Genomic DNA, 230,686 nt, shown 5'->3' with positions numbered 1-230,686 from the left:
TATGCAAAAATTCATATTGTTATAAGGATTCATAGTGATATTATGTTATTTTACTTGCGAATATATAAATAAAAAAACGCTCATTTGAGCGTTTCATCTATATAATTATTAGTTACTTTTTCTTCACTTAGAACTCTTCTTCGGTAATCATCCTTCGATCTAACAACTCTTTATACTTCAATATTTCTTCAACCCCACGGCTCTCCATGCGTATATTGTATAACATTTGTTGTATTGACCTTTGATTGGTCCGTTGAAACATTTACTCCATTTAGAGATAATTCTATTGAATTTTTCACTACTAGTTACAAAAATATCTTATAATTTATATATAACAAATTAATGTATTAGGAGTAGATAAAATGCCAGTTACACTCGAACTTATTCTTTTCATTCTTATAGCAATTAGTGCTGTTGGCTATTTAATAAAAGAATTTCAAAAAACTCGGAAACGAACACTTGGAATTTCACTAGAATTTTTAGTTCTTTTCTGGTCAATATGGAGAATATCAACTATTATAATCTAATTTATAAAACATAAATTCCTTCGAATGAAGTGAAACTCTAATCAGCGGGCGTTTTATGGGATAAATTTACCAGTATTTTTACCACAACATTCATGTTAAAATCCCTTGTGAGTACGACATAACTCGACCTTATGAAGCTCCGTAGCTTTTATCGCGGAGCTTTTTTTATTAAAATTAACGCTTTTGTTCACTTTTTTGATACATTTACGAAACATTCATATGTTACGTTATATAAGTCCTTTTTTAAATCTTATTCATTCTAGCAAAAAGTCCTAGTCCCCCTAGGGCTTTTTTGCATTCAAACAATGAGTTGTATTTTTTCTCAATAACCGAAACTACTTAACGTGGTAAAATAATAATTGGACTGGAATTTAATACCATATTACAATGGATCAAATCGCAAAAAGGCACCTTAGGGTGTCTTTTTTATAGAGAATCAGTTTAAAAACTAAAAATAAAAGAACCTCAATAAATGAGGTTCAAAAAATCCACTATTTTAAATTACCTTCGTAAAAAGCAACTCCATTTTGAACATGTTTTAAGTACCACGTAATCGTCCCGCCACAAACATTTTCATTAAAACTATTAGCATATACTCCATTTGAGTAATAAAGAGTTCTTTTGAATTTACCATTAGAATACTCATAAGGAATTGAGCATGTTGCTTGCTTCGGAGAGCTCACAGTTTTTTGCGTATCAGCTGAAGCTGCACCAATTCCCCCTGTTAATGCAATACCTGTTGCTACTGCCCCTACTACTAATTTCTTGAACATAATAAATCCCCCTTTAATAGTTTATATAGCTTACAACTTAAATGTATCACTTTTGTAATTTATGTAAATATCTTGAATATGTAGAAATATTTATTTGGTTATTGGTAATATTAGGATTTTATTTTATCAAATGGATAATAGAGGGATTAGAAAAGCATGTGAAAATACAGATAGGTTTATATTAAATGAATATGGTTCAAATCGGCGAAAGGAACTTTTGGTGTCTTTTTTGTACATAAAAAAATCTCACCATCTTATAGAAACGATAAGCCCTTTAAAACAATAATTGCAACTATATTAATTTTACATTACATTAAGGTTAGAGAATATCATACTAATAAAGTGTTAAATAGTAGGTGGGGAAAATGGAATTTAACGATTTGGGTATTACCATTAAAGAACTTAGAATTAAAAAAAATATATCACAATCCGACTTATGTCACGGAATATGTTCACAAAGTCAAATTAGTAAGATCGAAAAAGGTGTGATTTATCCATCTAGCATATTATTATATCAATTATCTGAAAGACTTGGTGTTGATCCAAATAATATATTTGCACTAACTCAAAACAAGAAATTAAAATATATAGAAAATGTAAAATACGTAATCAAAGATTGCTTAAAGCAAAAACAATATAAAGAACTTTATGAAATAGTAAAAAAAGAGAAAAACTTAAATAATTTTCAAACAAAAGAAGATAAACAATTTCTAATATGGCATGAAGCAATTGCTATATTTATGGTGGATAAATCAATAAAAACTGCTTTAGATTTTTTAAATAATGCATTAAAACTGACTTTAACTAATTCTGATTTTTTATCAGAAAGAGAAATAGATATTATGCAATCAATGGCTATATTTTATGCGGAAAATAAAGAGTATGAAAAAAGTATTAATATATTAAAAAGATGTTTAACTAATTTTAATAAGTTAGATTTTCCTAGAGATAAAGAAATTAAATTAAAAATCATGTTAAATTTAGCAAAATGTTTAGACTTCACATATCAACATGAAGAGGCAATAAAATACCTTGATAAGGGCATCAAATTAGCAATTAATCTAAATACTTTATACCTATTAGGTGAACTATTCTATTTAAAAGGTCAGTATTTATTAAAAATTAAACAACATAATGTAGAAGATGTTATTTATAACTGGAAAAAAGCATTGTTTATATTTGAACTAACCGAAAAAGAATATTATACAAAAACGCTACCAGATCAACTTATTGAAATACAAAATAAAAAACACTCATAATTTCGTAAAAACTACTTACAAATCCCACAGAAAAAATCCTTATAGCTTTTAAACTTAGATCGATAATATTAAAATAATTTAAGTCGGCGGAAGGCACCTTTTGGTGTCTTTTCTTTATTTTTACAAGGACCTGCTCAATTAATTCTTAAAAACATACTAAGAAACATTGTTTTATTTATCCCATTTTCATTCATGCTATATATAAAATTCTTTAATAAATCCACCTCAAACATACTTATATGCATAGGAGTATGTTTGAGGTGGAACTTCTTCAAATACTAGTTCCTTTTATAAACCGTTTTTTGATGTTGATGACATTATTCTCAATACAATAGAATGAATTATGGGAACATATTTAGCAATATATATCAAAAAACAATATTAAGAAAACCCCCTCCACCTTAAGGTAGAAGGGATCTTCTAATTTCTATTTCAAACTACCTAAAATTTCTGTAAAGATAACCCCAAGCGTATGTGCCCCTGCATCTGGATATCCTAAACTTCTTTCACCAACTACCGCTCCTCTGCCGAATGATCTTTCAACGATAGATTATATGCCTTGAAGTGCTGTTTGCAACATTTCAATTCAGATATACGACAGTAAAGAATACATCATCACTGTGTCAGCAAGCAAAAGTGTATTCTGCATTCCTGAAAACAGTAGATGGCAGATTATGACCTACTGAATCTGCTAAGAAAGAATATACAAGAACATCCTTAACATCCTCTTTATTTCCACTAATGATGACATCAAGAAAATCTTCTATTTGGAATTCTGGAGTAAATAACACAATCTTAGTTGTTCTGTTTGGTTCTAAAGAAACAAAAGTACGAGAGATTTCAACTAATTCATTTTGAGTTGGGAAAAAAGTGTTTCGACTTCTCTTAACAGTTACCGTTACATTACTAGTATGGCAACGTGAATCATTGTTTAACATAATGTTGAGAGCAGTTGGAATAATCCCATTTTCAGAGACTGGAACTCGAAACACTCCAGTAGATTTATGGGCCATATAATCACATCCTTTCAAAATAAAATATATTTACAATATATTAGATGCAAAAAACGTTCATTTTGATATGGACAAATTACATGATTAATATATCTATAATAACCCTCGGTATTACTAAGCCAATGTTTTTTAAAAGATTAACAAATATCGCGAGAACCAATCGAATGTATATTAAAAGTAAAAAGAATAAGTTGTCTAAAAGACCCCCTATTTTGAGCCAATAATGAGACATTATGTTAATCTTATATGTATAGCTGCACAAAATTGAGAAACTTAAGGAGACAGATAAATTTTATGAGAAAATTATCTATATTACTTACTTTCATTCTAGTATTAGTCAGTGTTACGGCTGCTTGCACACAAGATAAAACAGATAGTGCCGTTGAAAATGGTCCAATAGAAGAACCAACCGCAAAAAATGAAAATGAAGAATTAATAAATTTTGAAGAAAAAGAAGAGATGAGCCGCTTGGAACAAGGTATTTTATTAGTTGGCGAGAGTGTTAAGGGAGGCTATTACTTGGCCGCTGTTCAAAGTGCATATTTAAATGCTAGCAACGATTCCGTCATTGTTAATGTCTCTGTAAAAAATGTACGAGGTCAAACGATTGGACTATCAGAATTAAAATATAACTTAAAAGATGAAAAAGACGGAAAGATCTATAAAGGAAAGGTGCTTGATCAAAACCCTTCTGATATACAAGTTAAACCAAATGAAACGGTAGAATTGAAAATAGCTTTTGAAGTACCACATACCGTAGATGAATATATGTTTTATATTGAAAGCTCTTTAGACCCTCTACAAACATACTGGAAAATTGATAAGCTGCAATCACAAACAAACTAAGTCTAAAATAAGCAAAAAGCAATGAAAAATTTGATATAGATACAAATGAATACTATATAAACGTAAGACCATCGATTTAATGAATCGTTGGTCTTTTTCAAAAAATGCCCCATTAAAAACTAAGAGATAAAAAAGAACTAATCTCTAGAAGAGATTAGCTCAATATATCCAAAGCTATTATGGTACATAGTTTTATGAGCAAACGTTATATAATGTTGTATGGGATACATAACCTGTCATCCCTTTATATGTAACTTTTAACCACTGTTTAGAATTACTGTAATGACCTTGAACATATTCACCAGTTACCCATGTTCCAGTAATTTTCGTACCATCATTAAATGTATGTAAGACAGGTGAATCGACAGTATAACCACTGCGCATCTTTGCACCATATACACCTACCGTACCTCCCTTTGCACAAGCTGCTACTACATTTTCATTTTCAGTAGCATTCGTAGCCGCGAAAGCAGAGCCGTTAAATGTAAATAAAGTAAATATAAAAGCTGTTAGTACTGTACAAATAGATAAACGACGTAACAAAATAAATTCCCCCTTTTTTTATAATTTACTTCTTCACAAATGATTATCTTAAATATTCTAACTATTTTCAATATATTAATGTTGAGAAATATTAGTTGTATTTTTGAAATAAGATTTTATCAAAAACAGTAACAAACTCATATTTTACTGAGAAAGAACCGAAAGAAGTCTTCTACATATCAACTATATAAAAATCCCTCCACCTTAAGGCAGAGGGACTTTCTAATTATTATTTCAAACTACCCGCAATCTCCGTAAAGATAACTCCAAGTGCATGTGCACCTGCATCAGGGTATCCTAAACTTCTTTCACCAACTGTACCAGCGCGGCCCATGCGAGCTACGATTTCTTTCGTGTACTCTGCGCCTTTAACGGCTGCTTCTGCACCTTTTTCAAAGGCATTTTTCATGTCTTCTTTGTTTGAAGCGCTATGTAACCAAGAATCTACACATGGAGCAAGTGCGTCAACTAATGTTTTGTCACCAACTACCGCTCCTCTACCGAATGATCTTTCACCGATAGATTGTATGCCTTGCAGTGCTGCTTGCAACATTTCAGCGAATTCTTTCACTGTTAACTCACGCTTCTCGCCTGCTGCTTTACTAGCTGCGCGGAATGCACCGCCCCAAATTGGACCAGAAGCGCCGCCGCAATGTTCCATAATAATCATCGAACAACCGTCAAGGAATGATCCAATCGTTACATTTTCTTGTTCTACAATCGAATGCCACTCACGTTTTAATTGCTTAAATCCTTTTGCAACACTCATTCCGAAGTCGCCGTCACCTGCATGTGTATCTAACTCACAAAACGGTACTTCATTTTTAATAATAATATCGCTCATTTTATCAACGAGATAAATCATGTTGTTTAATATAATGACATTATTTTTAATAACAGCGTGCTCTTCCGCTGTTTCTATTTCAAATGAAACTTCCTTCTCTTCTGCCTCTTCAAGTACATTCACGTACTCTACACTTTCAACTGGTCCATCTACTTTAAACGCTGGTGTATTACATTCTTTTGATAGTAATGTTTTTAGCTCTTCATCTAACTTCATTACCGTTAAAGACATACCAGCCATATCAATACTTGTCATATAGTTACCGACGAATACTCTATTAATTTTAATGTTTCTAGCTGCTAGTTCTCTCGTAACTGCGTTGTTAAATAAGTAAAGTTCTTGAAGTGGTGTTCCGCCAAAACCGTTAACTAGAAGTGCGATTTCCTCGCCATCTTTTACTCCTAAATCTTTCATTAAATCATTTGTCATACGGTTAGCTAATTCATCCGCCGACAGCATTTTTTCACGCTTAATTCCTGGTTCGCCGTGAATACCTACGCCGTATTCCATTTCATCTTCCGCAAGTGTGAAAGTAGGTGATCCGCTCGCTGGAACTGTACAAGACGTTAACGCTAAACCGATTGTGCGCACGTTAGCCGCTGCTTTTTCTGCTACAGCTTTCACCGCTCCTAAATCCATACCTGCTTCCGCTGCTGCGCCGGCAATTTTATGAACTAAAATAACTCCCGCAACGCCGCGGCGTCCTACTGTATATAGGCTATCTTCTACCGCAATATCATCGTCCACTTTTACGTAGTCGACTTCAATTCCATCTTCCGTCGCTAAATGCGCACCGTTTTTGAAATTCATAATATCGCCGCTATAATTTTTAATAATTAATAACGTACCTTTTTTACTAGCTGTCTCTTTAATCGCTTGGTAAACTTGAATTTGCGAAGGAGAAGCAAACACATCTCCGCACACTGCCGCATCTAACATTCCTTTTCCGACTAATCCTGCATGTGCCGGCTCGTGACCACTACCGCCTCCACTAATTAACGTTACTTTATTTTCGTTCATTTCTTTCTTCTTAATTACTTTATATTTTTTCAAAAGCTCAAGCTCTGGGTGAGCCATAACCATTCCGTTACACATTTCCATTACTAATGTTTCTGGTTTGTTTATAATCTTTTTCATTGTAGTTCTCCCTCAATTCCTTTAATATATTGTGATATATTTGAAATCTTCTTCTTACTACTCATGTTAAAATGAAAGCGTTTTATAGTAAACGGACAAAATGGACAATCTGTCTAAAGACACCGCTCTCATTTATGGGTAGGATTTTTATATTAATAACATTCTAGGGATGATTTAGATGACCTCTTCTATAATTTCTAAAAAGATAATCGCGAACTCATTGAAGTATTTAATGGAAACAGAGTCGTTTCATAAAATATCAGTGAGCGATATTATGTTACACTGTCAAATGCGTAGGCAAACTTTTTATTATCATTTTAAAGATAAATTTGAACTATTAAGCTGGATTTATAGAGAAGAAACGAAGGAAAACATTATCGATTTTCTTGACTATGAAACATGGGAAAACATTTTCGATTTATTATTTGATTACTTTTATGAAAATCAAAAATTTTACCGAAACGCTTTTAAAGTCATTGAGCAAAACTCGTTTAATCACTATTTATTTGAGCATACGAAAAACTTATATATGAAGATTATTGATGAATTATCTGTGAGCTGTGGATTCAGCCTTTCTGATGAGACTAAAAATACGATTGCCTCCTTTTATAGTCACGGCTTCGTTGGAACGATAAAAGATTGGATTGAAAGCAAGTGCGAAGTAGATCCGTCCTTTATGTCTTCTCTTATGAAAAATATGATAAACAATCAATTACTACTATTACTTGAGCAATCAGCAAAGTAATTAAAGGGTGGCAAAAGCAATGAAAAAGATTATGAATGATGTACAAAATATCGTTCAAGATATGCTGCATGGCTTTTATTTTGAACATAACGACAAAGTAAATTACGATGAAACAAATAACATCATTTATGTAAAAGGTATCGAAAAACTGAAGCAAGACGTCGCTATTATAAGCGGCGGTGGTAGCGGACATGAACCTGCTGATATTGGTTATGTAGGAAAAGGTATGCTTACAGCGGCAGTAAACGGCAATATTTTCACTCCGCCTACAGTGGAACAAATTGCGGCGGCAACTCGCCTCATACCAAAAGATAAAAGTATACTATTCATCATCAAAAACTTTAAAGATGACGTAGAAAACTTTCTAGCAGCAAAGCAAATTGCTCAAAAAGAAGGAAGAAAAGTTGACCATATCATCGTAAATGACGACGTTTCAATTGAAGATGATGCTTCCTTTAATAAAAGAAGACGCGGCGTAGCTGGCACTGTTTTCGTTCAAAAAATATTAGGTGCGGCCGCTCTTGAAGGTCACTCTTTAGAAGAACTAACAACAATTGGCCGTTCTGTTACAGAAAACTTACACACATTAGGAGTTGCTCTTTCACCTGCAAACGATCCAGTGAAAGGAAAAGCTTCCTTCACACTAAACGAAGATGAAGTGTTTTATGGCGTCGGTATTCACGGAGAAAAAGGTTACCGTAAAGAAGCACTATCCTCTTCTGAAATATTAGCGATTGAACTGATGAACAAACTAAAAAGCATTTATCGCTGGAGAAAAGGTGACAACTTCGCTATTCTCATTAATGGATTAGGTGCGACACCATTAATGGAACAATACATTTTCGCAAATGACATTCGTCGTTTGTGTGAGCTGGAAGGATTGCAAGTGACATTCGTAAAGGTTGGTACGCTGTTGACTTCTTTAGATATGAAGGGTGTTTCGCTTAGTTTGCTTAAGGTAGAGGATTTGGATTGGGTGAAGTGGTTGAAGGCAGATGTTAGAGTGGGTAATTGGTAAGTAAAAATCATGATGATAAAAGCCTTTAACTATAACAAGTTAAAGGCTTTTTACAAATTGAAATATCGCACGAGCGTTCAAAAGAAATTCGTAATCACCTCACTGAATGATGACAGGTCTTCCAAATAAAGCTGGATGATAAATTAACATCGCCCCTACAAATGAACACACTAAACAAAAAATAGCCTCGTATTTTATAACTAGAGAAGAGTTGGTATCAAGCTTTTTCCCCTCTCTTCTTAATATCATTTTAAAAGCTCTATATAATAAATACCCAATAATTGCCCCGAGGGTATTCGTAAATAAATCATCAATATCTGTAATTCTATTATTTAGTAATTGATTTAACTCAATTGCCAGTGAAAAAAAGAATCCTGCACATACGGTGTTTTTTATTTTTTTAAACTGCGGCCAAATCATCGGTAATAAAAAACCTAACGGCATAAACAGTACAATATTCAAAAGATACGTAGTACTACCTGCCGTATCAAATAGAGTCAAGTTGATTTGACTTACACGAATCCACGTTTCATATCTACTTATATCCCATACAGTCGCGATCTGCGTCACCCTATACACTAACGAAAGGTAGAATAGAAAAACATACACCCATAAAAAATGCCGAATAGATATAATTCTTTTCGCTTTAAAATAAACTCCAATTTGAAACACAATACAAAAAATACTAGTAAAAAAGTACGTATACAAATAACTAATTAAAACTTCTGTATGCATGTAGAATCCCCTAACTTTACATTTTCATCTATGACTTTGTCTTTTTTAGTCTCCTTCATGATGTAACTCATTTATAGCATAGGAAAAACTTTTAAAATAAAGAGTGGGATAAACATAAAATTTTTCTTAAATCTTCAGTTGGGTTTTATTATTACTCTTCTTAGATATCCGCCATTGATAGCTAGGCAACAACATGCTTAAACCTAACAATACTATCATTTTTGCACGTAATCCTCGTAGTACTTTAACCGATAAAGCATATATAAAATCATGTGAATCATTTGTTCAGTTAAAACATGAAATTAAGAAATATATGACGTACTATAATCACTCTTGCTATCAATAGAATTTAAAAAAGATGACTTCTGTTTGCATACAGAAATCATCTTTTTTAGGTTGCCTAACTTTTTTTAAAATGTCCTTTACAAAGGGTACAGATCAAGAGCACCTTATTCCTATTCGAGGGTATAAACTATACCTTCTTCCCTTAAAATCACACAAACCCATTTACAAATCTATAAAAGTAGATATAATATCCTTATGGAACCTTCATTAATTTATAAAGCATTGTCAAATGAAACAAGATGTCAAATTTTATCATGGTTAAAAAATCCAGAAAACCATTTCGACGAAAAACCTTATTTAGAACAGGGGATTAATTTTCAGATTGGAGTGTGTGTAGGAGATATTCAGCTTAAAACTGGCTTAGCCCAATCGGTTATTTCTAGTTATTTATTAACTATGAAAAAGGCAGGACTACTAGACTCTGACCGAATTGGAAAATGGACATATTATCGTCGAAATGAAAAAACAATACAAGCGTTTTCTGAATACGTTCAAAATGAATTATAAAGTAAAAGCAAATAATCAACCTACCAATTGATTATTTGCTTTCACACATTCTGCTTTTATATAGCTGCCCAATACATTCTTTTTAAAACTTCGCTACCTATAAAAGAAAGAAACATAGAAAGGAGCATTTTTTTAATATATCATATCTAGTTATTTAGATATCTGTTTTTGTGTTTAACATTACATAATTTTAATACTATTGACATCCAATCATGCTCATTTCTTTGTTAATAAATCGATTTCACTTTCAAAATAATAATAAGAATGGAGAGTTTTACAAATGAAAAAAGTAAGTCCTTTACTTATTCTTACACTAGCAATAGGGGTGTTTGGAATTATTACTACCGAGATGGGTATTGTCGGTGTATTACCACAAATCACTCAGAAATTTGACATTTCAACTGCACAGGCAGGATTTTTAGTAAGTATATTCGCACTAGTCGTTGCTATTTCTGGTCCGTTTTTAATTCTGCTCGTCTCTAGTATTAATCGTAAAATAATTTTATTAATAGCAATCTTTATTTTTGTTATTTCAAATATAATCTACTCTTATACAACACAATTTGAAATCATGCTTATTTTTCGTATTTTACCTGCAGCACTTCACCCACTCTTCTTTTCAATCGCTCTTGTAACTGCTGCTAAACTTGTCCCTCCTGAAAAGAGTGGTCAAGCGGTTACAAAAGTTTTCATGGGAATTACGGTTGGCTTTGCACTAGGTGTACCATTAACCTCTTACCTTGCAGATCAATTTTCATTAGAAATTGCTTTCTTATTCGGAGCGTTTATTAATGCCCTTGCATTCATTGGAATACTAATCTCACTTCCTTCTATGCCCGTTAAAGAAAAAATGTCTTTCGGCAAACAAATTCGTATACTCGGCAAACCAGGGTTATGGTTAAATATTTTAACTGTCACATTCCTTTTTGCAGCCATGTTTTCCGTATACAGTTACTTCGCCGAATACCTTGCAAAAGTAACTTCCATGAATGGATCGCTCATCAGTATCATGCTATTCATATTTGGTATAGTTATGATTTTAGGCAATCATTTATTTGGTAGTCTTCTGCAAAGAAGCATAGTAAATACAGTAATATCGTTCCCTATTTTATATTCTATTGTTTATATATTGGTTTATTATTTAGGTTCTTATCTTGTTCCAATGATTTTTATGGTATTCATTTGGGGAATCGTGCATGCTGGTGGATTAATTGTTGGTCAAACATGGTTAATAAGTGAAGCAAGAGAAGCACCCGAATTTGGTAATAGCCTATTCGTTTCATTCTCAAATCTCGGAATTACTCTAGGAACAACTATTGGAGGCTGGTTCATTTCAAACTTAGGTATTCACCAACTTATTTGGAGTGGATTTATATTTACACTACTTTCATTTCTATTAATTATAATAAAACTAAAATTTTTCACTTCTAATAACCTAGCTTCATTATCAAGCTAGTACATTTCAGTTCCAAATTGGATAAAAAACATTATAAAGTGAAACTTTAATCAGCTCTCACCAATCGGGTGTTTATGGGCAGCCCGGCAAATAGCGGGATAAATTCTATATAAAATACTGGTTATTCTTCTTATAAGATTTTATAAACTATAAAGTATGACACTCAGAGCCTTTAGTTATAAATACAAGTTAAAGGCTTTTTATATAAAAATAGCCTTAAAAGGTGCTAATTTTATGGAACATCATCAAAATAGAATACTAAAAAAGGTTCCATTGCTGGAGCACTCAAAAAATAATATAACTAAACGAATTAAAACAAGGAACAGACAATTAAAATATACAAATAAAATATAAATAAATCTATATATATGTAATATTACATATAAAAATCCTATTTATCGCTGCTATAATAAACTTACTCGATGATTGTTATATTATTCATAGGTTATACCTTCTTAACACCAATTTTACAAAGAAAAAAAGACATCTTAATTGATGTCTTTTTTTCTTATATGATAACGACGCAATACAATTAAGATAATTCCAGTCAGAAGAATGCACCTTAGGGTGTCTTTTTTTATTTTCCAAAGGACCTGCTCAATTATTGCGTAAAAAACATAAAGTAATTTGAATCGGTTAAAATACATGAGTGTACCCTTGTTTTCCCCTCTTATTAAAAGGAGGAACTATTATGGGTTTTGGTGGTAGTTGCGGCGAAGGCTGCGGTTTTGCTGGAGGATTTGCTTTATTAGTTGTACTGTTTATTTTATTAATCATCGTTGGAGCTTCTTGCTTCTGCTAAAAAACTATCAGAAAAGACACTCTTATATGGGTGTCTTTTCTTTATAATAAAGTGAAACTTTATTCCTCCGCATCCCTCATACTGTAATACCCCAAATTAATAATAACCAAGAAATATCCACTCATAATTCCAGCAGCGAATGTCCACATGAATTCATCGTGTTCAATTTCATACATAATAATCGCGCCGAGTATTGCGGCTGCGAACCGGTTCATCATTCCGAGCATCGGTGCTTTTTCTTTTTTTACAATGCTATCTCCGAACTTTTCAATACGCCTTCCTAAAATCCAGGCACAGTACATACTCACCAAAAGGCCAATGCTTATCCCTACAAACTGGGCTGAAAAAGGTGTCAGCAACCATCCCAATAACATTACGCCTAGCAAACAATACATTTGTATGTTAAACGATTTTAGTGCCATACGAATCATGTTATTCTCCTTTATCTTTCTCATTGTAATTCCGTATCATCAATCCAATCTTCCAGGCTTCAAGCTTTCAGCTATATCTTTTTTAAAATGAGGGAATTTGATTTTGCTCACCATTAAATAAGCGAGTACGCATGTACCAAACGCCACGGAAACTGGATTCTTTAAAAAACATAAAATGAGGAGACACATCGCCGCAAATGGAATCGGCATACCGATAAAGGTCGGGAGTTTGCTTTGCTGTGTGTTAAATCTTGCAAGCCGAAGCATTCCGCAAATACTATAAGCAAGCGCACATATCATCCCGATAGACTGCAAATCTTTTAACGCGACACTATATGCAAGAATAGACGGTGCCACACCAAAAGTAACTAAATCCGCAAATGAGTCCAACTCTCCACCAATTTCCGAAACAGAATCCAGTTTCCGAGCAACCATGCCATCAAAAAAATCAAACAACATACCCGTAATAATAAAAACTGCTCCCAAATAAATATCGTGAACGAAAACAGCGTAAATAGCTAAAAGCCCACATATAAAATTTGCTATCGTAATCATATTTGGTATGAAACTCATAATACACTTCTCCTCCTTTCTACTAATTGCTTCATCTACGTTCTTACTCATTACAATTAAGATCCTTCTGCTTTTCTTCCAATATCACTTTATTTATTTTCGTTAACGTCTCGGTCATTTGCTCTAGGGCATTTATATCGATTTTAGAAAAATATTTCTCAATTAATACATCATCTAACTCAGACAACCGCTCTATATACTTACTACCGTTTGGACCAAGTGTAAGAAAATACTCCCGTTTATTATTAGGGTTTACTTGTTTTGAAATCATCTTCTGTTTCTCCAATTTCGATAAAACTTGGCTAACGGCACTTTTTGATACATTAAAAGTAGTCGCAATGTGATTTGCTGTCGTGTTTTCATTTAAATTAATATGAAATAGCATGCTCTCTTGCTGTCCGGTAAGACCGAACTCATCTTTTAACTCCTGGAATAGTAAAATGTAGAATTCATTATAAGCTCGGTTCATTTCATTAATTACTTCTTTATACGTTCTAGTCATAGCGTTATTCCTCCATGCTTTTATTTCGTTTCGTTCAATAGTTAAGTTCACTTAACTTAACTATAGTATACCGTTATGTTCGTGTAAAGGGAAATATAACTCTACACTTTATCAGTTGTGCTTTTAATGTATGTAAAACTTTCTCTCTCTCTTCATAATCTTCTACATCAGCTTCTTTCCAAATCTTAAGATTAGCCCCCTCCCCTTTCTCCAGTTATATTGCTGCAAGACCAATGTATAAGACATAGCATCTAAATCTTCATCTATATCAAGCTCATCTAAACACTCTTCTAAAACAAGTTAAGTCACTGCTTCCTTCATCCAAATACCCAATTAATCGTTCTGAATAATCAAAAATAAAAACAATTAAATTCCATATAGACCCATTACTGGTTAAAATGTTATAATAAAATCACCCTACATAGTTACTCATAGCCAGACTGAGGAACTAGCGTCTTATTAAGTAATGCGCATAACTAAAATAAAAAAGACACTTTACGGTGTCTTTTTTATTTATATTCCTAGGAATTATCTCTTTTATAAACACACTCTATCAAACAGTAAAGGAGACAAACAGATGGAACATCCTGTTGCAAGAGAATTACGTTTTATACGGGTATGTCTTATCATTTTGATTATTGTCATTGCATTCTGGGACCGGGAGAAAACTGTGGAAATTACTGATCACGGTAGCGATCCTATTTTAAACACCAGCAATATGACCCAAGTTGGTGAGAATACATTTGCATACAAAGACGAATCGAATCAAATTAAAATATTTAAGTTTAATCCAGATACAAATGAAATAAAATTAATAAAAGAGTTTTATGCTAACGAATATTAATTACATGAATTAAATAATTCAAATCTGTAGAAGACACTTTAAAGTGTCTTTTTTTTATGAACTACAAAGTATGAGAACCCAAGCCATTACGACTAAGGCTTTTACTATATAAAAAATAAAACATAGTAAGAATAGAATACTCACTTAAATTATTTTTCACTTCACAAACTACATCCAAAAAGTTGGATAACTTCTTTTACTACTCATATTATTAATAAATAAAGCAATAACTACAATAACAACGGAGCCAATTAAAACTGGTGTTACTAAATAACTCCAACTATTTGCTCCTAAAATAACGATAATCGGATCGGCGCCTGCCGGAGGATGCGTCGTTCTCGTTAACATCATAACGGCTATTGCCATCCCCACCGCTAAAGCAATTGTCCAATATTCATTCCCAAACAAATGATATATTGATAGACCAATGAAAGTTGAAATCAAATGTCCTCCAATAATATTACGCGGCTGAGATAATGGCGCATTCCAAACTCCAAACGCTAATACACAACTCGCACCAAATGGAGCCATTAATAATTCTGTAGAGGTTATGCTCGTTAAATATGTTAAGGTAAGAATTGTTAAAAATCCCCCTAGTAGTCCCGTTAAAGAGTCCTTTACATTTACTTGTAATGGGCTTCTTCCTTTCCCTTTCATTTTTGTAAAATATCGTACACTTATTGGTTGAGGATCTTTCTGCTTAGTTGCTGTTATATTATCCATCGTTCTCCTCCTTTATTTACCAACAATTATAACTCGACATAACTAACCTGTAAATATTAATTTAAGGGGTTAGTTATAAAATACAAAAAAAGAATCAACTGTTATAAGTTGATTCTCTAAACTTCTTCAAATTTTCGATCCTGAAATTTTGCTACCTTTTTCCGGTTCCCACATATTTTCATAGAACACCATTTTCGTTTTCCACTCTTATCTATAAATAATAAAACACAGTCAGGATTTGAACACCTTTTAAGGGAAATAAGCTTATTTTCTGCTATTAACGTTAAAGCGTCAAATGCAATTAACGATGCGAGTACATCCTCGATTTCTCCAACTGGGATAGATACTAGCTGCTGTTCAATGATTTTATATGTAAATGGTGCCTTCTCAATTTGTTTTTCTAAATACGTAATAAAATCATTAGAAATTTCTTGCTGATCAGCAATTGCCTCAAACTGTTTTCTCAATACTTCCCTTACCTCTAATATGCTAGATGTAACTTGATCCATTCGCTTCTGAATTCCTATAAGTGTTTTTTCATTCCAAAAAGGAAGATTAACCTTTATTACATGTAGCCATTCTAATACATCTTCATCTGTTATTAATAAATCATAACGTTGTCCACGCCTAACTAGCTCTGTATTTACTAAATCTAATGAGGGATTTCCAGATATAAGCGGGAATTGTTTTGTTTCCTGCATGTACTCATCACCTTCTCTTTAAACAATCATATTCCAGATTAATACAGAAGTGCAACTTTTTTATAAACTACAAAGTATGAAGATTAAAGCCTTTAGCCATAATTACGACTAAAGGCTTTTTGTATGTAAGTAAATGAAAAAGGAGCTACTTTTATGGAACATAATAAAAATGGAATGCTTGCTTTAATTGTTTTATTTTTAGGATTAGCATTTTTTGTAAGTGGAATGGTTTATCATTTATGGGGCTCATTTTAATTTCAACTTTTAGACAGATAAATAATTCGAATCAGAGAAATGTACAACACTTTCCCTTTTCCTTCCAAAATTAATATAATAAGATATAAAATGTAATACATATACAAATATATATAGCACTCATTAAAAGTGCTTCTATTTTGGAAGGAAGAAACAAACGATGAACAAAAAGTTATTAGCATCATTATTATGTAGCACATTCTTGTTTGGAGTATCAGCTTGCAGTTCACATGATGCGCCTGCGAAAAATGAGCAGGCGACTTCTAAAAAAACTGAGAATGACAAACTTAGCAGCAAGGATCCGCAAAAAGAACTTCCTACCAATGTAGATTCCTCTGATGTATACATGTCAATGGGATCTGCCGAATCATTAGATGTTCTAGGGACTGGAGAAGTTAAAGCACAAGGTGTCTTTAAAGTATTAGACATCGCCGTTTATAATCGTAAAGAAGAACCCATTACACTAGATATTAACAACTTTAAATTAATTGATGGATTTGGAAGAGAATATCACATTTCCAATGAATATCAGTCAGTACTTAAAGCTGCGAATATCTCCACATTCAAATTTAATATTGTTAATCCTAATGAAAGTTCGGAAGGAAACATTGTATTTGATGTACCGAAAAACACGCAAGGATTAACTTTAAAAATTAATAATGATAAGTTAGATAAAGAACTCCAATTAAAAGTGGAATAGGCCAATAAATGCGTCTCCCTTAACATTCTCTATTGACATAAAAAAGTACAGTCCTTTCCACAGCAGACTGTACTTTTTTATTTATCATTTCACATAACATTCCCTAATTTTTTTGACTAGATGCTCTCCAATCACGAAAAGATGTTGGGCGTCCAGAAAAAGCTCTTTGCTTTGTAACAGATGGTTTTTCTTCAGGAGTCATTGTTTTTTCTTTAAGAGTCGCTGGTTTTTCTTTAAGCGTCACTGATTTTTCTTCAAGAATAGTCACAGCTGTTTGCATTTTCTCTAACTGTTCTTTCAACAATTGTTGTTCAATCTTTAAATCCGTAAGTAAACGTAAAATCATCTCAGAATTAGCCATAAGATCCTCCTTCCCCCAATACACAGAATAAAATACAATATGTAGCAGACGAAATACCGGTGACAAAAATAAGGTCGTCAACTCTTTTTAACTTCCAAAATCCTTTTATTTTTTTAAGGACCTGCTCCATTCACCCTTAAAAACATAAATTAAATTAAATCCATTAATAAATGGTCTTTATGGAAGGAGGAGTTAATATGGGCTATGGAGGTAGTTGTGGTGGAGGCTGTGGTTTCGGCGGCGGATTTGCCTTACTTGTTGTGCTCTTCATCTTATTAATCATCGTTGGCGCTAGCTGTTGGGGCGGCGGATTCGGCTGCTAAGGAGAGGCACTCTTGAGAGTGTCTTTTTTTTGATATGTGGCTCATATACATATTGTTCAAATCTATATAATTTTTAAAAATATAGTTTTAAAGCATATTTCTCAATGAATACAAAAACTTAACATGGTAAAATAATATTTGGATGGGAGTCCAATATATTATTAAAATTAAGATGGTTCAAGTCGAAGGAAGGCACCTTAGGGTGTCTTTTCTTTATGACTTCTATCATCAACAAAGGGTGATACAAACTATTACATATGTTTGTACCACCCTTTATTGATGCGTTTAGACTTCACAGGTGTTGAAGCTTTAGACTTCTCCCTTAGTGTACCCATATTATTAGAACATCCTGTAATCTGTAGACAAAATGTAGCTAATAAAAACAATATTAATAATTTCTTCAATAAATCCTCCTACATACATAAAACACCATATGTTACAAAATAAACATAACATCAACTCTTTATAAAAACAATACAATCCTCGGTCCTTAAGCTATCTCTTAACATAAGAGTACCGCCACATATTCATCAAGCTAAGATTTTAAAATATCCTCTACTTAAGGAATTTGTAAGTATCAAGTAAGAAAAACGAGAGCTTTGTTTCGTATAATCAAAATATAAAGTGAAGGAAGAAAGATTATTTCTGGGATTAATATGCATGTGACAAGAGAAGAAATCTACGTTTTTTTAGAATAATAATATGAGTATGTCCAAGTTTTGGAGATTGCTTGCAAATATTTTGAAGTTTTCGCACCAGAATTCTAATTACCATACCTGTTTTTTACCATCACATATTGGAGGTTAAAACATGAATAAAAAAAAGAAAATACAAAGATCAGTACTTACCTTTACCCTACTCTTTTCTTTAGGCGTTTCATCTTTCCCGCTTACAACAACTATTCACGCAGATACACGTGAGAAACAATCTGCTGAAAAGAAATTAATCTCTTTAACGGAGCGTACATCATTATTTTTTGAATATCTCCAGCAAGGTAAGTATGCAGAGGCACTACAGTTGACGTCTACTGCTTTTCAATCCAAGTTTACAGCAACCACATTACAAAACTGGTGGACACAAAGTGGCTGGAGCGGGATAAAAAGCATGGGAACCCCTGTGATAAAAGAACGAAACTTGGTCCATCAGACGGTAGAAATTCCAGCAGCTACCGAAGGAACTACCATACCACTACTCCTTAAATTCACACCTGGCGGGAAAGTAGATGAAATTGGAGAAAGGCCACCCGAGGAATCTTTTACCATCCCCCATCCTAGCTATGATCAACCTAACTCCTATCAAGAACGTGAAATCGTCATTGGAAATTCTACCTATCCGTTACCAGCGACATTAACAGTTCCGAAACATAAGCGTGGTGAAAAGCTGCCCGTAGTTGTTCTTGTTCATGGTGCTGGCATCCATGATCGCGACAGCACATACATGGGAACAAAAATCTTACGAGACATTGCGGTGGGCCTTTCATCCAACGGAATTGCAGTGTTGCGCTATGAAAAACGTACCTTAGAACATGCATTAAAGATGAGTGCAGAACCCGTTACGTTAGACCGTGATACTACAGATGATGCTATCTATGCAGCAAAATCCGCAGCGCAGCAGGAAGGCATTGATCCAAATAATATTTTCATTCTTGGACATAGTCAAGGAGCCGGTACAATGCCACGTATACTGAGCAAAGCGCCTTCCTCACTTGTCCGAGGAAGTATCTTACTCGCACCACCTGCACGCCCTTTGACTGACATTGCCATTGATCAGTATGAATACCTTGGGGCGTCAAAGCAAGAAATCGATGAACTAAAAAGACAGGCTGCTTTTATTCAGGATCCTACTTTCAATCCTGACCATCCGCCAGCTGGCTACAATTTTGGGTCACCTCATTTTATGTATGATGTTTCTAGGTGGCGTCCAGTTGAAGAGGCAAAATCACGAAAAGAGCCTTTACTCATTTTACAAGGAGCACGCGATTATCAAGTAACAGTAAAAAATGAATATACAAAATGGCAAGAAGGGCTTGCAAACCGCGGGAATGTTCAGTTCAAAAAATACCCGAAATTGAATCATTTCTTCACGGAGGGTGACGGAGAATTAAGTCTTCCTAGTGAATACGAAATCCCTGCTAACGTTCCCGAATACGTCATCCAGGACATTATTACATGGGTTAACGAGACAAAAAAATAAGAAAACATCAAAAGCCTTCATGCAATTATCATTGCGTGAAGGCTTTTTGAAACTGGTGATTCAGAGATAGCTATTATAATGCATCAAAACAAAAATTATATTTTTCTACGTACTAAATAAAACGCTAAGGAACCCATAATAACAGGTGCAACGAAGTCAAAGAAATATGAAAAAGAAAAATTAAAAAGAAAAAGAAATGGTATAAGTGTATAGATAACGGCTAGTCCTATAAATAAAGGAATTCCAAATTGAAACTCTCGACATCGTTTAATTTTCCTATATAAAACTTCCCCAATTAGACAAGCTATAAGAGCTGGTATACTACCATAAGTGACGATAGTTTTTATGAACCCCTGTAAAACGTCTGGGTGAATAAAGCTAGGATTAAAAATATATGAAATTAAGAACCATCCAAAAATAAAAGCAAATAGACTTGCAGCATAACTAACTACAAATTTTATCAAAGTAAGCAACGTAATCATCCTCACAATTCCCTAATATTATCTTCATTTTATCATTTTCTCTTAAAAAGATTCCAAAAGGGTATACTTGCCCTTCAGCTTTCTTTTTTAACGCTTGTTCAAGACGTATTTTTTGATGTTATTTTGTATAAAAAACTTTTGGGAGCAACCTGTTCTGTTAGGTTGATAGCGATGGGGTGCCGCCAGCATTTCGAAAAAAATCACGCTAAACAAAAAACTATAACAAACTTTCCATATTGGCAACTAAATTACATAAAAAAAGACACTCTAAGGTGCCTTTCTCCGACTCGATAACCACTTTAATTTTACTAATGTGTATTGGACTTTCCATCCTCATCAATGAATGGAAAGTAGAGATGCTTCAATTATGTACCGATCTGGAGCGTCTCCTATATAGTCAAAAGGATAACAAGTTGTTAATGTTAATGTCGGCTCACTTTTTTCTACAATAACTGTTCGATCTTCTGAATCTGTTATCCAATGCTTGTTAATTTCATATGTATATGTTTTATTTTCATATTCCACGATAAGTTGGTCATTTTCCTTTAATTGACCAAGCTCGGTAAAAACAGTATCTCTATGTCCACTTAAAACTGTATGACCATTTCCAGATGGTGTAGTAGTTAAGTCACTAACAAACATACCTACACCCTTTTTTAGTACTTTATCATCGGCTCCCCAATATATAGAGTATTTCTGTTGTATTTTAGGGATAATTAAATATGCTACTTTATCTCCTAACTGATGGTTTACCTTTGAAGCAGGAATTTGTACAGGTTCTTCTTGTAATGAAGTGTCAGTCTTTATCTCTGTCCCTGCTTGATTGATGTTTTGCTTTTCATTTTCTTTAGAAGGTGTGGCGGTCTCATATTGTTTAGCCTCGTTAGTTGTCAACGACTCTGCTGATTGTCTAGCACTATACCATTCTAGAAAATAATAGGAAAAGATAGTAAGTCCAATAACAGTTAAACATAAGCCTATCCATTGTTTTTTATTCACTCTTATCACTCCATTTGAAAACGACAGGATTTCTCCTGCCGTTTTAAGGAACTATTTTATGCGTTTGTCTTTTTACGACGGAACATTAATACAGATCCAGCTAATGCTAATCCTAAGCTTGCTAACATCATTGTAACACCGTTTGATGCTGTATTAGGTAATTTTTCACCTTGTTTTTTCGTTTCTTTTTTCACAACTGTATTAGGATTTTTCTTTGTTTCTTTTGCAGTTGTTTGAGGCTTAGTTTGTTCTTGTTTATTATTTGTTGTTTGGTTGTTTTGTTTTGAATTCTCTTGCTTAGTGTTTTCTTGTTTAACAGGTTCTTGTTTAGTGTTTTCCTGTTTAGTATTTTCTTGTTTAGGTTGTTCTTGAGGTTTATTAGTTTCTTTATTTTCTGTTGTAGTATTTGTGCTCTTTGGATATTTATAATCTTCACATGGAATGCCGTCTTTATCATTATCTAAACGGTGCGGATCATTTCCAACACCATATCCATTTTGATCCCAGAATGCTTGAGCATCTTGTTGACTTTTAAAATGGCCACAGTTTTTTGTATCATTAGGACTTTTAGCTGCAAATGCAGAAGAACTGTACCCCACTGTTAATAGTGTTACCGCTGTTGCTGAAGCTAATAATTTTTTCATAAATTCCTTTATCCCCCTAAATGGTATGTATTTACATTGAAATATTTTACATTCAAAAAATTAAAAATACAATAATAATTTGTAGATAAATGTAAGATTTCTAGATAATAATACCAAACTATTAATTCATATATTATCATATTGTGTCGAAAGAAAATAAAAAAAGAACCAAGGCCCTCTTTAATAACTACTAATAACCATAATCACTATTCTCACAGTACTATGAATTTGATTTATCACAACAAATATATGTTGTTTGTTGGATAAATAATGGAATCAGTAAAGCGTTAGCTGTAGTAGCATTTGAGACAGTAATACTTTGAACATCCTCAAATAAGAAAGTTTTTGTATCTCTTAGTTTTAATGTAATTGTTACATTTTTATATGTCTAATGAGGAAAAAGTATACTGTATAAAGTATACAGTTGGATATTATCAGGAATCATTTTGCACGAAAGAAAAGACACTCCATATGAGTGTCTTTTCCAATAGTTTTTAGCAGAAGCAAGAAGCTCCAACGATGATTAATAAAATGAATAACACAACTAATAAAGCAAAGCCTCCCGAGAAGCCACAACCGCCACAACTACCACCATAACCCATAATAGTTCCTCCTTTAGATAAGAGGGGAAAACTAAGGTTCACTCATGTATTTTAATGGATTCGTTTCATCTTATGTTTTTTCGTATTGATTGAGCAGGTCCTTTCGAAAACTATTCACATATTAACTATATTTTTAAAAATGAATAATTCAACTATAACAATAAATAGATAAATTAATATAATGTATTAATTCTAAAAGAAGGGAGGAATAGCCATGCAATTAGTTTGTTTTAAAATAGTAAGTGGTCAGTATTTCTTGTTTGTAGAAGGTATTCAAATTCCTGTACCAATTCCAGCAGTTGCTGCAGCTTTATTAATTGGTTTAGGAGTAATTCCACTTTGTTCTTAATGTAAGGAATTCGGATCATTCCTATCTTTCCATTGGAAAAGCCTCAAGTATATGAATACTTGAGGCTTTCTTTATATCAAAGAAAAAACACCTTACAGCGCTTGAAGATCTCCTGATTTAAATAATGCGGCCGTTACATCATCACCGAAAGTATTGAAACAGAATACTTGCTCGTCTACCTTATCCATTACTGTAGCTTCACCTATCTTGCCACCTTGAAGTTTAATAAAATAGTTATGTTCTTCTAAAATTTCACTAAAATCTCTATTTGCCCATCTTTCAGTAATTGCTAATAGCTCTTCTTTATTCTTGAAATTGTTTCCGTTTAGAATGTTTCTTACTTTCTCTGCATTCTTTTTGGACATAGGGGTTGCTCCCTTTCCTTCACACGCTTTTACTTTTTGATGAGTCATGCTATGCATAGCTGAAATCACTTCTTCTTCAGTAGAAGTTACTGTAATGTGAAGTTGTGCATTTGAGCCTTTCACTTCTGCTTCATTCGATAGTATGTCTTCTTTATTAACCTCTGCAAAAACATGGTCCTCACTCTCAAGCGGGACTTCAGCAAACTGTAACATTCCATAAGTCATACCAGTTGCAAGTACTACTACACCTATAATAGATGCTAGCCAATACGTTAGCTTCTTGTCCATCTTCATTTCCCCTGTCTTCGTTTAAATATATTAACTAAAGAATACCATATTTAATTCCTTTTTATTGAAGAGGCTCTAATTTTTACTATAAAAAACGTGCAAATCGTTTAATGCAAATATAATAACTTCATAATCATCGCTATGCCTATTCTCATAACAGGATCTATATACGATATCACTAAATCATCTGGTGAACTATTGGTTATTAGTACGGCTTTGCATCATTATTCTCAAAAAGGATAATTATTGTACATACCAATTCTTATGTATAAAGACACCCAAAACAAGTGTTACGAAAAAAATATAAAAAAGACATCTTTTCTAGGGAAAGATGTCTTTTTTATATAAACCTTAATGTTCGTTCTGTAAAACCCTCGCTGCCTTTACTCCTTCTTTCTCTTCTTTTAAGAATAACGATACGATAAATGCAACAATAATAAAGATTAACCCAAGTGCAAATGCACCTTGGAACCCTGACGTTAAACCGTTTAACTTCTCTACTGGATCCAGTGGATTTGCGGAGCTTTCCATATACTTAGTTGTTCCTGAAGACATTTTCGAAATAAAGATAGCTGTTCCAATTGCACCAGCTACTTGTTGCAACGTACTAAATAGTGCTGTTCCGTGCGGATATAAATCTGGTGTTAATTGATTTAAACCGTATGTTTGTGCTGTCATGACAAACATGAGTCCAACCATTAATACGCTATGCATAATAATAATTTGTACCATTGATGTATCAGGAGTAATGCCTTTAAATAAGAACATTGCTATCCCTACTAACACAATACCGGGAACGATAATAACTTTCGGACTAAATTTATCAAATAGTTTACCTGCGATTGGTCCCATTATGGCGCTAATAACACTTCCCGGAAGCATGATAATTCCTGATTTAAAAGCTGTAACGAGTAAAACGGTTTGCAGGAACATCGGTAATAAAGTCATCGTTGAAAATAACGACATCATCACAATGACAATTAATCCAACTGATAATGTAAACATCGGAACTTTAAATGCTCGTAATTCTAAAATTGGATTCTCAATTTTCAATTGTCGAACGGCAAAAATACATAATGAGATAAGCCCAACAATTAAAGTGCCATATACTTTTGCATCGGACCATCCTAAATCACCCGATGCACTAAAGCTATACACAAGCCCGCCAAATCCTAATGTCGATAAAAGGATAGATGGGTAATCTACTTTTGGCCTTGTTAACTCTGAAACATTTTGAATGTACTTCATCCCAATCATAATGGAAATGATCACGATAGGAATAACAATATAGAATAACCAGCGCCAATTTAATGAATCCACAATTACTCCAGATAATGTAGGGCCAATTGCCGGAGCTGCCATCATCACGAGTGCGATTAATCCCATTGTCGCACCACGTTTTTCAGGTGGACAAATGATTAAAATCGTATTCATTAATAACGGTGTAATTAACCCCGTCGCTACAGCTTGGACGATACGGCCAATTAATAAAACGGAAAATGTCGGTGCGAATCCCGCAATTAATGTACCGACTAAAAACGTTACCATAGCGATCAAAAACATTTGTCTCGTTGTGAGCCATTGCTGAAGTAATGCTGTAATTGGAACTAAAACCCCAACTACTAACATGTATGCTGTAGAAAGCCATTGAATCGTTGAAGCCGTTACGTCAAATTCTTTCATTAATACCGTTAACGCATTTCCAAGTAATGTTTCATTTAATAATGCAACCATTGCACCTAAAAGTAATGCAATTAAAATGGGGGTATGTTTCAAATTAGAAGTATCAACTTTGCCACTTGCAGGGCTCTTAGTTGTCATATTCATTTACAGATTCTCCTCCTGTTTCTTACTTAAAAAACTTTAAATACACCAGAACACATGTAATATAATATACATATGTAGATTAAAAAGGGAGAATCAATTTTCAGCCACTGTATATTTAATCTACAAAAAAGGAGAATTGTAGATGAATGATAATGAAAAACAACTTGATTTACGTATTAGACGTACACATAAATTACTGTGGGATTCCTTATTTGAATTAATGACGCAATCAAAACAGAAATATAGTACGATCACAATTAACCAAATATGTGACCGCGCAATGGTACACCGAACAACCTTTTATAAACATTTTGAAGATAAAGATGCTTTATTAACATTTGGATTTAAACGATACGGCAAGATGATTGCTGAAATACCGGTTTCAGATCGATTAAGTAAACCATTTCAAGTAATGGAACAATTTCTACATCATGAAGAAATCGGTAAAATATTAGAAACACAAATGTCTGATGAACAATTTATTAACCGGACACAGCATTTAAGTCATGAAACGAGAAAACAAGAAATAGAAGCGTTAAATCAACTTTGCAAAAATCATACGATGCCCAGTGATTTAATCATTGAATTTTATTCAGGGGCAATCACCTCATTAAGCGCATGGTGGTTTAAAAGTGAAAGAAAAGTTTCTGCTGCTGAAATGGATATGTATCTCCATCAACTTATTAATCGGGATATTTTTCAGTTTGAAAAGGAATAAGACTACACCTTTTCAATCATGCAATAAAGTGAAACTTTAATCAGCCCTCACCAATCGGACTTTTACGGACAGTTGATCCCCACCTAACTTCTTTGCTTCCACTGAATTTTGAGGTGGGGGTCTTACTGCCCGTTAAAGCGGTATCAAATTGACCAAAAAATAGGAATATGATATATTTTCCGTAGAATACTATATAAGTGTGACATCAAATAAAATGGCATATAATAAAAAGAAGAGATGCGCTAACATCTCTTCCTTAACTGCTACCGTATGGGTGGTAGTTATTATAAGCTATTTCTTTTTACGAAACCCACCCTTTTGCTTCCTACGGCGCGGAGTGGGTTTTTTGTTGTCTTTATCCAGAAGTTGCTTCCGCAAAAAATACGCTGAAACTTCACGCACAGTCGCTTTGACAAACTCTTTTACAAGGTCAAACAAAAAGTCCATATTATCACCCCCTTTCCTTCCAAATGGAAAGAAGGGATAACCACCCACCCTCACAATATGCAGTTGACTTTATTCTATCAAATGATTGTAAAGATATTATGTAAACAAAACAAATGAAATTTTACATAGAAAAAAAACCCTCCAAACTGGGATTTTATATACATACGATTATTTACCGATCTTCTTCAAATCCGAACTTTCAATAATCGAATGAGCATATCCATATTTGCCAACTCGCACCAACGCTCTTCCTAATTTTTCTGAAATTATTACACTAACTAATCTCTTCAATAATGGATTAAAAGACTTCATCACATCGTACATCATGTTTAGATTTAACTCCGCTAATATGTTTGCGGCGGATAACATTAAATCAATGAAATAAAACGTCGATAAATTTAAGTTACAAATATTCAGAATTAATATTAAAATAAAAATGGGGATAGGGGTATGGGCTTATAAAATTTATACATAACGAGGGAATAGAAATGAAACTACAATTAAAAGCGGATTTAATGTTACTACTAGTTACATTTTTTTGGGGTGCATCCATCCTACTTACAAAACTTGGACTTGATGGCATAGAAGAATATAATTTAATCGCATTACGATTTATTATCGCTTTTCTTTTATCAGGTTTAATATTTTACAAACATTTATTCAAAGTTGATTTTAAAACTGTAAAATATGCATTTATACTTGCTTCTGTCTTATTTATCGTTTACATTTTCGCGACTTTCGGTACAAAGTATACGAGTGTTTCTAATGCTGGTTTCCTACTATGTCTCACAGTCATTTTCATTCCAATATTATCAGCTATATTTTTAAAACACATTCCGGAAAAGAAAGTTATAGTAGGAATCATTTTAACGATAATAGGAATCGGCTTATTAACATTAACTAGCGAATTCAAAATCGGTAACGGCGATATATTTTGCATACTGTCAGCCTTATTTTATGCCATTCACGTCATCATTACTGGAAGCGTAACGAAACATGTGAATTCCATTGCACTTGGAGTCATACAACTCGGTTTCGTCGGCCTATTTAGTCTTATATTTTCATTCATTATAGAAACGCCAAAACTTCCTAGCACGATCGACTCATGGCTAATCATATTGGCTTTAAGCATATTTTGCACAGCGGTCGCATTCATCGTGCAAGTAATTGCCCAGCAATACACGACGCCTACCCATACAGGTCTTATTTTTTCATTAGAACCTGTCTTTTCCGCAGGCTTTGCTTTCGTCTTCACAGGTGAAACGCTGACAGGAAAAGGATACTTAGGGGCTACGCTTATATTATTGAGTGTGTTAATTGCTGAGTTGGATTTTAAGAGTTTGTTGAGGCCTAATTATAAGAAGAATATAGAGTAAACATTTCAATATAATCAATAAACATACCCCAGAAAAATATGAGTTTATATTATTTTCATTCTCTTCACTTAGATTTTCTTTTTAGATGCTATCTTCAAACAAGGTAGCATCTAAAAAATGTTAAAAGGAATCTCTCCTTAGTATCTTCTTATACTCGATGTAGTTTGCATACTTGACCTTTTCTACGTTCTTTAATTACTTACTGAATATAGTCATACAGATTTTTCGCTAACAATAAACAAGTTACTGTAATGAAAAGAGCACGAACATACCCGCTTCCTTTTTTTATAGCGAATTTGGAGCCAACAATCCCTCCAGCAATTTGAGCAATCCCCATTATTAAGCCATACGCATAATTTACTTGCCCTACATACATAAACATCAACAATGCACCAACATTACTTCCTAAATTAAGAAGCTTCGCATTACCTGCTGCTTTTAAAAAATCATAACCAATAAATAAAAGAGAAAACATTAAAAATGAACCTGTTCCCGGACCTAGAAATCCATCATAAAAACCAATAGCAAAAATAAAAAAGGTAAAAATAATGACGTGTCGACCAGACAATTTTTTATGAGTGGAAATACTTCCCCAATCCTTCTTGAATATCGTATAAATAGCGACCGCCCCAAGCATAATCAGCATCAACGGCTTCAGTACTTCTGGATTCATTAAATGAACGGTCCATGCCCCTATTATGGAACCTATGAAAGTGAGCGGAACTAATTTAAACGCCGATTTCAAATCAAGATTACCAGAACGATAAAACACAATATTACTAGTTGCACTTCCCATTGTCGACGCTAGTTTATTCGTAGCTACTGCACTTGCTGGATTCAGTCCTGTAAATAATAAAGCTGGTAAAGCAATGAGCCCACCACCACCTACAACTGAATCAATGAATGCAGCTAAAAATCCAAAAGCAATCAAAATCATTAATACAGATGGGTCTAAATAAAAATCCATACTATTAACCTCCCCTTTAGTCACTATTCGAATAGTAACTAATAATTTGCTAAATGTAAACAGTTATTGTAACGTTAAAAAATAAATGCAAACATCGGAGGACGAAAAAAGTGGACTACATAGTGCAACAGCTTAAAAAAATTGGTTTCAATGAATATGAAGCTAAATCTTATGTATCTCTTGTTAAACAAGGGCCTGTCACAGCCTACCAAGTGAGTAAGGATTCGGGTGTCCCAAGAGCGCGAATTTATGAGATTTTAGGTAACCTTGTAGAAAAAGGAATTGTCATGAAGGAAGAAATAAATGACACCACTCGCTATTCACCTCTACCTGTTGAAATCTTTTTACAGAAGGCGCAATCAGAATGGCAGTCTACTTATGAAGGAATCAGTGATTCATTAAAAACACTAGAAACTTCCGAGGAAAAAACGGATAATCGAGTGATTACTTTAAAAGACAATCAAACAATCATTAGCTATTGTCAGGCATTAATAAAAAAAGCAGAACGACGTATTGTCATTTCAATGTGGGATGAGATGTATGAAGCGTTAAAAGAAGATCTATCTGAAGTAGCTGATAAAGTTACAATACAAGGTATTACCCTGCATGTTGAAAATCCAATTAAAAATCTAGAAGCCCATCGCATAACACCTTATACAGAAACCTTGTCTACAGATCATTGGTTTATTGTATCGATAGATTCTAAAGAGATGATTTATGGACCATCACTTGAAGAGCGTAATATTGCTTTTTATACAGATGACCCCGTTCATATATACTTATTAGAGGATTATGTATGGCATGATGTGTTAGTAAATCGACTTGTCCGACGTAGCCAAGATGACTTGCAGCAATGGATTACTGCAGAGAGAAGATCTTTCTTTATGGGGAAATGAGGAACATATTCAAGAGCAAACCAAAAGATTTGCGTATTAAACCTAACAACTTCTCCGTACAAAAATAGCCGACTATTATATAATAAATATTCGGCTATTTTTGTATAAGTTTATACAGACGCTGCCATTACCCCAGCGATTAATGAGATAAACGCTTCTCCCACTCTTTCACCTTTTCAATTGTTACATCTAATTTTTTAGCTATTTCTTCTACACTCATTCCTTTAAAGAGCATTCCAGCTGCCGAAAGTGCTTTATCAATTTCTTCTTGCTTCTCTTGTTCATATAAACGACCTACTTTTGTCATCCGTAACCACTCCTTTACCTTTTTCGCGTAGTCTTCATCAATAAATTTATCTGTAGCTACAAGAATCCCAGCAATAACTTGAATTTGTTCTTGCTCATCGGAGATACACTTTGCTACTTCTATCGTTTTTTTAATTAAAATTTGTCTTTTCTCTCTACTATGCATAAGTGGTACAAGTATTAATTTCATGGTTTCTTCATCCGTCAAAGATTTTCCTTCTTCCATTTTTCTAATAATCTTTTGAAGAATGGCATCACCATTGTATTCATTTAGTAAAACCGCTTTAGAATTTAAACGTATACTACATACATCTATTTCTTCTATAGGATTCATTACCTCACTTGTATAAATAACTACGATTCGAATATCCGGTAACTCTTTCCTCTTATTATAGTAACGATACATAATTTGATTCGCATAATCCATATACTTCAAATGGTTTTCGAGGAAACGGGTATTACTTTCATACTCTAACATTAAAATTGAACCATCTTCCATTTCAAATAAAGTATCTGAGCGCCTTTGATCTGCACGAACTCTCGAAAATTCATTTAGCAACAATTCTTTTATTCTTGGATAACCTTTTAACCCATATGCTTCAAGCCCTTTATCCCTATAACATTCACTTAAAAACTTCATCAGAATATCTTTATTATGATAAGAAATATCATTCCCTGCCAATAGCTAATCCCCCTTAACTATTAGTTACCATTTTCTTTATTATATAACTTATAAAATTAGCGTTACAACTTTGGTTCACATGCACATGCTATTTTCAAAACACCTTCCTCTCACTACTTCTCCCCCTCCACAAACCGCCCAAACTCCTTCAAAAACCTCAACTTAAAACTCCCCACAGGTCCATTCCGATGCTTCGCTACATGAATCTCCGTCATCTCTTTCTGCATCGTTTCCTTATCGTAATAATCCTCTCGATACATAAGCATAATGACATCCGCATCTTGCTCAATTTGTCCCGTCTCTCTTAAATCAGATAAAAGCGGACGCTTATCTTGCCGTGACTCTACAGAACGAGATAACTGTGATAACGCTACTACACAAACATTTAATTCACGTGCTAATAACTTATGCTTACGAGAAATCTCACTAATCTCTTGAAATCGATTGCCCTTATGCTTCGGATTGCCCATAATAAGCTGCAAGTAATCTACAATAATTAAAATCTTTTTATCACCGTGCTTCCTCTTTAACTTACGAGTTTGCATCCAAATATCTTGCACCGTAACACCTGCATTGTCGTAAATCTCAAGTGGCAACTCACCAATCTCCGCAAACGCCTTACTCACCTTTTCCCAATCTTCCATCGCAAAACGATGCTTCGGATTTTTCAGTCTGCCTCCTGACACTTCACCTACGCAAGACGCCATCCTTTTTAACAATTGCTTACTACTCATCTCTAACGAAAACAATCCAACCGCCGCTCCAGACTTCGCCGCATGCAGTCCAACATTAAGCGCAAACGCAGTCTTCCCCATAGAAGGACGCGCACCAAGAACGACAAAATCACCTTCCTGCAATCCGCACGTCATCTTATTTAACGATGTATAACCAGTCTCAATACCAGTAATCTCTTTCACATCTTGATGAAGCTCCTCATACAAATCAACTAACGCATCCTTCAAATCAAACTCACATACAGAGTCTTTCTCCTCTAACTCACAAAGTGCCGTAATCGTCTCACCGATAACTTTCTCACTCTTCTCCGCAATAAGACGCTCCCCCATCTTGTGCCCTAGAACACCAGCCTGATACATTTTCCACGCACCTCGAACAAGCCCCTCATAATAAGAGAAGTTGGCAGTTGTAGGCACACCATCCATTAACCCTATAAAATACTCCATTCCCCCGATCCCCTCTAAAAACTTCGGATCTACCCGAGAAATGAACGTCACAAGATCAATCGGTTGCCCCTCGCCTTCCATCTTTCGCATTAACTGAAAAATAGACTTATGCACCGGCATAGAAAAATACTGCTCCGTCAAACGGCACTCCTTAATAAGCTCTCCATCAATTAATAGAGAACCTAACACCGTCTCTTCCGCCTCCACATTTTGAATACTCATGGCCGCCACCCGCGCTCCGCTAAAAAGCGCTGCAACTCTTCCTCAGATGGCGCATTCTTCTCCCACTCCTCACACCTCGCCAAAAACTCCTCCGTCTCCCCCGTACTAGCAGACGACTCCTTCTTCCTAAAGTTCGCCGTATCTGCCTCAACCTCACACAATTTCGTAAAACCTTTCCCGTGCCAACCTCTCAAAATCCCCTTCACATAAGCAACCGTCCGCTTATTATTCTCAAACGCAATTTGAAGAGCCTTCAGCACAAGCTCCTCTGACAAATCTTCCATCCACGCACTCAGTTCCTCCACCGCATGAGGAGACAAACTACCGAAATGTTGCTCATAAAAAGAAAACACGCGACTTCCCGTTTCTTCCTCTACAACCTCTTCTTCCTCTGTCTCCTCACAAATCGGCTCAACATCATCCACAGCCAAATCATCAGGCATACCGAAATGTGCTAAAAGCATCGGAACACTCAGCTCTTCCTCAGCGCACTTCTGAAGAAACATATGTACAAACTCCTTATTCTTCACACCCTTAAGCTCACGAAGCACACACTTCTCCACATTCGTATTCGTCACAGGATTATAACGAAGCCAATTCAAAACAAATAACTCCCGCGTATCCGCATCATAAAGAATCTTCCCATAATCAATGAAGCGCTGCACAAGCTTATCAACAGTCTCCCGATTATAACCCGTCTCCATCTCAGCTAACCGCTTCGGAAAAGGAAAAATCCCACACTGCGTCGTCTTCGAACAAGTTAACAAATACACATAAAAGTACCGCTCCTCCGGCGTCAAATCCAAAACAAAATCATCCTGCCAAAAATTCACCTGCACATTACGATACACCGCCATCCTAATTCCTCCCGTCTCCGTTCAAAAGTAAAAGCCCCTTCATAATATATATGGGAGACTGGCCGGGTTTTTGGCGTGTTATTTTAAATTTTTTTTGACTACTACTACGGTGTTTGTTGTTGTTTTTGTTTTGTTATGTTTTTTCTTAGTGATTTATTACTTGGGAGGGGCTTGCAAGGGGCTTAGGAGGGGCTAGTTATCGGTTACTTTGATTAGAAAGACTTGATCTGAGAAGCCGCCTCGTTCTTCTGCTTTCTTTTTGCGGATGTTGTTGATTTCTTCTAGTGTTGTACCTTCGTGTTCGGCTAGGGCGTTTATTAGTTCTAGTAGATCGGATAGTTCTTCTAGTTTATGTTCTTTTGTGTCTGCTTCTAGGTATTCGGTTAGTTCTTCTTGTGTTTTTTTGCAGATTTCTTTTATGTATTCGTCTTCGGGGAGAATTCTTGTGATGGGTGTTTTTCCGTTGGTTTTTATTATTTGTGGGATTTTGTTTCTGATTAGTTTGTTGTAGGTTGGCATGGGGGTTTCCCTCCGTTTGGTTTTTCTTCTATTATAATGGAAAAGCAGTTTAACTAGTTGTTAAACTGCTGAATTGCTTCTTATTAATTAATATCAATCTTTTCTACTAACATTGCTGGAATACTAATTTCGCCACCCATAGTAGATTTATAAGTATATATACCTGCAGATTTACCTTTAACAGTAACATTATCTTTTTCTAACACTCTTGAATTTAAAATGTCACTTTTATAAACAACGTATAATACTTTATCATAATTTCCATTAACTGCTACCCTTAATTGCGTCTCGCCTTTTCCTTCCATTACTTGAAGGACTTTTCCTGTAAATTTAGCTTTCTTTCCTTTAAACTCATCCGGTGTTCTAGCTAATTGATCATATGTAATTCCTGTTTCATATCCAATTCGCTCTTCTTCCTCTTTTGCCGCTTTCTCCGCTGCTGCTTTCTCTGCCGCTGCTTGTTCTGCTGCTGCCTTCTCCGCTGCTGCTTTCTCTGCTGCCGCTTTCTCTGCTGCCGCTTTCTCTGCCGCTGCTTGTTCTGCTGCTGCTTTTTCCTCAGCTGTTAACTCTTTCTTCTGCTCAGCTTTAGCTGGTTTAGCCACAGTTTTTGTCTCTTCTGCCTTTTTCGTATCATCAGCAGTTACACCAACCAAAACAAGCATTGCTATTAAACCTATTCCATAGAACTTTAACACACTTTTTCTATTTCGTTTTCCTTCTTCTCCCCATCTAACTACTAATTGAGGTTTAATAATCCCAATAATTAATGCTATTAAGCATACAACAAATAATAATGCAAATAAAGTATTCAAATCGTCTAGCCCTCTCATTCTTTTATTTAATTACAATTAATTTCATTCAAACTATATATTACCATGTTTCAATATTTTTTTTAACAATAAATCATTTAATTGATTTGTCAGATAATAAAGTTTTAATTTATCAAATGAACTGCCTATAAAGGCACTAATAAAAGTAATAAACAAAAGAATACAGTATGATATGAAGAATCGTTTTTAACCTTAATAAAATAAAGGGACAGCTTTCCTATTTTATTACTAATGAGGAAACTGTCTACTTATGGACTACATTTTATTCATAGCTTCTTTTATATACTGTTCTTCCTCATTTGTGAAAAGAGTAGGGAATTCGGCTATTGAAATTTTTGATTGTTTAATTACACTCACTACCTCACTTTGAGATATATCAAGATAGTCAGCTATCTTTTCTATTAAATTGAAAAATTCCTTCAAAGTAACTTGAACGTCATGATGACTCGGATTCTTCTCTTCTTCCTTATACTTTTTCAACTTCCCTATCACATCCATAAAACGCCGATCAAACTTTTCTTTTAATTCCTTATTATTATAAAACGCTTGAACACTCTCCTTTGAAAAGTGTTCCTCTAACCATTCCTTATTTTCTTTCTCCCATATAAAAGTTTGCAAAAACGAAGAAAACAAAGCGACATCCACTCGTTCTTCCTTTTGAAACTTCTTCGTCATCTCATCCATATGCGAAAGTACCTTTGCAATTCTTTCTTGCTCCGCCAAAAGCAATTCCCTTTGAAAATGTATTTGTCTTAAAAATTCTTCCGTCCCTATATCACGCTGCAATATAACATTTTGAATTTCACTAAGTGAAAAACCGAGATGCTTAAACGATTGAATTTGCTGCAGCACATACAAATCATCTTTCGTATATAACCGATGCCCACCCTCAGTATAATCGCTCGGCTTTAATAAATTAATCTTGTCATAATAACGAAGGGTCCGCACCGTAACATCCCCAGCACTTGCAAACTCACTAATCATCCACGCCATATCATCACCTACTCGCTAACTTCTCTTTCACATACTGAAGCATATAAGAAAACCTCATCTCATTCTTCCTACAACATTGAAACAAGCCTATAACAAGTAACAAAAAAGGAACATTATCTCTATAACGATTTTCATACTCACTAATACCATCATAAAAGTACTCATATTTTCTTTTTCGTAAAACGATATAAATCGCAATAAACAGCACTGCAATCATAATCAAAAGTCGCTTTCCCCTTATTTCCCCTTCTTGTTTCATCACCTATTCTCCTTCCACCGTATACTTATCTTCTTTAAATAACGGAATTCGAATGAAATAACGATATGGTTCGTCGCGTATTACTTTCCACGCAATAATAATTACTTGAACTACCTCAAAAGCGAATACGATCCAAAATAAAACATCACTAATACGTGAACTAATATTAAATAGTAGAAAGATTAACAAATGAAAGTTGAACGCCTTTCGGCAATGATATTTGTACACCTCACTTTTACGTGCCAGTGTGATGTACATGAGTAGTGGTGAAAAGATTCCTATCGCGGCTGAGAGTAGTAGCATGATGATGGTGTTTCTTTTTTCTTTTGTGGTGGTTTTCATGAGTGGTTTGGTCCCCCTTTTTGATTTGTCTTCTTTAGGTTAGGGGGTGACGTTGGGGGAGGTGCAAGGGGAATTTTAATTTAAAAACAGCAACACTTATTTCAGTGTTGCTGTCCTTCTTTCAAAGTATGTATGAAGACGATATTCACATATCTCCTTCGTCCATTCGAATAAGATCTCTTCATCTTCTTTTCTAACATCCATATTTAGAGAAAAGAAGTTTTCATCAAATGATAATAAACCTTTCGAACTACCACTCCATTTTGTCATTGGCATTGTAGCGATTAGTTTACTAACTTTTTCTTCATCATATTCCCACATACGTTGTGCTTGCTTGTCACTAAAATCTATTTTCTTGCGGTATTCTTTTTCCATTAAAAACTGATAGAAGAATGGTGCAACTTCTTCTGATGAGATAGGATGGTACCATCTTTCTTTTCCACGTTGCAACATCGCCAACAATAATAGCATTTTATAACTTTTTGCCATTCCTGTTTTTTCAACTTCTTGCAACCACGCTTCACAATGTAAAAACACTGTTTTTTCAAGTTCTGTTAATTCATCATTCCATGCTAAAAAGCCAACATATGATTTAAACTCTTGGCGATATTCTTTACTCTCTTCTATACCAAGTTTATGTAATTCTAAATATGTAGGTCGACGTCCAAGATCCATTTTTACAGTTTGATAGCTATGTTGCAATTTTTCTTTTCTCGGCATTTTCTTTTTCAGTAATTCATCTAATAACTGCTTTGCTTCTAATTCAAATTCTACTGTACATCCATCTGGCAATATATTTTGTGTACCATTTCCTTTCGTCTTTCCATCATCCACTCGAAGCATTTGCATTTTTATATCTGCATTTCGATAATTTGCAATTAAATCAATTACAACACAATACTCCTTATGCTCATGCAATCGTAAACCACGACCAATTTGTTGCGTGAAAATTGTTAATGATTCTGTTGGGCGAACAAATAAAAGTGTATCGACAGATGGAATATCAACACCTTCGTTAAATAAATCTACTGTAAAAATAGCATCTAGTTCATTATTATCCAGCTGTTTAATCGCATCTTCTCTCGAAATATGTTTTGTTTCCGAATGAAGTGAAATTGTACTATAACCGCTCTCATTAAAATATATAGATAAAAAGACTGCTTGCCTAATACTAGAGCAAAAGACAATTGTTCTAGTTTTTTTATATTTCTTCCAAGCTTCTAAAATATTTAAGGCGAGTTCCTCTCTCAACTGCACTTGCTCAAGTTCCTCACGATCATACTTATTGCCTATCCAACGTATTTGTGAGTAGTCAGTATCATCATGTACTCCATAATAGTGAAATGGAGATAACCATCCACGCTGAATCGCTTCCATAAAATCAATTCGATATGCAACGTTCCCATCACAAATCGAATAAATATCACGAAAATCATTTCGATCTGGTGTTGCCGTTATTCCCAATAAGAAGTTAGGATCAAAATAATCTAGTACTCTTTGATAACTGTTAGCTGCAGCATGATGGAACTCGTCTACAATAATAAGGTCAAAATCATTAGGTGAGAAGTTTTCTAAGTGACGCTTTCTACTCAACGTTTGAATAGATGCAAAAACAACATCCTTCTCGCCTTCCTTTTTCTTTCCATTATAAATCCCCGTAGTCTTATTATCGATTACACGTAGAAAAGATTTTTCTGCTTGATTTAATATTTCTTCTAAATGCGCAATAAATAAAACTCGCTTAAAGCGTTTTGCAAAAAAAGCAGCTAAATAAGTCTTACCAAGTCCAGTTGCCATAACAACCATCGCTTTGTTGTATCCTTCTTCCAATACATTCTCTAATTGTTCCAATGCAGGTAATTGTGCAAAGCGTGGTGCAATCTTTGTTTCATATACAGCTGATTCCTCTAATTCAATTTCTACTCCTGATCTCGCAGTATAATCCTCTTGTCCCGAGGGAATCATCATTTCAATCTCTTCTTGCTTTGTCCAAGTTCGGACTAAACTTGAATGAGTTGTATGAAATTCTTCATACTCTTTACGATATTGTTTAATTGTTTCTATATTAATAGGCTGAGTTGCTTCATTCATATGAATATGTAAAAATTGATCAATCGCCTCCGAAAAGGCTCCCTCTCCAACACTCTCTTTCACAAGCAAGCTCCATTCCACACCACTTGTTAGCGCGGAACGAGACATATTAGAAGAACCAACAATCATAACTCCTTCGCTCTCATGCTCAAATAAATAAGCCTTCGGATGAAATGATTTTCCTGCACTCCTCCACAGTCGAATATCAATATCAGGATGAATTTCATACAATTTCTCTAAAGCATCTGGTTGCGTAATATACAAATAATCTCCTGTACAAATCTTAATATCTACATTCTTTTCTGCTGCTTTCCGCAAAAAAGAGGCTAAGACATCTACGCCTGATTTCATAACAAACGAAGTTAAAATATATATCGATTTTGCATCATCCATATAGCGCTCTAGCTTATGGATCAAATTATTCGTAACGAGCTGGACATTAGTCATCATGTACCTCAACTAAAAAAATTCTTTCCTGAAAACCACCACGCTTTTCGGCCTTCTGTTTACGTACTTGCTCAACATCCTCTAACGTTACGCCTTCATATTGTGCTAATGCATTCACTAACTCTAATAAATCAGCTAATTCTTCTACTTTATGCTCTTTACTTTCAGCCTCTAAATACTCAGCTAGCTCCTCTTGTGTTTTCTTGCTCACTTCTTCTATATATTCTTTTTCATTCAGTATTCTAGTTGTGAATGTCTTTCCGTTATTCTCAATAATTTCTGGTATGCGATCTCTTACTAATTTGTTGTAGGTTGGCATTTGAATCCCTCCAGGATTAGGGTTTTAATGCTCTAATTATACCATATAAGATTTAGTCCTTTTCTTTCTGTTTACATGGGATAGCTACTTAAACCATACATTTTAATCCAATAAATAAGGCTGTATCAAAAACATACTACGATGTCATTTTGATACAGCCTTATCTTATCTACTAATACTACTATCACACTAAGCATTTTTGAGCTATACAAGCATTAAAAATTCAATCTACCTACAAAACATTACTATCCTTTAAATAATCATAAAGCTTATTATCAACCGATTTCTCCATAATCATATTCATCGTAACAACCGGTAGTTCTTTTCCATTTTTATCTTGCATTTCAGTTTGTTCTACACTTGCTTTATCAGGTCTCGCTTTTCCTAAATAGTAAAAGTCGCTCCCCTCGTCATCATCTTTTTTCACAAAAATATGAACATCAATATTATTTTCTTTAGCGTCAATAATTGTTTGAACTTCCTTCGATTTTAATGTTCTATTACTTCTTGTATACCATTTAAGAACATCTTGATTAAGGAATTCATCACCGTAGTCCACACTGGATTCTACCTCATCATTTTTATGGTATGTGATAAATATTGGACAAGTATAATATTTTGTCTTATAACCATACATAGTTGAGCTCTCATCATTATGCCAATTTAAAAGTTTACACACATCTTTTCTTGAGTATTTTTTATATACAGTAAGGTTACTATCACACTCATAGTTTTTGCCCTTTTCTTTCGAACTTCTAACGATGTCCATAACCATATACTTAAAGTATTCATTTTGTTCTAAGCTTTTTCGAATAGAATCATTAAACATATATATCTTATTGTTTTGTAAAGAGAGAATTGGCTTTTCTCCATATTTCTTTTGACTGTTTTGTGAGAAAAACTCTAATTCAAAAATTCGTTGTACTGAAGTAATCGTTTCATCATCTATTAAGCAATTAGATTGTTCAAGTTGTTTTACATACTCATCCTTATCAACTTTTTCTTTCTTTAATAATAAGTCTAACAAAACGATTTCGTTTTTACGTTTTCCATTTAATACTTCCAATGAAAGCATTGTTAAAACTTTGTTTTCGTACTCTGTTAATGTAGGCACATCTTCTTTCATTTTCAATAGGAACTGATAATAGTTCGAATATCCATCTACAAGTACAACTGGATCAATAGAATGGTTTACTATAAAGTCATATAAATATGGAATTCTTCCTATTCTATTTTTCAACTCACCAAACGCTTCCTTTAATACTTTCATTGCTGTTAAATTACTATTATTAATAGCTTTAAAGATTTGTTTTTTCGCTATCTCCTCAAAGTTAACTGTTGAAATACCTTTAATATAACTCGTGTCATTTGTATATCTGCGTATATTATCTTTATTTTGTGATCTATCTCCTGAAAGGGCAATTGGAATTAAATAGTTGTTTTTATAGTTTCCAATGAAATCAATAATCGTAACAAAATCTTTCGAATCATGTTTCCGAAGTCCACGCCCCAGTTGCTGTATAAAGATAATACTTGATTGAGTTTGTCTTAACATAACAACTTGATTCACACTCGGAATATCAATTCCTTCATTAAATATATCTACCGTTAAAATATAATCAAGTATGCCATTTTCTAATTGATTCACGCGCAATTCTCTTTCCTCTTGGGAATGATCTCCTGTTAATGCAAATGTGCGAAAACCTCTATTATTTAAGGCGTGTGATAATTGTTCTGCTTCATCTTTTCGGCTGCAAAACATTAGTCCTGTTACTTTCTCACCAGAAAAACCATAATATTTTACTTTTTCAACTATATGATCTACTCGTTCTTCCGTAACAAGTTTAGATAAAACAGTAGTGTCATCTATCTTTTCACCATTATATTCAAAATCAGTTACTCCAAAATAATGGAAAGGACAAAGCATATCTTCTTCAAGTGCTTCTTGCAATCGAATTTCATAAGCAATGTTGTAATCAAATAGCTCATAAATATTAAAATTATCTGTACGTTCAGGTGTAGCGGTCATTCCCATTAAAAATTTCGGTTTAAAATAATCAATAACTCTATGATAAGAACCAGCACCTGCTTTATGAACTTCATCTATTAAAATATAATCAAATAACCCAGGATCAAATTGCTGTAAATTTTCTTCTTTTGAAATGGTTTGGATCGTCGCAAATAAATATTTAGCATTTATTTGTTTATTTGACCCTGATAAAATTCCAAAGTCCTCATCTATCCCACCAAGAACTTTTTGAAAATCAGATTTCGCTTTATTTAATATTTGCTCTCGGTGAACAATAAATAACATCCGTTTAGGTGCAAAATTTCTGACATCAAATGCTGAAAGATATGTCTTCCCCGTTCCTGTTGCAGAGATAACTAAGCCTTTTTCTTTTCCGGCGTCTCGAATAGCTTGTATTTCTTGTAACGCAGCTTGTTGCATTTTATTTGGGGTAATTTTCAAAGCTTCTTCAATTGAATTGTGATATTGACCAGGTAATTCTATAACTCGATCTAGTAACTTATTTTCTGCAGCTTGCTCATATATTGTTTCGTAATTTGCAATCAACTCTTCGGTTAATACTTGAGAATGCTCCCAAACTTCTTCAAATTGGTTTTTAAAATGCTGTACAATCTCTCCATCTTCATGCGATGTTAACTTAACGTTCCATTCATAGTTTACCTTCAAAGCATGTGCAGTTAGATTTGAACTACCGACAATTAATGAACAATGTGTTTTATTATCAAATATGTATCCCTTTGAATGAAAACCAGATAAGTTTGTTAATCTTACTTCTACATTTTCAAGTTTCATTAATTCTCTAAACACTTTTGGTGTATTAAAATTTAAAAATGTAGATGTTAATATACGTCCTTTAACCCCTTTTTGTTTAAGATCAAGGAAATGTGATTTTAAAGTCGCCAGTCCACTTTCTGTAATAAAAGCCACTGAGAAAATAAAGGATGTACTGTTTTCAAGCTCCTCCAACAATGAGCTTAAAACATTTTCATTTTTTTTCGTATTATTTACTAATAACTTAGGTTTATATATTCCGGGATGATTATGTTTTTGATCAATAAACCCTTTATATAAAGACCCCTCTAATTTTTGAATAAAATCCTCCATATGATCACCATTTATGACAATTTTTTATATTAATTGTATTACTCACTGATTTAAAGTGCAAATTTATTACAAACATAAAAAACTATCCGTATAAAACGAATAGTTTTTTTAAGATTACTTTACAATCGATTCTTTTGATAATTTCTCAATAGTTGGGATATCCGCAGGTGCCCATTCTAAAGCTGATAGCTCATTCGGATATAACCATTTAATTGCTACATGCTCAGTTAAAACCGGACTTCCTTCAACAAGTTTACAATAAAAAGTTTTCAAATGAACAATACCAAAATCATACTCATAGGCTGTATAATCAATTTGTTCACCAATCTGCACGCTACAATGCATTTCTTCATCAATTTCACGCTTTAAAGCCTCTTGAGGTGTTTCTCCCTCTTCTATTTTCCCACCTGGAAATTCCCACATAAGAGGTAGCGATTTAGATGGTCCTCTTTGCGCACATAAAATTTTCTCTTCTTGGACAATTACTGCTCCAACAACATAAATATTTTTCTTCATTATGTCCTCCTTAAATCTCACAGAAACTCTATACTTTATGTTTCCACACTTTATAGACTGAAAAATGCCTTTTATATCTTTTAACGACTAATATATTTTTAATCAGTAAGCTAGATTTTATCTAACCCTATCTAGCCCTTTTAATGTAATTAGCCTAACACTCTCATCTCTTTTATATTATATAGAAGTAACTACAAAAATAAAGCATGATTGAATACTTCCCTCTTAAGCCTCTTTTTTCACCATCTCTTCATACCTAAAATTACTCTCCTCCAAAAACCCCCTACTCTCCCCACTATCCTTATAAAAACTCTCCCAACCCCGCTCCCTCAAAACCCCCTTCCAACTATCACTCTCAACCATCTTCTTAATAACACCATCCCAATAAGCAACCTCTTCCTCCGTCATATCTTTTGGTCCCATAATTCCTTTCCAGTGCTGGAATACAACGTCGATCCCTTGTTCTTTCCATGTTGGGATTTCTGATAGTCGGTCTAGTCGTTTTGGTGCGGATACGGCTAGTATTTTTATTTTGCCGGCTTTGTATTGTTTTTCGGCTTCGGATAGGGTCATGGTTGCGGCACCTATTTGTTTGTTCGTTAGGGCGTTTATGATTTTTTCTTTGTTTTCGTAGACGAAGAATTGTAGTTCGGCTGGGTTTATGCCGAAGGCTTTGCTTACTTGTACGAAGGATAGGTGATCGTCGTTTCCTAGGCCGGGGGCAACGCCGATTTTGAAGTTTTTCTTGTCTTGTTTTAGTTGTTCCATTAGTTGATTTGCGGTTTCTACGCTAGAGTCTTTTGATACGACAACGACTTCCCAGTCCGATGCAAGTGTCGCGAGCGGCGTGAAGTCTTTATATGTTAATTTACTGTGGCCTAGTAGGTTGTTCGTTATGAGTAAGCTTGAGTTAATCGCTAGTACGTGACCGCCTTTTTGTTTCGTATATTTCCATCCGACATCACCGCTGCCACCTACTTTGTTTGTGACTGTGATTGGTTTTGTGAAGATTTTTTCTTCTGTTAGCGTTTTTTGCATCGCTCTCGCTGTTAAGTCCCATCCTGCTCCTGGAACGTTTGGCGCAACGATTTCTACTCCCTCTATGTTTACTTTATTCTTTTGGGATTTTTCCGAGGAACAACCAGTTATTGCTCCTGTCATGATCCATATACATAGTAATAATCGTTTTTTCATAGCCCTCGTCCTATTCGGTATTTTCGTTCTGGTCGTCCGATAATGCCGTATGTGTACTCTACTGTGCATTCGCCGGTCGCTACTAAGTATTCTAAATATCTTCTTGCGGTTGTTCTGGAGGCCCCCATTTGTTCTCCCATTTCTTCTATTGTAATGCCCTCTTCGAATCCTTTTATAATGCCTTTCACTTTTTGCAGTGTTAACGGATCAACACCTGTCGGTAAGTTTTTTATGTCTTGTGTTTGCGAAGTGCCGAAGAAATTATCGATGAGTGCTTGATTTACTTCATGGTTACTATGTAATAGTTGCTTCTTTCTTTTATAGTCTTCAATTGTGCGAACGAATTTTTCTAACGTAACCGGTTTTATAAGGTAGTTGCTTACGCCGTTTCGAATTGCTTTTTCTAGCATATAGTTTTCATTCGCCGCCGTTACCATAATGACGTCAACGTTTGGAAAATCAGCATGAATTTTTGGCAATAAGTCTGTTCCAATTCCATCTGGTAAGTAATTATCTAATAGAAGCAAATCGATTTCTTCCCTTTGTAGTAGTTCCATCGTTTCTTTTGCGTTCAATGCTTTTCCAATCACTTTTACATCCTTTATTTTCAATAAAAACTCTTCCTGAATTTGCGCGACGCGGAAATCATCTTCTGCAATTGCAACCTTCAACATGTGCCCATCCCCCTGTTTGTCATATACTTTCTCTCAATGTTTTCGGAAGGTAAATTGTAAAAATAGCTCCCCCATTTTTCTCGTTTTGAATTTCAATTGTTCCCTCTAGTAGATCTACCATTTCTTTCACGTTTGCTAGCCCGTAACCACGATCAGTTCCTTTCGTTGAAAATCCTTTTTGAAAAATGGTCGTTATTTTTTCTGCCGGTATCCCTATCCCGCTATCTATCACTTCAAATACAATATCGTGTCCAATATCCGTAACAAAGAAGGAAACACTCTTTTCCTCTCGTTCATTCACCGCATCAAATGCATTGTCGATTATGTTTCCAAGAATCGTAATAAGATGCGAAACCTTTATATGGTCTGGTAACGGATGAAGCGCGCTATCTCCTTCAATATGAAAATCGATTTTCTTTTCAGACGCTGTTCCGAGTTTTCCTAATAAAATAGCTTGTACTTTCGCATCGTGAATTTGATGGAATAAAATATGATTTTGGCTTTGATGAATATTAGATTCTTGTTGGATAAATTCAATCGCTTCTTTGTAGTGCCCTAACTGAAGTAATCCTGATAAGACGAAAAGTTTATTTGTAAATTCATGCGTTTGAGCACGTAAGTCCTCAGAATACTTTCTTACCTCTGATATCGTATTCACTAAGTTTTGCAGTTCTGTTTTATCTCTAAAACTACATACAACACCTACCGTACTGTTATTTTCGAGTATCGGCGTCATGTTTAAAATAAACACTTTATCTTGAAACGCGATTTCTTGATCGCTTTCTAACACTCGTTCCATATTAAATTCCGGTAAAACCTTTGAAATGTGTTGCTGCATATAATCATCATTTACATGTAGCATCTCTTCTGCCGACGTATTCATCATCGTAATAAACCCGTTTTGATCAATAGCGATAATTCCTTCTTTTATAGATAGTAATATTGCACTTCGTTCCCGGTATAGCGCTGCAATTTCATTCGGCTCTAAACCCAGTGTATCTTTCCGAATGCTACGCGCTAAAAGAATGCCACCAACAATTCCAGCTAGTAATACAGCTAAGGAAAAGAGGATAATTTCTTTCGTTCTGCTTAATATGTTAGATTCGATACCTTTTATTAAAAACTCTACTGTCACAACACCTACGACTTGATCATAGTCTCCGTTATGAACAATAATGGGAGCTTTCGCCATTAAAGCCGGACCACTTTCACCATTTCCTTCAAGCGTATAATAGCCACCAAAAGTGAGTGCTTCATAGTTATATGGATTGTTACTCTTTGTGCCAATTAAATCCGAATTAGAATGGGAATACATAACCCCAAAGCGATCTTCTATAATGACATAATCGGCACCAGATTGCTCGCGAACTTGTTCCGCAATGGATTGAATCGTACTTTTATGCTCGTTATTTTGAAAAGCTTCTTTTATAGCGGGCATAAAAGAAAGCGACTTCGCTGTTTGCAGTGCTAACTGTTCCACTTGTCGCTTCGTATCAACGGACTGAATGTAAACAAAGATCCCCGCTAATAGGAGAACGATAAATAAAATTAACGCAATAATTAAGCTTACTATTTTCGTTTGTAATGACACTTTGCGTGATTTTTTCATGCTTCATATCCTTTGATAAAATATTCAAAACTATCAATCTCCTTTTTCTATTATTATGACAAAACTGAAAATGAAGCAACTATTAAAAATATCCATGTACATAAAGTACAAAAAGAATAAAATTGTCATAATATTGAGATTTTAAATAAAGAACAGTACAATTCAAATACAATGAACACGCTTTCATATATACCTTTTATGACTAAGCAAGAGGAGGAATTAGTATGGCTCAAGCAAAATCTAACCGAGTCGCCGGCAATATCTTTAAAGGTTCTGTCGGTAATTTAATTGAATGGTACGACTGGTACGTTTACTCTGCTTTCGCCGTTTATTTTTCAGCAGAGTTCTTTCCTAAAGGAGATCCAACGAGTCAGTTACTGAACACAGCGGCTATTTTCGCAGTTGGATTTTTAATGCGCCCTATCGGCAGTTTATTAATGGGACGCTATGCAGATCGGCACGGACGCCGGGCGGCATTAACCCTCTCCATTACGGTTATGGCCGGTGGTTCTTTAATTATTGCCTGTACACCGAGTTACGAAAGTATCGGTATTATGGCCCCTATTATTTTAGTTCTTGCTCGTTTACTTCAAGGGTTGTCACTCGGCGGAGAGTATGGAACTTCCGCAACGTATTTATCTGAAATGGCTAGTAGTGGACGCCGTGGTTTTTATTCAAGTTTCCAATATGTAACCCTCGTTGCTGGACAGATGGTGGCGTTAGGTGTTCAAATTGTTCTTCAGCAATTACTAAGCGAACCAGATATGAAAGCTTGGGGATGGCGTATTCCATTCATTATTGGAGCGATGGGTGCAGTAGCTGTATTATGGCTTCGCCGTACGATGGATGAGTCGGAGCAGTTCTCAAACATAAAATCACAAAAACGCGAAAGCGCAGGAACCGTTCGTGCACTTATGAAACACCCGAAAGCAGTATTAACAGTAGTCGGCCTAACATTAGGAGGCACTGTTGCATTTTATACGTACACAACATATTTACAAAAGTTTATGGTAAACACAGTCGGCCTTCCGAAAGAAGTTGTAAGCTGGATTAACTTTGTCGCACTACTTATTTTCGTCGTACTTCAACCAATTGCAGGATTACTATCCGATAAAATCGGACGCCGTCCACTATTAATGGCATTCGGTATTCTCGGAACATTACTAACAGCACCGATCTTCTTCTTCATGGAAAAAACGACAGAACCAATCGTAGCATTTTTACTCATGATGGTCGGTCTCATTATCGTTACTGGTTACACATCAATTAACGCAATTGTAAAAGCAGAACTCTTCCCAACTGAAATTCGTGCACTAGGCGTAGGTTTACCATATGCCCTCACAGTTGCGATATTCGGCGGAACTGCTGAGTTCATCGCATTATGGCTAAAAAGTATCGGAATGGAATCACTATTCTACTTCTACGTAGCTGGATGTATCGCGATCAGCTTTATTACGTATTGGCGTATGGATGAGTCATCGAAGACTTCGCAGATTGAGGCGGAGCTTGGTGGGGATAAATTAGTTAACAATAAATCTAGTTAAAATTATGTATTCTATTATCTTCGTTTATCTGAAAAAGCATAATTCATTAATATGCAATTTAAAAACCTCTACTTATATGTAGAGGTTTTTGTATGACGAAAAAACACGTAGTTCCATTGTTATTTTACAAACCCCAAATTCTTCCTCATCTTAAAGTGGAACAAATTTATTACTTAGAGTGTCTAATAAGTGTATTTCTAATATGAGTTGTCCAGATTGGATACAACATATCCCGTTTGACATCTATTTTTATGTATTACAAAAAAATGAAAGGACTTATTATTCCCAAAAGTAAAAAACATGTATTGTAATACTTTCACAGGTGAACCATTACAAGTGGAAACAAAAAAGAAATAACGCAAACTGTGACTTATCAATCATATAAAGTGAAAATTTAATCAGCGGGGGTCTTACTGCCCGGCAAATAGCGGGATAAACGTTTTGGATGTCATTTAACCTGTGAAATTTCAGCTGCAGTAGTATTGTTACCTTATGTCATCTTTAATTACATCGGTATTTAGAATACCTAGACAAAATCCATATATTCTTGAAAGAGGTTGAAAATTTATGTTCGTTTTAAACAAGTTCTATAACATTTTACATTACAAAAAGATTGTACCTGTAGTATTACTTTCATGTGTATCACTTATAGGCTGTTCCAATAGTAATGCTCAATCTGAACCACCTAAACAAACGAATCAAGCTAATCAAATTAAACAAGAAAATACAGGAAGTCTATCTTTTGCTAAACTTGAAAAAGAATATGATGCTAAGCTTGGTATTTATGCACTGGACACAGGTACGAATCAAACGATTGCTTATCATTCAGATGATCGTTTTGCGTTTGCATCTACATCTAAATCATTAGCTGTGGGCGCTCTTTTACGCAAGAACTCATTAGAAGCTCTTGATCAAAGAATTACGTATACTCATGAAGATCTTTCTAATTATAATCCAATTACTGAAAAGCATGTTGATACAGGAATGACGTTAAAAGAACTTGCAGATGCTTCAGTTCGATATAGTGACAGCACAGCACATAATTTGATTCTTAAACAGTTAGGAGGTCCCTCTGAATTTGAAAAAATCTTGAGAGAAATGGGAGATACTGTTACTACTTCAGAACGATTTGAACCTGAATTAAATGAAGTGCATCCAGGAGAAACACATGATACCAGTACACCAGAAGCAATAGCTAAGACGCTTCAATCATTTACATTAGGGACTGCACTTCCAACAGAAAAACGTGAACTATTAGTAGATTGGATGAAGAGAAATACAACTGGAGATAAATTGATTCGTGCGGGCGTACCAAAAGGATGGGAAGTAGCTGATAAAACAGGTGCGGGATCTTACGGAACAAGAAATGATATCGCAATTATTTGGCCACCAAATAAAAAACCAATTGTTCTTGCTATACTTTCTAATCATGATAAAGAAGATGCTAAATACGACGATAAACTTATTGCAGATGCAACCAAAGTCGTGTTAAATACCTTAAAAGCTACGGAATAGAGGATAATAGGTTAAAAGTTTTCTATTTTAGGCGGTGTTTTCTCTAGTAGGAGTTGCACCGTATTTTCATCAACTAAAAATTTAATAGTGCCCCCAAAATGAAGTTTGGTGCTCCCCCTAAAACATCTGGACTGTAATAGCCAATTAAAAAAATGCAAACAAAACGATCCTTAATCAGTCTTTTTGTTTGCATTTCCTTTTTCTAAAACCACAGAAAAGATAAGTACTATAGTTAACAGCATAATAAACCTTACTTCACTTCCATCACTTACAAAAAATGAATACAAAGTATATATTAAAATTAATATTCCATAAATAATTTTGTGCAATGTACTCCCTCCTTTTTGCCCTATATATTTTAGTATAAAAGTTTGATTCAAGTCCTATATCCAAATGAAAATAAAAATACTTTTCTCTTGTTCATTTATCTATTTTCTTTTTATAACTCAAACTTCTTCGAATCGTACTTTTCTAGAGTTCGCTGCAATTCATCTTGTTCATATGGAATATGCTTATCTGTCTGTACATCTTCAACATTTGCTCCACCTGCTAATAATCTCCTGTACTTAAAAGAGTGCCCTGTTAATACTGTTTTAATCATTTTGTATGCCCTCCTTTTGTTTGATTACTTGTATCATAAAACAGGTATCTGAAGTTGATATGTAGTCTATCTAGAGTGTATGTAAATTTAGAAAATCTCTAATAAAATGTTTGTATTGTAACGTTACCACCAAAACTATTGCCCTAAACACCATGATTTGAAGAGATAGGCCCCCATGTTCTAGTCTCAATTCCTCCTACAGTTCTATATTCAGTAAAACTGGTTAATCCCTATAATATAAAAAGAGCACCACTTTTTGGATGCTCCTCGTTATAACTATATATTATTTAATTTCCTTCTTTTGCTGGTACCATTTTTCCTTCTTGAGAACCTGTACCCTCTGTTCTTTCAACTGTTTTTGCGTTTCCTTTAGGAGTTGCTGGCACTGCATCTTTAGGTAAATCAAAGTTTTGTGAGAAAGACGTTGTTCCATCTACACTCTGTGTAATTACTTGATTTGAACTATCTTCATTTGACTTTAAATTGTCCATTTTCGCATCATCTGCACCTCCCGCTACCAATCCTGTACTTAAAAGTGCTCCTGCTAATAATGTTTTAATCATTTTTCATTACCTCCTGTTTATTTGTAATATTCATCAAAAAAGTATCTAGAGTTAATGTTTTAGTCATTATCTTTATCTACTTGCTTTTTGATTACATTTAGCATAAGACAAGAATCTATAGTTGATATGGACTGCATCTGGAGATTATGTAAAGAAAAATAGATGATCAGTTGTATATCCTAATGGATGCTTAGACAAGATTGAAACTTTATATGAATTTGAATAATTGAGTTCCCCTTTGTTTTTGGGTGTGAGGGACTAACCCTTTCTAATTTGAAAGCAAACTTTTTATTAATTGAAGAATTAAAAGAGGTGGGGATCTTACTGCCCATTAATGCGGGATAAAAGAAAACCGCCTGAAATGATGTGTAATCGAATAGTAGTACATAAAAAAATACAAGTAACAATAAATTAAATCTCGTTAAAACAAAAAGGAGATGTCCCAGGCATGGTACTAGGACATCTCCTTTACTTATCTAAATTTCTAAATTCTATACAGCACTATCAATTAAACAATTATTAAATATATCTTCTATCTAAAACACCGTATTATCATTAGCTGCTTCACTTGGAATCTCTTGAATTACATCCCAGTGTTCGACAATCTTTCCATCCTTGATACGAAATATATCCACTATAGCAACTCCCTTATCTTGAGAATTAGTACGAGAGTGTACATGAAGAGCAACTGTATCCCCTTCAGCTACTACACGTTTAATCTCTGCAGAGGAATTAGGATTTTTAACAAAATCCTCCTTAAAGAAATCCATGAAGGCTTTTCGTCCATCAGCAACAAAAGGATTATGTTGCTGATAATCTTCACTAACATATTTAGGGATAATATCGATATTATGTTTGTTAAAAACTTCATTATAGAAATCAACTACCATCTTTTTATTCTTTTCATTTTCTTTCACTTCTTTTGATACAGAAGCAACATTCTCGCTCTTTATTGAGTTCCCTTTGTTATTACCGGTGAAAGCTTGATATACCAAAGTCGAAACTACTCCTAAAATAAATACAGAAATAATTGTTATGATTAAACTTTTCTCTAATTTCATATATACCTACCTCTTCTACTTAAATAAGTTTTCTTCTATAAAAAGTTTGAAGAAGGAGAAACCTTCCCCAAAATGTAATGTTAGGGGTAATGTTAGGAATTTCATTTATCCTAGCCCCCCTATACAAGACATATTAGAAACGATTAGCTCTAACTTAATACCTCATTAACAGTTGCACTGTCCACAATTTGAATAAACTTCTTAACCTTATCGTTCTCATCAAACTTATAAAGATGACAAAAATCTGCTACAAATGACTTCCCTGTAGCTTTATATGTTCCACTATATTTTCCATACACAATAACAGTATCGTTATTAAAAGTATAAATTTCATCTTTAGCGCTATAGTCATCCCATTCCGTGCCAAGACGTTCATGTACGTTTTTCACTACTTCATCTGGACCTATATAAGTACCTGCATATGGAAACCCAGCAGCTTCTGTCCAAGATACATTTTCACTTAAATACGTTTTGAACGCATCCAATTTCCCTTCGCCAGTTAACACATACGTTTCATGTAATAGTTTTTGATATTTATTCATATCATTAACCCCAAGGCATTTCTTTTGTTACAACTTTTGCACTTAATTCTAATACACCTTTATTTGCATAGTCTGGATATGCTGCTTCAAGTTTTGCCACAAAATCTTTTGAAGTTCCACTTTCCTCAGAAGCTTGAACCGCAGTTCTTAGATAATCCATTGTCGCAGTAAGTGCTTGATTATTTAGGGATTTTTCGATTGATCCATGGCTAGGTACAATTATGTCAGCATGTAATGCTTGTAACACTTTCAAGTTCTCAATCCACGCCTCCATCGCGGCTTTTGAGCTAGTATCCGCTAAGAATACATGTATTTCGTTAAATACATCAATACCACCAATTAATACTTTCAGCTCTTTATTAAATAAGCTAGTTCTGTAATGATCTAAGCCTACTAGTTCAAATGTTAGCCCCTGAAAATCAATTGTGTTTTCTTTAAACACTTGAGGTAATACCACGTTACTTGGTGCATTTTCTCCAAGGACGTCTTTCCAAACTTTTAATTTCCCTAAGACAGAATGAACGATATGTTCAACAGTAGACTCTGTTGCATACGCTATAGCTTCTGGGTAAACGGCTTTAATGCTCTCTAATCCAAAGTAGTAGTCTGGATCCCCATGAATAATAAAGATTTGATCTAGAGATAAGTTGTTTTTTTTCAAATACTCTACAATTTCTTTCGAATCAGATTGAGTAAATTTTGAGTTTATTAAAAATGCATGTCCTGCTTTCTCAACTAATGTTGCTGTGACCATAAAGCTTTTTTCATCCGAACTAAACACCGTTAATTTCACATCTTGTTGATTTGTATCGATTGTTTTAAACATAGTATGTTATTCTCCTTTTGTTAAAGTTATTAACTAATTATCATATTTTTATCTTGTTCCGATAAAGTGAAACTTTAATCAGTGGGGGTTTTGTTCATCCCCCACTGATTATTAGTTGAACCAATCGGACTTTTACGGACAGTTGATCCCCCACCTAACTTCTTTGCTTCCACTGAATTTTGAGGTGGGGGTCTTACTGCCCGTTAAAGCGGGATAAAATCTCCCACTCCCATTCATCTGAAAGTGTAATAGTACTGGCGAATATTCCGGAGATGAATGTCAGGTGGCCTAAGATAACATGTTTGCTACTATATCCTAAATTTTCTTAATATAAATTTTTAAAACGCGCTTCAATTTTATCCGGCGTCATTACGCCACCACCAATAGGAATAATTTGATTATCCTTTTGTAAAAGTAAGGAAGGATAGCTATTAACACCAAGCTGTCGAACTTTATTGAAATCATTTTGGACATCTATTATTGTTTCTTGAGCGTTTAAACGTTCTAATACTTGTTCAGGGTCCAAACCATGCTCGATTGCAATTTTGCGATACGTTTCAGGATCACTCAGACTTTGGCCCTCATAATAAAACGCTTTTTGCATAGCCGAAGTGAATTCTAATAAACGGTCTGGCGCTAATGAGCGTAAAGCTGAAAAACCAATTGCAGCATCTTTCGAATTCATTTTAAAAGTCCCTTCCTCCACCAATTTTTGATATGAAGGACCAAATTCAGCACCTGTAAGTTGATTAATTCTTTTATTTCCTTCTTCTATATATGAGAAGTTTTTCATTGGTAAATTATCTAAAAATAACCCTCCACATAAAACCGTTAATGGCACTTCAGTGTGGTTTTTGTAAAATCCTTTAATACTTTCTGAAAAACCATAGCACCATCCACAATATGCATCCCATACGTAAATAAGGTTATCTTGTTTCGTCTCCATTTAAATCTCCTACCTTTTTTTTATTATCCAGCTCAACTAAATTTTTGGTTTATATAAGTACATCTTTTTATACCTTGTTCTTTTTTAGATACCTTACTATATTTCCCCAAAACTAATATTTCCAAAGAAAGATCCACCAAGGTTTTTTACAAAAGATAACGTTGCACCTTATTGCCCCGTAACAGAAAATACTAAAGCTTAGAATATGCATTGATTTGAATGTGTTAGTAACTTTCTACACCGAGTGGCAACGTATGGACCACCATCCTTAATTAAATATATAAATCATATTTTTAGCAGATATTAGTTGTAACTAAAATGATTACATCTTTATGTAACTATTTTAGTTACAACTAATATAGAAGTCAATTCTTTTTTTCGAAAACATTAAATTTCTACATTAATCTACAACCAATCCCACTCTTAAAAAAAATATATCAACGATTATTCGATTATATCGATCGTAACTCCGAATATATCAACGTTTCGACACAACATATCGATTTACCGACAAATTTCGAGCGCGTTATCTCCTAAACTAACAACCAATCCCACATCACGTTCACCTACAAAGAAAAAAAGCACCAGGTCCCCCTAGTGCTCTCCCTCTAAAACAAATGACAAGCCACCTGATGCCCCTTCGCAATCTCAACCATCTTCGGTACTTCCTGCGCGCATTTTTCAGTGGCGAATTTGCATCGCGTTCTGAATTTGCAGCCGGATGGTGAGTTTAGTGGGCTTGGTACTTCTCCCTCTAGGATGATCCGTTCTTTACCAGTGTTTGTTGGATCTGGTTCTGGCATAGATGAGAGTAGTGCTTGTGTGTATGGATGTGCCGGTTTTGTGTATAGGTCTTCACTATCGGCAATTTCTACTATGTTTCCTAAGTACATGACTCCGATTCGGTCTGATATGTGCCTTACCATCGATAGGTCATGTGCGATGAATAAGTATGTGACTCCTGTTTCTTCTTGGATGTCTTGCAGCATGTTTACGACTTGTGCTTGGACTGAGACATCGAGTGCTGAGATTGGTTCGTCACATAGGATAAAGTCTGGTTTTACAGATAGTGCGCGCGCGATGCTAATGCGCTGGCGCTGGCCTCCACTAAATTCGTGCGGGTAGCGATATAAATGTTCTTCTTTTAATCCTACCTTTTTCAGAAGGTCTAAAATGATTTCTTTTTGTTCTTCTTTTTCGTAGGAACCGTGAATATTCATTGGCTCGCTAATAATTTGGAATACATTCATTGCCGGATTTAATGATGCGTATGGATCTTGGAAAATGATTTGCATTCGTTTTCGATATTCTTTTAGTTCACTTTCCTTTAAACTTGCGATATCTTTTCCTTCAAATAAAACGTTACCTGAAGTGACATCGTGTAAGCGAATGATACTTCTTCCTGTCGTTGATTTTCCGCAGCCAGATTCTCCTACTAACCCGAATGTTTCACCTTTTTTAATGGTGAAGCTAAGGTCATCGACTGCTTTTAATTGCTCTGTTTTCCTGCCAAATAGTCCTTTTTTAATAGGAAAATACTTTTTTAAGTTCCGAACTTCAATTAAGTTTTCTTCATGCATGGAAATCACCTACTGTCTTATCGTTTAACCAGCACATGGAACGTCTTTCGTTTCCGATTTCAAAATATGGCGGACGTTCTTTTTCACAAATGTCCATCGCATGCGGGCAACGCTCTGCGAATGGGCAACCTTGTGGCGGGTTTAATAAGTTTGGCGTTACACCTTGAATAGGAGCGAGTCTTTCTTTTACGCCGTTCGCTATTTTTGGCAAAGAGTTTAATAGCCCTTTCGTATATGGATGATTCGGCGATTGGAAAATATCAAGTACAGGTCCTTCTTCCATAATAAGCCCGCCGTACATAACGATGACGCGCGCACAGTTTTGCGCGACAATTCCTAAGTCATGCGTAATAAGAAGTAACGCCATATTCGTTTCGTTCTTTAAGTTTTTCATTAAATCTAGTATTTGTGCTTGTATCGTTACATCAAGTGCAGTCGTCGGTTCGTCCGCAATGAGAAGGTCCGGGTTACACGACATAGCCATTGCGATCATAACCCGCTGCTTCATACCGCCGCTTAGTTCATGCGGATATTGTTTTACCCTTTCTTCTGGCGACGAAAGGCCGACTTGTTTTAACAAGTTAATCGCGATCTGCTCTGCTTCTTTCTTTTTCACTTTTTGATGACGTATAATTACTTCCATCATTTGTTTCCCAATTTTCACGACCGGATTTAGCGCTGACATTGGGTCTTGAGAGATAAGTGAAATTTGATTTCCTCTAATAGAACGTAATTCTTTTTCAGATTTAGAAAGTATGTTTTCATTATGAAAAAGGATTTCCCCTTCTTTCACTTTTCCTGGTGACGTAACGAGAGACATAACAGACTTCGCCATTACACTCTTTCCGCTTCCAGATTCCCCAACGATACCGACTACTTCTCCTTTATTTAAGCGAAATGTAACGCCGCGAACCGCTTCAACTTCGCCACTTTCTATGAAAAAAGAAGTCTTTAAATTTTTCACTTCTAGTAGTTTTTCAGACACGCTTCTCACTCCTTTCACTTAACACTTTAGTTTTCATGTCCGGCTCCTTTTGGTGCGAAAGCTTTCTTCAACGCTTCACCAATTACGTTAAAACTCAGTACCGTTAAAAGGATAAGAAATCCTGGGAAGAGCGTTAAATACCAAGCTTCACCAATATATCCTTGCGCATTGTTTAGCATGCTGCCCCAAGAAGAATCTGGTTCTCTAATACCTAAACCTAAGAAACTAAGTGATGATTCCATTAAAATCGATGTCGCAATCGTTAATGTCGCGGCGATAATAATGGTTGATAAAATGTTAGGAATGATATGTCTTACAATAATCATAAGTGATTTTTGTCCTGATACTTTTGCGTATAAAACGTACTCACGCTCTTTTACAGATAACGTTTCTGCCCTTACAATGCGCGCGGTGTCCATCCATGTTAGTAATCCGATAATAAGAACTAACGTCGTAATTCCTGGTTTTAAATACGCATTTAATAGTAGCATTAAAAAGAATGATGGAATTGACATAAGTACTTCAACAACTCGCATTAAAAAGTTGTCTAACTTTCCTCCAAAATATCCGCTAATTGTTCCGACTGCGGTCCCGATTGTAATAGAAACAACCATCGCAAGGAAACCGACCGCAAGTGAAACTCGTCCGCCATATAACGCTCTCGTTAAGTAATCCCTTCCGTAATCATCCGTTCCGAAAGGATGACTCATACTTGGTTCTTGTAAGCGATCTGGAATTGACATTTTACTAGGATCGTACGGCGATACGAATGCGAAAATTGATGCGACCGTTAAAACCGCAAGTATAATAACTCCCATTGCAACAAACTTATTTTTCGTAAAGATATGTTTGATCGTTTGAAATCTCCTATTATTCATTCCAAATCACCCCCTCATTCGAATGCGCGGATCTACTACGCCATATAAAATATCAGCAATTAAGTTACCGAGAATTAACATGAATGATGATAGTAATGTAATTGCCATGATAATCGGATAATCAAATCTAAAAATAGCATTTACCCCAAGTGAACCAAGACCCGGCCATGAAAATACTGTTTCCGTAATAAATGCTCCACCTACTAAACTTGGAATCGATAATCCGAAAATTGTAATGATCGGTATTAGTACATTTCGAAGTACGTGATTAAATAACACTGTTTTCTTTGAAGCGCCGTACGCATATTGAATTTGTACATATTCTTCTTCTAATTGCTGAATCGTACTTGAACGAATATATCTCATATAAACAGATACGTTTTGGAACGCTAGCACCATACAAGGTAAAATGCCGTGTTGCACAATATCCCAGACAGAATCTTTACCAACGGTGCGCATACCCATACTCGGAAGTAGGTTCAATTTTAAAGAGAATAAGTAGACTAATAGTAGTGCAAACCAGAAAACCGGCATAGAAATACCAACGTATGAAATAAAGTTTACAATGCGGTCAAAGAATGAATTCTTTTTCACACCTGTAAATAGTCCAAGCGGTATTGCGATTAGGAATGAGACGAGTAAAGATGATCCCATTAACCCAATTGTTGCAGGTAATCTTTCTGTGATAAGTTCCAAAACAGGACGATGATTTTGAAGTGAGTAACCAAAGTTTCCTGTTAAAATGTTTTTTAACCATAAAAAATACTGCACGTAAATTGGTTGATCTAGTCCTAAACTTTTGCGAATACGCTCCACATCAATTGGACTCATGTTTGGCGTTACAAAGTTTCGAACCGGATCCCCCGGTGCTAGTTTTATTAATAGAAAAGAAATAATAGAAATAACAAATAAAAGCGGAATTGCATTTAAAAGCCTCTTCGCAATTACTTTGTACACAAACTTCCCCCCTCAAGCTAAAGAAGCTGATTTCCACCAGCTTCTTTATTGTTTCTTATTTCACTTCATAAATCTTAGATAGATCTTCAAACATGGTGACAGGAATTGCTTTTGCTTCTTTTAATCCATCAAACTTTTTATCTACTGCAATAACTGCTTTCGGATACGCGATTGGTAGATAAGGTACGTCTTCTCTAGCTGTCTCTTGAATTTTATGGTATAGCTCTGCGCGTTTTGTTTTATCTATCTCAACTGCAGCTTCTTCCCATAACTTATCGAAATCAGCGTTTTTATATCGTGCATAATTGTATTCAGCATTGCTTAAGAATAAGCTCTTATATGAATCTGGCTCAGGTCCCATTATGTAACCACCAAATGTAATGTCATATTCTTTATTCTCTTTATCTAAGCCTTTTTCACTTGCCGCACTAGCATCTAATGCATTTAGTTCAACTTCTAAGCCAACTTCTTTTAATTTTTGTTGTGTATATAACGCTAAGCTTTCCATAATTTTATTATTCGTTACATACATCACACGTACTTTTTCTTTATCTTTCACGCCAGCTTTTGCTAATAAATCTTTCGCTTCTTTTTTATCATACTTATAGTCTTTAATATCTTTCGCATAATACATAGCGTCTGGCGTTAAGATTGAATTTGCTGGTTCTGCAAATTCACCTGAAACGAATGCTGAGTTAATCATTTCTTTCTTATCTAACGCATGCGCAATTGCTTGGCGCACTTCTTTTTTCTTCATAAGCTCCGTATTCATGTTATAAGATAAGTAGAATAATCTACCTTCAGGGAATGTCACCATTGAGAAGTTCCCAGTGCTATCTAGTTTCTTAAAGTCTTGCGGCTCAATCATCTTCATGTTGATTTGACCATTTTGCAGTGAAACATTTGCTGTATTACGGTCTTTTACAACTCGGTATACGATAGAGTCTAATTTAGCTTTCCCACCTACATAATCATCAAATCGATCTAATGCAACGTACTCATCTGATTTATACTCTTTAAACTTAAACGGACCTGATCCTACAGGCTGTAAGTTTTTCTTACTCTTCGCTAAATCTGCTTCCCCTTCAAATACATGTTTCGGAATTGGGAAGAAATCATTCATCACACCTTCGAAAGATGCGCTTACTTGTGGTAAAACGAATTGAGTTGTTAACTCATCTACCTTTTTCACCTCAAGCGGCTTTCCTTTAAAAATAAAGTTTTCACGACTTGAGCTATTTTGCTTCTCATCCAAAATAGATTGGAATGTAAATGCTATATCGTCTGATGTAATTTTCTTACCATCATGCCATTTCAAATTATCTTTTAACTTCAGTGTCCACGTTAATTGATCTTCTGAAGGCGTAAAGCTCTCAGCAAGAACAAACTTTTTCTTACCGTCTTCCATATGATATAGCGGCGCATATAAAGCCTGCTGCACAGTTAATGACACACGATCATTCGCATAAAGCGGATTCATCGTATCTGGATTATCGCTAACACCAATCGTTAACGTTCCTCCATCTTTCGGAGTCCCTGATTTACTAGTGCCCGCTTGCTTCGAATCTTTTTCCCCTGAACAAGCAGCTAATGCAATAAGTAGTATTAGAACAAATGGTAATGCAAATAATTTCCGTTTCATCTTTCGGCCCCCTCAAACTAGTTATACCCATAAGAAAACTCGGAATTAATCCCGAGTTTTCTTATAAGTTTTAAATTACCACTACCTGTATGTAAAGTCAAACTTTTTTGTAAAACTAGAAAGTTTGAAATCTATTAATGTATTCTTGCGATAAACTATATTTATAAGGATGATAAAATAAAAAAACCTCGAATAGATGGCCTCTTAAAATGAATAAAAAAACTAGAAACTTACAGAAAACACCTCTAAAATGATTGTTATATATGACCGAAAATATAGAATGGGATTAAAGACAAAAACACATTTAGGAGGTTATCATGACATTTGATGAATTGAAAAAAAATAAACCAACAACCTCATGGGTTGAGTATGATGAAGATGGGGAATTTTTTACTGAAGAAAATATAAGTGCAACAAATACAGTTCTTGACACTTACATTAACAATTTACAGCGATTAGGAGAGAATCCAACCGAAGTCGAAGTAATGCAAGTTGTTAAAGAGGTAGTTATTAAATTAAATGAATTAAATATCGAACATGACCATTTTATCGAAACAATGGAAAGAGAAGATCTCTATGAATTTATCGATACAGCAGCACGAATAGCTGGCTTAGAATCCGAGGAAGATATAACAGAAGAATGGCGTGAATGGTAAAAAGTTGCATCTCTAATAATTAGAGGTGCAACTTTTTCATATACCAATTGAATGAATGATTTGATGTCCGCGCAGAATTTATATATTTCAACATAATATTAAAAGGCTTCAATTATAAATACTAGCACACCCATCCTGACAAAAAATACCACCAAAAGGCAGTCTCAAAACTCAATCTTATTCCCTACTCCTTGCTTCACCGCTTTCTCATACAAATACTTCGCAACGATAATATCTACTACCGCTAAACCAACTGATTTGAAAATAGTAATCTCTTCATCATTTTCGCGGCCAGCTTTTTCTCCGCTTATAATTTGACCAAGTTCAGCGTGAATGGCGTTTGCTTTGAATAGACCTTCTTTTATCGGAACTTGAAGGTCTCCTGTTTCGTCTAGTGCTGCTTCTTTTGATTCGACTACTACTTTGTTTGCGCTTGTGATGGCGTGTGAGGGTAGTTCTTGCATGCTCGGTCTGAATGAGCCGACGGCGTTTACGTGGACGCCTTTTTGTAGTGTTTCTGAGAAGACTGGTGTGGTTGCGTTCGTAGTTGTGACGATGATGTCTGCTTCACGTATTGCTTCATTTGGATCCCTGTAAACGTAAGCAGGTTTACCAAATTTCTCTTGTATATGTTGCGCAAATGCATATGCTTTTTCTTCTGTTCGATTGTATAAAATGACTTTTTCGATATCTCTAACTGCAAATATTGCTTCGGCAATTCCTTTCGCTTGTTCGCCCGTGCCGATAATGCATAAAGTTTTTGCGTTATGACGAGCTAAATATTTTGTCGCTACTCCTGATAAGGCGCCTGTTCGGATCATCGTTAAGTACGATCCTTCTAAAAGTGCAAGCGGTTCTCCCGTTTGAAAGTCTGATAGCATCACAATCCCGTTGATCGTTTTCTTTCCTACCTGTTTGTTTTGCGGGACTACCGTTACTATTTTTATCCCAAGCGCCTCAAGCCCTTCCGCTACTGAAGGCATAATTAATGCCGTATTTTGCTCGTTCGCAAATGGTAACGAACCTCTTATTGGTGTAATCGTTCTTTCTGCGGAAAATTCTTTTAAAGCAAGCGCCGCGTATTCAATAACTTCATTCATATTTACTAAGTTTCTTTGTTCGTTCGCGCTTATAACTAGCATATCTTTCCACCCCCTTCTTCTATCCTATCAAAAACCCTCGGTTCAAATCATCTCTCGGATCTACAACGAACTGATGAAATCCTGTAATAGATGCATGCCCCGTTACTTTCGGAACGACAGCTTCATATGTACCTACTGCTGTTACCGACAATACTTCTCCCTCGAATTTCCCGTCAGTAATGCATTCGTGGACGAAAATTTCTTCCTTTTGTAAGGCATCTTTTTCAAAAAGAGTTGCGATTCTCGCTGAAGTTCCTGTACCGCAAGGAGAACGGTCTACTTGCCCATCAGCAAAAATCGTTACATTTCGTAGCGTAGCACCTTTGTCTTTCGGTTCATCTGAAAAGATAACGCCGTATATTCCTTTTAATCCTTCTTCAAGTGGATGTTTCACTTCCATTTTGCTCTCTATATAATGTTTAATTTTACCGCCCCACGTTTGAATAGCGGGCAAGTCTTTAAAATCAACCTTCAAACCAAATTCTTTACAGTCTACAACAGCGTAAAATGCTCCTCCAAACGCGATATCTACTTGAAATTCATAGTTATCTATTTTAATAGGAACGTCTTTTTTGTATACAAAGGAAGGAACATTTTCAAATGATACAGATTCTACTTCACTCCCGTTATATTTTGCATACGCAACAACTTCCCCAGCAGGGCTATCAATAATGAACTTTTGTTTTTCACCCTTTACTTCAAACATGCCTGTTTCAATTCCAACTGTAATGACAGCGATAATGCCGTGACCACACATCGTACTCCATCCTTCATTGTGCATAAATAATACGCCAAAGTCAGCGTGAGCACTTGCTGGCGGTGTAATGATACAACCGTACATTCCGTGATGCCCTCTCGGTTCATACATCAGAATTTCACGAAGGTAATCCAAATGTTCCATACAGTATGCGCGTCTTTCCAGCTGCGTTTCCCCTTTTATTTCTGGCACGCCGCCCGTAATAATTCGAAGCGGCTCCCCAGCTACGTGTGCATCAATCGTTGTATATATTTTACTAACCTTCATTTCTATCTCTCCCCTATACGTTGATACTATTTCCAACGCAAGTATCATGCCAAATCGTATAGCATTACTTTTTTCAAATCCCCTCAGTAATGTGTATTCTTTTTTCAACAAATTCATATACAACTGTCTACTTTTTTATACACGGCTTGGATGTTACGTTATAAAACACCTCGATAACTTTGCAATTCCTCTCGTACACACATGTAGGATTCCTTTTACCATTATTATTTTCAATGTAAAGTTACTTCGTCCCCCAACATATACTGTTCAAAAGCAAAAAGGAAGTGATCCCATGTATTACGGAACAAAGGGCTGGTACGTAGCTGAACTAAAAAAATTAGGTGTGCGCTATCATGAAGGAAGAAAACTAGAAAGTTACCGCGGACACATATTACGCAATTTATTAATCGCACAACAAGAAAAATTAAAAGAACAGTAACATTCTAATGTAACGATATCGACGATTCTCGGAATATATCAGCGATTCAACACAATATATCGGCGATTTGCCATGGAATATCGACTTACCGACAAATTCCGCTAATTCATCTATCTACACCACCAACCAATCACACATCAAACTACACTAAAAAGGTCACCCAAACGGGTGGCCTTCCTTTCTTATTCACAAACAAGAATTTGTCTAGTAAATGATCCTTTTCTTGTAATACAGCGATCTGTAATTTCAAATCCTGCTTCATGGATCATGTCGTCCATTGTCTCCATCGTTACAACGACTACCTTTTTAGCGATGCGGCGCGCACTTGAAAGAATGGAGAGCTGATCTTCTGGTGTGGCATGCGTAAATAAGTCGTATGGCATATCAATAATGGCAACGTCATAGTTCTCAGTAATTTCCTCGATTGGTCCTTTTGTTACTGTTCCTTCAAATCCGAAATGTGCGATGTTTTTTCTCGTTCCAAGAACTACAAGTGGATTTATATCTCTACCAACGATGTTAATCCCCATAGAAAGTGCTTCTACTACTACTGTTCCAATACCGCAGCAAGGGTCAATTGCTCGTACTCCTTCTGGATTTGGTACAGCGATATTTGCAACCGATCTCGCAACACGTGTGCTAAGTGATGTCGAATAACTATGCGGTTTTTTTATGTGATGATACCAAACTGGTTCGCTTTCTACATAGTGCCCGAAGTACCAGCGTCCTCCAAGAGGAACAATCCCGAATACACGCTCTGGATTACGAACATCCGCTTCTCCTTCAATATGCATGCCAAGGTCTCGTTCAATAAGACGTCTTTCTCCATATTCAATTTTATTTTCTCCAACGAGGTCATTGATTTTAACGAAGATAACTTTAAACGACGCCCCCGCTAAATCAATTTGTTCCACTTGTTTTAAAATGCTTTCTAAGTCGTCTCCTTCATACATAACTTCAATTCGCTCTTTAATAAACGCACTTCTACTCGGGTCAATTTTGACATCACTTTTTAAAATATTAACGTGGGACTCCATTCCAAAGAACGAGCGCATTTCCAAGTAACATAAAGCACGCTCCTCCTCACGAAATGCATACGTATATATACAGGCAGGTGTTTTACTATGATTACTCAATCTATTATCATCCTTTATCGTTTAAAATTGTTATGATTACAATTATTCAAATACTTTTCTTTTGTATATAAAATTAAATGATATCATATGCCGGAAATAAAGAGAAACGTTAATAAATAAAAGAGACTGCCAATGGCAATCTCTTATTATTTATTAACGGAAAGAAGACACGTTGTTACCCATTTCTTCATAGTAATCTAAAATACCTTGATAAATAGCTTCCGCTGCACTTTGTCTCTGCGCTGGTGTAGCTATTTTATCTGCATCACTTTTATTATCTACAAATGCTAATTCTGCTAATACAGCTGGCATTGTATTTTCTCTAATTACGTATAAATCGCCTTTTTTCACACCACGATCTTTTGTTCCCAGTGCATCTACAAGACGCTCTTGAATTTTTTCTGCTAATAAACGACTTTCTGATACGTTAGGATTTGTTCCTCTTGCTGTCGCTGATTCATAGTAGAATGTTTCTGTACCTTGTCCATTTTTCTCTTCCGTGCCATTACCATGAATACTTACAAAAATATCCCCATTATTTTTTTGAGCAAATTCTACACGTTTCTTTAAAGAATCAGAAGCACTTGTTCCTGGACGTGTATCATCTGTACGAGTGAATAACACAGTAAATGGTGTCTTTTTCTCAAATATTTTCTGTAATCTCAATGATACATCTAATACAGTTTCACTTTCTTTCTCATAATAACCTGGATTACCTGAATCCGCTCCACCATGACCTGGATCAATAATAATCGCTTTTCCTTCTAAGAAGTTACCTTGCTTCACTGGATTTAATTGATTTTTATTAACCCATTGGAAACCAGCGCCCATGCGGATACGAATCCAGCTGCCGTTCTCTTCAATAACAGTTACTTGCTGTGCGTTATGTGTTCCCATTACTTTTGACGAAGAAGAAGCTTCTGCATAAGTAGTGAATCCTTCATTAATAACTTCTGTTTTCTCTACTAAAGGTGTCCATTTATCACCGTTACTTGTTGCAATTTTGATCCATCCATCTCGTTCTTCTTTAATTTCAACCGTTTGTGGGTTATGCTGATTTGCACTAATCCCAGAACTTAATGATGGTGCGTGATATGTAATGAATTTTCTATCTATGTACATTTTCTTTGTTTCTACTGGACGATCACTATTCTTGCTAAATTTATCTGTTTGCGCAGTAAGCTGAGCTGCTTGTTCACGCGTAATAGAATCATTCGGTTTCCAGCCATTCTCTGTACCTAAAGAAAGTTTTAATTCTACTAAAATATTAACTTCTTCTTTACCCCAATGATTCTCTAAATCAGCGAATTTTGTAGGAACTGGTCCTGTTACTTTGCTTTTCAGATTATATGCTCTTACAAGCATAGCTGCCATTTCAGCACGAGTTACTTTTCCTTCAGGATCAAATACTCCTGGTTCTCGCCCTTTAATAATATTCTCTTTTTCCATGGCTGCAATAAATGAAGCTGCCCAATTATTTTTTGCATCATTATAAGACGGCTTTGCATTCGGATCTACTTTAGCACCAATTGCTGTTGCGATAATCTTTGCTGCCTGGGCACGTGTTAAATTTCCGTATGGCATAAAGTTACCATCTGGCATACCGTTAATTACATTTCTCTCTACTAAATAATAAATTGCGTCTTTCGACCACGCACTATCTGAAACATCAGGAAATTTCTTCGTTTCTGCTAAACTACTAATTGGATGTGCTAGTAAATTTGCTGCTAATAAACCTGCGGCTATTGCTTTGTACTTCATGAAAAATAAATCTCCTCTCAAAACTTCATATTCATACAATTTTTTTATTCAAGCTAACTAAAAAATATTAACTATTAATTAATTCCTTTCATAGTGTATAACATTATATATCTATAGTAAATACGTTTCCGGCCGTATAACAAAAATCGTATATATATAACTTATAATGAATGTATATAAAATAAAACTTTAATCAACCCACAAATAGCAGGATAAAAAAACGATTAGGACATGTCTCCTAATCGCTTTGCCAAATAAAAAGCTGATTAAAAATATTATTTTTAATCAGCTCTCTATTATCTATGAAATTATTCTTCAATTAAATTAGACATTACATATGCATACACTAATGCTTCTGTATGCGCAATAGAACTTTCATGTGTACGTTCAAATGCGTGAGAAGAATCAATACCCGCTCCAATTAAAGCATGTTTCACATCAAATCCCGCGCGAATCGCAGCTGATGCATCAGATCCGTAGTATGGATAGATATCTACTTTATATTCAATATGATTCGTTTTCGCAAGCTCTACTAAATGTTTACGCAGTGCGTAATGATACGGGCCGCTAGAGTCTTTTGCACAAATAGATACTGTATATTCATCAGATGTTTGTCCATCACCTAACGCTCCCATATCAACTGCTAAGTATTCAACAGTTTCTTCTGGAATATTAGAATTACCACCGTATCCAATCTCTTCATTATTAGAAATTAAGAAATGCGTCGTATATGGTAATGTTACGTTTTCATCTTGTAATCTTTTAATTAATTTTAATAAAATCGCAACACTTACTTTGTCATCTAAATGACGTGATTTTATGTATCCACTCTCTGTAATTTGAACGCGCGGATCAAATGACACGAAGTCTCCTACTTCAATTCCTAATTCGCGTACTTCATCAGCTGAAAATACGCGCTCATCAATACGAACTTCAATATTTTTCTCATCGCGTTTTGCTTCACCTGCATCTTTATATACATGTACAGATGTTTGATGCATTAAAATCGTTCCTGTATACGTCTTGCCACTTGATGTTTCAATTTCGCAATATTCTCCTTCTACAGAGTTCCAGCGAAATCCACCAATCATAGAAAGACTCAGGCGACCATCAGGCTTAATTTCTTTCACCATCGCACCTAACGTATCAACGTGTGCCGTTAATAAGCGGTGCTGCGCATCATTCTTCCCTTTTACCGTTAAAATAAGAGCACCCTTATTATTACGTTTCGTTTCTACGTTCCACTCACTTACATAGTTTTCAATGAAATTAATAATTTTTGCTGTATTTCCAGATGGACTCGGAATAGAGACAAGCTCCTTAATCAGTTCCATCGTTTCTTTCGTATGATGTGCCATTGTCGTTTCCTCCTCACTTTCTCTACTATTCAGTATACAAAATTCGCCAGAAAACCTCTACTTATATAGCTTAATTTTCTAAATTGTAGTAAAATTCTTTTTAGTATACAAAAGGAGTCCTGAAATATGAATATATCAAAAAAATATATACACATTGCACTCATTTGGTTTTTAGCATCATTATTTTGTTTACAAATCTCTTATGCCATTCATACTACTACTTCTATTACAATCGGCTGGATATTAACAGCTATCTTCTTCATTATTAGCTTCATTGCAACAAAAAAGCATAGCGTTACTCATTAACGCTATGCTTTTCCTATAAAACTATTCTTCTGAAACGTCTAATAAATAAATACCTCTTTCAAATCCACCGCGCTCTACTTCTTTTTTCTTACGAAGGCGTTCCACATCTTCAATCGATGCACCTTCTGCACGTGCTAATGAAATGATAACTTCTAGCGCATCCGCAAGAGAATCTAGCGCATGTTCGCGTTCTTTCATAGAAGCAAATTCACGAATTTCTTCCGTTCCAATTTTCGCTAAAGCTTGTATGTAGGCTTGACCTGTTAATTTTTGTGCTGTATATGTTTTTCCAGACATTAAAATCTTCTCTGGAACACGATCTCTTACTAACTTGTTATATGCTGACATCATTCATCCTCCTATATTTAATAACATCCGAGCTCTGCTTTATAAAAAAACCATTTTTTCTTCACGCATGCACTTAACATATCAATTCCTGATCCATGTGCTCTTACATGCGGAAAAAAATAGTGCTCTAAGTCTTCGTCCTTACCATATAGAGTTTGATACTCATCTGGAATCGCTTCTTTTTTCACATCTTTTTCTTTCGTCACCCCGTCAGAAAATGCAACACTTGGATGTCCCTCAAAAAATAACGCAGTCCGAACTGCCAAAGATGGTGTACTATGCAAAGCAGAATATGTAAGCAAAATAATAGTGATAACACCGATCATTTTCTTCATGTATTACTCCTTAAAAAAAGTGCTAACACAATTATACTAAAATGTGTTAGCACTTTCTCCCCTTTATCCCGAATTAACGAGCTAATAATCAGTGAGGAATGGACAAAATCCTCACTTCACTTTATTCCCCTTTAAATGCTGGTAAACGTTTCTCTAAAAACGCAGCAATTCCTTCTTTATGATCCGCTGTTTGTCTCATTGCATATTGACCACGCTTCTCTAATTGCAATGTTTGCTCTAAATTAGAGCGATTTACTTCACATAAAATTTGCTTCGTTTGAATCATCGCTTTAATCGGTTTTTGTGACCATTCATTAATTTTTTGCTTCACAGCCGTTTGGAAATCTTCGCCGATTACTTCATCAATTAAGCCGATATCAAGCGCTTCGCTCGCTGATAATTTCTTACCTTCCCAAATAATTTGCTTCGTCATATTTTCACCAACGCGCTTTTGAAGGAAGAAATGACCGCCTCCATCTGGAATTAAAGCGATTCCAATAAAGTTCATCGCAATAACAGATGATATATCCGCCATTACATAATCAGCTGTTAACGCAATACTTAATCCAAGACCTGCAGTTGGTCCATGAATTGCACTAATAACAAGCTTTGGCATCGTATATAATGTCACGACAACTTCAGAAATGGTATTCATAATGCCATCAAACTTACTTTCATCATTACTTGAAAGCATCGATTTAATATCCCCACCCGCAGAAAAACCACGGCCGTTCCCGCATAACACAACGATATGCGCAGAACTTTCCGCTACTTCTTTCAACTTTTGTAATAACTCTTTTAAGGTTGGCTCATCTAACGCATTTAACACCTCTGGGCGATTGACCATAACCGTTGCAACGTGGCCTTCATATTTCACAACGACAGATTCTGTTTTACTTGTTATTTCCATTATATATACCCCTCTTTTCTCCATAAAGATTATACTTATATAATTATAGAGAACCATTGAAAAATCCTTCTTTTTTCTCAATTTTCTGTCTAATAATCTCGCAATTTGTACATATACCGTATAAAACATACAATTCCGTTGAAAAATATAGAAATTAAAGTCGGTTTATCCATGCTTTTCATCTATTTACCATTACAATGAAATGGTGTATTCTTAAGTTTGATAAAGTGAGACTTTAATCAGTGGGGGGTGTTCATCCCCCACTGATTATTAGTCCTCACCAATCGGGCTTTTACGGGCAGTTGATCCCCACCTAACTTCTTTGCTTCCACTGTATTGTATTTTGAGGCGGGGTCTTACTGCCCGTTAATGCGGGATAAAAAAACAAATATTGAAATTCATTCGCCTTACTATGTAAAAAAGGCTTTATACCCATCTTTTGGGTGTTGTAATAAAGGAATGAAGAACTGGAGGAACATATGGTTAATAAGTTGAAACAAACGGATAACTACTTCCCACATTTCCTATTGCTATTCATTGTGTTTCAACCAATTTTAGATTTATTAACATCTTTTTCAATCTATATATTACACATGAGCGCAACAGTTGGAGTTGTAGTCCGTTTCGCCTTTATGCTTCTTGCATTAGGATACCTACTTCTTCATCACAAACAACAAGATGCGAAAAAGTACATCCTCTATTTATGTTTACTCGGAATCGCACTCGCAATCGGTCTTGTAAATAATATGATGGTTAAATCTCCAGTTTCATTTGGAGAAGAAGTTAAATTTATCTTAAAGAGCGTATATCCAATTGTGCTACTGTTTGGATATATTATCGCCTTTAAAGAGCTAAAAAATAAAGAGTATGTATTTCATAAAATCATTACATATTTCTTATATGCAACTTTAATTTTAAGTATCACTATGATTGTCGCAATGCAAACTGGAACGGATTTCCCAAGCTATCCTCACTCAAAAATTGGTTCAAGAGGTTGGTTCTTCGCTGGAAATGATTTAAGTTCTCTTTTCGCCATTATGTTCCCAATCATTGTCTTATATTCGATTCATAAAACAACTTCTTTCTCGAAAATATATTACTGGATTCCAACAATACTTGCGATGTATGCAAGTATTATGGTCGGAACGAAAGTCGGATATGGCGCAATTGTTATTACATTAGGCGTAGTACTTTTCTTCTCATTCATTGAATATATGATAAATCGTAAAAAAGAAGGAAAAGGATTCACACATATTGTAAATACCGTTGTTGCCGCAGTTATACTAGGAGGTTTAATTGCTCTTACACCGCATACTCCTATCGCAAAAAATATGGGCATTCACATGCAAATATACGAATACAAAAAATCAGTACAAGAAGAGAAAGATCGAAAAGAAGGAAAAGTAATTAAAGAAGATCCAGAAGATGCAAAAAAACATGCAAAAGGTGAACTTACAGATTCTGAAGTAAAAAGTTTAATTTACAGCGATCGCGACAAATTCTTAAAAACATACAAACAGTACTATAAAGACGCACCGCTTTCACAAAAACTATTCGGAATGGGTTACGCTGGTAACTACACAGATAAAATTAAATTAATTGAAATGGACTTCCATGACCTATTTTTCGCATTTGGAATTGTCGGTTTCCTTATTTACTTAATACCACTTCTATACTTTGGTATTAAATTATTCATCCGCATGATCACAAACTTTAAGAAAATCATGACCGTAAAGTATATGCTATTAGCGAGCACACTCATTCTATCACTTGGCATCGGCTTTATGTCTGGCCACGTATTAACAGCGCCAGCCGTTAGTATTTTCTTCGTTGTTATACTCGCTTATATCATTGTTGATTTTGAAATTGAATAAAGTGAAACTTTAATCAGTGGGGGATTACTGCCCGTTAATGCGGGATAAAAAAGAAGGTGCTACGAAATATTAGTAGCACCTTCTTTTTTATTTAATTAATGTTTTACATATTCTAAGCTTTCTTTTGCAATATACGCTTCTGTTACAGTAGGATTATCTGAAATAATTTTAACCCACGATTTTCCATTTATTATTTCTTCACCAGTAACTGTAACAACTACATTTGTATTTAAACGATACAGTCGCTCATTTGATATACTAGGATTCTTTTTCACTTCCACGTTATTCATCACACGTGCAAGTTTGTACTTGTTGTATTCTTTTTTACCTAAATAAGAATCAAAACGGTTCATATGCCCCGCTACTTTTTTACCCCAGTTCGCATCAGATGCATATTTCGCATTTAAACCAGCAGCTTTATCACCTGTATATGTTGCTGTATAACGCCAATGTCCTGGATTTAAATATCCTTCATTCATGTATAATTTTGCTGCATGTTCAATACAATCTTCTTTTGAATTGAATGCTTCTCCGTTACCATATGGACTATCGTCTGTTGCTTTTAAACCAAATAAATTATTTTTGTCTTTTGCAAGAGCGCTTGTTCCATAATAACTTTCATGAATTGCTAATGAATATAAGAATAATGCATTTACATTATACTTGCTTTCTACTTCTTTAAATTTCTTTCCTAAACCAATTAATGGAGAGTCTGGCTTAATCGATTTCACATAACTATCTAGTTGTTCAGCTGTATAATCTGTTTTCGAACGTAATGATAAATAATTGAAATATTGATAGAAAGTTTCGTCTCCAAATGTCTTTCCATCTACACTATACATTTGCTGTCCTTGCTTCATGAAAGAAGGTGCCACACCATATCTAAATTCTGTATATCCAGGTGAACTTGTATTATATGTATAATATTTATGGTATAAATATCCATCTGATTTCACATAATAAGACGACTGTTTCATTTCATTTGTAGGAATTAAAGTGATTTCATTCTTCTTCACATAACCTGTCAAACCAGAAAGTTGAACTTTCACACGATCTTCGCCAACTTCTAACACTTTCAATTCTGTTCCATACTGAATATACGTATATACTGTTGACAAATTCTCATCATAAATATTAATGATGTTTTGCCCAGTTATTCTTTTCGCACTTGCAAAACCATCTTTAATCCATAAAAATTCGTTCTCGTATTTCACCGCATTCATACCTTTATTTTGAGCAGCCATAACCGCTTCTTTATACGTATTATAGCGCTCTACTTCTTGCTCTGTTCCATTTTCTCTTACATTTGTCACAACATATTTCTTAGTTTCTACAGGATTGCTATTTCCGTTTTTTTCAATCGTCTGAAGCATGCGATCCAACATAGCTGAAGCCATCCCTCTTGTAGCTGATAAATGTGGTCTAAATGTATTATCTTCTGGATACCCTTTAATAATTTGAGTAGCCACCATAACTTGCACATGCTCTTTATAGTTAATACTATCTTTATCAGTAAAGGTAAGCGGACTTACAGCTACTTTAATATTTTTATAGTCTAACGCTCGCTTTACCATTATCGACATTTCTTCACGTGTAATCACATCATTTGGTGAGAATGTCTCGTTCGTACGACCATTAATAATTTTCGCTCCATATGCTCTACTTACACCATCATATAAACCGTAAGTCTTCGGCACATCCTCGAAATTCGAATCAGCTTTCGGTAAATTTAAAGCCCTTGCTATGAATGTAGCAAACTCTGCTCTTGTTACTAATTTATCAGGCGCATATACATTGTCTCCATACCCCATTAAAACTCCTTTAGTAATAAGTGAGCGCATATGCGTCTCAAACATATGTCCTGTAATATCATCATTTGCCGCATAACTTGAAATAGGAGTTAAAAGTAATGATCCCGTTAATGCCACTGCTGTTATACCTTTTGAAAAAGTCTTCAAGGTTATCCTCCTCGTAATCTACGAATTTATTATCACAAATTTGATTATATAATAATCACAATCATTTTAGCATAATAAATAGGAATTAAAATAAAACGTTTTTTAATTAGAATTTTCATTAAATTCAAAACAAATTAAAAGACACTTTACTTTTTTAATAAAGTGCCTTTTTCCATATGATCAATGAGTTTCTTTGTTGCCTGTTTGCCTTGCAACCGAAGCTCATCTATTGTCAATTGTAACTCTTGCTGCACAGTTCCTTGTTGCATTAATTGCTTTTTCGCAATTTCATATAAATATTCAGCACTCCATTCGCCATCCACACTTCCTATAACTGGCTGATTCACTTGACTTAAAAACGAATCAATTTTCGGATCGTATGAAATCCCGACCATTGGAGTTTTGGCTACAGCAGAAAAAACTAGTGCATGAAGACGCATACCAATTAGTAATGAACATTGTGATAAAATGAATATTTTCTCGTCGATATCCATTTTATATGGAAGTATATACGTCTCTTCTCCCATTAAGTCTACTACTTCACGCGAAGCTTTTTGATCAAATGGCTCATGCATTGGAACAAATAGAATTTGGTATCCTTCTTGCTTTAATTTTTTTAATGCCGCAGCTAATTTTTTTATATAATCTTCTTTTGCATTCCAATAACGCACACTAACCGCGATTACTTTTCCATGTATCGAATGCTTTTGCAACCAATCCGATTGTTTTGTCCGTTTCCATGTTAAAACAGGGTCTGGAACAATTTCAATATCGTTTTTTATGCCAAGTCCTTTTAAATATAAAAACGAATCCTCATCTCGAACTGATACATAGGAAGCTTTTGACAAGTTCCATTTTACTAATAGACGATTATATCCTTTTGTAATTGGACCTATTCCTTGTGAATAAATATAATACGGCTTTTTTAATAATCGAGCGAGTCCCATAATACCCGTATAATATAGAATACTCTTCGTACTTGTCTGATCTTGAAGAAGGCTCCCGCCACCACTAATAACTCCATCACTGTTTTTGATCGCATGATAAACAGCTTTTATATCCCAGCGATCTACCGATTCTACACCATACATTTCCTTTGTATATTTAGAATCATTTGATAGTACTACTAGTTCTATATCCGGGTTCTCTTTACTTAACGATTCAATAATTGATTGTAGAATCGCCTCGTCTCCAACATTATAAAAACCATAATATCCTGATAAGACTAAACGCACCCTAAATCTCCTCCAAAACTAGGTAACCGTTTATTTCATCTAACATAAACTGGTACCCATTCCTTACCTAAACACTTAATACCCTACATAGTTTCCTCTTTATCAGCTCATATGAATTTTAATAAAAAATTAAATTTTATATTTATCTTTTCAAAAATGGTATTTTTTTTATTGATATCCATTTTAATTTCAAAGCACATACACCATACAAAATGGTTGTAATACTTAATGCTATACCACTGAATAATAACGTCATAATTCTTGAAGATGTAACATCTATCACATTAAATAGTTCATACAATCCTAGTCCTAAAATAGATGCTATTGCTAGCACACCAAAAAAGCTTTTTAAATGAATAGAATAGGCAATATAGCTTCGAATATACAAATGATTTACAATACAAATCAATACGTAAGTAATGAATGTACTATACGCCGCTCCATCTATGCCAAACTTCTGCACGAACATTATGTTTAACACGACTTTCACACAACTCGCACCAATAACAATCCATGCAGCTTGTGCAGAACGATTAATGCCCTGTAAAACACCTATTGATAATACCATAACCGCAGTAAAATACGAACTGCCAATCATAACTGTTAACATACTGCTGCCTTTTACGTCTGTGAACAATCCGACATTTAACGGTACTGTTAATGCCATCAACCATATTGTTAACGGTGCTGTCAAAACATGCGCTAGTCGATTTGTATTTTGAATTGTTATTTTCGCCAAATTTATATCTCTTTTGGCCAATGCGGAAGTTAAGAGTGGTATTAACGGAAATACAATTGCACTTGCAAAAATAACAATTATTTGCGTGAATGCAAAACCGCGACTGTATATTCCAAATTGTTCTTGAATTTCTGTTGATGATCCTTGTAATACATGCGGTATTGTAAGCGAGTCTACTAAATTTAAAAGTGGCATTGATAAAGCTCCGATAGCGATTGGGATCGATACCCTCAATATCTTTTTGCCGTTTTCTCTTAAATCTCGGAGTGAATAGGAATTGCTTTTATTGTAGTATGGACTTCTATTATATTTTATACGCAAATATATAAGCGAACTAATGACTCCAAGAAAAGAGCCAACCATCGCACCACTAGTAATAACAGTATTACTCTTATCCCATGATACTAGTATGTAAGCAATTATTAACATAAAAAACACACGTACAAATTGCTCAATGACCTGTGATACCCCTGTTGGTTTCATATCACCGAAACCTTGAAAATACCCTCTATAAACTGCCATGTATGGCGCAATGAGTAATGCTAATGAAGTAATAAGCAACGGCATTCTAGTTTCTTGTCCACCAAGCATATTTGCAATTTCAATAGAAAATAATACAATGACTAAACAGCCGAAAACGCCAAATGCTATCCCAATAATTGACGCTGATTTAAATAATTTCGCAATTTCCTTTTGCTTATTTTTTTCGTTCAACTCTGCAATTAGTTTCGAAATTGCAAGTGGAACTCCGGCTACCGATAATGTAAGAGCAATCATATATACAGGAAAAACAAGACGGAAAATACCGAGTACTTCATCTCCTGCAATATTTTGTAATGGAATTTGAAAAAAACTACCAAGCAATTTTGACAAAAAAGTTGTAATTGTTAAAATCGCTGCTCCTTTTACAAATGTTTTATTCATATTTTTTCTCTTTTCTTTTATACATATACTCTCAAACATATTGTTTTAAACGATAGGGATTCACTTTATCCCATTGGTTATCATAACAAATTTATTATAGGTTGAATACTTGGTTTTTTTTACAAAATAGAAAAGAGAACCAATTTACGCCTATCTCTTCACACTCTAATTTCTAATTCCTTCCATTATATGTACACATTATAACTGTTTTCGTTACTCAAAAAGAGCTCTTCTCTATCACTGCGGTACATATTACTAAAAACATTATAAGAATATCCCACAACTCTACATTATAATGTATGTAAAATTGTGAGATATTCTAATTACCATCTAAGCACTTAAGATTTTCAATTGTTCTTTCTGTTCATCGCTTGCCATTACTATGATTGTTTTTTCAATACTCGGATGTACTTGCTCAAGCTTTACACTTGCTCCTACTTTATTTGATTGCTCAACAAAATTTAATAATGCCATAGCTCCTGATACATCCATATAACGCACATCTTTCATACGTAAAACAACCGGTGACTTCACATCTTGTAAAGTAGAGAAAATACGATCTACTGATAGGAAAGAGAGCGGCCCTTGAATTGTGTATGTTTCTTCTCTTTCTTTTACGATAGAAGTTTTACGTTCTTTACATTTCACCATATATATGATGAACGAAAGAATAATACCGAATGCAACAGCAATCATTAAATCGAACTTCACCGTCACAATCATCGTTACGAGCATAACAACGACATCACCTTTAGGAGCGACATGCATCTTTTTCATGCTTTCCCAGTCGAACATTCCAATACCAGTTAAAATTAAAATACCTGATAGTACAGCAAGTGGAATATATTGTACGACCGAACCAAGACCCATAATAAAAATGAATAAGATAACACTATGCATACATGCCGAAAGTGCCGTTTTACCGCCACTTCTTATATTCACGATAGACCTTACAGTCGCACCTGCACCTGCTAATCCGCCAAACAATCCGCTCATCATATTACCGATACCTTGTCCAACGAGCTCTTTATTACTTTTATGACGTGTACCTGTCACATTATCCATTACGACCGATGTTAACAACGAGTCAATCGATCCTAATAAAGCAATACTAAGCGCTGGTAAAATAAGTGCTGCTATTCCTGTTCCACTTAAAGATGGAATATGAAGCGTAGGCATCGCTTCTGGAATGGTTCCAATCTTTTCAATTACTTTGTTTAATGAAAGATTTCCGATAATCGGTAAATTTACTGTAAGTCCTTCGAGTAGGGAAGAAAATAAAGGTAGCAAAGCTGTCACACCGACTAGTGCTACTAAACTAGACGGAATCGCCTTAATCCATTTACCAGAAACAATCATTACAATAATCGTTAACACAACAAGTAGAAAACTATTTTGTACGTGCTTTATTTCGCCTAAAATAATGATTAATGCAATACCATTCATAAATCCTGAAACGACAGGATACGGAATATATCGAACGTAAGAACCGAGCTTACATACACCGAATAAAATTTGAAATAACCCTGCCATCATAAAGGCAATAAAACTTGCCTCTAACCCGTGCGTCGCAATAACTCCTGTTGCGATAACGGTAATTGGTCCAGTTGGCCCCGTTACTTGTCCAGGTGTCCCGCCAAATAACGCTGCGAATAAACCTGCAAAAATCGCACCATACAATCCAACAAGCGCTCCCTCAGACGTTCCTGTCGCAGCAATACCAAATGCAATCGCAAGTGGTAACGCAACAATCGCAACAGTAAATCCTGCTAAACATTCCTTTGCTATTTTTTGAAACATAAAAAAACCACCTTTGTATAAAGTCCATGTTCCATTGTACACCTAAAAAGATACATTCGTTAGTTCACTTTTTACATTCTCGTGACGTAAACGTATTCAATGAAAAGTTTCCCCCTTATCTTTGGAAACAATTGCAACTATGCTATAATGAACAAATTAAATCTTTTACTATATACTTGGAGGCACTATGCTAACTTTTGAAGAAAAATTATCGATTATTGAATCTTTCCCAGAACTAGAAAGAAAGAACGTATCATTAAAACGTGTAAACTTCCACTTTGAAGAAAGTCGTTTAGATAAAAAGAACGTTGTATTTCATTTACACCCAAATGGAAATGGATTTGTGTATGCAAGCGGTATTAACGGTTACAAAACGGATGATAAAGGTATGGTTAACATCCGTGAGTTTTCAGCAGAAGAATTACGTTCAGTAATTGAGAAATCAATTGACCTTCTATCACAAGAAGAAGTAGTAGCACCTGTAGAACCTGCGAAAGAAGAAGAATGGCAGAACGAAGATGGTCATATTCTTACTCTTATTTCAGAGGATGACATGTGGAACGTGTACGCTGGTGTAAACTTAGACGGTACATTCAACTCTTATCCAGAAGCTGCGGAATACCTTGATGAAGAAGGGTTTTCACGTAAATAAAAATAGAAACCTATTTCATTCAACGACTTTTATAGTAATCGAAAAAGACACTTAAGGTGTCTTTTTTTGTTATATAAACTCCTTTCTCACACTATCTCTATTAATTTTCATAAAATGATTCAGAGGAGGTTTATATGAATACAACTGCTAAATTAATAAATTGGAAAGAACATGGCGATATGATTATTCTAGAATGTGAATTAAATGGAAAACGCTTCGAGATATCAACATATAAACAACGAATATATAATGCACACCTTTTATCAGCTGACGTTTATATTCGTTTAGATTCATCTGATAATATAATTGGAATAAATATCTATAAAAAGTAAGAAAAGCCCACTATTCCGTAAGCGGGCTTTATCTTTATTACAAAATGTTAGAGTATACTCTCTTTTTTTCATACAGTTTATGTAATTATACATATTCATTAAAAAATACACTAAATGAATATTACATGTAGTAAAATATAACTTGTGGGCACGTTCTATAAAGCAGATTCTTTTAAAAGGCGTAACATATCAATTATTATAGGGGATGTGGCGTCACTTCGATATTGATCTCAAATCTCTTGTCTTTTGTGAACTAACAATCTAGTGTATATAGACGATTCTGCTTTATAGTGTGTGTTTACACTCATAACAAAGGGGTAATGGTAATACGGATAGATTCCGATTCGTATGAAATGAAATGGTTCAAGTCGGAGAGAGGCACCTTAAGGTGTCTTTTCTTTTTGGACATTACATCCATTTTGTTTTTCCACCTTATTTCAAATGCGCTAATTAACCTTCACCAAGAAGAAATGAGAATTAAAAAAGATATTGTTTCTTCTGTTTAATACAGAAAAATGAAGGATACCCCATAGATATGGGGCATCCTTCATTTTCTATTTTTTCGCACCTTTCAGTGACTCCCTCAGCACAAACTTCTGCAACTTCCCGCTCGCATTACGCGGAAGTTCATCTACAAATAAATAATGACGCGGACGCTTATAATCTGCTAATTCGTCACTTTCTTTGCAATACGTTTCTAAATCAGCTTCTGTTATTGTTTCATCTTTCTTCACAATAACTGCCACAACGCGCTCTCCCCATAATTCATCTGGCTCACCAAGTACCGCCACATCTAATATACCGGGATGACTATGAAGGAAATCTTCAATTTCACGAGGGTAAATATTTACGCCACCGCTAATTACCATATCATCAACACGATCTGCAACGAATAAATAACCATCCTTATCAAAGTATCCTAAATCACCAGAATGATACCATCCTTTATACATCGATTTTTCATTTGCCTCTTCGCGATTATGATAGCCAGCCATCATAGTTGGGCCGCGTAAAATAATTTCTCCTACTTCATAAGGAGGTAATACATCATCTGGTTCTGCCGGTGCATCCTCGTTCGGTTTCACAATACGAACTTCATGACTAAAGCATGGCGTGCCTGCTGAACCAGCTTTCGTAATTTGATCCTCCTCTACGAGAAACGCCACAACTGGTCCCATTTCTGTCATTCCGTATATTTGAACAAGGTCAATATAAAGACGTTCTTTACATTCCTTCACTAACGCCGGTGCCATTGCCGCTCCGCCATATATACCGATTTTCATTGAAGTTAAATCATACTGAGTTAAATCTTTTTGCAACAACATATTCCACATCGTCGGTGCTGCAAAGAACGTCGTAATCTTTTCTTCTTGAATCGTATGTAATACTGTTCCTGTATCAAAATGATGCAAAATGACATTCTTTCCGCCAACTTGAATGCGTGGTATGATTCCGGCATTTAATTCACCACAGTGATATAAAGGTGCAACAACAAGCCCAACGCTATTTCTATTATATTTTAGGAAATACGTACAAATCATACTATGCTCAGCCATTTCACGATGACGATGTAATACGCCTTTCGGATGACCTGTCGTACCGCTCGTATAAAGCATTGAACAATAATCCATTTCATCAATTTCGATATTTACTTTCTCAGAAGATGCTGCATTCACTTTTTCATGGTAGGAACTTGCATAGGAAGGTTTATCGTTTTCTATAGACCAAAAAGATGTATTTGGAAAATCTCGTTCAATGATAGCAACAGTTGACTCAACTGCTTTTTCAAAGACAACGACTTTCGAGGATGCGTCCTGAAGAATATAAGATACTTCTTTCGCCTTTAAGCGGAAGTTAATCGGGTTAAAAATCGCACCAATTTTCGCACAAGCTAAGTAAACGTTTACAAATTCATGGCAGTTATATAAGTAAACAGATACTGTATCTCCCTTTCTTACTCCGTCTTCTAATAAAGCGTGTGCCGTTTTATTTATTTGTTCATCCCACTGTTTATATGTCCAGCGAATATTTTTTTCAGGTTCCACTAACGCCTCTTTATTCGTATACTTACCAACAGATAAATCAAAAATTCTCCCTATCGTCATGTACATGCCAACAATTTCCCCCTTTTCTCTTTCATAAATCTATCATTTCGTCCATAAGTAGACATTGTCCTTCAATGTTTTGACTAATTTTTCTGATTATTATCGACATAGTTTTACAACACGTGCAAATCGTTGGCACATGAAATTATATCAGCGATTTTTCGAATATATCGACTTACCGACAAAAACTGACAAGATATAATCGGCCCCCGTTACTGCAGGATAAAAAGAGGTTGTTCCGACTCGGAACAACCTCTTTCTTCTTATGCGAATAGCTCTTCTAAAATTTTCAATTTATCTTCTGTATATTTTACGAAGCCATCGTTATATGATTTTGGATCTTTCGGATTCGCGAAGTGCGTAATTGCCCCCGTCTTCGGATGAACAAATTTACTTGATGCACCGCAACCAAGTCCGATAATTGATTGTACTTCTTCCATAATGACAATGTTGTAAATACTTTCTTGCGTCGGCATTGCATAACCAACGTTCTCTAAGTTACCTAAAATATTCTTTTGACGATATAGGTAATATGGTACGTAATTATGCTTTTGCGTCCACTCTTCTGCTTCGTGCATCATCGCTGTAATTTCTTCGCGACCTGCTACTTTATATTTACGTTTGTTTTGCGTCATTTCAGAAGCACGTTTAAATGATAACGTATGAACTGTTAATGATTCTGGCATTAACTTTTCTGTTTCATCTAACGTATGCTTGAAGATATCTAACCCTTCACCAGGAAGACCAATAATTAAGTCCATATTAATATTGTTCATTCCCATTTCACGAGCTAAATGGTATTTCTCAATTGTTTCTTCTACAGTATGATGACGTCCAATTGCTTTTAGTGTCTCTTGATGATATGACTGCGGATTAATACTAATACGGTCAATGTTCCATTTATTTAACACTTCTAGCTTTGCTGGCGTGATCGTATCTGGACGACCTGCCTCAACTGTTACTTCACGTACATTTTTCACGTCTGGGAACGCTTCGTACATTTCTTCATACAGCATATCCATCTCTTCTGCTGTAATACTTGTAGGTGTACCGCCGCCATAATAAATCGTCGTAACTTTCACACCTTTTTCTTTTAAAAACTTACCAATTTCACGAACTTCATAATGTAAACCACCTAAGAACGAATCAACAGACCCTTGGCGTCCATTAATCGCATAAGCCGGGAATGTACAGTATGCACATTTCGTTGGGCAAAACGGAATACCGATATAAATACTTACTTCTTCTTTCAAACGGTATAAATCCGGAACAACTGCTAATTGGCAATCAACAATACGCTGAAGAAGTTCAATTTTCTCTTCATGAATTAAATAACTTTCACGAAGTTCTTGATGCGCTTCTTCTTTTGACATACCATTTTGAAGCATTTTATGAAGAAGTTTCGTCGGACGTACTCCCGTTAAAATACCCCAGCTTTGTTCAAGTCCAGTTAACTGCTGAAGAACAGAAAGATATACATAAGAAACAACGTGCTTCACTTGCTTCATACGCTCTTTTTCATCTGTGAAAGCAGATAAATCTTTCGAGAATGTTTCTTCATACACATTTCCTGTGCTAACATCCGTTAATCGAGCGGATGCTTTCACATTATCCTCAATGTGTATATCAACGATCAGATTCGCTTCCTCTTGTTCAAATCCAATCGTACTATCTTCAAAAAATAAGCCGCCAATATTTTGTAGCGGACGTAAAAAACGATCATCTTGTAACGTTTTAATTGAAATTAACACATTATCACCTTTTCATTTGCAAACTCTCTTTAGTTTACTTGAAGGGCGTTTACAGGTCAATACAGAAGGTTTTACCTGTTTCTCTTACATTTTTTCAAATAATTCTTTTTATGAATATCGCTCATGTATATAGACATCATCATTTTCTCTTGTTAAAATTTATTAGTGTTAAAATCGATACATAGTGAAAATACAATATAAAAGGAGGACTGTTAACACTAGATTCCACAATCTAATGTGTTAAAAACAAATATGAAAAAGAAATTTTATAGTGTTTTAACTCTCTCTCTTGCATTACAAACTGTTCTTGCACCTACTTATTCATTTGCAGAGAGTGCTGAAAAATCCGCCGAAGTATATACGGAGGATCAAGTTTTTAAAAGTATTAAAGAACATGTTAATGAGCATAGTACTCATGAAGAAGATATCGAGGTTACTGGCCAATTCCTACTATACACTTCAAAAAAACATTCATTATATACCGCGAATGATTTAAAAAACAAATCGAATATCGAGATTACAGAACAAGTCGTAACGGCGACAAAGAAAAAAGGAAATGCTTACTACATAACGACGCCAACTGGCGCTGGATGGATAGATAACAATGATAATAGCTTAGAAGTTCAAGAGATTCATAAACTATCTAACCAAAAATTAATCGTAAAAGAAGAAGCTTCCATACATGCCCTTCCGTTCCAATCGTTTAAAGAAGAAGGGAAACTACAACCACAAGTCATTACTCCTACTGAACAAGCTGGAAATTGGTTTAAAGTCCAAATAAACGAAACAGCAAAATGGATTTATGCACCTTCTGCTACATTTGAAGGTACAAAAGCTTCATTATTAAAAAACAGTCGTACTGCTAAAAATAGTTTATTGAGATCGCCAGAAGCTCTACAAACAAACACTATTTATGGCGTTACATTTAAAGAAATGATTGTCCCAAAAGGAAATGACGATATTCGCCCTGGTTACCCGATGGTACCTAAATATATTACCATTCACGAAACGGCTAATACAGCGAAAGGTGCTAATGCTCTAAATCATGCAAAATTCTTAGATAACCAAGCACGCGGAACAGCTGATCGCGCCGCATCTTGGCATTTCACAGTAGATGATAAAGAAATTTATCAACATCTTCCAGTAAATGAAGTTGGATGGCATGCTGGAAATAAAACTGGAAACTATGAATCTATCGGAATTGAAATTGCCGTTAATCAAGATGGAAACTATGAAAAAGCGGTAGAAAATGCCCGTAAATTGGCGGCTTATTTAATGAACGACTTAAATATTTCTCTAGATAAGGTCCAAAAACACCAATTTTGGTCAGGAAAAAACTGCCCTGCGTTTATGATTCAACGCGGACAATGGGATGCTTTCTTAAAAGGAACTGAAACATACTATAAAGAAAATCAAAAAAATCCAGTAACTGATGACATTACAGGTGGCTGGTATGAACAAGACATTCGTCAATTAGCAGCTAGAGGCATTATGCAAGGAGAAGGGAACGGCCAGTACTTCCCAGAACGTCTTGTAACGCGTGCTGAATTTGCTACACTAATTACTCGTGCTTTACAATTACCAAGTGGAAATGCTAATTTCACAGACTTAGAACAAGTACACCCATCTTTAAGAGACGGTATTAATCGTGCAGCAAGCGCAGGCATAATCCGCGGACGTGGTGATAATACATTTGATCCAAATACTACAATTACACGCGAAGAAGCTGTTATTATGATTGATCGCTCTCTAAAACACGCTGGTATTTTTGCAAAACAAGTTGAACTACCATTCGTAGACCAAAACTTAATTTACGCTAAAGAAGAAGTACAAAGAGTGTATGGATATGGAATTGTAAAAGGTAATGAATTTAATCAATTCGTACCAAAAGGACCATCACAACGTGCACACGCAGCTGCATTTATAAACAGAATGCTTAGCGTAATTGAAGCTTAAAATATTTATCATTCCATGTAGATATTTTCATTTTATCTGTATTAATTTAAAAGGCATCAGAGATTGTATATCTCTGATGCCTTTTATACATCCGTTAACTATTTTTAGCCATGAATCTTAAACGTATTCCTAGTAACAGAAGCATAAAACCGATGAATGGAACGTAATTCGTATTGTGTCCTGTAGCTGGAAGTTGTTGATTATTAGAAGAACCTTGTCCTTTTTCTGGTAAATTAGGTTTTTCTACTCCCTCACCTGGCTTTTCTGTTCCTTCACCCGGCTTTCCTGTTCCTTCACCTGGTTTTCCTGTTCCTTCACCTGGTTTTCCTGTTCCTTCACCTGGTTTTCCTGTTCCTTCACCTGGTTTTCCTGTTCCTTCACCTGGTTTTCCTGTTCCTTCATCAGGCTTCTCTGTTCCTTCACCTGGTTTTTCCGGATCTTTATCTGTATCTTTTTTATTTGTAATTTGAAGCTTTACAACTTCAATTTTTTCATTAGAAATCGTAAATTTCATTTCCTTATCGGATAAAGTATATCCTTCTGGCGCTTGGATTTCTTTTAAAGTGTAATGTCCTGGTTCTAACTTCTTAGAAGTCGCTTTACCGCTCTTATTTGTTGTTAATGTGTCGATTTTTATTCCGTCTTTCCAAATTTCAAACACTGCGCCTGCTAATGTTTTATTTGTATTATTAGCATCTACCTTTGTAATTTCTAATTGACCTGTAATTTCTTCTTTCACTTTTTCATTCATAACTTCTTGTTTTACTACTTCATTTGCTACAACGTTTACTTCTACTGTTACTTCTAACGCCTTATAACCTTCCGGCGCTTTCGTTTCCTCTAACGTGTACTTTCCTGGCACTACGTTTTCGAATTTCACAACACCGTCTTTATTCGTTGTTTTCGCTTCTCCAACTACTTGACCAGCTTCATTTTTTAGTTTAAATTCTGCACCTGCTAGAACTTTTCCACTCTCTGCATCCTTTTTGGTTACTTGTAAGGTTCCTAGTTCTTTTGCGTTTTCTATTTGTACTTCTACTACTTTGTTTGCTTCCACAACGACTTCAATTTCTTCTTTTAGCAATTTATATCCTTGTGGTGCTTTCGTTTCTTTTAATGTGTACTTTCCTGGTTCTAATTTCTGAGAAATTACTTTACCTGTTTTATCTGTTCGTAACGTATCTACTTTCTTGCTGTCTTTATACACTTCGAATTCTGCATCTGATAATACTTTCGTTTTATCTTCCGCATCTACTTTCACAATTTCAAATTGACCTGTTACTTTTTCATTCGTAACCTCTTGTTTTACTACTTCATTTGCTACAACATTTACTTCTACTCTTACTTCTAACGCCTTATAACCTTCCGGCGCTTTCGTTTCTTCTAACGTATACTTTCCTGGCACTAAGCTTTCGAATTTCACAACGCCGTCTTTATTCGTTGTTTTCGCTTCTCCAACTACTTGACCAGCTTCGTTCTTTAATTTAAATTCTGCACCTGCTAGAACTTTTCCACTCTCTGCATCCTTTTTGATTACTTGTAAGCTTCCTAGTTCTTTTGCATTTTCTACTTGTACTTCTACTACTTTGTCTGCTTCCACAACGACTTCAATTTCTTCTTTTAACAACTTATATCCTTGTGGTGCTTTCGTTTCTTTTAATTTGTATGTTCCTGGCTCTAATTTCTGAGAAATTACTTTACCAGTTTTATCTGTTCGTAACGTATCTACTTTTTTACCATCCTTATACACTTCGAATTCTGCATCTGATAATACTTTCGTTTTATCTTCTGCATCTACTTTTACGATTTCGAATTGACCAAGGCTCTTACCGTTCGTTACTTTTACATCAATAACTTTTTCACCGTCAACTGTTACATGAATTATTTGTTTTGTTAACTCATAACCTTCTGGTGCTTTTGTTTCTTCTAACGTATATTCACCTGGCACAAGTCCGTCTACTTTAACCGTTCCAGACTTATCTGTTGTAATTCCTTCTTTTACAACATTTCCTCTCGCATCTTTCAATGTAAATTCTGCGCCTGCTAAGCGTTTCGTTTGATCTTTATCATCCATTTTAATAATTTGTAGAGAACCTAAGATTATTTCGTTTTCTGCCTCTACTTTTACTACTTCTTTCTCGTTTTGAATTGTTACTTTCCATTCTTTATTTGAAAGCTTGTAGCCCGCTGGTGCTTTCGTTTCTTTCACTGTGTATTCACCTAACGGTAATTTTGGTGACATCACTTTTCCACTCTCATCTGTTTTCAGTTCCGCTACCTTCTTACCACCTTTATACACTTCGAATTCTGCACCTGATAACAATTTCGTTTTATCATTCGCATCTACTTTCACGATCTCGAATTGACCCGTTACTTTTTCATTCGTAACTTCTTGTTTTACTACTTCGTTCGCTACAACGTTTACTTCTACTGTCACTTCTAGCGCCTTATAACCTTCCGGCGCTTTCGTTTCTTCTAACGTGTACTTTCCTGGCACTAAGTTTTCGAATTTCACAACGCCGTCTTTATTCGTTGTTTTCGCTTCTCCAACTACTTGACCAGCTTCGTTCTTTAATTTAAATTCCGCACCTGCTAGAACTTTTCCACTTTCTGCATCCTTTTTGATTACTTGTAAGCTTCCTAGTTCTTTTACATTTTCTACTTGTACTTCTACTACTTTGTTTGCTTCCACAATGACTTCAATTTCTTCTTTTAACAACTTATATCCTTGTGGTGCTTTCGTTTCTTTTAATTTGTATGTTCCTGGTTCTAATTTCTGAGAAATTACTTTACCTGTTTTATCTGTTCGTAACGTATCTACTTTTTTACCATCTTTATATACTTCGAATTCTGCATCTGATAACAATTTCGTTTTATCATTCGCATCTACTTTCACGATTTCAAATTGACCCGTTACTTTTTCATTCGTAACTTCTTGTTTTACTACTTCGTTCGCTACAACGTTTACTTCTACTGTCACTTCTAGCGCCTTATAACCTTCCGGTGCTTTCGTTTCTTCTAACGTATACTTTCCTGGCACTAAGCTTTCGAATTTCACAACGCCGTCTTTATTCGTTGTTTTCGCTTCTCCAACTACTTGACCAGCTTCGTTCTTTAATTTAAATTCTGCACCTGCTAGAACTTTTCCACTCTCTGCATCCTTTTTGATTACTTGTAAGCTTCCTAGTTCTTTTGCATTTTCTACTTGTACTTCTACTACTTTGTCTGCTTCCACAACGACTTCAATTTCTTCTTTTAACAACTTATATCCTTGTGGTGCTTTCGTTTCTTTTAATTTGTATGTTCCTGGCTCTAATTTCTGAGAAATTACTTTACCAGTTTTATCTGTTCGTAACGTATCTACTTTTTTACCATCCTTATACACTTCGAATTCTGCATCTGATAATACTTTCGTTTTATCTTCCGCATCTACTTTTACGATTTCGAATTGACCTGTTACTTTTTCGGGGATCTTTTTATTCACCACATCTACAGTCACTACTTTATTAGCCTCTACATCAACAGAAACTGAACTAGATGATAATTCATATCCTTTCGGTGCTTCTACTTCTTTTAATGTATAGCTTCCAACTGGAAGTTGTTTCGATAAGGCTTCACCTTTATCATCTGTAACAATTGTTTCCACAACTTTCCCATCTTTATCGATAACATCAAATTTTGCACCTGGCAGAAGTTGACCAGATTCACTATCTTTTTTCAATAATTTAAATTGGCCATTCTCTACTTTTTTCGTATTCTTCATAACAAGTTCAATTACGTTTGTATTATCAATTGTTACTTTGACTGGTGTATCAACTTTTATATATCCTTCTGGTGCATTTATTTCTTTTACAAAATAGTCACCAAGTGGTAAATCTTTAACTTCCGCAATACCCTTTTCGTTTGTTGTAACAGTAGCCACAACGTTATTATCTTTGTCTATAACATCAAATTTCGCGTCTTTTAAAACAATGTTTTCATCATTTTCATCAACTTTTTTAATTTGTAAATGTCCTTTTTCAGCTGCTGGTTTATTCCACTTTGGCCAGTTAAATTTAAAGTTATGAACTTCAAAACCATCTCTTTGGTGTAATCCTCCAACATAGGCTTGTCCATTAATAGAACCACCTTTTGTTTCTACAACTGCATTAGGTGCAAACACACTACCTACTACACCATAACCTTTAGTTGTTATCTTTGTAGCATTAGGAAATACCCAAATTACTTTACTAGCTAACTCAGTAAAAGATGAATTAGGGTCGTATGCTTGAGATGTATTAATTAAATCCGTCGCCATCCCAGTATTTCTTGTATCATACAAAATTGCACCGCCACCAAAGCTCACTTCTTCTGCATCCGAATAAATAACAATAAAGTCTTTATTCTCTACATTCGGAAGAAAAACGTCTTTTACATCAAATGCTTTCTTTCCCGTCTGGCCTGAAGAGACATAAATATTAGGGTTGTTTACATCTTCACCGATTCCAAAGCTCATATTAGGTTTTGGCTTATCAGTGTGTAGTTTACTTGCATCCCCAATTACACCATCAACGTCTTTTCTAAATTCTTTAAACTTAGCATCAATCTCCGCTTGCTCTTTATAAGAGATACGGTCATATGACGTTTTCATTGCGCCATCTGGGTCACCGTCTTTTGTCATCGCCACTGTTCCATCTTGAATAATTACTTGTCCTGCTCCCGCTTTCGTAAATTGACCGCCTAGTAATAATGATGGATATCCTTCATCTACCCAAGTTGCTCCAGCTAAGTTATTTGCTCCAGTTGCAGCCGCTACGACTGTATAACTTGATGCGTTCATATTTTTCTCAACAGCCATCGCACCTTCAATATCCGCACTCGTTGCACTATGATCTCCAAAAATGATGGCGTTGTAATAAGATACATCACCTAAACCTTTTAATTCTGTTGTAGCTGCCTCTGCTTTAAATGGTAAATGGATTAAAAAATTCATACATATTAGTAATACAACTATTAAACTACTACTTAACTTTTTAATTTTTTGATTAAATGATTTCCTCAAGAAATTCATTCCCCCTTTTAAACTTCCTAAAATCACAAAAAGAAGCACATTTCATATGTACCAGGTCTTACTCACATTAACTTAAAATAATCCATTTAAATACAACAAAGGAACGCTACAACTACTTAATAAAATTACTACAATTCATTTTTGAAATAATACGTGAACTAAACTGTCATGCGGAAATACTTTTACGTATGGGAGCCCAATAAAATTAATCTGAAGAATATTTCATGTGGTGTAACTATTTTGACAACATCATTCACTTTACATTAGTTTTCTAAAGGATTCAAGTGAATTGTATAGATTTCATACACAATTCACATTTTAAAACGTTTTCATCCCTTTTAATAAGCTCAACAAAAAAACGTAGCCAAAAAGCTACGTTTTTCTTTCATCGTTTCGGTGTATTTTTATGATTCTTCAAAAATGGAAGCGGGAATTGCTTACGGAAATGCTCTTTAATCATGTACTCTACACCGTTCTCACTATTTGAACGTGTAATCCAATCTGCCGCTTGCTTTAATTCTACAGGTGCGTTCCCCATCGCTACACCAAGTCCCACGTTTTCAATAACCTCTAAATCTTCCATACTATCTCCAATCGCAACCATTTCATTTAGCGAAATATTTAAATGCTCTCCAAGCAATTGTAATCCGCGTAACTTTGATACATTTTGCGGCAAGATTTCTATTCGTTTTGAATCACATTCAACATACTCTACATCTTGGAATGCTTTTCTTAATGTGTTCAGCCCTCTTTCTTTTTCACCCTTAGTTTGGAAAAGAACATCAATTTTTGGCGCCGCTACCGGATGGTCACGAAGCGCGTCACCTAACGAATCTACAAATTGAACTGGATAAAATAACGGATCTGCGCTTGATAATACAGTGCGCGCAATTAAGTTTGGTGTATTTCTCTCACGATTTCCTATCGAAAACCGTTCATGAGAAATACGTACGTTACAATCAAAGTGCTCTAACACTTGCACAATGTTAAAAGTCTTCTCTTCAGATAATCTTCTTTGAACGTACGGCTTATCTAACGTTGCTGAAACGAAAGCACCACCATGTGTCACTAATATAGAATCTAATTTTAACGCCTTTGCTACTTTATAAGCGGATTGAAAATTACGGCTCGTAAATAACGTAACGTATACATCTTTTCTTTTCACAAATTCAATTGTTTCTCTTAATCCTTTTGCAATTTTTCCATTGTTGTATAGTAGTGTCCCATCTATATTAAGAGCTAGTAAGCGATAAATCATGTCGCACTCCCCCTCTTCGCTGTTGTACTCTATCCATAATTTATGAAATACACCCGATAAATAGAACGAGTTAGAATTACTACTGAAAATTTGGTTTACTATATACATATACACTTAGCAAAGGAGATAGTACAATGCAGGCACCTCCTTCCTTTTATGAAGGCGATACGTTAGAAGTAGCAAAAAAATTACTCGGGCAAAAACTCGTTCATATTGTAGACGGAATAAGGCGAAGCGGAATCATTGTAGAAGTAGAAGCATATAAAGGCCCAAATGATAAGGCCGCACATAGTTACGGCGGCAGACGGACAGACCGCACAGAAGTAATGTTTGGCGCACCAGGGCATGCTTACGTATATTTAATTTACGGTATGTATCATTGTTTTAACGTTATTACAGCAACAGTTGGCACCCCACAAGGTGTTCTCATTCGAGCTCTTGAGCCGGTAGATGGAATAGAAGAAATAAAACTAGCGCGCTACAATAAGACCAAAATTACAAAAGCGCAGTACAAAAATTTAACGAACGGTCCTGGCAAACTATGCCGTGCACTTGGCATCACTTTAAAAGAACGCGGTGTATCGTTACAAAGTGATACGTTACATATTGAATTAGTTCCAAAAGGAGAACACATATCATCACAATATAAAATAACAGCAGGACCTCGTATTAATATCGACTATGCAGAAGAAGCTGTACATTATCCGTGGCGTTTTTATTATGAGGGGCATCCGTTTGTTTCAAAGAAGTAAGCAATATCAACGATTTTTCAAATATATCTATCATAACTTACAATATATCAACTGTTCGACAAGAAATATCGATTTATCGACAAATAATAACATTACGAATAAAAGAAGACTGTTCCAAAATGGAACAGTCTTTCCCTTTTACTCTGCACCTTCCGCAGTTGCAATATTATCCTCTAAGTTTTCTCTTGATAATTCAGCCGCCATAAAATCAGCTGTTTCTGGAAGTGCTAAATGCATATGAGCTTTTTGACAAATTTGGATCGTACAGTTTTCTATAACATAGTCGAAAACATGTCCACCCCCGCTTCTTTCATCATCAATATAATGTAAGTGGAATCCAGCTACACCAATACCTTGCGCATAATCTGGTGTCCAAAATCCAGCAAGCGTACCTTCTGTATTTTCAAATGAAAAGATTGGTTGTGATTTCGTCACTTCAACGAGCGGTGTATACGGTTTTTCTTGTCTTGGAACAGTTCTCGTTCTTACTTCACGGAACGTACCGTCCATTCGAATACCGTAAAATAAGTTTTTACTTGGCATTAATTCATGTAATAATGCTTCAACTTCTTCACGATTCATCGGACGCTCTACCGTATAACTCATTTCTTTTTCAAAAAACGTTACAGTCGCAAATGGTGTTGTTTCTTCTGGTTCTACTTTTTCTGCTGAACCGTCTGAACGTAAATGATAAAATTCATTATCAAATGCAATCATTTCACCATCTAATTGATCAAATGTGCCGATGCCGAAATCACCATGTTTTTTCAAATCTTCAAAGCTAATCACACCATCATATATACCATCTAATAGCGCAAGCATTGTAGATGTTTGATATACTTCATTACTCGTTTTCGTTTTTTTTGCATCAATATCAATTAATTGCGCAACAGTCATCTCAAATCTGCCTCCATTAGTTTAATTGGTTTGGTAATAATTTTTCGCTTAATTTAATATTGTCACGATAGTCAATTGGAATATCAATAATGACAGGACCATCTGCTGCTAATGCTTCTTTTAATACCCCTTCTAATTCATCAGGCGTGTTAACACGAAGACCTAACGCCCCGAAACTTTCCGCATATTTCACAAGATCAACATCGCCAAACTCTGTAGCGGATGTTCTGCCGTATTTCATCATTTGTTGGAATGCAACCATATCATATGTGCCGTCTCTCCAAACAAGATGGACGATTGGAGAATTTAAACGTACCGCCGTTTCTAACTCCATCGCTGAGAATAAGAAACCACCGTCACCTGATACGGAAACTACTTTTTTACCTGGTTCTACTAAAGTAGCTGCGATTGCCCAAGGAAGTGCAACACCTAACGTTTGCATACCGTTACTAAATAATAATCTACGTGGTTCATAAGAACGGAAACATCTCGCCATCCAAATAGAATGGGAACCGATGTCACATGTAACGGTTGTATCGTCACTAATTAAAGAACGAAGTGTACGAATCACTTGAAGTGGATGCGTAACACCTTCTGAAGGACGATTTGGAACTTCTGCTTGTTCTGATAATTTTGCGCGTAATCGTTCTAATACCGCTTCTGATTTCGTACTTAATACAAGTTTCGGTAATTTCTCCGCGATGCTATTTACCGTTAAGGCAATATCACCAATTAATTCACGCTCTGGTTGGTAATCATGGTCGATATCTGCTTGATGGTCGTCAAGATGAATAATCGTTCTGTCGCCAAGTTTATTCCAGAACTTTGGATCATACTCGATTGGATCATAACCGATAGAAATCACAAGGTCTGCTTCTTCTAGTAAAATATCACCTGGTTGGTTACGGAATAATCCAACGCGGCCGAAGAAATGATCTTCTAACTCACGTGAAATCGCACCAGCTGCTTGATATGTTTCAACGACAGGAAGTTCTGTATCCGCAATTAATTTACGAACAGCTTTCGTCACTTCATTTGTGCTCGCTCTCATACCGAGTAAAATAACTGGTAATTTCGCTGATTTTATTTTTTCTACTACATATGTAATATCATTTGTGGGAGCGATTCCAAGCTGTGGCTTAGAAAGCGCACCGATAGACTCTACAGTTGTTTCCGCAGTCATAACGTCTTGCGGAAGACTTACTAAAGTAGCTCCCGGATTTGTGGAAGTCGCACTTCGAAATGCATTACTAAGTGCTTCTGGCACATTATCAGGATGCTCTACTTCTACGCTATATTTTGTGATTGGTTCGAATAGTGCAGCATTATCCATAGATTGATGCGTACGTTTTAATCGATCCGTACGCGGCACTGCACCAGCTAAAGCAACAACGGGATCACTCTCCGCATTCGCAGTAACAAGACCTGTCGCTAAATTTGATGTCCCTGGTCCTGAAGTTACAAGACATACGCCCGGTTTCCCTGTTAATCTACCAATAGCAGCTGCCATAAATGCTGCATTTTGTTCATGACGACAAACGATTAACTCTGGTCCTCTTTCTTGCAATACATCAAATACAGAGTCAATCTTTGCTCCTGGAATACCGAAAACATGTGTAACACCTTGTTTAATTAAACAATCAACAACAAGATCTGCTCCCTTTGTTTTTGTCTTCACGTCGTTTGCTTTTACACCTGTACTCAAAACTAATCATCCGATACGATAAACTTAACTAAATCTATACAATTCAATCAAATTTACACGAGTTATTGCTTCATCGTGTTCTCGCAACCCCAAAGGGACGAGGGGTATAACACTCCACACGAGGCAGTATCGTTACCTCCTATTATCAAGCATTTATTTTACCCATCTTGATAAATTTATCGACGCATTTACATCCCTATCGTGATGGCTATTGCATGAAGCACAACGCCACTCACGAATCTTTAAACTCCACTGTCCTTCTGGTTGAACTGAATGGTCGTATTTAACTCCGCAACATGAACAAATCTTGCTTGAGGCGAACCATTTATCAGCTTTTACATACGCAATGCCATACTTCTCGCACTTATATGATAAACATTGAAAGAAGAAGTGTAATTTTTGAAATAAAAATGCTTTCGATAGTTTTTTGTTTTTTAACAGGTTTGAGATAGATAAGTCTTCCACAACAATCCTCATTGGTTTGGTTTTCACCAATTTAGCTGTTGCTTGATGGATATGGTTATTTCGGATATTCGTAATTTTCCTAGATAATCGCAGGTGCTCAGCTTTCGCTTTTTCATATCCGGTAGATTGAATTTTTACACCTTTTTTAAATCTCCTAGACATATCTCTTTGTGCTGACTTTTTCCTTTTCAAAAGTTTTTTAACCTTGGCATCTTTGTTTATATTTCGTTCTTTCATACCATTAGAAGCTACAAAAAGCTCTTTTAAACCAACATCCACACCAATCGACTCATCGGTTAGTTCTTGTGATTCAAAGTCTTCTTGGAACCCTACACTAATCCACCAGTGACGACCGTCAAAGGTAACTCTTGGGTTGGATGGTTTTTTATTTCTTGGTAGTTGTTGGCTTGTTTTCACTTCTCCAATAGACTGAATATGAACTACTTTCTTTCCTATAACCAGTCTTTCATAATTGGCATAAAATCCTTGGATTAAATCTTTTTTGGATTTATAAGAAGTGTGATAACCATTTTTGTACTTTTTGAACGAATGTTTTCTCGCAGTATCAAAATCTTTTGAAGCCTGTTTAGGAACTTGTGCATTAATGTCTTTTAACCACTCATATCTCTTTCGCTTCTTGATCTTTGTAAATCGTTTCTGTAAAGCTAACTGTGAAACAGATTTTCCAAATAGCTTATAGTATCTATCACTCATTCTTTTACAATAGTTATAAGCGAATCTTGCAGCTCCAGCATGGTTTCTAAGCACTTTTTCTTGTTCAGGCGTTGGAATCAGTCTGACTTTCTTCGCTAATATCATCAGAATGTAACTCCTTTAATGAAAGATTTGTTCTTCTGAATCGTAGCGTGTTCCACCAGCATTCTCGTAAGACTACTCGGATGCAAACCTGTTAATTCTGATACTTGACTAACTCGTAAAAATTTCATTATTATTCTTACCTCATTGAATCTACCATAGCACATACGTTCGATAGATTCAATGAGGTTTGATAGATTTAATTAAATGTATCTCGTTCAACTAAGGGCGCAATTCCTTAGCCAGTTCTCTTATGAACTTCTCATGTTTTCACATGAGCGCAGACTATATGTTTATCTCTTTAGAGATAGAGGATTTTTCCATCACCATAGGCTTGTGATGTACTCTCGTCAGTTATACGAGATAGTCGTTGAACGTTCATCCTATCCATTTTGACTTAGATGATTCGAGGCGGAAGACCCATTGTTCTAATGTTTAGGATTTAACCTTGCATCATCTGATTGATTTTTTCTGCTTTCGCGACATTCACGCTCGCTATTTCTAGCCACGTTGTAGTTCAATCAGCTTTAGGGATTGCCCGCAGTTAACCCTCACTACTAGCCAATTACTTGACTAGCAGGGCTTACTGATATATTTAATTAACTTTCGTTATAATTGGTTAAATAAATCGTAACAGTTAGTTACCCTTTATTTCATAATGTGTGTAATAAAGATTTTAATTTCACCTAGTTAATTAATGTGGTGAAGTATCATTTATCATTATATTACAAATTCATTATTTTTCCAACAATATGAATTCGACATTATTTTGACAAGATTTAAAGAATACGCTTACAACCTTTTGTTTATCTTAAAATAACATTTTTATATCTCTTCTAAAAATGCACAAAAATACTTCCACCTATTCACATTATTAACAAATTTATAGTACCTTGCAAAGAATAATAGCAAGTGATATATTTGTAAATAATAGAATAACCATTATTTGGAACGTTATTCACGATTAGTATATCTCCTTTCAAAAAGTAGATATAGATTGTGTGTGCTGTTTAGAAAAAAGATAGGATTTTCAGCCATAATTCATCATTTTATAAAGGAAAGTGATTGTTATGAACAAAAGTGAATTTTTAGAGCAACTTAGTTCTTCCCTACGGAATATGCCTAATTTAGAAAAGGAGGATATTATCTCGGAGTACGAAACTCATTTTATTAGTGGTAAACAAGATGGAATATCTGAAGAGGAAATTTCTAAAAAGCTAGGAAACCCTAAAACTATCGCTAAAGAACTTAATATTTCATATGTAATAAGTAACGCTGACAATAGGCGCAGCCTAAAAAATATTATGACAGCACTGTTTTCTGTTATGAGCTTAAGTGTTTTAAACTTTATATGTATCATTATCGCCTTTTTCGTATTACTCTTTCTATTACCACTTCTTCTAGCACTTATAATTGCTACACCATTATTAATTATTTCACCTATCTTATTAATAGGATTAGGATTCTTTAAAGGGTTTCATCAAATCAGTTATTCCGATGTTTATAATGTATTTATAGCTTTTTGCATCGGCTTACTAATATCCGTCATATCTTATCAAATGATAAAACATATATACTCACTTTTAGTTAAGTATTTAAAATGGAATTTAGCTATTTTACAAAGATACTAATCAATGTAAAAGGAGATTAATATGAAAAAGTATATTTTATACCTACTCACGTTACTTACAATTTTATTTCTATCAGCTTGTTCAAACAGTGCACAACCTAAGGAAGAAAACGATGTACAATCTATTAAAGATGTTGCTATTAAAGTTCCAGAAAATATATTTAGTTCCTCAAAGAAAAACGAAAATATTAGTGAAAACGAAATGAAACAAAATATAAAAAATTATATAGATTATAGTTGGGAGTTATCTGAAAATATTATCCCTCTCGCTTCAACAAATTCTGATAAGAATTTCACAGAATCTGACCAAGAAAATTTACAAAAACTAATTGATTTAGCGAAACAAAACGATATGAATTTCCATGAGTTTATTAGTAATAATAATTTACCTAATGATTATAAAAAACCTTCAAAAGAAATCTATGAATTTATGTCATCATCTACGGCTATTTTCATAGAACTAGATCAAGAATTAGACAAACTCGCCCAAGATGGTAACTTATTCAAAACCGATTTTTCTTTTACAAAGCGCTTTGAGAAAGTTAATGGTAGGAAGCAAAAAGAAATTGAAAAGTTTTTGAACGAAAAAAATATTAAAACTTCAATTAACAGCAATAAAAAAAATTAACAGATGTATTACATACCCCTTTCAAAATAACCAATAAGAAATGGCTATTTTGAAAGGGAGTTTTTGTGGTATAATTATTAAATTCCCTAAACAAAAAAGACACTCCTAAACTAGGAGCGTCTTCCACTATTACGCTTGTTGTTGCGCGCTATATAATTCTTCAAGTGGCTTCATGATAATTTTGTTAACGTCACCGATTACAACGTTTAGGCGTTGCTCAGTTTCCATTAATTTTGTAATTTTAGCATCTTGTTGAATGCGAGCTACAACTTCTTGTGCTTGTTGGTTGTCTTCTTCAGTGATTTCTTGGCCTTGCATCATTTTTTGTTGTAGGCTAAGTTGCATTGTACGGAACTCATCGAATAAGTTCTTTGAAGCTGTGTCAGCTTGAACTGCTGCGTAGCTCTCTTTTAAAGTTTTGAAGTCTTCGTTTTCAGCGATTGCTTTTTGTAATTCATATGCAACATCATGAATGTTCTTTGTCATTTTATTTTTCCTCCTTTAGAAGGCTAGCGCTTTTCATACGCACTGCCTTTTCAGTGCATTTACATACGCACCTCTTCTTACCATATCAAACTATGCAAGAGATGTGAAGAAATTTCACTTTTATTTCTATGTACTCACCTTATTATCTAAGAAACAATAGTAACAATCCTTGCACGAGACCAATCATTCCGCCTAATAACGCTCCTAAATACGTAATCATTTTCAATTCGTTTTTCGTAATAGACAGAACTAAGTCTTCTAATCTTTCTGTTGAGAATGTAGACACTTCTTGCTGGACAATTTCCGCAAGGCGTAGATTATTTAGTATACTCTCTACGTTTTCTGTTCCCCACTTCAAGCCTTTCTTTACTGCACTTGGAACCACTTTTTCAATAATTGTTTCTCGAACCGGCTCACATACTTGCTGAACAGATTGATTTAAAAACTTACTCACTGTTTCCTCTACTTTAACTGCTGACAGCACGGAGCTTACAATCATTTCTTTCTCTACAAATGCTTCTAATTCTTTTACATCTCTTCCTTTTAACTTTTCCCACTCTTTTTGCAGTACGTCAGTTAAAAGCTGCTTTGTACCATCTTGACCTAAAAACTTAATAACTTCTGGCTGCACACGATCCACTACACTTACATTTCCTAAAAACATTCCTACTAAGTTAAGTAGCGTTCCGCGAGAAGCAAAGAAATCATCAATCATTTTTGAAAGACGTGCTTTCCCTTCTTCACTTTCAAAAAAGCTAATTCCTCGCTCTAAAATAAACGCCGAGACATTCGGAATCGCATTCTCTACTTTTTCATTTACAGAATGAGGTAAAGCCTGTTCCCATGTATATGTATAATACTCTGCTAAAAATGCATGAATTTTTTCTGTAATAACATGTTCGATTTTTCGAGTCGCTTCTTCTTCTACATGCGCTACATTCCATTTTTCTAACATATGTCGCAGTGATTGTTCATTCGTAATTACTTTATCCACTTCCACTTGCGCCCAGTGAATTAAACCTTTTTGAAACTCTTCATTTGTTAGTTTTTTTCCAATTCCTTCTGGTGTTAACAAATGTTCTACAACCATATTTCCTAATTGAACAGCAAGTTCATCACGACGCTTCGGAATTAACCCTGGTGTAAATGGAACTTGAAACTTTCCGATATAAATAGGACGATGAGGACGAAATAACATTTTTATCGCTAAATGATTCGTATATCCCCCAATAATTGCTCCGAGTCCTGTCGTCGTTAACATATTTAACCATATATTCATTACAATCAACCTTTCACTTCTCCAAAACTATAGCATATCATCATACGGACAAAAGTATAATGGTATAAAAACGTATTTGCAATATATAGCTTCGCCTATTATGCAAATAGTAGTAAAGGAGTGATTTCGTTGGTTCTCGGTCTTTTAGCTTCTAAACTTCATTACGAACAAACGTATTACACCGAAATCGCTAAACGCGCTCGGCTTTATCATAATGTCGTTGCCCAGTTTACGCCATTTTGTATTGATCCTAAAACAGACCTTATTTCTGGTCTTATTTACGATACAGATACAGGAAAATGGAAAGAGCAAACATTCCCTATTCCTTCTTATATATATGATCGTTATTCTTTTCACGAGGAAACAGACTTTGAAAAAGCAAAATCAATTATTCACTCTTTGCACAATCGTCCTTCCACTACCTTTTTAAATAACACACTTATCAATTTAAGCGAACTACATGATTTATTTCTCACTAATAAAAAACTGTCTCCTTATATACCAAAATTTGAAGTGGCAACGATACAAAACATTTTTAAACTGTTGTTAAAAACTAAAGATATTATTATACGCCCCACTAATACACATTCAAAGGATAACTTATATCGAATTGCTTACAAAAATAAAACGTTTCATATCGATACAGTAAATGAAAAATACCATACTTCTCTTCCATTAAAACGGACAGACGAATTTATATCTTGGTGTAAATCTAACATACGTTCATCCCGTTACATAGCGCACACTATGCTACAACCACCAAATCAATTAACATATCCACTCCACATTCGAACCATTTTGCAAAAAAACAAAGAACAAACTTGGACTGTTATCGGTCAATTTATACAAAAAAGCTCATTTCCTAATCAACTTTTACCCTCAGCAACGGACGATGATTCATTACATTCATTTTCAAAAATTAAATACGTACTATCTAGTACGGGTGTGCAACTATTGCAAGATGCTTTACACGACATTATAAATGAAGTATTCCAAACACTAGATCAGTCTTATTCTTCGTTATTTGAACTAGAACTTTCCACAATTATGGATCAAAAAGGTGCAATCTGGCTTATGTATGTCAACACGATCCCTCCTTACGAACAATACATTCGTCATAGTGATTCATTAGCTGAAAAGATATTTCACGGACCACTTAAATTCAGTCGCTTTACACCATAATGAAAGGAGGTAAACCTATTTTGAAAGAACATATATATACATTAAACATTTCAGATGAACATCCAAATAGTATTACTTTACCTTACGTTTTTTCTATTACGCCACCTATTACATCCCTCTCCTTCGGTATACGTCACATTGCAAGTGAAGAGGTGAAAATTCATTATTCCTTTACTCGCGAAATTATTATCGGAAAACATATTGCCGAAAAACTTTTACTACCTCAATCCACTACTATTCATGCATTCACACAAAACCAAACAATTATTTTCGGACCATTAATCGGCATTTTTACAACTGGCTTTAACGATGATTCTTCTAACCCTTTAGGAAATCGTTCAATTGCTCTCAGTGAGTTGTTAACACCACCATTCTCATTACGACCGTTCGTATTCGTCTTTGGCGTTCAACATATAAACTGGGAAGAAGAAACGATTGAAGGATATTTCTTTCAAGAGAAACAATGGATAAAGAAAAAAGTCCCTTTACCAAATGTCATTTACGATCGATTACCGAATCGACAAGCAGAAAATTATAAACCGATCGTCAGAGCAAAAAGAAAGTTAGAACATGACTACTCTATCCCATGGTTTAACCCAGGTTTTTTTAATAAATGGGAAGTTCATCAACTTCTTATGAAAGACGAATCAATTAGACCCTTATTACCAAACACAGAAGCATTTCAGCATTTTGAACAAGTAGAACGGTTTCTTGGCACGTATAAATCTGTGTACATGAAACCAATACACGGGAGCTTTGGTAGAAATATTCATCAAATATTTTATTCTCAAACAGAGAATTGCTACTACTGTCGTTATCGCGAAAATGAAGAAAATAAACTGAGAAAGTATCAATCATTAGAAACTCTTCTAAACCACGTATTAAAAGGACATGATTTAAAAAAGTTTATCGTACAGCAAGGTATTTCGTTACTTCGCTTTGATGGGCAACCTGTTGATTTCCGCATTCATACAAATAAAAATCATTTCGGTAATTGGATAGTTAGTGCAATCGTCGCCAAAATTGCCGGCAAAGGCAGTTTAACAACGCACGTAAATAGCGGCGGTGATACAAAATTGCTACAAGAACTTTTTCCAGATTCAACGAAACAAGTTCAAATTGAAAATAAATTAAAACATACTGCCTTACAAATAAGTTACGCGCTCGATGAACAAGTAACCGGAAATATTGGAGAAATCGGTTTTGATATCGGTTTAGACACAAAGGAAAATCCGTGGCTCTTTGAAGCCAACTCTAAACCTGGGCGAACTGTATTTCAAGATAAAAAATTAAAAGAACAAAGTGAAATGACGCGCCAATTATTTTACGAATATGCCGTCTACTTAACGGAACATTCTTTACGTGATACAAAAGAAAAAATGTCTCAAATCAAATCCGGGACTTCATCAAACACCGAACATATCCCTTCCCCTATGATTCACTCACAAATACAAAAACAAAAACTTCCACCAAGATAATAAGGTGGAAGTTTTCTATTTACACAAGTTTCACTACAACCTCAGTTTCCACGTTACATACTCCGCAATAAAAAATATGATTGCAATATTCATTTGAATTATTATGCGTTAAACCATCTACTGCACTTAATAATTCTTGATCCATATAGGCACTATAATCGTCTATGTAATCTACAGACTTCCCATAATCTTGGAGTATACTTTGGCAATTTTGACAAGAATATGTTTGTGATTCTAATGCGTTGCAAAGCGGGCAAATCCCCATCATGATTCCTCCATACGTTATCGTTTAAAGCCTCTCTTTTTTAGATTGAAGAGAGCACCTACCCATGCATAGGAGCGATCACTCCATCCCTACTTAAAAATAGAACTATGAAGTTGCTACCGATTTCATTTCAATAAATCATAAATAAGAAGCTAATGATTAGCCTACAAGTAGCAGACTACAATGAGAAAATTATATTTAATATCCTCCTTAGTTTGGCCTGTTTTCTTAAAAATACAACGATTACTCTTATTTCATAATTTACAAAATCAATACGTTTTTTTGACAAAATTTACAAATTATTATTTCGTATATCTTTCTAGGTAACATCCATACTATGAGTACAAACTTAATTACCGATGGATTAGCGCCAACCGGGGCGATAATCTGGTTCAACTCCAGCTAGTCCAACCAAAAAATTTTTATAACTCTAAGGAGGATATATTCCTATGGCAAACCAAAGTTCTTACAATCAATTAGTAGTACCAGGTGCAACAGCTGCAATCGATCAAATGAAGTACGAAATCGCTCAAGAATTTGGTGTACAATTAGGAGCAGATTCTACGGCTCGCGCTAACGGTTCAGTTGGTGGAGAAATTACAAAACGTCTAGTTGCAATGGCTGAGCAAAGCCTTGGCGGATTCCAAAAATAAATATATATGGCAAAAAGGTCTCAGGGCATATACCCTGAGACCTTTCTTAATTTACTGCAACATTTGTAAAAACTTCTTCGTACGTTCTTCTTTTGGATTTGTAAATACTTCTTCTGGTGTACCTTGTTCGACAACGACACCACCATCCATGAAAATAACACGGTTGGCAATTTGATGTGCAAAACGCATTTCGTGCGTTACAATAACCATCGTCATGCCTTCTTTAGCAAGTTCTTTCATTACTTTTAAAACCTCTTGAACGAGTTCAGGATCAAGCGCTGAAGTCGGCTCATCAAATAGTAACACTTCTGGCTCCATCGCAAGCGCGCGCGCAATTCCAACGCGCTGTTGTTGTCCACCTGATAATTGGAATGGATATAAATCCACTTTATCTGCTAAACCAACTTTTTCAAGGAAATAGTTTGCTTTTTTCTTTGCTTCTTCTTTCCCTACTTTTTTCACTGTAATGAGCCCTTCCATTACATTCTGAAGTGCTGTTAAATGAGGGAATAAGTTATGGTGCTGGAAGACCATACCTGTTTGCGTACGAAGATTTACAATATCTTTCTTCGATACTTTTTGAGCGAAATTAAGCTCTTTATTACCGATGCTAATATTACCAGCATCCGGTGTTTCTAGTACGTTGAGACAACGCAAGAATGTCGTTTTACCAGATCCAGACGGCCCGATAATAACAACAACTTCGCCCTTCTCAACTGATAAATCTATATGCTTTAGTACGGTATTATCTCCGAAACTTTTTTGTAAATGTTGAATTGAAATCATAAAAACAAAAACTCCTTTTGTAAAAGGATTATTTTAACGTATAGCGTTCTGAACGCTTTTCTAACATCTGTTGTACGATTGATAATAAGAAACAAATAACCCAATAAATAAGACCTGCTTCAAAATAAACAATTAAAAATTCGTAGTTCATCGCCGCAATTTCCTGCGCTTTTCGGAACATTTCTGTTACTAAAATTAACGATGCTAATGAAGTATCCTTCACTAAGCTAATAAATGTATTCGAAAGCGGCGGGATTGATACGCGCGTTGCTTGTGGTAAAATAACACGTTTTAACGCTTGCGGGTATGTCATCCCAATTGTGTAAGCTGCTTCCCACTGCCCTTTCGGAATGGAAAGGATAGAAGCACGAATAATTTCCGATGCATATGCACCGACATTTAATGAAAATCCAACAACTGCTGCTGTATATGGCTCAACTTCAATATTAAGAGTTGGAAGTCCATAGAAAATAATAAATAATTGTACAAGAAGTGGCGTTCCGCGAATGATAGATACATAGATACGAGCAATCCATTGTAAAATACGACTACCTGAAATACGTGCGAGCGCTGTTAACGTCGCCAGTATAATCCCGATAATAAATGTAATAAGCGTTAATGGAATTGTTGTAAAAACAGCTTCCTTCAGCATAGGCATGAAGGAAGTCTGCATAATATCTATCCAAGTAGACAATCGATCTGAAACCAATGCACTACTTAGATACATTTTCACCGAACCATTTTTTCGTTATTTTGTCATACGTACCGTCTTTTTTCATATCTTCTAACGCTTTATCTACTTCTTGTACAAGCTTATCGCTACCTTTACGGAATAAGAATCCACTTTCTGAAGCTTCTTTTTCAGTATCTACAATTTTAATTTTCGCATCTTTTTTCGTTTCTAAATAATTTAATACTGATAACTTATCATTAATTGTAAAATCAACGCGTCCCGAAGCTAATAATTCTGCTGCTTGGCTAAATCCTTCTACACCAATAATTTCCGCACCATTTTTCTTAGCGATATCTGCATAGTTACTCGTTAAAGATTGTGCTCCTTTTAATCCTTTTACATCAGCAAATGTAGCAGGCTTATCTTTATCTTTTGCAATAACTAATGCCGCTGAAGATGAAACGTATGGCTTAGAGAAATCGTATTTCTTTTGACGATCTTCACGAATACCAACTTCGTTTGCAACCATATCGAAACGTTTTGCATCAAGACCAGCAAGTAAGCTATCCCACTGTGTTTCTTTAAATACAGGCTTTACACCTAAACGTTTTGCAACTTCTTCTGCTAATTCAACATCAAATCCAGTTAATTTATTGCTTGAATCGTGGAACGTAAATGGTGGATATGTACCTTCTGTACCAATTACAAGTTCACCGCTTTGTTTAATCTTTTGTAACGCATCTTGACTAGCTGTATCTTTTTTCTCTTCTTTACCGCAGCCGGCTACAATCCCGATCGCTAATGTAGTTACTGCAAGCACTGAAAATAATTTCTTCATGATTGTAATCCTCCAAGTATTCTGATAGGAATTTAAAAACTATATTGATTGTATGCAATCTTGAACAATTTTTCAATGAAAATGTTCTTATTTAGTTTATCCTTTTTCTTCATAATCAAACAAAAGGGAAAAATAACGCTACATACAAAAAATAAGTAACATTTTTTAATATAGCATTTATAAAGAAAAAGGTAAAACAATACTTCTTATTTAACTGTCGTAATTCGCTAAAGAGTCGACATGTTCATCAATAAAAAAGAACTTGTGAAAATCACAAGTTCTCCTCCATACCTATTAAGCACTCTGATTGCCTTCCATTTGCGTTTTATACATATCATAATAACGCCCACGCTTTTTCATTAGTTCATCATGAGAGCCTTTTTCTAAGATTGTTCCTCTATCGAGTACAATAATTTGATCCGCACTTTTAATTGTTGAAAGACGGTGAGCAATAATAAATGTCGTTCTTCCTTTTTTCACAACTTCTAGTGCTTGTTGAATCATCGCCTCTGTTTCTGTATCAATACTAGACGTTGCTTCATCTAAAATTAAGATAGCTGGATCAAAAGCAAGCGCCCTAGCAAACGAAATAAGCTGACGTTCTCCAGTGGAAAGCGTACTTCCCTTTTCTGTAATTTCTTCATTTATATTGTTTGCAAATCTTTCAGCACCAACATCATGCAATGCTTTTATGATACGCTCTTTTGAAATTTTTTCGTTTTCTAAGCTTACATTGGAAGCGACCGTCCCGCTAAATAAAAACGGATCTTGCAGTACGATTCCCATATGCTCACGAGTTGCTTGTTTCGGCATTTCTCTTACATCGTGACCGTCAATCGTAAGCTTTCCTTTTTCAAACTCATAAAATTGAAAGAGTACATTCATGATAGAACTTTTTCCTGATCCAGTATGACCAACAAGTGCCACTGTCTCGCCTTGTTTCGCTTCAAAAGAAATATTTTTTAACACTTCATCTTTTCCATTATAAGAAAATGATACATTATCAAATTTTACATTTCCTTTTAAACGAGGCATGCGTTCTTCTTCTACCGCTTCCCCTTTTTCCTCTAACAATTCAAAGACACGTTCTGATGCAACGCGCGCTTGCTCTAAGTTTGCAAGCTGGTTCACCATATTCGTAATTGGCGAGAATAATCGTGTTAAATAATCGACGAACGCATACAGTACCCCAAGTGAAATAATACCTGTAGCACTTAATGACGCACCGCCGAAATACCAAATTACTCCTGTGAAAGCGATATTTCTTAATACGGCTACTAAGTTATGCGAAGTTGCTGCATTTAAATTTAAAATTTTATTTTGATACTTAAAATAATCGCCATTTAATTCTTCAAATTCTTTTTTCGTTTCACGCTCTTGACGGAACGCTTGAATAATTGGCATCCCTTGAATGGATTCATTTACTGTTCCGTTAATATCAGATAAACGAGAGCGCATTTTATGATTGTATACAGACGCGTATTTTCTATAAAGAATCGCCCAAACAATTAAAATTGGGATAATTAATAAACATAATGAAGCGAGCTTCACATCTAATAAAAATAGCGCAGCAAATATCCCAATAATATAGATGATACTAGAAACGAATGTTGCCAGCACCGTTACATATAAATCACGAATGGCCTCTGTATCATTCGTCACACGCGAAACAATTTTCCCCGCCGGTAAATGATCAAAGTACCGAATTGGCAACGTTTGAATATGAGAAAAAACATCTTCCCTCATAATTTGAATAATTTTGTTCGCTGCCTTTTGCAAGAAGAACTGCTTTCCGTATGCAAATAATGATACGACTACTAATAAAGCAAAATAGCCACCACCAAGTAATAATAGACGGTTTATTTCTGGCTTATAAAATGCAAATACTTCTTCCTTTGTTAATGCTTTCGCTTTATAAACTTGCACCGCCTTACCATTTTGAACGGTAATCATATCCCCTTTTACAGTACGTGATCCTTCCGCATTTACTTTATTCGGTACAAAATAATATTGAAAACCGACTTGCATCACGCGTACTTCTTTTCCTTTTTTCTCGCCTTGTTCAAAGCGATCACTTCGCTTATAAAAAGCCCCATTATACGAAACAGCATCTTCACTCTGTTCTGTTTCATACCAAGGTTTCTCTATCCCGACGATATGATCGTCAATCATCGTTTTAGCGACGAAAGGACCAGCAAGCTCTGCGATGACGAAAATAAATAACATTAACATCGCAGCAAAAATCGTCCCTTTCACTTTCATCGCGTATTGAAACAATCGTTTTGAAACGCTCATATTTTCACCCCACTATCCGCACTTTCACTTTCACCTTGTTGTCTTTCAAACTGTTCGGCATACCATCCTCCCTTTTGGATAAGCTGAGCATGCGTACCTTCTTCTATAACTGCGCCTTCATCCATAACGAGAATCCAATCCGCATGTTGCACTGCTGATAAACGATGCGTCGTAATAATCGTCGTCTTTCCGCTTCTTTCCGTTCTTATATTTTCAATGATCGCTGCTTCCGTACGAGCATCTACAGCTGATAAAGAATCGTCCAAAATTAAAATTTCTGGATTTTGAATAACAGCTCTTGCAATCGAGATCCTTTGTTTTTGCCCTCCTGATAAAGAAACACCTTTCTCTCCAACGAGCGTTTCTAACCCTTCTGGTAAAAACTCTAAATCCTTTTTAAACGCAGCAATTTCAATTGCTTTCTCTAGTTCTTCTTCAGTCGCTTCCCTATTTCCGAATAAAATATTTTCTCGCGCTGTTTTTGAGAACAAAATATGCTCCTGCGGTACATAACCAATCCAGCCGAGTACATTTTCATTCGTCATTTTATCTAATGTCACATCAGAAACTGCAATATCTCCATCTCCAAGTGGATATTGACGAAGAAGCTGACGTACAAGCGTCGTTTTCCCGCTTCCTGTTTTTCCGACAACCCCAAGCGTCTCCCCTTGTTTTAAGGTAAACGAAACCTTTTTTAAATTTGTTTCAGTTGATGAAGGATATGAAAAGGTAACGTCATCAAACTGAATATAATCCGGCTCTTGCACAAGCTTTGGATGTTTCGGATCCTTTACATCTGGTTCATACGCTAACGTTTCATTCACACGGTCAAGCGAAGCATTTCCTCTTTGCATAACATTAATTAATTCACCAATTGCAAACATCGGCCAAATCATCATCCCTAAATACACGTTAAATGAAACAAGTTCACCAAGTGTTACCTTTGATTGAAATACAAGATATGCCCCGTACACTAAACCGATTAAATAACTAAGGCCAACAAGCATTTTCACAGTTGGTTGGAATAATGCGTCAATTCTCGCTACTTTCATATTTTTTTCGTAGACGTCATCTCCTAAGTGATGAAATCTTTCCTCGTCTGCATTCTCTTGTACGTATGCACGAATAACACGCACACCAGCGATTGATTCAAGCACTTTATCGTTCATATCACCAAACGCATCTTGCGCAACGGTAAATCTTTCATGCAATTTCTTTCCATATATATTCATCGCATACGCCATAATTGGAAGCGGAATAAGCGCTGCAAATGTAAGCTCCCAACTAATTGTAAATCCCATCATAAAAACGATCGTAAGCATGTATAAACTAGAATCCACAAGCGTTAATATACCAAAACCAGCTGTCATAGCGATTGCTTTTAAATCATTCGTTGCCCTCGCCATTAAGTCGCCAGTACGATTTTTTTGATAAAAAGTCGGCGTCATCTTAAGTAAATGCCCCATAAATTTAGAGCGCATCGTTTTCTCAAGTACAAATGCACCTCCAAACAATTGATGTTGCCATACGAAAGTAAGACCATACCCAACGATTGTAACCCCTATTAAAATAAGAATAGATTGCATAATTGCTTCGTTCGATAACGTTCCTGTTTTTATGTTATCTATCGTAACCCCTAACACTTTCGGGGGAATAACTTCAACTATATTCACAATTAAAAGAGCTCCAATGGCAATACTATATCTCTTCCAGTGCTCCCTAAAAAACCATTTTAACTTTAGTAATACTGATAACAATATAACCTCTCCCTTCTCGTTCTCGTTTACCTCTCATTTCTTTATCCACTATCCAGACCCATCACATTTACATTTCGTAACCCATACAATCTCATCACATTTTTCCACCTTCCAAAGTTTTATATAGGAATATGGAAAATAAACAAAAAAAAGCATACCGCCGCTTGACGATATGCACAGGAATGCATAAAAAGCGTACGTTACGATATACGCAACGTACGCTTTTTATAAGACAAAGATGCCCTATATATCCGCACGGGTTGCGTAATGATATAAATGTTTTCTGCCATTTAACAGAGCTAAGCTCATTACATTTACGATTACAATCATTACGCACACCCCCTTCATTTATTTTCCATTTATAATCTTACAACTTTATTGAGTATTCTGTCAATTGTTTTTTTTACACATAAAGTAAAATGCACGAAAATGCAAATGGTTCATGACATAATAAACCAGTTTGAAATAAAAGAATGTTCTGTAAGAAAGGGCATACAAAATAAAAAAAGAATAAGAAATCGTTTTCACAAACATTTCATTTGAAAAATGTTATCAAACCCCCTACAATCACCTTATACTCACTCTTACAAGTTGCTATTTTAGGAGGACTAATCATGACAACTAGCAATACGTACAAATTTTATTTAGACGGAGAATGGAGAGAAAGCTCTTCAGGAGAAACAATCGAAATTCCATCTCCATACTTACACGAAGTAATTGGACAAGTACAAGCAATTACTCGCGGAGAAGTAGATGAAGCAATTGCATCTGCAAAAGAAGCTCAAAAATCATGGGCTGAAGCTTCCCTACAAGATCGCGCAAAATACTTATATAAATGGGCTGATGAGCTCGTAAATATGCAGGATGAAATTGCCGATATCATTATGAAAGAAGTCGGTAAAGGCTATAAAGATGCGAAGAAAGAAGTTGTTCGTACAGCTGACTTCATTCGTTACACGATCGAAGAAGCTTTACATATGCACGGAGAAAGCATGATGGGCGATAGCTTCCCTGGCGGAACGAAATCGAAACTTGCGATCATCCAACGCGCACCACTTGGTGTTGTATTAGCAATCGCACCATTTAACTACCCAGTAAACTTATCTGCTGCAAAACTTGCACCAGCATTAATTATGGGTAACGCTGTTATTTTCAAACCAGCAACTCAAGGTGCAATTAGTGGTATTAAAATGGTTGAAGCACTTCACAAAGCTGGCCTTCCAAAAGGTCTTGTAAACGTAGCTACAGGACGCGGTTCTGTAATTGGTGACTACTTAGTAGAACACGAAGGCATCAATATGGTATCGTTCACAGGTGGTACAAACACAGGTAAACATTTAGCGAAAAAAGCTTCAATGATTCCACTTGTATTAGAACTTGGTGGTAAAGATCCTGGTATCGTTCGTGAAGATGCTGACTTACAAGATGCTGCAAACCATATCGTAAGCGGTGCATTCTCTTACTCTGGTCAACGTTGTACAGCTATTAAACGTGTACTTGTACACGAAAACGTAGCGGACGAGCTTGTTAGCTTATTAAAAGCGCAAGTAGCTGAACTATCAGTTGGATCTCCAGAACAAGACAGCACAATCGTTCCATTAATCGACGACAAGTCTGCTGACTTCGTTCAAGGCTTAGTTGACGATGCTGTTGAAAAAGGTGCTACAATCGTTATCGGTAACAAACGTGAGCGTAACTTAATTTACCCAACATTAATCGACCACGTAACAGAAGAAATGAAAGTTGCTTGGGAAGAGCCATTTGGCCCAATCCTTCCAATCATCCGTGTTTCTTCAGACGAGCAAGCAATTGAAATTGCTAACAAATCAGAGTTCGGTCTGCAAGCAAGTGTCTTCACAAAAGACATTAACAAAGCATTTGCAATTGCTAACAAAATCGAAACTGGTTCTGTTCAAATTAACGGACGTACAGAGCGCGGCCCTGATCACTTCCCATTCATCGGTGTAAAAGGTTCAGGTATGGGCGCACAAGGTATTCGTAAGAGCCTTGAGTCTATGACACGTGAAAAAGTAACTGTATTAAACTTAGTTTAATCTTATAAAAAGAAGCTGATCTATTTTTAGATCAGCTTCTTTTCTATATAAATACTTCCGAAAAACGAAGTATTTCATTCTACTTCCGATTTGGTTTTCCAAATCGAACTAAAACATGCCATAATAATTTTAATTCCTGAAGCACTTCTTCATAAGTGCCACGATCACTCCAAGATAATGGATTGCGCTTCAAATCCACTACAGCAGAGCCAATTATATTTGCATCGATACAATGATTCCTTGCAATGCGTCTTGCTAAAGATGGCATTTTTGAACCTCTAAAATCCATCGGAACTTCGTCTACCATAAGTACAAAACCGATGTGCCAATACAAATCAATAGCATACTTCAGGCAAATTTCTTCTAAAACTCTTCCTACAACCGTACCCTTAAATGAAGGATCTGCAACAAGCACCTCTACGTCTTCTTTAAGAGAAATCTCTCCATGAATCTGCGCTTCAATATAATGATTAAGATTACGGGCTGGCTCTTTGCTTACTAAATCTATAAACGGCCTTTTCAGATTAGCCAATAAATGATTAATTATTATTGTTGGAGTCAAATTTCCTTCACCAATTGCAAAATCTCTTACGAATGCCTCTTCCAAAAGAGCAGCTAAAATCATATCAAACTCCTCATAAGTCCCCTTTTCTTTCGGATCTTGATGTGAATCTAAATATGTATATGTAGAGCGCGAAGAAACTTTTGGAGATAAGAGAAAATAACAGGATCCAAAACGCGGAGCCGGCCCATCTGGATGTAACATCAAATTTAGCGCTCCGTATTTTGGACGTTGATCATTCGTTACGCCTTCTAATTGATATGCCCCTCCAAATATTCTCTTTTCCCAAAGGTCACGTTCACCACCAGGGTAAGCAGATACGCTTCCATTAGATAGCAACGTTTCAAATTGACTTTTATATACTCCTTGTTCAAACAATGCTTCAGCAACACTTTTCATACTCGAATCTAGTCTGTCTGGATGAAAGTGTAAAGCGATCCTTGCATGAGATTTTAAATTAGCGACAGCTTCTTCAAATATTTCATCTGTAATATTACACATGTTAAGTATATGATTAATTGTTGCTTTAGCCCCACGTTTTTCGTTCTCTGCATATTTTGAAATATACTCTAAAGCAAATAATTGAGATCTTGATAATTCCATAATCAAACCTCTCCTTTAATTAAAATGACCTTAATCATTTCAATTAAAAGTGCATTTTTTCCTTCTTATGCAACTAACCTAATTTATTGAACAAAAAGTACTTTAATACAGTCTAATTACAGATACGAGCATTCTTTACGGGTAAATCCACACATTCTACAGAAATGTGATATCCTAGCCATCGCTCAGCAATATGTTCAAATGATAAAACAGATCCCGTTGTAAAAAAACGATGCTTCGGATTCAGATTGTCAGACAAAATTCCTTTGTGCTGTAAAATGGTACTTAACTCTATCGCTGTTTCTTCTGCAGAACTAATAATCGTTACAGCCTCTCCTAGTTCCTTTTTAATATAGGACTCTAAAAGTGGATAATGCGTACATCCAAGAATTAACGTATCTATATCTTCTTTCGTTAATGGAAGTAAAGCTTGTTTCACTTGCTGCGTGACATATGCTATATCTTCTAATCGATTTTCTACAACTGTAGCTAAAGTCGGACACGCATGACTATACACTTCCAAATATGTATCAAGCTCATGTAATGCTTTTTCATACATATTAGATTTTATCGTACCTACAGTTCCAATTACTCCGATTTTCTCTTTCTTTGTTACTTTAATTGCCGCTCTTGCTCCTGGATGTATAACGCCAATAACTGGAATGGAAAGTGCTTCTTGCAGCGCAGTCAATGCAGCAGCTGCAGCAGTATTACATGCTACGACTAGCGCTTTTAATGGAAACTGTTTGAGGAACTCAACCATTTCAAATACGAAAGATTGCACCTCCTCTACACTTCTTGGCCCATACGGGCAACGCTTATTATCACCAATATAATAAATGCTTTCTTTAGGCAATTGTCTTATAATTTCGCTCGCAACTGTTAATCCCCCAACTCCCGAATCTAACACACCTATTACTGAATGTTTATGACATACAGACATTTATTTCATCCCCTTTTCAATCATCTAGCGCCAATAACATGTATTATATTACGAAAATTCAAATATCACATAACAATCCCTCTTACTTTTAATCACAAACTCTTCTCTATAATCTGATTATTACTATATCCATTGACGTATAAAAATACATTTGTTACTCTTAAAGACGTTAATTTAATATTTAAATCCTCATTCGTATCTCGGTGAGGTAGAGGTTGCAATCATTAAGAGTATCATTTCAGGAGATGTAGTGGCATTGATGAAGGAATGAGAAAGGAATGGTTGCCGAAGTAAGTCGTGTCCACCATGCACGCTTGCTGGGTCTGCATTTAATAAGTGCAGAACTGTCACAAACGTTTCGTTTGTGGAGAGCTATCGAGAGGTATGTCGTGGGTTTCTTATAAGATAGAAAGCATGTAGCGGCAGATTACGTGCTTTTTTTGTTTTGTTTGGGACTTCTCTTCTCTACTAAGAAGACATACATATCTCCTCGCTTGACTTGGTTATACTAACTTTGGAGGTATTTTCTATGCAACAAAAAAAATGGGGCTTTTGGGTACTAACAGCTTTCGTTGTCGGTAACATGGTTGGCGCTGGTATTTTCATGGTGCCAAGTACGTTGGCACAAACAGCAAGCCCACTCGGTGTCACTTTAGCTTGGTTAACAACAGGGTTTGGTGTTTTAATGCTAGCTCTTGTTTTCGGTAATTTAGCAATTCGTCGTCCTGATTTAACGACAGGACCACAAAGTCATGCATATGCTTTATTCTCAACACCAAAAAAGAAAAAAATGGCTGGATTCAGTATGGTATGGGGATATTGGGTTGCAAACTGGGCAAGTAACGTTGCCATCATTACATCATTTGCGGGATATTTATCACTCTTCTTCCCAATTATGAAAGATACGCGACTACTATTTTCAATCGGTTCTTTTAACATAGAAGTCGGAAAACTAATTACATTTATGATTTGTTCCATCTTACTTTGGGGAACTCATATTATATTAACAAATGGTGTAAGCGGAGCTGGAAAACTAAACTTCTTAGCAACAACAACGAAAGTAACTGGATTCCTTTTATTCATCGTCGTTACGTTATTTGCATTCGAAGCTTCTAAATTTGGACAATGGTACACACCGATGATTGATAAATCAGGTGCATCACACGGTCTTCTTTCACAAGTAAATTTAGCTGCTCTTACAACGCTTTGGGCGTTTATCGGAATTGAATCAGCCGTTCTTTTATCAAACCGTGCTGTTTCTCCAAAAACGGTAAAACGTGCAACAGTTGCGGGATTACTTATTACAGTTGCGATTTACTTAGGAATTACAATTTTAACAATGGGTGTACTTCACGTTGATAAATTACAAGCTTCTGAACGTCCATTAGCAGATGCATTAAACGCTGCAATGGGTCATGGCGGCGGGAAACTGATGGCATTACTTGCTCTTACTTCCCTGTTCGGTTCTATCTTAGGCTGGATTTTATTAAGCTCAGAAGTACCATATCAAGCAGCAAAAGAAGGTTTCTTCCCTTCCTTCTTCACGAAAACAAATAAAAAAGGAAGTCCAATTTACTCATTACGATTAACAAACATTATGTCGCAAGTGTTCCTATTCTCAACATTATCAGGAACCATTGCGGAAGCTTATACATTCGTTATTACCGTATCAACACTGGCCTACCTCATTCCATATCTCGTTTCACCAATCTTCCAGTTAAAACTAGTCGCAACTGGTGAAACATATAAAAATGAAATGCGGGCAAGAATTACAGATGGCATAGTCGCAGTTATCGCACTTTGCTACGCACTATGGGTTATTAAAACCGGCGCATCCGATATAAAAACGTTCCTTCTCGGAATTGGTTTATTCGTAATCGGATTTGCTTTCTATCCATTAATGAATCGTGATCAGAAAAAAAATAACGAAAAGAAAAACGGGCAAGTTGCATAACGCAATTTGCTCGTTTTTTCTTTTGTAAAACATATATAATAGAACAAAGAGGTGAAAAACATGTCAATCGAATCGCTATGGAGCAGTCGCTTCCAACAACATATTCAAAATATCATTACATACTTTGCACGTATGATTAACGGTTTACTATATAGCTTTATCTTTATTTCATGCGTTGGTGCATATTATTATGCTCAGTTTCTAAAAGCATCTCCTTCTAAAGGAATATCTTTAATAATTATAACGATTGTACTTACATTCATTATAACGAGATGCCCTATCCGTACATTTATTCAAAAACCTGATGCTGTCTATTTACTAGCACTAGAAGAGAAGTTAACATCTTATTTCAAAAAATCTCTTCTATACAATTACATCATTCAGCTTTTCCCATTGTTATTTACGTTCCTTATTCTCGTTCCACTTGCTATGCAATCATTGCAATTAACGGTTCCTTTTTTATGTACAATCTTTATCATGTTAATGATTACGAAAGCCTGGAACATGTACATACATTGGATGTGGCGTGATAGTCACGAAAAAAACATATGGCTAATCATTCGTATTACTTGTAACGCCCTAATCATTTTCATGCTGTTTTATTCCGCAAATGTTCTCATATTAGGCGGATTACTCTTACTACTTGCTTTCCTACTTCTATATACAAAAAAACAGCCTACAAAACGAATACCGTGGGATTACATAATCGAGCAAGAAGAAAAAATGAATGTTCGTTTTTATCAATTCGCTAGCATCTTCACTGATGTTCCGCAACTGAACAAACAAGTAAATAAAAGAAAATGGCTTACAAATTGGATTGAACCTTTATTACATAAAAAAAGAGCAACTTTCTTCTATTTACATACATTAGCATTTTTACGCGGGAATGATTATTTCGGTATATATATTCGCTTAGGATTGCTCGGTGCTTTCGCCTTATATTTCATACCAAATATATACGTAAAAGGCGCTATCGCTTACATCGTTCTATATATGATTTCTATGCAGCTCCGTTCACTGTGGAAATATTTTTCGGGAAATATTATTGTAGCATTATATCCAATCCATACTGAAGAAAGGATGAAGCAATTTCTTAGCTTAATCTTTATATTGCTAAGCATTCAACTCATTGTATTTTCGAGTGTTATACTCATTGCTACAGGTCAATTTTTACATAGCCTTATCATTATGATTGTCGGGTTACTCTGGATCAAATTTATTATTGTACCAAAAACGAAGCAACGCGTTTCTTCGTTTTAACGAAAAGAAATATCTTAAAATCCAAGGAGCAAATAAATTATCTCCTTGGATTTTTTATTTTGCTTCCTCAAACAAGAATCACTGAAACAACCGATATTTTATGATTTTTACATACAAAAACGATAATACATGTTTACGTCCTAATAAAAAGGGTATTTATTAAATTAACAGGGCAAAGAAAGTGGAGGGAATGAAAAAATATGAATTCAAGTTTCACTTTATAAAAGGCATTGCTCAAGGATGATTCTGGAACCGACAATATAATGTAAGGAGCTGAATGCAATGAGTAAAAAAATTGCTATTTTAATAACGGATTATTTCGAGGACACAGAATACACAGAGCCGGTAGCAGCTTTTAATCAAAAGGAATATGAATTAACAACCATTGAAATGGAAAAAGGGAAAACAGTACACGGTAAGCAAGGAAAAAGTGAAGTCGTAATTGATAAAAGTATTGATGATGTTTCTCCAGAGAACTTTGATGCCCTCTTCATACCAGGTGGATTTTCCCCTGATATACTCCGTGCAGATGAGCGTTTTGTACGTTTTAGTAAAGCATTTATGGATGCGGACAAACCCGTTTTCGCTATTTGTCACGGACCTCAGCTACTCATCACTGCACAAACACTTGAAGGACGTGATGTAACTGGATATAAATCTATTGAAGTCGATTTAAAAAACGCTGGCGGAAACTTTCACGACAAACAAGTAGTCGTATGCCAAAATCAGTTAGTCACAAGTAGACAACCAGAAGATATACCGGCGTTTATTGAAGAATCGTTGCGTATATTAGGATAAATACTTTGGTTAACTAACCTCCTTTTATTTACATGAAAATAATTAATCAGTGGGGTTTTATTCGTCCCCACTGATTATTAGCCCTCACCAACTGGTCGTTTACAGGCAATCCGACCACCACAAATAGCAGGATAAATAAAAAGAGGGGAACCCAAAAGTTCAGTTTTAATAATCTTTTGGATTCCTCTCTTTTCTCGCCCCAAAATTCCTTATCACTTTTCATAGGCATTTTTCATATAGTGAAAATGACTATATAATTCCTATCCATAAGTTAAATAATGATTTCGCACATATAAATAAAAAAGATGGGAGCCTAACTATGAACAATAATCCACCTTCTCCGCCCCAAGACAACTCCGAAAACAATAGCCGTGACATTACACTGCAAACATTACGGGTCATTGGACTCATCGTCCTTATTAGTGGTTATATCCTCGTTGCTCTCTCAGAAGTAGTTGAGCTGAAAACCTTATTAACAAATCCGAATGCTAACCCTGATTTAGCTGAAGTTGACCCGTTCTAAAAATTATATAAAAAGCGAGTCCCAGTATAACTGGTTCGCTTTTATATAGTTTCATCCAATTTGAGAAACATTTCTCTCATCCTCATACTTCTCTTTCCCTATTGCCTTCATAAATAATAAAATACTGCTCATACCAACGATAAAGTACAGAGCACTCATGCCCCAAGATGCAATAAATGAACCTAGCATAACACCTAATGCTCCGTTCATTTTTGCCACTTGAAAGACCATTCCGTTAATCGCCATATAAGAACCTCTTGCCTCATTTGGCACCATATCTGCCATAATAGATTGACGTACTGGCACATACATCATCTCACCTACTGTTTGGAAAAGCCCTGCAATTAATAAAATCCATAAACTATTGCTCGTTCCGAGTATTGTAAATCCAATTGTATAAATGAATAAACCTACATATAAGATTTTCAAATCGTTGAAGCTTTTCAGCATTTTTATAAGAAGTGCTGAACATAACACAACTAAAATTGTATTCTCCGCTGAAATCCAGCTCAGCATTCGAATACCCGTTAAATCAAACGTAAAACCATTACTGAAGAAAAATTGTACTGTTTCAAATTCCTTCTGCAAACGTACCCCTAAATAATTATTAATTTGAAACTCTAACGATAATGTACATATACTCGCTGCACAAAAAATTAAAAACGCTCTATCTTTCATTACGACTTTATAACTATCCGCCATATCTTTTAATATATTTTTCTTCTCCACCGTTTTTCTCGCTACATACACTTCTTCCATATATACAGCCATTACATATAAAGTAATAATTGCAACAAGAGTTAATACGATAAACAATTGCAATCTATAGTTTTCAAATAGTAATCCACCAAATATTGCTCCAATTGCAATAGATAAATTAATCGCCCAGTAGTTAATGCTGTACATCACTTTTCGATTTTCAGGTGTACTCACATCAATTAACATCGCCTCTGTCGCAGGATTCATAAGTCCAGAGCCTAAACTATTCACTAACATAAACACAAATGTTAGCCATGGTGAGTCAACGTAATCCGAATTCGCAACTCCCATACAAGCAATGGAAATGACTTGTATACTTTGACCGATAATCATAACCTTTTTACGCCCAAGCCGATCCCCAACATATCCACCGTATAAACCAATTACTAACGAAGCTATGACATTAATAAGTAGTAACGCACCAGCAATCGCACTACCTAACTTTATTGAAAAATAAATCGCCATAAATGGAAAAATCATTGTGGACACAGTACGTGTTAAAAACGAAGTTATAATTCTAATTTTTATATTTCGATGCATACTCCAAAATCCCATTGTTTCCCCCTCCTTATGCTTACTTATTTTACTTTGAAAAAAAGGAAGAAAAAGGTTAGAATATTCTAAAGAGTTTCCCCTTTTATGATAGAAGGAAGTGTATATATGAAAATTATGGACTATTACATTAGACTAAGACTACATGCACAAGATCAACAACATATGCGAAATAGCTTACAAGAATTAGCGGATGTTTTATATTGTAGTACGAAAAACGTAAAGATTTTATTAAAGAAAATGAGCGAGGAGCAATTAATTAGCTGGACTCCTGGGCGAGGACGCGGAAATAAAACAGAAATTCTATTTATACATAATTTCGTAGAAGCGATTGAGTCCTATACAGATGAACTGTTAGCGCAAGAAAAATTAAAAGATATCTTTCTTCTTTTAAAAGAACCCCTCCCCCTTGCACTTCAAAAAAAGATAGAAAATAAACTACATCATCATTTTGGATACGAACCTTCAAATGATATGTACGACATATTAAAAATTCCTATATCGAGAAAGATAGTCCCATTAGATCCGGCTTTTGTGGCTGTAACTACAGAGAGCCATCTTACGAGTCAAATTTTTGATACTTTAGTCGTTTATAACGATGTTACGGAAAAAATGGAACCACACATTGCGCATACGTGGGAATTAAGTGAAGACGGGCTGACGTGGACTTTTTATTTACGAAAGGATGTATATTTTCATAACGAAACAGTTTTAACTTCTAAAGATGTACGATTTTCATTTGAAAGACTAAAAGAAGTTCACTCTCCTTTTGAATGGTTAACAGAAGAAATTGTTCAAATTGAAACACCATCACCACTGCAAATTCGATTTCATTTAGCAAAACCAAATTTATTTTTCTTACACTATGTAAGTTCCATACAACTAGCAATTTTGCCACATGATGCTAGTATTGAAAATCATCATTATATAGGTACTGGACCTTTCAAACTTGCTCATTACTCTGAAGACAATATCGTACTCGAAGCGTTCACTCATTATTTTAAAGAGCGCGCGTTATTAGATCGTATTGAATTTTGGGGTATTCCTGATCATGTACAAATCGATGCTGATTATGAACTACCAAATGAAGAAGAAAATGAAAGGCATGATATACAAATAGAAGAAATAGGTTGTATTTATGCTGGCTTCAACTTTACAAAACCTGGTCCTCATCACGACATTTACTTTCGAAAGGCTTGGAGAGAACTATATGATGTTGAAACGATACTTCGTAGCATAGAGGGAAGACGAACAATTGCTGCATCAAGCTTTTTCCCTGAAAGAAGTAGCCAAGCTTCTAAAAGATCTTACTCTTTAGAAAAAGCAAAAGTTTACTTAAACAAGAGCACCTATAACGGAGAAACGATACATATTTATTTCTTCGCATTTAAAGACAGTGCAAATGACGCACATTTCCTAAAAGAACGATGTGAAAGTTTAGGTATACAAGTGGAGCTTCACCCATTTCTCGTTTCAGATTATATGAATCGTTCTATCGATCAACATGCCGATATTATTTTCATGGGAGAAGTGTTTGCTTCCAATCATGAACTTGCATTCTTAAATGTATTTAAAAATAAAAGTTGCTTCGTAAATCGGTTCATGGACCCACACTACGAAAAACAAATTAACTGTTTGCTAGATACATTTTTACTAGAAGAAAATAAAGAAAAGCGTTATGAACTCATGTATGAGATTGAAGAGTTTTTACAAGCAGAACACATCATTTTATTTAACTATCACGTTTTAAAAAGAAAAACATACCCTTCTTCTTTAAAAAACGTAACAATTGATTCATTCGGTTGGGCAAATTTTGCGAAGTTATGGATACAACCATCCACGTATTAAAGTATGATTTTTTATAAAAGGAGAAGGTACTACATCCTTAGTAGTACCTTCCTCACATACAGATGCAAACTATTATTTAATTACTCCATCTAAGTGATCTTTCAAGTTTAATAAAAACTTCTCAATATCCGGATTCTTCACCACATCATAACAAGCAAAACTCTTTAACGGACTCATACCGAGAAACTTTTGCACGCGGTGTAAATGACTAAGCGTTGATTCTAAACTTTCTCCTTCAAAGAACTTCGTCTTGTCTCCAAATGCTTTTTCAGGTGCATTCCAAGTTGTAGAGAACATATACTCTTTCTCTTTTAATAAACCACCTGTTCCGTATTCATCTGCACCTTTAAAGAACAAACCGTATTCATACACTTCATCCGTATACGTTTTAAATAAGCCTGGAACACTAAACCAGTAAATTGGTGTTTGATAAATAACAACATCGGCCCATAAAAATTTATCCTGTTCTTCTTTAATATTGTAACCATCTTGAATCGTTGTTGTTTTCACATAATGATTCTCGCCTAATAGAGTAACCATATAATCTACTAACGTTTTATTTAATCGTCCTTCCTTTGTACCGTATTTTTCATGTCCATTTATAATAAATATATTTTTCATTACTTTTCTCTCCCCTATATAATCTACTCTTCAGCTATTAAGCCGAGTTGCTGCTGTAGTGTAAGATTATCTTCTAAATGCCAATCTTCCGTTATCTTTCCGTCTTTCACATGTAAAATATCAATTGCAAAAAAATTAATTTTCTTACCATTATGCGTTCCTGTAAAAGAAAGACGGGCTGTTACTTTATCACCAACAACTAATAAGTCTTCAATCTCGCAATGTATATCAGGCACAACTTTACGAAAATTTTGCGCTGCAAACTTTAATCCTTCAATGCCTTGTGGTCGCCCTTTCGGCAATGTATTATCGAAGAAATCTTTAGTAACAGTCTGCGGAATAAGTTCCTCCTTACCTGTATCCCAAAATGCATAAAAACGCTGCGCCGCATGAACCATTTCTGTCGCTTCTTTTTTACTTAGTGAGGGATCAATTGTCATTGCTTTTGGCTTTGGCATTTCTTTTAATAACTGAGCTTCAGTTTTTTGTTCCACACCACATGCTACAAGCACAATACAAATAACAAACAAACTCAGAAATCCAAATAACTTTTTTATCCCCATGGAAATCACCACCTCCTCATATAAATCCTTTATGTTTCGTATTGCTATTGTATATGCACTAACTTCATTTATGGAAGTAGTGATATTTTTTTCATATAGTTACCAAAAGTATAGTTTTGTGATACTATAAAGCAAATTCATCCAAAAAAATTTTATGGAGGCTTGTTCCATGAACAATATAGATCCAGTTGAATTAACGAAAGGTTTACCTGGCATACCTTGTCCTATCGCTAAAACGCTTGATGTAATTAGTACAAAATGGACGTTTTTAATCATTCGCGACCTTCTTATCGAAGGAACATTACGCTTTAGTGATTTACAAAAATCAATGGATGGTATTAGTCCAAAAACATTATCGCTTCGACTAAAAGAATTAGAGTCTCAAGGCATTATAACGAGAAAAGTATATCCAGAAGTTCCGCCTCGTGTAGAGTACACATTAACGGATAAAGGAAAGCAATTAGAGGGGATTTTTATTGAATTAAAACGGTTTGGATTAAGTTTATAAAACAAAAACCCCTTACCGTCGTAAGGGGTTTTATTACTTAGCAAAACTTTCAGCCAACTGTTTCTCTCTCCACATAAATGTAATGCCGAGACCAACTATTAAAACAACGCCTGAAAATGCATATGGATAATGAATATTCATATCAAATAATATTCCGCCCATCGCTGGTCCTGCGATATTACCTAAACTCGTATAAGTTGAGTTCATACCAGCGACGAATCCTTGCTCTTTTCCAGCTGCTTTTGATAAAAACGTCGTTAAAGCTGGACGAAGTAAATCAAATGCTAAGAAAATGAAGCAAGTAACGAGAAGTACAATCCAATAATTAAAGACTACAGTTGAGACGAATGCTAATACTGCACCTACAATTAAACATATTTGAATTAACACTTTCTCACCGAACATGTCTACCAATTTGCCAAACATAAATACTTGCACAACTACCCCAAAGATTGAACTGATTGTAATAATTGCTGCAATATCTTTCGGCGAGAAACCAAATTTATGATCAGAAAATAAGCTAAACACTGTTTCATACGCTGATAATCCGAATGCGAGTACAAATACGATAATAAATGCAATTGCATACATTGGATGTAATGATTTCTTTAAATCACCAATAAAACTTGATTCTTTCGTATTAGAAGAAATCTCTGCAAGTTCTTCTTTCATTAACGGTTCTTTTAAAATAAAGATCGAAATCACACATGCTATAAAGGCAATTGCTGCTGCAACGAAAAACGGCACACGTATACCGTATTCTGCAATAAATCCGCCGATTCCAGGCCCTATAATGAATCCAGTACTAATCGCTGCAGATAAGTATCCCATCGCCTTTGGACGTTCCTGAATAGATGTAATATCCGCAACATATGCCGTAACACCAGGCATAATAAACGCAGCACTAATTCCGCCTAACACCCTTGCTACATAAAGCATCCATACATCTTTTCCCAATCCAAAAAGAAGCTCTGAAACACCAAAAATAAATAATCCAATGATTATCATTTTCTTCCTACCGTAAAGATCAACCCATCGGCCTGTAATAGGTGAAGTAATGAGCTGTGCCATTGCAAATACTGCAACGAGATATCCCATCGTCTTCCCTGTTAAACCCATATCATTCATAAAGGACGGCATAACCGGAATGATTAATCCAATCCCTAGAAAAGCGATAAATATATTACTCAAAAGAATGACCAATACCATCTTTTGTTCTTTTATCGGTTTCTTCACTTTTTAACACCTCTTCCCGTAAGTTCCTCTCAAAAAATAATGCCCAAGAAGCTTTTTCTTTATCCTGCTCTTTGCGGGCTAGTAATGAGTGAAGATGCCTCCACTCATTAGAATTTCACTCTATCCTTCCACACATACATAAGCATTAGGTGAATGACTATCATTCAGTTTTCCTCAAAAATGAACCTACCTTTTCAGACAGGTTCATCTTACTACTTCTTTATATGTAGTGCATGTGTTAAAAAATCTAGTACTTCTGCCTTTTGTAGCTCGACTTGCTCATCATCTTTATGATCATATAAATAAACTTGTTCCGCTGCTGATTCAACAAGAGCGATAAATAACTTCGCTGTTCGTTCTGCGTGAACCGAATCACGAATTTCACCAGCTTCTTTCGCCCCACTTAAAAATTCACTTAACCACATATAAAGAGGCTCATACACAGCTTCCCACTCTTTTATATGTTCTGTAGATGCAAGACCCGCATACATTAAAGCTTGTATTTCACGGTATTCCTCTATAAAGTGAAACACCGCATCGATTACTTGTGCCACTTTATTTGAAAAAGGTACATCTTTTTGTACTTTTTCTTTCACTGCAAGTATCATCTTTTCAACCATCACTTCTGCTATTGCAGGCATAACAGATAGCTTAGAAGGAAAATATAAATAGAAAGTTCCTTGCGCAATGCCAGCTAATTTCACGATATCAGAAATCTTCGTTTTTTCGACGCCCTTTTCCTGAAACACTTCAATAGCTGCATAGACAATTTTCTCTTTTTTATTCATCATCTAAACCCTTTCACACGCATATTGAATGACTGTCACTCATTTTATAAGATAATTGATTGTACTGTCAATGATAGTGAACTCTAAGAGGAAATCATTTTTTTTATAATAAAATCTCCTAATAAACAATTAGGAGATAGAAATACAATATATCTTTAAGAAAGTGCCTTTAATCCTGTCACTCCACATACAATAAGAAACACACTAATAATACGCGCTTTACTTTTCGACTCCCCAAACAAGAACATGTTTAATAAAACGGCACCTGCTGTTCCAATACCGATCCAAACCGCATACGCGACACTGACTTGTAAAAATAAGAAGGAAGTATACAAAAATGCGAAGGATGTAGCAAACCCGCCTATATAAATCGCACCATTGGCTAATGTTTTATCTTTACTATACATTTTAAGTCCTATCACACCGACTATTTCACTAATTGCAGCACAAAATACGAAAAACCAACCCATCTTTAAGCAGCTCCTTCCACAGTTTCTTCTTTATTATCAGCTAGCTTTAAACCGATAACGCCAGCTACAACCATCACGATAAAGAATAATTTTCCTACACTGAAACTCCCGCCGAAAAGAAATACATCCATCAAGAAAGTACCTACCGTACCAGCTCCGGCGAAAACAGCATATACAGTCCCGGTTGCAAGATGTTCACACGCTTTAGAAAGGAAGTGAAAATCAACAGCGATAACTCCTAAAATAATAATCCAATGCCACCAAGTATTAGCCGTATTAAAACCAAACACCCAAAAAATTTCAAAGATACATGTTAATATGACATATAACCAAGCTCTATTTTTCATACCTCTCACCTCTTATGACTGACTATCAGTCATTTTTGTTTTAAAAAAATATACTCTTTCATCAATACTATATAAAAACAACTATCATCCTCATTTACCATTGTATTTGTTCCATTTTTAAACTAACTACATCCTGTCACATAAAAAAAATGACTGAATGTCATTCATATATATTGTACATGAACATTTTAAAAACTGTCAATGCCGAAAGTTTATTTAAAATTTCTTTCATCCGATTTGTATATTTCTCAATAATCTGTCAATAATGCTAGTAACATAATATTTTCTCCACTCCCCCTTGGAGAGATCCCTTGAATGGAGCAGTTAGCTTTTGCTAGCTGCTCTTTTTTATTTGTCCGCACACTATGATGAAATACTCATAGATCAAATCCATTTTTCATCACATAACAACCATCTATTTATTTTCCAATAAGTTTTTGTATGCACTAATTTTATTCTCAAGCATCTTCTCTGTAACCTCTAAGTTTTCTCTTTGAATCTGAATAGATTTCCTATGATCTTCTAGGAGCTGTAAACGAGCTTCTGTTGTATGCTCCCCTTCTGTATATAATCTAGCGTATTCTCTTATTTTCGCTATTGGCATTTGCGTTTGTTTTAATTTCATTACAAACTGCAACCACTTTATATGTGACTCTTCGTAAAGTCGATTTCCATTTGTATCACGATTTGCAATTAATATATTTTCCTTTTCATAATAACGTAGTGTATATGTGCTCACTCCTAATAATTTTGCTACCTCGCTAATTGTGTACATACTAAAACTCCCTTCACATGCTTACCCTCATATATTTTATAACCGTATCAAATTTATAAAAAACATTTGACTTAGAGTATACTCTAACAAATACAATCTAACCATAAATGAATTTGAATTTAGGGGGATTTTATATGAAATACACGGTTATTACTGGCGCAAGTTCCGGAATTGGTTATGAAGCAGCTTTAGCATTTGCATCTCGCGGAAAAAATTTAGTACTTGTAGCTCGAAGACAAGAAGAATTAAACGGATTAAAATTGAAAATTAACGAAATGCATCCGGAGTTGGATGTTGTCATTCGAAGAACTGATTTATCTGTGATTGAAGATGTTTATAAACTTTATGAAAGCCTACAAGCTTTTCAAATTGAAACGTGGATTAACAACGCAGGTTTTGGTAATTTCGCCTCAATTGCTGAACAAAATTTAAATAAAATCGAAACGATGTTACATGTAAATATAGAAGCACTAACAATACTCTCTTCTCTTTTCGTTCGAGATTATTCCATGGTTGATGGAACACAGCTTATTAACGTTTCATCGGGCGGCGGATACACAATTGTTGCTGATGCTGTTACGTATTGCGCTACGAAATTCTATGTAAGTGCATTTACAGAAGGGCTGTCTCACGAACTGAAAGAACAAGGCGCAAAACTGCAAGCAAAAGTTTTAGCTCCTGCTGCAACTGAAACAGAATTTGCGAAACGTTCATTTGATATTGATGAATTCCAATACGATAATGTTGTACCAAAATTCCACACTGCAAAACAAATGGCACAATTTATGCTCGATCTTTATGATAATGATAAAGTTGTAGGAATTGTCGACGGTTTAACGTATAACTATGAACTTAAAGATCCACTTTATAATTTTGCCGTGAGACAAAAGAATTCAAATTCTTAATAACCTGTCCATTTCTTATGGAAATATATATTCCCACTATATATGTAAATAATAGTGGGAAATTTTTCTCTATAAATTTTTCATCCAACATACCGCACCATCGCCACTTCATCACAATAATCCACCTTTGGGCAATGTCTACAATCAATCCATACTTTCTCTGGCAACGTTTCTTTATTTACAAAATCAAATCCACACTTTTGAAAAAATACTGTTTCATATGTTAAGGAAATTACTCTTCTTACATTTATTTTTGTAGCTTCCTCCATTACATGATTTACGAGCATACGCCCTATCCCTTTCCCTGCATATGTATGCGAAACTACTAACGATCGTATTTCTGCAAGATCTTCCCCCAATACATGCAATCCAGCAACTCCAACAATTCTCTCGTCTTCTTTCATAACATATAAACATTGCAAATATTGATAAAGAGACAAAAGAGATCGCGGTAAAACAACTCCCTCTTTTGCATAAACCTCAATAAGACTATAAATTTCTTTCACATCACTCGTCACCGCATTACAGATTTTCATATTACATCCCCTTGCCCTCGATATTAATATTTATAACTTCAAATGAATTTTAATTCATAATTTTATATAATAATACAGCTCTCTTTTCTCTTCGTCAATCACTTTATGCAAACAAAAAACCAAGCAATCTAATTGATGCTCGGTTCCTCATCTCGTATCGGCAATACCGTCGAATATTTAATTTCACGAAGTGCTAAACTTGTCTGTATACGTGTAATACCAAGCTTATTCAGCTTTCTAATAAACTGCTCCAGTTCTTTACGATCACGATTTGCAACCTTTAATAAATAATCGTACTCTCCTGTTAAACAGTGACATTCTAACACTTCCGGCATCGATTCTAATTCTTTCTCCAACACTTCCAGCTTGTCAAATTGATGAATATTTGTACTCATAAAAATAAAACATAATAAATCAAATCCAAGCTTTTCTTGATTTAAAATCGCAACTTGCTTATCGATGAAACCTTCCCCATCCAATCTTTTTATTCTTGCATGCATCGCAGCCGGTGATAAATTAACGCGACGTGCCAGCTCTGCATTACTTACTTGTGACTCCTTCTGCAATATATCTAAAATTTGTACATCCAAATCATCCAACACTTTAATAACAGACGACTCCATTACAATTCCCCCTTTTTTCTTACCGATGATTATTCGAAAAAACACCTTATACCTTACACGAAACTGAATATCATTCCGTAAATATCATTTATAACTAAATATTTTATCGAGTTTTAACCATTATACAAAAGAATATATTACACAATAAAGAAAAATGCTAAAATTATTTACAATTCGTATTGATTACAAAAAAGGGGATTTTAGCATGCCTTATTTTTACGTCTTTTTACTATTACTAACGAGCTTATTATGGGGAGGAAATTTTGTCGTTGGAAAATCACTCGTCGATCATGCATCGCCGATGACACTGACAAATTTAAGATGGATGATTGCGATTGTTTGTTTATTACCAATGGTATGGTTTAAAGAAAAGAAAATCCTTCCACCACGTACCGCAATACTTCCGTTAATATTGATGGGAATTTCAGGGGTCGCTCTTTTTAACATCTTTCAATTTTTAGCATTAGAAAAAACATCCGCTACGAATGTAGGTCTTATCTCTACATTGAATGCAATTTCAATCGCATTATTTTCAGTATTATTTCTAAAAGAAAAAGTAAATACACTCCAAATCCTATCCATGATTCTTTCATTCTTCGGGGTTATCCTCGTCCTATTAAAAGGTGATTTCTCGCTTTTATTTTCACTACATTTTAATAGTGGCGATTTATGGATGATTGCAGCAGTCTGTATTTGGGGAATCTATTCTGTTTGTAGTAAATGGGCAACAAAAACAACTACACCACTTATGGCAACGTTGTACTCTGGTATTTTCGGCGTTATTTTATTACTACCGTTTAACATAGGTAGCTTCACTGTTTCAAATATAAATACTTCTTTCATCACATCACTTTTATATACCGGGCTTATTTCGACAGTTCTTTGTATGGTATTTTGGAATATTGGTGTACAAAAATTAGGTGCAACTACATCAGGTATTTTTCTAAACTTCAATCCAATTTTCACAGCCATTTTAGCATTCATATTCCTCGGAGAAGAATTAACGTGGATACAAATTTTAGGAACAATTGTCGTTGTAACAGGATGTTATTTATTTTCTCATTTCAAAACTGTTGCCGTTCAGCCAACTAGAGCTTTAATGCGAAAACATTCTTAATGAAAAAACATCGTCATCCAAGTGGCGATGTTTTTATTTTCTCTTCATTTCTTTTATATACTGCTTTTCCTCTTCTGGCGATAAACGTTCCGTCGCCTTGCCAGTATCTCCACCTTGAAGGCTCCATAAAAAGTTATGCTCCTCAACAGTTTGAGAAAAATCTCCTTTTTCCCATCTATTTATAATAGAAAATAACTTCATTTTATATTGAAAACCTGTACTATTTTCAATATCTCTTTTTACATTAGAAATTTCCTTTTTTGTCATCTCTACAAATCCCCATTTTTCAGAGGATTTTACCTTTTGATGCACCATTTTATGCATAGTAGACATAATTTCACCTTCACTAATTTGCGGGGCTTCTTCTGCAGCTTTTTTCTCTTTTTCGTTTGCCGCTCGCTCGGTTTGAATATTTGTATTTTCTTTTTCCACATATGCAAGCAATTTCTTTCCGCCAACTATAGAAGAGATGATTACCATAATGGTAATACATATACCTACAATCCATTTAAAAAGCATTAGCTCTTCATCGCTTCCCTAACAATATGACTATCTACATACTGCTTAAACTTCACGATTTTTCCATTTTCAAGCTGCCATACATGAACAAATTCTGCTTCAAATGATTTTCCTGTTTCTTTATAAACTCCAGAATACATACCTTCAGCAACAATTACATCTTTTCCGTTTACTTCATGATATGTATTTACACTTGCTTTATAATCATCCCATTCTGATCCTAAACGGCTAAATACATTTTCCATTATAGCTTCTACGCCTGTATATGTTCCGCCATACGGGAAACCTTCTGCCTCTGTCCATTCCACTTTTTCAGAGAGGGCTTCTGCTAAATGCTTTGCATTCGAAGAAGCTGATCCTTCATACGTGCTTTGAATAATTTCTAAATTCGATTTAGGCATATTACTTCCTCCCGTTTATTTATTTTTACACAAGACGTAACTAATGTAGTTACATCTTGTGTAAAAAAATATTTAAATTGTTTCATTCGTAATTCATTAGTTGTAATCATTATAGTTACAATAATTCTTCAAGTCAACAATTTATAAATAAAATTTACTTCGTTTTCATTACTTTCTCTTTTAAGAAACGATCTACATATCCTTCTGCTTTTACTACGAATAAATACGCACCCATTGATAATAATGCAAGATCTAATTCATATCCTGGATTCTTTCCATCTCCTAATAAACCAGCTGCTCCATTTACCTTTACGATAGCTCCAGCTAAAATAAGAGCGAATAACAATCCTACATATCGTACACCTAAACCGATAATTAATAATATACCACCAACTAATTCTACAGTTGCTACGCCGTATGCAAGGCCACCTGGTAAACCGATGCTTGTAAACCATCCTGCTACATTATCGATACCTGATTGAAATTTTGCTAAACCGTGTGCAAAGAACGTAACTCCTAACACGATACGAATAATTAAATTCCCAATATATTGATTCATTTTGAACTCTCCTTTTTGTTTTGTTATGGTGAACTTTTATTTACAAGTCAAAACAATACGGTATTTTATTTCATTCGTCAAATACTTTTTTAAAGAAAACAAAAAACATTATCCCTTTTACGGATAATGTTTTCTTACAAAATAGTGCTAATTCAAGCTTTTATTCTATCGCATAGAAAAAGTTGAAACATTTTTCCAGCACCAATATAAGGCAGTAAAGAAACGTCCTCTTCCACAACTATTCCAACAACATTCACTTTCTCATCTACAGGTAAATCATGTGTAGCAACTTGCATCTCCCCTGCATATCTACCGTACAATTCATTATCAATTGTAATGCTGCCTTTCTTTCTTACAATTGTATGCATCGGCTGTAAAACCACTCTATTTCCTTCCCTTGATTCTACAGATCGAATAACATCACGAGCCGGATCTAGTCTATTTGTATGCACTTGCTCCACCACTTTTAATACTTCTTTATCAGTTATAAATGATTTGTAACGCAATGGAATAATCCCTCTACTCGCACTAGCTACTTCTTGCATACTTTCCAAACTTGCGCTTATATCTCCAATCAATACTTTATCGACGCCACAATCTTGAACCAGTTCTAAGTACGCTTCAAGCGGGCGCATATTGCGATGTTTTTCTAACGTTGGTAACCCTTCATATAACGGACCACGTTTTTCCGCATCTCCTGGAATAAATGCCATCGTTTTTATTCCGCACTCCTGTAAATATTGATTTTGTTTTTGTAAGAAGGACTTTGCTAGTCCCGTCTCTGGACGTGGATAAAAATTATGCCACGCTTCTACATTCTCTACTCTTATATGTTCTGCAAGTAATTCTTTCCAAAATGGCTTTGTAATCGTACTCGCATTTAAAGCTACTTTCATCTTATGAGATACGCTTGCAATTTCTTTTGGCGCAATGCCGTAATCCATTCTTAAACCGGTAATGCCCCAGTCCAATAGTTCTTCCACATTTTCATATGTTAGCCCTAAATGATGTAACGATTTTGGAGAAACATCAACCATTAACTCCATTTCATGTGCAAGAGCTTGTTTCCCTAATATTTGAATTAACTCTTTATACGTATTTGGGTCATCTTCTGGAATGTGCAGTGATGTAAAAATAGATGTAAACCCATTTTCCTTCGCTACTTTTAGCCACTCTTCTTGTTTCTCTACTCGTTCTTTTGAAAGATAAATGGAAACTCCGATCATATAAATCTCCCTTTCTATTAATAGAAAAAGAGAAAGGAATCCCTTTCTCTATATGTTTTCTGCCATTTCTTCTTTAAATCCGAAGAAGTACGTAAAGATAAATCCGAAAGCATATGCAATTACTAAACCTAAGAAATAGAGTAAATATTTATTGTCAGCAATTAACGGAATTAAAGATAGCCCTGATACGCCAATTCCAAGAGAAGCTGTTTGCATAACTGCTTGGAATGCACCACCGACAGCCGCTCCTAAACAAGCAGTAATAAACGGTTTCCCAAGTGGTAATGTAACCCCGTATAATAACGGCTCACCAATTCCTAAAAAGCCAACTGGCAATCCACCTTTAATTACATTTCGAAGTCGTTTGTTTTTTGTTTTCACATAAATCGCAATTGCTGCGCCCACTTGGCCAGCACCAGCCATTGCGAGTACTGGTAATAAAGGTGTTACGTGTGTTTGATTAATGAATTCCATATGAATTGGTGTTAAACCGTGATGCAATCCGACCATAACGAGAGGTAAAAATGTTCCCGCAAGTACTGCGCCAGCAAATGCTCCGCCAATATTTAAAATAGCATTAATTCCGCTCGTAATACCATCTGATAAGAAACCTGCTAATGGCTGAATGGCTAACATCGTTACGATACTTACAACTAATACAGTAATGAGTGGTGTCACGATAATATCAACTGCATTCGGCACTGCTTTTCGAACTTGTCTTTCCACTACAACCATAAGCCATGCTGCAAAAATAACTGCAAACAATCCGCCCCGTCCGGGCACTAATGCTTCACCAAACAATTTTACGTTTGCCATCGCCGGGTTGAAAATTAAAATACCAGCAATTGCCCCAAGAACCGGTGTCCCGCCAAATTCTTTCGCTGTATTCCAGCCGACTAAAATTCCTAAGAATGTAAAGATACCGCCGCCAATGAGTAGTAACATTTGTAACCACGTTGCATTTGGATCAGCACCAGCATTTTTCGCAAAGTTAGCAACCCCGTTTATAATTCCTGACGCAACAAGCCCCGGAATTAATGGGATGAAAATACTTCCTATTTTTCGTAAAAAGTTTTTCACCGGTGTATTATTTTTCTTCTTAATCTCTGATTTCATCTCTTGCCCAATATCTTCAAGGTGATGATCTGCTACCTCACCAATTCGTAGTCCTGTCAAACCTTCCATTTCAGCTGCTACTTTATTTACTGTTCCTGGACCAACGACAACTTGAAGCGTCTCATCTTCTATAACACCCATAACGCCTTCAACTTTTTTCAAAAGGTCCATATTTACTTTACTTTCATCATGAAGCGTTAAACGTAGTCTCGTCATACAATGAGCAATACTACGAATATTTTTTATTCCCCCAAGTTGCTCCGAAATTTCCTTGGCCATTCTCTCTTCTTTCTTCATAATAGAATCCCCTCCCTATTACTTTATAGTGCTTTCTTCACAAACCCTTTTGCGTATTTTAGTTTCTCCAGTGCTTCCCCATACTCACACTGCAACAACACCATAACAATGGCAGCTTTTACGTTACGTTCTGCCTTTTCATAATACTCTGTTGCTACTTCATAACTAGCGCCTGTTGCTTCCACAATAATTCGTTTTGACCGTTCTACTAACTTTTCATTCGTGGATTGAACATCTACCATTAAGTTTTTATATACTTTTCCTACACCAATCATCGAAGCTGTTGAAATCATATTCAGCACTAATTTTTGTGCTGTACCAGCTTTTAAACGCGTTGATCCTGTTAATATTTCTGCACCTGTCTCTACTTCCACATTTAACTTTGCATATTTACTTATTTCAGCATTTTTATTACAAGAAATACTTGCTGTACTCGCTCCTACGCTCTGTGCGTATTTCAAGCCGCCAATTACGTAAGGAGTTCTACCACTTGCAGCAATTCCAATCACTGTATCTTTCTCATTTAATCCAATACTTTTTAAATCTTCTTCCGCTAACTCTTCGCGATCTTCGGCACCTTCCACCGCCTTAGTAAACGCTTTCAATCCACCTGCTATAAATCCTTGCACCATTTTATCATCCGTGCCAAATGTCGGCGGACATTCCACTGCATCTAGAATACCTAAACGACCACTCGTACCAGCACCAATGTAAATTAAGCGTCCCTCTTCTTCAAAAGATTTAATAACAGTCTGTACAACCTTTTCAATTTGTTCTATCTCTTTTTCAACTGCTAACGCAACAGTTCGATCTTCTTCATTCATACTTTGCAACACTTCTTTTATGCTCATTTCATCCAGATTCATTGTTTTCTCATTACGATGTTCTGTCGATAAATTTTCTAACATATTTCCACCCTCTTTGAAATTATATTTCACACTTTTATTATAACTTTAAGAAACTAAAAATCAATAACTCTTTCTTATTTTATGAAATAAAATTTCACAACATGACATATTTGTGTCAAAGATAATAAAAAAGATGAGTCTCCTCATCTTTTCTTCTACTTTAACTTCCGTAACCGCAACGCTTCTTCTCGCGTCTCCATAAATTGATCCAATACTTTATTACCAATTCGATTGAAAGTAATAACATATAAAGCATCGATCATATTCAATTGCGTCATTCTCGAAGCAATACTCGCAATACGATGATCTTGTTCTACATCTGGCATACAAAGGCGAATATCCGCTTCTTTATATAGGGGTGATGATTGATCTAATTTCGTAATTCCAATAACAGTTGCACCTTGTTTCTTTGCATACTGCGCCATTTCAAGCACATCTTTCGTTCGACCAGATGTTGAAATCGCAACAAATATATCGCCTTCTTTTAAATTCGTCACAAGCGGCAACATCATATGAAAATCAGATAGCATTATCGCTGTAAATCCAAGCCGCGTAAATTTATAAGCCCCGTCCATTGCTGGCGTAGCTGATCCGCCTACTCCGTAAAATATAATTTTATTCGCATTTACAATACGATCTGCAGCTTTCTCAAGTTCCCTCTTATCTATTGCAGTAACACTCGCCTCAATTGCAGCTTTATTCACATAAGTAACTTTATTAAATAAATCATACGGTCCATCTTCTGTATTCATCACTGAAAAATCGTTAATATTATAATCAGCAATCGTTAATTCACGAACGAGTGCTATCTTAAATGCTTTAAAACTTCCGATCCCAATCGACTTACAAAAACGAACGACACTCGCCTCACTTGCACCTGCATTCGTTGACACTTCTTTCGTCGTTAAGTTCGGAACAATCTCTGCATTCTCCATTATGTACATGGCAACCTTCTTTTCAGCTGGTGAAAATTGATCCATATTACTTTCAATTTTAAATAGTAATGTTGAAGCTTTCACTATTTAACCTCCACTTCTTACGGTTGCGTTCACTTATTTTCTCTTGCTTCAAGAAGGTAAAAACCATCATCGCCAGGAGGATGAAACACATTTACAATGCGATTCCCTTTTTGATAAACAGTTCTTTCTCCTTCTGTCCACTTCTCTTTCCAACCGTTCATCCAAATCGCAACATCAGGTAAAAAAGCAGTATATTTCAGCTTCTGACCGTACTCACCATCTGCTTCTTCCGAAAAAATAGAAACCGGAAAATCTTTCACTTTTGATTCTTTCCATGCAGTAAATGGTATACATACTGCAATAAGTACGATTACACCGATAACCTTCTCCTTCGTAATCTTCACACTTCCCTCTCCTTGTCATATCACATACATAGATTTTACCATAATTACAAACCCTTCATGCTATATGATCATTGCTTTTGGGAATAAAAAAAGAGCTTACCTACATCAGATAAGCCCTTCCTCTCTATACAAAATATTTCTTCAAAAGTGGCGGTGTAATAATCGTCGTCAATATAACAACAATAACAATCGCTGTGAAATTTTCTTTCGCTAATAAATTCGCCGTAAGTCCATTTGCAGCGATGATAAGCGCTACTTCACCACGTGATACCATCCCCGCGCCAATACTAATAGAAGATTGGAGGTTAAATCCTGTCAGCCTTGCTCCTAAACCTGATCCGATTAACTTTGTGAAAATCGCAATGAGAGTCATAATAATAATGAACCAAAGCTGGCTTCCAATGCCTTGAAATGTAATTTCCATTCCGATACTTACGAAGAATACTGGAACAAATATTGCATAAGCAATCGGTTCAATTTTATGTTCCACTTCATGCTTATACTCTGTTTGAGAAATAGCAATTCCCGCTGCAAACGCTCCAATAATGCCTGCAATTCCCATCATTTCACTGTAATAAGAAAAAGAAAAGCAAATAATAAGAGCCGCGCTAATTAACGCTTCTGTTACACGAAGCGGGACAAGCATTTTCATAATCCAAGGAACGACTTTCCAAGCAATAAAAACAATACTTACAAAGAAAATAATTTTCTTTGCAATGACAAGTGTTATATTCACATCTTGTGTTCCTAAAAAACTCATTACAAATGCCAATAAAATTACGACAATGACATCATCAAATACGGCAGCACCTAAAATTGTTGTACTTTCTCTCGTATTCATTTTTCCTAGATCACGTAGCGTCTGGACCGTAATACTAACCGATGTTGCGCAAAGTAATAACCCTAAAAAAATGGCATGGGACTGTATTAATCCAAACAGCAATCCTGTTACATAACCACCGATGAAAGGAAAAATAATTCCACCAGCCGCTACTGCAAATGAAGATTTCAAATTCCGATTTAACTCTTCTAAATCTGTTTCAAGTCCCGCCATAAACATAAGTAACAAAACACCAATCTCACTCAGTTCATCAATTAGTTCAGAACTATTAATAATACCGAGTACAGCCGGACCGATAATAATACCGACAATTAACTTACCAAGTACAGAAGGCTGACCCAGTCTCACACTAATGTCACCAGCTAATTTCGTACAAAGTAAAATGACGACAAGTTCAAAATAAAATAACATAGCATCTGCTCCTACTTTAACTTTAATCAGTGGGTCGTTAACCCCCGTCCATTTCTGCAAGTAGTTTCCCCTATTGATCCGCATTTTATTTGTCATATTTTTATTTGACAAAATATTCTGAATTATATTAAGATTAATCCAGCAATTTTAAAAAACTACATACCATAACTGCACCTCCACTTACTTACTCTTTTTTAATGGGCTCATACTATAGTCGCAGTTATGGAAATGAAAAAACGGGGGGAGAGTCCAAAGTGAAGTCATTATTACGAAAAAAAGCGCTTAGTACTGAATCACCAAAGCAGCTAGATAGAACATTAACTGCACTCGATTTAACGTTTTTAGGGATTGGCGCCGTAATTGGGACAGGGATCTTTGTATTAACAGGTATTGTTGCAGCAAAACATTCTGGTCCTGGTATTATGCTATCATTCCTTATCGCTGCATTTACTTGTGCTTGTGTAGCCTTTTGTTATGCTGAATTTGCTTCTTCTATTCCTGTCTCAGGAAGTGTGTATACTTACGCATATATGACAGTCGGAGAAGTCGTCGCCTTCATCGTCGGATGGTGTTTAATGCTCGAATATTTACTTGCAGTCGCGGCAGTAGCTGTCGGTTGGTCTGGTTATTTGCAATCATTACTACAAGGATTCAATATACACCTGCCCGCCATAATCGCCTCGGCCCCCGGCGTAGGAAAAGGTGGTCTCATCGATTTACCAGCTGTCTGCATTTTACTTCTTATTACTGGCCTTTTAAGTTTTGGTATACGTGAAAGTGCACGCATTAATAATATTATGGTTCTTATTAAACTAGCTGTTATCATTGCCTTTATCGTAGCAGGTGCAAAATATGTAAAACCTGAAAATTGGACACCGTTCATCCCATTCGGATACGACGGTATTATTACTGGGGCTGCCACTGTGTTCTTCGCCTTTTTAGGTTTTGATGCAATCGCAACCGCTGCAGAAGAAACGAAAAAACCGCAGCGTGATTTACCAATTGGTATTATCGGTTCTCTTCTTATTTGTACTGTTTTATATATGATTGTATCTTTCGTTTTAACAGGTATGGTTCCTTATACGCAATTAGACGTCTCTGATCCAGTTGCATTTGCATTGCATTTCGTTGGTGAGGATACAATTGCAGGACTACTCGCTGTCGGAGCGATGACTGGAATGACAACCGTTCTCTTAGTCGTTATGTATGGACAAGTTCGCGTTTCGTATGCAATGAGCCGTGACGGTCTACTTCCAAAAGCGTTAGCACGTGTAAATAAAAGAGTAAAAATCCCTTTATTAAATACGTGGATTACTGGCGTTGTTGCTGCTTTATTAGCAGGACTTTTAGATTTACATTTGCTAGCGAATTTAGTAAACATCGGTACATTAACAGCCTTTACATTCGTTTGCTGCGCAGTACTTATTTTACGAAAAACACACCCTGACTTAAAACGCGGATTCCGCACACCTTTCGTACCTGTACTACCAGTTGTCGCGATTCTTTGCTGCTTATATTTAATGATCAATTTGTCTAAAACAACATGGATTAGCTTTGCAGTTTGGCTTATAGTCGGCTTATGCTTCTATTTCTTCTACTCTAGGAAACATAGTCATTTAGCTACCGAAAAAACGAATGATGAAAAGAAAAAAGCATAATAAAATAGCTCGCCGTTTTAGCGGCGAGCTATTTTTCTGTACTATTATATTTTTTCGTTAACGATTGTAAAATGAAAAATATGCCAATGCAAGCTGTAAACCATGCCCAATTTCCTATTGGTGTTGCGTATTTAACAATTCCAATACCTACAAGCAATAGGAAAATAATCACCTGATATATGAGCTTCCACTTTTGCATATATTCCCTCCTTTACTTCGTTCCCTTCTTTTTATTCTTCCATGCATTTAAACTATCAAAGAAAAAGTTAATAAATAACGTTCCTAGTCCTGCTAATAAGAAAGTCATTAAAAATAAAACCCAAATACTTTTCTCTTTTAAGAAATAATATCCTACAAGGAGCACAACCGCGATCCATACATATTCAAGAATTCTTTTTAGCTTTTTCTCTTCCAAATTATTCGCTCCTTCATTCTATACTAATTTTAGTATAACAAAAAAGAAGCCTATCATGATAAGCTTCTTTTCCTCTCTCTTATTTGTTCATACTTTTTTCAACGAGTGAAATCGCATGCTCTAATGTACGATTCATCGTTTCTACCTGTGCATCTTTTACTTTTACATCTTTCACTACAGCTTCGGCCACTGTAATTTTTTGACTCAGTGATTTCACTGAACCGTCCGTTACATTTGCATCTTGCGCTTTTTTCACTACTGCTTTTGCAGATTCAATATTGATTTGTAATTTTTCTTTCGGTGTTTTCGGTTGTTCTACTACTTTAGATTGTACAAATGTTACATTAGCTGTTTTTAATTCGTTATATGTTTGAACGATTTGCTCTCCCGTACTCCCTATATTTTCAAACACTTGTTTTGCATTATTATAGCTTTTCTCTAATTCTTGAAATGCTTCCTTTGAATATTGACCTGGCTTATCTCCAAATCCATACGTTCCAGCTAACACTTCTTTTACTTTTCCAAGCTCTTCAAATAAAGCAGTTACTTGCTCTAACTTCGTACGATTAGAAAACTCATTGTACGCTGCTAATACTTCTGAAGAACTTAACGCTTTACTATATAATTTCGCAAGCGCGATTTGCCCATTTAACGGAATACCACCATTTCCGTTACTATCAGGATCCGCTCCAAATGCAAATGGTACGTTTGGATGATACACTTTCCCAGTAGCTGGCTGACTATTTACTTTTTTACCATCTACGTAAATTGCGACTTCACTTCCGTTATACGTTCCTGTTAAATGATACGTTTTGTTCGCTTCTAATTGAACTCCAACACGTTTATAGCTGCCACCAATGTGAGCCCATAATTCAACATATCCACTTCCTGTAGACTCAAATCCAATTCCGCCGCTCTCTGTATTTTGCAAAATACCTTGGCCACGGATTTGATTCATTGAAAATACCGTTTCTAGCGTAAATGTATTTGCTACTTTTTCTTTTTGTGCTGCTGAAAATGGAAGGTATCCAAATGTATTAGATTGTCCGTTTAACTTCATCACATTCTTTTTCAATGCTTTATCATATTCAATAACCACATTGCCCTTCACATCACCTTTTGTACCAAATGGTGAATTGTCTTTAAATGTACCATCTGCAAAGTTTACATCGAAAACATCAGCTTTTGGTACTTTCACATTCGGGTCAATATTATCTTTTTTCGTAGTAATTTCCGCAGTTAACGGCTGTGCGGTTTCATTACCGAATGAATCGATTGCAACGACTTCAAGTGTATATGTTTTCCCGCCATCTAACCCTGCAAGCGTAAATGTAAGATCTTTTGGCACTGGATCACGGTAAAACTCTGAGAATGCTAACAATTTATTTTTTATTTCACCCGTTTGCTTATCTCTAGCCTGTACACGGTAAGAGTGAACAAGAAGGTTGTCCAATGCTTGCGGGAATGTTACTGTTGCCGCATTTTCTGTTACATTTGATACAGCAAGCTTTGCATCCTTAGCAAAGTAAGGCTTTTCTTTATCACGATCTTCTACATGTGTAAATGTTTCTTTCTTTGCTGGTAATTTAATTTTCCAAGGCTCGCCTGTCCAAGAATTCGTATGGAAATCACGACGATTAATCGTTATTTCTTTATCATCTACTTCTACTAATAAACCTTGGCTTAACGTACTAGCTCCTGGCGGGATATTCCCCTGTACTTTACCACCTTCAACTTCCATATAACTTACTGAAGATGTACCAACTGATGTAAAGTCTTTTTGATGTATCGATCTTGGATCATCTAATGGATAATGTGAATGACCTGAAAACGTAATAACTTGTGGGTATTCTTTTAATACCGCATTAATTTTTGCGCTATCTTGTGTTCCCCATTCATGACTACCGTATACTGTCTCTTTAATGTGTTGATGTAAAAATACAAAAATCGGTTTTTCTGGATCATCTTTTTGTGCTTTCGCCATTTCTTCTTTTAACCAATTAATTTGCTTGTCTGAATAATATCCATGAGTTGTTCCATTCTCTGGAGACATAACAAGGAAGTGATAACCTTTTACCACTTTATGATAATAAATTGATTCCATACCTGTTTTTTCTAAGAAGCGCTTCTGCGCACCTTCTACAGATAAACCGTTCCAATAATCATGGTTACCAAGAGAATTCATTCGCACAGCATCTTTATTTGCATTTTCATTGTACACTTGCATGAAACGATCATATTGCTGCACCGATCCTGTATCCGTGAAATCACCTACAATAACAAATGCATCTTGCTTCGGTGCTAATGTATTAAACTGTTCGATCGCTCTTTTCCAGCGAAACGTATCATCTGTTCCACTATTTTTAATATGCACATCACTTACAACTGGAAAAACTATCTTCTTCTCACTTGATGCCTTTTCTTGCTTTTTCTCTTCCGCCTTGACTGATGTACTCCACGGAAATGATACGAATGCTAATACAAAAACCATTAATAATCCAATAAGGCCTTTTACTTTTCTTAGAGCATTTCTGTCCACGTGAATCCTCCTCATAATAATTGATTCATTACAAGGGCTATTTTATCTAATACATGTTAATGTCGTTTAAATAACAAATGAACTTTATTAGATTTTTGTAAATATACAGTTAATTAGAAATTAAGTCCAACATTCCTCGTACTATTGTATACAACCACCTTTTGTCTAAAAGAGTCTGATCATTCTTTTCCTATGACTATTCACATATAATCTTTTCTATAACGCTAATGATAAGTTAAGGTTTAAGCCTATTAGACAATCTTAATTTTTAATATTTCCTTCTTTTTTTAACACATCGGCCATGCTTTTACATTTAATAGTAGTAAAAGACAACTTAAAAGGAGGGGTTGTATTGAAGAATAAAAAAAATATCGGCTGTTTCGCTCCTTTATCTATTATTTGTCCAGACCCTTGTCCACCGCCCCCTCCTCCAAATCCAAATTGCGAGCGAGTAACAAATGAATTTGCAGGGAATTTCCTCATAACTAATAACACCATCCCCTCTGTCAAAGATGCATCACAATCAATGATACTATGGCAAAGTGATGGGATACTACTTATATCAGGTACTGTCTCGGTTTACAATAGTACTAGCAGCACCGAAGCAATTACAATTCAAATCGTTGGAACAGTAACCAATATTTTCACTGTGTTTCCTGGCAATACAATATCGTACACAGGAAAAGACTTACAGTCAGTCAGTATTATTAATATAACAAGTAATCCTTCACTATATTTAGAAGGCAAGTACTGTTGCGAATTTACATGTTGCTTATAGAATACCAATTTCATTACTTTCTAAAAAAAAGCATACCATTTACGGTATGCTTTTTTATGAAATTGGATAACGTACTGTAATACAAAACTCGCCTTGATTAACAGTCGTTCCTGTCGTAGTAATTCGGACAGTAGTAAAATATCGGACAGTGAAAGTACCACTACTTTGTGGTTGTACAGTAATTGTATCAACTACTGTTGCACCTACTAAAAAATCAACTGTAATCGGGTTGGCACCTACATCATACTTCACGTAGCCTGAACCATATACTTCTTGCGTGATATTATTTGTATATACAATTTGAGTACCAGCACCTGTAATAGACCAGTCTGTACATACTTGGTCTTGCACAAGTGTTTTATTAGAACAACAAGACAAACTGGAACTTCTCATTCCCATTTCGATCCTCTCCTATTCTGCTATGAAAGTGGATAACGTGTTGTAATACAAAATTCTCCCTGATACGTTCCAGCAGGTGTTGCAGGTAACACAACTTGTATACTATCAAAGCGGCGATACGTAAAAGCAATACTCGTTCCTGGGTTTAATGTTTGTGTATCAATTGTACCCCCAGCAGAATCAAGTACCTCTACAGTAATTGGGCCTGGTCCAACATCATATTTAACAAAACCAGTACCAATTACGTTTTGGTTAATATTATTTGTATAGAGAACATTATCAATTGCTGTTGCAACTACAGTAGCAGACCACGGACTACACACTTTATCTTGCACATAATTTTTATCTGGACAACAAGTTAATGCTGACCCTGAGCACTCACAAGACATAGTTGTTTCCCCTCTCTCTTTTATATTCCCTATATGTGTATGTCCCTCAGAGTCTTTTGCCTGTACTATTCATCTATTTTCAAAAAATATTCAAATGACTAGATAGATTCCGTTTTGTTTCTTTTCTTCATATATTTATAGACAAAGATACTAGCCACGATAAGAATAACGCCGCCTAATATCGGTAGCATATATTGCCCAACAACATCTGCTGCTTTTTCCCAATGCGGACCTAATTTCATTCCAAAATAAACATATAAAGTCGTTAACGGGAACATTGCTACAAATGTATATATGCTGAATTTCCATATGTTCATTTTCGCCATACCACATGGAACAGAAATAAGCGTTCTAACTCCCGGTACAAAGCGTCCAACAAATGCTACAACCGGTCCATATTTCTCGAAGAAATCATCTGCTTTTTGAATTTGTTCTTCTTTAATGAAGAAGTATTTCCCGTATTTTATTAATAGAGGACGGCCACCGTAATAACCGAGTGCGTATAACGTTAACGGTCCTGTCGTTCCGCCAAGCGTTCCGGCTAGTACAGCAAGCCAAAAATTCATATCACCCTCGTATACCCAATACCCAACCATGGGCAAAACTACTTCTGCCGGAATAAATTCAAACGTTAATGCTAACACAACTCCAAAATAAGAAAACTGCTTTAAAAATTCGATTATATCTAAAATAATTTGCTCCATATTTTCTACCCCAACTCCTATCCTACGTTTACGTTATGCTTTTCTTGTAATTGAACTGGCGCCATTTTTACAATTCGGTTCAAAATAAATAACACAATTCCAATATCATCTAAAATACCAATAAACGGTAAGAAGTCTGGAATTAAATCAAGCGGCATCGCAACATAACCAACTAAAAACGCAATAGATAAAATTTTCTTCTTTATTGAAACCTCTTTTGAAGTGAAAAAGTCAAATAGGAATGGAACAAATCGGCGAACATGAAATACAACTCTTAATCTACTAATAAGTTTTTTCATTTTTATATCTCCTCTCTTTGTATACAAAAAGGCCCCTACCAAACATGGTAAGGGTCCTAAAAAAGACAATAAGGGGCCTTTACCATTGCTGGTAAAGGTCTCACTAACAACGAAACGTTGCCAATAAAGCCGAGGGTTTCTCCCTGTAATGACGACTTTACTGTAATAAGTTACTCCCCTTTATATACACAATTTTATACAATCACATTAAAATATTTTGGAGGGCTTGTCAATATATTTTATATCCCACATCCTCCTGCTTAACATTCCGTAAAAACAAAAAACGTATAGGAAATTTCTTACTATCTCATAATATACATAATCATTTTTGAATGAAAGGAGAGGCTTCATTTGCATACCGTATGGAAAGGTGCCCTTTCACTTGGACTATTAAATATAGGAATCAAACTATACAGTGCCGTAGAAGAAAACGATATAAAATTTTTAAGTCTTCATAAAGAATGCTTAACACCTATTAAATATAAAAAATTTGCTCCTGATTGTACGGATGAAGAAATTGATGATAAAGATATTGTAAAAGCCTATGAATACGCACCTCATAAGTACATTATTATGGATGAAAAAGAATTAGCTGAGTTGCAAAAAGCTCACGAACCAAGATCTATTCGTATTATATCTTTTGTCCAAAATAACGAAATTGATTCTGTTCTCTACGATCGTTCTTATTTTATAGGCCCTACCTCAGGACATGAAAAATCGTATTTATTATTAAAAGAAGCTCTTGAACGTACAAATAAACTTGGTCTTATCCATATTTCCATTAGAAAAAAACAGCATTTAGCTATTATCCGTAACTTTGAAGATGGACTAATGTTACAAACCATCCACTACCCTAATGAAATTCGCGCTATAACAAATACACCTAACTTACCAAGTAACGAAAATTATCCTATACAAAAACAAGAACTCACCGCAGCAATTAATTTAATCCACCACCTTACAAATCCTTTTGAACAAGAAATGTATACAGATGAATATAAAGAAGCCCTTACCGAATTAATCGAGAATAAAATTGAACAACAGGAAAAAACTGAAACAATCTCTCCAACTCCGAACATCATTAATATTATGGAGACATTACAGGCAAGCATTGAACAAGCAAAAATAAAAAGAGACAATAAAACAGAAAAAGAGGCCAAATAAAATTGACCTCTTTTTCTTTAAAGCGGATTACATTTCGGCATTTCAAGTCCAGACGATTGAGCTAGTTTTAATAAGTAGTAACATTCCTCTCTTGCCATATGATCTGCCATTCTAGCCGATAATACACTTAATACTTCATTCGATAACTCGAGCTCTTCCACTTCATGTAAAAAATGCGAAAATAATTTCAATTCAAGTGAAACATCTTTCGTAAACTTCTTTAATGCTGGAAAATGATGAAGCTCCGTTCGTAAATACCCTGTCATTTCAACTGCCTTTAAGTAAAATTGTTCAAAATGCTTCGTAAATTCTTCGCTTTTCTCTTTTAATCTTTTTTCAACAAGATCTAATCCACCAGAAATAGAGCCTGCATGACCAGCCGCATCCGTTAACCAAACGAGATGATAATGTAATTCATGAAAAACAGGCGGAACTTCCCCTTTCTTCAAAAACTTTAAAACTGCTATATACTCTTCCACTTCGTTTACCATATGATTAATAAAAGTTGGCGTAAAATGAATCGTAATTTTCCCTTCCAACTGCTTCTGTATAATATTTAATTTAAACGCCCGAATCTCCTTAGCGGCTTGTTCTGCCTCTTTTGAAAATGCCATCAGATTCACATTCCGAACTTTATTTAACAAATTCGTAAATGTTTCAACAAAGTAAGTAGCTTTTTTTATATCCTCTTTTTCCTTCGGAGCTAATGCATCCAGTAAAAATTGTGCATGATCAGTAAGTACCTTTAACCAAAATTGATGCTCAAACAACGCACTTTCTTCATAATTTCTCTCCACTAAATCCCCTCCGTCTATTCATCCTTCTCTATCACTTGAAGTTTATATCCATCCGGGTCTTGTACCACAATACTCTTCTCACTTTTGTTTTCTGTGTATGCGATTTTATAAAATACTAACCTCTTCTTTACATTCTCTATGTTAGAAATTGAAAACGTTAGAACATCAACTGAGTCCGTAACACTCTTCTCACGCCCGCCCAAACTGCGCTTCATAATAAAACTAATTCTCGTTGAGTCAGCATCATACCAAACCCCTGTTACATCTAATTGAGGTCTTTCTAAACTAGGTTTAATTCCTAAAATCCCTTCGTAAAAATACAAAGTTTCCTTTAAGTTTTTCACTTCCAATACAATGAATTGTTTCACATTCTCCACATTCATTCCCCCCGTACCTATTACTTTTTTATATGTGTCATAAATGCCTATTATGTCTGAATACAATACGTAGTAATGAACACTTAAGGAGGTTTATTCGTGAATAAATATATGAGATCATTCGTGCCCTATCATAGTCCTCTCGATCCCTGTCCTCCTATTGGAAAAAAATATTATTCTACTCCTCCTAATTTATTTTTAGGCTTTCAACCGCCAAACTTACCACAATTCACACCAAAAGAAGCACTACAAAAAGGGACTTTATGGCCTGTTTTTTATGACTATTATGAAAATCCTTATAAAAAAGGGCGGTGACTACTGTCGTGAATCAATCGCTACCAGAAGAATACTATAAACTTTTACTGGAGCTTCAAGAACTGGACTTTGTACTAGTTGAACTCACTCTTTATTTAGATACACATCCAGATGACACCGCTGCGATTAATCAATTTAATGACTTTTCCTATAAACGGAGAGTATTAAAACAAAAGATGGAAGAAAAATACGGACCACTCCAACAGTTTGGAAACAGCTATTCTAATGCCCCTTGGGAATGGAGCAAAGGTCCTTGGCCATGGCAAATATAAAGGAGAGAAACTATGTGGATTTATGAAAAGAAATTACAATACCCAGTTAAAGTGGGAACTTGCAATCCCGCACTTGCAAAATTATTAATCGAGCAATACGGTGGTGCAGATGGAGAATTAGCTGCTGCACTACGTTACTTAAATCAACGTTATACAATTCCTGATAAAGTCATTGGCCTACTTACTGATATTGGTACAGAAGAATTTGCTCACCTTGAAATGATTGCTACGATGGTTTATAAGCTGACGAAAGATGCGACCCCTGAACAAATGAAAGCTGCTGGTCTTGACCCTCATTACGCTGATCATGACAGTGCTCTTCATTACCATAACGCTGCTGGTGTTCCATTTACTGCAACCTATATACAGGCTAAAGGTGATCCAATTGCCGATCTATACGAGGATATTGCAGCTGAAGAAAAAGCACGAGCAACATATCAATGGCTCATTAACTTATCCGATGATCCAGATATAAATGATAGTCTACGCTTCTTACGTGAACGTGAAATCGTTCATTCACAACGTTTCCGAGAAGCGGTTGAAATTTTAAAAGAAGAACGCGATAGAAAAATATATTTTTAATACACGTATCCTAGCGATATGTGTTTTTTTACGTTAAAAGTTAAATCCTTCCTATTAAACATATAAATAGTATATTTATTCGATTTAATGCATTATTTTTTAATATTTTCAAAATTCCCTATTGCTTTCTAGTCATCAGACCTTTAAAATAATAACAGTTACTCGACAAATTATTTGAATTTTCGACAAAAACACTCATTAGGAGGATTTTCTTTATATGCGTACAACTTTAAAACCAGCGCAAATACTTTCGATTAGTTTATTACTATTCGCAGTTTTCTTCGGTGCTGGTAATATGATTTTCCCGCCCCTTCTCGGTCTTTCTTCCGGAGAAAATATGTGGGTTTCCATTACAGGGTTTATTATTACAGACGTCGGTTTATCTTTACTTGCTATCGTTGCTGTTGCCCTTGCTGGTGGTAGTTTTAACACTTTAGCGAGCCGTGTTCATCCAAAATTCGCAGCAGTATTCGCTATCATTATTTATCTTTCAATCGGCCCACTATTTGTTATTCCACGAACTGGATCTGTATCTTATGAAATTGGGATTGCACCACTTTTCCCAGATCAATGGTATTCTATGTTAGTTTTTAGTGCGATTTTCTTTACAGTCGTTTACTTCTTATCATTAAATCCATCCAAGCTAGTAGATCATATCGGTAAAATATTAACGCCAATTTTACTTGTAATTATTGCAATTATGGCAACAAAAGCGATTCTTTCACCAGGAACGTTTGCAGAGCCTATCGGTGACTATAAAGACATCCCGTTTTTCAAAGGATTTCTTGAAGGATTTTTAACGTTAGATGCAATTGGCGCTCTCGTACTATCAACAATTGTTGTAAATGCAATTCGTCAAAACGGTATACAAGAGAAGAAATCTATCGCAAAATATACAATCATTTGCGGAAGCATCGCTGCTCTATTCTTAACAATTGTTTACTTCTTACTCGGTTATATCGGAGCTTCAAACGGGAACTTAGGGCAATTCGAAAACGGTGGTCAACTATTAGCTACTGTTATGTATCAATTCTTTGGGACAAGCGGTAATATTTTATTAAGTATCGCCATTATCTTCGCTTGTTTAACGACGGCAATTGGTGTTGTAAGTGCATTTGCAAATTACTTCACAACAGTGCTAACAAATGTTTCATACAAAAAGCTTGTGCTATACGTTTGTATCTTTAGTTTCGTTATTTCAAACTTAGGATTAAGCTTATTAATTAAAATCACACTACCTGTATTAATTATTTTGTACCCAATTACGATCATTTTAGTTTTTGTATCATTTATCGATAAATATACGAAACGTAAACCTTCTGTCTACATTGGAGCAATGATCGCAGCATTTATTATTAGCTGTATTCATGCACTTGATAATGTGGAAATGATACCAGGTTTTATCGCTAATATCGTACACACGATTCCTTTTTATAACTTAGGAATTGGCTGGATCATTCCAGCAATAATCGGTGGTATAATTGGATACTTTATTCCGCAAACAGAAGCTACAGGTGAAGTTTCTACAAAATAAAGAAAAGAAGCAAGCATGAAATCCATGCTTGCTTCTTTTTATCTTCTATTATTAAATACAGTATTTGTGTAAGAACGAACAGTTAACATATAATAACCAAAGTAGATTATGATATACACTCCTATACTACCTAGTAGGGGAAGACTATATTCAAACATTCCTGTAAAACCCATCAAACTTAAAAATGCAAAGAACGTATGAACAATCGCAAGAAATAGTGGTACTAAGAATATTGCACCTACTTGCTTTCTTACAGATTCCCTTGCTTCCTTTTTCGTTAGTCCGATTTTCTTTAACATTCCGTACGCCGGTCGCTCTGCCATCGCTTCTGTTATTTGTTTAAAGTATAAAATACAGCCTGTTGCAAGAATAAAGACAATCCCTAAAAATATACTAGCAAATAATAACACTGCACCATCTTGCAATTCAGATTGGCTCGCCTCTTCAAATGATTGGAATTTCACTTCTTTAGGAATGATTGTCCCTAGCTCTTTCGTTAGCGCTCTATTACCGTTTCCTTCAACGATAAATCCACTAACTGTTGAAACATCCTTTCCTTGCTGCAACTTATTAAATAACGAATCTCGAACAACAAGCCCCACTGGTGCAAGTTTCGCACTCATAATTGTTTCCTCTCGATGATCAACGATTGTAATATCGTCCTTCATCCCTTCAAAGAACACATTGTTTCCTTCAAGCGAATTCTTTTCGATGTTATGTGATTTATACGGATCTAATAAAACAACTTCCTTTTCAGAACCGAGAATAACTTGTTTATTGCCTAATATAGAAGCTGATTTATTATAATCTGTCACTTTTATCATTTGCACATTACCATTACCTATTAAATACCCTGTTAATATTTGTTCTCCATCTATCTTCCCTTGCATAGACAGCATAGCTACAGACGTTTCATTTTTAATTGCTAATTCATGTTTTTGAATTTCTTCTCTAACCTTCTTATCTAGTTCCTTTCCAGTTGTTACATACTCATAACTAACTGGATTCATTAAGGTCGCTGTCTTCTGCGCCCCATAATACATACTGGAACTCACCCCAATGGTGCATAATGTTACCGCACTTAATAAAGATAATAACGCAAGCATCTTTACGTTTCCTTTTATTCTGAAGAACAATGAAGAAATCGATAAAATGTTCGTTCCATTCCAATATTTCGTTTTATCTCCCTTGATTGTATGGAGTGATTTCACTGTATATTGCTCAAATAGTAAAAACGTACCTTTTACAATACAGCCAAAAATAAGTAGACCTGTAATAAAAATTGCTCCAAATCCAAAAACTTGTGTAAGTAACGCAATGATATAACCTGTAATTAATAAAACAATCGCTCGTTTTGCCTTCTTACTTGAATACGTAGGTGCCTCTTCTTTTTGATTTTCACCATATAGTAATTCAACTAAACGATGCTCATAAATTAACTTTTTACTTTTCCATGATGCAATAAAGAAAATTGCGCCTATCGTTATAAGAACTTCTACTATAGATACAAATGAAATCGTAAATGTAAAAGTAAACGCACTTCCCATTAACTTCACGAGAAGCCCCGCGCACATATTCGCTATAAATAAACCAGCAAGAATACCTAATACACTTGCCGCACCACCAACTAATAATGTTTCATAAAAAAGTAACTTCGCGATTTCTTCTTTACGGATACCTAGTAAACTATATAGCGCAATTTCTTTTTTCTTCTTTCGCAAAAAGAAGCTATTACAATAAAAAATAAATATCGTTAAAAAGATAATTAACAATATTTGTGCAAACGTAAATGTCGTTTCCACCTTATCCGATTCTTTTAAAAGAGCTACTACACTTTCATTTCGTTTAATCGATACGAATGTAAAATAAATAATAATGCTACCTACTAATGAAATAAAGTATAGAAAATAATCTTTTATATTTCGTTTTATACTACGTTTTGATACTTCTAAAAAATCCATCGTATACCTTCACCCGCTCTCGTATTTCTCTATACATAAAGTGTATACGAAATTGTATTTCTCCCCTATCGATTTTCATTACAGCTCTCTTACGATATTGTAATATAACAAAATAAAAGAACCTAGTTTCCTAGGCTCTTCACATCGTATGTTTAAAAGTAAATAACTCTTCTTTTGACTGCACAGCAGATTGTTCCTCTTCTACAACATCCTTCTTTAGCTCTCCTCCTAACCTTACTTTCATCATCGCCTCTTCGATACTTTTTACAATCATATTTCCTGAAAAAATAGTAAGCCCGAAAAATGTAATTGGGACGAGAGGGATCCATGGATTCACTGTTAATGATCTAAAATAGACTCCAATTAAACCTGACCATTCATGTGTGTAAGAGTCTATTTCTTCTATCGGTCCTAAAAACTGAACTGTTCCGCCAAAGAATATTTCCAGTAATCCTAAGTGCAGTAAAATAGTAAGAGTTTGCGTAAACTGCTGAAAAAATACAAGTATAAACGTCATATAGAGATGCGGGAAAATATGCTTTATAACAATATGCCTTCTCGATCCACCTAATATGCGCGCGGCATCAACAAATTCTTCCGTTCGCAATTTACGAACTTCCTTCGCCACATACAGTGCAATAACTGGCATTACAAGCAGTACAAGTAATACCACTTGAAACGAAGCCCTTTCAAAAAAGGTTGTTGTCTCCTCTCCGCTTCCAAATGTATTTGCAGATTGAAGAAAAAAATACGCAATCATAACTGTCGGAATAACTGTAAAACTATCAAAGAAAGCCTCAATTTTTGAAAATCCTCTTTTTATATACGTTCCGAGTACGACACCGAAAAACACACCTATTACCATTCTAAGTGCCGCAATTAAAATAGATATACCAATCGTCCACTTCGCGCCCTCAATGACTAAATGTAACAGGTCATACCCTTTCCGGTCTGTCCCGAGTAAAAATTGTAATGAAGGTGGAAACGGTGGCACTTGTGGATTTTCATCCGCATCATATTGCAATGTAACTTGTCTAATATGTCCATCATTCCATAACGTATTTCCGATGCTCAAAAGAACTAATAGGAGAAGAAACCCAATGCTTATCCAAAATCTTTTATCACGTTTTATATACGTCCACATATTATAATCTCTCCTTCATCGCAGCCGGAATGAGATAATGAAACAATTTAAATAAAATAAAAATCGGAATATATATAAGAAGCACACTAACGATGAAAACCTCAACTCTAATACCGAAATACGATTTCAAAAACATAAAAATACCACCCGTATTAAAAATCCATTCTATAATATATAAATTAGATAACATAAAAAAGATATTCGTTTTCGCAAAGAATAATGTACTAAGCAACACATTTCGTAAAATATGACGATTTAAAATATGAAAACGCCCCAAACCTTTCGCCTTAGCAAATAGTACATAATCTTTTTCTAGTTCATTTTCAAAACGAAGCACGACCATTTTTACAAACATAATCGTAGTCGGGATGCTCAAACACAATATTGGCAACCCCCTAATCGACTCGCCTCCAATTGAAGCAATTTGAAAAGGTAAAAAACCTGTTTGTTTAAAAAACCATACAACTAAAATTTGTGATACTAAAATAAGAAGGATATCTGGAATGGATTCTAGGAAGATAAGAAATGATTTAATTCGATGTTGTATACGCGGTGAACTACTCATAATTACATAAACAATACAAAATGCTACAAATAATGAAATGAAAAAAGCAGCTAAAAATATAACAATTGTTTCTTTATAATGGACAAACAACTGTGGAAATAAAAATTTATCTCCCACATATTTAAAATTGGAGATGTCCATTAAATTCACAAACACTTCTTGTAAACTCTTTATGTACTGTGATGCATGCAGCTCAAATCCATAAAATAGTTTCGGCAATGTCCCTAAACAAATAATACCCAAAATCGAAATAAGAAATTGAAACGTCACTTCCATCCCATTCAGAAAAAATTTTTTGACCACGTTTTCCCTTCTCTCTTTATATAATTTACTCTCTAATATTATTCTTAATTTTCTGAATTGTAAATATTTTAAGAGTGAAAAATCACTAGGCTATGATCCTAGTGATTCCTTATGCGCATGCCTTTCTCTTTTCGCAAACGGCATATACAAAACCAAACATCCAATAAGCGCAGCTATTTCTAATGAAATAATATAGTAAGGATGCGGCCCTAACATATCAAGTAATGAAGCTGTTTCTGGCTTATGAGCTAAAAACATATAATTACCACCTGTTTTGTAATTTACAAACGAAACAATTGGAATCAATATGTTTAAAAATATCATTGTGCGTTTAATAGATTGTACTGTCGGACGATATCCTTCCACCCAAGTCATAAAGAGTGGTGCCCAAATGAGCAATATATGCGCGATAAAATATTCAATGAAACGAAAATGCGGAAAAGCATACTGCAAGTTTGGCGTTAAAATAGCTTGTGATGCACCAATAATTCCCGTGAAAAATACAATCTCATATATGCGGTAACTTTTCGTTACGATCATAATCGACGCTAATAATAAACTAATCGTACATAATTCAAACGGTAATGAAGTAGCTAGCTCAAAAATCCCCGCTTTCCACTCCCACATATGAAGCCCAATTTCACTACCTATAAATAAAAATGCAATTGCATATCGAACCGTTATATTCCACTCACTTTGACGTAATACATCTTGGTATTGATACAGAAAAAATATCCCCACCAACATAATAAATAATATAAGGGCATGTTGCCTTGAGTATGGAATAAATGGTTTTAATGGGTGTGCGCTAAAATAAGCTTCCATCTTCCTTCCTCCTTTCCTCCATACAATATTATTGTAAGAAAGAAACGACGAGTCAATTCATTTGCTTACACTAGGACAACCTCTACCTTACATTTACATATTCATACCTTACAAAACTGTAAGGTTATTGTAAGCTAAAACGATTTGTCAGATTCTTCACCTCTTCTATACTTAATGTAGATACTAAAACGAACGAAAAGGTGATAAATAGATGAAAAAGAAAAATAAAGTGTTAATTACTAGTGTAGTAGCAATCGGAATTGCAGCTGGATCATACTTTGCATTTGCTGGGGGCGGTTCAGATGTAGCAATGGCATATAGCGGATATAAAGTAACCGAAAAACAAATCCAAAACGCGCAAAAATTTGGTGGCGAAGTTATTCCAAATGGAATTGAAACTATTTCATTCGATCCAACAAAAGGAACATATGAATTAGCTGTGAAAAAAGGCGATGAAGTGAAAAAGGGTCAGCTTCTATTTAAATACAATGATCCGACTGCGAAACAAGGTGTAACAGAAGCAGAAATGCAAAAGAAAATCGCACAAAAAGAAGTAACGTTGCTCCAAAAACAAATTGATACAGCGAAACAAAAATTACAAAAAGATAAAAATGCAGGCCTTCCTGCTGAAGCATTAAAAGCATCAGAAGCCGAAGTTGGGCAATTAGAATCACAAATTGAAATGAAAAAGTTTGAAGTTGAAAAAGCTGATGAAATGATTAAAGCAGCAAAAGAGAAAGTAAACAATCTTTCTGTAACAAGTCCTGCTGATGGCGTAATTGATGATATCGTAAAAACTGCTGACGAAAAAACAGGTATGAGCGGAATTACTCTTCGTCACGCTGGTCAATTTAAAGTAAAAGGTCAACTTTCTGAATATGAGCTTGCTAGTATGAAAGTTGGGCAAGAAGTAACTGTTTCATCAAAAACTGTCGCTGGTAAGACTTGGACAGGAAAAGTAACAGAAATCGGTTCTACACCTTTAAAGAGCATGGATGAAAATAAAACTGTTTCTAATTACCAATTCACTGTCACATTAGATAATAGTGACGAACTACAAAACGGCTTCCATGTTTACGTAACAAGTAAATCTGGCGAAGCAACTGGTACAATTATTCCGAAAAGCAGTATCGTGAAAAAAGGTGACAAAAATGTTGTCTTCGTTGTAAAAGACGGTAAAGCGAAAGAACAAGCAGTTACTGTTGAATTCGAGACTGATAGCGAAGCAAAAGTTTCTGGAGTGAAAAAAGGAGAGGAAATTATCTCTAAGCCTGAAAAAGACTTAAAAGATGGTATGGAGGTTGTCGCCCAGTGATTAACTTAAAAGGCATCACGAAATCCTTCCAAAATGGTGCAGAGTCCGTTCAAATATTACATGGAATTGATGTAACACTGAACCAAGGAGAATTCACTTCGATTATGGGACCTTCTGGTTCTGGTAAATCAACATTAATGAACATTATCGGTTGCTTAGATAAACCGACGACAGGTACGTACGAACTAGCTGGTCAAAACATTTCAAACATGTCTGAAACAGAACTTGCACACGTACGTAATAAAGAAATCGGATTCGTATTCCAAAACTTCATGTTATTACCTAGACTTACAGCACTTCAAAATGTAGAGCTACCTCTTATTTACGCTGGAGTTGATAAAAAAGAAAGACGTGAGCGTTCATTAGCCGCTTTAACAAAAGTAGGCTTAGCTGATCGCGCTACTCACCTGCCGAACGAATTGTCAGGTGGACAAAAGCAGCGTGTCGCTGTTGCACGTGCAATCGTAAATAACCCGAAATTCATTTTAGCCGATGAACCGACGGGAGCACTTGATACGAAAACAAGTACACAAATTATGGACCTCTTTTACGAATTAAACAAACAAGGCTCAACAATCATTATGATTACCCATGACCGTGAAATCGGGGAAGCTGCAGCACGTCAAATTGTAATTCGTGACGGAAATATCGTCCAAGATTGGAGAGGTTAATTTTGAACACGAGTGAAAATATACGCATGGCCCTTTCCTCTATCTTTGCTCATAAGATGCGTTCTATCTTAACAATGTTAGGTATTATTATCGGTATTAGTGCCATTATTACTATCATCTCAATGGGTGATGGTACAAACGCAAAGTTTAAAAAAGAATTAGGCCAAGGAAAAGATAATGAAGTAACGATTTACTACAACAACCCTGATTACGGAACAGATAGTGCCAAAATCACACCTGATATGCTAAACCGTCTGCAAACTGTACCAGGCGTTAAAGATGTATATCCAGACGTAAGTATGAAAGTAAAAGCATCTGCTGGCTCAAAAGATGTAAATCTTGATTTAAAAGGTGGAACAGGCGCCTTTATGAAAGATTCGAAAATAAAATTAGTTCACGGTCGTGAATTAAATGACAGTGAACTAAACCAAGCAATCCCTGCTGTTATATTAAATGAAGAAGCTTTCAACAAATTATTTAGTGGTTGGGAATCAAACCAATACACAGATATAAAAGGAAAGCCTTATAAAATAGTCGGTGTATACGAAACGAAAAACGACTTCGGAATGCCTATGCCTGAAGGTTATACGTCACTTGAAAACGCGCCTGTCATTTCAGGAGTAAATGAGTATGACTCTGTAAGATTAACAATGACCTCTCCGACAGAACGTAAAAGTGTAGAAAAACAAGCTGTTTCTGTCTTAAACGAAATGAAAGCTCCTAAATTTGAGCACAAATTCGAAGCACAAGATTTAGGTGAATTTACGAAACAACTAGACGAATCAATCGGTATGATGAAAATGGTATTCGGTGGTATTGCTGCTATCTCCTTACTTGTTGGTGGTATCGGTGTAATGAACATCATGCTCGTATCTGTAACAGAACGTACACGTGAGATTGGTATTCGTAAAGCACTTGGTGCAACACGTGGTAAAGTATTAACACAATTCTTAATCGAATCTTGTATTTTAACAGGACTTGGTGGTTTCATCGGATTCATGCTTGGTATTTTCTTCGCTTGGATCGTCTCAATCTTTGCTGGATGGCCACTCGTTGTCTCAAAAGAACTTGGACTTCTTGCCGTAGGTATTTCAATGCTAATCGGTATTGCATTCGGACTACTACCAGCCAACAAAGCTGCAAAACTTGATCCAATTGAATGTTTACGATATGAATAAACAAAAACGTAGGAGTTTACACTCCTGCGTTTTTTATTTACCTATTAAATCGAGTTTCTTCTATTATATATATTTCACGTTACAACTATCATTCTAATACTCTTCATTATTTATAGGTACTAAAGCTATTATCTAATCCTATTATTGCAAAAATACTATGTAACAGACGAAAATCAAGGCGTAATTTTTTCCATGCTTCGACTGATTTTGTAACAATTATATCGATATTTCATTAAATTTCACCTCATTTATATCTTTTTACATCTAAAAAGGTTATTATTCCATAACTATCTTTTCATTCAGACAGTAAAATACGCTATTTTTGTAACACTATAGATATCTACAAGAAATATTACCGTAACATTATTAATGTTATTGTAATTGAAATACTACTCATTTTATGTTTTACATGACCTAATACGCCAAAAAACAACAAGGAAGCGCTATCAGGATATTTGTGGAATTGTTACAGAATATTAATGCCCCGTTACGAAAGCTTTGTAATTTTATGTTTTTCGCAAATAAGAAAATAATGGTTGCTATAATGAGGTCAACGAAAACAAATGCAATGGAGGCTATTATGAAAAAATTTATGGGTATAGCAACAGCAGCGGTTTTTGGTCTTGGGATTTTCACAACATCTGCTAAAGCAGAAACGATCGTAACGACTGACGTACTAAACGTACGAGAAAACCCAACTACTGAATCAAAAGTTGTAGGAAAATTATTAGATGGATATAAAGTAAATGTTTTACATACAGAAAATGGTTGGTCAAAAGTTCAATTGAATAGCGGTAAAGAAGCTTTCATAAGCGCTGACTATACAAAAGACACTTACTACGTAACAGCAAACGTATTAAATGTACGTGCTAGTGCAAACACAGATTCAGAGATTCTTGGTAAGTTGAAAAAAGATGATGTAATCGAAACAACACACCAAGTACAAAATGATTGGATTCAATTTGAATATAACGGAAAAACAGCTTATGTTCATGTTCCTTACTTAACAGGTAAAGCACCAGTTAAAGTTCAACCAGTAGTTAAAGCTGAAAAAACAACTACAGTTCAAGATACAGCTAAAGTTCGTGAAGCTGTTAAAGCTCAGGAAGTAGCTGAAACTCAAGCAAAAGCTAAAGCAGTGGAAGCAACTAAAGCTCGCGAAGCAGCTGAAGCTCAAGCAGAAGTTAAAGCTCAAGAAGCGGCTAAAGCTCGTGAAGCAGCTAAGGCTCAAGAAGCAGCTAAAGCTCAGGCAGATGCTGAAGCTCAAGCAGAAGCTAAAGCTCAAGAGGCGGCTAAAGCTCGTGAAGCAGCTAAAGCTCAAGCAGATGCTGAAGCTCAAGCAGCGGCTAAGGCTCAAGAAGCAGCTAAAGCTCGTGAAGCGGCTAAAGCTCAAGCAGATGCTGAAGCTCAAGCGGCTAAGGCTCAAGAAACAGCTGAAGCTCGTGAAGCGGCTAAAGCTAAAGAAGCAGCTAAAGCTCAAAAACCAGCTACACAACAACCTGTTGCAAAAGAAACTGAAACAAGTGCACCATCATCTTCTCGTGAGTTACGTGTTGTAGCAACAGCTTATACAGCAGATCCACTTGAAAATGGTTATAAAGCAGGCGACCAAGTAAAATCAGCTTTAGGCCACAACTTAACAGCTAATCCAAACATGAAACTAATTGCAGTTGATCCAAGTGTCATTCCATTAGGTTCAAAAGTATGGGTTGAAGGTTACGGAGTAGCAATCGCTGGTGATACTGGTGGAGCTATTAAAGGTAATAAAATCGACGTTTTAATGCCAGATAAAGGTACATCAAGTAGCTGGGGACGTAAAACAGTTACAGTTAAAGTATTAAACTAGTTAGTAAAAAAGAGTCAGTCTCATCGTTGAGGCTGGCTCTTTTTTTACTCTATTAAACTACTGAAAAATGACATAGTAAATGAAATTATATCAACGATTTTTCAAATATATCTATCGTAACCTACAATATATCAACGATTTTTCGAATATATCTATCGTAACTTATAATATATCAACGATTCGACAAGAGATATCGATTTACCGACAAATTTTGACGTTAAAAGTACTTTAATATTAAAAAGGCGGTCCAAAATTTGGAACGCCCCCTATCTTCTCTATTCCACACAAGTAAACTGCGTCCAAGCCCCTACGTAATCTAGTAAGAATAACTCCTCTTCCGCAATTATACCGACAATATTTTTCCGTTCATCTATCGGCATTTCTTTTAGAATGATTTGCAGTTCACCCTTATACTTACCAAATGAGTTGTTACCAATTACAACTTGCCCTCTTTCCTGTAGCACACTTTCGCGCACTGGGAAGTCATAGTCTTTGTACTTTTTACGTACTTCTGTAGAACGTACCATATACTCTGTTATGTCGCCGCGTCTTACGTGTAATTCTTGCAGCGTAGCTCTCTTCTCTACTTCAGTCGCTTCGTCTACAAATTGTACTTTCAGCTGTAACATGTATCGATTTAAGTTTCCTAGTTTCTCTAACTCTTCCTCACTCGCATAAGCATTTCCGATAATGACATCATCAATTAGCCCTGTCGCCCATAAATGCTTCGCTTGCACTTCAATTGGTAAATTACGATGCTCTTCTAACGTACATAATCCGTCGTTAATATCCCATGGACCGATGTTTGCGGCATATGATGTAATAAATGCTGCACTGCGAATACCATGCTTTTTAAAGCGTTCACTACAGCGAATGAAATAATCGTACGGAAGACCAGTGAATTTTTGCGGATAAAAATTATGGCAACCAATTAAAGCTGATTTATTCGCTTGATGCGAAAGAATATTTTCTAAGTACGCAATATCGTTACTTACATTTAACTCAATTTTTAAACCGTACGGATTATTCGTCATTTTCGCTTCCGTTAATCCGTCAAAACCTACATCTAAACGAATACCGTCTGCACCTAACTCTGCGAAAAATGATAGATCGCTATAACTAATATCAAGCTGATCAAACACAGCCGGAGCTACATCTAGAATAACTTCCATATTATTATCTTTTGCGTGATTAATAATCTCTTTAAATTCAGATACAATTTCTTCTTTCGGACGATTCACAGATAACAAACAAGTAAATATTCTTGAAAAACCGTGTCGTGCCGCTGCCGAAATATATGCCATATCTTTTTCTTTCGTTGAATGTTCTGGATAAAGTGAAATTCCTAATTTACGCTCCATGCTTTTGCATCTCCTTCACACGTTGTATTAATGCCATACTCGTAAATCTATATTTTGCAGATAAACATGTTGCACATAAAATTGTCGGTACAATAATTACGTACGGTGATTGCAATCCTAACATTACATATGCACCCATTGAACAACCGATAAATAAAACTGATACTAGTAGTAACACTAATAAAGATTTACTTTGTACCCATTTCGAATAATGGGCAATACACTGTCCGACCACGAATGTAATTAAGATGATAATTGCTCCGAGCATTCTGTTTTCTCCTCTCCTGCTAATTGTTGTTTCTCATACATTTTGAAGAATGGATAGTAAATAACGAATGAGATCGCAAAGTTAACAAGTACAAGTACACCAGCCATAATTGTCCAGTCCGTGCTAATAATCGCTGCAATTGGTGCTAACATCGTAAATGGCAGTTTCGCCATCATGAGTGGAATCATACCTGAAACAACTGCGAAATATGATACTGTCGTTGTCACTAGCGGTGTAATAACGAACGGAATAATTAAGATTGGGTTCATTACAATCGGAGCCCCGAAAATAATTGGCTCGTTAATATTGAATAAACCTGGTACGAATGATAATCTACCTAACTCTTTTAGGAACTTAGATTTAGAGAACATAAACATAATTACTAAAGCTAACGTTGAGCCTGATCCGCCAATCCATACGAACCATTGAATGAATTGCTCTGTAAATAAGTTTGGTAACTGATGTGCATTTCCTGTAGCCGTGAACACTTCCATATTTTCAAGAATTGCTGAATCCCACATCGGACGAATGATTGGTCCTAAAATCGCCGGTCCATGTATACCAAATGACCAGAAGAACACGATTAAGAATACTGTTAATAAACCACCGAATAAGTTATTTCCTACTAGTACTGATTTTAATGGTGCGATTAAATATGTAATTGTTGTATTTACATCGAATTTCAAACCGTAGCGAATGCCCCAAAATAAAAGAATAACTACTAATGTTGGAATTAATGCTGCAAACGAATTTGAAACTGCTGGTGGTACACTGTCTGGTAATTTTATTGAAATATTATGCTTAATCATAAAATGATAAATTTCGACTGCAATTAATGCTGTAACAATTGCGCCGAATAAAGACGTTGCACTTAATGTTCCTACTGAAATATATCTCCCTGCATCAATAACACCTGGTACAGCTTTCGTAATTTGAATTGGTTCAACTGATGCTAGTAAAAAGGCGAGTACAGATAATAACCCTGCACTTAACTGATTGAGCTGATAAAAGTTCGCGAGCGAAGCCCCTACACCGAACGCTGCGTATAATGCCATTAGTCCTACTGTAAATCGGAATGGAATATCTAAAATATGGCGAAACGGTGCAATCCATTCCATATATGCATCAATTGGTAAATTTAAAAAGATAACGAAAAATGAACCGACAATCGTTAACGGTAATGTAGAAATAACCCCATTTCGAATTGCCAATAAATGTCGTTGTCCTGCAATCTTTTGCGTTGTTGGCATAATCTTTTGTTCCATAAAACTCATAAACCCATTCATCAATAGCCCTCCTCTTTCTCTCTACTATAAAAGAATGAAATAAACTTTATAACATTATAATGTTTATATTTAAAAAAATATAATTATGCTAAAACTAATTGTTCTGCTTGCTTAAGCACCTTCAAACCATCACACATGCCATAATCTCGTTGGTCTATAATCGCAACTGGTATATTGTATGAATTTGCAAGAAACTCTACAGCTGGAAATAAATATTTCACTTGTGGACCGATTAAAACGACATCGGCTTCTTTTATTTCAAGTTTCACAAGTTCTGAATCAACCGCCTTAATTTTATAATTCTTCCCCTTTTTCTTTGCCTCTTCTTGCATTTTTCTTACGACCATACTCGTTGACATACCTGCTGCACAACATAATAAAATATACATCTTATACTGTCACTTTCTCTTCCACTCGTTTATGAAGAGTAATAAATTCTTCAGCTAGTTCCTTCACTGTAATTGCATTCATTAAATGGTCTTGTGCGTGCACTAACAGTAAACTGATTTCTGCATGATTTCCTCTTGCCTCTTCTTGAATTAAATCCGTTTGAATACGATGAGCTGCTGAAATTTCCTCACTAGCAAGTTTCATCTTTTCACCCGCATTCTCAAAATCTCCTTGTCTTGCAAAAGCGATTGCTTCAAGCGCCGCACTTCTCGCATTGCCACCATGTAAAATTAATGCAAATGGAGTTTGCATATCAGCCATTTTAAATTCCCCCAAGCTATATGTTTTCTATATTTTTATCTTATTATGAAAACGCATACAATTAAACATAAAAAACTTCCGTTATGTAACGGAAGTTTTTATATACTTTTTCAAAATGATAATAAAATCTCTTGAAAATCTTCAATTACCTCGGTCTGAGTAAGTTTCTCTATCGCACTTTGACTAGACATAATATCATATAAAAAATCATAAAGCCTTTGCAAATCTTCATTATTATTGCGCTTTACACTAAATAAAATAATTACTTGTACTTTTTTGTCTCCCCAATCAACAGCTTTTTCAAGTGTGCAAAACATCAAAAAAGTTTCCTCACTTAATAACTGCATCGGATGCGGGATTGCAACTGAATTCCCAACCGCTGTCGGAGACGTATTTTCTCTTTCCATAACAGAAACATAAAAGTTTTCTGGTACATAGCGTTTCTCAGCAGCTTTCCCACATAAAAACTGAATAACATCCTCTTTCGTAGAAGCACTATGATTTAAAAAGATTAAATCTTCCTTAATATATTGCTGCACACTATTATTCACATGCGTAAACAACCGCTGACCAATCGATTTAATCTCTTTATCATCAAATATTGAATTCACTTTTATAACTGGAACAGGCAAGCCACTCGGTATATGAATCGTACTAATAATACAATCTATTTTTTCTTTATAAAGATCTTCTACTTTCAATTGATAATAGCCTGTAATACCTACAATCTCTAATTTATCTCGGAACTGTGATAAAATTTTATATTTTAATAGTTGTGCACTTCCTTGACCAGTCGCACAAACTAATAAGCATCTTTTCTTTTGATTCTGCTCCTGCAAACGGCTCATCGCTCCGCCGAAGTGAATTGCTATATAACCAATTTCACTTTCAGGGATCGATTCACCCGTATATTCACCAATGATATCTCCAACAAGAACCGCAATTTCAAAAGCATACGGATAATTCTTTTTCACCTCTGCCAAAAGAGGATTTCTCGTATTTAACTTATACTTCAAACGATTTAATAACGTTTTTAAATGAGTACCAAATCCAAATAATAATTCTTCATCATAATAAAAAATAAGATTCCGTTCTTCCGCTACTTTAAAAAGGATATGTTGCATAAATGCATATATATCTTTTCCTAATAGCTCTTCTACATTTTCATAGCAATCTCTCGTTGTAACAGCAGTACTTAATAAATGCATCGTCACATATAATACTTCTTCTTCTGGAAATGAAAATTTCAACTCTTTCTCTAAATCTCCTAAAATCTGCTTCGCAATTGTATATTCTTTCTTTATTATAAGTTCTGATTGCTCCGTATGCAGTTCTTTCATATAATGTTGATCTTGACAACGCTTTAATGCGATTGCAATATGAATGACTAAATTATCAATTTCTATATCAGATAAATATATTGTTCCGCCTTCAATATACTTTAATATAATTGAACGAATGAGTGATATATGAGGTAGCGATAAATATGTCTCCGTCTGCTCAAATTGCTCATGAAACGGAGTATGGTCATAACGCGGTAAACCATATTGTGATAAACAAGAACGAATATTAAATTCCTCTCCAACAATACGTATACCATAATACGGTCTCTTCTCAATTTGTAATTTATAGCGGCCACATATATCTGTAACATCTTTCATAATTAAATTGACCGTTGATTTGCTCACATAAATCTCTTCTGCTAATTCTGAAAGCTTCACATATCCCTCTGTCGTTAAAACACGCTGCAGAATATACGCTATTCTTTCTTCATAAGAAGTTGGGATCTTTTCCGTCTGTTTTTGAAATAGACTCACACAAAATTCTTCAAATTTCTTCGTTTGTATAATTTCTAATTCGTACCCAGTCCCTCTTTGCGATTCGATTTTCGCTCCGTTTTCTTCCAATATATCATTTAATAATTTTATATCCTTTTGAATCGTCTTCGTCGATACATGTAAACGACCCGCTAAAAAAGCTCGATTTAACATCGATTTCTCTTCTAAAAACTCCTCTAAAATAGAAATTAATCGCTGATGCACCTTTGTCATAGCTCTTCCTCTCGCTCTTTATATATAAAGGGGGAAAAGCTGCTGAAATCAGTAGTTTTTCCCCTTTATATTCTCTCTATTTCTTTAATGTGAACCCGAATTTATCCCATGCTTGTAAATAATCTAATAAGAAAATTTCTTCTTCTATAATTCGACCAACTACATTTGTTTTTCCTGTATTCACCATATCTTTTAATGCAATTTGTAATTCGCCTTTATACTGGCCATATTGTTCATTATCAATTAATAAATCTCCACGCTTAATTTCACGCGTATTATGAGGTTTAAACTCTTCTTTTTTATATTTCACACGACTTTGTGTAGAACGAATCATATATTCAGATACATCTCCGCGATAAAAATGTGGTTCGTCTAATACGATAATTCTTTCTAATTCTGTCGTTGTATCATATAGTTCTATATCAAATGTTTGTTTCTCTTTATTTAATGCACCTAGTGCTTGTAATTCTTCTTCTGACGCATATGCGTTTGCAATAATAACATCATCAATTAATTCCGTCGCAAATAAATGCTTCGCCTGTGTTGTCATCGGTAATTCACGATGCTGCTCTAATGTACATAACCCTTCTGTTACTGGCCAAGGTCCGTAGGTTGCATCAAATGATGAAATAAAAGCAGCCGTTCTCATACCGTAATCTTTAAATTGTTTCGAGCATTTAATGAAATGATCGTATGATAACCCTGAATAACGATGCGGATAAAAATTATGACAACCAATTAAATTTTCACGATTTGGTCTATGACTCATAATGTTATCTACATACTTCGTACCATTGCTCATATTAATCTCAATTTTCAAACCATACGGATTATAAGTCATAATTGATTCTTCTAATCCTGAGAAACCAACATCTAAACGAATACCGTACGCACCCAATTCATGGAAGAATGATAAATCATTATACGAAATACCTAATTGTTCAAAAACAGATGGACTAATATCAACTAATACTTGGAACCCTAATGCATTCGCATGTGAGATCGTTTCTTTAAATTCTTCAATAATTTTCTCTTTTTCTCCATCCACAGATAATAAACATGTGAACACACGTGTAAATCCATATTTACTTGCTAATGTTAAATACTCCTTATCTTTCTCTACTGTTGAATGTTCTGGATAAATAGAAATACCTAATCGTCTCATATGTACACGCCTCTTTCTTCATCATATTGTAAACCTTTTCAAATATATGTAGTGAAAAAGTATATATCCCCTTCTTGTTCACTACTCCTTTGAATCCGCTTTCTTTAAAGAAAAAACAATTTCTATCATTCTTAACACCTACAAGTCTATACATCTATACTTTACATCTTTTTTTCATAGTTGTGTAGCCTTTACACAAATTTGTCAGTTTTTCACCTTAAAAATTGTTATCCGTTTTCAAGACACCTTCCTTGACTGTTGCATTGGCCAATACATATACTCGAAAGAAAAGAGAAAATTTTATATAGGGGATGAATATATGGGAGAAGCAATACTCGTAAAACGAGAACCGTTATGGACAAAAGAGTTTGTTGCTTTAATTTTTGCAAACTTATGTATGTTTTTAGGGTTTCAAATGTTAATTCCAACCTTACCTGTTTATGTGAAAGAAATTGGTGGCACAAGTTCCAATATCGGATTGGTTGTCGGCATGTTTACCGTTGCGGCACTTTTTGTTAGACCGCTAACTGGGAACGCCTTGCAAAAATTTAATAAAAAAATCATCTTAATGATTGGTACTGCTATTTGTTTACTCGCTATGGGCAGTTACCTTTTCGCCTCAACAATCTTTCTCTTGCTTGCTGTTCGTATTTTACACGGAGCTGGTTTCGGTATTACAACGACTACATATGGGACTGTCGTTTCTGATTTAATTCCCTCAGCTCGCCGCGGAGAAGGCATGGGATATTTTGGTCTTTCTGGAACAATTGCAATGGCCCTCGGTCCACTTATCGGACTATGGCTTATGCAAACATATAACTTCACAATTCTTTTTTTATGTGCATTATCGTGCACACTTGTTTCATTAATATTAACGAAACTACTTCAAATCCAAAAAACGAAACAGCCTCCACAACAATCATCTAGTACTTTTCTCGATGGATTTATTGAGCGTAAAGCTTTACTTCCTTCATTATTAATATTATGTATTACATTAATGTACGGAGGAATCGGAAGTTTTATCACACTATTTGCTACAGAAGTCGGCATAGCTGATATTAGCCTCTTCTTTTTATGTAACGCACTAGCAATCGCTGTAACTCGTCCATTCTCTGGAAAGCTATATGATGCAAAAGGCCATACATTCGTCATCATTCCGGGAGTTATTATAACGTTTACAGGTATTATTTTATTGTCGTATACGACGACAATTCCGAGCTTAATTATTGCTGCAGCATGTTACGGAAGTGGTTTTGGAGCGATCCAACCTGCACTACAAGCATGGATGATTGACCGCGTAGCACCGCATCGACGCGGCGTAGCAACGGCTACATTCTTCTCCGCATTTGACCTTGGAATCGGCGCTGGAGCGATTATATTTGGATTTATTGCTCATTTTACAAACTATGCAACTGTATATCGTTACTCCTCTCTATTACTTATTGCTTTTCTCTTCATTTACATTACAAGCATAAGAAAACAAAAGCATAGCGATAAAAACACGGAAAAAGCTGCTGGATAAATCAGTAGCTTTTTTATCGTATTAAAAAATTGTTTTCCCTCGTTTTGCTGTTATAAAACTACATGCATTTTCCTACATATTTTTTTAACTTTCATCAAAAAATATACGATGAACTCGCAGACGCTTTCCTTGATATTCAACTGAACAACATTATTCTAAAAAGTGTGATTTCTTTACAAAATTAAGATTTATACAAGATGAAAACCAATAAAATACAGCTGTTTCTTTAAGGGATTGTAAACTTTTCTTCCCTTTGTAAATTTAGTGTAAATTTTACTAGCAAACCGTTTACAGTGACTCAAGGTTCAGTTAATAATTACATCGTACATGAAATTTAAGGAGTGGAATGCGTGGAATATAATGTTCAAGATATGATCTTCCAGTTCATTGGTGGATTAGGTATTTTCTTATTCGGGATTAAATACATGGGCGATGGACTGCAACAAGCAGCTGGAGATCGTCTTCGCGATATTCTAGATCGTTTTACAACAAACCCACTTATGGGTGTACTAGCAGGTATGTTAGTTACTGTATTAATCCAATCCAGTTCAGGAACAACCGCTTTAACAGTCGGACTTGTAAGTGCCGGATTTATGACATTAAGACAAGCAATCGGTGTTATTATGGGTGCAAACATCGGTACGACAGTTACTGCATTTATTATCGGAATTAAAATCGGAGAATATGCTCTCCCAGTTATGGCAGTTGGAGCAATCTTACTATTCTTCTTTAAAAATAAAAAAGTACATTCTGTAGGTCAAGTTGTATTCGGTTTTGGTATGTTATTCTTCGGTTTAGAATTAATGAGTGCAGGTATGAAACCTCTTCGTTCTTTAGAATCATTCCAAGAATTAACAGTGAGCATGAGTGATAATCCAATTTTAGGAATTGTTGTCGGTACAGTCTTTACTTTAATTGTACAAAGTTCAAGCGCAACAATCGGTATTTTACAAGAACTATTCGGTCAAGGTGCAATCGATTTACAAGCAGCTCTTCCTGTATTATTCGGTGATAACATCGGTACAACAATTACAGCTGTATTAGCAGCGATCGGTACTTCAATTGCAGCAAGACGTGCAGCATTAGTTCACGTTATCTTTAATATTATCGGTACAATTATCTTTACCATTTTATTAGTACCATTTACAAGTTTAATTCAATATTTCCAAACATCATTAAACTTGAATCCAGAAATGACTATTGCATTTGCACACGGAACATTTAACGTAACAAATACAATTATTCAATTCCCGTTCATTGCAGTGTTAGCATGGATCGTAACAAAAATTATTCGTGGTGAAGATGCAGCGATTGACTTCAAGCCACAACATTTAAATCCAATCTTTATTGAACAATCTCCAGCCATCGCTTTAACTGAAGCTCAAAAAGAGATTATCCGTATGGCTGAGTTTTCATTACATGGATTAAAAGAAGCAAATCAATTTTTAAATACACAAGACAAAAAACACGCAAACATGGCTACTCAATTAGAAGGAGCTATTAACAATTTAGATAAAAAAATTACCGAGTATTTAGTTTTACTATCAGAAAAGCCACTTTCACCTACGGATTCTGAAAAACATTCTGTTTTAGCAGGTGTTGTTGGAGATATTGAACGTGTCGGTGATCATGTAGAAAACCTTGTAGAACTTGTAGATTTCCAAATTTCCAACCGTGTTTCACTATCAGACGAAGCATTAACTGAATTAAACGAAATGCTAGAATTAACGATTTCAACACTGCAAGACTCAGTTGAAGCTTTAACAAACTTCGATACTGAACTAGCTCAAACTGTTATTGCAAAAGAACGCAAAATCGACCAAATGGAACGTGTTCTTCGTAAACGTCACGTATTACGTCTAAACGAACGCAGCTGTTCAGGTGATGCAAGTATCATCTTCGTCGATATGGTAAGTAACTTAGAGCGCATTGGCGATCACGCTGTAAATATCGCTGACGGTGTTTTAGGCGAACAAGGAAAAATCAATTTAAAACAATCATTATAATAAGAAAGAGACGCTAACTTAAGCGTCTCTTTCTTATTATATTTTAACAACTGTTCTTCCTTTTAACTTTCCTTGCAATATAAGTGTAAACTTCTTCTCTAATTCTTCTAATGTACATTCTTCTGTATAAGATAGTAACTCTTTATTTCCCCATTCATTCGCTAAAAGCGTCCACACATCTCTTCTCACATCCACTGGACATTGCACGGAATCTATCCCTAAAAGGCTTATACCTCGTAAAATAAACGGATATACCGTGGTTTGTAGTTCCTGGCCTGCCACATTACCGCATGTCGTTACACAACCACCATACTTTACTGTTTTTAAAGCTGTTTCTAACATATGTCCACCTACAGTATCGATAACTCCGGCGTATATCCCTTTTAACATTGGTCTTCCTGATTCATCATTCAATTCCGCGCGATGAATCACTTTTTTCGCTCCTAGACGTAGTAACATTTCTTCCTCTTCCATTTTTCCTGTCGCTCCTACTACGTTAAACCCTAACTTACTTAATATACTAACAGCTACACTCCCTACGCCGCCTGTAGCACCCGTTACTAAAACATCTCCCATACTAGGCTTGATTCCTGCTCCAATAAGCTTATATACCGACAAAGCAGCAGTAAAACCTGCTGTCCCATACATCATACTTTCCTTTAATGACAGTCCTTCTGGTAAAGGCACGACCCAAGACGATGGCACGCGAATATATTCTCCGAAACCACCAGAGGTATTCATACCTAAGTCATATCCCGTTACAATAACTCGATCTCCTACCTTAAAAGAGTTATCTTCACTACTCACAACTTCTCCTGCAGCATCAATTCCCGGCGTATGAGGATATGTTCTCGTAACACCTTTATTACCAGTAGCTGAAAGGGCATCTTTATAATTTAATGAAGAATAATGAACTTGTATGAATACGTCTCCCTCAGGTAAACTACTTACTTCTCTCTCAACAACTTTTCTTACAAACTGATGATTTTCCGTTTCGTTCACAACGATTGCTCGGAATGATGTATGATTCATTATGCTCTCTCCTTTATCCGTCAAATTCTTCTTTATTATATAGAAGAAATAAGTAAACTTACTCATTTCTTCTTGGCTATATTTCAACAAATCTTACTTCCCTATCATTTTCTCATAATATATATTTTCATTTCTACTAAAAGCCCTTATACTTATTCTACATCTGACAAATAATATATAGAAAATCTGACTTTTTATAAATAAATTGAATTTTTACGAAATGTAAATGATTTGTAATGTTTTTTTTCGCTAAATTTCATTATAATAAGTGGATATGAGTGTCGTATTTCAATCCAAATGAAGGAGTACAAGAAATGGAGCAAAACCCATCTTTGCAAGAAAATACACGCAGTAACCCGAAAAAAAATAAGAAAAAAATAAAAATTATTATAAGCGCTATACTATTTGTTTTATTAATAGGCGGCGGTTATACTTGGTTTTTAGTAAATAAAGCATCTTCTGCTGTTCGAAATGCCGCACACGATTTAGCACGCGGTGATAAATCTGATTTACGAGATAAAGCTGTAAAACCTATTACGAACAATGTCTCTGTTTTAATAATGGGTGTTGATGAAAGCGATGTCCGGGGAAAAGAATATGGTGACGCTATAAGAACAGATGCGCTTTTACTTGCAACTTTTAATAAAGATAGCAAAACTGTTAAACTATTAAGTATCCCACGTGACACATATACTTATATCCCAATAGAAAAGAAAAAAGATAAGATTACACACGCTCATGCATTCGGTTCTGCTAAAAACGGAAAAAATGGTGGACCACAAGCAAGCATTGATGCAGTTGAAAAATTAATGAATGTTCCTGTCGATTATTTTGTGAAATTTAACTTTAAATCATTTATAAAAATCGTCGATGACTTGGGCGGTGTTGAAGTTGATGTACCAGTTGAATTTACTGAGCAAGATAGCAATGATAATGCTGAGGCTATTCACCTAGAAAAAGGTGTTCAAAAGTTAAATGGCGAAGAAGCTCTTGCTCTTGCTAGAACAAGACACATCGATAGTGATGCAATGCGTGGACAACGTCAACAACTCGTTATCGAGGCTATTTTAAAGAAACTAACAAGTGTTGGTTCTGTAACAAAAGTTGGCAACATCATTGATGATATTAACGGACAATTCGTTACAAACTTAACATTTGATGATATGCTTTCATTCTATAAATATGGATCAGATTCGGAAATTGAGAAATTACAAATCCAAGGTGATGATTGCTATATGGCAAAAGGTGACGATACTTGTAGCAAATCTGCTGGTGGTGGTCGAACTTACTACTACAATCCAGATAAAAAAGAATTAGCTAATGTTACAAATGAACTTCGTACTCATCTTGGGCTACCTGCATATACAAAGTCTGACTCAGACTCTGATTCGAAAAAGACAAAAGAATCTAAGTCTGAAAATTCAAGTGAACGCGAATCAAATAACAATGAAGTGAAAAATAAGAACAAAAATAGCAGTGAAGATACAGAAACATCGTCTAACGACAATGAATAGTAAAGAAGCAGTACTCTATGGAGGTAGAGTACTGCTTCTTTTTATTTCTTCAGAATCAAAAATCAGAACTTTCTAACTATCTTTTTTAATATTTTTAAATTATAATAAATAGTAGCAATCTATTCCAATTATCAGGGGGCTCATACATATGAAAGCTGCAGTAAAACATAACATCTCAGATTTTAAAGACTACTTAAAATCCAACGATATATACATGGAAGAAAATATAGATGAAAATGATGGCTCTGTTCATTTTTCAGTAGGATTAGAGACAGAAGCTGGCGCAAAAATTCAACTTATCGCTGCTTTCCAAAACGAACATCCTACGGTAGATATATACTGCTTCAATGTTGCTCACGTGCCTGATGCAACATCAACAAATGATATTTTACATGTTATTAATGAATTAAACACATCTTATCGCTTTGCAAAATTCACATTAAACAAGCAAAATGCAATTGATATTTCAGCATCTCTTGCATTCTCAGAACCAAACTTTAATCCAGCACTTGTCTTTGAACATACGAGAATGCTATATAAATTAGCAAATGACGAATATAAAAACTTAATGAAAGTTATTTGGGCATAAAGTAAAACTATAATCCGTTAGGTTTACGGGCAATAAATAAAAGGATGGGCTGTAAGCAGCACCATCCTTTTATTTTGATATCATATCGATCCACATTTTAACAGCAGTGCCTACAATTAAAGTGGACAATACATATTGCAGTACTTTTTGATTTAGCCTCTTCCCGACTCGTGCTCCAAGTGGCGCAGCAAATATACTGGCAACCGCAATAATTAGAGCTGGAATGATAACTACTTGCCCAGTAATCACTTTTCCTGTAGTAATCCCTATTGAGGAAATAAACGTAATAGCGATAGATGTCGCGATCGTCATGCGCAGTGGTAATTTTAAAATAACTAGCATAATGGGAACTAAAAGGAACGAACCTCCAGCTCCTATAATGCCTGAAGCTCCCCCTACAACGAACGCTAACAAGCTTGCTAACCATTTATTATACTTCACATCTCCACTATTATTTTGTTTCGGTACAAACATCATAATAGCTGCAATTGTAGCTAATGCTGCATAAACAACATTGACTGTATGTTCCTCTAATATGTTAGCACCGAAACTCCCTATGAAGCTTCCTATTAATATACTAGCTCCCATATACATAACTAACGTTTTATTCATGTCATTACTTTTCCGGTATGCCCACGCGCCTGCAAAAGTTGCAAAGAATACTTGTACCGCTGTAATACCGCTCACTTCATGTGACGTATAGCCAGTAAATCCTAGCAATACTGGAATGTATAAGATCATCGGATAATTAATAATCGCGCCACCAATCCCAACCATTCCTGATATAAATGATCCTATAAACCCAATTATAAAAAGTAATACGACTAAGCTCATCTTACATCCCCCGCCTTCTAAAAAGAAGGTGATTTAAATGAATAAGTTTACATTCCCATCCGAAGCATCTGCTAAATATGCCCCTACACCTGCAAACTCTACCCCTTCCATAATCTCTTCCTCTTTTAACCCTAATAAATCTACTGTCATTTGACAAGCTACAAGTTTAATTCCTTGTTCTTTCGCCAAATCAATTAAATCTGGCAAAGGCATTGCGTTATGTTTTTTCATAATGCCTTTAATCATCTTCGGCCCCATGCCAGCAAAATTCATTTTGGATAATCCCATCTTATCAGCACCGCGTGGCATCATTTTTCCAAATAATTTTTCTATAAATGTTTTCTTTACATTCACATGTTCATCTTTCCTTAAAGCATTTAATCCCCAGAAAGTATGAAAAATAGTTACCTCTTGATCATACGCCGCTGCGCCATTTGCAATAATATAAGCAGCCATCGCTTTATCGTAATCTCCGCTAAATAACACGATTGTCGTTTTCTTCTGTTGTTCCATATTGTTCTCCCTCCAATTACCTATAGGGGTATTATTTTTATAAAAATTGTTTCTCCCTATTCTACTTTTCCTTCCCAAGCTAACATACCACCTACCACATTGATTACTTGAAAACCGTAACTTTCTAAAAATTGAACAGCTCTTGCACTTCTCCCGCCTGAACGACAAACGATAATATATTCCTGATTTTTATTTAATTCATGCATACGAAACTCTAATAGTCCTAGTGGAATATTACATGCTTCTGGAATTCTCCCTTCTGCTACTTCTTCTACTTCACGGACATCTACGATATTTACTGCTTCTTTACGTAACAATTTTTCTTCTAATTCTTTTGCTGTCATTTCTTTCATTTTAAAGTCCCTCCTCACAAAGCATTCATACCACCTGAAACGTTTATTACTTGCTGAAACCCTAGTTTTTTCAACATCTTTGCAGCTTGCTTACTTCTCATTCCACTTTGGCAAATAACGATTACTTCCATATTTTTATCTAACTGACCTGCTCTACTAGCTAACTCATTTAACGGGATATTCTGAAATCCTTTCATATGATTTCCTCTATATTCACCTACTGTACGAACATCGATAAGTTGTTTCCCCTTTTTTTCCACTATATTCTTTAATTCTTTTCCACTGATATTTTGCACACCTTTCACTGGTAAAAATCGTGAAATAACAAACCATGCAGCAAGTACAATGAAAAGCGTACTTACTATTGTGTTCATATAACCACCCTCTCTGCATTTATAACAACATTTTTTCCTACGCCTTCTTAATCCAAAATTTCAGCACATCAGCTTCTTCTACATGCTTTACGATGTCATGACCACCTTTATTTGCCCACGCTGGAATATCCTTAACTGATCCTTTATCCGTTACATGTACTTCTAACACTTCTCCAGTTTGCAAAGTATCCATCGCTTTCTTCGTTCTTACAATCGGCATTGGACATGCTAAACCTTTCGCATCTAATACTTGTTTTATATTCATCATCAATTCCTCCAATTTGTTATTTTTATAATGACTCATGCACTGCACAACGATTTGGGCCAATCTCCATTTCACGCTCTTCTTCCACACTCGGATGAATTTTCCCCATATTCGTTTGACGAATTTCTTCATATGCATTTGGCTGAGGTGGTAAATTCTCTGTCACAGTTTTACGAAACTCCACTTCATCAGCAATATTTAATCCTACATTCTCTTTAAATAGATCTTGTAAGCTCGCACTCACAACGCCTCTTTCATCCATTTCACTTATTTTTGAATAATGAGCTGGTAAAACAATTAAATCTTGAGACAGTTCCTTATACAGTGTATATAACGTATTTCTTAAATCACTCACCCAATCTTCAGCCTTACCAGCAAGATCAGGACGCCCAATTGAATCTACAAATAAAATATCGCCTGATAATAAATAAGAATCATCTACAATAAATGACGTACTTCCAATCGTATGCCCTGGTGAGTATAATGCGTCAATTACAATTTTAGTACCCCCCACCGTAATAACAGATCCTTCAACAAGCGGTTCGTATGAGAAAACGACTTCCTCGGCATCTTTTGGCGGTAACCAATACGTACCACCTACCTTTTCAGCTAACTTACGTCCTCCGGAAATATGGTCTGCATGTAAATGTGTATCCATTACATTCGTAATCGTAACGCCATGCTCTTTCGCAAACTCCTCATATGCTTCAACCGTTCTTACTGCATCAATAACTGCTGCTTCACCATTAGAAACAACCATATAAGATAAACAGCCTTTTCCAAGACGATTAAATTGATATATACTTCCTTCCCCCTGTACATCCCCTACTTTTAACGGCTTCACATATTCACTCCAAGCTTTCATGCCACCAGCTAAATAATAAATATTTTGTAATCCAACCTCTGTTAATTGCTCTGCCACAAATATAGAAGACCCTTCTTTTGCACATACTACTAAAACATCTTTATCTTTAGGTAATTCACTTACAATATGATCTACACCATCTAATAAGTCAAAGTAAGGTCTATTAATAGAAGAAACTTGTTTCCCTTCAATTTTCCAATCTTCATAATCCGTCTCATTACGAACATCTAAAATAAATAACTCTCCGAATAAAACTTTCTCTGCCACATCTTTTGCTTGTAACGGTTTAACATTCATTTAATTACCCCCATATGTATATTTTCGTTCAAAAAAATTTACTTCTCTATATTCCCTTGCCACTCTACCATACCTGGAATGACATTTTTCACATTTAAATAACCTTTCTCATTCAACATTTGGCAAGCTATATCACTGCGATTACCAGTTCGGCAAATAACATAAATTTGCTTCGTCTCATCTAACACTGCGCTGTCTAATTCACCTAATGGTACCGAAATGGCGGATGGAATATGGCCAAAAGCAAATTCCGTTGCTTCGCGAACATCTAATACAATGCTCTCTTCTCCATGAGACAATATAGACTGTAATTCTGCATTCGTAATTGTATGAGGATATTTCACAACTTCATTCACTTCATGCTCGTTTGCTTTCCTAACATAATGCACCAATACATCCCCCTCTTGTTTCGTCCCGATATATTGATGTCCTACTTTACTCGCCCAACTTTTTATATCTACCGTAGATCCTTTATCTGTTGCCTTAACTTCAATCACTTGCCCTGGTGCCAATCCTTCTATCGCCTTCTTCGTTTTCACAATAGGCATCGGACAAGCCAAACCTTTACAATCTAAACTCATATCCACTTTTATACTCATAATCGATTCCTCCACAATTCATATACATATACCTGTAGGGGTATACTAAAACGTTTTTGAAAATCTGTCAACACTTACGTTTGACAGATTATCGGCTTTTTACAAGTAATTGAACAGCTTCTTTAATTAACTCTTCATTTGAACCATTACCACTTTCAAACTGTTCACGCAAACACTGCTCTAAATTCGTTCCAACAACGAGTCCAATTGTACGATCAAGTGCAGAACGAGATGCTGTTAACTGTGTAATAACTTCTCGGCAATCTTTTCCTTCTTCCATCATACGAAGCACACCACGAACTTGACCTTCAATACGTTTCAATCTATTTTTCATATCTTGATTATATTCCATTCTATAATCACCTCATTACCATTATGTCACCATTTATAACCTATGACAATATATTATACCCTATAGGGTATTTTGTAAACCCCTATTTTTAATTTTTGTCTTATATGTTCGCAAACCAAAAAATAAAACCTTAATCTATAGATTTTCATCTTCCACTAAATCTTGAAGTAGAAGATGAAAAATATCAATATACAACACGTTCTGGCAATACTGTCCCATACAACTTAAAACCACCATCTACATTCTTTACCTTATATCCCTTTTCCATTAACATACGCGCTGCAACATACCCTCTCATACCAAGTTGGCAAGTGATATATATTTCTTTGTCCATTGGTACTTCATCCAATCGATCACGTAATTCATCTAACGGAATATTAATAGAGCCTTTAATCATTCCCTGTTTTAGTTCATTAGGTTCTCGAACATCAATAAGGTACCCACCATTTTCAACAATGTGATCTATTTCATGCCATTGCACTGTGTCCACAAAACCATCTACTATATTACTTGCAGCATACCCCACCATGTTTACTGGATCTTTTGCAGAAGAATACGGCGGGGCATATGATAATTCTAAATCTGGTAAATCGATTACAGTTAAATTTGCCTTCATTGCCGTTGCAATAACATCGATACGCTTCTCTACTCCATCACGCCCTAAAGCCTGTGCTCCGTAAATTTTTCCGCTTTCTTTATTAAAGATTAATTTTATTAGCACTGGCGTAGCATTCGGATAGTATCCCGCATGAGAATTTGCCTGTACATGTACTACCTCATAGGGTATATTTAATCGTTTTAATATTTTCTCATTTACTCCAGTCGAAGCAACTGTTAAATCAAAAACTTTAGCCACAGAAGTTCCCATCGTACCTTTATATAAAGACTCCGTATGACCATGAATAATATCTGCTAACATGCGACCTTGACGATTAGCTGGCCACGCTAAAGGAATCATCGTTTCTGTTTCTGTAACAAAATCTTTCACTTCAATCGCATCACCAATTGCATATACATATGGGTCAGATGTTTGAAATTTCTCATTTACCTTTATCGTTCCTCTAACTCCTAATGCTAATCCTGCATCTTTCGCTAAACTACTCTCTGGTTGTACACCAATTGCTAAAATAATCATATCTGTTTTTATAAGTGAGCCACTTTTTAAACGTACAACAGTCCCATTCTCTTCTAACGCATCTACACCATCTTCAAAAACAAGCTCAACATTGTGCACCTTCATATGCTCATGTACATATACTGCCATTTCATAATCGATTGGTGGCATCACTTGATTCGCCATCTCTACAAGAGTAACTTCAATCCCACGTTCTCTTAAATTCTCAACCATTTCCACTCCAATAAATCCACCACCAATAACCGTCGCATGACGTGGTTTCTTCTCATCAATATACGCTTTTATACGATCTGTATCAGGTACATTTCGTACCGTAAACAACGCCTTTGCTTCTTCAATGCCCGGAATAGGTGGAACAATTGGTTTCGCCCCTGGTGAAAGAATCAAAACATCATATTCCTCGTTATATGTTTTACCTGTAGTTACATTCTTTATAGTAATTGTTTTCTCTTCTTTATTAATCTTTACCACTTCACTCAATACACGTATATCTAAATTAAAACGCTTTGACATCCTTTCAACAGTTTGTACTAATAATTTTTGTCTTTCTGTAATGACACCGCCAATATAATATGGCAATCCACAGTTTGCAAATGAAATGTATTCACCGCGTTCAACCATAATAATTTCATCTTCCTCACTTAAACGACGAAGCCTTGCAGCTACTGATGCCCCGCCGGCAACTCCGCCTACTACAACAATTTTTCTAGACATATTTCGAACCTCCATATTATTTAATTTTCTCATGTATCACACAGAAAAAACCTATACCTGCATGGGTATATGGTAGAGTATAAAAAATTTAATTTCAATCAATATGTCTTTCTTTCACAAATTTGAAACAAAAAAAGAACTTAGATATTTCCAAGTTCTTTACGAATGAAGCAATCCATCGTTCCATTTTCATACTTCCTATAATCTCTTTGTAAAACTATACTCCATGTTCCCGCCTAGCGCTGCCGCTGTATCACCAGTTTCTCTAAAATCATGTGTATATATTTTTTCAAATGAATCGAAATCTACTTGCTTATAAAATTCAAAACAAGGGAATCCATCATGCTCTCCTTGAATATCAATACTACCATCCTTTTTCACACATACATGTAATAAATAATCTACAGGAGGTGCATATATATTTAATGGATTACTTGCACTCGCACTCATTTTAAATTGCACACCATCAGGATTCCATACGATATTCGTGCACACAATATTTTCAGTACTCGCTTTTCCTGTTCTTTTATTCACAGAACCATCTGGATTCGTAACCTTCTCTGTCGTAATACCCGTGTTCGCATATGAAAACACTTCTTCTTTATAAAAATCCACTACTACCTCTTGCTCAACTCTAGAGCGCATCGCATTTACCGCATACGGTGTGAATTCACGTGAATCACCTTCAAATTGAATTACTTTTCCTGTTTCCATATCCTTCTTAGCCTCAGTCCAAGACATTGGAATAAATACACTGGCTCTAATTTTCACGATATTAGTCATAAGAAACACCTCTATAATTTTATTTTAGATACTGAATGCTTATTAAATAACACAGACCATAATTTCAATCCTAAAACCAATAGATTTCTCTTTTACTTTTCTATTTCCTTCTAAAAAATAGCGCTATATTTATGTTTAGACTGTCGTTTTAAAGCTATATTCCATCTCTCCAGCTAGTGCTGCTGGAGTATCATTTGTTTCTCTAAAATCATGTATATATATTAATTCAAACGAACCAAAATCTACTTGTTTATAAAATTCATAGCAAGGGAAACCATCATGTACACCTTCAATATTCACAGTACCACTTTCATTAGCTTGTATAGTCAAAAAATAATCAGCTGCAGGTGCTGCTGCGTTTAAAGGATTACTTGCACTTGCTCTCATTTCAAATGAAACTTCATCTTCACTCCATACAATATTTGTACATACAATATTTTCTGTACTTGTTTCTCCCTTTTGATACTCAATTGAGCCATCTGGATTTGTAATCTTCACGGTGACGATACAAGCATCTGCATATGTGAAAATTTCTCTTTTATAAAAATCAATATTTACTTCTTGTTCTAACCTTGAACGCTTTGTGTTCACAGCTTGTGGTGTAAACTCACGTGCATCTCCAGCATATTCAAACACTCTTCCTGTTGCAGGGTCCTTAATAGGTTCCAGCGATGCATACGGTGCAAATACACTCCCTCTAATTTTCACGATATTAACCATGTGAAACCTCCATTGATTCTATATTATATAAATCATTATTTGTTCTACCAACATAATATAGTCAATTTGATTGACTATATTATGTATAGTACAATAGACATTACATATAGTCAACTTAATTGACTAAAAGCGCGGAGGTTATATACATGGATCAAACATTTAACAAGTTAGATCTTACTTCACTTTTATCATTATCCTTTAGTACATTAATTACTGAGCTACATGACAGATTAAGTGAATTGGGATTTGAGGATATTAGACCAGCACATGGATTTATGTTTAAACGCATTCTTCCTAATGGAGCGACTGGTATAGAACTAGCTGAGTATTTAGGGGTTTCTAAGCAAGCTGTAAGTAAAATGGTGGATTCTCTTGAGAGTAATGGCTACGTTACACGCAAAACACATCCTACTGATAAAAGAGGTAAAATCATCGTTTTAACCGCACGTGGTTTGTCAGTAATGAAAGCAAAAGAAGAAATAGTAACTGAAATAGAACAGCGATGGATTGAAAACATAGGTGCAGAACGAATGCAAATGCTGAAAGAGGATTTAACAACATTCGTTACTAAAGAAAATACAGAGAAATTATCATCAAATATACGACCTGTCTGGTAAACAAAAAACGAATCCATTTTGATTCATCTTCTTCAAAATGGATTCGTTTTTCTATAGGTGTATTAAAAATCATGAATTTCTTTAAATTTTATTCTACTGACTATATTTTTTACACGTTATATAATTCCATAACTCTCTTCACAACCAACTCCGCAGTATTCTCCTCCGGTGGCATCAATAAATTCGTAACCGGTCCATACACAACAGGGCTTAATTCCACTTCATACCCACCATATGAGAATTCTTCCTTCGTTGGTAAATAACCAATATATCCATTCGTATATCCACCAAAGAAAGCTAATTCATTTTGAAGATTCTCTTTCACTTCTAATGCCGTTTCCGAAAAAGGTTCCATCGGTAAACCTGAAAACATACCATCATTAACTTGAAACAATTGCACTTCTAAATCAATACTTAACCGCCGAATACCTTGCCTATATTTCTCTAATACGATAGTAAGCCATTCGTCCGTATTCACGCCCCACTGCTTCTCGGCTAATCGAGCCATGCTTCGTATCTCATCAAATTCAGGAATATCCTTCAACTTCATTTGCATCATACTCGAAACTGTCCTTAGTTTTACAATTGGACTATATGTAACTGTTGGTAACATCGTTAATACATGTCCACTAAGTATGTAAGCCATTTGTTTTAACGCTTCCCTTGAACCGCGATATTTCGCATTCACATTTCCAGCGGCACCTTGAACGATAATAACAGGGCCGTTCACTATCTGCTCTAGAATCTCTCTCGTCATTCCAGGATAATCCGCTGATAATTCATCACTATCACCTTTTAAAACATTCGGATGCGCAGTACAAAATACTAAAACCCCAGATAACTCCTTCGTTTCAGCATCTCTTATTGCTAACATACCAATTCGTTTATCTACAACACCATCTATATTTGTTCCCATCTTCGCTTTTCCATCAGATGTTCTCTCTCTTCGATTAACCCCAATATCACCTGTCGTAACACCCCAGCCAACTTCACATCGCTTCAAGTTTTTATTAGCAGTAACAGCACCATGCACTACATTATTTACTAAAATCGTTTTATACGACTTTACTAAAGGATGATCACCGACTGTTTCCGGCCCAGAGTGTGTATGTGTATAAACAACAGTTATTCGCTCAAATGGCACATGAAGCCTACTTGCTACTCGCTCACGAATCATATTCGTATCTTCTACTAACATCCCAATATTATCAATACTTATAAACACAGTTTTCAGTTCATCTTTTTCAAATACAAAAACTGTCCCATAAATACGCTCTTCAATATTATTTATTCCTGTCTCTCTATGATATCCGACAAAATCAATACCTACAGGCGGTGTAATATCAACCTTATATACCCCTACTTTGCTCATTTAAATCACTCCATTTCTCTATGTAACTCCCTTTTTTCAAGAATAGCATATTTAACTTGGTTCCAAATAAAAAGAACGGACACAGTATCCTATGTCCGTTCTTCCCCTCACACATACTTCCGATGCACCATCTTCCCATCATAAGAAAACACAACGCCCTTACTCTCCACAATGGACTCCATATGCACCGTTCTTCCCCATAGTTGATGAAGATATGGTAATACTTTTTCTAAGTATTTTAAATCGAGCTCGATTCCTTCGTAACTATGTTTAATGTATAATTCTCCGTTCTTTAAGTAGTCTCCATCTTCTACTACTAAGTACGGGAACCCACCATTTGTCCGCATATTTACGAGTTGATCACGCACATTCTCCCATTCTTTATCTATTACTTTATATTCTTTTCCTTGGCGCTGGAATAAGTACATATCTTCTCGCATAACAAGATCTTTATTTAAGTAGTTTCTTAGGAACGATACGTCCCATTCAATTTCGCGTACTTCAAACATTTTATCACGGCCAGATCCTGGTTTTACGCCTCGTCGTTTCATTTCTTCTGTTGGATTGTTGTACCGTTCTTCAATATCTTCAAACATTTTAATACCGAGGTAGTATGGATTAATGCTTGTTTTTGATGGCTGTACAACACCCGCATTTAATTTTGCAAATTCAATTGCTTCATCAGATGTTAAGTCCATTTCACGAAGTATGCGTTGATGCCAGTAGGACGCCCAACCTTCGTTCATGATTTTCGTTTCAAGCTGCGGCCAAAAATATAACATTTCCTCACGCATCATCGTTAATATATCACGCTGCCAATCTTCTAGCTCACGGCTATATTCTTCAATAAAGAGGAGTAAATCTTTCTCTGGTTGCGGCGGGATTTTCTTCTTTTTACGTATATTAGAGCGTTCTTGTTTTTTATTTCGGTTATCTAAATTCCATAAGTCATCGTATTGTGATACCTTTTTCTTTTCTACTTCTTCCTCTTCTAAATCATCGATACTCCACGCAAGTTTCGGACGCATAAGTGACGGATCAATATGTTCTTGAATAGCGAGCACCGCATCTAAAAATGTTTCTACTTCTGCCTTTCCGTACTTATGCTCATACGCTTTCACACGGTCCGCTGTTGCGGCCATACTCTCTACCATATCTCGCTTCGTATTTGAAAAACGAATATTATTTTTGAAGAAATCACAGTGTGCTAAAACGTGCGCTACAATTAATTTGTTTTGAATTAAAGAGTTCGTATCTAATAAAAAGGCGTAACATGGATCAGAGTTAATAACGAGTTCGTATATTTTACTAAGTCCCAAATCGTATTGTAATTTCATTCTGAAAAATTGTTTTCCAAAACTCCAATGTGAAAACCTTGTCGGCATCCCATATGCACCAAATGTATAAATAATTTCCGCTGGACATATTTCATAACGCATCGGATAAAAATCAAGCCCAAATCCAGTCGCAATTTCCGTAATTTCCGCAATCGCATATTGCAGTGCTTTATCGTCACTTGCTCTCATTATTTTCCCTCCTTACACTTTCCCTTAAGAAAGTGTATGATGAAAAACAAGCTTTCATGAGGATTGATTGCATAATAAAAAGACACCCCCGCAAAAACGAGAATGTCTCATCTATTAACCTTCAATAATCTCCATCTTCTCCGTAATCGGAGTACGAGCTTTTCCTTCTGGCGCTTTATCGAAATAGCCGATATGAAGAATTCCAACGATACGTTGGCCTCTTGTTAAACCGATTCCTTCTATAAATAATGGATTGTAGTTTAATCCGCCTGATTTCCAAACGCAACCTAATCCGCGTTCCCAAGCAAGAAGTTGGAAGTTTTGCATAAATGCACATGTTGCAGCGTAATCTTCATCACGTTGAATTTGACGCGGATCTTCATTTATATATACAACGATTTGTGCAGGCGTGTTTAAGAAACGATCTGATAAAATTTTACCGCGTTTCGCTCTTTCTTCTTCTGTGAAAGAGTTTAATACTGCATCTACTAATTTCTTGCGGCCTTCTCCGATGTATAGTTTACAATTCCATGGTTCACGGTGCTTATGATTTGGTGCCCATGTTGCATCGTTTAATAGTTCAATTAATAGATCTTTTTCTACTGCTTTGTCTGTAAATGTACGAACAGAGCGCCTTTCTTTAATCACATTAGCGATGGAAGTATATGTAGTCATATTTATCTCTCCCTTATTTTTATCTATATGTATAATTTTATCTTCATTATTGATATTGATTTTCAATTTCGATTATACCTTAGTTTTTTACTATTAATCAATGTTTTATGTTGGAAAACTTCTAAAAACGTCATTCCATGCTGTGAATAAAAAAACTTAACTTGTTCACAAGTATTTCACATTTTATGGAAATGATATGTGTACAGTTTTCCACACTATCCATCTAGGAGGAGTTTATATGTACAAAAAAATCGCGGTAAGTATGACTATGGCAGCATTATTATGCGGAGCAATTATCTTCCCGGCTTCCGCTGCCACACCGAAAGAAGTAACAATGCATCACCATAAACCAATTTCAGAAGAAGAAATGCAGTCGCTAGAAAAGCTCGGCTATAACAAACATGAAATTTGGAAAGCTGCTCACATTGCAAGAATGAGTAAAAAAGAAATAAAAGACGTTTTAGCTTACTATAAACAAAATAACTCTTGGGAGAAAACAGCAAAGCATTTCGGTGTAGATCCTAGTAAATTGAAAAAGCATCATATGAATAAAGAAACGAAAAAAGCACTACTGCAAGAATTAGCAAATATGCAAAAATCTACACCAGATGGACTAAAACAAAAAATGAAAGAATATAATATCGGATTACGTCAGCTCACGGTATTAACAATCATCTCTCAAAAGAGTAATACCCCTCTTGATGATGTACTAAAAATGAAAAAAGACGGTATGGATATTAAACAAATCGCGGAAAAATTAAATGTTAAAAGAGAAGATATACGAGCAGAGATGATTAAATTAGTGAAGTCTATTAAAGAGAAGAAAACAAATTAACACGCAAAAAAAGGAAGAGGTATTCACTGCTCTTCCTTTTCTTTATGAACTTTCAACTTTGAAGTATAAATTCCCGTCTTTCCCAAAAACTAACATAAACAAATGATGTAGTAAGGGGGGAGAAAATGTTTCGTTTATCGTCTAAAAAGAAGAAAAAAACAATCTGTTCCATTCCAGAGTTTATCCTCACTATGAAAGAATCTAGTGATTTCGTTTCCTATAACATCGTAGAAGATGGGACACTATGTTTGTTTTATTATAAATCTACAGCTGAATCACTCCTCATTAATCGATTCATTTTAACACCTGTAAAAAGAGAATTAGATCGCATTGAAAATATAAGTGACATAGCAAATATTGTTACACTCGAAGGGATCATCACCAATCCTTCTATTGATGATATTCGTGAAAAATTATTAGTTGGGTATGTACTCATACAGATAAAAAACGATTCTCAAGCAGCAGAATATGCACTTATTCGTGCTGAAAGTTCAGTTTTAGGTACACGATTATATAACGATACCGAAAATGAATATAGTGTAATCGGTCCAAAAGTCGGATTTGTTGAAAATATTGATACAAATACACACTTACTTCGCCGAAATATAGTAACAGAACAATTGGTTTTCAAAGAAGTTATAGTTGGCTCTATATCAAAAACAAAGGTGATAGTTGCTTACATCGAAGGCATTACAAATGAACAACACATCAATACTGCAATGCAGCGCTTACAAGATGTTGACTTTGATGTTCCTTTTGATGCAACTATGATCGAACAGTTTATTAGCGATAATAGTAACTCACCCTTCCCTGTTTTACTACCTACAGAGCGGTTAGACCGCTCTGTGTACGCATTACTGAATGGAGGCGTTGTTATTTTAACAGACGGTTCACCTTACGCATTAGCTGGACCAGCGACGTTACTTGATTTCTTCGTCTCGCCAGAAGATTATTATTTACCATGGATAGCAGGCTCATTTCTTCGAATGGTTCGCTTTTTCGGAGCAGCATTCTCACTATTTTCATCAGCTATTTATACAGCTGTATTAACGTATCACTATCAAATGATTCCTGTGGATTTACTAGGTCCGATTATTTTTTCAAGAGCTAATGTACCCTTTCCACCCATTTTAGAAGCACTTTTTTTAGAAATCACAATCGAATTGCTCCGTGAAGCTGGAGCACGATTACCTACAAAAGTTGGACAAACAATCGGCATCGTTGGCGGGATTGTAATCGGTCAAGCATCTGTTCAAGCTGCTTTAACGAGTAACATTTTATTAATTGCAGTTGCTTTATCAGCACTCGCTTCTTTTACAACACCAACTGTAAAAATGTCTTCTACTATCCGGATACTACGATTTCCACTTATTCTTTTAGCTGGTGCATTTGGGGGCTTAGGTCTTATTGTAGGATTCGTACTCATATTAGCTCATTTAATTCGCTTAAAATCACTTGGATCACCTTATTTATTACCTCTATATCCATTTCGCGGTTTAGGGACAGCAGAAGGACTCCTTCGCCTTCCATTTAGTCAAACTGCAGAACGCGCTTCTTTCCTAAGGCCCAAAAAGAAATGGCGCTATGACCCGAACAAAGCGAAAGAAAAACACGACGGTGAGGAAAAATGAAAAATATTTTATTATGCTTTTCCATTATCATTTTAATTGTTCAATCTGGTTGTACAGAAGCATATATAGTTGATACACAGCGAATGATTCACGTAGGTGGATTCGATATAATAAAAGATAAAAAATTTCGCGGAACCATTTTATATCCCGATTACACAAAGGGCGTACAATCTAAACCAGAAACTCAATCAACGCATGCAGGTACAATTGAAACAATCTCTTCCCTTCTAAACGCCAAATCTCCACATACGATCGCTGTAGGTCAAATGCGTGTTGTCCTATTTGGAAAAGCATTTGGTGAACATGGACTTGGAGATGTTATTAACAACTTACAACGTGATCCTAACATTGGCCGTGATGTGCAGCTAGCACTTGTAGATGGTTCAGCAGAAGAATTACTGAAACATGTCAGAATAAATGGATCACTTTATTTATCTGATTTATTGGAGCAAAATATAAAAAACGAGACAATCCCGCGGACAGCTTTAAATATTTTTTTATATAACTTCTATTCATCTGGATGCGATCCATTTCTTCCTTACATTCAAGTATCAGAAGACAAATCTGCTTCCATTAAAGGACTAGCTTTTTTAAAAAAGGATAAAGTGGCTATGTATACAGATAAAGCAGGATCTTTTTTATTTAAATTGCTCATTAATCCAACGAAAAATGGCCGTTACGAAGTCCCAATACGTCAAGGTAAACATAAAGGCTTAGTCACAACCCAAAACTTATCTGGAGATAGTGTTTGTTCCCTTTCCAACCCCGGTGACATTCCGAAAGTTCACATTCGCCTAAAATTAAATGGACTTATAAAAAATGCCCCTGACTGGCTTGATTTATCAAAGAGTAAAAATGTAACTTACGTAAAAAAACATGTAGAAAAAACGCTTGAGAAGGATTTAAACGAATTAATAAAACAATTCCAAGAAAAAGAAATTGATCCAATCGGTATACGTGAAGAAATTCGTAGTCACTCAAGAAAATGGAGCATGAAACAAATTCAAGATATGTATCCAAACGTAGACGTTGCCGTTAATGTAAAAATTAATATCGTACAATCTGGTATTGGAGAATAGTGAGGTGCTATCATGGCTGAACAAGATAAAACACATACTGTTTCCCCTTATTTCACATTCCTTCTATTACACTCCCTTCAAATTGGGGTAGGTGTGTTAGGATACCAAAGGATTATTGCGCAATATGCTGGGTATGATTCTTGGATTTCCCTTATCGTTGCGGGCATTGCAACTCATATCGTACTATTTTGCATGCTTAAAATGTTAGAAAAAGATAATGATTTAATGAATATTCATACGACATGTTTCGGAAAGTGGATTGGAAAATTTTTTTCCGTATGCTTTGCTGCATATCTTTTATTATTTTGCCTTACTGTTCTTCGTTCATATATTGAAGTGATTCAAGTTTGGGTCTTTCCTACAATTAAACCGTGGAAATTAACTTTACTATTTTTACTTGTAGCTTATTACATAATTAGGGGCGGGTTTCGTTCTGTAACAGGAATATGTTTTTGGGGCGTCATAATACCGATTTTCGTCCTGCTTTTCTTAGTTTTCCCAATGAAATATGCACATGTTCGTAACATTTTTCCAATTCTTACTCATTCACCTTTAGACATTTTAACTGCAGCGAAAGCATCTGCATTAGAATTTCTTGGATTTGAAGCAATCCTTGTCTTTTATCCATTTATTAGAAAAGGAAAATCGTTAAATAAATGGGCACATGGCGGTATTGCTTTTACAACAATTCTATACGTAATACTAGCCATCGTTTCCCTTATGTACTATAGTCAAGGGCAACTACACCATACCATTTGGCCAACATTAACGATGCTAAAAATCATTAAAGTTCCTTTCATCCAAAGGTTTGAGTACATTATTATTTTCTTATGGTATCTTATTATTTTACCTAATCTTTGTTTAACCATTTGGTCTTCTTGTTGCATTAGTAAAAGATCTTTTCACATACCGTTTAAAATCACACTTCCATTTTTTATCGCAGCTATTTTTATTTCATCCTTATTTTTCACAAACCGTGAAAGTATCAACACATTAAATACCGTACTATCTCAAGCGGGTTTATATATTGTATACGCTTATATCCCAATTTTATTTCTATTCCATTCGCTAATATGGCGCTTCAAAAATCAGTCAAAAAAATCTTCAACCGATACACCGTAATCTCTGATACAATTTGATTAATACATTTGTAAAGGGGACAAGCGAATGAAAAAGTATGTATTTTCTTTACTTGCAGTACTAAGCTTAATTCTTGCTGGATGCGGAAGTACTGGTACAAATGACCAAAAATCTTCTGAATCAAAAAAAGAAGAACATGACCACGCATCGCACACTCAGCAAGCTGACATTCAAGAGAAAACAAAAGGAGTCGACACACTTCCGACCTTCCTAGATAAGCTTGATCCACAAATGAAAGATATCTACACCGTCGCTGGACAAAATGCAGAGCTATTAGATTGGATTCCATGCTATTGTGGTTGCGGTGAAAGTGTAGGACATAAAAATAATAAAAACTGCTTTATTCGTGAAATTAAAAAGAATGGTGAAGTTGTTTGGGACTCCCATGCAACGACTTGCGTCAATTGCCTAGAAATCGCAGTTGAATCTGCTTCCATGAAACAAAAAGGAAAATCAACGCTTGAAATTCGTAACTATATCGATAATAAATACAAAGAAGGCTATGGTAAACCAACACCTACGCCAATGCCAAAAGCTTAAAAAACGAGGAAACTCCTCGTTTTTTCTTTTCATTCACTTTTTTTCTTAACAAATTCTTTCAAGTGTATTTCTCCTTACTTATCACACACTATATATAACTCTCGGTAAGGAGGGTACACAGTGCAAACATATAACGACTATGATAAAGCTCTCTATTACACGTATTGCTGTAATTGGGATAAATTACTCGTTCTCATGGTTCAAACGAACGATCAATTATTTTCTAAGCGTATTGAGCATTTTTTACACGCTTATCAATACAGTAAAGAACTCCCAGAAGTTGATAAACAATTGCAGCTCCTATTTCAATATATTGACCACGCATCCCAAAAGTCGCATGTAGAAGAAGTAGAACAAATTCAAATGTAAACTATAGCGCTATTCTCTTCCGGAGAATGGCGCTTTTTTAAAATATTTATATCAATAAAAGTTTCTCCTTATAAAACTTTTATTGATAAACATATTTTTTCTTTCTTTTCCATACCACTTCATACTATAATTTAGTATGTAACTATTATAAGAGAGGTATAAAATATGGGACGAGAAAAAAAGCAAGAATATGCTTTACTTACCGCATGGGGAGCTTCTTTTATCGCTACACTAGGAAGTCTGTACTTTTCCGAAATCATGAAATTTGAGCCTTGTGTTCTTTGTTGGTATCAACGTATTTTTATGTATCCATTCGTTTTATGGCTCGGTATCGCTGTGGCAAAGAAAGACTATCGCATCGCAAATTATTCTTTACCAATCGCAACTATTGGTGCTTGTATTTCTTTATATCACTATGCAATTCAAAAAGTCGCAGCATTTTCAGCTGCTGGGGCAGCTTGTGGACGTGTACCATGTACGGGAGAATACATAAACTGGTTCGGCTTTGTGACAATCCCGTTTTTAGCACTTATCAGCTTTATTACAATCGCTGTTTGTAGCTTTATTGTCATCAAAAACAAATAAGGAGATGAAAGAATGAAAAAAATGCTTATATTTGGTGGTATTATTATCGCCTTGTTTGCGGCAATTTTCGCTGTAACACAAATGGAAGAAAAAAAAGCTTCAACTAGCCAAAAAATTGATAATGCTACTGGTAGTCAAACAGATGGTCCTGACTACTACACAAATAAAATCTCTCTTTCAGATCTTCAAAAGAATTTAAAAGAGAAAAAAGAAGAAACAGTATACTTTTATCAAACATCTTGCGTTCATTGCCAAAAATTATCTCCTGTCGTAGTGCCAATGGCTAAAGACTTGAACGTTGATATGAAAGTTATGGATATTGAAAAATTAGATGCTCCTTGGGATGAATATAAAATTCAAGGTACACCAACAATCATTCATTTTAAAGATGGCAAAGAAGTGAGCCGTATTAGTGGTGAACAGCCGAAAGACAAATTAAAAGAATGGCTTGAGCAAACGAAAAAGTAACGAGAAAAGGAAACTCCTTCTACACATGAAATGGGCGTAAAATCCCACACTAATGTATAAGGAGGGGGTTTTATGCCAGAAGTAAGATGTTCTGTTTCCAACTGTTCTTTTTGGGGACAAGGTAACTTTTGTCAAGCAAGTGCGATCATCGTTCAGCCTGATGCAGATGAAACTGGTCAAACTGAAAATGATTCATATACAGCTGCTGTTTTAACAAATGAGACGCTAGAAAGTTCTGTAGCAACGAGTGTAGAGACTTGTTGTCATACATTTAAGCCTAGATATTAACAATTATTCCACCTCATATACGTGAGGTGGTTTTTTCTTTCCCTCTTCTTGTTTACGTCATCTCTAATTCTCCCTATAATAAAGTTAACATTTTTATGAATACGAAGGTGAAATACTATGGCTAAAACAATTGCAGATATCGCCAAATTGGCTGGAGTTGCAAAAAGCACAGTCTCTCGTTACTTAAACGGCGGATATGTAAGTGATAAAACAAAACTTAAAATCGAAGGTATTATTCAGGAAACAAATTTCTCTCCCAATACATTTGCTCAAAGTTTAAAAGCAAAAACAACAAATTTAATTGGTGTCATCATCCCCCGATTAGACTCCTTCGCTACAATGAAAACACTTATCGGGATCGATAAAACATTACAGGAAAATAACTATCAAATGCTTGTAGCAAATGCAAATCAAACAACCGAAACTGAAATACAAGCAATTGAAAACTTTATAAAACAAAAGGTAGCTGGCATTATTTTATTAACAAAAACATTAACGAATGAACATCAAAAAATTATGGCTAATTCAAACATCCCTATTTTATTCGTCGGGCAAGAATATAAAGATCAATATTGCCTCGTTCACGATGATTATGATGCAGCTTATGAGTTAGGGGCATACGTTTTATCGCAAGGCCATCGACATATTGCCTATTTAGGGATAGAAAAAGATGATATTTCTGTTGGAATAAATCGAAAAAATGGTTTTCAAAAAGCAATTGAAAATTTAGAACCGACTTGCAACGTTTCATATTACGAAACAACTTTCCGCATAGAAGATGCCATGAAACAAGTACAACATATTTTAGATAATAATCGCCCAACTCTTATCGTATGTGCTACAGATAACATCGCTCTTGGCGCAATGAAAGTCATTCACTCCCACTCCCTTTCTGTACCAGGTGATATTTCTGTAACAGGATTCGGTGGATATGATATTTCAGAAATGGTACACCCTAGTTTAACGACAATTGCGTTTGACTATGAGTATGCTGGAAAGCTTGCCGCCACTTCTCTTTCACAGCTTGTTGAAAACAAAACTATACCAAAAATATTACACTCTCGTTATACATTAAAAATCCAAGAAAGCGTTGACAAAATATAAAGGCGCTCTATAATAAAATTAAAACCGGTTCCACATTTTAAAAACAGGATTTTCAACATCATTTCCCTGTTTTTTATTTTAACTTATTGCGGAACCGGTTCCACAAAAGAAAATTTATAGTAAGGGGGAATTTTTATGGATATGAAGCAAATTGCAACTCAAGTAATACAGAACATTGGTGGAAAGGAAAACATTGTTCGTGCCACACATTGCGCGACTCGCCTTCGTCTTATATTAAAGGATGATACGAAAATAAACTCTGCAGAAATCGAAAACATCGATGGAGTAAAAGGTGCTTTCGCAACGACCGAGCAATATCAAATTATTTTTGGAACTGGCATAGTAAACAAAGTATATGATGAATTCTCAAAACTAATTGGAATAGCCGAACTAGATTCTACAACATCAAACGATATACCTAAGAAAAAAATGAATCCTATCGCCCGCCTAGCAAAGACACTATCTAATATTTTTGTTCCAATTATTCCAGCTATCGTCGCAAGCGGTTTACTTATGGGTCTACTCGGAATGTTGAAAGCGTTTAAATTAGTTCCTGGAGATCACTCGCTTATCCAATTACTTGATATGTTCTCAAGTGCAGCTTTCATCATTTTACCTATTTTAATTGGAGTTAGTGCCGCTAAAGAATTTGGTGGAAACATTTTCTTAGGTGCAGTTGTTGGTGGTATATTAACTCACCCAAACTTAACAAATCCTTGGACTCTTTCAAATGCAAAACCCACTGTTTTACATTTTCTTGGTATGGATATTGATATGATTGGCTATCAAGGTACTGTTTTACCTATTTTATTATGTGTATATGTTATGAGTACAATTGAAAAAGAACTTCGAAAACGTGTTCCGAACTCTTTAGATTTATTAGTTACACCATTCTTAACAATTATTATAACTGGCTTTTTATCACTTATTATTATCGGACCAATTGGATATAAAATCGGTGACGGCATTACGTACCTTTTAAATACAATTTATCAATTTGCAGGACCAGTAGCTGGACTTATATTCGGTGGATTGTATTCAGCAATCGTTCTTACTGGCTTACATCATAGCTTCCACGCTATTGAAGCGGGCTTACTCGCAAATAAAGATATCGGTGTCAATTTCTTACTCCCTATTTGGTCAATGGCGAACGTTGCACAGGGCGGTGCTACTTTAGCTGTCTATTTCAAAACAAAAAACAAAAAAACGAAAGAAATTGCAATTCCAGCAGCAGCTTCAGCATTTTTAGGAATTACAGAACCAGCTATTTTTGGTGTCAATTTAAAACTTAGTAAACCATTTATTGCAGCAGCTATTGGCGGCGCAATTGGAGGCGCTTACGTTGTTTGGATGCAAGTGGCGGCTAATGCATACGGTTTAACAGGTATTCCGATGCTTACAATTGTTGCACCTCTTGGCATGATGAACATGATTCACTATATAATTGGTTTCGCTATTGCAGTTATCACTGCTTTTGTTGCCACATTCATTTTATATAAAGAAAGTAAATAATAACGGGGTGAAAACCTATGTCAAAATATAAAACAATACTGCAATCTAATAAAGACGAATTACATTCTTTATATGAAATTGCAAACCAAGATTCATGGAAACCAATTTATCATATCCACCCAACATTTGGATTAATGAATGATCCTAACGGTGTATCATACTACAATGATGAATATCACGTTTTTTATCAGTGGTATCCATTTGGTCCCATTCATGGAATGAAGCATTGGGGGCATGTGAAGTCAAAAGACCTTATTAACTGGGAGCGTATGCCTGTAGCCATCATCCCTACTGAAAGATATGAATCACACGGTGCATATTCTGGTAGTGCTATCGTAAAAGATGGCCTTCTTCATTTACTTTATACAGGGAATATAAAAAAGCCTGATGATTCCCGTGATGCAAAACAATGTATGGCAACAATGGATTCACAATATACGATGACGAAATATAGTAATAATCCTGTTATTGATATAATTCCTGACGGATATACAAAACATGTACGTGATCCAAAAGTCTGGAAACATAATGATATGTACTATATGTTACTCGGTGCCCAACGTGAAAATAAAACAGGAACTCTATTACTATACAAATCACAAGACCTATACAATTGGCATTTCCAAGGCGAAATTACAACAAATTTAAAAGAATTCGGATTTATGTGGGAATGCCCCGATTACTTCCAATTATCAGGGAAAGATGTACTTCTCTTTTCACCGCAAGGAATTGAAAAAGACGGAGAAAACTTTCACAATGTATACAATGTCGTTTATGCTATAGGCCATTTCGATATTAAAAATTTATATTTCCATGTTGATTCCTATTACGAAGCTGATAAAGGATTCGATTTTTATGCCCCTCAAACTTTAGAAGACTCTACTAGTCGTCGCCTATTGTTGGCTTGGGCAGGATCAAGTGAAATCACATATCCTTCTGATGATTATATGTGGGCTCATTGCCTAACACTTCCACGTGAATTAACATTAGAAGATAACATATTAAAACAAAAACCAGTTTCAGAATTAACAAAACTACGAACAACAAAAAAAGACATTTCAGGAGATATAACAGCTGGATTAAATGTATTATCAACGCTTGATGATGAAGACTCCTATGAATTAATTGTTACACTTAAAACAGAAGATGCAAAGCGTTTTGGACTTTCTCTCTTCCACAATGAGGAGGAATGTTTCCCCATTACATTTAATCGGGAACAAGGTACTATTTCTATAAACAGGGGCAACTTCTACCATCAATTTGGCGAAGAATATGGATTTGAACGCTGTAAAAAAATCGATATTCAAGATACGATAGAACTACAAATATTTGTAGATAAAAGCATCGTGGAAATTTTCTTATACGATGGTTCAACAGTCTTTACGTCCCGAGTTTTTCCTCGAAAAGACATGAAACATCATATCGCAATCTTTTCAGATGCAAAACTAAACTTTACCATCACACAATATAAGCTGAAAAGAGGGATTGTATGAGAAATGTCTTTTGTATAGGTGAACTATTAATTGATTTTGTGTGCCGAAATACTAACGTTTCTTTAGTAAACGGTTCAGATTTCGAAAAAAAAGCTGGTGGAGCACCCGCTAACGTTGCTGCTGCGATTACAAAATTAGGTGGATACGCTACATTTATGGGGCAAGTAGGAAACGACCCATTTGGTGAGTTTCTTGAACAAACTTTACAGCGTGCACAAGTCGATACATCCATGCTCATAAAAGATAAACAAACAACACTCGCATTCGTATCCATCGATCAAGATGGCGAACGTGATTTTACTTTTATGCGTGGTGCAGATGGTGAATATCAATTCAATAGCATTGATTTATCAAAAATACAAACGAATGATTTAATACATTTCGGTTCAGCGACAGCTTTACTATCAAGCCCATTAAAAGAAACGTATTTTAAGTTGTTACAATATGCGAAAGATAAGGGCCATTTTATTTCTTTTGATCCAAATTATCGAAGTGCACTCATTACAAATACAGAACAATTCTCTCAAGATTGTCTAACCTTTATAAAACATGCACACTTCGTAAAAGTAAGTCAAGAGGAAGCTACTATGCTCTCTAAAGAGAGTGATTTACAACAAGCTGCACTCAAATTATTAAATTATGGCGCAAAAGTAGTAGCTATTACACTTGGAAAAGACGGTACCCTTCTTGCGACAAATGAAGGTCAAACCATTGTCTCTTCTATTTCCATTCAACAAGTCGATACAACTGGTGCTGGTGATGCTTTCGTTGGAGCAATGTTATATCAGATTTCCCAAAGTGAACATACACTTTCGTATCATTTCAAAGACTTAACAGCGTTTATCTCCTTTGCAAATAAAGCAGGCGCTATCACATGTACGAATTACGGTGCAATTGCCTCTCTTCCATCATTAACAGATATAAAAGCATACGATTAATCGTATGCTTTTTTACATTCCTCTCCAAAAATCATGCATAATAAAAAAGTACAAAATAACGAGAACGGCCGTCCCGCATAGGGTAATGCGCCGATATATACTCTTCTCTCCTTCCCTCGCTTTCACAAACGCCCAAATAAATCCGAAGAATAATATTAAATCAACATATGGAACATAAAAAGAAAAGACGAGAAACGCATATAAATACACGATAAATAAACAGGTCGTTACTAAGAAAACTTTAAACGCAAATTCACTTTTCATAATATAACCGCCCCCTATCTGTACTGTATTATATTCAGCAAAATACAATAGTTGCAGTTAAACTCCAAGTATAAATAAGCTACCGTCTATAATACGGTAGCCATTACGGAACATTGTATTTCCGTTTATATATATTACTTAAAATCGAAGAAGGAATTTGCTCGTAACGAATTTTCTCTCCTTTTTCATCTATAATATACGAATTGTTTCCTATATAATATATTCCATCTTTTCGTTTTGAGTACACCGGATATCTTTCATTTGGCAATACAGTTTTTACCTTTGTTAACTGTCCATTTGGTTCTTGCCAATATATATCCGCGCGGTCTACTAACGTAAGTATTCCAATTTGTTCTTTTTCTATTTTTCGACCATTCCAGCTCACAACGCGATAACCAAGCTTATTCGCTTCATATTCGGGGCTCGTATGAAAACGAGAAATGATTACTTTTGTTTGTAATTGTACTCGGTCATATAACCATTGTATATCCCTGTCATGCATGCGAATACAGCCATTTGATTCCCTACTTCCAATCGTCCATTCCCGGTTTGTCCCATGAATCGCATATTCATTCTTATCTAGCCCAAGCCATCTCGTACCAAGAGGGTTATTCGGTGCACCCCCAGCTATTTTTTTTCGATGGTATTCTTTATTTTTAAATTTCGTTATAATACAAAAATTACCTTCAGGCGTAGGTGTACGATCTCTTCCAGTCGTTACTGGAAATGTTTTTGTGTAATTTCCATTCTCAAAAAAAGACAACTGGTTTGTCGTAAGATTAACTAGTATTAAATGATCTGTATCAGCAAAAGCACTAACCGGTAGGAAGAAAAATAATAGTAAGACGAAACATACCCTTTTCACCTATATCCCCCCCTAGCGCTCACCATAATAATTGTAATTAGCTTTACTTTGCTCTTATAAATGAAAACTATCCATTTACAATAACGCCCCCATTTACATGTATCATTTGTCCGGTAACATAAGAAGAATCACCAGACGCTAAATATACGTATGCCGGCGCTAACTCATATGGTTGACCAGGCCGTTGCATCGGGACATTGCTTCCAAACTGAGAGACTTTCTTCTCATCAAAGCTCGATGGAATAAGCGGTGTCCAAATCGGTCCCGGTGCAACACCATTTACACGAATCCCTTTTTGCACTAATGATTGAGAAAGTGATCTTGTAAACGCTACAATTGCTCCTTTCGTTGCGGAATAATCAATTAAAGTTTCATTTCCTTCGTATGCAACGATAGACGCGGTATTTATAATGACATCCCCTTGCTTTAAATGAGAAAGTGCGGCTTTCGCAACGTGAAAATAAGAAAAAATATTAATACGAAAAGTCTTTTCTAGCTGTTCTGCTGTAATATACTCTAGTCCTTGCTGCGGATATTGCTGCGCGACATTATTTACTAAAACCTGTAAACTACCTAGCTGCTGGACGGTCTCTTGAACAACATCTTTACAATGCTGTTCATCACTTAAATCACCCGGCAACAATACACACTTTACACCTTCTTTCTCAACATATTGCTTCGTCTCATTAGCATCTTCTTCCTCATCTAAATAAGCAATCGCAATATTTGCTCCCTCTTTCGCAAAAGCGATGGAAACAGCTCGTCCAATCCCACTATCTCCCCCTGTAATTAATACATTCTTTCCTTTTAACTTTTCGCTACCTTTATAATTTGAATCTTCAAACTGCGGAAGTGGATTCATTAATGATTCAATACCAGGCTGTTTATTTTGATGTTGCGCTGGCATTGTTACAAAGTTTTTTTGCTGTGGCATAGCTTCTTTCAACTCCTTTTCCTTATAATGTGCATAATAAAAACTGAAATTCACACATCAAGTTACGATTAATATTCGAATTTAAGACACAAAATATGAATTGTTGTAAACTTTTTATACAAAACTATTGCAAAATAGTTAAAAAACGAATATTATATATAACTGTTGTGAAAATTATTCGTAAACAGAAAGGATGTTTATATGTTTAACCTTTCAAAACATAAAACTTCTATTAAAACTGAAATTATGGCAGGTATTATTACCTTCTTAACAATGGCATATATCATTGTCGTAAACCCTGTTATCCTTGGGGATGCAGGTGTTCCATTTGAACAAGCATTTACAGCAACAATTATCGCTGCTGTTGTCGGAACATTATTTATGGCAATCTTTACAAACTTACCAATCGCAATCGCGCCAGGTATGGGATTAAATGCTTACTTCTCTTACTCTGTTGTAAAAGCTCATGAAGGCATGACTTTCGCAATTGCATTCTCTGCTGTATTCGTAGCAGGTATGATTTTAATTTTGTTATCATTCACATCTTTCCGTACAAAATTAATGGAAGCAATTCCTGAAAACTTAAAACATGCAATTACTGCTGGTATCGGTCTTTTCATCGCCTTTATCGGTTTACGTTTAACAGGTATCGTTACAAAAAATGATGCAAACTTAGTTGGACTTGGTGATCTTCACTCTGCTCCAGTTCTACTAGCATTGGCTGGGCTTGGAATTACTATTGTTCTTATGTCTTTAAATGTAAATGGCGCACTATTTATTGGTATGCTATTAACTGGTATTATCGCTTTCTTCACAGGACAGTTAACATTCTCAAACGGTGTTACATCAATGCCTGGATTACCAGAAGGAATTATCGTTTCAAATCCAATTACTGCTGTATCTGACGTAATTAACTACGGATTATATGGCGTTGTATTCTCATTCTTCCTTGTTACACTATTCGATACAACAGGTACATTACTTGGGGTAGCTCAACAAGGTGGATTTATGAAAGACGGAAAGCTTCCAAAAGCTGGACGAGCTCTTCTATCTGACTCATTTTCAGCAACAATCGGTTCTATGTTCGGAACAACACCATCAACAGCTTACATTGAATCATCTGCTGGTGTTGCAGCTGGTGGTCGTACTGGTTTAACAACTGTTACAGTAGCTGTTCTATTCGCACTAGCAGCATTCTTCGGCCCATTAGTAAGTGCTGTTTCTGGTGTATCAGCTATTACTGCACCATCATTAATTATCGTTGGTAGTCTTATGATGGGTTCAGTTCGCCACATCGATTGGGATGCATTTGATGAAGCATTCCCAGCATTTTTAGTAATCTTAAGCATGCCACTTACATCAAGTATCGCAACAGGTATCGCACTTGGATTTATTTCATATCCACTTATGAAAGTGGCAAAAGGTAAATTCCGTGCTGTTCACCCACTTGTGTATGTATTTGGAATTTTGTTTGCTTATCAATTGATATTCTTACCACATTAAAATCCCTCTTCCTGAGGGATTTTTTTATAAATACTGTTTGACAATACCATTCGTTTGTGGAATAATTCAAAATAGTTAAATATTCGATGTCTTATCAAGAGCAGGTGGAGGGATGAGCCCTACGAAGCCCGGCAACCGACCCATTTATGGGCACGGTGCTAATTCTTACAACACATTGTGTTGAAAGATAAGAGTAATATGATAAGGCGTCTTTTCTATATGAAAAGGCGTTTTTTATTTTCACTCCCTCCTCTCTCTTTTTAGTTTAGGAGGGATTTTTTTATGAAAAAATTATGTTCCATCGTACTTATTTTTCTCTTATTTACATTAGCGGCTTGTACAAATGAACAAGATGCTATCTCTTCACAAAAGCAACAAACTGTGAGAAAGGCGACTACAACGGTAGAAAATCAATTACAAACAGAAATTCCAAGCCAAATGAAGAAGCCATTAAAAATCGCATTAATTATGCAAATGTCCATCGGAACTTTTTCCTCTCAATATATTGAGGGTGTCAAAAAACAAGTTGAGCTATTTGGCGGCAGTGTACAAGTCTACAATTCTGATAACGATTTAGCAAAAATGGCTGCAAATTTAGATACTGCTATTAATTCAAAAGTGGATGGTATTTTAATTGATCATGGCCGTTCTGAAGCACTAAAACCTGGAGTAGAAAAAGCGTTACAGGCGAACATTCCCGTAGTTGCGTTCGATAACGATCTACGCTTGCCAGGTGTGACAATTATTGATCAAGATGACTATAGTCTTGCATGGAAATCATTAAAAACGTTAGCGGAAGATTTGAATGGACAAGGAAATATCGCAGTTGTATGGGTCGGCGGATTTGCTCCAATGGAACGTCGCAATGTTATCATTGATGCTTTTTATAAACGGTATCCAAATATAAAAGAAGTTGCAAGATTCGGTACTGCTAGTAATAACACACCGCTCGATACACAAACACAAGTAGAAGCTTTACTAAAGAAATATCCGAAAAAAGGCGATTTACAAGCTATTTTCGCTTCGTGGGATGAGTTTGCTAAAGGGGCTGTTAAAGCACTTGAACAAGCTGGTCGTACAGATATAAAAGTATATGGCATTGACTTAAGCAATGAAGATTTACAGCTCATGCAAAAAGAAAACTCACCTTGGACTGCTACAGCTGCAACTGATCCAGCTGAAGTAGGTAAGGTTCAAGTACGATTTTTATACAAAAAAATCGCTGGTGAACAAACGCCAGATATTTATTCACTAGAACCTTATTTAGTAAAGAAAAATAGTTTACCAAAAGAAAATATAACAATGGATCAGTTATCAAAATATATAAACGGTTGGGGAGACTCAAAAGATGCATATTCCCCTTGGATGAAAAAATTAGAGAAGGAGAAAAAATGATGACGTTCTCTCTTCAAAACATTACACATTCTTATCATGTCACTACACCTGTTCTAGAAGATGTTTCTATTCATATTCAAAAAGGAAAAGTACACGCTTTACTAGGCATGAACGGTGCGGGAAAAAGTACTTTACTAAAAATAGCAACTGGTGAAATTCAACCAGTTGTTGGCGATATAAAAATTGATACTCAGTCTGTTTCCTTTACTTCACCGCGCGATGCAAAAAAGCATGGCATTTCTTTCGTAACACAAGAAGTAGATCACGGGCTTATTCCCGGATTATCTGTATTAGAAAATGTACTAATCGATCATTTAGCAATGCAAAATAAAGTACTATTTTCAAAGTCCAAATTAGTCGCACTTGCTAAACAACATTTGCAAACTGTACAGGTAAATTTAAATGTTTCGGAAGATGTTTCAAACTGTTCATTACATGAAAAACAATTACTTCTTATCGCAAGAACTTTATCTAACAATACAAATTACCTTTTATTAGATGAACCTACTTCTTCTCTTGGACCAAAAGAAGTTGAAACCTTTGGGAAACTATTAAAAGATTTAACATCAAAAGGAATTGGCATCCTTTTAGTTTCTCATCGTTTATCAGAGATTCGAAATTTCGCGGATGATGTAACTGTATTACATAATGGTCAAGTTGCCCTTTCTGAAACCATTACAACGATTACAGATCAACAAATTGTGGAAGCAATGACTGGAAAACAACTTACACTTCCTATTAATACAGCACCAAAAACCGGGAGCGAGGAACTATTTAAAGTACAAGAGCTTCTATTACACGAAGGTCATTCTCCCCTTACTCTTACAATACGAAAAGGAGAAACTGTTGTGATATACGGATTAATTGGAAGTGGAAAAACAACACTTGCTGAAACGTTATTTGGTGCTCGTCATACTTATCACGCAGAAATAGACGGTCAAAAACTAACGATTAAAACACCACGAGATGCGATTAAAGCGAAAATCGCACTTGTACCAGAAGAAAGAAGAAAACAAGGCGTATTTCTTTCGGAAGATATTATAAATCACACAAATTTACATCAATCAGGTTGGAAACGAAAACAAACCGAATTAAATGATGCTACTACAGCAATTTCTTCTTTCGGTATTTCACCAAATGAGCCAAAGGCACTTATTCATTCACTTAGCGGTGGAAATCAACAAAAAGTCTCAATTGCAAAGTGGAGTGGATTCAAACCTAATCTATTTCTTTTAGACGAGCCAACTAAAGGTGTAGACATCGCTGCGAAACAAGACATTTTTCAATTCATTCGCAACATTACAGAAAACGGAAGTTCCGTAATTTATTTCACAGGAGAACAAGATGAAGCGTTGCATATCGCTGATCGCATTCTTATACTGGCAAACGGAGAATTTGTAGGTGAATACTTACCAAGCGAACTATCTCCTGAACAGCTTTTACATTTATCTGAAGGGAGCTATTCCATTGAATCTCGTTCATAAAACGAAAACTAAGAAACTATATTTACCTACTCATCTTTTTTATCAATTTAGTACAATTGCTATTATTATAGGTGTTACAATTTTTTTCTCTATCGTCAATGATTCTTTTTTAACATATAACAATATTAGTGATATTTTACGTTCTATTTCCATCGTAACGTTACTTGCAATCGGCGTTACCTTTACATTGATTGTAGATGGGTTTGATTTATCAGTCGGCTCTACCGCTAGTTTAGCAACAATTGCAGCTGCTTCTTGTCTCGTTTTATATCGACAAGAACTATTAGTCACACTCCTTGTTCCTATTCTTTGCGGGTTATTAGTTGGATTATTAAATGCACTACTCGTTATCCGAATTAAACTACCCGATTTACTAGCTACATTAAGTATCATGTATATCGTCAATGGACTACACTTAACATTTTCAAAAGGATCTTCAATTTATGAAGGAATGTCCGGTGCAACAGGACATTTTATTCCATCTTTTTTATTTATCGGTCAAGGTTCCGTCTTAGGAATTCCAGTCCCTGTCATTATCATGCTTACTGTCGTTTTAATTGCACATCTATTTTTAGAAAAAACAACGTACGGTCGTTTCTTTTATATGACTGGTGGGAATCGAGAAGCTGCTAGATTAGCCGGTATTCCTACTGATCGTTACCGTGTATATGCTTATATGATTAGTGGTTTACTAGCTTCTATTGGCGGCATTATTCTATGCAGCCGCGTTGGAACAGGACAAGTTTCAGCTGGTGCTCCATTATTAATGGATGCAGTCGCAGCTGCCTATATCGGTTACGCAATGTTCGGTGCCAAGAAACCAAATATAGTCGGAACATTCCTCGGCTCGGTATTAATTGGAATTATATTAAATGGACTCACAATGATGAACGTTCCTTATTATGCACAAGATATTATTAAAGGCAGCATTTTAATTACAGCTTTAGCCTTTTCATTTATTAAAAAGAAGCGTAAATAAAAAGAGAGCATCGAATTCGATGCTCTCTTTTCCCTTTGCAACAATCACCCGAAAGCCTCCACGATTACTAAACTATGAAAAAGATAACAGCAGTTAAAAATTATTAATATTTCTCATTCACCTGTAATTCTTTACTATACTTTTGAATGAAAACTGATGAAATAACCATTACTATGCCCACACTAAAACCAATAAGTTGATCTAATAACATTTCATCATGAATAAACCAGCGAAGTAAAAATACACCCCCAAAAATAAGCATCATGATAAATCCAGTATGTCTAAGCCCTTTATATACATTTTCCATATGTATCACCTCTCCACATACTTTTATCCATATTATACCATAATCTAAAAACGTGTATAACCAACATTCGGTATTGAAACCAATAATAAAAAGACTGCAGAGAACTCCATCTCCACAGCCTAATATTTATTTTTGCAAAAACGCCTGCAAATCTGCAAACTGTCTCTTTGCATCTTCATAGCCTTGCTCGTATAAATTTTGTAGTTTTGCTGTATCTTTTTCCATACGATCTACTTGAAGCGGCACTTCTGGGCGAATAACAAATAAATTACCAGCTTGCTCTTCTTTTTCAATATAGTGAAGTGTTTCATTATACACTTCATAACGATTCAACATCGTGTTAACAAGATTCGGATATTTTTTATAAGCTTTTCCTGCAATCCATCCGAATTTTGATTTTTTCTTCGCGTAACCATGATTTCTCGTTAAAATAACGACTGATTTTTTAAATCCATCTTCCTGTGCTTTACGAACTGGAATTGGATCAGAAATCCCGCCATCTAATAACTGCTTACCACGATAATTTACTACTGGTGCAATGAAAGGCAATGAACTAGACGCTTGTAATAAATTTAGTGCATCATCATTCGTTCCTTCTTTCTCAAAATAAACAGATTGTCCAGTTTCACAATCCGTCGTTCCTACAAGGAAACGTTCTGGGCTATTAAAGTATGTTTCAAAATCAAACGGAACATGCTTTTCTGGAATTTCATGAAAAATGAAATCCATATCAAATAGCTGACGTTTTCTCCATAAGTTTTTATACGACAAATATTTCGGATGTGATGCATAATCAATATTGACCGTTTTATTTCTATTTCTTTGTCTGGAAAGATACGACGCTGCATGACAAGCACCAGCTGATACACCGATTACATATGGAAAATATAAATCTTGTTCCATAAAGTATTCTAATATCCCACCCGTATATACACCACGCATACCGCCGCCTTCTAATACTAACCCCGTATTTTCAAGCATGTTACTCTCTCCTCTATATATATTGACTCTTTAATTATTCACCATGTTAAGTATCTTTTTCTATTATATATGAGTTCTTTCAGAAATTATATTTAAAAGACTTGAGAAAAAGGAGTTTTTTCTTCCAATTATATTTCCAAATGATCGGAGACATCCTTTATAAACCTTTGAATAAAGTCTTGCTCTTCTTTCGTATATCCATCTAAAAGTAACAACCACTTTTCTTCAGCTTGCTTATGCAATTTTTCATGAGCTTTATATATTTCATTTCCGCTTTCCGTTAAGCTGAAGAAGATTTCTTTTTGATTATCTAACATTTGCATCTTCTCAACGAATTGCTTTTGAAACAACTTCGTACAAATTTTAGAGATTGCTCCCTTCGTCATGCCCATTTCTGTCGTAATTGCCGTTACATTCATCAAACCATTTTTTCCGATACATTCGATTACATGTAACTCAGATAAAGACATACTACTTACACCTGTCTCACGAAGAAACTTCTCGTTTTGTCGTTTTAAATGTTCTTCTTTTTTATGCAAAAGTGTACGAATGTCCGACAGTATTTCCATTTGCTTCGTTGTATGCTTCAATCCGTTCGCCTCCTAAGTTTCCAAAGAAACAATTTAACTATATACCATTTTAAAATTATTTTTTCATCTTTACAAGTGAGAAAATCATGTTAAAATAAATTTAGTTTCCAAGGAAACCAAAAATACAAGGAGGTTAACAAGATGAAAAAATCTAAACTAACTTTCATTTTATATGTTGTCTGTATTAGTGCCTTACTCGGTTCCTTCGCTCAAAATATTTACACACCTATCTTACCGATGATTCAAAATTCTTTTCACACTTCTCTTTATCTTGTAAATGTAACAGTTTCACTTTTCACATTCATTCTTGCAATTATGCAGCTCGTATATGGACCTTTAATTGATACAAAAGGGAGAAAATCTGTCCTTATCCCTAGTTTAGTCATTAGTACAATTGGTTCAATCGGATGTGCTTTTTCGGCAAACATTTATTTATTTCTCTTTTTTAGAGCTGTTCAAGCTATAGGAATAGCGGCTATACCTGTAGTTTCAGCAACGATTATCGGCGATTTATTTGAAGGAAAAGAACGCGGAGAAGCGATGAGCCTATACCAAATGTTACTTGCCCTCGCACCTGCAATGGCTCCTCTCATAGGTGGATTTCTTGGCAGTATAAATGGTCACTTATCTGTATTTCTCTTTTTATCTACACTTGGCATTATCTTATTAATTATAAACATTTCACTACTTCCAGAAACAAAGCCAAATGTAATTAAGCAGTCTAAAGCACAAAAGAACTACTCTCTTATCTTAAAAAATAAAACTGGATTTTCTATTACTCTTATTGGCTTCATTCAATTTTGTATTTACTTTTGCTTTCTCGTTTTTTTACCGAGCATTTTAGCAAATTCATTTTATCTAGCTGCAAGTGAAATTGGTCTTATGTTTGTACCAATGTCTCTTTCTATCATGCTAGGAAGTTTTTGCTACAAGTTTTTGCAAAAACGCCTCACAACAAAGCAAACTTTATTTATTACGAGTTACTTCAATATTATATGTGTCTTTTTATTCTCTTTCATATATAACATCAATATCCCATTCATCATTATCGTTACATCTTTGTACGGTTTTAGTATGGGACTTTCTATGCCAACTCACACTACTTTATTAACAGAAGAATTCGTGCAAGAACGTGCAACAGCTATCGGTATGTACAACTTCATCCGCTATCTTGGTATGGGCACAGGGCCACTTATAGGTGGATTTCTTTTATTTAACCAAAATTACTTTTGGATTTTCTTCCTAGGCGCAATTATGTTTTTACTTGTAATCTTATATGCAATGAAAATGCTAAGTTTTCATTCTGTACAAAAAGCAAAATAGAGCCCCCAAAAAGGTCGGCTCTATTTATCCTCTTTGATCCGCAACAATATGAATATCAATATACTTTGTTTGTCTCATAATTTCATTTACAATAGAGCCTTTTCGTATTTCTTCCCACCTTGTTCTAGCCGATTGTCCAAGTAAAATTTGCGTCACCTGTAATCTTTTTGCCACTTCAATAATAACATCTGCTGGCTTTCTTCCCTTTGCTTCTTCTAATACAAAACTTGCATCAAATTGATTCGTGAGCGTCTTCCACTCTTCAATTGTTTGTTTTTTACCAGCTGAAAGAGAGTCTATATTTTCTCTTTCAACATTTAATACATACAATTCAGCATTTAACCGATCAGCCATGCGCCATCCCCGTCTTATTAATTTCTCCGCTGTTGAACTGTATTGTACACAAACAAGAATTTTTTCTTTTACGCCAATTGGTTCTATTACTGTTTGGCTAATTTTCTCGTCCATATCATCGGCAACCTCGCGAAGTGATAATTCCCTAAGTGCTCCTAAATTATTAAGCGTAAAGAAATTTTGTAAGCTTTGCTGAATTTTTTCTTCTTTATATATCTTTCCGTCTATTAACCTCTTCCGAAGTACTTCCGGTGTTGCATCAACGAGCTGAATTTCATTTGCTTTTTGTAAAATAAAATCTGGAACTCGTTCTCTTACTTTTACATTCGTAATTTGAGCTACAATATCATGAACACTTTCTAAATGTTGAATATTAAAAGCTGATAATACCGATATACCAGCCTCTAACAATTCCTGCACATCCATATAACGTTTTTTATGCTTAGAACCAGGAACATTACTATGCGCAAGTTCATCCACTACGACTACTTGCGGCGCGCGTTTTTTTATTCCTTCCACATCAAGCTCATAAAATACCTTTCCTTTATACTGTATTTCTTTCAAAGGAACTTTTTCTAAATCAGCAATTGCTTCTTCCGTCTCTTTTCTTCCATGCGTTTCAATTAAACCAATTACAATATCAATTCCATCTTTTTTCATTTCCCTTGCATCAAAGAGCATTTTATAACTTTTTCCTACGCCTGGAGCTGCTCCTACATATAACTTTAACTTTCCGCGATTTTGCTGACGAATATATTCTAAATATTCCTCTGGCGTTCGCCTTTGAAACTTCGATTCATAATCATCTGCATACAAAATAAACACTACCTTTCATTCGAAACAACGCTACCTCAATCCGTTAGATTGAGGTAGCACTGTTACTATTTCATTAATTTTTGTAATGCTAAATTTAGCTTTAAGACATTCACTCGATCTTCTCCAAATAAACCAAGTGCAGCACCTTCTGTTTGATCTTTAATCAATTGATTAAGTTTTTCTTTCGAAATATTCGTTAATTTTGAAATGCGATCCACCTGCACCGAGGCCGCCTTTGGACTAATATCAGGATCAAGCCCTGAACCTGAATTTGTCACTAAATCTATAGGTACTTCTGTTACTGGAACGCTCGGATTTTGTTTCTTCCACTCTTCAATACTTTTCTCTACTCGTTTCTCTAAATCTGGATTAGATGGTGCATAGTTATTTGAACCAGATGCTTCAGCCTTATATTCAATACTAGAAACACGCCCTTGAAAATAACGTGGATCCGTGAAGTTTTGCCCGATTAATTTAGAACCAATCACTTCATTTTTATCATTATATATTAGACTTCCATCCGCATTATCCTTCATCACGGCTTGTGCAATACCAGTAACAATAAGTGGATATACAAGTCCACACAACACTAGAAATGTAAAAGTAATACGGATAATTGGTGATAGTATACTTTGTTTCTTTTCCATCTTTTTCCCCTCTTCCTTATATGAACAAGCCGACAATTATATCAATTACTTTAATTCCAATGAACGGAACGATAACTCCGCCAAGCCCATAAATAAGTAAGTTTCGGCTAAGCAATGCATTAGAACTCATCGGTTTATATGCAATACCTTTCATCGCTAACGGAATGAGTAATGGAATAATAACAGCGTTAAATATTAATGCTGATAAAATCGCTGACAGTGGTGATGTTAACTTCATTATGTTTAGTGCTTCCATTTGCGGAATCGCAAGTGTAAACATTGCTGGAATAATTGCAAAATATTTCGCTATATCATTCGCAATACTAAATGTCGTCAATGCACCACGTGTCATTAACAATTGCTTACCAATTCCTACAACCTCAATAATTTTCGTTGGATTCGAGTCTAAATCAATCATATTTGCTGCTTCTTTCGCAGCTGTCGTACCACTATTCATCGCTAATCCAACGTCAGCCTGTGCTAATGCCGGAGCATCATTTGTACCATCACCTGTCATCGCTACAAGTTTCCCTTTATCTTGCTCTGCTTTAATAACCGCAATTTTATCTTCTGGTCTACACTCGGCAACGAATTCATCTACTCCTGCTTCTTTTGCAATCGTTGCTGCTGTTAACGGATTATCACCTGTACACATAACCGTTTTAATCCCCATTTGACGCAACTGTTCAAAACGCTCACGCATACCCGGTTTTACTGTATCCTTTAAATAAATTAAACCGTAAATACGATTATCTACTGCAACTACAAGTGGTGTTCCGCCCTCTTTTGAAATTAAGTCTGCTTTTTGATTTACATCTTTCGGAATTGTTCCACCTTGTGACCCAACCCATTCAATAACAGCACCGACAGCACCTTTTCTCACTTTCGTTCCGTCTTGTAAATCAACACCGCTCATTCTCGTTTCTGCTTTAAACGGAACAAACTCCCCTTGTTCTGCAAGTTCTCTATTATATGATATAGATTTTCCCTGCACATACTCGATAACAGATCGACCTTCTGGCGTTTCATCTAAAACAGAACTAATAGCAGCCCACTTTCCAACTTGCTCAATCGTTTCATTTCCTACAGGCAATAATGTATGAGCCATCCGGTTTCCAAAAGTAATTGTACCTGTTTTATCTAAAATAATTGTATTAATATCGCCCGCAGCTTCTACTGCTTTCCCTGACATCGCTAACACGTTAAATTTTGTCACCCGGTCCATCCCAGCAATACCAATCGCTGATAGCAAACCACCAATTGTCGTTGGAATTAAACATACTAACAATGCTACGAGTACAGCTGTATCAATTTGAAAACCTAAATAATTTGTAAAAATCGGCAACGTCACAACGACGATCAAGAAAATAAGAGTTAAGCTCGTTAATACTGTATTTAAAGCAATCTCATTCGGCGTTTTTTGACGAGCAGCTCCTTCTACTAAAGAAATCATTTTGTCGATAAATGATTCACCAGGATTACTCGTAATGACAATTGTAATTTCATCACTTACGACCATCGTTCCACCTGTTACGGAACAAAAATCACCGCCTGCTTCTTTTATAACAGGAGCTGATTCCCCTGTAATTGCAGATTCATCTACAGATGCTAATCCTTTGATTACTTCGCCATCATTCGGAATCATTTCTCCTTGTTTTACGATAACAACGTCACCTTTTCTAAGATCAGTTGCTGAAACTTGGACAATGTCTCCATTTTCTTTTACAACATTTGCAAACACATCTTTCTTCGACTGCTTTAAAGAATCGGCTTGTGCTTTACCACGGCCTTCTGCTAATGCTTCTGCAAAATTCGCAAATAAAACTGTAAATAATAGAATGAGAGAAACTGTTATATTAAACCATCCTGGTATACTACTAGAACTGCTTGGAAGAAAAGATAAAATGAACGTAATGATAAATCCAATTTCCACAACGAACATAATCGGATTCTTTATCATGACTTTCGGATTCAATTTCGCAACGGATTGTTTCATCGCATGTGTTACGATATCACGATCCATCGTTTTCGCTTGTCTAACTTCATCTTCTACAGCATGTATTTGTGACTTATTTAATTGTTTTTCTTTTACTACTACCGGTCTCATCATTTACCCTCCATTACTTCAATGTAAGAAATTCTGCAATTGGTCCGAGTACTAACATCGGGAAAAATGTTAATGCACCGACAATTACAATCGTTCCGATGAAGATGCCACCAAATAAACTATTATCTGTACGGAACGTTCCAACTGTTTCTGGCACTACCGTTTTTTCTTTCAACGAAGCTGCCACAGCTAGCATCGTAATTAAACTGAAGTAGCGTCCTAAAAACATAACTAAACCAGTCGTAATATTCCAAAACGGTGTATTATCTCCTAATCCTTCAAATCCAGATCCGTTATTCGCAGCTGACGATGTATATTCATATACAACTTGTGTTAAACCGTGGAAACCGGAATGAGAAATAGCATCCGTTCCTAAATTTGTTGAAAGAGCTAATGCCGAAAATCCTAAAATGAGCAATGGATGAAATAAAATCGTGACTGCGATTAATTTCATTTCCTTACCTTCAATCTTTTTACCTAAAAACTCTGGTGTCCGTCCAACCATTAACCCAGATATAAACACCGCGATAATTGCATACATAATAATGTTTACAAAGCCTGCTCCAACTCCGCCATACACTGTATTTAACATCATATTTACGAGGGGAACTAGACCACCAATTGGTGTTAACGTATCATGCATCGTATTAACAGCGCCTGTTTCAGCAGCTGTCGTTACTGTTGCGTATAGTGAAGAAAATACTGTTCCAAATCGTACTTCTTTCCCTTCTGTACTTCCTTGTACATGTTCGATACCCATTCCATTTAATGCCGGGTTCCCGTTTAGTTCAGATGTCGTAATCGTTATAAACCCTAGTAAAAATACCATAAATAGTGACACGAAAAGGATGCGGCCTTGTTTTTTATTTCCGACCATTCGTCCGTACGTAAATGGAAGTGCTGTTGGTAATAACATCATAAGCATCATTTGCAAAATATTACTCATTTGTCCTGGATTTTCGAAAGGATGCGTAGAGTTTGCTCCGAAAAATCCACCGCCGTTATTTCCAAGTTCCTTAATGGAAACGAATGATGCAACAGGTCCGCGTAAAATACTTTGCTTTGCACCTTCAATCGTTTGTGCTGTAACCGCCCCATCTAACGTTTGTGGTACGCCAAGTGCGACAAAAACTAGTGCCGCAATAAATGCGATAGGAAGAAACACTCTCGTTAACGCTCTCGTAAAATCAACGAAAAAGTTACCAAGTTCTTTTCCAGCAAGTCCTCTTATAAAAGCCATAACGAGCGCTAATGTCGTTGCTGGTGCCGCAAACATTAAAAATGTAATTCCGATTAATTGTGATAAATAAGATAAACCATTTTCACCGCTATAATGCTGTAAGTTTGTATCAGCCATAAAACTAATTGCTGTATTAAAAGCGAGCGTAGGCTCCATCCCTTCAATATGCGCTGGATTTAGTGGCAGCACACCTTGTAATCTGAAAATGAAGTATACGACAACGATCATAAATCCATTTAATAAAACTAATGATAATGCGTACTGTTTCCACGTTTGATTGTATGCTTTTACACCCGTAATTTTAAAAATAAGTTTTTCAAAAGGCCCGAATACTTTATCTAACGTTTTGCTACCTTGAAAAGCTTTTTCTAAATAAATCCCCGTTGGCTTTGCTACTAAAATAAACAAGAGCATTGTAATAATGACTGCAACCCAAATCATAATGAATAATTCCCCCTAATTAAAACTTCTCTGGATTTAATAATGCATACACTAAATACACTGTAATTGCTGCGACAATAACCGATAAGACAATCATCATGATTGCTTTCCTTCTTTCACAACTTTATCTGACCAACTTGCAAGACTTGCCATCGATGCAACTAATAAAATAAAAATCCCGACCATTACAACATCTAACATAACGATCCCTCTCTTTTTGTTAAAATTTACCATTTAAATATTAAAAAAGAACACTGAGCTCTACTCAGTGTTCAAAAAATGAACAACAAAAAGTAAACCTCCTCTCTAAACGCTTACGAGGTTAGCTGTCGGATTCGGGCCTAAAGAGTAGCCCTACTTTCAAAACTGAAAGATTCACCCCAAGTGACGATGCACAAAATTGGTTCCCCCGCTCCATTTCTGGAACTCAGCGATTTTAGGTTTTTTTGGAAATTTTATGAATGATTTATGAGAGTAAATATACTCCTCTATATTTCACTTGTAAAGGGCGAAATTGCTGAAAATAATAATATTTACATTCATTTAAACGCTTACATTGAAGATTATTACTATTATTTCATCTATTTTCTTTATTTCTCTTTTCTTTTCTTAAAAATGACCTTTTAAATATGAAATAAAAAGAGCGAATGACATGAAGTGCATAGCTTGTTGCACTCAGCATTCGCTCTTTTTTATTCAACCTTTATTCTCCTCGTAAAAATGCACGTAAATTTCTCCCACGAATATAAACTTGTGTCAATTCTGCATGTAGCTGCTCATACTCAGTAATATCCATCTCTAAATACAAAGCATCTTTTGATGGTAATATAATATATGGCCCTGGAAAAAGGGGATCAATCTGGACCAATTCTTGAACTCGCTCTACCGATACTGCCCAACGATTTGCTATATCTCCAAGTAATAGTACCTTCATCATTTCTTCCCCCGCCCTATTCAAAAAATAAAAAAGAAATATTATCACAATTTGTAAACACGACAAACTTAGCTCCAATTGTTTCATAGAGCCTCGCTGGATATCGTTTATTCCTTGTAACAACAGTAATAGGTGCTTGAAAAGAAAAACGAATGTGTTCTGTGAAGAAACTAACGATTGGAAGCTCATCCCCTAGTAAAATGACCTTCTTAATACACTCACAAATACTAGTAAAATCCTGCTCCTTACTACAACTATAAGTCCAATCAAACCCACAATTCCTAACTTCAGCCGCTACCTCTTCATTTGCTGTAAAAATAACTAACTCATGTTGAAATGCAACTAGATCTCTTAAACTATTTACCTTACTTTCTTCTCCAACACAAATAAGTGTTAGTTCCATGTACCTCATCCTCCTTAGTATAAAAGAAATCAAACATAGATTGATATTCCCCTATACTAATCAGATCGATGAAGTGATGTATCCATCATGGCACCGTCCTCTCTCAAGACGCTTACGAAGTTAGCTGTCGGATTCGGGCTTTGAGAGTAGCCCTACTTTCAAATTTGAAAGATTCACCCCTAGTGACACTGCACAAATTGGTTCCTCCGCTCCATATAATTGGACTCAGCGTTTACAAAAAAATATATTCTGGCTGATATATTACTCCTGTATTTTGAAAAAGTAAACAGAAAAAAAGCCAGTTATAAAACTGGCTTTTCACTTATCTATACACGCGTTCTATTCACTTTATACGCAAAATGATTCGTCGGTCCATGACCACTACCAATATTCAATGGCTCTTCAATTGCTATACTAATAAATCGTTTTGCTTCTTGAACAGCATCTTCAATTGAGTATCCTTTCGCAAGTCCTGCTGTAACCGCTGAAGCAAATGTGCACCCACTTCCGTGCGTTTGCTTTGAAGGAATTCGCTCGCTTCTAAACTCAATAAATTCTTCTCCATCAAAGAGGAAATCAATTACTTCATTACCTTGATATTCTGCATGTCCGCCCTTCATAAGCACATATTTAGCACCTAATTCGTGCAATACTTTTGCAGCTTCCTTACTATCTTCAACATTATGAATCTCCATCCCAGTTAACACTTCTGCTTCTGGAACATTCGGTGTTATAACGGTTGCTACTGGTAATAAATATTCTTTTAATGCATGAACTGCTTCTTGCTGTAATAATGATGCACCGCCTTTTGCGATCATAACGGGATCTAGCACAATATTATTCCAGCCAAATTTTTTAATTTGTTCTGCAACAATTTGAATTATTTCACTACTAAATAACATTCCTAGTTTCACTGCATCTGGTGTTAAATCCGTACCAATTGAATTCAGCTGTTCTGTAATACCTTCTAACGGAACAGGATATACCCCTTGAACGCCAAGCGTGTTTTGAGCAGTAATTGCCGTAATAGCCGTCATTCCGTATACACCAAGCTCTTGGAATGTTTTTAAATCTGCCTGAATTCCAGCACCGCCGCCGCTATCAGACCCTGCAATTGTTAAAGCTTTATTCACTTTCATCCCACTCATCCTTTTCTATCCAAAATAGCGATGATAAATCGTTTTTGCTTCGCTTATATCTTTCGTTCCATGTACGAGCACACGGCCATCTTTAAAGGCGACTAACCTCTTGTCTTCAACAGAAAATGATAGTAAATATGGATTTACATTTAAATCATTCACGCGACCTTCCAGCAACTCTTTATATTGTTCAAAATTCATTTCCTCTTTATGAGGTGGTCTAATTTGAACTGTATTTCGCCCGCATAAAACTGCTGTTTTTGATGTGTTCTCTTTATTTAAATACGGATATAATGCATTCTCTCCGCATGAAGAACAATTATGCTGGCGAAGCTTTTGCACATTCATACATGAATACTCATTCTTCCACATATCAAACGATACAAGCCCATCTCGAAGTGATTCGTAATCTTCTACTAACAGTTTAAGAGCTTCTGTTACTTGATGAGAAACGACAAGAGATACAGCAGGTGATATAATACCCGCTGTATCACATGTTGCCCCGCCAAGCGGAATCGACTGCAATAAACATGATAAACATGGTGTTTTACTAGGAATGATTGTGTAAGAAAGACCGTAACTACCTACACATGCACCGTAAATCCATGGAATAGAATATTTTTGTGCTATATCATTCACAATAAAGCGTATTTCGAAATTATCAGTCGCATCAATAATTACATCAACGTTTGTAACAAGTTCTTCTAGCTCTTCAGCTGTTACATCTTGAACGAGAGCTTTTATTGTTACATCGCTATTAATCTCTTCTAAACGTTTTTTAGCCGCTATAGCTTTTGGGAGATTATTCTTTACGTCGCTCTCTGCATACAATTGTTGTCTTTGCAGATTACTCCAATCTACATAATCACGGTCAACAATTGTTATCTTGCCAACACCCGCTCTTACAAACATCTCTGCATTTGCACTACCTAATGCACCTGCACCGATAATAAGTACATGCTTTTCTCTTATCTTTTGCTGCCCTTCTGCTCCAATTGGAGAAAATAGTTCTTGGCGAGAATATCGATTATTCAACTACGCTCATTCCTTCTAAAGGACTACTTGCAGTTGCACAGCGCTTACGTGCAATACGACCTGCTTCAAATCCTAAACGTCCTGCTTCAATACTTAGTTTCATTGCCTGTGCCATTTTAATAGGATCTTTTGCTCCTGATACAGCTGTATTTAATAACACGCCATCTGCTCCTAATTCCATTGCAAATGCCGCATCAGCTGGGCTACCAATACCGGCATCAACGATAACTGGTACTGCCGCTTGTTCAATAATGAAGCTCAAATTTAATGGATTTACAATACCAAGTCCTGATCCGATTGGAGATGCTCCTGGCATAATCGCATGCACGCCAAGCTCTTGTAATTTACGTGCTAATACAACATCATCAGATGTATACGGAAGTACGATAAATCCTTCTTTCAGTAACATTTCAGATGCCTTTAACGTTTCTACCGGATCCGGTAATAACGTTCTATCATCACCAATAACTTCTACCTTTATCATGTCACAAAGCCCAGAAGCTTTTGCTAATTTTGCAATACGAACAGCCTCTTCAGCGTTTTTTGCCCCTGCTGTATTTGGTAATAACGTATATTTTTTCACATCAAGTTTCTCTAATAAATTAGGTTGCTTTGCATCAAAGATATCCATACGACGTACTGCAAACGTTAAAATTTCAGCTTCAGAAACGTCAATTGCCTTTTGCTGTACGTCAAAATCAGGGAATTTACCTGTTCCTAATAACAGTCTAGAATGAAATGAAAATGGTCCAATGTTTAACATAATCAACCGCCTCCTACGAAAGTTACAATCTCAATTTGGTCTCCATCAAAAACAGATGTATCTGTATGATCATCTTTTTGTAAAATATCTTTATTACGCTCTACTACAACAATTCTGTTATCTAGTTCTAAATGTGTAAGTAGCTCAGCTACTGTTTTTACACTCGCTGGCACTTCAATTTGGTTACCATTAATTTTTAAATTCAAACTTCCATCCCCTTTCTAAACTCTTCTAGAAAGCAATGAATCTAGCAAATAATTCTCTTGCTTTCCTTCTATTAAATCAGCCATATATTGGCCAGAAATAGGACTTAATAAAATACCGTTTCGATAATGGCCCGTGCAAGCATATAAACCTTTTATTTCTTCATGCTCTCCCATATAAGGAGCTTCATGGTTCGATTGTGGTCTTAATCCTGCCCACGTGCTTTCCCATTCTGCTTCTTTTAAAGCTGGCAATATTGTATAAGCACGCTCTAATATAGAAGTTATACTTTCTAGCTGCACAGTTTTATTGAACGTATGGTGCTTCATTGTTGCCCCAATTACGTAACGTCCACCGCGCTTTGGAGTAATGTAAAATCTTTCTTGAAAAATAGGTGCTTTTAAAAGTTGTTTTCTACTTCTTACCGCAACCACTTCTCCTTTAACTGGATATGTCCCCCAATCGTGGTGAAAATAACTGAGTAACTTCGTGCTCCATGAACCTCCTGCAATAACGACTTTCTCACATGTGACAATACCTTCACTTGTAATAACTCCAGTCACTTTATTATTTTCAATACGAATATCAAACACTTCTGTCTGTTCATATATATCAGCACCTGACATTGCCGCAGAATGTGCGAATGCTTTCGTAAGCTCTGGTGCAATAACATGACCGTCTTTCGGATAATATACTGCTCCTATAATAGATTCGGATAGATACGGCTCTTTTTCCCGCACATGGTCTCCCGTTAGAAAATAGGAATCTTCACCTGTTTTTTGCTGCCAATCCATAATTTGAAGAATTCTTTCCTTCTCATCTTCATTTTGAGCAATACGATAAATTCCTTTTTCTTCATATCCAATATCAATACCCGTCTTTTCACGTAAAACTGCTGCAAGTTGTGGAAATATAGCTCGGCTTTCTCTAGCAAGTTCAAATAGCGGATCATACGCATCCCATTCTGCCTGAACACCAAGTAGACCAGCAGCTGCTTTTGAAGCTTCCGATGCAATTCTTTGCTTCTCTACAATCGCTACTTTATGTCCTCTTTCTGCTAGAAAATGTGCAACTGAACTACCAATTACACCACCACCAATAATCGCTACATCATACTTCTCACACATATTTTTCCGCCCACTTTCTTATTGATTCCTTATAAGATTTCGCTTTGCTATACGGGTCACTACTACTTACAATTCCGGACATAACTGCTATACCGCTTACACCGTTAGTAAGGACATCCACTGCGTTTTCTGGAGTAATTCCTCCAATTGCTGTAATCGGTATAGATAAACACCTTGCAATGTCAGAAATTTCTTCAAGCCCTCTCGCTGGCACACCTTTTTTACAATCTGTCGGAAATACATGACCATAAACGAGTGAATCCGCTCCATTTTTAAATGCTACTATCGCTTCATCTAGCGAATGCACAGAATAACCGACATGCAAATACGAAAACTTTTCTTTCACTGACTTTACATCTGTGCTTCGATACCCTAGTTGAACACGAGGAATATTTAATAAAATTGCAATATCAATTCGATCATTTATGACAATTTTAGAAGCCGGAAAGCCTTCCATTAAAAGACTTTCCACACCTTCATATAACTCCTTCGTACTCTTCTCACGCTCACGAATATGCAAATAATCAATCTCACTCTCAATTTGCATCGCTACATTCACTAACTCTTCGAATGGCATATGGCCATTTGAGATTACGTGGAGCTCATTTTTCATATTCATTCGCCTACTTTAAAATATTTTCGAATAGTTCATCGGCTGGAACGGTTTCTTTCGTCATTCCTTTGTCCTTCAGCCATTTATTTTGTTTCTCCCAAGATTCTTTTGAATCTGATAAAAATGGCTCATCTTTCGTTTCCATCTTCTCTAATAAAATTTTCATACTTTCCTTTTCAACTTCTGGCACAAGTGGGAAGTTTTCTTTTTCTTGATGATTTAATAAAATATTCAATGCTTCATCTGGGTTTTTCTTCATGAAATCATAGCCTTTTTTCGTACCACGTAAGAAAGCTTGCAACGCTTCTTTATCTTTTTTCAACGTTTTATCACCTGTTACAAACACAAGTTCATGATAGTTCGGTACTCCGTAATCAGCTGGATTAAAGTAAGCTGGTTCATGGCCTTCATGACGCATAACCGGTACTTCATGATTAATGTATGCCCCTGTTACCGCATCCACTTTTTTCGTAATTAAGGCTGGTACTAAATCAAATCCAACATCAACTACTTTCACTGTATCAGGATTACCACCAGCTTCTTTTACCATCGTTTTTAAATACATCTCACTTAAAGGTGTTCCAGAATATCCTACTGTTTTTCCTTCTAAATCTTTCGGTGATTGAATACCCGCTGATTTCAGCGATACGACATGATTTAATGGTGAACGTACGACAGCCCCAATTGATTTCACTGGAATTTGCTCATTTGCTCTTGCCATAACAACATCTGGCTGATAATACAAGCCAACTGTCACCTTCCCTGCTGCTGCCAATGTTAATGGATCAGTCGGATTAGAAGGGAATTTAATATTTACCTTTACACCTTCTTCTTTAAAGTATCCTTTTTCAATTGCTGCATAAATAAAGCTATGTACCGCATTTGGATACCAATCTAACATGACTGTTATTTCTTTCTCTTTTTTACTTTTTTCTGATGCTGAATTACTTGAACATCCTGTAATCATTGCAATTAATAATGTAAACACAAAGATGCGCTTTAAAAATTTCATGAATGCTTCCTCCAACTAATGAATTTCTTTTCTAATATGGAAATAAGTACGACGAAGAAAATAGCTAATAATGATAACAATACAATGGGTGCAAATACGCCAGCTCCATCTAACTGCGTCATCATTCTCTTACTGAAATATCCAAGTCCAGCTTGTGCACCGAGCCATTCTCCAATTGCTGCTCCGATAACACTAAGCGGAACTGCAATTTTTAAAGCTGAGAAAAAATAAGGAAGAGCAGACGGCAACTTTAATTTAAGAAAAATATCTCTTTTCGTTGCTCCATATGTAACTAAGAGCTCCTCCCATTCTTTTTTTGTACTACGCAGTCCATCATACGTATTGACCGCAATCGGGAAAAACGTAATTAAAACTGTGACAACAACCTTACTCCAAATTGTGTATCCAAACCATAAAACAAATAGCGGAGCAAGCGCAGTAATCGGAATCGTTTGTGAAGCAACTAATAATGGATAAAATGCTCTTTCCATCCATGTACTCGCATTCATTAACATCGCTAGCCCTACACCTAATACGATAGAAATAACAACACCTATTAAAACGACGTATAACGTTGCAGGTAAATGAACCGTAAATAATATGTCTTTTAGTTTCCATATCTTCATTACAATCGCAGACGGTGACGGTAAAATGTACATCTCATCTACAATTCTTGCTCCTATTTCCCACACAGCTAGTAAAATACTAGAAAGTGTAATAGCAGGAACTAATTCTTTCAATCGGTTCATCACACAAGTACCTGCCTTTGTAACATACTAAGAAGCTCATCTTTCAGCGCTAATACTTCCGGTTTATATAAATCTTTTCGTGTTCTGTTATGATCAAGTGGTACAATCCGCTCAGTCAAAGTCGTTATCGGCTGCTGTTCCACTACTAAAACTCGGTTCGAAAGAAATAACGCTTCTTCAACATCATGAGTAATGAATAAAATTGTTTTTTCCCACTCTTGCCATTGTTCAAACAGCCATTCTTGCAAAGAGGCCTTCGTTAAAGCATCTAACGCGCTAAACGGTTCATCTAATAACAATATCTCCCCGCCCGTTAACAAAGTTCGGATAAAAGATACGCGTTGCCTCATACCACCAGATAAATCTTTCGGATGTTTTGTCTCATATCCTTGTAAACCAAATTTATATAACAGTTCCTTTGCCTTTACTTGTGCTTCTTTCTTCTGTACACCTTGGCACTCTAGCGGCAGAGCAGCATTCTCAATAATTGTTCTCCACGGCAAAAGCATATCTTTTTGCGGCATATATCCTACAGGATGGTGCTTTGTTTCTGTCAGTTCTATCTTTCCAGTACTTACCTTCTCTAGGCCTGTAATAAGGCGAAATAAAGTACTTTTCCCACATCCACTCGGTCCGATAATACTGACAAACTCTTTCTCATGTATAGAAGCATTTAATTCATGGATGATTGGTTTCTCATCGTAATGAAAAGAAACATTATGAAACTGTAGTATGTTCTTGCTCCTCAAATCCCCACATCTCCTTACGATAGGACATATCCCAGAATAAATATTCAAATCGACTGGAATATAAGAAAATCTCCTCTAATCTATCTAGTTCTTTCTCAGACTTTCCAACTGCCATTTCATTTAATAAATCTATTAACCAAATACAAAGATTACCGTATTCTTCCGAACTATATCCTTGAATCCACTCACCAAAAAACTCATGATCTCTTGCTCCAGGAATATCATTTAAACGCTTTCCAATTTCCCAGTAGCTCCACATACATGGAAGAAGCGCTGCTATTAATTCTGCAAGTGTGCCATTTTGAGATACAGACATCATGTAATTTGTATAAGCTAAATTTTTAGCAGATGGCTTTGCAGACTCTATCTCCTCTATAGAAATTCCAAGTCTTTTTGCATATTGTTTATGGATTGTCATTTCGCCATTTAATATTCCATCAATTTGTTCAGCGAACTTTCCCATTACTTGTGGATTCGTTGCTTTTACAACACCAATCGCATATAATTTTGCATAATCTAGCAGATATAAATAATCTTGAATAATATAATACTGAAATTTATCTTTTTCTAACGTGCCATCTCCCATACCCACTACAAACGGATGATTATGACTCATCTCCCAAACCGGTTGCACAGTTTCTAATAATCTATCGCAAAATTTCATTTCTCTATCCCCTTTCAATATATGTATCTAAATAAAAAACCACTTCTATATATAAGAAGTGGTTACAGCAAATAAAATTATACATTTATTCGATGTTCCACTTCCCTTCGCTAGTATTACCTAGATCAGGTGTTATAAGGGTTAAGGATTATTCCTCTCTCAGCAAATCAAGCACCCCTAGTGGTTTCAATATGAAATTTTCAAATAAAAAAGCCCCGTTTCTATACGCAAAGAAACGGGGACTCATTGTTAGTGTCCGAATTGCTTCCCTACGCTAGCATAATCTAGATCAGGTAATAAAAAGGATCAAAGGCTTACGGCCTACTCTCAGCTGGCAACACCAGCTCTCCTAGCAAACTATAAAATTATCACTGTCAGTATAACACCCTAATAAGACATCATCAACTATTTTAATTTTCTTAATTATCAACAAAAAAATTAAAGTTATACAATACATACATTCTATTTTAGAAAATAAAACTCCAATTAATTGTTTAAAAAGGAATCATTATCCTCAAAAAATTTATTTTTATATTGATTTCATATTACATTTATGTGAATACACCCACTATATTATATCTTTATACTATAATAAAATTACAACTATACAACTAGAGGAGGTCTCTATTCCATGAATATGAAAGCTACTGCTTTAACAGCAACTACTGTAGCGATTGCTTCTTTACTTCCTTCTATGGGTGAAACAAATGTACAAAAAGCAAACGCTGAACAATTATCTAATGTTAAAACTGGGTATGTCAAAGTCGATCAAGTAGCATTACATACAGAAGATAACGTAAAGAGCACATCAATTGATACAATTCGCTTTAATACAAAAGTGAACATCCTTGAAACAACTAATGGTTGGTATAAAGTATCTGTTCATAATAAAGTAGGTTATGTACAAAAAGATGCTATTTTACTAAAAAACAAACTTCAATCTAATGATCAATACATCGTCAATGCTAATGCATTAAACGTTCGCTCTGAACCTAATTTAGAATCTTCCATTTTAGATGTATTACCAAATGGCAAGTTTATTACCGTTCAAGAAGATCAAGGCGAATGGTATAAAATATCACATAATGGCCAAACGGGTTACGTACAAAAAGCATTCATCTCTAATGGTTCACAACCCTTAGTAAAAGGAATCACCGTTCAAAATAATACAAAATATACTGTTGCAACACCTAATCTGAATGTACGTAGCAACACTAGTACAAGTAGCGCTCTACTCGGTTCATTACAAAACGGTACACAAGTACAAGTAGTAGAAACTGTAGGAACTTGGTATAAAATTCGTTTTGGCACAGGATACGGATATGTAGCAAAACACTATGTAGTACAAAATCAACCACAGGCTAAAACAGATCAGCCTTCATCTATTCCAGCTGCTTTCAAATTCCCTGCTCAAGGAAGAATTAGCTCAACCTTTGATATACGATGGGAACAAATGCATTATGGTATAGATATTACTGCTCCAGGGAACGTCTCTATCCAAGCTGCTGCTGCAGGTAAAGTTGTGAAATCTTATTATTCAGCTAGCTATGGCAATGTTGTGTTCATTGCGCATCAAATCAATGGGAAATTATATACAACTGTTTATGCTCATATGAAGGATCGCACTGTACAAACTGGTGATCAAGTACAAGCTGGACAATTAGTAGGTCATATGGGCAACACAGGTCATTCATACGGGCAACATCTTCATTTTGAATTACATAATGGAGAATGGAATTTTGAAAAAACAAATGCAGTAAATCCACTGCCATATTTAGTTAGGTAAATTGTATGCCACGCAATATACCTCTTATAATTGAATACGCAGCCTTTTTAGGTTTAATCTGTTGTTTAATCATTTACAATACAAACATTGTATTTTTATCTATTATTATTGCTTTTGTTGCATTAGAAATTATGATGGAATCATTTCAAGTGCAACTAAAACAAAAAATTGCCCATATTTATAACGCTATATTTCTTTTGAGTGCTCTCATAACAAATATAATTAGTAATGGCTTTTATTTATCTACTGTATTTCCAGTATTCTTTATGGCTGTTTTATTATTTGTAGCTAGATATATTAATGTCCCTTATAACCAAAAACAAAAACAAAAACAAGAACAAGAAGCTTAGAAAGAGGAGACACTGTGTACCAATCTTTCAAAGATGCTCCAATAAAATACATATTGCATTTGTATAAGAAAGCCAATACTTTTTTTGGTATACAAGGAAGTTATACTGCACAACTTCTCCTATATGGAATGTTGTTTCTTGTTTTAATCACTTTCTCCTTGTTTTACTAACAAAAAAGGATCTCACATAAACTGGAGATCCTTTTTAATTTATATTAATTTTTCATATCGAAAATATTGTTTATCCACAAGCATATTTTTCATAAATAAAGCTCAGATTATATTTTTTCTCTAAGCTCATTCGTTGTTCGTCATCGCACCAATAGAAAAGAATATCATGAATCGTTGCGTAACGCTTATTTTTAAGAAATAGCCTAAAGAATGATGGTAAACAATCATGTAATTGTATAAATATATAATTGCGTAGTGTTTCTTCTTTATATTCAATGCCCTTACAAATATACAGTAATTCTTCACAATAATATGCATGCTGTGGAACTTGTATCATCTCGAAAAATGGCACATAAGATAGTAGCTTTCCAATAAAATGACCGTATCGATCCATTACTCCTATCGTCATATGCTCCATCATTTCTTTCATTACATATAAATAATCATCTACATGTGTTGTCTTTAATGGGTCTAAGCGATCGGAAATTTGAGATAATACAGCTCTTTGACATGCTAAAACTGCCTGACTAGGTCCATAATATGATAGGAAATCTGTACACTTACGATATTTCCGTAATAAATCATGTGTATATAAATCATATACGAAAGTATTACAATACATTGCTAAACTCATCATATCACTATTTAATTGCTCTTTTGATAATGATTTCGCTCTCTTACACATATAAAAGAATGTAAATTCCAATACTTCTTTATGAGATAATAAATGTTTACAATCGGTTATACATTTCTCATTAAATTTAACTCTATCCCAAATTTCAATATCCCTATCTGTCAATTCACCTATACGATATTTAATAATTAAATAGTTTAAAGCAACTGATTGCGTCAAAAGATCCCATGTTTCATATTCCAATGAAGTATGAACAAACTCAGCTAATCCTTGTGCTATCATAAAAGCATTTGCCTCTTCATACCAACCAATCTCTTGGCATAAGCGAAGAATACGCACTAAAGTTGGAATTTCATCTTTATGAAACTGCGGTAAATTCTTTACTTTATTCATGCCATATACGATAAATGCCGCTAAATTTTCTTCTTTATAAAATTCTTTCTCTTTCCATACTAATATAGTTCGTTCTTTCCCCTCACCTTTTGGGTGACAAGGTACAAGCAAAGAAAATAATTCAGCGAAATTATTTGGTTCTATATATGTATCTGTAACCAAATTCCAATTTGGATCGCCCTGTACAGCCTTCATATAATTCCCCTTCCCTTTTCATCTATGTAGGAAATATTAATTTATTATCGTACCACTAAAAATTAATATTGTTATATTCAAAATCCCTCATAATACTTATATCTATCAGTATATCATCTTTTCTCTTATTAAAAATGAAGAATAACAAATTTAAAAAAACTGTGGAAATTATTAACCATATCCTTATTATATAATGTCTCAGATACATCACGCTAACATATTAGTTTAATCCATATATACTAGAATAATGCATCTGAACTTTATATATAATTTAGCTCTTTATAAGTGACCATTAAAATCTCGGTTAATTAAAGTTTCAATTTACTCTGTACGCTCTGAGATTTCGCTCAAGGCAAATCCAGCTTGATCATCTGCCGATTCCCTTATAGCTAAATCTCCTAGTGCTAACATGCCAATAAGCTGACCACTATCAACTACTGGTAACCGTCTAATTTGATACTGTGCCATTAGCTCTGTAGCTTTTTCAATAGAATCATTTGGAGAAACTGAGATAATATTTGTTGTCATTACATTTGTAATTTTATTAGATCCAGGATGTTTTTCAGCAATCCCTCGAACAACTAAATCTCGATCAGTAACAAGCCCAACAACCTGCTCATTTTCAACAACAGGAATTAACCCAACCGATTCTTCCTTCATTTTTACAGCTGCCTCATATACATTGTCTAGCGGTGTACAATGTACAATATGGGTACTCATTAAGTCTCTAACTCGTGTCATTATTTATTTCCTCCTTTTTATACATACCATAGCTTTTCCAAAATTCCTTTATTTATTTCTGGAAAGTAAAATGATAAAAAGGATCAACAAAATAAAAAAGAGCCAGCATAATGCTGACTCTTTTTTGTATGACCCGTACGGGATTCGAACCCGTGTTACCGCCGTGAAAGGGCGGTGTCTTAACCACTTGACCAACGGGCCATGGCTCCGCAGGTAGGACTCGAACCTACGACCGATCGGTTAACAGCCGATAGCTCTACCACTGAGCTACTGCGGAATAATATATGGTGGGCCTAAATGGACTCGAACCATCGACCTCACGCTTATCAGGCGTGCGCTCTAACCAGCTGAGCTATAGGCCCATATACTTTACAGGGGCAGTAGGAATCGAACCCACACTGGAGGTTTTGGAGACCTCAGTTCTACCTTTAAACTATGCCCCTAAATGATGCCGGCTAGAGGACTTGAACCCCCAACCTACTGATTACAAGTCAGTTGCTCTACCAATTGAGCTAAGCCGGCATAAAAAAATGGTGGCTCGGGACGGAATCGAACCGCCGACACGAGGATTTTCAGTCCTCTGCTCTACCGACTGAGCTACCGAGCCAACATAAATGGCGGTCCCGACCGGGGTCGAACCGGCGATCTCCTGCGTGACAGGCAGGCATGTTAACCACTACACCACGGGACCATTTGGTTGCGGGGACAGGATTTGAACCTGCGACCTTCGGGTTATGAGCCCGACGAGCTACCGTGCTGCTCCACCCCGCGACAATATTAAATTAAAAAATGGAGGAGGTAGAGGGATTCGAACCCCCGCGCGACTCTCGCCGCCTGTCGGTTTTCAAGACCGATCCCTTCAGCCGAACTTGGGTATACCTCCATGAAGGAAAAAAATAAATATTTTATTATTATATGTCTAAACCATTTTTAAAAATGGAGGAGGTAGAGGGATTCGAACCCCCGCGCGATTCTCACCGCCTGTCGGTTTTCAAGACCGATCCCTTCAGCCGAACTTGGGTATACCTCCGAGACATATATTAAATAAAGTGGAGCCTAGCGGGATCGAACCGCTGACCTCCTGCGTGCAAGGCAGGCGCTCTCCCAGCTGAGCTAAGGCCCCATGTTTTTTTGAATATCGGGAAGACAGGATTTGAACCTGCGACCCCCTGGTCCCAAACCAGGTGCTCTACCAAGCTGAGCCACTTCCCGTTAATAAAAGCGCGCCCGAGAGGAGTCGAACCCCTAACCTCTTGATCCGTAGTCAAACGCTCTATCCAATTGAGCTACGGGCGCATATGGTGCCGAGGGCGGGGGTCGAACCCGCACGGTGGTCACCCACCGCAGGATTTTAAGTCCTGTGCGTCTGCCTGTTCCGCCACCCCGGCATGTCATATTGAAAATTGGAGCGGAAGACGGGATTCGAACCCGCGACCCCAACCTTGGCAAGGTTGTATTCTACCACTGAACTACTTCCGCAAGACATGTATGAGTTATTTTATTAAAAGTGCGGGTGAAGGGAGTCGAACCCCCACGCCAAAGGCGCTAGATCCTAAGTCTAGTGCGTCTGCCAATTCCGCCACACCCGCATGTTTTATTAAAAATGGTGAGCCATGAAGGATTCGAACCTTCGACCCTCTGATTAAAAGTCAGATGCTCTACCAACTGAGCTAATGGCTCTTAATGGCTGGGCTAGCTGGATTCGAACCAGCGCATGACGGAGTCAAAGTCCGTTGCCTTACCGCTTGGCTATAGCCCATTAATTAAGAATGGTGGAGGGGGGCAGATTCGAACTGCCGAACCCGAAGGAGCGGATTTACAGTCCGCCGCGTTTAGCCACTTCGCTACCCCTCCGACATATATGGTGGAGGATGACGGGATCGAACCGCCGACCCCCTGCTTGTAAGGCAGGTGCTCTCCCAGCTGAGCTAATCCTCCATTTTGCCTGGCAACGTCCTACTCTCACAGGGACAAGGTCCCAACTACCATCGGCGCTAGAGAGCTTAACTTCCGTGTTCGGTATGGGAACGGGTGTGACCTCTCTGCCATCATTACCAGACTGTATTCATTTAAGACAAGAATCATTTTAACTCATTTGCTTTTAAAAGTCAACAAGTTTTTTATATTCTTTCAAAACTAGATAACATTGCTTCATATTATATGGTTAAGTCCTCGATCTATTAGTATTCGTCAGCTCCACATGTCACCATGCTTCCACCTCGAACCTATCAACCTGATCATCTTTCAGGGATCTTACTAGCTTACGCTATGGGAAATCTCATCTTGAGGGGGGCTTCATGCTTAGATGCTTTCAGCACTTATCCCTTCCGCACATAGCTACCCAGCTATGCCCTTGGCAGAACAACTGGTACACCAGCGGTGCGTCCATCCCGGTCCTCTCGTACTAAGGACAGCTCCTCTCAAATTTCCTACGCCCACGACGGATAGGGACCGAACTGTCTCACGACGTTCTGAACCCAGCTCGCGTACCGCTTTAATGGGCGAACAGCCCAACCCTTGGGACCGACTACAGCCCCAGGATGCGATGAGCCGACATCGAGGTGCCAAACCTCCCCGTCGATGTGGACTCTTGGGGGAGATAAGCCTGTTATCCCCGGGGTAGCTTTTATCCGTTGAGCGATGGCCCTTCCATGCGGAACCACCGGATCACTAAGCCCGACTTTCGTCCCTGCTCGACTTGTAGGTCTCGCAGTCAAGCTCCCTTATGCCTTTGCACTCTACGAATGATTTCCAACCATTCTGAGGGAACCTTTGGGCGCCTCCGTTACACTTTAGGAGGCGACCGCCCCAGTCAAACTGCCCACCTGACACTGTCTCCCGGGTCGATAAGACCCGTAGGTTAGAATTTCAATACAGTCAGGGCGGTATCCCACCAGCGCCTCCACCGAAGCTAGCGCTCCGGTTTCAATGGCTCCCGCCTATCCTGTACAAACTGTACCAAAATTCAATATCAGGCTACAGTAAAGCTCCACGGGGTCTTTCCGTCCTGTCGCGGGTAACCTGCATCTTCACAGGTACTATAATTTCACCGAGTCTCTGGTTGAGACAGTGCCCAAATCGTTACACCTTTCGTGCGGGTCGGAACTTACCCGACAAGGAATTTCGCTACCTTAGGACCGTTATAGTTACGGCCGCCGTTTACTGGGGCTTCAGTTCAGAGCTTCGCTTACGCTAACCCCTCTCCTTAACCTTCCAGCACCGGGCAGGTGTCACCCCCTATACTTCGCCTTACGGCTTCGCAGAGAGCTGTGTTTTTGCTAAACAGTCGCTTGGGCCTATTCACTGCGGCTTTCCGTTAAGAAAGCACCCCTTCTCCCGAAGTTACGGGGTCATTTTGCCGAGTTCCTTAACCAGAGTTCTCTCGCACACCTTAGGATTCTCTCCTCGCCTACCTGTGTCGGTTTGCGGTACAGGCACCTTTTATCTCGCTAGAAGCTTTTCTTGGCAGCGGGGAATCAAAGACTTCGCTCCATAAGGAGCTTCCCCATCACAGCTCAGCCTTCACGATAAGCGGATTTGCCTACTTATCAGCCTAACTGCTTGGACGTGCACAACCAATCGCACGCTTCTTCTATCCTTCTGCGTCCCTCCATTGCTCAAACGATAAAGAGGTGGTACAGGAATATCAACCTGTTGTCCATCGCCTACGCCTGTCGGCCTCGGCTTAGGTCCTGACTAACCCTGAGCGGACGAGCCTTCCTCAGGAAACCTTA

The 230,686-nt window shown here is 35.6% G+C and carries 234 protein-coding genes, 20 tRNA genes, 2 rRNA genes, 3 pseudogenes and 6 riboswitches (1 of these 265 cut by a window edge); of the genes and pseudogenes, 77 read left to right on the top strand and 182 right to left on the bottom strand.

What is annotated here, in order from left to right; genetic code table 11:
- The first annotated feature begins 362 nt into the window (after positions 1–362).
- Complete coding sequence (locus tag ACW0JX_RS05080; RefSeq protein WP_001145511.1) at positions 363–527, top strand: hypothetical protein; 165 nt, start codon at positions 363–365, stop codon at positions 525–527.
- A gap of 491 nt (positions 528–1,018) precedes the next feature.
- Here the strand turns inward: ACW0JX_RS05080 and ACW0JX_RS05075 are convergent, their stop codons facing one another.
- On the bottom strand, positions 1,019–1,300 hold the full coding sequence (locus ACW0JX_RS05075) for an LCI fold-containing protein (RefSeq protein WP_053565111.1): 282 nt from the start codon (positions 1,298–1,300) through the stop codon (positions 1,019–1,021).
- 365 nt (positions 1,301–1,665) lie between these two features.
- Between ACW0JX_RS05075 and ACW0JX_RS05070 the strand changes: the two genes are divergently transcribed.
- Positions 1,666–2,559, top strand: a complete 894-nt coding sequence (locus ACW0JX_RS05070) for a helix-turn-helix domain-containing protein (protein WP_326341439.1) — start codon at positions 1,666–1,668, stop codon at positions 2,557–2,559.
- Positions 2,560–2,986: 427 nt separating this feature from the next.
- Here ACW0JX_RS05070 and ACW0JX_RS05065 read toward each other — a convergent pair whose 3' ends face one another.
- Entirely contained in the window at positions 2,987–3,106 is a 120-nt protein-coding gene (locus ACW0JX_RS05065) for a DAK2 domain-containing protein (RefSeq protein WP_071713771.1), read from the bottom strand.
- Positions 3,107–3,182: 76 nt separating this feature from the next.
- Positions 3,183–3,572, bottom strand: coding sequence for a hypothetical protein (locus ACW0JX_RS05060; protein WP_000940659.1), 390 nt, complete (start codon positions 3,570–3,572; stop codon positions 3,183–3,185).
- Positions 3,573–3,866: 294 nt separating this feature from the next.
- On the opposite strand from ACW0JX_RS05060, the gene ACW0JX_RS05055 reads away from it, so the two are divergent.
- Positions 3,867–4,418, top strand: a complete 552-nt coding sequence (locus ACW0JX_RS05055) for a DUF4352 domain-containing protein (RefSeq protein ID WP_001228903.1) — start codon at positions 3,867–3,869, stop codon at positions 4,416–4,418.
- A 192-nt stretch (positions 4,419–4,610) separates the two neighbouring features.
- Here the strand turns inward: ACW0JX_RS05055 and ACW0JX_RS05050 are convergent, their stop codons facing one another.
- Both ACW0JX_RS05050 and dhaK read right to left on the bottom strand, forming a co-directional pair.
- A complete protein-coding gene (locus ACW0JX_RS05050) occupies positions 4,611–4,961 on the bottom strand; it encodes an SH3 domain-containing protein (protein ID WP_000946191.1) in 351 nt (116 codons plus the stop codon).
- A gap of 229 nt (positions 4,962–5,190) precedes the next feature.
- On the bottom strand, positions 5,191–6,942 hold the full coding sequence (dhaK, locus tag ACW0JX_RS05045; RefSeq protein WP_459245446.1) for a dihydroxyacetone kinase subunit DhaK: 1,752 nt from the start codon (positions 6,940–6,942) through the stop codon (positions 5,191–5,193).
- Positions 6,943–7,120: 178 nt separating this feature from the next.
- On the opposite strand from dhaK, the gene dhaS reads away from it, so the two are divergent.
- Together dhaS and dhaQ are read left to right on the top strand one after the other, a co-directional pair.
- Positions 7,121–7,687 carry a dihydroxyacetone kinase transcriptional activator DhaS gene (gene dhaS, locus ACW0JX_RS05040; protein ID WP_098679568.1) on the top strand — a complete coding sequence of 189 codons (567 nt, stop codon included), beginning with the start codon at positions 7,121–7,123 and terminating at the stop codon, positions 7,685–7,687.
- Positions 7,688–7,706: 19 nt separating this feature from the next.
- On the top strand, positions 7,707–8,705 hold the full coding sequence (dhaQ, locus tag ACW0JX_RS05035) for a DhaKLM operon coactivator DhaQ (RefSeq protein ID WP_459245445.1): 999 nt from the start codon (positions 7,707–7,709) through the stop codon (positions 8,703–8,705).
- A 99-nt stretch (positions 8,706–8,804) separates the two neighbouring features.
- On the opposite strand, the gene ACW0JX_RS05030 is transcribed toward dhaQ, so the two are convergent.
- Complete coding sequence (locus tag ACW0JX_RS05030; protein ID WP_029441769.1) at positions 8,805–9,440, bottom strand: VanZ family protein; 636 nt, start codon at positions 9,438–9,440, stop codon at positions 8,805–8,807.
- 244 nt (positions 9,441–9,684) lie between these two features.
- Between ACW0JX_RS05030 and ACW0JX_RS05025 the strand changes: the two are divergent.
- The 4 genes and pseudogenes from ACW0JX_RS05025 to ACW0JX_RS05010 all read left to right on the top strand — a co-directional run.
- Positions 9,685–9,786, top strand: a pseudogene (locus tag ACW0JX_RS05025) (TetR family transcriptional regulator); the annotation flags it as partial.
- Between the two features lie 194 nt (positions 9,787–9,980).
- Entirely contained in the window at positions 9,981–10,292 is a 312-nt protein-coding gene (locus ACW0JX_RS05020) for an ArsR/SmtB family transcription factor (protein WP_000433732.1), read from the top strand.
- Between the two features lie 280 nt (positions 10,293–10,572).
- Complete coding sequence (locus ACW0JX_RS05015) at positions 10,573–11,748, top strand: MFS transporter (RefSeq protein ID WP_459245444.1); 1,176 nt, start codon at positions 10,573–10,575, stop codon at positions 11,746–11,748.
- Positions 11,749–12,439: 691 nt separating this feature from the next.
- Complete coding sequence (locus ACW0JX_RS05010; RefSeq protein WP_000505669.1) at positions 12,440–12,550, top strand: YjcZ family sporulation protein; 111 nt, start codon at positions 12,440–12,442, stop codon at positions 12,548–12,550.
- A gap of 59 nt (positions 12,551–12,609) precedes the next feature.
- On the opposite strand, the gene ACW0JX_RS05005 is transcribed toward ACW0JX_RS05010, so the two are convergent.
- The 3 genes from ACW0JX_RS05005 to ACW0JX_RS04995 are packed head-to-tail and all read right to left on the bottom strand — an operon-like array spanning position 12,610 to position 14,056.
- A complete protein-coding gene (locus ACW0JX_RS05005; protein ID WP_459245443.1) occupies positions 12,610–12,981 on the bottom strand; it encodes an ATP synthase subunit I in 372 nt (123 codons plus the stop codon).
- A gap of 39 nt (positions 12,982–13,020) precedes the next feature.
- Positions 13,021–13,605, bottom strand: coding sequence for a CDP-diacylglycerol--serine O-phosphatidyltransferase (gene pssA / locus ACW0JX_RS05000; protein ID WP_043938275.1), 585 nt, complete (start codon positions 13,603–13,605; stop codon positions 13,021–13,023).
- Positions 13,598–14,056: a MarR family winged helix-turn-helix transcriptional regulator gene (locus tag ACW0JX_RS04995; protein WP_000198944.1), complete on the bottom strand. Its 459-nt coding sequence runs from the start codon at positions 14,054–14,056 to the stop codon at positions 13,598–13,600. The genes pssA and ACW0JX_RS04995 overlap by 8 nt, the downstream gene beginning before the upstream one ends.
- A gap of 577 nt (positions 14,057–14,633) precedes the next feature.
- Between ACW0JX_RS04995 and ACW0JX_RS04990 the strand changes: the two genes are divergently transcribed.
- Positions 14,634–14,900, top strand: coding sequence for a YmzC family protein (locus ACW0JX_RS04990; RefSeq protein ID WP_000400965.1), 267 nt, complete (start codon positions 14,634–14,636; stop codon positions 14,898–14,900).
- 168 nt (positions 14,901–15,068) lie between these two features.
- Here the strand turns inward: ACW0JX_RS04990 and ACW0JX_RS04985 are convergent, their stop codons facing one another.
- The gene (locus ACW0JX_RS04985) at positions 15,069–15,623 is read right to left on the bottom strand and encodes an HPP family protein (protein ID WP_000368844.1); all 555 of its coding nucleotides are present in this window, start codon (positions 15,621–15,623) and stop codon (positions 15,069–15,071) included.
- A gap of 116 nt (positions 15,624–15,739) precedes the next feature.
- Complete coding sequence (locus ACW0JX_RS04980) at positions 15,740–16,324, bottom strand: CGNR zinc finger domain-containing protein (RefSeq protein ID WP_001158447.1); 585 nt, start codon at positions 16,322–16,324, stop codon at positions 15,740–15,742.
- 415 nt (positions 16,325–16,739) lie between these two features.
- On the opposite strand from ACW0JX_RS04980, the gene ACW0JX_RS04975 reads away from it, so the two are divergent.
- Complete coding sequence (locus tag ACW0JX_RS04975; RefSeq protein ID WP_001035579.1) at positions 16,740–17,279, top strand: DUF4352 domain-containing protein; 540 nt, start codon at positions 16,740–16,742, stop codon at positions 17,277–17,279.
- A gap of 103 nt (positions 17,280–17,382) precedes the next feature.
- On the opposite strand, the gene ACW0JX_RS04970 is transcribed toward ACW0JX_RS04975, so the two are convergent.
- Entirely contained in the window at positions 17,383–17,640 is a 258-nt protein-coding gene (locus ACW0JX_RS04970; RefSeq protein WP_000013694.1) for a hypothetical protein, read from the bottom strand.
- A gap of 197 nt (positions 17,641–17,837) precedes the next feature.
- On the opposite strand from ACW0JX_RS04970, the gene ACW0JX_RS04965 reads away from it, so the two are divergent.
- Positions 17,838–17,963 carry a YjcZ family sporulation protein gene (locus tag ACW0JX_RS04965; protein ID WP_000540377.1) on the top strand — a complete coding sequence of 42 codons (126 nt, stop codon included), beginning with the start codon at positions 17,838–17,840 and terminating at the stop codon, positions 17,961–17,963.
- Positions 17,964–18,773: 810 nt separating this feature from the next.
- The gene (locus ACW0JX_RS04960; protein WP_459245442.1) at positions 18,774–20,156 is read left to right on the top strand and encodes an alpha/beta hydrolase; all 1,383 of its coding nucleotides are present in this window, start codon (positions 18,774–18,776) and stop codon (positions 20,154–20,156) included.
- Between the two features lie 95 nt (positions 20,157–20,251).
- On the opposite strand, the gene ACW0JX_RS04955 is transcribed toward ACW0JX_RS04960, so the two are convergent.
- The 5 genes and pseudogenes from ACW0JX_RS04955 to ACW0JX_RS04935 form a co-directional block, all read right to left on the bottom strand.
- Positions 20,252–20,638, bottom strand: coding sequence for a hypothetical protein (locus tag ACW0JX_RS04955; protein WP_000631589.1), 387 nt, complete (start codon positions 20,636–20,638; stop codon positions 20,252–20,254).
- Between the two features lie 28 nt (positions 20,639–20,666).
- Positions 20,667–20,786: pseudogene (locus ACW0JX_RS04950) on the bottom strand (GNAT family N-acetyltransferase); the annotation flags it as partial.
- 188 nt (positions 20,787–20,974) lie between these two features.
- Positions 20,975–21,637: a class D sortase gene (locus tag ACW0JX_RS04945; RefSeq protein ID WP_459245441.1), complete on the bottom strand. Its 663-nt coding sequence runs from the start codon at positions 21,635–21,637 to the stop codon at positions 20,975–20,977.
- 56 nt (positions 21,638–21,693) lie between these two features.
- A complete protein-coding gene (locus ACW0JX_RS04940) occupies positions 21,694–22,281 on the bottom strand; it encodes an excalibur calcium-binding domain-containing protein (protein WP_459245440.1) in 588 nt (195 codons plus the stop codon).
- Positions 22,282–22,775: 494 nt separating this feature from the next.
- Positions 22,776–22,883: a YjcZ family sporulation protein gene (locus ACW0JX_RS04935; RefSeq protein ID WP_000540375.1), complete on the bottom strand. Its 108-nt coding sequence runs from the start codon at positions 22,881–22,883 to the stop codon at positions 22,776–22,778.
- A gap of 214 nt (positions 22,884–23,097) precedes the next feature.
- Between ACW0JX_RS04935 and ACW0JX_RS04930 the strand changes: the two genes are divergently transcribed.
- A complete protein-coding gene (locus ACW0JX_RS04930) occupies positions 23,098–23,232 on the top strand; it encodes a hypothetical protein (protein ID WP_001177693.1) in 135 nt (44 codons plus the stop codon).
- A gap of 92 nt (positions 23,233–23,324) precedes the next feature.
- Here the strand turns inward: ACW0JX_RS04930 and ACW0JX_RS04925 are convergent, their stop codons facing one another.
- The gene (locus ACW0JX_RS04925; RefSeq protein WP_078400407.1) at positions 23,325–23,885 is read right to left on the bottom strand and encodes a PRK06770 family protein; all 561 of its coding nucleotides are present in this window, start codon (positions 23,883–23,885) and stop codon (positions 23,325–23,327) included.
- 351 nt (positions 23,886–24,236) lie between these two features.
- Entirely contained in the window at positions 24,237–25,712 is a 1,476-nt protein-coding gene (locus ACW0JX_RS04920) for an MDR family MFS transporter (RefSeq protein WP_023521301.1), read from the bottom strand.
- 142 nt (positions 25,713–25,854) lie between these two features.
- Here ACW0JX_RS04920 and ACW0JX_RS04915 point away from each other — a divergent pair, with 142 nt between their 5' ends.
- On the top strand, positions 25,855–26,430 hold the full coding sequence (locus tag ACW0JX_RS04915) for a TetR/AcrR family transcriptional regulator (RefSeq protein ID WP_459245439.1): 576 nt from the start codon (positions 25,855–25,857) through the stop codon (positions 26,428–26,430).
- 291 nt (positions 26,431–26,721) lie between these two features.
- Here ACW0JX_RS04915 and ACW0JX_RS04910 read toward each other — a convergent pair whose 3' ends face one another.
- Positions 26,722–26,877: a hypothetical protein gene (locus tag ACW0JX_RS04910; protein WP_000346676.1), complete on the bottom strand. Its 156-nt coding sequence runs from the start codon at positions 26,875–26,877 to the stop codon at positions 26,722–26,724.
- 488 nt (positions 26,878–27,365) lie between these two features.
- Here ACW0JX_RS04910 and ACW0JX_RS04905 point away from each other — a divergent pair, with 488 nt between their 5' ends.
- Positions 27,366–28,253, top strand: coding sequence for a DMT family transporter (locus ACW0JX_RS04905; protein WP_459245438.1), 888 nt, complete (start codon positions 27,366–27,368; stop codon positions 28,251–28,253).
- A gap of 199 nt (positions 28,254–28,452) precedes the next feature.
- On the opposite strand, the gene ACW0JX_RS04900 is transcribed toward ACW0JX_RS04905, so the two are convergent.
- Positions 28,453–29,220, bottom strand: coding sequence for a TSUP family transporter (locus ACW0JX_RS04900; RefSeq protein WP_459245437.1), 768 nt, complete (start codon positions 29,218–29,220; stop codon positions 28,453–28,455).
- A 110-nt stretch (positions 29,221–29,330) separates the two neighbouring features.
- On the opposite strand from ACW0JX_RS04900, the gene ACW0JX_RS04895 reads away from it, so the two are divergent.
- A complete protein-coding gene (locus ACW0JX_RS04895; protein WP_050842705.1) occupies positions 29,331–30,116 on the top strand; it encodes a TrmB family transcriptional regulator in 786 nt (261 codons plus the stop codon).
- Positions 30,117–30,255: 139 nt separating this feature from the next.
- Here ACW0JX_RS04895 and ACW0JX_RS04890 read toward each other — a convergent pair whose 3' ends face one another.
- The 15 genes from ACW0JX_RS04890 to ACW0JX_RS04820 all read right to left on the bottom strand — a co-directional run bounded on the left by ACW0JX_RS04890 (position 30,256) and on the right by ACW0JX_RS04820 (position 46,290).
- Positions 30,256–31,104, bottom strand: a complete 849-nt coding sequence (locus ACW0JX_RS04890) for an RpnC/YadD family protein (protein ID WP_459245436.1) — start codon at positions 31,102–31,104, stop codon at positions 30,256–30,258.
- A gap of 113 nt (positions 31,105–31,217) precedes the next feature.
- Positions 31,218–32,507 carry a replicative DNA helicase gene (gene dnaB, locus ACW0JX_RS04885; protein WP_459245435.1) on the bottom strand — a complete coding sequence of 430 codons (1,290 nt, stop codon included), beginning with the start codon at positions 32,505–32,507 and terminating at the stop codon, positions 31,218–31,220.
- Positions 32,504–33,364 carry a DnaD domain-containing protein gene (locus ACW0JX_RS04880; RefSeq protein WP_226602421.1) on the bottom strand — a complete coding sequence of 287 codons (861 nt, stop codon included), beginning with the start codon at positions 33,362–33,364 and terminating at the stop codon, positions 32,504–32,506. The genes dnaB and ACW0JX_RS04880 overlap by 4 nt, the downstream gene beginning before the upstream one ends.
- Before the next feature lie 192 nt (positions 33,365–33,556).
- Positions 33,557–33,883 (bottom strand): nucleoside triphosphate pyrophosphohydrolase, encoded by a 327-nt coding sequence (locus tag ACW0JX_RS04875; protein ID WP_017672937.1) that lies wholly within the window; start codon positions 33,881–33,883, stop codon positions 33,557–33,559.
- Between the two features lie 83 nt (positions 33,884–33,966).
- Positions 33,967–34,695: a hypothetical protein gene (locus tag ACW0JX_RS04870; RefSeq protein ID WP_017672936.1), complete on the bottom strand. Its 729-nt coding sequence runs from the start codon at positions 34,693–34,695 to the stop codon at positions 33,967–33,969.
- A 273-nt stretch (positions 34,696–34,968) separates the two neighbouring features.
- Positions 34,969–35,706, bottom strand: a complete 738-nt coding sequence (locus tag ACW0JX_RS04865; RefSeq protein ID WP_017672935.1) for a MerR family transcriptional regulator — start codon at positions 35,704–35,706, stop codon at positions 34,969–34,971.
- A gap of 4 nt (positions 35,707–35,710) precedes the next feature.
- Entirely contained in the window at positions 35,711–35,965 is a 255-nt protein-coding gene (locus tag ACW0JX_RS04860; RefSeq protein ID WP_017672934.1) for a hypothetical protein, read from the bottom strand.
- A gap of 3 nt (positions 35,966–35,968) precedes the next feature.
- Positions 35,969–36,307, bottom strand: coding sequence for a DUF4870 domain-containing protein (locus ACW0JX_RS04855; RefSeq protein WP_000859133.1), 339 nt, complete (start codon positions 36,305–36,307; stop codon positions 35,969–35,971).
- Between the two features lie 96 nt (positions 36,308–36,403).
- The gene (locus tag ACW0JX_RS04850) at positions 36,404–38,845 is read right to left on the bottom strand and encodes a DEAD/DEAH box helicase family protein (RefSeq protein ID WP_459245434.1); all 2,442 of its coding nucleotides are present in this window, start codon (positions 38,843–38,845) and stop codon (positions 36,404–36,406) included.
- Positions 38,838–39,164, bottom strand: a complete 327-nt coding sequence (locus ACW0JX_RS04845) for a nucleoside triphosphate pyrophosphohydrolase (protein WP_053565127.1) — start codon at positions 39,162–39,164, stop codon at positions 38,838–38,840. The genes ACW0JX_RS04850 and ACW0JX_RS04845 overlap by 8 nt, the downstream gene beginning before the upstream one ends.
- A 232-nt stretch (positions 39,165–39,396) precedes the next feature.
- Positions 39,397–42,297, bottom strand: a complete 2,901-nt coding sequence (locus ACW0JX_RS04840; protein ID WP_459245433.1) for a DUF3427 domain-containing protein — start codon at positions 42,295–42,297, stop codon at positions 39,397–39,399.
- 114 nt (positions 42,298–42,411) lie between these two features.
- A complete protein-coding gene (locus tag ACW0JX_RS04835; RefSeq protein WP_000739615.1) occupies positions 42,412–42,813 on the bottom strand; it encodes a (deoxy)nucleoside triphosphate pyrophosphohydrolase in 402 nt (133 codons plus the stop codon).
- A 225-nt stretch (positions 42,814–43,038) separates the two neighbouring features.
- The gene (locus ACW0JX_RS04830) at positions 43,039–44,007 is read right to left on the bottom strand and encodes a tripartite tricarboxylate transporter substrate binding protein (RefSeq protein ID WP_459245432.1); all 969 of its coding nucleotides are present in this window, start codon (positions 44,005–44,007) and stop codon (positions 43,039–43,041) included.
- Positions 44,004–44,681 carry a response regulator gene (locus tag ACW0JX_RS04825; RefSeq protein ID WP_242263976.1) on the bottom strand — a complete coding sequence of 226 codons (678 nt, stop codon included), beginning with the start codon at positions 44,679–44,681 and terminating at the stop codon, positions 44,004–44,006. Before ACW0JX_RS04825 ends, ACW0JX_RS04830 begins: the two co-directional genes overlap by 4 nt.
- A gap of 19 nt (positions 44,682–44,700) precedes the next feature.
- Positions 44,701–46,290 (bottom strand): ATP-binding protein, encoded by a 1,590-nt coding sequence (locus ACW0JX_RS04820; RefSeq protein ID WP_459245431.1) that lies wholly within the window; start codon positions 46,288–46,290, stop codon positions 44,701–44,703.
- A 224-nt stretch (positions 46,291–46,514) separates the two neighbouring features.
- Between ACW0JX_RS04820 and ACW0JX_RS04815 the strand changes: the two genes are divergently transcribed.
- Both ACW0JX_RS04815 and blaIII read left to right on the top strand, forming a co-directional pair.
- Positions 46,515–47,834 (top strand): MFS transporter, encoded by a 1,320-nt coding sequence (locus ACW0JX_RS04815; RefSeq protein WP_098361260.1) that lies wholly within the window; start codon positions 46,515–46,517, stop codon positions 47,832–47,834.
- A gap of 567 nt (positions 47,835–48,401) precedes the next feature.
- A complete protein-coding gene (gene blaIII, locus ACW0JX_RS04810) occupies positions 48,402–49,349 on the top strand; it encodes a class A beta-lactamase BlaIII (protein ID WP_254489085.1) in 948 nt (315 codons plus the stop codon).
- 170 nt (positions 49,350–49,519) lie between these two features.
- On the opposite strand, the gene ACW0JX_RS04805 is transcribed toward blaIII, so the two are convergent.
- The 12 genes and pseudogenes from ACW0JX_RS04805 to ACW0JX_RS04750 form a co-directional block, all read right to left on the bottom strand.
- Positions 49,520–49,678, bottom strand: coding sequence for a hypothetical protein (locus ACW0JX_RS04805; protein WP_164083071.1), 159 nt, complete (start codon positions 49,676–49,678; stop codon positions 49,520–49,522).
- A 110-nt stretch (positions 49,679–49,788) separates the two neighbouring features.
- Positions 49,789–49,950 (bottom strand): hypothetical protein, encoded by a 162-nt coding sequence (locus ACW0JX_RS04800; RefSeq protein WP_254489087.1) that lies wholly within the window; start codon positions 49,948–49,950, stop codon positions 49,789–49,791.
- A gap of 293 nt (positions 49,951–50,243) precedes the next feature.
- Positions 50,244–50,513: pseudogene (locus tag ACW0JX_RS04795) on the bottom strand (alpha-ketoglutarate permease); the annotation flags it as partial.
- A 536-nt stretch (positions 50,514–51,049) separates the two neighbouring features.
- Positions 51,050–51,574: a nuclear transport factor 2 family protein gene (locus tag ACW0JX_RS04790; protein ID WP_459245430.1), complete on the bottom strand. Its 525-nt coding sequence runs from the start codon at positions 51,572–51,574 to the stop codon at positions 51,050–51,052.
- Between the two features lie 149 nt (positions 51,575–51,723).
- Positions 51,724–52,116: a nuclear transport factor 2 family protein gene (locus ACW0JX_RS04785; RefSeq protein ID WP_001046364.1), complete on the bottom strand. Its 393-nt coding sequence runs from the start codon at positions 52,114–52,116 to the stop codon at positions 51,724–51,726.
- A gap of 4 nt (positions 52,117–52,120) precedes the next feature.
- Positions 52,121–52,942 carry an MBL fold metallo-hydrolase gene (locus ACW0JX_RS04780; RefSeq protein ID WP_459245429.1) on the bottom strand — a complete coding sequence of 274 codons (822 nt, stop codon included), beginning with the start codon at positions 52,940–52,942 and terminating at the stop codon, positions 52,121–52,123.
- Positions 52,943–53,267: 325 nt separating this feature from the next.
- Entirely contained in the window at positions 53,268–53,888 is a 621-nt protein-coding gene (locus ACW0JX_RS04775) for a DsbA family protein (RefSeq protein ID WP_000448622.1), read from the bottom strand.
- A gap of 608 nt (positions 53,889–54,496) precedes the next feature.
- A complete protein-coding gene (locus tag ACW0JX_RS04770) occupies positions 54,497–55,468 on the bottom strand; it encodes an ABC transporter ATP-binding protein (RefSeq protein ID WP_459245428.1) in 972 nt (323 codons plus the stop codon).
- Positions 55,461–56,453, bottom strand: a complete 993-nt coding sequence (locus tag ACW0JX_RS04765; RefSeq protein ID WP_459245427.1) for an ABC transporter ATP-binding protein — start codon at positions 56,451–56,453, stop codon at positions 55,461–55,463. Before ACW0JX_RS04765 ends, ACW0JX_RS04770 begins: the two co-directional genes overlap by 8 nt.
- Positions 56,454–56,479: 26 nt before the next feature.
- On the bottom strand, positions 56,480–57,331 hold the full coding sequence (locus tag ACW0JX_RS04760; protein ID WP_459245426.1) for an ABC transporter permease: 852 nt from the start codon (positions 57,329–57,331) through the stop codon (positions 56,480–56,482).
- Between the two features lie 6 nt (positions 57,332–57,337).
- Positions 57,338–58,288 (bottom strand): ABC transporter permease, encoded by a 951-nt coding sequence (locus ACW0JX_RS04755; RefSeq protein ID WP_459245425.1) that lies wholly within the window; start codon positions 58,286–58,288, stop codon positions 57,338–57,340.
- Positions 58,289–58,343: 55 nt separating this feature from the next.
- On the bottom strand, positions 58,344–59,930 hold the full coding sequence (locus tag ACW0JX_RS04750; protein ID WP_089170495.1) for an ABC transporter substrate-binding protein: 1,587 nt from the start codon (positions 59,928–59,930) through the stop codon (positions 58,344–58,346).
- Between the two features lie 317 nt (positions 59,931–60,247).
- On the opposite strand from ACW0JX_RS04750, the gene ACW0JX_RS04745 reads away from it, so the two are divergent.
- The gene (locus ACW0JX_RS04745) at positions 60,248–60,586 is read left to right on the top strand and encodes a hypothetical protein (protein ID WP_000141782.1); all 339 of its coding nucleotides are present in this window, start codon (positions 60,248–60,250) and stop codon (positions 60,584–60,586) included.
- A gap of 164 nt (positions 60,587–60,750) precedes the next feature.
- Here ACW0JX_RS04745 and ACW0JX_RS04740 read toward each other — a convergent pair whose 3' ends face one another.
- Positions 60,751–61,728 (bottom strand): ornithine cyclodeaminase family protein, encoded by a 978-nt coding sequence (locus tag ACW0JX_RS04740; RefSeq protein WP_459245424.1) that lies wholly within the window; start codon positions 61,726–61,728, stop codon positions 60,751–60,753.
- Positions 61,729–61,747: 19 nt separating this feature from the next.
- Entirely contained in the window at positions 61,748–62,752 is a 1,005-nt protein-coding gene (locus ACW0JX_RS04735) for a proline racemase family protein (protein WP_459245423.1), read from the bottom strand.
- A gap of 208 nt (positions 62,753–62,960) precedes the next feature.
- Between ACW0JX_RS04735 and ACW0JX_RS04730 the strand changes: the two genes are divergently transcribed.
- Complete coding sequence (locus ACW0JX_RS04730; RefSeq protein WP_100910561.1) at positions 62,961–63,191, top strand: YflJ family protein; 231 nt, start codon at positions 62,961–62,963, stop codon at positions 63,189–63,191.
- 182 nt (positions 63,192–63,373) lie between these two features.
- On the opposite strand, the gene ACW0JX_RS04725 is transcribed toward ACW0JX_RS04730, so the two are convergent.
- The 3 genes from ACW0JX_RS04725 to ACW0JX_RS04715 form a co-directional block, all read right to left on the bottom strand.
- Positions 63,374–64,327: a TRM11 family methyltransferase gene (locus tag ACW0JX_RS04725; protein WP_168411151.1), complete on the bottom strand. Its 954-nt coding sequence runs from the start codon at positions 64,325–64,327 to the stop codon at positions 63,374–63,376.
- A 153-nt stretch (positions 64,328–64,480) separates the two neighbouring features.
- A complete protein-coding gene (locus tag ACW0JX_RS04720) occupies positions 64,481–66,088 on the bottom strand; it encodes an N-acetylmuramoyl-L-alanine amidase (RefSeq protein WP_000875329.1) in 1,608 nt (535 codons plus the stop codon).
- A 308-nt stretch (positions 66,089–66,396) separates the two neighbouring features.
- Entirely contained in the window at positions 66,397–67,446 is a 1,050-nt protein-coding gene (locus ACW0JX_RS04715) for a M42 family metallopeptidase (RefSeq protein WP_000930086.1), read from the bottom strand.
- 126 nt (positions 67,447–67,572) lie between these two features.
- Between ACW0JX_RS04715 and ACW0JX_RS04710 the strand changes: the two genes are divergently transcribed.
- The gene (locus ACW0JX_RS04710) at positions 67,573–67,752 is read left to right on the top strand and encodes a hypothetical protein (RefSeq protein ID WP_001027083.1); all 180 of its coding nucleotides are present in this window, start codon (positions 67,573–67,575) and stop codon (positions 67,750–67,752) included.
- Positions 67,753–67,773: 21 nt separating this feature from the next.
- On the opposite strand, the gene ACW0JX_RS04705 is transcribed toward ACW0JX_RS04710, so the two are convergent.
- From ACW0JX_RS04705 to ACW0JX_RS04695, 3 genes are all read right to left on the bottom strand, one after another.
- A complete protein-coding gene (locus ACW0JX_RS04705) occupies positions 67,774–68,100 on the bottom strand; it encodes a nucleoside triphosphate pyrophosphohydrolase (protein WP_001277348.1) in 327 nt (108 codons plus the stop codon).
- A gap of 17 nt (positions 68,101–68,117) precedes the next feature.
- Positions 68,118–68,435 (bottom strand): hypothetical protein, encoded by a 318-nt coding sequence (locus ACW0JX_RS04700; RefSeq protein WP_000738198.1) that lies wholly within the window; start codon positions 68,433–68,435, stop codon positions 68,118–68,120.
- A gap of 121 nt (positions 68,436–68,556) precedes the next feature.
- Positions 68,557–69,369, bottom strand: a complete 813-nt coding sequence (locus tag ACW0JX_RS04695; RefSeq protein WP_003269647.1) for an enoyl-CoA hydratase — start codon at positions 69,367–69,369, stop codon at positions 68,557–68,559.
- A 455-nt stretch (positions 69,370–69,824) separates the two neighbouring features.
- Here ACW0JX_RS04695 and ACW0JX_RS04690 point away from each other — a divergent pair, with 455 nt between their 5' ends.
- Positions 69,825–71,219, top strand: a complete 1,395-nt coding sequence (locus tag ACW0JX_RS04690; RefSeq protein ID WP_459245422.1) for an O-antigen ligase family protein — start codon at positions 69,825–69,827, stop codon at positions 71,217–71,219.
- Between the two features lie 95 nt (positions 71,220–71,314).
- Here ACW0JX_RS04690 and ACW0JX_RS04685 read toward each other — a convergent pair whose 3' ends face one another.
- From ACW0JX_RS04685 to ACW0JX_RS04670, 4 genes are all read right to left on the bottom strand, one after another.
- Positions 71,315–73,177 carry an S-layer homology domain-containing protein gene (locus tag ACW0JX_RS04685; protein ID WP_459245421.1) on the bottom strand — a complete coding sequence of 621 codons (1,863 nt, stop codon included), beginning with the start codon at positions 73,175–73,177 and terminating at the stop codon, positions 71,315–71,317.
- 146 nt (positions 73,178–73,323) lie between these two features.
- Positions 73,324–74,412 (bottom strand): polysaccharide pyruvyl transferase CsaB, encoded by a 1,089-nt coding sequence (gene csaB, locus ACW0JX_RS04680; protein WP_416474665.1) that lies wholly within the window; start codon positions 74,410–74,412, stop codon positions 73,324–73,326.
- A 142-nt stretch (positions 74,413–74,554) separates the two neighbouring features.
- Complete coding sequence (locus tag ACW0JX_RS04675) at positions 74,555–76,075, bottom strand: putative polysaccharide biosynthesis protein (RefSeq protein WP_064532641.1); 1,521 nt, start codon at positions 76,073–76,075, stop codon at positions 74,555–74,557.
- Between the two features lie 330 nt (positions 76,076–76,405).
- Positions 76,406–77,875, bottom strand: a complete 1,470-nt coding sequence (locus tag ACW0JX_RS04670) for a SulP family inorganic anion transporter (protein ID WP_064532639.1) — start codon at positions 77,873–77,875, stop codon at positions 76,406–76,408.
- A gap of 187 nt (positions 77,876–78,062) precedes the next feature.
- On the opposite strand from ACW0JX_RS04670, the gene ACW0JX_RS04665 reads away from it, so the two are divergent.
- Together ACW0JX_RS04665 and ACW0JX_RS04660 are read left to right on the top strand one after the other, a co-directional pair.
- Positions 78,063–78,527: a Rossmann-fold NAD(P)-binding domain-containing protein gene (locus ACW0JX_RS04665; RefSeq protein WP_459245420.1), complete on the top strand. Its 465-nt coding sequence runs from the start codon at positions 78,063–78,065 to the stop codon at positions 78,525–78,527.
- A gap of 134 nt (positions 78,528–78,661) precedes the next feature.
- Complete coding sequence (locus ACW0JX_RS04660) at positions 78,662–78,859, top strand: hypothetical protein (protein WP_001098258.1); 198 nt, start codon at positions 78,662–78,664, stop codon at positions 78,857–78,859.
- A gap of 554 nt (positions 78,860–79,413) precedes the next feature.
- Here the strand turns inward: ACW0JX_RS04660 and ACW0JX_RS04655 are convergent.
- Positions 79,414–80,970, bottom strand: a complete 1,557-nt coding sequence (locus tag ACW0JX_RS04655) for a fatty acid--CoA ligase (protein WP_459245419.1) — start codon at positions 80,968–80,970, stop codon at positions 79,414–79,416.
- A 257-nt stretch (positions 80,971–81,227) separates the two neighbouring features.
- On the bottom strand, positions 81,228–82,715 hold the full coding sequence (locus tag ACW0JX_RS04650; protein ID WP_000908776.1) for a coproporphyrinogen III oxidase: 1,488 nt from the start codon (positions 82,713–82,715) through the stop codon (positions 81,228–81,230).
- Between the two features lie 252 nt (positions 82,716–82,967).
- On the opposite strand from ACW0JX_RS04650, the gene ACW0JX_RS04645 reads away from it, so the two are divergent.
- Positions 82,968–84,671 (top strand): S-layer homology domain-containing protein, encoded by a 1,704-nt coding sequence (locus tag ACW0JX_RS04645; protein ID WP_157676036.1) that lies wholly within the window; start codon positions 82,968–82,970, stop codon positions 84,669–84,671.
- Positions 84,672–84,765: 94 nt separating this feature from the next.
- Here the strand turns inward: ACW0JX_RS04645 and ACW0JX_RS04640 are convergent, their stop codons facing one another.
- Together ACW0JX_RS04640 and ACW0JX_RS04635 are read right to left on the bottom strand one after the other, a co-directional pair.
- Positions 84,766–89,712, bottom strand: a complete 4,947-nt coding sequence (locus ACW0JX_RS04640; RefSeq protein ID WP_459245418.1) for an MSCRAMM family protein — start codon at positions 89,710–89,712, stop codon at positions 84,766–84,768.
- Between the two features lie 394 nt (positions 89,713–90,106).
- A complete protein-coding gene (locus ACW0JX_RS04635; protein WP_459245417.1) occupies positions 90,107–90,979 on the bottom strand; it encodes a Cof-type HAD-IIB family hydrolase in 873 nt (290 codons plus the stop codon).
- A gap of 134 nt (positions 90,980–91,113) precedes the next feature.
- On the opposite strand from ACW0JX_RS04635, the gene ACW0JX_RS04630 reads away from it, so the two are divergent.
- A complete protein-coding gene (locus ACW0JX_RS04630; RefSeq protein WP_459245416.1) occupies positions 91,114–91,731 on the top strand; it encodes a DNA-3-methyladenine glycosylase in 618 nt (205 codons plus the stop codon).
- Between the two features lie 138 nt (positions 91,732–91,869).
- Here ACW0JX_RS04630 and alsD read toward each other — a convergent pair whose 3' ends face one another.
- From alsD to ACW0JX_RS04610, 4 genes are all read right to left on the bottom strand, one after another.
- On the bottom strand, positions 91,870–92,628 hold the full coding sequence (gene alsD / locus ACW0JX_RS04625; protein ID WP_000215024.1) for an alpha-acetolactate decarboxylase: 759 nt from the start codon (positions 92,626–92,628) through the stop codon (positions 91,870–91,872).
- Positions 92,629–92,644: 16 nt separating this feature from the next.
- Positions 92,645–94,333, bottom strand: coding sequence for an acetolactate synthase AlsS (alsS, locus tag ACW0JX_RS04620; protein ID WP_086391569.1), 1,689 nt, complete (start codon positions 94,331–94,333; stop codon positions 92,645–92,647).
- Positions 94,334–94,486: 153 nt separating this feature from the next.
- Entirely contained in the window at positions 94,487–95,617 is a 1,131-nt protein-coding gene (locus ACW0JX_RS04615) for an RNA-guided endonuclease InsQ/TnpB family protein (RefSeq protein WP_459245415.1), read from the bottom strand.
- Complete coding sequence (locus ACW0JX_RS04610; RefSeq protein ID WP_000670740.1) at positions 95,617–95,745, bottom strand: hypothetical protein; 129 nt, start codon at positions 95,743–95,745, stop codon at positions 95,617–95,619. The genes ACW0JX_RS04615 and ACW0JX_RS04610 overlap by 1 nt, the downstream gene beginning before the upstream one ends.
- Positions 95,746–96,684: 939 nt before the next feature.
- On the opposite strand from ACW0JX_RS04610, the gene ACW0JX_RS04605 reads away from it, so the two are divergent.
- A complete protein-coding gene (locus ACW0JX_RS04605) occupies positions 96,685–97,245 on the top strand; it encodes an HAAS signaling domain-containing protein (RefSeq protein WP_025709958.1) in 561 nt (186 codons plus the stop codon).
- A 21-nt stretch (positions 97,246–97,266) separates the two neighbouring features.
- On the top strand, positions 97,267–97,872 hold the full coding sequence (locus ACW0JX_RS04600) for an NDxxF motif lipoprotein (RefSeq protein WP_459245414.1): 606 nt from the start codon (positions 97,267–97,269) through the stop codon (positions 97,870–97,872).
- A 129-nt stretch (positions 97,873–98,001) separates the two neighbouring features.
- Here ACW0JX_RS04600 and ACW0JX_RS04595 read toward each other — a convergent pair whose 3' ends face one another.
- The gene (locus ACW0JX_RS04595; protein WP_000164614.1) at positions 98,002–98,358 is read right to left on the bottom strand and encodes a YlbF/YmcA family competence regulator; all 357 of its coding nucleotides are present in this window, start codon (positions 98,356–98,358) and stop codon (positions 98,002–98,004) included.
- Between the two features lie 142 nt (positions 98,359–98,500).
- Positions 98,501–99,637 (bottom strand): DUF445 domain-containing protein, encoded by a 1,137-nt coding sequence (locus tag ACW0JX_RS04590; RefSeq protein WP_459245413.1) that lies wholly within the window; start codon positions 99,635–99,637, stop codon positions 98,501–98,503.
- Positions 99,638–99,766: 129 nt separating this feature from the next.
- Between ACW0JX_RS04590 and ACW0JX_RS04585 the strand changes: the two genes are divergently transcribed.
- Together ACW0JX_RS04585 and ACW0JX_RS04580 are read left to right on the top strand one after the other, a co-directional pair.
- Entirely contained in the window at positions 99,767–100,819 is a 1,053-nt protein-coding gene (locus ACW0JX_RS04585; protein WP_197241305.1) for a YheC/YheD family endospore coat-associated protein, read from the top strand.
- 20 nt (positions 100,820–100,839) lie between these two features.
- A complete protein-coding gene (locus ACW0JX_RS04580; protein ID WP_063245587.1) occupies positions 100,840–102,297 on the top strand; it encodes a YheC/YheD family endospore coat-associated protein in 1,458 nt (485 codons plus the stop codon).
- Between the two features lie 19 nt (positions 102,298–102,316).
- On the opposite strand, the gene ACW0JX_RS04575 is transcribed toward ACW0JX_RS04580, so the two are convergent.
- Positions 102,317–102,562 carry a hypothetical protein gene (locus ACW0JX_RS04575; protein WP_000510474.1) on the bottom strand — a complete coding sequence of 82 codons (246 nt, stop codon included), beginning with the start codon at positions 102,560–102,562 and terminating at the stop codon, positions 102,317–102,319.
- Between the two features lie 449 nt (positions 102,563–103,011).
- On the opposite strand from ACW0JX_RS04575, the gene sasP reads away from it, so the two are divergent.
- Positions 103,012–103,215, top strand: coding sequence for a small acid-soluble spore protein, SasP family (gene sasP, locus ACW0JX_RS04570; RefSeq protein ID WP_000013349.1), 204 nt, complete (start codon positions 103,012–103,014; stop codon positions 103,213–103,215).
- Positions 103,216–103,266: 51 nt separating this feature from the next.
- Here sasP and ACW0JX_RS04565 read toward each other — a convergent pair whose 3' ends face one another.
- From ACW0JX_RS04565 to ACW0JX_RS04545, 5 genes are all read right to left on the bottom strand, one after another.
- Positions 103,267–104,001, bottom strand: coding sequence for an amino acid ABC transporter ATP-binding protein (locus ACW0JX_RS04565; protein WP_000623591.1), 735 nt, complete (start codon positions 103,999–104,001; stop codon positions 103,267–103,269).
- A 28-nt stretch (positions 104,002–104,029) separates the two neighbouring features.
- Complete coding sequence (locus tag ACW0JX_RS04560; RefSeq protein ID WP_000281499.1) at positions 104,030–104,728, bottom strand: amino acid ABC transporter permease; 699 nt, start codon at positions 104,726–104,728, stop codon at positions 104,030–104,032.
- Complete coding sequence (locus ACW0JX_RS04555; protein ID WP_000732843.1) at positions 104,715–105,512, bottom strand: amino acid ABC transporter substrate-binding protein; 798 nt, start codon at positions 105,510–105,512, stop codon at positions 104,715–104,717. Before ACW0JX_RS04555 ends, ACW0JX_RS04560 begins: the two co-directional genes overlap by 14 nt.
- A gap of 294 nt (positions 105,513–105,806) precedes the next feature.
- Positions 105,807–107,807, bottom strand: coding sequence for an ABC transporter ATP-binding protein (locus ACW0JX_RS04550; RefSeq protein ID WP_063245585.1), 2,001 nt, complete (start codon positions 107,805–107,807; stop codon positions 105,807–105,809).
- Complete coding sequence (locus ACW0JX_RS04545) at positions 107,804–109,564, bottom strand: ABC transporter ATP-binding protein (protein ID WP_000953785.1); 1,761 nt, start codon at positions 109,562–109,564, stop codon at positions 107,804–107,806. Before ACW0JX_RS04545 ends, ACW0JX_RS04550 begins: the two co-directional genes overlap by 4 nt.
- Before the next feature lie 614 nt (positions 109,565–110,178).
- Here ACW0JX_RS04545 and gapN point away from each other — a divergent pair.
- Positions 110,179–111,618 (top strand): NADP-dependent glyceraldehyde-3-phosphate dehydrogenase, encoded by a 1,440-nt coding sequence (gapN, locus tag ACW0JX_RS04540; RefSeq protein ID WP_000213615.1) that lies wholly within the window; start codon positions 110,179–110,181, stop codon positions 111,616–111,618.
- Between the two features lie 79 nt (positions 111,619–111,697).
- Here gapN and ACW0JX_RS04535 read toward each other — a convergent pair whose 3' ends face one another.
- Both ACW0JX_RS04535 and racE read right to left on the bottom strand, forming a co-directional pair.
- Entirely contained in the window at positions 111,698–112,783 is a 1,086-nt protein-coding gene (locus tag ACW0JX_RS04535; RefSeq protein ID WP_098976767.1) for a DUF3626 domain-containing protein, read from the bottom strand.
- Between the two features lie 112 nt (positions 112,784–112,895).
- Positions 112,896–113,726, bottom strand: coding sequence for a glutamate racemase (racE, locus tag ACW0JX_RS04530; RefSeq protein ID WP_411996115.1), 831 nt, complete (start codon positions 113,724–113,726; stop codon positions 112,896–112,898).
- A 201-nt stretch (positions 113,727–113,927) separates the two neighbouring features.
- Positions 113,928–114,109, top strand: a riboswitch (Lysine riboswitch).
- Positions 114,110–114,255: 146 nt separating this feature from the next.
- Between racE and ACW0JX_RS04525 the strand changes: the two genes are divergently transcribed.
- The 4 genes from ACW0JX_RS04525 (at position 114,256) to ACW0JX_RS04510 (ending at position 118,261) form a co-directional block, all read left to right on the top strand.
- Complete coding sequence (locus ACW0JX_RS04525) at positions 114,256–115,680, top strand: amino acid permease (RefSeq protein ID WP_459245412.1); 1,425 nt, start codon at positions 114,256–114,258, stop codon at positions 115,678–115,680.
- Positions 115,681–115,740: 60 nt separating this feature from the next.
- Positions 115,741–116,940, top strand: coding sequence for an ABC transporter permease (locus ACW0JX_RS04520; RefSeq protein WP_459245411.1), 1,200 nt, complete (start codon positions 115,741–115,743; stop codon positions 116,938–116,940).
- Positions 116,941–117,222: 282 nt separating this feature from the next.
- Complete coding sequence (locus ACW0JX_RS04515; protein ID WP_078401218.1) at positions 117,223–117,738, top strand: type 1 glutamine amidotransferase domain-containing protein; 516 nt, start codon at positions 117,223–117,225, stop codon at positions 117,736–117,738.
- Positions 117,739–118,057: 319 nt separating this feature from the next.
- Positions 118,058–118,261, top strand: coding sequence for a hypothetical protein (locus tag ACW0JX_RS04510; protein WP_459245410.1), 204 nt, complete (start codon positions 118,058–118,060; stop codon positions 118,259–118,261).
- 51 nt (positions 118,262–118,312) lie between these two features.
- Here ACW0JX_RS04510 and ACW0JX_RS04505 read toward each other — a convergent pair whose 3' ends face one another.
- Positions 118,313–119,575, bottom strand: coding sequence for an MDR family MFS transporter (locus ACW0JX_RS04505; RefSeq protein WP_069355057.1), 1,263 nt, complete (start codon positions 119,573–119,575; stop codon positions 118,313–118,315).
- Positions 119,576–119,659: 84 nt separating this feature from the next.
- Between ACW0JX_RS04505 and ACW0JX_RS04500 the strand changes: the two genes are divergently transcribed.
- On the top strand, positions 119,660–121,420 hold the full coding sequence (locus ACW0JX_RS04500) for an SgrR family transcriptional regulator (protein WP_142947101.1): 1,761 nt from the start codon (positions 119,660–119,662) through the stop codon (positions 121,418–121,420).
- Positions 121,421–121,492: 72 nt separating this feature from the next.
- Here ACW0JX_RS04500 and ACW0JX_RS04495 read toward each other — a convergent pair whose 3' ends face one another.
- Both ACW0JX_RS04495 and ACW0JX_RS04490 read right to left on the bottom strand, forming a co-directional pair.
- Positions 121,493–122,041: an NAD(P)H-dependent oxidoreductase gene (locus ACW0JX_RS04495; protein ID WP_459245409.1), complete on the bottom strand. Its 549-nt coding sequence runs from the start codon at positions 122,039–122,041 to the stop codon at positions 121,493–121,495.
- A gap of 23 nt (positions 122,042–122,064) precedes the next feature.
- The gene (locus tag ACW0JX_RS04490) at positions 122,065–122,604 is read right to left on the bottom strand and encodes an ester cyclase (RefSeq protein WP_459245408.1); all 540 of its coding nucleotides are present in this window, start codon (positions 122,602–122,604) and stop codon (positions 122,065–122,067) included.
- Between the two features lie 169 nt (positions 122,605–122,773).
- Here ACW0JX_RS04490 and ACW0JX_RS04485 point away from each other — a divergent pair, with 169 nt between their 5' ends.
- The gene (locus tag ACW0JX_RS04485) at positions 122,774–123,112 is read left to right on the top strand and encodes a winged helix-turn-helix transcriptional regulator (RefSeq protein ID WP_001059470.1); all 339 of its coding nucleotides are present in this window, start codon (positions 122,774–122,776) and stop codon (positions 123,110–123,112) included.
- A gap of 33 nt (positions 123,113–123,145) precedes the next feature.
- Here ACW0JX_RS04485 and ACW0JX_RS04480 read toward each other — a convergent pair whose 3' ends face one another.
- The 5 genes from ACW0JX_RS04480 to ACW0JX_RS04460 form a co-directional block, all read right to left on the bottom strand.
- Complete coding sequence (locus ACW0JX_RS04480; protein WP_459245407.1) at positions 123,146–124,348, bottom strand: MFS transporter; 1,203 nt, start codon at positions 124,346–124,348, stop codon at positions 123,146–123,148.
- Positions 124,349–124,560: 212 nt separating this feature from the next.
- Positions 124,561–125,139: a TetR family transcriptional regulator gene (locus ACW0JX_RS04475; RefSeq protein ID WP_002162922.1), complete on the bottom strand. Its 579-nt coding sequence runs from the start codon at positions 125,137–125,139 to the stop codon at positions 124,561–124,563.
- A 152-nt stretch (positions 125,140–125,291) separates the two neighbouring features.
- Positions 125,292–125,606, bottom strand: coding sequence for a DMT family transporter (locus tag ACW0JX_RS04470; protein ID WP_000539671.1), 315 nt, complete (start codon positions 125,604–125,606; stop codon positions 125,292–125,294).
- Positions 125,607–125,608: 2 nt separating this feature from the next.
- Positions 125,609–125,953: a DMT family transporter gene (locus ACW0JX_RS04465; RefSeq protein ID WP_000796022.1), complete on the bottom strand. Its 345-nt coding sequence runs from the start codon at positions 125,951–125,953 to the stop codon at positions 125,609–125,611.
- Positions 125,954–126,368: 415 nt separating this feature from the next.
- On the bottom strand, positions 126,369–126,728 hold the full coding sequence (locus tag ACW0JX_RS04460) for a MerR family transcriptional regulator (protein WP_043936790.1): 360 nt from the start codon (positions 126,726–126,728) through the stop codon (positions 126,369–126,371).
- A 134-nt stretch (positions 126,729–126,862) separates the two neighbouring features.
- On the opposite strand from ACW0JX_RS04460, the gene ACW0JX_RS04455 reads away from it, so the two are divergent.
- Positions 126,863–127,633 carry an SDR family NAD(P)-dependent oxidoreductase gene (locus ACW0JX_RS04455; protein WP_089170467.1) on the top strand — a complete coding sequence of 257 codons (771 nt, stop codon included), beginning with the start codon at positions 126,863–126,865 and terminating at the stop codon, positions 127,631–127,633.
- Positions 127,634–127,713: 80 nt separating this feature from the next.
- Here ACW0JX_RS04455 and ACW0JX_RS04450 read toward each other — a convergent pair whose 3' ends face one another.
- Positions 127,714–128,169, bottom strand: coding sequence for an N-acetyltransferase (locus tag ACW0JX_RS04450; RefSeq protein WP_000686667.1), 456 nt, complete (start codon positions 128,167–128,169; stop codon positions 127,714–127,716).
- Between the two features lie 128 nt (positions 128,170–128,297).
- Positions 128,298–128,792, bottom strand: a complete 495-nt coding sequence (locus ACW0JX_RS04445; RefSeq protein WP_000446096.1) for an Lrp/AsnC family transcriptional regulator — start codon at positions 128,790–128,792, stop codon at positions 128,298–128,300.
- A 205-nt stretch (positions 128,793–128,997) separates the two neighbouring features.
- Here ACW0JX_RS04445 and ACW0JX_RS04440 point away from each other — a divergent pair, with 205 nt between their 5' ends.
- A complete protein-coding gene (locus ACW0JX_RS04440) occupies positions 128,998–129,909 on the top strand; it encodes a DMT family transporter (RefSeq protein WP_001146238.1) in 912 nt (303 codons plus the stop codon).
- A 33-nt stretch (positions 129,910–129,942) separates the two neighbouring features.
- On the opposite strand, the gene ACW0JX_RS04435 is transcribed toward ACW0JX_RS04440, so the two are convergent.
- The 9 genes from ACW0JX_RS04435 to ACW0JX_RS04395 all read right to left on the bottom strand — a co-directional run bounded on the left by ACW0JX_RS04435 (position 129,943) and on the right by ACW0JX_RS04395 (position 137,646).
- On the bottom strand, positions 129,943–130,428 hold the full coding sequence (locus tag ACW0JX_RS04435; protein ID WP_095691355.1) for a PRK06770 family protein: 486 nt from the start codon (positions 130,426–130,428) through the stop codon (positions 129,943–129,945).
- Positions 130,428–130,829 carry a nuclear transport factor 2 family protein gene (locus ACW0JX_RS04430; RefSeq protein WP_095691356.1) on the bottom strand — a complete coding sequence of 134 codons (402 nt, stop codon included), beginning with the start codon at positions 130,827–130,829 and terminating at the stop codon, positions 130,428–130,430. The genes ACW0JX_RS04435 and ACW0JX_RS04430 overlap by 1 nt, the downstream gene beginning before the upstream one ends.
- 154 nt (positions 130,830–130,983) lie before the next feature.
- Complete coding sequence (locus ACW0JX_RS04425; RefSeq protein WP_001077751.1) at positions 130,984–131,388, bottom strand: DoxX family protein; 405 nt, start codon at positions 131,386–131,388, stop codon at positions 130,984–130,986.
- Positions 131,389–131,540: 152 nt separating this feature from the next.
- Positions 131,541–132,614, bottom strand: coding sequence for a DUF871 domain-containing protein (locus tag ACW0JX_RS04420; RefSeq protein ID WP_000580627.1), 1,074 nt, complete (start codon positions 132,612–132,614; stop codon positions 131,541–131,543).
- A gap of 48 nt (positions 132,615–132,662) precedes the next feature.
- Positions 132,663–134,027: a PTS transporter subunit EIIC gene (locus tag ACW0JX_RS04415; RefSeq protein ID WP_000711293.1), complete on the bottom strand. Its 1,365-nt coding sequence runs from the start codon at positions 134,025–134,027 to the stop codon at positions 132,663–132,665.
- Positions 134,028–134,050: 23 nt separating this feature from the next.
- Complete coding sequence (murQ, locus tag ACW0JX_RS04410; RefSeq protein ID WP_000892348.1) at positions 134,051–134,935, bottom strand: N-acetylmuramic acid 6-phosphate etherase; 885 nt, start codon at positions 134,933–134,935, stop codon at positions 134,051–134,053.
- A gap of 155 nt (positions 134,936–135,090) precedes the next feature.
- On the bottom strand, positions 135,091–135,954 hold the full coding sequence (locus tag ACW0JX_RS04405) for a MurR/RpiR family transcriptional regulator (RefSeq protein WP_459245406.1): 864 nt from the start codon (positions 135,952–135,954) through the stop codon (positions 135,091–135,093).
- A 29-nt stretch (positions 135,955–135,983) separates the two neighbouring features.
- Positions 135,984–136,298 carry a hypothetical protein gene (locus tag ACW0JX_RS04400; protein WP_000704960.1) on the bottom strand — a complete coding sequence of 105 codons (315 nt, stop codon included), beginning with the start codon at positions 136,296–136,298 and terminating at the stop codon, positions 135,984–135,986.
- 124 nt (positions 136,299–136,422) lie between these two features.
- Positions 136,423–137,646, bottom strand: a complete 1,224-nt coding sequence (locus tag ACW0JX_RS04395; protein WP_043936780.1) for a cation:proton antiporter — start codon at positions 137,644–137,646, stop codon at positions 136,423–136,425.
- Between the two features lie 101 nt (positions 137,647–137,747).
- Between ACW0JX_RS04395 and ACW0JX_RS04390 the strand changes: the two genes are divergently transcribed.
- On the top strand, positions 137,748–139,208 hold the full coding sequence (locus ACW0JX_RS04390; protein WP_153592908.1) for an amino acid permease: 1,461 nt from the start codon (positions 137,748–137,750) through the stop codon (positions 139,206–139,208).
- Between the two features lie 28 nt (positions 139,209–139,236).
- Here the strand turns inward: ACW0JX_RS04390 and ACW0JX_RS04385 are convergent, their stop codons facing one another.
- From ACW0JX_RS04385 to ACW0JX_RS04370, 4 genes are all read right to left on the bottom strand, one after another.
- On the bottom strand, positions 139,237–139,407 hold the full coding sequence (locus tag ACW0JX_RS04385) for a hypothetical protein (RefSeq protein WP_001174838.1): 171 nt from the start codon (positions 139,405–139,407) through the stop codon (positions 139,237–139,239).
- 12 nt (positions 139,408–139,419) lie between these two features.
- Positions 139,420–139,623, bottom strand: a complete 204-nt coding sequence (locus ACW0JX_RS04380; protein WP_416516577.1) for a hypothetical protein — start codon at positions 139,621–139,623, stop codon at positions 139,420–139,422.
- Between the two features lie 79 nt (positions 139,624–139,702).
- A complete protein-coding gene (locus ACW0JX_RS04375; protein ID WP_459245405.1) occupies positions 139,703–142,162 on the bottom strand; it encodes a LamG-like jellyroll fold domain-containing protein in 2,460 nt (819 codons plus the stop codon).
- Between the two features lie 261 nt (positions 142,163–142,423).
- On the bottom strand, positions 142,424–142,672 hold the full coding sequence (locus ACW0JX_RS04370) for a hypothetical protein (protein ID WP_459245779.1): 249 nt from the start codon (positions 142,670–142,672) through the stop codon (positions 142,424–142,426).
- On the opposite strand from ACW0JX_RS04370, the gene ACW0JX_RS04365 reads away from it, so the two are divergent.
- Positions 142,557–142,940 carry an S-Ena type endospore appendage gene (locus tag ACW0JX_RS04365; RefSeq protein ID WP_459245778.1) on the top strand — a complete coding sequence of 128 codons (384 nt, stop codon included), beginning with the start codon at positions 142,557–142,559 and terminating at the stop codon, positions 142,938–142,940. The genes ACW0JX_RS04370 and ACW0JX_RS04365 overlap by 116 nt on opposite strands.
- 54 nt (positions 142,941–142,994) lie before the next feature.
- Here the strand turns inward: ACW0JX_RS04365 and ACW0JX_RS04360 are convergent, their stop codons facing one another.
- From ACW0JX_RS04360 to ACW0JX_RS04345, 4 genes are all read right to left on the bottom strand, one after another.
- Entirely contained in the window at positions 142,995–143,339 is a 345-nt protein-coding gene (locus tag ACW0JX_RS04360; RefSeq protein WP_000525819.1) for a DUF3992 domain-containing protein, read from the bottom strand.
- Between the two features lie 20 nt (positions 143,340–143,359).
- Positions 143,360–143,728: a DUF3992 domain-containing protein gene (locus tag ACW0JX_RS04355; RefSeq protein ID WP_001277537.1), complete on the bottom strand. Its 369-nt coding sequence runs from the start codon at positions 143,726–143,728 to the stop codon at positions 143,360–143,362.
- Positions 143,729–143,826: 98 nt separating this feature from the next.
- On the bottom strand, positions 143,827–144,432 hold the full coding sequence (locus ACW0JX_RS04350) for a DedA family protein (protein ID WP_000435017.1): 606 nt from the start codon (positions 144,430–144,432) through the stop codon (positions 143,827–143,829).
- A gap of 17 nt (positions 144,433–144,449) precedes the next feature.
- Entirely contained in the window at positions 144,450–144,731 is a 282-nt protein-coding gene (locus ACW0JX_RS04345; protein ID WP_000733844.1) for a YkvA family protein, read from the bottom strand.
- A gap of 351 nt (positions 144,732–145,082) precedes the next feature.
- On the opposite strand from ACW0JX_RS04345, the gene ku reads away from it, so the two are divergent.
- The gene (gene ku / locus ACW0JX_RS04340; RefSeq protein WP_459245404.1) at positions 145,083–145,895 is read left to right on the top strand and encodes a non-homologous end joining protein Ku; all 813 of its coding nucleotides are present in this window, start codon (positions 145,083–145,085) and stop codon (positions 145,893–145,895) included.
- 17 nt (positions 145,896–145,912) lie between these two features.
- On the opposite strand, the gene ACW0JX_RS04335 is transcribed toward ku, so the two are convergent.
- Positions 145,913–146,692 carry a DUF2935 domain-containing protein gene (locus ACW0JX_RS04335; RefSeq protein WP_459245403.1) on the bottom strand — a complete coding sequence of 260 codons (780 nt, stop codon included), beginning with the start codon at positions 146,690–146,692 and terminating at the stop codon, positions 145,913–145,915.
- A 14-nt stretch (positions 146,693–146,706) separates the two neighbouring features.
- Positions 146,707–147,075: a VOC family protein gene (locus ACW0JX_RS04330; RefSeq protein ID WP_044129442.1), complete on the bottom strand. Its 369-nt coding sequence runs from the start codon at positions 147,073–147,075 to the stop codon at positions 146,707–146,709.
- A 93-nt stretch (positions 147,076–147,168) separates the two neighbouring features.
- Between ACW0JX_RS04330 and ACW0JX_RS04325 the strand changes: the two genes are divergently transcribed.
- The 4 genes from ACW0JX_RS04325 (at position 147,169) to brnQ2 (ending at position 149,772) form a co-directional block, all read left to right on the top strand.
- Positions 147,169–147,384 carry a spore coat associated protein CotJA gene (locus ACW0JX_RS04325; RefSeq protein WP_001046257.1) on the top strand — a complete coding sequence of 72 codons (216 nt, stop codon included), beginning with the start codon at positions 147,169–147,171 and terminating at the stop codon, positions 147,382–147,384.
- An 8-nt stretch (positions 147,385–147,392) separates the two neighbouring features.
- A complete protein-coding gene (locus tag ACW0JX_RS04320) occupies positions 147,393–147,656 on the top strand; it encodes a spore coat protein CotJB (protein WP_001076509.1) in 264 nt (87 codons plus the stop codon).
- 12 nt (positions 147,657–147,668) lie between these two features.
- The gene (gene cotJC, locus ACW0JX_RS04315) at positions 147,669–148,238 is read left to right on the top strand and encodes a spore coat protein CotJC (RefSeq protein ID WP_000265274.1); all 570 of its coding nucleotides are present in this window, start codon (positions 147,669–147,671) and stop codon (positions 148,236–148,238) included.
- A 217-nt stretch (positions 148,239–148,455) separates the two neighbouring features.
- Entirely contained in the window at positions 148,456–149,772 is a 1,317-nt protein-coding gene (gene brnQ2 / locus ACW0JX_RS04310) for a branched-chain amino acid transport system II carrier protein BrnQ2 (protein ID WP_089170458.1), read from the top strand.
- A gap of 38 nt (positions 149,773–149,810) precedes the next feature.
- On the opposite strand, the gene ACW0JX_RS04305 is transcribed toward brnQ2, so the two are convergent.
- The 4 genes from ACW0JX_RS04305 to ACW0JX_RS04290 all read right to left on the bottom strand — a co-directional run bounded on the left by ACW0JX_RS04305 (position 149,811) and on the right by ACW0JX_RS04290 (position 154,570).
- Entirely contained in the window at positions 149,811–151,733 is a 1,923-nt protein-coding gene (locus ACW0JX_RS04305; protein ID WP_095691366.1) for an ABC transporter permease, read from the bottom strand.
- 139 nt (positions 151,734–151,872) lie between these two features.
- A complete protein-coding gene (locus ACW0JX_RS04300) occupies positions 151,873–152,877 on the bottom strand; it encodes an ABC transporter permease (RefSeq protein ID WP_095691367.1) in 1,005 nt (334 codons plus the stop codon).
- A 1-nt stretch (position 152,878) separates the two neighbouring features.
- Positions 152,879–153,745 (bottom strand): ABC transporter permease subunit, encoded by an 867-nt coding sequence (locus ACW0JX_RS04295; protein WP_168411134.1) that lies wholly within the window; start codon positions 153,743–153,745, stop codon positions 152,879–152,881.
- Between the two features lie 90 nt (positions 153,746–153,835).
- Entirely contained in the window at positions 153,836–154,570 is a 735-nt protein-coding gene (locus ACW0JX_RS04290; protein ID WP_000388700.1) for a YwaF family protein, read from the bottom strand.
- 211 nt (positions 154,571–154,781) lie between these two features.
- Here ACW0JX_RS04290 and ACW0JX_RS04285 point away from each other — a divergent pair, with 211 nt between their 5' ends.
- The 4 genes from ACW0JX_RS04285 (at position 154,782) to entC (ending at position 159,580) form a co-directional block, all read left to right on the top strand.
- Positions 154,782–155,885, top strand: a complete 1,104-nt coding sequence (locus ACW0JX_RS04285; protein ID WP_053565182.1) for an efflux RND transporter periplasmic adaptor subunit — start codon at positions 154,782–154,784, stop codon at positions 155,883–155,885.
- Positions 155,882–156,556: an ABC transporter ATP-binding protein gene (locus tag ACW0JX_RS04280; RefSeq protein WP_000609100.1), complete on the top strand. Its 675-nt coding sequence runs from the start codon at positions 155,882–155,884 to the stop codon at positions 156,554–156,556. Before ACW0JX_RS04285 ends, ACW0JX_RS04280 begins: the two co-directional genes overlap by 4 nt.
- Positions 156,557–156,582: 26 nt before the next feature.
- Positions 156,583–157,734 (top strand): ABC transporter permease, encoded by a 1,152-nt coding sequence (locus ACW0JX_RS04275; RefSeq protein WP_015406456.1) that lies wholly within the window; start codon positions 156,583–156,585, stop codon positions 157,732–157,734.
- A 457-nt stretch (positions 157,735–158,191) separates the two neighbouring features.
- Positions 158,192–159,580, top strand: a complete 1,389-nt coding sequence (gene entC / locus ACW0JX_RS04270) for a cell wall-binding protein EntC (protein ID WP_459245402.1) — start codon at positions 158,192–158,194, stop codon at positions 159,578–159,580.
- 275 nt (positions 159,581–159,855) lie between these two features.
- Here the strand turns inward: entC and ACW0JX_RS04265 are convergent, their stop codons facing one another.
- The 7 genes from ACW0JX_RS04265 to ACW0JX_RS04235 form a co-directional block, all read right to left on the bottom strand.
- Complete coding sequence (locus tag ACW0JX_RS04265) at positions 159,856–160,941, bottom strand: DUF871 domain-containing protein (protein WP_459245401.1); 1,086 nt, start codon at positions 160,939–160,941, stop codon at positions 159,856–159,858.
- On the bottom strand, positions 160,931–161,209 hold the full coding sequence (locus ACW0JX_RS04260; RefSeq protein ID WP_000900048.1) for a hypothetical protein: 279 nt from the start codon (positions 161,207–161,209) through the stop codon (positions 160,931–160,933). Before ACW0JX_RS04260 ends, ACW0JX_RS04265 begins: the two co-directional genes overlap by 11 nt.
- Positions 161,185–162,495 carry a PTS sugar transporter subunit IIC gene (locus ACW0JX_RS04255; protein ID WP_001013057.1) on the bottom strand — a complete coding sequence of 437 codons (1,311 nt, stop codon included), beginning with the start codon at positions 162,493–162,495 and terminating at the stop codon, positions 161,185–161,187. The genes ACW0JX_RS04260 and ACW0JX_RS04255 overlap by 25 nt, the downstream gene beginning before the upstream one ends.
- Before the next feature lie 83 nt (positions 162,496–162,578).
- Positions 162,579–162,884, bottom strand: coding sequence for a PTS sugar transporter subunit IIB (locus tag ACW0JX_RS04250; RefSeq protein ID WP_459245400.1), 306 nt, complete (start codon positions 162,882–162,884; stop codon positions 162,579–162,581).
- A 1-nt stretch (position 162,885) separates the two neighbouring features.
- Positions 162,886–163,206 carry a PTS lactose/cellobiose transporter subunit IIA gene (locus tag ACW0JX_RS04245; RefSeq protein WP_000774623.1) on the bottom strand — a complete coding sequence of 107 codons (321 nt, stop codon included), beginning with the start codon at positions 163,204–163,206 and terminating at the stop codon, positions 162,886–162,888.
- Between the two features lie 110 nt (positions 163,207–163,316).
- Positions 163,317–165,257, bottom strand: a complete 1,941-nt coding sequence (locus ACW0JX_RS04240) for a BglG family transcription antiterminator (RefSeq protein WP_459245399.1) — start codon at positions 165,255–165,257, stop codon at positions 163,317–163,319.
- A gap of 76 nt (positions 165,258–165,333) precedes the next feature.
- Positions 165,334–166,422, bottom strand: a complete 1,089-nt coding sequence (locus ACW0JX_RS04235; protein ID WP_001253350.1) for a DUF871 domain-containing protein — start codon at positions 166,420–166,422, stop codon at positions 165,334–165,336.
- A gap of 319 nt (positions 166,423–166,741) precedes the next feature.
- Between ACW0JX_RS04235 and ACW0JX_RS04230 the strand changes: the two genes are divergently transcribed.
- Positions 166,742–167,944 (top strand): MFS transporter, encoded by a 1,203-nt coding sequence (locus tag ACW0JX_RS04230; RefSeq protein WP_459245398.1) that lies wholly within the window; start codon positions 166,742–166,744, stop codon positions 167,942–167,944.
- A 350-nt stretch (positions 167,945–168,294) separates the two neighbouring features.
- Complete coding sequence (locus tag ACW0JX_RS04225; RefSeq protein ID WP_050842626.1) at positions 168,295–169,950, top strand: Na/Pi cotransporter family protein; 1,656 nt, start codon at positions 168,295–168,297, stop codon at positions 169,948–169,950.
- Positions 169,951–169,986: 36 nt separating this feature from the next.
- Here ACW0JX_RS04225 and ACW0JX_RS04220 read toward each other — a convergent pair whose 3' ends face one another.
- Positions 169,987–170,982: a YhdH/YhfP family quinone oxidoreductase gene (locus ACW0JX_RS04220; RefSeq protein WP_459245397.1), complete on the bottom strand. Its 996-nt coding sequence runs from the start codon at positions 170,980–170,982 to the stop codon at positions 169,987–169,989.
- A 314-nt stretch (positions 170,983–171,296) separates the two neighbouring features.
- Here ACW0JX_RS04220 and ACW0JX_RS04215 point away from each other — a divergent pair, with 314 nt between their 5' ends.
- Positions 171,297–172,496, top strand: a complete 1,200-nt coding sequence (locus ACW0JX_RS04215) for an LCP family protein (RefSeq protein WP_459245396.1) — start codon at positions 171,297–171,299, stop codon at positions 172,494–172,496.
- Between the two features lie 148 nt (positions 172,497–172,644).
- The gene (locus tag ACW0JX_RS04210; protein ID WP_000642361.1) at positions 172,645–173,085 is read left to right on the top strand and encodes a hypothetical protein; all 441 of its coding nucleotides are present in this window, start codon (positions 172,645–172,647) and stop codon (positions 173,083–173,085) included.
- Positions 173,086–173,154: 69 nt separating this feature from the next.
- Here the strand turns inward: ACW0JX_RS04210 and ACW0JX_RS04205 are convergent, their stop codons facing one another.
- The 11 genes from ACW0JX_RS04205 to ACW0JX_RS04155 form a co-directional block, all read right to left on the bottom strand.
- Positions 173,155–173,919 carry a sulfite exporter TauE/SafE family protein gene (locus ACW0JX_RS04205; protein ID WP_000060742.1) on the bottom strand — a complete coding sequence of 255 codons (765 nt, stop codon included), beginning with the start codon at positions 173,917–173,919 and terminating at the stop codon, positions 173,155–173,157.
- Between the two features lie 33 nt (positions 173,920–173,952).
- Positions 173,953–174,432: a DsrE/DsrF/DrsH-like family protein gene (locus tag ACW0JX_RS04200; protein WP_044783307.1), complete on the bottom strand. Its 480-nt coding sequence runs from the start codon at positions 174,430–174,432 to the stop codon at positions 173,953–173,955.
- A gap of 56 nt (positions 174,433–174,488) precedes the next feature.
- Positions 174,489–174,785, bottom strand: coding sequence for a rhodanese-like domain-containing protein (locus ACW0JX_RS04195; RefSeq protein WP_063535704.1), 297 nt, complete (start codon positions 174,783–174,785; stop codon positions 174,489–174,491).
- Between the two features lie 14 nt (positions 174,786–174,799).
- The gene (locus ACW0JX_RS04190) at positions 174,800–175,159 is read right to left on the bottom strand and encodes a rhodanese-like domain-containing protein (protein WP_064532576.1); all 360 of its coding nucleotides are present in this window, start codon (positions 175,157–175,159) and stop codon (positions 174,800–174,802) included.
- Between the two features lie 37 nt (positions 175,160–175,196).
- Positions 175,197–175,427 carry a sulfurtransferase TusA family protein gene (locus tag ACW0JX_RS04185; RefSeq protein ID WP_016513699.1) on the bottom strand — a complete coding sequence of 77 codons (231 nt, stop codon included), beginning with the start codon at positions 175,425–175,427 and terminating at the stop codon, positions 175,197–175,199.
- Between the two features lie 22 nt (positions 175,428–175,449).
- A complete protein-coding gene (locus ACW0JX_RS04180; protein ID WP_428880014.1) occupies positions 175,450–176,586 on the bottom strand; it encodes an MBL fold metallo-hydrolase in 1,137 nt (378 codons plus the stop codon).
- A gap of 38 nt (positions 176,587–176,624) precedes the next feature.
- Positions 176,625–177,185, bottom strand: coding sequence for a sulfurtransferase TusA family protein (locus ACW0JX_RS04175; protein ID WP_459245395.1), 561 nt, complete (start codon positions 177,183–177,185; stop codon positions 176,625–176,627).
- An 88-nt stretch (positions 177,186–177,273) separates the two neighbouring features.
- A complete protein-coding gene (locus ACW0JX_RS04170; protein ID WP_000456206.1) occupies positions 177,274–177,537 on the bottom strand; it encodes a metal-sensitive transcriptional regulator in 264 nt (87 codons plus the stop codon).
- A 184-nt stretch (positions 177,538–177,721) separates the two neighbouring features.
- A complete protein-coding gene (cdr, locus tag ACW0JX_RS04165) occupies positions 177,722–179,386 on the bottom strand; it encodes a CoA-disulfide reductase (protein ID WP_459245394.1) in 1,665 nt (554 codons plus the stop codon).
- Positions 179,387–179,584: 198 nt separating this feature from the next.
- Positions 179,585–180,169: a DUF3238 domain-containing protein gene (locus tag ACW0JX_RS04160; RefSeq protein ID WP_459245393.1), complete on the bottom strand. Its 585-nt coding sequence runs from the start codon at positions 180,167–180,169 to the stop codon at positions 179,585–179,587.
- Positions 180,170–180,304: 135 nt separating this feature from the next.
- Complete coding sequence (locus ACW0JX_RS04155; RefSeq protein WP_459245392.1) at positions 180,305–180,889, bottom strand: DUF3238 domain-containing protein; 585 nt, start codon at positions 180,887–180,889, stop codon at positions 180,305–180,307.
- Between the two features lie 146 nt (positions 180,890–181,035).
- On the opposite strand from ACW0JX_RS04155, the gene ACW0JX_RS04150 reads away from it, so the two are divergent.
- Positions 181,036–181,506, top strand: a complete 471-nt coding sequence (locus tag ACW0JX_RS04150; RefSeq protein ID WP_459245391.1) for a MarR family winged helix-turn-helix transcriptional regulator — start codon at positions 181,036–181,038, stop codon at positions 181,504–181,506.
- Positions 181,507–181,615: 109 nt separating this feature from the next.
- Here ACW0JX_RS04150 and ACW0JX_RS04145 read toward each other — a convergent pair whose 3' ends face one another.
- The 3 genes from ACW0JX_RS04145 to ACW0JX_RS04135 all read right to left on the bottom strand — a co-directional run bounded on the left by ACW0JX_RS04145 (position 181,616) and on the right by ACW0JX_RS04135 (position 185,079).
- Positions 181,616–182,878 (bottom strand): neutral/alkaline non-lysosomal ceramidase N-terminal domain-containing protein, encoded by a 1,263-nt coding sequence (locus ACW0JX_RS04145; protein ID WP_459245390.1) that lies wholly within the window; start codon positions 182,876–182,878, stop codon positions 181,616–181,618.
- A gap of 107 nt (positions 182,879–182,985) precedes the next feature.
- Positions 182,986–184,404 carry a stage V sporulation protein SpoVR gene (spoVR, locus tag ACW0JX_RS04140; RefSeq protein WP_097998145.1) on the bottom strand — a complete coding sequence of 473 codons (1,419 nt, stop codon included), beginning with the start codon at positions 184,402–184,404 and terminating at the stop codon, positions 182,986–182,988.
- 114 nt (positions 184,405–184,518) lie between these two features.
- Positions 184,519–185,079: a nitroreductase family protein gene (locus tag ACW0JX_RS04135; protein WP_065228328.1), complete on the bottom strand. Its 561-nt coding sequence runs from the start codon at positions 185,077–185,079 to the stop codon at positions 184,519–184,521.
- A gap of 238 nt (positions 185,080–185,317) precedes the next feature.
- Between ACW0JX_RS04135 and ACW0JX_RS04130 the strand changes: the two genes are divergently transcribed.
- The 13 genes from ACW0JX_RS04130 to ACW0JX_RS04070 all read left to right on the top strand — a co-directional run bounded on the left by ACW0JX_RS04130 (position 185,318) and on the right by ACW0JX_RS04070 (position 197,061).
- The gene (locus ACW0JX_RS04130) at positions 185,318–185,914 is read left to right on the top strand and encodes a hypothetical protein (RefSeq protein ID WP_141241115.1); all 597 of its coding nucleotides are present in this window, start codon (positions 185,318–185,320) and stop codon (positions 185,912–185,914) included.
- 125 nt (positions 185,915–186,039) lie between these two features.
- The gene (locus tag ACW0JX_RS04125) at positions 186,040–187,545 is read left to right on the top strand and encodes a spore germination protein (protein WP_095691383.1); all 1,506 of its coding nucleotides are present in this window, start codon (positions 186,040–186,042) and stop codon (positions 187,543–187,545) included.
- Positions 187,542–188,624 (top strand): spore germination protein GerYC, encoded by a 1,083-nt coding sequence (gene gerYC / locus ACW0JX_RS04120; protein ID WP_095691384.1) that lies wholly within the window; start codon positions 187,542–187,544, stop codon positions 188,622–188,624. Before ACW0JX_RS04125 ends, gerYC begins: the two co-directional genes overlap by 4 nt.
- A 12-nt stretch (positions 188,625–188,636) precedes the next feature.
- Positions 188,637–189,746, top strand: a complete 1,110-nt coding sequence (locus tag ACW0JX_RS04115; protein WP_095691385.1) for a GerAB/ArcD/ProY family transporter — start codon at positions 188,637–188,639, stop codon at positions 189,744–189,746.
- A gap of 45 nt (positions 189,747–189,791) precedes the next feature.
- Positions 189,792–190,304: a PCYCGC domain-containing protein gene (locus ACW0JX_RS04110; RefSeq protein ID WP_000761026.1), complete on the top strand. Its 513-nt coding sequence runs from the start codon at positions 189,792–189,794 to the stop codon at positions 190,302–190,304.
- 120 nt (positions 190,305–190,424) lie between these two features.
- Positions 190,425–190,673, top strand: a complete 249-nt coding sequence (locus ACW0JX_RS04105; protein WP_001195459.1) for a YhdB family protein — start codon at positions 190,425–190,427, stop codon at positions 190,671–190,673.
- Positions 190,674–190,838: 165 nt separating this feature from the next.
- Complete coding sequence (locus tag ACW0JX_RS04100; protein WP_459245389.1) at positions 190,839–191,258, top strand: disulfide formation protein C; 420 nt, start codon at positions 190,839–190,841, stop codon at positions 191,256–191,258.
- A gap of 12 nt (positions 191,259–191,270) precedes the next feature.
- Positions 191,271–191,726, top strand: coding sequence for a thioredoxin family protein (locus tag ACW0JX_RS04095; protein WP_016082775.1), 456 nt, complete (start codon positions 191,271–191,273; stop codon positions 191,724–191,726).
- Positions 191,727–191,798: 72 nt separating this feature from the next.
- Positions 191,799–192,014 carry a DUF1540 domain-containing protein gene (locus tag ACW0JX_RS04090; protein WP_001115482.1) on the top strand — a complete coding sequence of 72 codons (216 nt, stop codon included), beginning with the start codon at positions 191,799–191,801 and terminating at the stop codon, positions 192,012–192,014.
- Positions 192,015–192,131: 117 nt separating this feature from the next.
- Positions 192,132–193,118: a LacI family DNA-binding transcriptional regulator gene (locus tag ACW0JX_RS04085; protein WP_065224734.1), complete on the top strand. Its 987-nt coding sequence runs from the start codon at positions 192,132–192,134 to the stop codon at positions 193,116–193,118.
- A 135-nt stretch (positions 193,119–193,253) separates the two neighbouring features.
- The gene (locus ACW0JX_RS04080; protein ID WP_459245388.1) at positions 193,254–194,630 is read left to right on the top strand and encodes a sucrose-specific PTS transporter subunit IIBC; all 1,377 of its coding nucleotides are present in this window, start codon (positions 193,254–193,256) and stop codon (positions 194,628–194,630) included.
- 17 nt (positions 194,631–194,647) lie between these two features.
- Positions 194,648–196,123, top strand: a complete 1,476-nt coding sequence (gene scrB / locus ACW0JX_RS04075; RefSeq protein WP_459245387.1) for a beta-fructofuranosidase — start codon at positions 194,648–194,650, stop codon at positions 196,121–196,123.
- On the top strand, positions 196,120–197,061 hold the full coding sequence (locus tag ACW0JX_RS04070; RefSeq protein ID WP_440606976.1) for a carbohydrate kinase family protein: 942 nt from the start codon (positions 196,120–196,122) through the stop codon (positions 197,059–197,061). The genes scrB and ACW0JX_RS04070 overlap by 4 nt, the downstream gene beginning before the upstream one ends.
- A 12-nt stretch (positions 197,062–197,073) precedes the next feature.
- Here ACW0JX_RS04070 and ACW0JX_RS04065 read toward each other — a convergent pair whose 3' ends face one another.
- The 3 genes from ACW0JX_RS04065 to ACW0JX_RS04055 form a co-directional block, all read right to left on the bottom strand.
- Entirely contained in the window at positions 197,074–197,325 is a 252-nt protein-coding gene (locus ACW0JX_RS04065; protein WP_000834195.1) for a hypothetical protein, read from the bottom strand.
- Positions 197,326–197,428: 103 nt separating this feature from the next.
- Positions 197,429–198,190, bottom strand: coding sequence for a L,D-transpeptidase (locus ACW0JX_RS04060; protein ID WP_459245386.1), 762 nt, complete (start codon positions 198,188–198,190; stop codon positions 197,429–197,431).
- Between the two features lie 67 nt (positions 198,191–198,257).
- Positions 198,258–199,124: an SDR family oxidoreductase gene (locus ACW0JX_RS04055; protein WP_053565202.1), complete on the bottom strand. Its 867-nt coding sequence runs from the start codon at positions 199,122–199,124 to the stop codon at positions 198,258–198,260.
- Between the two features lie 201 nt (positions 199,125–199,325).
- Between ACW0JX_RS04055 and ACW0JX_RS04050 the strand changes: the two genes are divergently transcribed.
- The 4 genes from ACW0JX_RS04050 to ACW0JX_RS04035 all read left to right on the top strand — a co-directional run bounded on the left by ACW0JX_RS04050 (position 199,326) and on the right by ACW0JX_RS04035 (position 204,485).
- Complete coding sequence (locus ACW0JX_RS04050) at positions 199,326–200,627, top strand: NCS2 family permease (protein ID WP_000482715.1); 1,302 nt, start codon at positions 199,326–199,328, stop codon at positions 200,625–200,627.
- 88 nt (positions 200,628–200,715) lie between these two features.
- Positions 200,716–200,821, top strand: a riboswitch (SAM riboswitch).
- A gap of 88 nt (positions 200,822–200,909) precedes the next feature.
- A complete protein-coding gene (locus tag ACW0JX_RS04045; RefSeq protein ID WP_016082779.1) occupies positions 200,910–202,022 on the top strand; it encodes a sugar ABC transporter substrate-binding protein in 1,113 nt (370 codons plus the stop codon).
- Entirely contained in the window at positions 202,019–203,506 is a 1,488-nt protein-coding gene (locus tag ACW0JX_RS04040) for a sugar ABC transporter ATP-binding protein (protein WP_459245385.1), read from the top strand. The genes ACW0JX_RS04045 and ACW0JX_RS04040 overlap by 4 nt, the downstream gene beginning before the upstream one ends.
- Positions 203,490–204,485, top strand: a complete 996-nt coding sequence (locus tag ACW0JX_RS04035; RefSeq protein ID WP_001054980.1) for an ABC transporter permease — start codon at positions 203,490–203,492, stop codon at positions 204,483–204,485. Before ACW0JX_RS04040 ends, ACW0JX_RS04035 begins: the two co-directional genes overlap by 17 nt.
- Positions 204,486–204,588: 103 nt before the next feature.
- Here ACW0JX_RS04035 and ACW0JX_RS04030 read toward each other — a convergent pair whose 3' ends face one another.
- The 3 genes from ACW0JX_RS04030 to ACW0JX_RS04020 form a co-directional block, all read right to left on the bottom strand.
- Complete coding sequence (locus ACW0JX_RS04030) at positions 204,589–204,792, bottom strand: hypothetical protein (RefSeq protein ID WP_095691386.1); 204 nt, start codon at positions 204,790–204,792, stop codon at positions 204,589–204,591.
- A 126-nt stretch (positions 204,793–204,918) separates the two neighbouring features.
- Complete coding sequence (locus ACW0JX_RS04025; RefSeq protein ID WP_000892676.1) at positions 204,919–205,773, bottom strand: patatin-like phospholipase family protein; 855 nt, start codon at positions 205,771–205,773, stop codon at positions 204,919–204,921.
- Between the two features lie 128 nt (positions 205,774–205,901).
- A complete protein-coding gene (locus ACW0JX_RS04020; RefSeq protein ID WP_088022289.1) occupies positions 205,902–206,363 on the bottom strand; it encodes a MarR family transcriptional regulator in 462 nt (153 codons plus the stop codon).
- A 141-nt stretch (positions 206,364–206,504) separates the two neighbouring features.
- On the opposite strand from ACW0JX_RS04020, the gene ACW0JX_RS04015 reads away from it, so the two are divergent.
- Positions 206,505–207,686 (top strand): MFS transporter, encoded by a 1,182-nt coding sequence (locus ACW0JX_RS04015; RefSeq protein WP_053565210.1) that lies wholly within the window; start codon positions 206,505–206,507, stop codon positions 207,684–207,686.
- A gap of 24 nt (positions 207,687–207,710) precedes the next feature.
- Here the strand turns inward: ACW0JX_RS04015 and kdpDN are convergent, their stop codons facing one another.
- The 19 genes from kdpDN to tenA form a co-directional block, all read right to left on the bottom strand.
- Positions 207,711–208,865, bottom strand: a complete 1,155-nt coding sequence (gene kdpDN / locus ACW0JX_RS04010; RefSeq protein WP_459245384.1) for a KdpD-like non-kinase potassium sensor — start codon at positions 208,863–208,865, stop codon at positions 207,711–207,713.
- A 56-nt stretch (positions 208,866–208,921) separates the two neighbouring features.
- Positions 208,922–209,503 carry a K(+)-transporting ATPase subunit C gene (kdpC, locus tag ACW0JX_RS04005; protein WP_075719630.1) on the bottom strand — a complete coding sequence of 194 codons (582 nt, stop codon included), beginning with the start codon at positions 209,501–209,503 and terminating at the stop codon, positions 208,922–208,924.
- Between the two features lie 16 nt (positions 209,504–209,519).
- On the bottom strand, positions 209,520–211,610 hold the full coding sequence (gene kdpB / locus ACW0JX_RS04000) for a potassium-transporting ATPase subunit KdpB (protein WP_428880001.1): 2,091 nt from the start codon (positions 211,608–211,610) through the stop codon (positions 209,520–209,522).
- A 13-nt stretch (positions 211,611–211,623) separates the two neighbouring features.
- Positions 211,624–213,291: a potassium-transporting ATPase subunit KdpA gene (kdpA, locus tag ACW0JX_RS03995; protein WP_000638330.1), complete on the bottom strand. Its 1,668-nt coding sequence runs from the start codon at positions 213,289–213,291 to the stop codon at positions 211,624–211,626.
- A gap of 19 nt (positions 213,292–213,310) precedes the next feature.
- The gene (kdpF, locus tag ACW0JX_RS03990) at positions 213,311–213,388 is read right to left on the bottom strand and encodes a K(+)-transporting ATPase subunit F (protein ID WP_223153441.1); all 78 of its coding nucleotides are present in this window, start codon (positions 213,386–213,388) and stop codon (positions 213,311–213,313) included.
- Positions 213,388–213,492 carry a SipW-dependent-type signal peptide-containing protein gene (locus ACW0JX_RS03985; protein WP_000887894.1) on the bottom strand — a complete coding sequence of 35 codons (105 nt, stop codon included), beginning with the start codon at positions 213,490–213,492 and terminating at the stop codon, positions 213,388–213,390. The genes kdpF and ACW0JX_RS03985 overlap by 1 nt, the downstream gene beginning before the upstream one ends.
- A 96-nt stretch (positions 213,493–213,588) precedes the next feature.
- Positions 213,589–213,734, bottom strand: a riboswitch (cyclic di-AMP (ydaO/yuaA leader).
- A gap of 134 nt (positions 213,735–213,868) precedes the next feature.
- Positions 213,869–213,991, bottom strand: coding sequence for a hypothetical protein (locus tag ACW0JX_RS03980; protein WP_001034421.1), 123 nt, complete (start codon positions 213,989–213,991; stop codon positions 213,869–213,871).
- Positions 213,992–213,994: 3 nt separating this feature from the next.
- Positions 213,995–214,228, bottom strand: a complete 234-nt coding sequence (locus ACW0JX_RS03975; protein ID WP_002025339.1) for a hypothetical protein — start codon at positions 214,226–214,228, stop codon at positions 213,995–213,997.
- A 13-nt stretch (positions 214,229–214,241) separates the two neighbouring features.
- Positions 214,242–214,628: a hypothetical protein gene (locus ACW0JX_RS03970; protein ID WP_000424087.1), complete on the bottom strand. Its 387-nt coding sequence runs from the start codon at positions 214,626–214,628 to the stop codon at positions 214,242–214,244.
- 93 nt (positions 214,629–214,721) lie between these two features.
- Positions 214,722–214,869: riboswitch (cyclic di-AMP (ydaO/yuaA leader) on the bottom strand.
- Between the two features lie 85 nt (positions 214,870–214,954).
- Complete coding sequence (thiD, locus tag ACW0JX_RS03965) at positions 214,955–215,767, bottom strand: bifunctional hydroxymethylpyrimidine kinase/phosphomethylpyrimidine kinase (protein WP_029441655.1); 813 nt, start codon at positions 215,765–215,767, stop codon at positions 214,955–214,957.
- Between the two features lie 15 nt (positions 215,768–215,782).
- Positions 215,783–216,802 (bottom strand): thiazole biosynthesis adenylyltransferase ThiF, encoded by a 1,020-nt coding sequence (gene thiF / locus ACW0JX_RS03960; protein WP_423118068.1) that lies wholly within the window; start codon positions 216,800–216,802, stop codon positions 215,783–215,785.
- On the bottom strand, positions 216,795–217,565 hold the full coding sequence (thiG, locus tag ACW0JX_RS03955; RefSeq protein ID WP_075717580.1) for a thiazole synthase: 771 nt from the start codon (positions 217,563–217,565) through the stop codon (positions 216,795–216,797). The genes thiF and thiG overlap by 8 nt, the downstream gene beginning before the upstream one ends.
- Positions 217,566–217,567: 2 nt before the next feature.
- Positions 217,568–217,771, bottom strand: coding sequence for a sulfur carrier protein ThiS (gene thiS / locus ACW0JX_RS03950; protein ID WP_001049502.1), 204 nt, complete (start codon positions 217,769–217,771; stop codon positions 217,568–217,570).
- Positions 217,772–217,786: 15 nt separating this feature from the next.
- Positions 217,787–218,896, bottom strand: a complete 1,110-nt coding sequence (gene thiO, locus ACW0JX_RS03945; protein WP_377901435.1) for a glycine oxidase ThiO — start codon at positions 218,894–218,896, stop codon at positions 217,787–217,789.
- The gene (gene tenI / locus ACW0JX_RS03940; RefSeq protein ID WP_459245383.1) at positions 218,889–219,509 is read right to left on the bottom strand and encodes a thiazole tautomerase TenI; all 621 of its coding nucleotides are present in this window, start codon (positions 219,507–219,509) and stop codon (positions 218,889–218,891) included. The genes thiO and tenI overlap by 8 nt, the downstream gene beginning before the upstream one ends.
- 10 nt (positions 219,510–219,519) lie before the next feature.
- The gene (locus ACW0JX_RS03935; RefSeq protein ID WP_000670422.1) at positions 219,520–220,521 is read right to left on the bottom strand and encodes an ABC transporter substrate-binding protein; all 1,002 of its coding nucleotides are present in this window, start codon (positions 220,519–220,521) and stop codon (positions 219,520–219,522) included.
- The gene (locus tag ACW0JX_RS03930) at positions 220,518–221,270 is read right to left on the bottom strand and encodes an ABC transporter permease (protein WP_001080857.1); all 753 of its coding nucleotides are present in this window, start codon (positions 221,268–221,270) and stop codon (positions 220,518–220,520) included. Before ACW0JX_RS03930 ends, ACW0JX_RS03935 begins: the two co-directional genes overlap by 4 nt.
- Positions 221,270–222,019, bottom strand: coding sequence for an ABC transporter ATP-binding protein (locus ACW0JX_RS03925; protein ID WP_001256790.1), 750 nt, complete (start codon positions 222,017–222,019; stop codon positions 221,270–221,272). Before ACW0JX_RS03925 ends, ACW0JX_RS03930 begins: the two co-directional genes overlap by 1 nt.
- Positions 221,988–222,683, bottom strand: a complete 696-nt coding sequence (gene tenA, locus ACW0JX_RS03920) for a thiaminase II (RefSeq protein WP_000666826.1) — start codon at positions 222,681–222,683, stop codon at positions 221,988–221,990. The genes ACW0JX_RS03925 and tenA overlap by 32 nt, the downstream gene beginning before the upstream one ends.
- A gap of 85 nt (positions 222,684–222,768) precedes the next feature.
- A riboswitch (TPP riboswitch) is annotated at positions 222,769–222,872 on the bottom strand.
- 60 nt (positions 222,873–222,932) lie between these two features.
- Positions 222,933–223,044: riboswitch (TPP riboswitch) on the bottom strand.
- 270 nt (positions 223,045–223,314) lie between these two features.
- Between tenA and ACW0JX_RS03915 the strand changes: the two genes are divergently transcribed.
- Entirely contained in the window at positions 223,315–224,469 is a 1,155-nt protein-coding gene (locus ACW0JX_RS03915; RefSeq protein WP_459245382.1) for an SH3 domain-containing protein, read from the top strand.
- 5 nt (positions 224,470–224,474) lie between these two features.
- The gene (locus ACW0JX_RS03910) at positions 224,475–224,819 is read left to right on the top strand and encodes a hypothetical protein (RefSeq protein ID WP_097925152.1); all 345 of its coding nucleotides are present in this window, start codon (positions 224,475–224,477) and stop codon (positions 224,817–224,819) included.
- A gap of 240 nt (positions 224,820–225,059) precedes the next feature.
- Here ACW0JX_RS03910 and ACW0JX_RS03905 read toward each other — a convergent pair whose 3' ends face one another.
- The 24 genes from ACW0JX_RS03905 to ACW0JX_RS03790 form a co-directional block, all read right to left on the bottom strand.
- Positions 225,060–226,211, bottom strand: a complete 1,152-nt coding sequence (locus ACW0JX_RS03905) for a DUF3965 domain-containing protein (RefSeq protein WP_000648915.1) — start codon at positions 226,209–226,211, stop codon at positions 225,060–225,062.
- A 321-nt stretch (positions 226,212–226,532) separates the two neighbouring features.
- Positions 226,533–226,952, bottom strand: a complete 420-nt coding sequence (locus ACW0JX_RS03900) for a CBS domain-containing protein (protein WP_000199012.1) — start codon at positions 226,950–226,952, stop codon at positions 226,533–226,535.
- Positions 226,953–227,081: 129 nt separating this feature from the next.
- Positions 227,082–227,153 (bottom strand) — tRNA-Glu (locus ACW0JX_RS03895).
- Position 227,154: 1 nt separating this feature from the next.
- A tRNA-Asn gene (locus tag ACW0JX_RS03890) sits at positions 227,155–227,229 on the bottom strand.
- Between the two features lie 8 nt (positions 227,230–227,237).
- A tRNA-Ile gene (locus ACW0JX_RS03885) sits at positions 227,238–227,314 on the bottom strand.
- Between the two features lie 10 nt (positions 227,315–227,324).
- Positions 227,325–227,395: transfer RNA gene (locus ACW0JX_RS03880), tRNA-Trp, on the bottom strand.
- 6 nt (positions 227,396–227,401) lie between these two features.
- A tRNA-Thr gene (locus ACW0JX_RS03875) sits at positions 227,402–227,474 on the bottom strand.
- 9 nt (positions 227,475–227,483) lie between these two features.
- A tRNA-Phe gene (locus ACW0JX_RS03870) sits at positions 227,484–227,559 on the bottom strand.
- An 8-nt stretch (positions 227,560–227,567) separates the two neighbouring features.
- Positions 227,568–227,643: transfer RNA gene (locus ACW0JX_RS03865), tRNA-Asp, on the bottom strand.
- A gap of 3 nt (positions 227,644–227,646) precedes the next feature.
- Positions 227,647–227,723 (bottom strand) — tRNA-Met (locus ACW0JX_RS03860).
- A 19-nt stretch (positions 227,724–227,742) separates the two neighbouring features.
- A tRNA-Ser gene (locus tag ACW0JX_RS03855) sits at positions 227,743–227,835 on the bottom strand.
- Between the two features lie 54 nt (positions 227,836–227,889).
- A tRNA-Ser gene (locus ACW0JX_RS03850) sits at positions 227,890–227,982 on the bottom strand.
- 20 nt (positions 227,983–228,002) lie between these two features.
- Positions 228,003–228,075, bottom strand: a tRNA-Ala gene (locus ACW0JX_RS03845).
- Positions 228,076–228,090: 15 nt separating this feature from the next.
- Positions 228,091–228,164, bottom strand: a tRNA-Pro gene (locus ACW0JX_RS03840).
- A 10-nt stretch (positions 228,165–228,174) separates the two neighbouring features.
- A tRNA-Arg gene (locus ACW0JX_RS03835) sits at positions 228,175–228,248 on the bottom strand.
- A gap of 3 nt (positions 228,249–228,251) precedes the next feature.
- A tRNA-Leu gene (locus ACW0JX_RS03830) sits at positions 228,252–228,340 on the bottom strand.
- A 16-nt stretch (positions 228,341–228,356) separates the two neighbouring features.
- Positions 228,357–228,431: transfer RNA gene (locus tag ACW0JX_RS03825), tRNA-Gly, on the bottom strand.
- Between the two features lie 29 nt (positions 228,432–228,460).
- Positions 228,461–228,541: transfer RNA gene (locus ACW0JX_RS03820), tRNA-Leu, on the bottom strand.
- Positions 228,542–228,556: 15 nt separating this feature from the next.
- A tRNA-Lys gene (locus tag ACW0JX_RS03815) sits at positions 228,557–228,632 on the bottom strand.
- 4 nt (positions 228,633–228,636) lie between these two features.
- A tRNA-Gln gene (locus ACW0JX_RS03810) sits at positions 228,637–228,711 on the bottom strand.
- 11 nt (positions 228,712–228,722) lie between these two features.
- A tRNA-Tyr gene (locus tag ACW0JX_RS03805) sits at positions 228,723–228,806 on the bottom strand.
- An 8-nt stretch (positions 228,807–228,814) separates the two neighbouring features.
- A tRNA-Val gene (locus ACW0JX_RS03800) sits at positions 228,815–228,890 on the bottom strand.
- 5 nt (positions 228,891–228,895) lie between these two features.
- Positions 228,896–229,011, bottom strand: a 5S ribosomal RNA gene (gene rrf / locus ACW0JX_RS03795).
- A gap of 101 nt (positions 229,012–229,112) precedes the next feature.
- A 23S ribosomal RNA gene (locus ACW0JX_RS03790) occupies positions 229,113–230,686 on the bottom strand; it runs 1,348 nt beyond the window's last position.

The organism is Bacillus sp. C-3-6 (assembly GCF_054509685.1).
Note: the sequence above shows the minus strand (reverse complement) of the source record. Positions and strands in the feature narration are given on the sequence as shown.

What these genes read in the sequence shown, in the direction of transcription:
- ACW0JX_RS04345 (WP_000733844.1), bottom strand. Translation starts at nt 144,731, where the DNA reads ATGAAAAAACTTATTAGTAGATTAAGAGTTGTATTTCATGTTCGCCGA.
- ACW0JX_RS04390 (WP_153592908.1), top strand. Translation starts at nt 137,748, where the DNA reads ATGGGCTCATACTATAGTCGCAGTTATGGAAATGAAAAAACGGGGGGA.
- ACW0JX_RS04265 (WP_459245401.1), bottom strand. Translation starts at nt 160,941, where the DNA reads ATGGAGCGTAAATTAGGAATTTCACTTTATCCAGAACATTCAACGAAA.
- murQ (WP_000892348.1), bottom strand. Translation starts at nt 134,935, where the DNA reads ATGTTAGAAAATTTATCGACAGAACATCGTAATGAGAAAACAATGAAT.
- ACW0JX_RS03905 (WP_000648915.1), bottom strand. Translation starts at nt 226,211, where the DNA reads ATGAAGGCTGTACAGGGCGATCCAAATTGGAATTTGGTTACAGATACA.
- ACW0JX_RS04495 (WP_459245409.1), bottom strand. Translation starts at nt 122,041, where the DNA reads ATGAAAAATATATTTATTATAAATGGACATGAAAAATACGGTACAAAG.
- dhaQ (WP_459245445.1), top strand. Translation starts at nt 7,707, where the DNA reads ATGAAAAAGATTATGAATGATGTACAAAATATCGTTCAAGATATGCTG.
- blaIII (WP_254489085.1), top strand. Translation starts at nt 48,402, where the DNA reads ATGTTCGTTTTAAACAAGTTCTATAACATTTTACATTACAAAAAGATT.
- ACW0JX_RS04475 (WP_002162922.1), bottom strand. Translation starts at nt 125,139, where the DNA reads ATGATGAATAAAAAAGAGAAAATTGTCTATGCAGCTATTGAAGTGTTT.
- thiO (WP_377901435.1), bottom strand. Translation starts at nt 218,896, where the DNA reads ATGTGTGAGAAGTATGATGTAGCGATTATTGGTGGTGGTGTAATTGGT.
- scrB (WP_459245387.1), top strand. Translation starts at nt 194,648, where the DNA reads ATGTCAAAATATAAAACAATACTGCAATCTAATAAAGACGAATTACAT.
- ACW0JX_RS04775 (WP_000448622.1), bottom strand. Translation starts at nt 53,888, where the DNA reads ATGGAGACGAAACAAGATAACCTTATTTACGTATGGGATGCATATTGT.
- ACW0JX_RS04615 (WP_459245415.1), bottom strand. Translation starts at nt 95,617, where the DNA reads ATGATATTAGCGAAGAAAGTCAGACTGATTCCAACGCCTGAACAAGAA.
- ACW0JX_RS04510 (WP_459245410.1), top strand. Translation starts at nt 118,058, where the DNA reads ATGAACAATAATCCACCTTCTCCGCCCCAAGACAACTCCGAAAACAAT.
- ACW0JX_RS04115 (WP_095691385.1), top strand. Translation starts at nt 188,637, where the DNA reads ATGGCTGAACAAGATAAAACACATACTGTTTCCCCTTATTTCACATTC.
- ACW0JX_RS04905 (WP_459245438.1), top strand. Translation starts at nt 27,366, where the DNA reads ATGAAACTACAATTAAAAGCGGATTTAATGTTACTACTAGTTACATTT.
- ACW0JX_RS04440 (WP_001146238.1), top strand. Translation starts at nt 128,998, where the DNA reads ATGCCTTATTTTTACGTCTTTTTACTATTACTAACGAGCTTATTATGG.
- ACW0JX_RS04250 (WP_459245400.1), bottom strand. Translation starts at nt 162,884, where the DNA reads ATGTATATTTTATTATGTTGTGCAGCAGGTATGTCAACGAGTATGGTC.
- ACW0JX_RS04065 (WP_000834195.1), bottom strand. Translation starts at nt 197,325, where the DNA reads ATGAAAAGTGAATTTGCGTTTAAAGTTTTCTTAGTAACGACCTGTTTA.
- ACW0JX_RS04965 (WP_000540377.1), top strand. Translation starts at nt 17,838, where the DNA reads ATGGGCTATGGAGGTAGTTGTGGTGGAGGCTGTGGTTTCGGCGGCGGA.
- ACW0JX_RS04290 (WP_000388700.1), bottom strand. Translation starts at nt 154,570, where the DNA reads ATGGAAGCTTATTTTAGCGCACACCCATTAAAACCATTTATTCCATAC.
- ACW0JX_RS04990 (WP_000400965.1), top strand. Translation starts at nt 14,634, where the DNA reads ATGGAACATCCTGTTGCAAGAGAATTACGTTTTATACGGGTATGTCTT.
- ACW0JX_RS04590 (WP_459245413.1), bottom strand. Translation starts at nt 99,637, where the DNA reads ATGAATATATGGTTAAATATGTTAACGACGACAGGACTCGGAGCAATT.
- ACW0JX_RS04715 (WP_000930086.1), bottom strand. Translation starts at nt 67,446, where the DNA reads ATGGCACATCATACGAAAGAAACGATGGAACTGATTAAGGAGCTTGTC.
- ACW0JX_RS04230 (WP_459245398.1), top strand. Translation starts at nt 166,742, where the DNA reads ATGGGAGAAGCAATACTCGTAAAACGAGAACCGTTATGGACAAAAGAG.
- ACW0JX_RS04660 (WP_001098258.1), top strand. Translation starts at nt 78,662, where the DNA reads ATGAATACAACTGCTAAATTAATAAATTGGAAAGAACATGGCGATATG.
- ACW0JX_RS04565 (WP_000623591.1), bottom strand. Translation starts at nt 104,001, where the DNA reads ATGATTTCAATTCAACATTTACAAAAAAGTTTCGGAGATAATACCGTA.
- dhaK (WP_459245446.1), bottom strand. Translation starts at nt 6,942, where the DNA reads ATGAAAAAGATTATAAACAAACCAGAAACATTAGTAATGGAAATGTGT.
- ACW0JX_RS04860 (WP_017672934.1), bottom strand. Translation starts at nt 35,965, where the DNA reads ATGAAACAAGAAGGGGAAATAAGGGGAAAGCGACTTTTGATTATGATT.
- ACW0JX_RS04980 (WP_001158447.1), bottom strand. Translation starts at nt 16,324, where the DNA reads ATGCAGGAAACAAAACAATTCCCGCTTATATCTGGAAATCCCTCATTA.
- ACW0JX_RS04850 (WP_459245434.1), bottom strand. Translation starts at nt 38,845, where the DNA reads ATGACTAATGTCCAGCTCGTTACGAATAATTTGATCCATAAGCTAGAG.
- ACW0JX_RS04200 (WP_044783307.1), bottom strand. Translation starts at nt 174,432, where the DNA reads ATGGAACAACAGAAGAAAACGACAATCGTGTTATTTAGCGGAGATTAC.
- ACW0JX_RS04260 (WP_000900048.1), bottom strand. Translation starts at nt 161,209, where the DNA reads ATGCTCGGAGCAATTATCATCTTAATTACATTCGTGGTCGGACAGTGT.
- ACW0JX_RS04040 (WP_459245385.1), top strand. Translation starts at nt 202,019, where the DNA reads ATGATGACGTTCTCTCTTCAAAACATTACACATTCTTATCATGTCACT.
- pssA (WP_043938275.1), bottom strand. Translation starts at nt 13,605, where the DNA reads ATGAGTAAGAACGTAGATGAAGCAATTAGTAGAAAGGAGGAGAAGTGT.
- ACW0JX_RS04445 (WP_000446096.1), bottom strand. Translation starts at nt 128,792, where the DNA reads ATGGAGTCGTCTGTTATTAAAGTGTTGGATGATTTGGATGTACAAATT.
- ACW0JX_RS04600 (WP_459245414.1), top strand. Translation starts at nt 97,267, where the DNA reads ATGAAAAAGTATATTTTATACCTACTCACGTTACTTACAATTTTATTT.
- ACW0JX_RS04900 (WP_459245437.1), bottom strand. Translation starts at nt 29,220, where the DNA reads ATGGATTTTTATTTAGACCCATCTGTATTAATGATTTTGATTGCTTTT.
- kdpA (WP_000638330.1), bottom strand. Translation starts at nt 213,291, where the DNA reads ATGATTTGGGTTGCAGTCATTATTACAATGCTCTTGTTTATTTTAGTA.
- ACW0JX_RS04535 (WP_098976767.1), bottom strand. Translation starts at nt 112,783, where the DNA reads ATGGAATTATCAAGATCTCAATTATTTGCTTTAGAGTATATTTCAAAA.
- ACW0JX_RS04830 (WP_459245432.1), bottom strand. Translation starts at nt 44,007, where the DNA reads ATGAAAAAACGATTATTACTATGTATATGGATCATGACAGGAGCAATA.
- tenI (WP_459245383.1), bottom strand. Translation starts at nt 219,509, where the DNA reads ATGAAAAATGAGCTCCACGTAATCTCAAATGGCCATATGCCATTCGAA.
- ACW0JX_RS04100 (WP_459245389.1), top strand. Translation starts at nt 190,839, where the DNA reads ATGGGACGAGAAAAAAAGCAAGAATATGCTTTACTTACCGCATGGGGA.
- alsD (WP_000215024.1), bottom strand. Translation starts at nt 92,628, where the DNA reads ATGACTGTTGCGCAATTAATTGATATTGATGCAAAAAAAACGAAAACG.
- ACW0JX_RS04995 (WP_000198944.1), bottom strand. Translation starts at nt 14,056, where the DNA reads ATGACTAGAACGTATAAAGAAGTAATTAATGAAATGAACCGAGCTTAT.
- ACW0JX_RS04665 (WP_459245420.1), top strand. Translation starts at nt 78,063, where the DNA reads ATGCTAACTTTTGAAGAAAAATTATCGATTATTGAATCTTTCCCAGAA.
- ACW0JX_RS04750 (WP_089170495.1), bottom strand. Translation starts at nt 59,930, where the DNA reads ATGAAACGGAAATTATTTGCATTACCATTTGTTCTAATACTACTTATT.
- dhaS (WP_098679568.1), top strand. Translation starts at nt 7,121, where the DNA reads ATGACCTCTTCTATAATTTCTAAAAAGATAATCGCGAACTCATTGAAG.
- ACW0JX_RS04710 (WP_001027083.1), top strand. Translation starts at nt 67,573, where the DNA reads ATGAATATATCAAAAAAATATATACACATTGCACTCATTTGGTTTTTA.
- ACW0JX_RS04735 (WP_459245423.1), bottom strand. Translation starts at nt 62,752, where the DNA reads ATGAAGGTTAGTAAAATATATACAACGATTGATGCACACGTAGCTGGG.
- ACW0JX_RS04090 (WP_001115482.1), top strand. Translation starts at nt 191,799, where the DNA reads ATGCCAGAAGTAAGATGTTCTGTTTCCAACTGTTCTTTTTGGGGACAA.
- tenA (WP_000666826.1), bottom strand. Translation starts at nt 222,683, where the DNA reads ATGAAATTTTGCGATAGATTATTAGAAACTGTGCAACCGGTTTGGGAG.
- ACW0JX_RS04825 (WP_242263976.1), bottom strand. Translation starts at nt 44,681, where the DNA reads ATGTTGAAGGTTGCAATTGCAGAAGATGATTTCCGCGTCGCGCAAATT.
- thiD (WP_029441655.1), bottom strand. Translation starts at nt 215,767, where the DNA reads ATGAAAGTGAATAAAGCTTTAACAATTGCAGGGTCTGATAGCGGCGGC.
- ACW0JX_RS04155 (WP_459245392.1), bottom strand. Translation starts at nt 180,889, where the DNA reads ATGGTTAATATCGTGAAAATTAGAGGGAGTGTATTTGCACCGTATGCA.
- ACW0JX_RS05060 (WP_000940659.1), bottom strand. Translation starts at nt 3,572, where the DNA reads ATGGCCCATAAATCTACTGGAGTGTTTCGAGTTCCAGTCTCTGAAAAT.
- ACW0JX_RS04875 (WP_017672937.1), bottom strand. Translation starts at nt 33,883, where the DNA reads ATGCCAACCTACAACAAACTAATCAGAAACAAAATCCCACAAATAATA.
- ACW0JX_RS04095 (WP_016082775.1), top strand. Translation starts at nt 191,271, where the DNA reads ATGAAAAAAATGCTTATATTTGGTGGTATTATTATCGCCTTGTTTGCG.
- ACW0JX_RS04520 (WP_459245411.1), top strand. Translation starts at nt 115,741, where the DNA reads ATGTCAATCGAATCGCTATGGAGCAGTCGCTTCCAACAACATATTCAA.
- ACW0JX_RS04435 (WP_095691355.1), bottom strand. Translation starts at nt 130,428, where the DNA reads ATGCTTTTTAAATGGATTGTAGGTATATGTATTACCATTATGGTAATC.
- ACW0JX_RS04935 (WP_000540375.1), bottom strand. Translation starts at nt 22,883, where the DNA reads ATGGGTTATGGTGGTAGTTGTGGCGGTTGTGGCTTCTCGGGAGGCTTT.
- ACW0JX_RS04555 (WP_000732843.1), bottom strand. Translation starts at nt 105,512, where the DNA reads ATGAAGAAATTATTTTCAGTGCTTGCAGTAACTACATTAGCGATCGGG.
- ACW0JX_RS04705 (WP_001277348.1), bottom strand. Translation starts at nt 68,100, where the DNA reads ATGTCAGCATATAACAAGTTAGTAAGAGATCGTGTTCCAGAGAAGATT.
- ACW0JX_RS04430 (WP_095691356.1), bottom strand. Translation starts at nt 130,829, where the DNA reads ATGCCTAAATCGAATTTAGAAATTATTCAAAGCACGTATGAAGGATCA.
- ACW0JX_RS04385 (WP_001174838.1), bottom strand. Translation starts at nt 139,407, where the DNA reads ATGCAAAAGTGGAAGCTCATATATCAGGTGATTATTTTCCTATTGCTT.
- ACW0JX_RS04955 (WP_000631589.1), bottom strand. Translation starts at nt 20,638, where the DNA reads ATGATTACGTTGCTTACTTTGATAAAATTTGTAGTTAGTTATGCTGCA.
- ACW0JX_RS04195 (WP_063535704.1), bottom strand. Translation starts at nt 174,785, where the DNA reads ATGAAAGAAATGACAGCAAAAGAATTAGAAGAAAAATTGTTACGTAAA.
- ACW0JX_RS04975 (WP_001035579.1), top strand. Translation starts at nt 16,740, where the DNA reads ATGAACAAAAAGTTATTAGCATCATTATTATGTAGCACATTCTTGTTT.
- ACW0JX_RS04330 (WP_044129442.1), bottom strand. Translation starts at nt 147,075, where the DNA reads ATGAATGTGGAGAATGTGAAACAATTCATTGTATTGGAAGTGAAAAAC.
- ACW0JX_RS04845 (WP_053565127.1), bottom strand. Translation starts at nt 39,164, where the DNA reads ATGCCAACCTACAACAAATTAGTAAGAGATCGCATACCAGAAATTATT.
- ACW0JX_RS04355 (WP_001277537.1), bottom strand. Translation starts at nt 143,728, where the DNA reads ATGTCTTGTGAGTGCTCAGGGTCAGCATTAACTTGTTGTCCAGATAAA.
- ACW0JX_RS04675 (WP_064532641.1), bottom strand. Translation starts at nt 76,075, where the DNA reads ATGAATAAAACATTTGTAAAAGGAGCAGCGATTTTAACAATTACAACT.
- ACW0JX_RS03930 (WP_001080857.1), bottom strand. Translation starts at nt 221,270, where the DNA reads ATGAACCGATTGAAAGAATTAGTTCCTGCTATTACACTTTCTAGTATT.
- ACW0JX_RS04015 (WP_053565210.1), top strand. Translation starts at nt 206,505, where the DNA reads ATGAAAAAATCTAAACTAACTTTCATTTTATATGTTGTCTGTATTAGT.
- ACW0JX_RS04055 (WP_053565202.1), bottom strand. Translation starts at nt 199,124, where the DNA reads ATGCCACAGCAAAAAAACTTTGTAACAATGCCAGCGCAACATCAAAAT.
- ACW0JX_RS04760 (WP_459245426.1), bottom strand. Translation starts at nt 57,331, where the DNA reads ATGAATAATAGGAGATTTCAAACGATCAAACATATCTTTACGAAAAAT.
- ACW0JX_RS05070 (WP_326341439.1), top strand. Translation starts at nt 1,666, where the DNA reads ATGGAATTTAACGATTTGGGTATTACCATTAAAGAACTTAGAATTAAA.
- ACW0JX_RS04130 (WP_141241115.1), top strand. Translation starts at nt 185,318, where the DNA reads ATGTACAAAAAAATCGCGGTAAGTATGACTATGGCAGCATTATTATGC.
- ACW0JX_RS04235 (WP_001253350.1), bottom strand. Translation starts at nt 166,422, where the DNA reads ATGAGACGATTAGGTATTTCTATTTATCCAGAACATTCAACAGTAGAG.
- ACW0JX_RS04285 (WP_053565182.1), top strand. Translation starts at nt 154,782, where the DNA reads ATGAAAAAGAAAAATAAAGTGTTAATTACTAGTGTAGTAGCAATCGGA.
- ACW0JX_RS03910 (WP_097925152.1), top strand. Translation starts at nt 224,475, where the DNA reads ATGCCACGCAATATACCTCTTATAATTGAATACGCAGCCTTTTTAGGT.
- ACW0JX_RS04865 (WP_017672935.1), bottom strand. Translation starts at nt 35,706, where the DNA reads ATGGCGTGGATGATTAGTGAGTTTGCAAGTGCTGGGGATGTTACGGTG.
- ACW0JX_RS03975 (WP_002025339.1), bottom strand. Translation starts at nt 214,228, where the DNA reads ATGATGAAGGTACTATTACTTGGAGATATAGCAAATCGTTGGGCAGTA.
- ACW0JX_RS04790 (WP_459245430.1), bottom strand. Translation starts at nt 51,574, where the DNA reads ATGAAATTAGAGAAAAGTTTAATCATAACAATTATTTCTGTATTTATT.
- ACW0JX_RS04420 (WP_000580627.1), bottom strand. Translation starts at nt 132,614, where the DNA reads ATGATCGGAGTTTCCATTTATCTTTCAAAAGAACGAGTAGAGAAACAA.
- ACW0JX_RS04190 (WP_064532576.1), bottom strand. Translation starts at nt 175,159, where the DNA reads ATGAACACAATAGTAAGTACGCTTTTCATTGTACTTGCTGCATGGTTT.
- ACW0JX_RS04070 (WP_440606976.1), top strand. Translation starts at nt 196,120, where the DNA reads ATGAGAAATGTCTTTTGTATAGGTGAACTATTAATTGATTTTGTGTGC.
- ACW0JX_RS04170 (WP_000456206.1), bottom strand. Translation starts at nt 177,537, where the DNA reads ATGGAATATAATCAAGATATGAAAAATAGATTGAAACGTATTGAAGGT.
- ACW0JX_RS04110 (WP_000761026.1), top strand. Translation starts at nt 189,792, where the DNA reads ATGAAAAAGTATGTATTTTCTTTACTTGCAGTACTAAGCTTAATTCTT.
- ACW0JX_RS03915 (WP_459245382.1), top strand. Translation starts at nt 223,315, where the DNA reads ATGAATATGAAAGCTACTGCTTTAACAGCAACTACTGTAGCGATTGCT.
- gerYC (WP_095691384.1), top strand. Translation starts at nt 187,542, where the DNA reads ATGAAAAATATTTTATTATGCTTTTCCATTATCATTTTAATTGTTCAA.
- ACW0JX_RS03900 (WP_000199012.1), bottom strand. Translation starts at nt 226,952, where the DNA reads ATGACACGAGTTAGAGACTTAATGAGTACCCATATTGTACATTGTACA.
- ACW0JX_RS05015 (WP_459245444.1), top strand. Translation starts at nt 10,573, where the DNA reads ATGAAAAAAGTAAGTCCTTTACTTATTCTTACACTAGCAATAGGGGTG.
- ACW0JX_RS04360 (WP_000525819.1), bottom strand. Translation starts at nt 143,339, where the DNA reads ATGGGAATGAGAAGTTCCAGTTTGTCTTGTTGTTCTAATAAAACACTT.
- ACW0JX_RS04080 (WP_459245388.1), top strand. Translation starts at nt 193,254, where the DNA reads ATGGATATGAAGCAAATTGCAACTCAAGTAATACAGAACATTGGTGGA.
- ACW0JX_RS04925 (WP_078400407.1), bottom strand. Translation starts at nt 23,885, where the DNA reads ATGGACAAGAAGCTAACGTATTGGCTAGCATCTATTATAGGTGTAGTA.
- ACW0JX_RS04695 (WP_003269647.1), bottom strand. Translation starts at nt 69,369, where the DNA reads ATGGAGAAAAGAGGGGTATATATAATGGAAATAACAAGTAAAACAGAA.
- ACW0JX_RS05055 (WP_001228903.1), top strand. Translation starts at nt 3,867, where the DNA reads ATGAGAAAATTATCTATATTACTTACTTTCATTCTAGTATTAGTCAGT.
- ACW0JX_RS04720 (WP_000875329.1), bottom strand. Translation starts at nt 66,088, where the DNA reads ATGAAGTACAAAGCAATAGCCGCAGGTTTATTAGCAGCAAATTTACTA.
- ACW0JX_RS04415 (WP_000711293.1), bottom strand. Translation starts at nt 134,027, where the DNA reads ATGAAGAAAGAAGAGAGAATGGCCAAGGAAATTTCGGAGCAACTTGGG.
- ACW0JX_RS04815 (WP_098361260.1), top strand. Translation starts at nt 46,515, where the DNA reads ATGGCTCAAGCAAAATCTAACCGAGTCGCCGGCAATATCTTTAAAGGT.
- ACW0JX_RS04575 (WP_000510474.1), bottom strand. Translation starts at nt 102,562, where the DNA reads ATGGGGATTTGCCCGCTTTGCAACGCATTAGAATCACAAACATATTCT.
- ACW0JX_RS04245 (WP_000774623.1), bottom strand. Translation starts at nt 163,206, where the DNA reads ATGGCTGATATGCAAACTCCATTTGCATTAATTTTACATGGTGGCAAT.
- ACW0JX_RS04840 (WP_459245433.1), bottom strand. Translation starts at nt 42,297, where the DNA reads ATGGAGGATTTTATTCAAAAATTAGAGGGGTCTTTATATAAAGGGTTT.
- ACW0JX_RS03985 (WP_000887894.1), bottom strand. Translation starts at nt 213,492, where the DNA reads ATGTTAGATGTTGTAATGGTCGGGATTTTTATTTTATTAGTTGCATCG.
- ACW0JX_RS04150 (WP_459245391.1), top strand. Translation starts at nt 181,036, where the DNA reads ATGGATCAAACATTTAACAAGTTAGATCTTACTTCACTTTTATCATTA.
- ACW0JX_RS04220 (WP_459245397.1), bottom strand. Translation starts at nt 170,982, where the DNA reads ATGAATCATACATCATTCCGAGCAATCGTTGTGAACGAAACGGAAAAT.
- ACW0JX_RS04025 (WP_000892676.1), bottom strand. Translation starts at nt 205,773, where the DNA reads ATGCTTGAAAATACGGGGTTAGTATTAGAAGGCGGCGGTATGCGTGGT.
- ACW0JX_RS04210 (WP_000642361.1), top strand. Translation starts at nt 172,645, where the DNA reads ATGAAAGCTGCAGTAAAACATAACATCTCAGATTTTAAAGACTACTTA.
- ACW0JX_RS04655 (WP_459245419.1), bottom strand. Translation starts at nt 80,970, where the DNA reads ATGTACATGACGATAGGGAGAATTTTTGATTTATCTGTTGGTAAGTAT.
- cotJC (WP_000265274.1), top strand. Translation starts at nt 147,669, where the DNA reads ATGTGGATTTATGAAAAGAAATTACAATACCCAGTTAAAGTGGGAACT.
- ACW0JX_RS04145 (WP_459245390.1), bottom strand. Translation starts at nt 182,878, where the DNA reads ATGAGCAAAGTAGGGGTATATAAGGTTGATATTACACCGCCTGTAGGT.
- brnQ2 (WP_089170458.1), top strand. Translation starts at nt 148,456, where the DNA reads ATGCGTACAACTTTAAAACCAGCGCAAATACTTTCGATTAGTTTATTA.
- kdpB (WP_428880001.1), bottom strand. Translation starts at nt 211,610, where the DNA reads ATGAGACCGGTAGTAGTAAAAGAAAAACAATTAAATAAGTCACAAATA.
- ACW0JX_RS04745 (WP_000141782.1), top strand. Translation starts at nt 60,248, where the DNA reads ATGACATTTGATGAATTGAAAAAAAATAAACCAACAACCTCATGGGTT.
- ACW0JX_RS04785 (WP_001046364.1), bottom strand. Translation starts at nt 52,116, where the DNA reads ATGAATAAATATCAAAAACTATTACATGAAACGTATGTGTTAACTGGC.
- ACW0JX_RS04670 (WP_064532639.1), bottom strand. Translation starts at nt 77,875, where the DNA reads ATGTTTCAAAAAATAGCAAAGGAATGTTTAGCAGGATTTACTGTTGCG.
- ACW0JX_RS04175 (WP_459245395.1), bottom strand. Translation starts at nt 177,185, where the DNA reads ATGAGTATAAAAGTGGATATGAGTTTAGATTGTAAAGGTTTGGCTTGT.
- racE (WP_411996115.1), bottom strand. Translation starts at nt 113,726, where the DNA reads ATGTCTGTATGTCATAAACATTCAGTAATAGGTGTGTTAGATTCGGGA.
- ACW0JX_RS04550 (WP_063245585.1), bottom strand. Translation starts at nt 107,807, where the DNA reads ATGAGCGTTTCAAAACGATTGTTTCAATACGCGATGAAAGTGAAAGGG.
- ACW0JX_RS04610 (WP_000670740.1), bottom strand. Translation starts at nt 95,745, where the DNA reads ATGAAATTTTTACGAGTTAGTCAAGTATCAGAATTAACAGGTTTGCAT.
- ACW0JX_RS04595 (WP_000164614.1), bottom strand. Translation starts at nt 98,358, where the DNA reads ATGACAAAGAACATTCATGATGTTGCATATGAATTACAAAAAGCAATC.
- ACW0JX_RS04050 (WP_000482715.1), top strand. Translation starts at nt 199,326, where the DNA reads ATGTTTAACCTTTCAAAACATAAAACTTCTATTAAAACTGAAATTATG.
- ACW0JX_RS04135 (WP_065228328.1), bottom strand. Translation starts at nt 185,079, where the DNA reads ATGACTACATATACTTCCATCGCTAATGTGATTAAAGAAAGGCGCTCT.
- ACW0JX_RS04450 (WP_000686667.1), bottom strand. Translation starts at nt 128,169, where the DNA reads ATGAAAATCTGTAATGCGGTGACGAGTGATGTGAAAGAAATTTATAGT.
- ACW0JX_RS04800 (WP_254489087.1), bottom strand. Translation starts at nt 49,950, where the DNA reads ATGATTAAAACAGTATTAACAGGGCACTCTTTTAAGTACAGGAGATTA.
- ACW0JX_RS04490 (WP_459245408.1), bottom strand. Translation starts at nt 122,604, where the DNA reads ATGGGGATAAAAAAGTTATTTGGATTTCTGAGTTTGTTTGTTATTTGT.
- gapN (WP_000213615.1), top strand. Translation starts at nt 110,179, where the DNA reads ATGACAACTAGCAATACGTACAAATTTTATTTAGACGGAGAATGGAGA.
- ACW0JX_RS04770 (WP_459245428.1), bottom strand. Translation starts at nt 55,468, where the DNA reads ATGCATGAAGAAAACTTAATTGAAGTTCGGAACTTAAAAAAGTATTTT.
- ACW0JX_RS04525 (WP_459245412.1), top strand. Translation starts at nt 114,256, where the DNA reads ATGCAACAAAAAAAATGGGGCTTTTGGGTACTAACAGCTTTCGTTGTC.
- ACW0JX_RS04780 (WP_459245429.1), bottom strand. Translation starts at nt 52,942, where the DNA reads ATGTTTAAAACAATCGATACAAATCAACAAGATGTGAAATTAACGGTG.
- ACW0JX_RS04460 (WP_043936790.1), bottom strand. Translation starts at nt 126,728, where the DNA reads ATGTACACAATTAGCGAGGTAGCAAAATTATTAGGAGTGAGCACATAT.
- ACW0JX_RS04240 (WP_459245399.1), bottom strand. Translation starts at nt 165,257, where the DNA reads ATGACAAAGGTGCATCAGCGATTAATTTCTATTTTAGAGGAGTTTTTA.
- ACW0JX_RS05030 (WP_029441769.1), bottom strand. Translation starts at nt 9,440, where the DNA reads ATGCATACAGAAGTTTTAATTAGTTATTTGTATACGTACTTTTTTACT.
- ACW0JX_RS04300 (WP_095691367.1), bottom strand. Translation starts at nt 152,877, where the DNA reads ATGTGGACGTATATAAAACGTGATAAAAGATTTTGGATAAGCATTGGG.
- ACW0JX_RS04255 (WP_001013057.1), bottom strand. Translation starts at nt 162,495, where the DNA reads ATGAATGGGTTTATGAGTTTTATGGAACAAAAGATTATGCCAACAACG.
- ACW0JX_RS04920 (WP_023521301.1), bottom strand. Translation starts at nt 25,712, where the DNA reads ATGAATATGACAACTAAGAGCCCTGCAAGTGGCAAAGTTGATACTTCT.
- spoVR (WP_097998145.1), bottom strand. Translation starts at nt 184,404, where the DNA reads ATGAGAGCAAGTGACGATAAAGCACTGCAATATGCGATTGCGGAAATT.
- ACW0JX_RS04505 (WP_069355057.1), bottom strand. Translation starts at nt 119,575, where the DNA reads ATGGGATTTTGGAGTATGCATCGAAATATAAAAATTAGAATTATAACT.
- ACW0JX_RS04930 (WP_001177693.1), top strand. Translation starts at nt 23,098, where the DNA reads ATGCAATTAGTTTGTTTTAAAATAGTAAGTGGTCAGTATTTCTTGTTT.
- ACW0JX_RS04605 (WP_025709958.1), top strand. Translation starts at nt 96,685, where the DNA reads ATGAACAAAAGTGAATTTTTAGAGCAACTTAGTTCTTCCCTACGGAAT.
- ACW0JX_RS04560 (WP_000281499.1), bottom strand. Translation starts at nt 104,728, where the DNA reads ATGTATCTAAGTAGTGCATTGGTTTCAGATCGATTGTCTACTTGGATA.
- ACW0JX_RS04855 (WP_000859133.1), bottom strand. Translation starts at nt 36,307, where the DNA reads ATGAAAACCACCACAAAAGAAAAAAGAAACACCATCATCATGCTACTA.
- ACW0JX_RS04085 (WP_065224734.1), top strand. Translation starts at nt 192,132, where the DNA reads ATGGCTAAAACAATTGCAGATATCGCCAAATTGGCTGGAGTTGCAAAA.
- dnaB (WP_459245435.1), bottom strand. Translation starts at nt 32,507, where the DNA reads ATGAGTATTCAAAATGTGGAGGCGGAAGAGACGGTGTTAGGTTCTCTA.
- ACW0JX_RS04455 (WP_089170467.1), top strand. Translation starts at nt 126,863, where the DNA reads ATGAAATACACGGTTATTACTGGCGCAAGTTCCGGAATTGGTTATGAA.
- ACW0JX_RS04465 (WP_000796022.1), bottom strand. Translation starts at nt 125,953, where the DNA reads ATGAAAAATAGAGCTTGGTTATATGTCATATTAACATGTATCTTTGAA.
- ACW0JX_RS04395 (WP_043936780.1), bottom strand. Translation starts at nt 137,646, where the DNA reads ATGACAAATAAAATGCGGATCAATAGGGGAAACTACTTGCAGAAATGG.
- ACW0JX_RS04275 (WP_015406456.1), top strand. Translation starts at nt 156,583, where the DNA reads ATGGCCCTTTCCTCTATCTTTGCTCATAAGATGCGTTCTATCTTAACA.
- ACW0JX_RS04425 (WP_001077751.1), bottom strand. Translation starts at nt 131,388, where the DNA reads ATGAATCAATATATTGGGAATTTAATTATTCGTATCGTGTTAGGAGTT.
- ACW0JX_RS04350 (WP_000435017.1), bottom strand. Translation starts at nt 144,432, where the DNA reads ATGGAGCAAATTATTTTAGATATAATCGAATTTTTAAAGCAGTTTTCT.
- ACW0JX_RS04180 (WP_428880014.1), bottom strand. Translation starts at nt 176,586, where the DNA reads ATGAATGTTAAACCGTTACAAGCAAAAGATGTGGCAGAGAAAGTTTTA.
- ACW0JX_RS04045 (WP_016082779.1), top strand. Translation starts at nt 200,910, where the DNA reads ATGAAAAAATTATGTTCCATCGTACTTATTTTTCTCTTATTTACATTA.
- sasP (WP_000013349.1), top strand. Translation starts at nt 103,012, where the DNA reads ATGGCAAACCAAAGTTCTTACAATCAATTAGTAGTACCAGGTGCAACA.
- ACW0JX_RS04700 (WP_000738198.1), bottom strand. Translation starts at nt 68,435, where the DNA reads ATGAAGAAAATGATCGGTGTTATCACTATTATTTTGCTTACATATTCT.
- ACW0JX_RS04205 (WP_000060742.1), bottom strand. Translation starts at nt 173,919, where the DNA reads ATGAGCTTAGTCGTATTACTTTTTATAATTGGGTTTATAGGATCATTT.
- ACW0JX_RS03970 (WP_000424087.1), bottom strand. Translation starts at nt 214,628, where the DNA reads ATGGAACTAACACTTATTTGTGTTGGAGAAGAAAGTAAGGTAAATAGT.
- thiG (WP_075717580.1), bottom strand. Translation starts at nt 217,565, where the DNA reads ATGTTAAACATTGGACCATTTTCATTTCATTCTAGACTGTTATTAGGA.
- ACW0JX_RS04960 (WP_459245442.1), top strand. Translation starts at nt 18,774, where the DNA reads ATGAATAAAAAAAAGAAAATACAAAGATCAGTACTTACCTTTACCCTA.
- ACW0JX_RS04645 (WP_157676036.1), top strand. Translation starts at nt 82,968, where the DNA reads ATGAAAAAGAAATTTTATAGTGTTTTAACTCTCTCTCTTGCATTACAA.
- ACW0JX_RS04185 (WP_016513699.1), bottom strand. Translation starts at nt 175,427, where the DNA reads ATGATGAATATAAAACAAGTATTAGATGCGAAAGGTTTAGCATGTCCA.
- ACW0JX_RS04305 (WP_095691366.1), bottom strand. Translation starts at nt 151,733, where the DNA reads ATGGATTTTTTAGAAGTATCAAAACGTAGTATAAAACGAAATATAAAA.
- ACW0JX_RS04910 (WP_000346676.1), bottom strand. Translation starts at nt 26,877, where the DNA reads ATGGACTTTTTGTTTGACCTTGTAAAAGAGTTTGTCAAAGCGACTGTG.
- ACW0JX_RS04515 (WP_078401218.1), top strand. Translation starts at nt 117,223, where the DNA reads ATGAGTAAAAAAATTGCTATTTTAATAACGGATTATTTCGAGGACACA.
- ACW0JX_RS04915 (WP_459245439.1), top strand. Translation starts at nt 25,855, where the DNA reads ATGAATGATAATGAAAAACAACTTGATTTACGTATTAGACGTACACAT.
- ACW0JX_RS04485 (WP_001059470.1), top strand. Translation starts at nt 122,774, where the DNA reads ATGAACAATATAGATCCAGTTGAATTAACGAAAGGTTTACCTGGCATA.
- ACW0JX_RS04835 (WP_000739615.1), bottom strand. Translation starts at nt 42,813, where the DNA reads ATGAAGAAAAATATTTATGTTGTTGGAGCAGTAATTGTCCAAGAAGAG.
- ACW0JX_RS04500 (WP_142947101.1), top strand. Translation starts at nt 119,660, where the DNA reads ATGATAGAAGGAAGTGTATATATGAAAATTATGGACTATTACATTAGA.
- ACW0JX_RS05005 (WP_459245443.1), bottom strand. Translation starts at nt 12,981, where the DNA reads ATGATTCGTATGGCACTAAAATCGTTTAACATACAAATGTATTGTTTG.
- ACW0JX_RS04820 (WP_459245431.1), bottom strand. Translation starts at nt 46,290, where the DNA reads ATGAAAAAATCACGCAAAGTGTCATTACAAACGAAAATAGTAAGCTTA.
- ACW0JX_RS05010 (WP_000505669.1), top strand. Translation starts at nt 12,440, where the DNA reads ATGGGTTTTGGTGGTAGTTGCGGCGAAGGCTGCGGTTTTGCTGGAGGA.
- ACW0JX_RS03935 (WP_000670422.1), bottom strand. Translation starts at nt 220,521, where the DNA reads ATGAAATTTTTAAAGCGCATCTTTGTGTTTACATTATTAATTGCAATG.
- ACW0JX_RS04635 (WP_459245417.1), bottom strand. Translation starts at nt 90,979, where the DNA reads ATGATTTATCGCTTACTAGCTCTTAATATAGATGGGACACTACTATAC.
- ACW0JX_RS04630 (WP_459245416.1), top strand. Translation starts at nt 91,114, where the DNA reads ATGCAGGCACCTCCTTCCTTTTATGAAGGCGATACGTTAGAAGTAGCA.
- ACW0JX_RS05080 (WP_001145511.1), top strand. Translation starts at nt 363, where the DNA reads ATGCCAGTTACACTCGAACTTATTCTTTTCATTCTTATAGCAATTAGT.
- ACW0JX_RS04970 (WP_000013694.1), bottom strand. Translation starts at nt 17,640, where the DNA reads ATGGCTAATTCTGAGATGATTTTACGTTTACTTACGGATTTAAAGATT.
- ACW0JX_RS04030 (WP_095691386.1), bottom strand. Translation starts at nt 204,792, where the DNA reads ATGGAAAATGTATATAAAGGGCTTAGACATACTGGATTTATCATGATG.
- ACW0JX_RS04470 (WP_000539671.1), bottom strand. Translation starts at nt 125,606, where the DNA reads ATGGGTTGGTTTTTCGTATTTTGTGCTGCAATTAGTGAAATAGTCGGT.
- ACW0JX_RS04985 (WP_000368844.1), bottom strand. Translation starts at nt 15,623, where the DNA reads ATGGATAATATAACAGCAACTAAGCAGAAAGATCCTCAACCAATAAGT.
- ACW0JX_RS04690 (WP_459245422.1), top strand. Translation starts at nt 69,825, where the DNA reads ATGGTTAATAAGTTGAAACAAACGGATAACTACTTCCCACATTTCCTA.
- ACW0JX_RS04740 (WP_459245424.1), bottom strand. Translation starts at nt 61,728, where the DNA reads ATGCTAGTTATAAGCGCGAACGAACAAAGAAACTTAGTAAATATGAAT.
- ACW0JX_RS04125 (WP_095691383.1), top strand. Translation starts at nt 186,040, where the DNA reads ATGTTTCGTTTATCGTCTAAAAAGAAGAAAAAAACAATCTGTTCCATT.
- ACW0JX_RS04940 (WP_459245440.1), bottom strand. Translation starts at nt 22,281, where the DNA reads ATGAAAAAATTATTAGCTTCAGCAACAGCGGTAACACTATTAACAGTG.
- ACW0JX_RS04215 (WP_459245396.1), top strand. Translation starts at nt 171,297, where the DNA reads ATGGAGCAAAACCCATCTTTGCAAGAAAATACACGCAGTAACCCGAAA.
- ACW0JX_RS05020 (WP_000433732.1), top strand. Translation starts at nt 9,981, where the DNA reads ATGGAACCTTCATTAATTTATAAAGCATTGTCAAATGAAACAAGATGT.
- cdr (WP_459245394.1), bottom strand. Translation starts at nt 179,386, where the DNA reads ATGTCTAGAAAAATTGTTGTAGTAGGCGGAGTTGCCGGCGGGGCATCA.
- kdpF (WP_223153441.1), bottom strand. Translation starts at nt 213,388, where the DNA reads ATGATTGTCTTATCGGTTATTGTCGCAGCAATTACAGTGTATTTAGTG.
- kdpC (WP_075719630.1), bottom strand. Translation starts at nt 209,503, where the DNA reads ATGGAAAAGAAACAAAGTATACTATCACCAATTATCCGTATTACTTTT.
- ACW0JX_RS04160 (WP_459245393.1), bottom strand. Translation starts at nt 180,169, where the DNA reads ATGACTAATATCGTGAAAATTAGAGCCAGTGTATTTATTCCAATGTCT.
- ACW0JX_RS05075 (WP_053565111.1), bottom strand. Translation starts at nt 1,300, where the DNA reads ATGTTCAAGAAATTAGTAGTAGGGGCAGTAGCAACAGGTATTGCATTA.
- ACW0JX_RS04880 (WP_226602421.1), bottom strand. Translation starts at nt 33,364, where the DNA reads ATGGCGGTGTATCGTAATGTGCAGGTGAATTTTTGGCAGGATGATTTT.